Annotated in this window: 162 protein-coding genes and 1 other RNA gene (1 of these 163 running past the window's edge); 69 read left to right on the forward strand and 94 right to left on the reverse strand. The window is 65.3% G+C overall.

The features are described from left to right. Positions 1-951, reverse strand: the 5' portion of a protein-coding gene (locus EI171_RS40910) for a solute carrier family 23 protein (protein ID WP_161536568.1). It extends 369 nt beyond the left edge of the window; 951 of the gene's 1,320 nt are visible here — the first part of the coding sequence; the start codon lies at positions 949-951; its stop codon lies off the left edge, out of view. Positions 952-1,090: 139 nt separating this feature from the next. Here EI171_RS40910 and EI171_RS40915 point away from each other — a divergent pair, with 139 nt between their 5' ends. Next, complete coding sequence (locus EI171_RS40915; RefSeq protein ID WP_028172985.1) at positions 1,091-2,419, forward strand: dicarboxylate/amino acid:cation symporter; 1,329 nt, start codon at positions 1,091-1,093, stop codon at positions 2,417-2,419. Between the two features lie 191 nt (positions 2,420-2,610). Here the strand turns inward: EI171_RS40915 and EI171_RS40920 are convergent, their stop codons facing one another. From EI171_RS40920 to EI171_RS40965, 10 genes are all read right to left on the reverse strand, one after another. Next, on the reverse strand, positions 2,611-4,224 hold the full coding sequence (locus tag EI171_RS40920; protein ID WP_161536569.1) for an ABC-F family ATP-binding cassette domain-containing protein: 1,614 nt from the start codon (positions 4,222-4,224) through the stop codon (positions 2,611-2,613). A gap of 163 nt (positions 4,225-4,387) precedes the next feature. Beyond that, positions 4,388-4,735, reverse strand: a complete 348-nt coding sequence (locus EI171_RS40925; RefSeq protein WP_027545617.1) for a RidA family protein — start codon at positions 4,733-4,735, stop codon at positions 4,388-4,390. Positions 4,736-4,750: 15 nt separating this feature from the next. After that, a complete protein-coding gene (locus EI171_RS40930; RefSeq protein WP_161536570.1) occupies positions 4,751-5,872 on the reverse strand; it encodes an FAD-binding oxidoreductase in 1,122 nt (373 codons plus the stop codon). Further along, entirely contained in the window at positions 5,869-7,287 is a 1,419-nt protein-coding gene (locus tag EI171_RS40935) for an NAD(P)/FAD-dependent oxidoreductase (protein WP_161536571.1), read from the reverse strand. The genes EI171_RS40930 and EI171_RS40935 overlap by 4 nt, the downstream gene beginning before the upstream one ends. Then, complete coding sequence (locus EI171_RS40940) at positions 7,284-7,580, reverse strand: (2Fe-2S)-binding protein (protein WP_011089927.1); 297 nt, start codon at positions 7,578-7,580, stop codon at positions 7,284-7,286. Before EI171_RS40940 ends, EI171_RS40935 begins: the two co-directional genes overlap by 4 nt. Positions 7,581-7,607: 27 nt before the next feature. After that, positions 7,608-8,744, reverse strand: coding sequence for an FAD-binding oxidoreductase (locus EI171_RS40945; RefSeq protein ID WP_161536572.1), 1,137 nt, complete (start codon positions 8,742-8,744; stop codon positions 7,608-7,610). A gap of 8 nt (positions 8,745-8,752) precedes the next feature. Further along, positions 8,753-9,559, reverse strand: a complete 807-nt coding sequence (locus EI171_RS40950; protein ID WP_011089929.1) for an ABC transporter permease — start codon at positions 9,557-9,559, stop codon at positions 8,753-8,755. After that, on the reverse strand, positions 9,556-10,455 hold the full coding sequence (locus tag EI171_RS40955; RefSeq protein WP_011089930.1) for an ABC transporter permease: 900 nt from the start codon (positions 10,453-10,455) through the stop codon (positions 9,556-9,558). Before EI171_RS40955 ends, EI171_RS40950 begins: the two co-directional genes overlap by 4 nt. After that, positions 10,452-11,489: an ABC transporter ATP-binding protein gene (locus tag EI171_RS40960; protein WP_060910221.1), complete on the reverse strand. Its 1,038-nt coding sequence runs from the start codon at positions 11,487-11,489 to the stop codon at positions 10,452-10,454. The genes EI171_RS40955 and EI171_RS40960 overlap by 4 nt, the downstream gene beginning before the upstream one ends. Positions 11,490-11,512: 23 nt before the next feature. Continuing rightward, entirely contained in the window at positions 11,513-12,547 is a 1,035-nt protein-coding gene (locus EI171_RS40965; protein WP_161536573.1) for an ABC transporter substrate-binding protein, read from the reverse strand. A 276-nt stretch (positions 12,548-12,823) separates the two neighbouring features. Between EI171_RS40965 and EI171_RS40970 the strand changes: the two genes are divergently transcribed. Beyond that, a complete protein-coding gene (locus tag EI171_RS40970; protein ID WP_011089933.1) occupies positions 12,824-13,723 on the forward strand; it encodes a LysR substrate-binding domain-containing protein in 900 nt (299 codons plus the stop codon). Positions 13,724-13,933: 210 nt separating this feature from the next. Here the strand turns inward: EI171_RS40970 and EI171_RS40975 are convergent, their stop codons facing one another. Genes EI171_RS40975 through EI171_RS41015 form a run of 9 tightly spaced genes read right to left on the reverse strand, consistent with a single transcriptional unit; the run spans position 13,934 to position 22,709 of the window. Then, a complete protein-coding gene (locus EI171_RS40975) occupies positions 13,934-15,307 on the reverse strand; it encodes an amidohydrolase family protein (RefSeq protein WP_161536574.1) in 1,374 nt (457 codons plus the stop codon). Then, positions 15,304-16,887, reverse strand: coding sequence for an ABC transporter substrate-binding protein (locus tag EI171_RS40980; protein ID WP_161536575.1), 1,584 nt, complete (start codon positions 16,885-16,887; stop codon positions 15,304-15,306). Before EI171_RS40980 ends, EI171_RS40975 begins: the two co-directional genes overlap by 4 nt. Before the next feature lie 22 nt (positions 16,888-16,909). Then, positions 16,910-17,566 (reverse strand): aspartate/glutamate racemase family protein, encoded by a 657-nt coding sequence (locus EI171_RS40985; protein ID WP_161536576.1) that lies wholly within the window; start codon positions 17,564-17,566, stop codon positions 16,910-16,912. An 8-nt stretch (positions 17,567-17,574) separates the two neighbouring features. Next, entirely contained in the window at positions 17,575-18,459 is an 885-nt protein-coding gene (locus EI171_RS40990; RefSeq protein ID WP_028172974.1) for a polysaccharide deacetylase, read from the reverse strand. Then, complete coding sequence (locus tag EI171_RS40995) at positions 18,446-19,261, reverse strand: ABC transporter substrate-binding protein (protein ID WP_028172973.1); 816 nt, start codon at positions 19,259-19,261, stop codon at positions 18,446-18,448. The genes EI171_RS40990 and EI171_RS40995 overlap by 14 nt, the downstream gene beginning before the upstream one ends. Positions 19,262-19,277: 16 nt before the next feature. Further along, positions 19,278-20,042 (reverse strand): amino acid ABC transporter ATP-binding protein, encoded by a 765-nt coding sequence (locus tag EI171_RS41000; RefSeq protein WP_161536577.1) that lies wholly within the window; start codon positions 20,040-20,042, stop codon positions 19,278-19,280. After that, on the reverse strand, positions 20,039-20,896 hold the full coding sequence (locus EI171_RS41005) for an amino acid ABC transporter permease (RefSeq protein WP_161536578.1): 858 nt from the start codon (positions 20,894-20,896) through the stop codon (positions 20,039-20,041). Before EI171_RS41005 ends, EI171_RS41000 begins: the two co-directional genes overlap by 4 nt. After that, positions 20,893-21,720, reverse strand: coding sequence for an ABC transporter substrate-binding protein (locus tag EI171_RS41010; protein ID WP_011089941.1), 828 nt, complete (start codon positions 21,718-21,720; stop codon positions 20,893-20,895). Before EI171_RS41010 ends, EI171_RS41005 begins: the two co-directional genes overlap by 4 nt. A gap of 32 nt (positions 21,721-21,752) precedes the next feature. Further along, complete coding sequence (locus EI171_RS41015) at positions 21,753-22,709, reverse strand: N-carbamoyl-D-amino-acid hydrolase (protein WP_074077758.1); 957 nt, start codon at positions 22,707-22,709, stop codon at positions 21,753-21,755. Between the two features lie 151 nt (positions 22,710-22,860). On the opposite strand from EI171_RS41015, the gene EI171_RS41020 reads away from it, so the two are divergent. After that, complete coding sequence (locus EI171_RS41020) at positions 22,861-23,787, forward strand: LysR family transcriptional regulator (RefSeq protein ID WP_161536579.1); 927 nt, start codon at positions 22,861-22,863, stop codon at positions 23,785-23,787. 44 nt (positions 23,788-23,831) lie between these two features. Beyond that, positions 23,832-24,536 (forward strand): type 1 glutamine amidotransferase, encoded by a 705-nt coding sequence (locus EI171_RS41025; RefSeq protein WP_161536580.1) that lies wholly within the window; start codon positions 23,832-23,834, stop codon positions 24,534-24,536. A gap of 161 nt (positions 24,537-24,697) precedes the next feature. Here EI171_RS41025 and EI171_RS41030 read toward each other — a convergent pair whose 3' ends face one another. The 8 genes from EI171_RS41030 to EI171_RS41065 form a co-directional block, all read right to left on the reverse strand. Further along, positions 24,698-25,165, reverse strand: a complete 468-nt coding sequence (locus EI171_RS41030; RefSeq protein ID WP_161536581.1) for a nuclear transport factor 2 family protein — start codon at positions 25,163-25,165, stop codon at positions 24,698-24,700. Between the two features lie 79 nt (positions 25,166-25,244). Continuing rightward, the gene (gene ybgC, locus EI171_RS41035; protein WP_246740660.1) at positions 25,245-25,649 is read right to left on the reverse strand and encodes a tol-pal system-associated acyl-CoA thioesterase; all 405 of its coding nucleotides are present in this window, start codon (positions 25,647-25,649) and stop codon (positions 25,245-25,247) included. A gap of 114 nt (positions 25,650-25,763) precedes the next feature. Next, positions 25,764-26,681 (reverse strand): metallophosphoesterase, encoded by a 918-nt coding sequence (locus EI171_RS41040; RefSeq protein WP_161536583.1) that lies wholly within the window; start codon positions 26,679-26,681, stop codon positions 25,764-25,766. Positions 26,682-26,766: 85 nt separating this feature from the next. Further along, positions 26,767-27,627 carry a DUF6869 domain-containing protein gene (locus EI171_RS41045; protein WP_246740398.1) on the reverse strand — a complete coding sequence of 287 codons (861 nt, stop codon included), beginning with the start codon at positions 27,625-27,627 and terminating at the stop codon, positions 26,767-26,769. Between the two features lie 102 nt (positions 27,628-27,729). Next, complete coding sequence (gene ruvB, locus EI171_RS41050) at positions 27,730-28,761, reverse strand: Holliday junction branch migration DNA helicase RuvB (protein ID WP_171463833.1); 1,032 nt, start codon at positions 28,759-28,761, stop codon at positions 27,730-27,732. Positions 28,762-28,781: 20 nt separating this feature from the next. Continuing rightward, positions 28,782-29,399, reverse strand: a complete 618-nt coding sequence (gene ruvA, locus EI171_RS41055) for a Holliday junction branch migration protein RuvA (RefSeq protein WP_011084352.1) — start codon at positions 29,397-29,399, stop codon at positions 28,782-28,784. 185 nt (positions 29,400-29,584) lie between these two features. Then, positions 29,585-30,112, reverse strand: a complete 528-nt coding sequence (gene ruvC / locus EI171_RS41060) for a crossover junction endodeoxyribonuclease RuvC (protein WP_011084351.1) — start codon at positions 30,110-30,112, stop codon at positions 29,585-29,587. Between the two features lie 240 nt (positions 30,113-30,352). Beyond that, positions 30,353-31,099, reverse strand: coding sequence for a YebC/PmpR family DNA-binding transcriptional regulator (locus EI171_RS41065; RefSeq protein ID WP_161536585.1), 747 nt, complete (start codon positions 31,097-31,099; stop codon positions 30,353-30,355). Positions 31,100-31,304: 205 nt separating this feature from the next. Between EI171_RS41065 and EI171_RS41070 the strand changes: the two genes are divergently transcribed. The 5 genes from EI171_RS41070 to EI171_RS41090 all read left to right on the forward strand — a co-directional run bounded on the left by EI171_RS41070 (position 31,305) and on the right by EI171_RS41090 (position 39,332). Then, positions 31,305-33,053 (forward strand): methyl-accepting chemotaxis protein, encoded by a 1,749-nt coding sequence (locus EI171_RS41070; protein ID WP_161536586.1) that lies wholly within the window; start codon positions 31,305-31,307, stop codon positions 33,051-33,053. Positions 33,054-33,172: 119 nt separating this feature from the next. Beyond that, complete coding sequence (locus EI171_RS41075) at positions 33,173-34,597, forward strand: methyl-accepting chemotaxis protein (RefSeq protein ID WP_161536587.1); 1,425 nt, start codon at positions 33,173-33,175, stop codon at positions 34,595-34,597. Between the two features lie 753 nt (positions 34,598-35,350). Then, the gene (locus EI171_RS41080) at positions 35,351-35,815 is read left to right on the forward strand and encodes a (2Fe-2S)-binding protein (protein WP_202633073.1); all 465 of its coding nucleotides are present in this window, start codon (positions 35,351-35,353) and stop codon (positions 35,813-35,815) included. Positions 35,816-35,823: 8 nt separating this feature from the next. Beyond that, positions 35,824-37,992 (forward strand): xanthine dehydrogenase family protein molybdopterin-binding subunit, encoded by a 2,169-nt coding sequence (locus EI171_RS41085; protein WP_161536589.1) that lies wholly within the window; start codon positions 35,824-35,826, stop codon positions 37,990-37,992. After that, the gene (locus tag EI171_RS41090; RefSeq protein ID WP_161536590.1) at positions 37,989-39,332 is read left to right on the forward strand and encodes a cytochrome c; all 1,344 of its coding nucleotides are present in this window, start codon (positions 37,989-37,991) and stop codon (positions 39,330-39,332) included. Before EI171_RS41085 ends, EI171_RS41090 begins: the two co-directional genes overlap by 4 nt. A gap of 207 nt (positions 39,333-39,539) precedes the next feature. Here EI171_RS41090 and EI171_RS41095 read toward each other — a convergent pair whose 3' ends face one another. From EI171_RS41095 to EI171_RS41115, 5 genes are all read right to left on the reverse strand, one after another. Then, entirely contained in the window at positions 39,540-40,364 is an 825-nt protein-coding gene (locus EI171_RS41095) for a TIGR00282 family metallophosphoesterase (protein WP_028173440.1), read from the reverse strand. Further along, positions 40,342-40,938, reverse strand: coding sequence for a 5-formyltetrahydrofolate cyclo-ligase (locus EI171_RS41100; RefSeq protein WP_028173441.1), 597 nt, complete (start codon positions 40,936-40,938; stop codon positions 40,342-40,344). The genes EI171_RS41095 and EI171_RS41100 overlap by 23 nt, the downstream gene beginning before the upstream one ends. Positions 40,939-41,145: 207 nt before the next feature. Continuing rightward, positions 41,146-41,306: non-coding RNA, 6S RNA (gene ssrS, locus EI171_RS41105), on the reverse strand. A 274-nt stretch (positions 41,307-41,580) separates the two neighbouring features. After that, complete coding sequence (locus EI171_RS41110) at positions 41,581-41,964, reverse strand: cell division protein ZapA (RefSeq protein WP_028173442.1); 384 nt, start codon at positions 41,962-41,964, stop codon at positions 41,581-41,583. Beyond that, on the reverse strand, positions 41,961-42,281 hold the full coding sequence (locus EI171_RS41115; protein ID WP_020608063.1) for a DUF4164 domain-containing protein: 321 nt from the start codon (positions 42,279-42,281) through the stop codon (positions 41,961-41,963). Before EI171_RS41115 ends, EI171_RS41110 begins: the two co-directional genes overlap by 4 nt. A gap of 366 nt (positions 42,282-42,647) precedes the next feature. Between EI171_RS41115 and tkt the strand changes: the two genes are divergently transcribed. From tkt to EI171_RS41155, 8 genes are all read left to right on the forward strand, one after another. Then, positions 42,648-44,663, forward strand: a complete 2,016-nt coding sequence (gene tkt, locus EI171_RS41120; protein ID WP_011084340.1) for a transketolase — start codon at positions 42,648-42,650, stop codon at positions 44,661-44,663. A gap of 149 nt (positions 44,664-44,812) precedes the next feature. Beyond that, a complete protein-coding gene (gene gap, locus EI171_RS41125; protein ID WP_028173444.1) occupies positions 44,813-45,820 on the forward strand; it encodes a type I glyceraldehyde-3-phosphate dehydrogenase in 1,008 nt (335 codons plus the stop codon). Between the two features lie 138 nt (positions 45,821-45,958). Continuing rightward, positions 45,959-47,155: a phosphoglycerate kinase gene (pgk, locus tag EI171_RS41130; protein WP_011084338.1), complete on the forward strand. Its 1,197-nt coding sequence runs from the start codon at positions 45,959-45,961 to the stop codon at positions 47,153-47,155. A gap of 54 nt (positions 47,156-47,209) precedes the next feature. Continuing rightward, complete coding sequence (gene fba, locus EI171_RS41135; RefSeq protein WP_011084337.1) at positions 47,210-48,277, forward strand: class II fructose-bisphosphate aldolase; 1,068 nt, start codon at positions 47,210-47,212, stop codon at positions 48,275-48,277. A gap of 239 nt (positions 48,278-48,516) precedes the next feature. Next, positions 48,517-49,542: a class I fructose-bisphosphate aldolase gene (locus EI171_RS41140; RefSeq protein WP_060909144.1), complete on the forward strand. Its 1,026-nt coding sequence runs from the start codon at positions 48,517-48,519 to the stop codon at positions 49,540-49,542. A gap of 3 nt (positions 49,543-49,545) precedes the next feature. Then, positions 49,546-50,232 (forward strand): thiamine phosphate synthase, encoded by a 687-nt coding sequence (locus EI171_RS41145; RefSeq protein ID WP_161536591.1) that lies wholly within the window; start codon positions 49,546-49,548, stop codon positions 50,230-50,232. A gap of 8 nt (positions 50,233-50,240) precedes the next feature. Further along, positions 50,241-51,305: a tetratricopeptide repeat protein gene (locus tag EI171_RS41150; protein WP_028173447.1), complete on the forward strand. Its 1,065-nt coding sequence runs from the start codon at positions 50,241-50,243 to the stop codon at positions 51,303-51,305. Between the two features lie 98 nt (positions 51,306-51,403). Next, a complete protein-coding gene (locus tag EI171_RS41155; RefSeq protein WP_161536592.1) occupies positions 51,404-52,195 on the forward strand; it encodes an inositol monophosphatase family protein in 792 nt (263 codons plus the stop codon). Positions 52,196-52,327: 132 nt separating this feature from the next. Here EI171_RS41155 and EI171_RS41160 read toward each other — a convergent pair whose 3' ends face one another. From EI171_RS41160 to EI171_RS41180, 5 genes are all read right to left on the reverse strand, one after another. Then, a complete protein-coding gene (locus tag EI171_RS41160; protein ID WP_161536593.1) occupies positions 52,328-55,480 on the reverse strand; it encodes a multidrug efflux RND transporter permease subunit in 3,153 nt (1,050 codons plus the stop codon). Positions 55,481-55,486: 6 nt separating this feature from the next. Beyond that, positions 55,487-56,680, reverse strand: a complete 1,194-nt coding sequence (locus EI171_RS41165) for an efflux RND transporter periplasmic adaptor subunit (RefSeq protein ID WP_011084331.1) — start codon at positions 56,678-56,680, stop codon at positions 55,487-55,489. A 420-nt stretch (positions 56,681-57,100) separates the two neighbouring features. Further along, positions 57,101-57,508 carry a hypothetical protein gene (locus EI171_RS41170; protein ID WP_038965389.1) on the reverse strand — a complete coding sequence of 136 codons (408 nt, stop codon included), beginning with the start codon at positions 57,506-57,508 and terminating at the stop codon, positions 57,101-57,103. 347 nt (positions 57,509-57,855) lie between these two features. Further along, entirely contained in the window at positions 57,856-58,896 is a 1,041-nt protein-coding gene (locus EI171_RS41175; RefSeq protein ID WP_161536594.1) for a cyclopropane-fatty-acyl-phospholipid synthase family protein, read from the reverse strand. Continuing rightward, a complete protein-coding gene (locus EI171_RS41180; protein ID WP_161536595.1) occupies positions 58,893-59,045 on the reverse strand; it encodes a hypothetical protein in 153 nt (50 codons plus the stop codon). Before EI171_RS41180 ends, EI171_RS41175 begins: the two co-directional genes overlap by 4 nt. A 185-nt stretch (positions 59,046-59,230) precedes the next feature. Between EI171_RS41180 and EI171_RS41185 the strand changes: the two genes are divergently transcribed. The 4 genes from EI171_RS41185 to EI171_RS41200 all read left to right on the forward strand — a co-directional run bounded on the left by EI171_RS41185 (position 59,231) and on the right by EI171_RS41200 (position 62,036). Further along, positions 59,231-60,250 carry a hypothetical protein gene (locus tag EI171_RS41185; RefSeq protein ID WP_038965387.1) on the forward strand — a complete coding sequence of 340 codons (1,020 nt, stop codon included), beginning with the start codon at positions 59,231-59,233 and terminating at the stop codon, positions 60,248-60,250. Between the two features lie 4 nt (positions 60,251-60,254). Continuing rightward, positions 60,255-61,283, forward strand: coding sequence for a peptidoglycan -binding protein (locus EI171_RS41190; protein ID WP_161536596.1), 1,029 nt, complete (start codon positions 60,255-60,257; stop codon positions 61,281-61,283). Continuing rightward, complete coding sequence (locus EI171_RS41195; RefSeq protein WP_161536597.1) at positions 61,283-61,729, forward strand: GNAT family N-acetyltransferase; 447 nt, start codon at positions 61,283-61,285, stop codon at positions 61,727-61,729. The genes EI171_RS41190 and EI171_RS41195 overlap by 1 nt, the downstream gene beginning before the upstream one ends. A gap of 79 nt (positions 61,730-61,808) precedes the next feature. Beyond that, positions 61,809-62,036: a hypothetical protein gene (locus EI171_RS41200; RefSeq protein WP_161536598.1), complete on the forward strand. Its 228-nt coding sequence runs from the start codon at positions 61,809-61,811 to the stop codon at positions 62,034-62,036. A gap of 153 nt (positions 62,037-62,189) precedes the next feature. Here EI171_RS41200 and EI171_RS41205 read toward each other — a convergent pair whose 3' ends face one another. Then, a complete protein-coding gene (locus tag EI171_RS41205) occupies positions 62,190-64,040 on the reverse strand; it encodes an ABC transporter ATP-binding protein/permease (protein WP_028173455.1) in 1,851 nt (616 codons plus the stop codon). A gap of 201 nt (positions 64,041-64,241) precedes the next feature. Between EI171_RS41205 and rpmE the strand changes: the two genes are divergently transcribed. Then, a complete protein-coding gene (gene rpmE, locus EI171_RS41210; protein ID WP_011084323.1) occupies positions 64,242-64,469 on the forward strand; it encodes a 50S ribosomal protein L31 in 228 nt (75 codons plus the stop codon). Between the two features lie 208 nt (positions 64,470-64,677). Here the strand turns inward: rpmE and EI171_RS41215 are convergent, their stop codons facing one another. Both EI171_RS41215 and EI171_RS41220 read right to left on the reverse strand, forming a co-directional pair. After that, positions 64,678-65,187, reverse strand: coding sequence for a DUF1465 family protein (locus EI171_RS41215; protein WP_011084322.1), 510 nt, complete (start codon positions 65,185-65,187; stop codon positions 64,678-64,680). 578 nt (positions 65,188-65,765) lie between these two features. Further along, positions 65,766-65,957, reverse strand: coding sequence for a DUF1192 domain-containing protein (locus EI171_RS41220; protein WP_011084320.1), 192 nt, complete (start codon positions 65,955-65,957; stop codon positions 65,766-65,768). A gap of 113 nt (positions 65,958-66,070) precedes the next feature. On the opposite strand from EI171_RS41220, the gene EI171_RS41225 reads away from it, so the two are divergent. Continuing rightward, positions 66,071-67,069 (forward strand): NAD(P)H-quinone oxidoreductase, encoded by a 999-nt coding sequence (locus EI171_RS41225; protein WP_027544195.1) that lies wholly within the window; start codon positions 66,071-66,073, stop codon positions 67,067-67,069. Positions 67,070-67,208: 139 nt separating this feature from the next. Then, the gene (locus tag EI171_RS41230; RefSeq protein WP_028173457.1) at positions 67,209-70,085 is read left to right on the forward strand and encodes an EAL domain-containing protein; all 2,877 of its coding nucleotides are present in this window, start codon (positions 67,209-67,211) and stop codon (positions 70,083-70,085) included. Positions 70,086-70,127: 42 nt separating this feature from the next. Here the strand turns inward: EI171_RS41230 and EI171_RS41235 are convergent, their stop codons facing one another. Next, positions 70,128-70,394 carry a hypothetical protein gene (locus EI171_RS41235; protein WP_028173458.1) on the reverse strand — a complete coding sequence of 89 codons (267 nt, stop codon included), beginning with the start codon at positions 70,392-70,394 and terminating at the stop codon, positions 70,128-70,130. Between the two features lie 153 nt (positions 70,395-70,547). On the opposite strand from EI171_RS41235, the gene EI171_RS41240 reads away from it, so the two are divergent. Further along, positions 70,548-72,044: a diguanylate cyclase gene (locus EI171_RS41240; RefSeq protein WP_161536599.1), complete on the forward strand. Its 1,497-nt coding sequence runs from the start codon at positions 70,548-70,550 to the stop codon at positions 72,042-72,044. Positions 72,045-72,177: 133 nt separating this feature from the next. Here the strand turns inward: EI171_RS41240 and EI171_RS41245 are convergent, their stop codons facing one another. Further along, the gene (locus EI171_RS41245; RefSeq protein ID WP_161536600.1) at positions 72,178-73,053 is read right to left on the reverse strand and encodes a UTP--glucose-1-phosphate uridylyltransferase; all 876 of its coding nucleotides are present in this window, start codon (positions 73,051-73,053) and stop codon (positions 72,178-72,180) included. A 203-nt stretch (positions 73,054-73,256) separates the two neighbouring features. Between EI171_RS41245 and EI171_RS41250 the strand changes: the two genes are divergently transcribed. Both EI171_RS41250 and EI171_RS41255 read left to right on the forward strand, forming a co-directional pair. Then, the gene (locus EI171_RS41250) at positions 73,257-74,639 is read left to right on the forward strand and encodes a lytic murein transglycosylase (protein WP_370141018.1); all 1,383 of its coding nucleotides are present in this window, start codon (positions 73,257-73,259) and stop codon (positions 74,637-74,639) included. Positions 74,640-74,820: 181 nt separating this feature from the next. Next, positions 74,821-76,530: an SGNH family hydrolase gene (locus EI171_RS41255; protein ID WP_161536601.1), complete on the forward strand. Its 1,710-nt coding sequence runs from the start codon at positions 74,821-74,823 to the stop codon at positions 76,528-76,530. Positions 76,531-76,598: 68 nt separating this feature from the next. Here EI171_RS41255 and EI171_RS41260 read toward each other — a convergent pair whose 3' ends face one another. Together EI171_RS41260 and EI171_RS41265 are read right to left on the reverse strand one after the other, a co-directional pair. Continuing rightward, on the reverse strand, positions 76,599-76,973 hold the full coding sequence (locus EI171_RS41260) for a CsbD family protein (protein WP_011084312.1): 375 nt from the start codon (positions 76,971-76,973) through the stop codon (positions 76,599-76,601). Positions 76,974-77,045: 72 nt separating this feature from the next. Next, positions 77,046-77,783: an SDR family NAD(P)-dependent oxidoreductase gene (locus EI171_RS41265; protein ID WP_161536602.1), complete on the reverse strand. Its 738-nt coding sequence runs from the start codon at positions 77,781-77,783 to the stop codon at positions 77,046-77,048. A gap of 99 nt (positions 77,784-77,882) precedes the next feature. Between EI171_RS41265 and EI171_RS41270 the strand changes: the two genes are divergently transcribed. Both EI171_RS41270 and EI171_RS41275 read left to right on the forward strand, forming a co-directional pair. Further along, a complete protein-coding gene (locus tag EI171_RS41270; protein ID WP_161536603.1) occupies positions 77,883-78,662 on the forward strand; it encodes an SDR family NAD(P)-dependent oxidoreductase in 780 nt (259 codons plus the stop codon). Positions 78,663-78,760: 98 nt separating this feature from the next. Then, positions 78,761-79,648, forward strand: a complete 888-nt coding sequence (locus EI171_RS41275; protein ID WP_161536604.1) for a TauD/TfdA family dioxygenase — start codon at positions 78,761-78,763, stop codon at positions 79,646-79,648. Between the two features lie 162 nt (positions 79,649-79,810). Here EI171_RS41275 and EI171_RS41280 read toward each other — a convergent pair whose 3' ends face one another. Next, complete coding sequence (locus tag EI171_RS41280) at positions 79,811-80,455, reverse strand: YqgE/AlgH family protein (RefSeq protein ID WP_011084308.1); 645 nt, start codon at positions 80,453-80,455, stop codon at positions 79,811-79,813. 142 nt (positions 80,456-80,597) lie between these two features. Between EI171_RS41280 and EI171_RS41285 the strand changes: the two genes are divergently transcribed. From EI171_RS41285 to EI171_RS41295, 3 genes are all read left to right on the forward strand, one after another. Continuing rightward, on the forward strand, positions 80,598-81,440 hold the full coding sequence (locus EI171_RS41285) for a protein-disulfide reductase DsbD domain-containing protein (RefSeq protein ID WP_028173466.1): 843 nt from the start codon (positions 80,598-80,600) through the stop codon (positions 81,438-81,440). 246 nt (positions 81,441-81,686) lie between these two features. Continuing rightward, positions 81,687-83,054, forward strand: coding sequence for a flippase (locus EI171_RS41290; RefSeq protein WP_028173467.1), 1,368 nt, complete (start codon positions 81,687-81,689; stop codon positions 83,052-83,054). Between the two features lie 188 nt (positions 83,055-83,242). Further along, positions 83,243-84,067 (forward strand): sulfite exporter TauE/SafE family protein, encoded by an 825-nt coding sequence (locus EI171_RS41295; protein WP_028173468.1) that lies wholly within the window; start codon positions 83,243-83,245, stop codon positions 84,065-84,067. Positions 84,068-84,194: 127 nt separating this feature from the next. Here EI171_RS41295 and EI171_RS41300 read toward each other — a convergent pair whose 3' ends face one another. From EI171_RS41300 to cysG, 12 genes are all read right to left on the reverse strand, one after another. After that, entirely contained in the window at positions 84,195-84,983 is a 789-nt protein-coding gene (locus EI171_RS41300) for a 3-hydroxybutyrate dehydrogenase (RefSeq protein WP_011084304.1), read from the reverse strand. A gap of 1 nt (position 84,984) precedes the next feature. Continuing rightward, positions 84,985-86,163, reverse strand: coding sequence for a patatin-like phospholipase family protein (locus EI171_RS41305; protein ID WP_028173469.1), 1,179 nt, complete (start codon positions 86,161-86,163; stop codon positions 84,985-84,987). Between the two features lie 78 nt (positions 86,164-86,241). After that, positions 86,242-86,745: a CAP domain-containing protein gene (locus EI171_RS41310; protein WP_161536605.1), complete on the reverse strand. Its 504-nt coding sequence runs from the start codon at positions 86,743-86,745 to the stop codon at positions 86,242-86,244. Positions 86,746-86,954: 209 nt separating this feature from the next. After that, positions 86,955-87,989 (reverse strand): sulfate/molybdate ABC transporter ATP-binding protein, encoded by a 1,035-nt coding sequence (locus tag EI171_RS41315; protein ID WP_028173471.1) that lies wholly within the window; start codon positions 87,987-87,989, stop codon positions 86,955-86,957. Beyond that, positions 87,979-88,890 (reverse strand): sulfate ABC transporter permease subunit CysW, encoded by a 912-nt coding sequence (gene cysW, locus EI171_RS41320; RefSeq protein ID WP_161536606.1) that lies wholly within the window; start codon positions 88,888-88,890, stop codon positions 87,979-87,981. Before cysW ends, EI171_RS41315 begins: the two co-directional genes overlap by 11 nt. 11 nt (positions 88,891-88,901) lie before the next feature. After that, positions 88,902-89,708, reverse strand: coding sequence for a sulfate ABC transporter permease subunit CysT (gene cysT, locus EI171_RS41325; protein WP_028173473.1), 807 nt, complete (start codon positions 89,706-89,708; stop codon positions 88,902-88,904). 70 nt (positions 89,709-89,778) lie between these two features. Then, a complete protein-coding gene (locus EI171_RS41330) occupies positions 89,779-90,780 on the reverse strand; it encodes a sulfate ABC transporter substrate-binding protein (RefSeq protein WP_161536607.1) in 1,002 nt (333 codons plus the stop codon). A gap of 124 nt (positions 90,781-90,904) precedes the next feature. Beyond that, complete coding sequence (locus EI171_RS41335) at positions 90,905-91,636, reverse strand: phosphoadenylyl-sulfate reductase (RefSeq protein WP_161536608.1); 732 nt, start codon at positions 91,634-91,636, stop codon at positions 90,905-90,907. Next, entirely contained in the window at positions 91,633-92,148 is a 516-nt protein-coding gene (locus tag EI171_RS41340; RefSeq protein ID WP_011084296.1) for a DUF934 domain-containing protein, read from the reverse strand. The genes EI171_RS41335 and EI171_RS41340 overlap by 4 nt, the downstream gene beginning before the upstream one ends. Further along, positions 92,135-93,790, reverse strand: coding sequence for a nitrite/sulfite reductase (locus EI171_RS41345; RefSeq protein ID WP_161536609.1), 1,656 nt, complete (start codon positions 93,788-93,790; stop codon positions 92,135-92,137). The genes EI171_RS41340 and EI171_RS41345 overlap by 14 nt, the downstream gene beginning before the upstream one ends. A gap of 28 nt (positions 93,791-93,818) precedes the next feature. Continuing rightward, entirely contained in the window at positions 93,819-94,127 is a 309-nt protein-coding gene (locus tag EI171_RS41350) for a DUF2849 domain-containing protein (protein WP_161536610.1), read from the reverse strand. Next, on the reverse strand, positions 94,124-95,548 hold the full coding sequence (gene cysG, locus EI171_RS41355) for a siroheme synthase CysG (protein WP_161536611.1): 1,425 nt from the start codon (positions 95,546-95,548) through the stop codon (positions 94,124-94,126). Before cysG ends, EI171_RS41350 begins: the two co-directional genes overlap by 4 nt. A gap of 245 nt (positions 95,549-95,793) precedes the next feature. Between cysG and cysD the strand changes: the two genes are divergently transcribed. The 4 genes from cysD (at position 95,794) to EI171_RS41375 (ending at position 101,560) form a co-directional block, all read left to right on the forward strand. Continuing rightward, complete coding sequence (gene cysD / locus EI171_RS41360; RefSeq protein WP_011084292.1) at positions 95,794-96,588, forward strand: sulfate adenylyltransferase subunit CysD; 795 nt, start codon at positions 95,794-95,796, stop codon at positions 96,586-96,588. A gap of 20 nt (positions 96,589-96,608) precedes the next feature. Next, positions 96,609-98,525: an adenylyl-sulfate kinase gene (cysC, locus tag EI171_RS41365; RefSeq protein ID WP_161536612.1), complete on the forward strand. Its 1,917-nt coding sequence runs from the start codon at positions 96,609-96,611 to the stop codon at positions 98,523-98,525. Between the two features lie 538 nt (positions 98,526-99,063). Beyond that, the gene (locus EI171_RS41370) at positions 99,064-101,229 is read left to right on the forward strand and encodes a malate synthase G (protein WP_161536613.1); all 2,166 of its coding nucleotides are present in this window, start codon (positions 99,064-99,066) and stop codon (positions 101,227-101,229) included. Between the two features lie 130 nt (positions 101,230-101,359). After that, positions 101,360-101,560 carry a CsbD family protein gene (locus EI171_RS41375; protein ID WP_027544225.1) on the forward strand — a complete coding sequence of 67 codons (201 nt, stop codon included), beginning with the start codon at positions 101,360-101,362 and terminating at the stop codon, positions 101,558-101,560. Positions 101,561-101,635: 75 nt separating this feature from the next. On the opposite strand, the gene EI171_RS45165 is transcribed toward EI171_RS41375, so the two are convergent. Beyond that, positions 101,636-101,791, reverse strand: coding sequence for a Thivi_2564 family membrane protein (locus tag EI171_RS45165; RefSeq protein WP_011084288.1), 156 nt, complete (start codon positions 101,789-101,791; stop codon positions 101,636-101,638). 271 nt (positions 101,792-102,062) lie between these two features. Between EI171_RS45165 and EI171_RS41380 the strand changes: the two genes are divergently transcribed. Together EI171_RS41380 and EI171_RS41385 are read left to right on the forward strand one after the other, a co-directional pair. Further along, positions 102,063-104,156, forward strand: a complete 2,094-nt coding sequence (locus tag EI171_RS41380; RefSeq protein ID WP_161536614.1) for a methyl-accepting chemotaxis protein — start codon at positions 102,063-102,065, stop codon at positions 104,154-104,156. A gap of 262 nt (positions 104,157-104,418) precedes the next feature. Continuing rightward, positions 104,419-106,512 (forward strand): methyl-accepting chemotaxis protein, encoded by a 2,094-nt coding sequence (locus EI171_RS41385; RefSeq protein WP_161536615.1) that lies wholly within the window; start codon positions 104,419-104,421, stop codon positions 106,510-106,512. A gap of 365 nt (positions 106,513-106,877) precedes the next feature. Here the strand turns inward: EI171_RS41385 and EI171_RS41390 are convergent, their stop codons facing one another. Both EI171_RS41390 and EI171_RS41395 read right to left on the reverse strand, forming a co-directional pair. Then, a complete protein-coding gene (locus EI171_RS41390) occupies positions 106,878-107,528 on the reverse strand; it encodes a DUF2865 domain-containing protein (protein WP_161536616.1) in 651 nt (216 codons plus the stop codon). 17 nt (positions 107,529-107,545) lie between these two features. Beyond that, on the reverse strand, positions 107,546-108,352 hold the full coding sequence (locus tag EI171_RS41395) for a L,D-transpeptidase (protein ID WP_161536617.1): 807 nt from the start codon (positions 108,350-108,352) through the stop codon (positions 107,546-107,548). A gap of 207 nt (positions 108,353-108,559) precedes the next feature. Here EI171_RS41395 and EI171_RS41400 point away from each other — a divergent pair, with 207 nt between their 5' ends. From EI171_RS41400 to EI171_RS41425, 6 genes are all read left to right on the forward strand, one after another. After that, on the forward strand, positions 108,560-109,672 hold the full coding sequence (locus EI171_RS41400; RefSeq protein WP_028173484.1) for an AI-2E family transporter: 1,113 nt from the start codon (positions 108,560-108,562) through the stop codon (positions 109,670-109,672). A 77-nt stretch (positions 109,673-109,749) separates the two neighbouring features. Continuing rightward, positions 109,750-110,121 (forward strand): YqjD family protein, encoded by a 372-nt coding sequence (locus EI171_RS41405; protein WP_028173485.1) that lies wholly within the window; start codon positions 109,750-109,752, stop codon positions 110,119-110,121. A 75-nt stretch (positions 110,122-110,196) separates the two neighbouring features. Next, positions 110,197-110,652 (forward strand): hypothetical protein, encoded by a 456-nt coding sequence (locus EI171_RS41410; protein WP_028173486.1) that lies wholly within the window; start codon positions 110,197-110,199, stop codon positions 110,650-110,652. Between the two features lie 314 nt (positions 110,653-110,966). Continuing rightward, complete coding sequence (locus EI171_RS41415; RefSeq protein WP_028173487.1) at positions 110,967-112,109, forward strand: OpgC domain-containing protein; 1,143 nt, start codon at positions 110,967-110,969, stop codon at positions 112,107-112,109. Between the two features lie 84 nt (positions 112,110-112,193). Beyond that, complete coding sequence (locus EI171_RS41420; RefSeq protein ID WP_161537176.1) at positions 112,194-112,802, forward strand: TetR/AcrR family transcriptional regulator; 609 nt, start codon at positions 112,194-112,196, stop codon at positions 112,800-112,802. 109 nt (positions 112,803-112,911) lie between these two features. Then, positions 112,912-113,271 (forward strand): RidA family protein, encoded by a 360-nt coding sequence (locus EI171_RS41425; protein ID WP_011084278.1) that lies wholly within the window; start codon positions 112,912-112,914, stop codon positions 113,269-113,271. A gap of 12 nt (positions 113,272-113,283) precedes the next feature. Here the strand turns inward: EI171_RS41425 and EI171_RS41430 are convergent, their stop codons facing one another. The 15 genes from EI171_RS41430 to urtA form a co-directional block, all read right to left on the reverse strand. Next, complete coding sequence (locus tag EI171_RS41430; RefSeq protein WP_028173490.1) at positions 113,284-114,942, reverse strand: HWE histidine kinase domain-containing protein; 1,659 nt, start codon at positions 114,940-114,942, stop codon at positions 113,284-113,286. A gap of 298 nt (positions 114,943-115,240) precedes the next feature. Beyond that, entirely contained in the window at positions 115,241-115,864 is a 624-nt protein-coding gene (gene ureG, locus EI171_RS41435) for an urease accessory protein UreG (protein ID WP_028173491.1), read from the reverse strand. A 159-nt stretch (positions 115,865-116,023) separates the two neighbouring features. Continuing rightward, the gene (locus EI171_RS41440) at positions 116,024-116,752 is read right to left on the reverse strand and encodes an urease accessory protein UreF (RefSeq protein WP_161537177.1); all 729 of its coding nucleotides are present in this window, start codon (positions 116,750-116,752) and stop codon (positions 116,024-116,026) included. Beyond that, positions 116,733-117,386, reverse strand: coding sequence for an urease accessory protein UreE (gene ureE / locus EI171_RS41445; protein ID WP_060909174.1), 654 nt, complete (start codon positions 117,384-117,386; stop codon positions 116,733-116,735). Before ureE ends, EI171_RS41440 begins: the two co-directional genes overlap by 20 nt. 14 nt (positions 117,387-117,400) lie before the next feature. Continuing rightward, positions 117,401-117,700 (reverse strand): putative quinol monooxygenase, encoded by a 300-nt coding sequence (locus tag EI171_RS41450; protein ID WP_011084274.1) that lies wholly within the window; start codon positions 117,698-117,700, stop codon positions 117,401-117,403. Between the two features lie 121 nt (positions 117,701-117,821). After that, complete coding sequence (ureC, locus tag EI171_RS41455; RefSeq protein WP_028173494.1) at positions 117,822-119,537, reverse strand: urease subunit alpha; 1,716 nt, start codon at positions 119,535-119,537, stop codon at positions 117,822-117,824. 37 nt (positions 119,538-119,574) lie between these two features. After that, entirely contained in the window at positions 119,575-120,114 is a 540-nt protein-coding gene (locus tag EI171_RS41460) for an HD domain-containing protein (RefSeq protein WP_161536618.1), read from the reverse strand. Positions 120,115-120,117: 3 nt separating this feature from the next. After that, the gene (locus tag EI171_RS41465; RefSeq protein WP_011084271.1) at positions 120,118-120,423 is read right to left on the reverse strand and encodes an urease subunit beta; all 306 of its coding nucleotides are present in this window, start codon (positions 120,421-120,423) and stop codon (positions 120,118-120,120) included. Between the two features lie 112 nt (positions 120,424-120,535). After that, positions 120,536-120,838, reverse strand: coding sequence for an urease subunit gamma (locus tag EI171_RS41470; protein ID WP_007605424.1), 303 nt, complete (start codon positions 120,836-120,838; stop codon positions 120,536-120,538). A 24-nt stretch (positions 120,839-120,862) separates the two neighbouring features. Beyond that, the gene (locus EI171_RS41475; protein ID WP_161536619.1) at positions 120,863-121,693 is read right to left on the reverse strand and encodes an urease accessory protein UreD; all 831 of its coding nucleotides are present in this window, start codon (positions 121,691-121,693) and stop codon (positions 120,863-120,865) included. Positions 121,694-121,725: 32 nt separating this feature from the next. Beyond that, positions 121,726-122,421 carry an urea ABC transporter ATP-binding subunit UrtE gene (gene urtE, locus EI171_RS41480; RefSeq protein WP_011084269.1) on the reverse strand — a complete coding sequence of 232 codons (696 nt, stop codon included), beginning with the start codon at positions 122,419-122,421 and terminating at the stop codon, positions 121,726-121,728. A gap of 3 nt (positions 122,422-122,424) precedes the next feature. Then, positions 122,425-123,186, reverse strand: a complete 762-nt coding sequence (gene urtD / locus EI171_RS41485) for an urea ABC transporter ATP-binding protein UrtD (RefSeq protein ID WP_161536620.1) — start codon at positions 123,184-123,186, stop codon at positions 122,425-122,427. A gap of 5 nt (positions 123,187-123,191) precedes the next feature. Continuing rightward, positions 123,192-124,361 (reverse strand): urea ABC transporter permease subunit UrtC, encoded by a 1,170-nt coding sequence (gene urtC / locus EI171_RS41490; protein WP_011084267.1) that lies wholly within the window; start codon positions 124,359-124,361, stop codon positions 123,192-123,194. Next, positions 124,358-125,965 (reverse strand): urea ABC transporter permease subunit UrtB, encoded by a 1,608-nt coding sequence (gene urtB, locus EI171_RS41495; protein ID WP_038965365.1) that lies wholly within the window; start codon positions 125,963-125,965, stop codon positions 124,358-124,360. The genes urtC and urtB overlap by 4 nt, the downstream gene beginning before the upstream one ends. An 87-nt stretch (positions 125,966-126,052) precedes the next feature. Beyond that, on the reverse strand, positions 126,053-127,381 hold the full coding sequence (gene urtA / locus EI171_RS41500; RefSeq protein WP_028173500.1) for an urea ABC transporter substrate-binding protein: 1,329 nt from the start codon (positions 127,379-127,381) through the stop codon (positions 126,053-126,055). 480 nt (positions 127,382-127,861) lie between these two features. On the opposite strand from urtA, the gene EI171_RS41505 reads away from it, so the two are divergent. From EI171_RS41505 to EI171_RS41515, 3 genes are all read left to right on the forward strand, one after another. Beyond that, the gene (locus EI171_RS41505; RefSeq protein ID WP_161536621.1) at positions 127,862-129,454 is read left to right on the forward strand and encodes a DEAD/DEAH box helicase; all 1,593 of its coding nucleotides are present in this window, start codon (positions 127,862-127,864) and stop codon (positions 129,452-129,454) included. A 23-nt stretch (positions 129,455-129,477) separates the two neighbouring features. Further along, on the forward strand, positions 129,478-129,768 hold the full coding sequence (gene infA / locus EI171_RS41510) for a translation initiation factor IF-1 (RefSeq protein ID WP_011084263.1): 291 nt from the start codon (positions 129,478-129,480) through the stop codon (positions 129,766-129,768). 276 nt (positions 129,769-130,044) lie between these two features. Next, positions 130,045-130,257: a cold-shock protein gene (locus tag EI171_RS41515; RefSeq protein WP_011084262.1), complete on the forward strand. Its 213-nt coding sequence runs from the start codon at positions 130,045-130,047 to the stop codon at positions 130,255-130,257. 99 nt (positions 130,258-130,356) lie between these two features. On the opposite strand, the gene EI171_RS41520 is transcribed toward EI171_RS41515, so the two are convergent. After that, positions 130,357-130,854 carry a pilus assembly protein N-terminal domain-containing protein gene (locus EI171_RS41520; protein ID WP_161536622.1) on the reverse strand — a complete coding sequence of 166 codons (498 nt, stop codon included), beginning with the start codon at positions 130,852-130,854 and terminating at the stop codon, positions 130,357-130,359. A gap of 154 nt (positions 130,855-131,008) precedes the next feature. Next, complete coding sequence (locus EI171_RS41525) at positions 131,009-131,836, reverse strand: sterol desaturase family protein (RefSeq protein WP_011084260.1); 828 nt, start codon at positions 131,834-131,836, stop codon at positions 131,009-131,011. A gap of 265 nt (positions 131,837-132,101) precedes the next feature. On the opposite strand from EI171_RS41525, the gene EI171_RS41530 reads away from it, so the two are divergent. The 10 genes from EI171_RS41530 to EI171_RS41570 all read left to right on the forward strand — a co-directional run bounded on the left by EI171_RS41530 (position 132,102) and on the right by EI171_RS41570 (position 141,028). After that, a complete protein-coding gene (locus EI171_RS41530) occupies positions 132,102-132,266 on the forward strand; it encodes a Flp family type IVb pilin (protein WP_011084259.1) in 165 nt (54 codons plus the stop codon). A gap of 70 nt (positions 132,267-132,336) precedes the next feature. Next, entirely contained in the window at positions 132,337-132,483 is a 147-nt protein-coding gene (locus EI171_RS45170; RefSeq protein ID WP_165448137.1) for a hypothetical protein, read from the forward strand. Between the two features lie 122 nt (positions 132,484-132,605). Further along, complete coding sequence (locus tag EI171_RS41535) at positions 132,606-133,130, forward strand: prepilin peptidase (protein ID WP_060909182.1); 525 nt, start codon at positions 132,606-132,608, stop codon at positions 133,128-133,130. A 127-nt stretch (positions 133,131-133,257) separates the two neighbouring features. Beyond that, on the forward strand, positions 133,258-134,058 hold the full coding sequence (cpaB, locus tag EI171_RS41540) for a Flp pilus assembly protein CpaB (RefSeq protein ID WP_028173503.1): 801 nt from the start codon (positions 133,258-133,260) through the stop codon (positions 134,056-134,058). A gap of 11 nt (positions 134,059-134,069) precedes the next feature. Continuing rightward, a complete protein-coding gene (locus EI171_RS41545; RefSeq protein ID WP_028173504.1) occupies positions 134,070-135,545 on the forward strand; it encodes a type II and III secretion system protein family protein in 1,476 nt (491 codons plus the stop codon). A 20-nt stretch (positions 135,546-135,565) separates the two neighbouring features. Continuing rightward, positions 135,566-136,300: a CpaD family pilus assembly protein gene (locus tag EI171_RS41550; RefSeq protein ID WP_161536623.1), complete on the forward strand. Its 735-nt coding sequence runs from the start codon at positions 135,566-135,568 to the stop codon at positions 136,298-136,300. Continuing rightward, on the forward strand, positions 136,297-137,565 hold the full coding sequence (locus EI171_RS41555; protein WP_011084254.1) for an AAA family ATPase: 1,269 nt from the start codon (positions 136,297-136,299) through the stop codon (positions 137,563-137,565). The genes EI171_RS41550 and EI171_RS41555 overlap by 4 nt, the downstream gene beginning before the upstream one ends. A 21-nt stretch (positions 137,566-137,586) precedes the next feature. Next, on the forward strand, positions 137,587-139,050 hold the full coding sequence (locus EI171_RS41560) for a CpaF family protein (RefSeq protein WP_028173505.1): 1,464 nt from the start codon (positions 137,587-137,589) through the stop codon (positions 139,048-139,050). A gap of 16 nt (positions 139,051-139,066) precedes the next feature. Next, positions 139,067-140,044, forward strand: coding sequence for a type II secretion system F family protein (locus tag EI171_RS41565; RefSeq protein WP_028173506.1), 978 nt, complete (start codon positions 139,067-139,069; stop codon positions 140,042-140,044). A 9-nt stretch (positions 140,045-140,053) separates the two neighbouring features. After that, positions 140,054-141,028 (forward strand): type II secretion system F family protein, encoded by a 975-nt coding sequence (locus EI171_RS41570; RefSeq protein ID WP_011084251.1) that lies wholly within the window; start codon positions 140,054-140,056, stop codon positions 141,026-141,028. Positions 141,029-141,090: 62 nt separating this feature from the next. On the opposite strand, the gene EI171_RS41575 is transcribed toward EI171_RS41570, so the two are convergent. Both EI171_RS41575 and EI171_RS41580 read right to left on the reverse strand, forming a co-directional pair. Beyond that, complete coding sequence (locus EI171_RS41575) at positions 141,091-141,906, reverse strand: tetratricopeptide repeat protein (protein WP_161536624.1); 816 nt, start codon at positions 141,904-141,906, stop codon at positions 141,091-141,093. A gap of 209 nt (positions 141,907-142,115) precedes the next feature. Beyond that, the gene (locus EI171_RS41580; protein WP_011084249.1) at positions 142,116-142,319 is read right to left on the reverse strand and encodes a hypothetical protein; all 204 of its coding nucleotides are present in this window, start codon (positions 142,317-142,319) and stop codon (positions 142,116-142,118) included. 204 nt (positions 142,320-142,523) lie between these two features. Here EI171_RS41580 and EI171_RS41585 point away from each other — a divergent pair, with 204 nt between their 5' ends. Continuing rightward, complete coding sequence (locus EI171_RS41585) at positions 142,524-143,897, forward strand: M17 family metallopeptidase (protein WP_161536625.1); 1,374 nt, start codon at positions 142,524-142,526, stop codon at positions 143,895-143,897. Beyond that, entirely contained in the window at positions 143,890-144,744 is an 855-nt protein-coding gene (locus EI171_RS41590; protein ID WP_011084247.1) for a C40 family peptidase, read from the forward strand. The genes EI171_RS41585 and EI171_RS41590 overlap by 8 nt, the downstream gene beginning before the upstream one ends. 116 nt (positions 144,745-144,860) lie before the next feature. On the opposite strand, the gene EI171_RS45175 is transcribed toward EI171_RS41590, so the two are convergent. Beyond that, a complete protein-coding gene (locus EI171_RS45175) occupies positions 144,861-145,112 on the reverse strand; it encodes a hypothetical protein (protein ID WP_202633235.1) in 252 nt (83 codons plus the stop codon). Positions 145,113-145,398: 286 nt separating this feature from the next. On the opposite strand from EI171_RS45175, the gene EI171_RS41595 reads away from it, so the two are divergent. After that, the gene (locus tag EI171_RS41595; protein ID WP_028173510.1) at positions 145,399-145,680 is read left to right on the forward strand and encodes a hypothetical protein; all 282 of its coding nucleotides are present in this window, start codon (positions 145,399-145,401) and stop codon (positions 145,678-145,680) included. Between the two features lie 37 nt (positions 145,681-145,717). Further along, positions 145,718-145,948 carry a hypothetical protein gene (locus EI171_RS41600; RefSeq protein ID WP_028173511.1) on the forward strand — a complete coding sequence of 77 codons (231 nt, stop codon included), beginning with the start codon at positions 145,718-145,720 and terminating at the stop codon, positions 145,946-145,948. A gap of 87 nt (positions 145,949-146,035) precedes the next feature. On the opposite strand, the gene EI171_RS41605 is transcribed toward EI171_RS41600, so the two are convergent. The 6 genes from EI171_RS41605 to EI171_RS41630 all read right to left on the reverse strand — a co-directional run bounded on the left by EI171_RS41605 (position 146,036) and on the right by EI171_RS41630 (position 154,550). Further along, positions 146,036-147,673: an ABC transporter ATP-binding protein gene (locus EI171_RS41605; RefSeq protein WP_038965361.1), complete on the reverse strand. Its 1,638-nt coding sequence runs from the start codon at positions 147,671-147,673 to the stop codon at positions 146,036-146,038. A gap of 4 nt (positions 147,674-147,677) precedes the next feature. After that, positions 147,678-148,856 carry an ABC transporter permease gene (locus tag EI171_RS41610; RefSeq protein ID WP_028173513.1) on the reverse strand — a complete coding sequence of 393 codons (1,179 nt, stop codon included), beginning with the start codon at positions 148,854-148,856 and terminating at the stop codon, positions 147,678-147,680. Next, positions 148,856-149,965 carry a microcin C ABC transporter permease YejB gene (locus EI171_RS41615; protein WP_161536626.1) on the reverse strand — a complete coding sequence of 370 codons (1,110 nt, stop codon included), beginning with the start codon at positions 149,963-149,965 and terminating at the stop codon, positions 148,856-148,858. The genes EI171_RS41610 and EI171_RS41615 overlap by 1 nt, the downstream gene beginning before the upstream one ends. A 2-nt stretch (positions 149,966-149,967) precedes the next feature. Continuing rightward, positions 149,968-151,854, reverse strand: coding sequence for an extracellular solute-binding protein (locus tag EI171_RS41620; protein WP_161536627.1), 1,887 nt, complete (start codon positions 151,852-151,854; stop codon positions 149,968-149,970). A 14-nt stretch (positions 151,855-151,868) separates the two neighbouring features. After that, positions 151,869-153,785 carry an extracellular solute-binding protein gene (locus tag EI171_RS41625; RefSeq protein WP_161536628.1) on the reverse strand — a complete coding sequence of 639 codons (1,917 nt, stop codon included), beginning with the start codon at positions 153,783-153,785 and terminating at the stop codon, positions 151,869-151,871. Between the two features lie 210 nt (positions 153,786-153,995). Further along, positions 153,996-154,550 (reverse strand): cytochrome c family protein, encoded by a 555-nt coding sequence (locus EI171_RS41630; RefSeq protein ID WP_011084240.1) that lies wholly within the window; start codon positions 154,548-154,550, stop codon positions 153,996-153,998. A gap of 220 nt (positions 154,551-154,770) precedes the next feature. Here EI171_RS41630 and EI171_RS41635 point away from each other — a divergent pair, with 220 nt between their 5' ends. Further along, positions 154,771-155,511, forward strand: a complete 741-nt coding sequence (locus EI171_RS41635) for a 3-deoxy-manno-octulosonate cytidylyltransferase (protein WP_011084239.1) — start codon at positions 154,771-154,773, stop codon at positions 155,509-155,511. A gap of 21 nt (positions 155,512-155,532) precedes the next feature. Continuing rightward, positions 155,533-156,393: a prephenate dehydratase gene (locus EI171_RS41640; RefSeq protein ID WP_011084238.1), complete on the forward strand. Its 861-nt coding sequence runs from the start codon at positions 155,533-155,535 to the stop codon at positions 156,391-156,393. A 91-nt stretch (positions 156,394-156,484) separates the two neighbouring features. Here the strand turns inward: EI171_RS41640 and EI171_RS41645 are convergent, their stop codons facing one another. After that, a complete protein-coding gene (locus tag EI171_RS41645) occupies positions 156,485-157,498 on the reverse strand; it encodes an LLM class flavin-dependent oxidoreductase (RefSeq protein WP_161536629.1) in 1,014 nt (337 codons plus the stop codon). 384 nt (positions 157,499-157,882) lie between these two features. Here EI171_RS41645 and metF point away from each other — a divergent pair, with 384 nt between their 5' ends. From metF to EI171_RS41665, 4 genes are all read left to right on the forward strand, one after another. Further along, positions 157,883-158,794 carry a methylenetetrahydrofolate reductase [NAD(P)H] gene (metF, locus tag EI171_RS41650; protein ID WP_161536630.1) on the forward strand — a complete coding sequence of 304 codons (912 nt, stop codon included), beginning with the start codon at positions 157,883-157,885 and terminating at the stop codon, positions 158,792-158,794. A 6-nt stretch (positions 158,795-158,800) separates the two neighbouring features. After that, on the forward strand, positions 158,801-162,658 hold the full coding sequence (gene metH, locus EI171_RS41655; RefSeq protein WP_161536631.1) for a methionine synthase: 3,858 nt from the start codon (positions 158,801-158,803) through the stop codon (positions 162,656-162,658). 596 nt (positions 162,659-163,254) lie between these two features. After that, the gene (locus EI171_RS41660; RefSeq protein WP_161536632.1) at positions 163,255-164,043 is read left to right on the forward strand and encodes a hypothetical protein; all 789 of its coding nucleotides are present in this window, start codon (positions 163,255-163,257) and stop codon (positions 164,041-164,043) included. Positions 164,044-164,401: 358 nt separating this feature from the next. After that, positions 164,402-165,409, forward strand: coding sequence for a DUF3592 domain-containing protein (locus tag EI171_RS41665; protein ID WP_161536633.1), 1,008 nt, complete (start codon positions 164,402-164,404; stop codon positions 165,407-165,409). Positions 165,410-165,425: 16 nt separating this feature from the next. On the opposite strand, the gene EI171_RS41670 is transcribed toward EI171_RS41665, so the two are convergent. Together EI171_RS41670 and EI171_RS41675 are read right to left on the reverse strand one after the other, a co-directional pair. After that, complete coding sequence (locus EI171_RS41670) at positions 165,426-166,055, reverse strand: glutathione S-transferase family protein (RefSeq protein ID WP_161536634.1); 630 nt, start codon at positions 166,053-166,055, stop codon at positions 165,426-165,428. Positions 166,056-166,186: 131 nt separating this feature from the next. Beyond that, positions 166,187-166,489 (reverse strand): helix-turn-helix transcriptional regulator, encoded by a 303-nt coding sequence (locus EI171_RS41675; protein ID WP_011084231.1) that lies wholly within the window; start codon positions 166,487-166,489, stop codon positions 166,187-166,189. A 27-nt stretch (positions 166,490-166,516) separates the two neighbouring features. Here EI171_RS41675 and EI171_RS41680 point away from each other — a divergent pair, with 27 nt between their 5' ends. Continuing rightward, a complete protein-coding gene (locus tag EI171_RS41680; protein ID WP_161536635.1) occupies positions 166,517-167,500 on the forward strand; it encodes a threonine/serine dehydratase in 984 nt (327 codons plus the stop codon). 16 nt (positions 167,501-167,516) lie between these two features. Beyond that, entirely contained in the window at positions 167,517-167,942 is a 426-nt protein-coding gene (locus tag EI171_RS41685) for a DUF6636 domain-containing protein (RefSeq protein WP_161536636.1), read from the forward strand. 437 nt (positions 167,943-168,379) lie between these two features. Here EI171_RS41685 and EI171_RS41690 read toward each other — a convergent pair whose 3' ends face one another. The 4 genes from EI171_RS41690 to EI171_RS41705 form a co-directional block, all read right to left on the reverse strand. Next, the gene (locus tag EI171_RS41690) at positions 168,380-168,973 is read right to left on the reverse strand and encodes an N-acetyltransferase (RefSeq protein ID WP_161536637.1); all 594 of its coding nucleotides are present in this window, start codon (positions 168,971-168,973) and stop codon (positions 168,380-168,382) included. A 242-nt stretch (positions 168,974-169,215) separates the two neighbouring features. Next, entirely contained in the window at positions 169,216-170,718 is a 1,503-nt protein-coding gene (glpK, locus tag EI171_RS41695) for a glycerol kinase GlpK (protein ID WP_011084227.1), read from the reverse strand. Positions 170,719-170,969: 251 nt separating this feature from the next. After that, positions 170,970-171,743, reverse strand: coding sequence for an SDR family NAD(P)-dependent oxidoreductase (locus tag EI171_RS41700; protein ID WP_161536638.1), 774 nt, complete (start codon positions 171,741-171,743; stop codon positions 170,970-170,972). Positions 171,744-171,879: 136 nt separating this feature from the next. Next, complete coding sequence (locus EI171_RS41705; protein WP_161536639.1) at positions 171,880-172,470, reverse strand: hypothetical protein; 591 nt, start codon at positions 172,468-172,470, stop codon at positions 171,880-171,882. Positions 172,471-172,628 lie beyond the last annotated feature (158 nt).

The following is a 172,628-nucleotide window of genomic DNA, read 5'->3' on the forward strand; positions in this document are numbered from 1 at the left end:
GCCGATGTTCTCGGCATAGGTGGTGACGCCGGTGCCTCCGCCGCAGGCTGCGACGATCGTGGCCAGGCTGTCGGCGAACAGGGCGCGGCCGAGATAGGCATCGAGGCTGCGGCCTGTCATGGCACCGACGGCCTTGATGTGCCCGAGGTTCTCGGCGACGAGGATGACCGCAACCGGCGCGATCAGAAAGATCGCATCGGCCTGGAAGGTCGGCGTGGTGAATTTCGGCAGGCCGAGCCACGACGCGGCCGAGAGCTGTGCGAAGTCGATCGGCTTGCCGAAACCGAGGCCGTTCGCGAACAGAAAATACAAGAGATATCCGCCGATCGCCCCGAGGATGATCGGCAGGCGGCGCCACAGGCCTGGAGCTGCAACGGCGACCACGCCGATGATGAGAACGGTCGCAAGCCCGATCCAGGTGTCGAACGCATTGGCGCTCACCGCCTTGACCGCGACCGGCGCGAGGTTGAGACCGATCGCGGCGACAACGGCGCCGGTGACGGCCGGCGGCATCAGGCGCTCGACCCAGCCGACGCCCGACCACATCACGATCAGCGCAATCGCGCCGTAGAGCACCCCGGCTCCGACAATGCCGCCGAGCGCAACGGAGATGTTCGGGTTCGGCCCCTGCCCGGCATAGCCCGTGGCGGCGAGGACGACGGCGATGAAGGCGAAGCTCGATCCGAGATAGCTCGGCACGCGTCCGGCGACGATGACGAAGAAGATCAACGTGCCGACGCCGGAGAACAGGACCGCAACATTGGGATCGAACCCCATCAGCAGCGGCGCGATGATCGTCGAGCCCGACATCGCCACGCAATGCTGCAGACCGGAGACGATGGTCTGGCCCCATGACAGCCGCTCCTCCGGCATGATCACGCCCGAGGTCTTGAGTTTCCAGCGCGGAAAATAGCCCTGCGTCTGCTCGTCCGAGCCTGTCGTGGTTGCCATGCTCCCCCCGTTGCGGTGCAGCGATTGATCTTCGTGCGATCCGACAAAAATGTGATTGTCGCTTCTGCGGCGGCCATCACATGATGCGAGTCATGCAAGATTCAAATCTTGCAAAATCAATGCGTTCCGGGCTCATCATATGACACAGATCGCGATCCAGCCAGCCATCCGTCGCCGGCATCAGCCCTGGTACAAGATCCTCTACATCCAGGTGCTGATCGCGATCGTGCTCGGAGTGCTCATCGGCTATTTCTATCCCGATTTCGGCAAGGAGCTGAAGCCGCTCGGCGACGGCTTCATCGCGCTGATCAAGATGATGATCGCGCCGGTGATCTTCTGCACCGTGGTGCACGGCATCTCCTCGATGGGCGATCTCAAGCGTGTCGGCCGGGTCGGGCTGAAGTCGCTGATCTACTTCGAATCGGTCTCGACCGTCGCGCTCGCGGTCGGCCTCTTGGTCGGCGAGGTGCTCCAGCCCGGACACGGCTTCAACATCGATCCCGCCACGATCGACCCGAAATCTGTCGCGACCTACGTCACCAAGGCCAAGGAGGAAGGCATCGTCGCCCATCTGATGGCGATCATCCCCGACAGCTATGTGGGCGCCATCGCACGAGGCGATTTACTCCAGGTGCTGCTGATCTCGATCCTCTCGGGCTTCGCCATCGCCTTCCTCGGCAAGGCCGGCGAGCCGATCGCGGATGCGATCGACAAGGCCGCGAAGATGTTCTTCGGCATCATCCGCATCATCGTGCGCGTCGCTCCCGTTGGCGCCTTCGGCGCGATGGCGTTCACCGTCGGCGCCTACGGCCTCGGCTCGCTGCTCAACCTCGCCGCGCTGATCGGCACGTTCTATCTCACCAGCATCCTGTTCGTGCTGATCGTGTTGGGCGCAATCGCCCGGCTCGCCGGCTTCTCGATCCTGCGCTTCATCGCCTACATCAAGGACGAGCTGCTGATCGTGCTCGGCACGTCGTCGTCGGAGACTGTGCTGCCGCAGATGATCCAGAAGATGGAGCATCTCGGCGCCTCCCGCTCGGTGGTCGGCCTTGTCATCCCGACCGGCTACAGCTTCAACCTCGACGGCACCAACATCTACATGACGCTGGCAACGCTGTTTCTGGCGCAGGCGACCAACACGCATCTGACGATCTGGCAGGAGCTCGGCATCCTCGGCATCGCCATGATCACCTCGAAGGGCGCCTCGGGCGTGACCGGCGCCGGCTTCATCACGCTCGCCGCGACGCTCTCGATCGTGCCAGACATCCCGATCCAGTCCATCGCGATCCTGGTCGGCATCGACAAGTTCATGAGCGAGTGCCGCGCGCTGACCAATCTGATCGGCAACGGCGTCGCCTGCGTCGTCATCAGCATCTCCGAGGGCGAGCTCGACCGCGACGCGCTGCACGAGACCATGGCCCATCCGCTGGAGATCGGCGAGGCGCTGGAACCGGGCGGCAGCGCGTAAAGCGACACGGATCGACGGCAGGAGCAACCCGGTTCGACGCGGTAGTTTCCCGGAGTGGAAAAATAGTGAGATACGCGTCACAACAATGGCATTGGGATTACCGATTGATAGTCAATCTTTCCGCCCGACGCGCTGGGGGCAGGGCGTCGGGCTTTTGAAAATCTCCGCGATATCCGGACGGCGAGGCGGGATCAGAGGATCCGGCCATCGGCGCCAGGCACCTCGGCGGCCAAATCGAGCCGCCGCGTAATTCTTATCGCCTGCAAGAATGCCTCGTCATGACTGACGACGAGCAACGCGCCATCATAGGCCCGCAAGCCCGCTTCGACGGCTTCGATGGACGCGATGTCCAGATGGTTGGTCGGCTCGTCCAGGATCAGCAGTGAGGGCGGCGTCGCCCCGCCGAACACGCAAGCAAGGCCGGCACGAAGCAGCTGTCCGCCGCTCAGGCTCCCGGCGATCTGCAAGGCAGCGTCGGCGCGAAACATGAAGCGCGCAAGGGCGGCATGGCACGCATTCATGCCCGCCTCTGGATTGAGGCGCCTGAAATTGTCCAGGATCGAGATCGCGGGATCGAGCAGGCTGACCGTCTGGTCGAACAGCGCGAAGTCGGGCTTGACCCTCACCGTGCCCACAAGGGGACACATCTCGCCGGCAATGAGCCTCAGCAGCGTCGTCTTGCCTGAACCATTTGGCCCGACCACCGCCACACGCTGTGGCCCGACGATCGCGAACGACAGATCCCGCAGGATCGCGCGCTCCGGATGATAGCCGGCGCTGACCCGATCGAGCCAAACCACCTCCCTGCCCGCCGGCAGGTTTGTCGACGGCAACCTCACGGACAACGGCTGGAGAATCTCGACGCGGCGGCGCGCCGTGTCGACGGCCTCGAGCGCTTCCGCGCGCCGCCGCTCGGCAACTTGCGCCGTCTTTCCGCCGGTGTCCTCGCTGCGATCCTTGCGCGCGCCAGCCAGGATGCGCGGCATGTCGCCCTTGGCACGCTTCTTCCTGCCGCCGCTGTCCTTGCGCGCCTTCCTCTCCATGGACTCCTGCGCCTTGCCGTCGATCTCGGACAGCCGCTTCTCGGCATAAGCAAGGTCGTGCCTGACGGCAGCGAGCTCGACGGCCTTCTGCTCGCGGTACCGGCTCCAATTACCGCCGTATCGCGTTGCTCCGAGCGACGTCAACTCGACGATCGCGTCCATGGTTTCGAGCAGGCCCCGATCGTGGCTGATGACGATCGCACCGCCGCGCCAGGCGGCGAGGAGATCGATCACGGCCCTGCGTCCAGCCTGATCGAGGTTGTTGGTGGGCTCATCCAGCAGCAGGAAGTCGGGCTCGGCGAACACCAGCGCGGCAAGACGAACCCGCGTCATCTGGCCGCCGGACAGGCAGGACAGCTCCGTATCAGGGGCAAGATCGAACCCGACGCGCGCCAGCGCGGACGCGAGCCGTGCTTCGAGAGTCCAGTCGATCGCAGCGATGTCGTCGGCGGAGGCATCGCCCCGCGCCGCGCGGCCAAGCAGCTTCAGCGCTTCCCGCACGCCGAACAGATCGGCCACGGTCGCGCCCGCAAGCAGTTGAACGTCCTGGCGCAGCAGGCCGACGGTTCCGTTGGTCAGAATGCGCCCCGACGTGGGAACATGTTCCCGGCAAATCGACGCCAGCAGCGTCGATTTGCCGACGCCGTTGCGGCCGACGAGACCGGTTCGCTCGGCCGCGAATGACAGATCGATACTGGAAAAAAGAGAACGGCCGTCAGGCGTGGACAGCGACAGGTTCGACAGGATGATGGAAGCAGGCATGGAATTCCCCGTGAGCAAGGCGGATCGGCGTTGCGGTCGGGGTAAAGTCCATGGCTGCGAAGTTCCTGATCGAGATGCCTCTAACTAGTCCGGAAGGCGAGCAAGATCAAGCCAAGGGGACGACAGCGCGTCGTGCGCTGCCGTCCCCCGTCGGCGGATGCCGTCAACCCTTGAGCGCGGTGACCACGACTTCGATCAACGCGCTGCCGCCGAGATCGGCGACGCCGACGGTGGCGCGGGTCGGCAGATTGTCGCCAAAGAACTCGGTCCAGGCCGCGTCCATCTCCTTCTTCTTGGAAAGATCCGTGACGAAAATCGAGGCGCTGACGACGCGGCTCTTGTCGGTGCCGGCCTCTTTCAGATAGCCGGCGATCTTGCCGAGAATATTGCGGGTCTGATCGCCCATGGAAACCGACGTGTCGTCGGCGATGGTGCCGCCGAGGAAGACGAAGCCGTTGGCCTCGACGGCGCGGTGCATGATGGGCGTGCGGATGCTGCGGGTGATGCTCATGATGTCCTCTTGTTGCTAGAGCGTGGAAGGGTGGAAACGGTCGATGCCGAGATCGCCGATGCGGGTCTGGGTGCCACCGTTGACGATCAGCTCCGCCATCACGGCCCCGGCGCCGGGACCGAGCTGGAAGCCGTGCAGCGAGAAGCCGAACTGGTGATAGAGGCCCTTGTGCCGCGAACTCGGCCCGAACACGGGGATGTCGTCCTTCATCTTGGCTTCGATACCGGCCCAGGCACGAACGATCGTCGCGTTGCGCATCACCGGAAACAGCTCGAACACGGTGCGCGCGCTGATCGCGAGGCTCTTCCAGTCCAGCACCGTCTCATTGCGGTCCTGATAGGGCGTCGCGAGATGCCCGCCGCCGATCAGCACGGTGCCGTTCGAGAACTGCTTGAAGGACAGCTTGCGGCCGCGCAGGATCACGACGGGATCGATGAAGTGCGGCACGCGCGAGGTGATCATCAGCATCGGGGCCACGGTTTCGACCGGCACCGGCTCGCCGAGCGCAGCCGCGATTGTCCCGGCCCAGGCGCCGGCAGCGTTGACCAGCACCGGCGCGGCGTAGGTGTCGGAGCCGACATCGACATACCAGAGGCCGTCGTTGTAGCGGATGTTGCTGGCCGCCACGCCCTCGCGCACGGTCGCGCCGAGCTGTTCGGCCTTGCGGCGGAACGCGGTCGTCGTTTGCGCAGGATTGGCCGCGCCGTCACGGCGCGAGACCACGCCGCCGGGGCAGGTCTCGGCCACCGCAGGCACGAGGCGGCGAAGTTCGGTGGCGTCGATCAGCTCTTCATGGGTGAAGCCGAGCGCATTGAGCTCGGCGACGCGCGCGCGGCAGACCGCGAGCTCTTCCTCGTTCTCGGCGACCAGCACCTGGCCGTGGCTCTCGAAGCTGCAATCGTCGTCGAGGAGATCGGTGATCTTCTCCCAGATCCCCATCGAGCGGATCGAGAGCGGGATCTCCGGGACGTGCCGCGCAAGCTGGCGCACGCCGCCGGCATTGACGCCGGAAGCATGCCGGCCCGCATAATCCTTCTCGATCAGCACCGGCTTCAGGCCGGCGAGGCACAGATGCAGCGTGGTCGAGCATCCGTGGATGCCGCCGCCAATGACGATCGCATCCACGTTTCCAGTCATCCGCGCACCACGGCCTTGACGTCGTCCTCGGTCTTGGGAACGGCGGCAAGCTCGGCGAGCGTGATCGGCTTCACTGGCGCACGCAGCCGGTAATAGCCGATCTCCTGCGGGCTCTTGGCCCGGGCCTGCGCCATCAGCTCGGTGACGGTGAGGCCGCAGAGCCGGCCCTGGCACGGGCCCATGCCGGTGCGGCGATAGGCCTTGAGCTGGTTCGGCCCGGTCGCGCCGATCGCGACGGAATCGAGAACATCCTTCGCGGTCACCTCCTCGCAGCGGCAGACGATGGTATCGCCCGAGGGAATGCGGAACTGCGGCGCCGGGCGGAACAGCGTGTCGAGAAAAGCGCGGCCGCGCTCGGCCTGGGCGAGAGCGGCGCGGAGCGTCGCCATCGATGCGAGCTTCGCGGCAGCCGCGGGCGCCAACGCTTCCACCGCCGCGCGCGCCGCGATGCGGCCACGGACCACGGCGGCATTGGCACCGCCAATGCCGGCGCCGTCGCCGGCGATCGCGATGCCGGCGACCGACGATGAGCCGTTCACATCGAGCACCGGCGACCAGCACAATTGCAGCTCATCCCAACGATGCTCGACACCGGCTGCCATCGCCAGATTGACGTTAGGTACGACGCCCTGATGCAGCAGCAGAAGATCGACGGGAAGCGTCTCGCGCTTGCCTCCGGCGACATAGCTCACATTGGCAAGCTGGCCGTCACCCGACGCGGAGAGCTCGGTGACGCCGGAGACGACCTGCACCTTCGCCTTCACCTCGCGCATCATCGACAGGCCCTTGGCGAAATAGGGCGAGGTCAGGAAGGCGAAGGCATGCGGCAGCGCCGCGAAATAATTGCCGCGCTCGGTGGTGTCGAGGATGCGGTCAATGCGGCCGCCGAGACGAAGGATCTGCGCGGCGAGCAGCCAGAGCAGAGGCCCCTGCCCCGCGATCACGGTGCGGCCATCGGGCACCAGCGCCGATGATTTCAGCATGGTCTGCGCGGCACCCGCGGTCATCACGCCTGGCAGCGTCCAACCGGGAATCGGGAACGGCCGCTCCAGCGCGCCGGTCGCCAGGATCACACGCTTTGCCTTGACGAAGGCCGAAGCACCACCGACAGAGACGGCGATGTCGAGATTGCGGTCGAGGCTCCAGACCGTCGCACGCTGGATGACTTCGGCATTGCTCGCGCGCAGCGACTGCACGAGATCCGCGCCGGCCCAATAATCGGCACCGAGCTGGCTGCGCTCTGTCACCGGCGCCGAAGCGATCGCGCGAAACACCTGGCCGCCGGGGCCGATATTCTCGTCGAGTAGCAGCGTCGACAGGCCAGCCTCGGCCGATGTCGCGGCGGCGGCGAGGCCGGCGGGCCCGGCGCCAATCACCACGACGTCATAATCTTCGCGCTTGGGAGCCACAGTCATCTTCCGATCTCCCGCTTGCCCTTCTGGATCTCGATCTGCATGCCCTCGGCAACGGGCACGATGCAGCCCTGCCGGTTGCCGACCCCGTCGATGGTGACGAGGCAGTCGAAGCACACGCCCATCATGCAGTAAGGCAGACGCGGCGCGCCGCTCACCGCGGTGGAACGCCGTGCATCCTGGCCGGAGGCCAATAGCGCGGCGGAGACGGTGTCGCCCTGGCGCGCCGCGACGGCAACGCCATCGACGAAGATCTGCACTTGCGGGCGTTTGTCCTGTTCGGATCGTCTAAACATGGGATGCCTCTTGGCTCCTTGATATCTCTAGTAGCCGCTGTTGTTCGCAGCGCCATCGCCGCCAAAACGGCTCGCGGAGAACGCGCCGACCAGCTCCGGCTCGAGCGCGCCCTGCGCCACCATGCGCGCGATCTCGAAGGCGTGGTTGGAGGCGAGTGTCACGCCGGAATGGCAGCAGGCGACGAAGGCGCCGGGATGCGTTTCCGACTGGTCGTAGATCGGAAAGCCGTCCTGCGGCATGACGCGGATGCCGGCCCAGCTTCTGATAACGTTGAGCCGCGACAGATGCGGGAACATGCGCTGCGCGCGATCGGTCATCACCGCGCTGATCGAATGCTTCAGCATGCGATCGTCCAGCTCGTCCTCCTTGCTGTCGCCGATCATCACCGTGCCCTCGTCGGTCTGGCGGATCGTGGTCAGCGGATGCGGCAGGAACGGCATGGTGCGTTCGGTCACCACGATCTGGCCGCGGGTCGGGCCCATCGGCGCGTAGAGGCCGACCATCGGCGCGAGCGTCTGGTTGGCATTGCCCGCGGCAAGCACGACCTTGGCGGCACGAAGCTCGCCTTTCGGCGTGGTCAGGCGGAATTCGCCGCCGCTCTTGCTGATCGCCGAAACCGGCCGCTCCGGAAGATAATCGATGCCGAACGCCATAAAGCCGGTGTGGAAGGCGCGGAACGTGCGCAGCGAATTGACGTGGCCGTCGAGCGGACAATAGCTGCCACCGGAAACCTCCGGCCCGATCAGCGGCAGCGCCTTCTTCACCTCGGACGCCGGCAGCATCTCCATCTTGTAGTCGGCGGCGCCGACCTGGTTGTGCATGCGCTTGACGAGCTCGGTGCGCTGGCCGAATTCGTCCTCGCCGAGGGTGAGATGGAAGCCGCCATTTTGTTGCAGCGAGACATCGAGGCCGGTCTGCTGCTTCAGCTCGGAGGCAAGCCTGCCCCATGCCTGCGACGCCTGCACGGTCCACACCGTATAGGCCGGCATGCCCAGGCCCTTGCTCTGCACCCAGACCAGCGCAAAATTGGCGCGCGAGGCGCGCTTGGTGATGTCGCCTTCGTCGAGCACGGCGACCTTCTTGCCGAGCCGGCCGAGGCCCCAGGCAATGGCGGAGCCGAGCAATCCGCCGCCGACGACGGCGACGTCGTATTCTCCTGACATGAGTTCTCCTATCGTCCCGTATCGCCCTTGCCGGCGAGCACACGGTCGAGCCCGTAGAAGCGGTCGAGCAGAATGAGGGCGGTCATGGTGATCGCGATCACGCAGGCCGAGACCGACGTCACCAGCGGATCGATGTTGTCCTGGATATAAAGGAACATGCGCACCGGCAACGTCTCGGTGCCGGGCGCCGCGAGGAAGACGGTCATGGTGAGATCGTCAAAGGACTGGATGAAGGCCAGCGCCCAGCCGCTGATGACGCCGGGCAGGATCAGCGGCAAGGTCACGCGGCGGAACAGCGTCCAGCCGCCGGCGCCGAGCGAGACCGCCGCCATCTCGACCGAAAGGTCCATGCCGGTCGCGGCCGCAAGCGTCAGCCGCAGCGCGAACGGAAACACGATGATGACATGCGCGATGATCAGCGCCGCGAAGCTGCCGCCGAGGCCAGCCGAGGTGAAGAAGCGGAGGAAGGCGATGCCGAGCACGACATGCGGGATCATCAGCGGCGACAGGAACAGCGCTGCCAGCGCATCGCGGCCGCGGAAGCGATAGCGCGCGATCGCGAGCGCCGCGGGCACCGCGAACAAGAGCGCCACGAGGGACGACAGCGCACCGAGGCCGAGGCTGACCCAGAAGGCGTGGATGAATTCAGGATAGTTCGCGATGGTCCTGAACCAGCGCAGCGAAAAGCCGTTGGTCGGCAGCGACAGGAAGCCTTCGGGCGTGAAGGCGACGAGGCAGACCACCAGGATCGGCGCCACCATGACGATGACGAAGACGGTGTGGAAGATCAGCGCCAGCGGGCCGTTCCGTCTCATCGGAACACCTCCGCGTAACGCCGCTCGATCAGGGCGTTGCTGCCGACGACGATCAAGACCAGCGCAACCAGCAGCAGCGTCGCGACAGCCGCGCCGAGCGGCCAGTTCAGCGTGTTCAGGAACTCGTCATAGGCCAGCGTCGCCGCAACCTTGAGCCGGCGGCCGCCGATAATCGCGGGCGTCGCAAAGGCGCTGGCCGAGAGCGAGAACACGATGATCGCGCCCGACAGCACGCCCGGCATGATCTGCGGCATGATGATGCGGCGAATAGTGGTGATCGGACCTGCACCAAGCGACATCGCGGCGTTCTCGATCTGCGGATCGAGCCGCTGAAGCGCGGCCCACACCGACAGCACCATGAACGGCATCATCACATGCGCCAGCGCGATCACCATGCCGGTCTCGGTGAACATGAAGGGAATCGGTGCACGGATCAGCCCGGCCGACATCAGGAGCTTGTTGACGAGCCCGTTGTTGCCGCCGAACAGCAGCGCCCAGCCGAGCGTCCTCGCCACCACGGAGATCAGCAGCGGTCCGAGGATGACGAGCAGGAAGAAGCTCTTCCAGCGTCCGCTCATGCGGTTGAGGATGTAGGCTTCGGGCGCACCTAGCAGGGCAGTGAGGAGAGTCGTCAGGATCGCGATGCGAAACGTCCGCCAGAACATTTCGGCGTAGTAGGGATCGGTCGCGATCTCGTGCCAGTTCTTCAGGATGAAGACCGGCTCAATGCCCTTGTACTGGCCCCAATCGTGGAACGACAGCATCACGGTCATCGCGAGCGGAATCAGCAGCACGCCGACGAACAGCATCAAGGCGGGCGCGGAGAGTACCCATGGCGCGCGTGCGATGCGCGCATCGGCGGCCCCCGGCGGAGCCGTGTCTGCGACCGCACTCATGCGGCAGCTCCGCGCACGCTCATGTCCTCAGGTCGCCAGGCAAGACGAACGGTCTCGCCTTCGGCCGGCTGTGACTGGCCGTCATTCTGGCGGATCACGATCGCAGGACCGCATTCGCTGTCGCACTGGAACAGCCAGTGATTGCCCTGGAAAATGCGCGTGACGATCTTTGCGCTGAGGCCCGCATCGCCAAAACCGATCCGCTCGGGCCGAATGCTGACGGTGACGGGACCGCTGAGGCCAACTGGTGCCGGCGCGCTCCAGGAGCCCGCCACCAGCTTCGCGGGCGCCGTGGCCCGATCGATCGTCGCGGCAAAGTCGTTGGTCTTGCCGAGAAACTGCGAGACGAAGGCCGAGGCCGGCTTCTCATAGGTCTCCTGCGGCGTGCCGATCTGCTCGATCTTGCCCTGGCTCATCACCACGATGCGGTCGGACAGCGACATCGCCTCGTTCTGGTCGTGCGTGACCAGGATCGTGGTGGTGCCGATGGTGCGCTGGATCTGGCGCAGCTCGATCTGCATCTCCTCGCGCAGCTTGGCATCGAGGTTCGACAGCGGCTCGTCGAGCAGCAGCACGCTCGGCTTGATCACCAGCGCACGCGCCAGCGCCACGCGCTGCTGCTGGCCGCCGGACATGCGGCGCGGATGGCGATCCTCGTAGCCGGCGAGGCCGACCATCGCGAGCGCGGCGCGAACGCGCTCGGCCCTTTCGGCGCGCGGCACCTTGCGCATCTCGAGGCCGAAGGCGACGTTCTCCGCCGCGGTCATGTGCGGAAACAGCGCGTAGCTCTGGAACACGATGCCGAGGCCACGCCTGGCCGGATGGATCGCGGTCAGGTCCTTGCCCTCGAGGCGAATCGCGCCGCGCGTGGGATCGAGGAAGCCCGCGATCATCTGCAGGGTCGTGGTCTTGCCGCAGCCGGACGGGCCGAGGAAGGAGATGAACTCCCCCTTCCCCACCGACAGACTGAAGTCATCGACCACAGTCTGTGCTCCGAACTGCTTGGCGACCCGATCGAGCTCGAGATAGGCCATGACGCTGTCTCCGCCGCGAACGATCAGCGTTCGACTTCGCGATTCCAGCGCTTGGTCCACTCCTCGCGCTTCTCGTTGATGACCGTCCAGTCCGGATTATAGAGCTTTGCCGCGCGCTCGCCGATCGGCGCCATCTTGCCGAGCTCCGGCGGGATCGCCAGCGATTTCAGCACCGGGCCATAGCCGTAATCCTTGAGCATCACGAGCTGGATTTTTGGATCGAGCAGCATCTTGACGAAGCTGGACGCGAGCGGCGAAGCGTTCGGCTTGGTGATCGGACAGGCGGTCGTGAGCAGCGTCGCCGCGCCCTCCTTCGGATAGACGAAGTCGACGGGGAAGCCGGTGTTGGCGAAGCTCTGCACACGGCCGGTGCCCCACACCGCGATCACGGCCTGGCCGGACTGGAACAGCTCGGTCATCTTGCCCGGCGACGGCTCATAGGCGAGCACGTTCGGATTGATCTGCTCCTTGAAGATCTTGAAGCCGGAATCGACGTTGGACTCGCCGCCGCCGTTCATCTTCGACAGCATCACCAGCGCTTCGAGACCGTAGGTGTTGTTGATCGGCGGGATGACGAGCTGCTTGGCGTATTTCGTGTCCTTCAAGTCGTTCCACGAGGTCGGCGGCGCCCAGCCTTTCTCGGCAAACACCTTGGTGTTGTACATCAGCCCGGTCGCGACGATGCCGATCGCTACAGCGCGATCGTCCTTGAAGCGGGCGGTGTCGTAGAGATCGGTGGGCAGGCCCTCGAGCTTGCCGCAGAAGCCGAGCTGGATCGCCTGGTACATCGGGCCGTCATCGACGATGGCGACGTCGATCTGCTGGTTGCCCTTCTGCGCCTGAAGCTTGGCCAGCGTGTCGGTGGAGTTGCCGGCGACGTATTCGACCTTGACGCCGTTCTCCTTCTCGAAGGCCGGGATCACCTCGTCGCGAATGGTCTTCTCGAACGAGCCGCCATAGCCGGCGACATAGAGCGTTTTCTGCTGGGCCGAGGCGGCCGAAGAGGCGGCAACGAGAGCCGCGATGCTGACCGCTGTCAGAAGGCGAAAAGTCTTCATGTGGACCGATCTCCAATACCGGAATGAGGTGACGCGCCGACGTGTTTCGCTGACTGAAGCGCCTTCCGCATCTCCTTCCGCGCAAATTCCTCCCCGATCAGGGCTCCGGCCCCCGTTCGGCGGGTTTTGGCGCGATCTGGAGGTCCAAACCCCTCCAATCTGCCGAAAAAGCGGGCTGTCTCCAGTCCTGATGAAAAAGATCGCAAACCTATACTTCCATCGTCCAATGAATAATGGCACCCTCTGCATGCCTAAATGTTATGAATGGAATTTGGTATGGCGCGGATCAATTCGCGGCAGGTGGAGGCCTTCCGCGCGACGATGCTGACCGGCAGCGTGACCGAGGCGGCGGCGCTGATGACCGTGACGCAACCGGCGGTCAGCCGGTTGCTGCGCGACCTCCAGGCGCTGTTGAAAATGGAGCTGTTCGAGCGGCGCGGTACCGGCCTGGTGCCGACTGCCGCGGCGATGGCGCTTTACACCGAGGTGGAGCGCTCCTTCGTCGGACTCGAACGCATCACTGCCGCGGCCGAAGAAATCCGCGGCCGCCGCACCGGGTCGTTGCGGATCGCCGCGCTGCCGGCGCTCTCGAACGGCTATCTGCCGCGGCTCGCCGGGCATTTCCTGAAGGAGCGCCCCAACCTCAACCTCGCCTTCTTCGGGGTGATCTCGCCGATCGTGGTCGACTGGGTGCTGAACAATCAATGCGACATCGGCTTTGCCGAGGTGCCGATCGCCCATTCCGGCCTGCCGAGTCTGCGGCTGCCGGCGCTGGCGCGCGTCGCAGTGCTGCCGACCGGTCATCGCCTCGCGGAGAAAGAGGTGCTGGAGCCGCGCGATTTCGAGGGCGAGACGTTCATCTCGCTGTCGGCGGGATCGTCGAGCCGGCACCTCGTCGACCAGGTCTTCCATCGCCATGATGTCCGCCGCGTGCTGCGGGTGGAGACCACGCTGTCGGAGATCATGTGCGGCATGGTGTCGTCAGGACTTGGCGTCGCGATCTGCGATCCCTTCACCGCGCAGGAATTCTCCACCCGCGGCGTCGTGGTGCGCCGCTTCCTGCCGCGCATCGACTTCGAATTCTCCGCGGTCTTTCCGGCGCAGCGCAGCCCCTCGCCGGTGGCGCTGGATCTGGTCGAGACCATGCGCAAGTCGCTCGCGGAGTTCGAGGATTAGAATACCTTTGGATTGAAACGATTTGGGGATTGAAACGATTTGGCCACAGGCTCGCTTCAACCTCTCCCGCTTGCGGGGGAGGTCGGCGCGAAGCGCCGGGTGGGGGCTCTCTCCGCATCGGGAGTGTCCCCGGTTGGAGAGAACCCTCTCCCCTGCCCTCTCCCGCAAGCGGGAGAGGGAGCGCACCGTCTTCGTAGCACCGGCAGCCTCTCAGCCGTTGAACGCCGCCTGCGCCTCCGGCAGGTCCCAGATCTTGCCGATCGCAGCGCTGCCGGCGGCGGTGATCGCCGCTTCGTCGGCGCCGAGATAGCGGCCGCCATCAACTAGCACGCGGCCGTCGACCATGACCTGATCGATATTGGCGCGGTTGGCGAGCGCGATCAGCGCGCGACGCGGATCGAACAGCGGCTGGAGATGCGGATGGGTGAGATCGACCACCGTGAGGTCGGCGGTCGCGCCCGGCTCGATCCGGCCGAGGTCCGGCCGCTTGACGACGTCGGCGGCGACCGCCGTGTTCGCTTCGATCAACTCCGGTGAATTGGCGACATCGGCGCGCTGGGACGTGATCTTGGAGATCAGCGAGGCCGCATTGAGTTCGCCGAGCAGATCCATGTTGTAGCCGTCGGTGCCGACCACGGTGCGCACGCCGTGCTCGGCGAAGCGGCTGAATGCGGCGGTGACGCCGGCACGCGCGAACACGCGCGGGCAATTCAGCACGGTCATGCCGCGCGCGGCCATCAGCTTGAGATCGTCGTCGGTGCTGAACATGCAATGCGCCGCCATCAGGTCGGGCGCGAGCAGGCCGAGCCAGTCCAGATACTCCGCCGGCGTGCGGCCGCCATAGCGCTTGCCGATGGTCTCGACCTCGCCGCGGCTCTGCGCCATGTGGGTCGTGATCGGCACGCCGAGCTCGCGCGCCCGCGCCGCGCAGGCCTTGAGCAGATCGGGGCCGCAGGTGTCGGTGGCGTGCGGGCTCATCGCGAGGCTGATGCGGCCGTCGCCGCGATTGTTCCAGCGCTGATAGAGCGCATCCCACGTCGCCATGTCGGCGGCGCCGTCATCACCGGAGTACTGAACCACACCGTCCGGACCGGCCTTGGCGTCGGAGGTGGAGAAGAGATAGGGCGCGCCGTAGAAGCGGATGCCCATCTCCTCCGCCGCGTCGAACATCTCGGGGATCGAATTGCGGAACGGCTCCATCACCGTGGTGGCACCGCCTTTCAGGAGCTGGAGGATGCCGAGCCGCGCGACCGCCATGCGCTCTTCCGCCGACAGGATATCCGCACCGCGCTTGGTGAGCGGCAGCAGCACCGTGTAGACGATGCTCCGGTTGTTCTTGCGACCGTTGCCGTCCTCGCTGTGGCTGCGCGCCACGGCTTCGGAGAAGCAGTGATTGTGCAGGTTCAACAGGCCCGGCAGCACGAAGCGGCCGGGCCTGTCGTAGACCTCGTCCGCGCTCGGCTTGTCGCGCGTGACCGCGGCGATCTTCTTGCCTTCGACCAGGACCCAATGGTCGCGCAGCACATCCTGCGCGCCGTCTTTCCGTGACAGCACATAGCTGCCGAAGATTGCGATCGTGCTCATGCGGGGCGTACGTTCCAGAAGACGGCGGTGCCGTCGAGAATGCCGGTGATGGCCTTGCGATAGGCGGTCGGCTGCTTGTACAGGCCGATCGGAATATAGGGGATTTCCTCGAACGCCACCGCCTGGATCTCGCGGCAGATGCGCTGCTGCTCGGCGAGCTCGGAGGCCGCCAGCCACTGGCTGCGCAAGGCCCCCATCTTCTCGCTCGCGTACCAGCCGGCGACTTTGCCTTCGCCGCGGATGTTGGTGTTGCCGGCCGGATTGAGCCAGTCGATGCCCTGCCAGTTGCCGACCGCCGCGCTCCAGCCACCCTGCGGAAGCGGGTCCTTCTTGAGCTGGCGCTGCAACACGACGGCGAAATCAAGCCCGGCATATTCGACGTTCATGCCGGCCTTGCGCAAGGAGTCCACGGCGATCTCGCCGAGCGGCTTCTGCGCCAGCGAGTTGGTGGGGACGAGCAGGACGATCTTCTCGCCATTGTAGCCGGCGGCCTTCAGATCCGCCTTCACCTTGGCGTAGTCGCGCGGGCCGCGGAAGACGTCGAGACCGACCTCGCTCGCCATCGGCGTGCCCGGAGCGAAATAGCCGATGGGCGACACCTGGAAGGCCGGATCGGTGCCGGCGACCGCCGTCATGAAGGCAGACTGGTCGATCGCGCCCAGCAGCGCGCGGCGGACGGCGGGATTGTCGAACGGCGGCTGGAGATGATTGAGGCGCAGCATGCAGGCATAGCCGCGGGGATCGAGGATGCGCGTGTCGATATCGCCGGCGGCCTTGATGATCGGCAACAGGTCGTGCGGCGTGGTCTCCTGCCAGTCCTGCTCGCCGGTCTGGAGCGCGGCGACGCCGGTGCCGGCATCGGGCGTCGTGGTCCAGACCACGCGGTCGTAATGCACGATCTTCGGGCCGGCCGTCCAATCCGGCTTGCCGTCGGTGCGCGGTTGGTAGCGCTCGAACTTGGCATAGGCATTGCGGGCGCCCTGCACGCGCTCGTCGGCGAGGTAGCGGAACGGGCCACTGCCGATGACCTCGGTGAGCGGCTTGAACGGGTCCTGACTCGCCAGCCGCTCCGGCATCATGAAGCAGGCGTTGATCGCGGCCTTGCCGAGCGCCTGCGGCAGCAGCGGGAACGGACGCTTGAGGCGGAAGCGGATGGTGCGGTCATCAGTGGCCGAGAGCTCGGCGGTCGCCTCCATCAGCTCGCCGCCAAAGCCGTCGCGCGCCGCCCAGCGGCGGATGCTGGCAACGCAGTCGCGGGCGAGCACGCGCTCGCCGTCGTGCCAGAACAGGCCGTCACGCAAGGTGAGATCCCATTGCAGCCCGTCACCTGAAATCGTGTGACCAGACAGCATCTGCGGCGAGACCTGGAGCGAGGAGCTCATGCCATAGAGCGTGTCGTAGACCATGAAGCCATGGTTTCGCGACACCTGCGCGGTCGAATAGATGGGATCGACGAAGGCGAGATCGATAACCGGGATGAAGCGCAGCGTGGACTGGGATTCGGCGCGGACGATGCCCGGCAGCGAGAGCGCCGGCATTGCAGCGGCGGCCTTGAGGAGCGAGCGGCGGGAGATGGGCATTACGAAGGGCTCCTGAAGGATATTACGTGTTCAACAAGACCGCGCCGATCGCAGCGGCCACCGCCTGCTGCGCCGGCTCGACCACGGGCACGCCGATCGCATCCGCGATTGCCGCGCGGTGGGACGCCATGCCGGCGCAGCCCATCACCACGACATCGGCGCGGCATTGGGTGACCAGCGCGCGGCCGGCGTCGATCAACCGGCCGCGGATGTCGGCGGCTGCCGTCTCCGCCGCGCTCGCGCCGACCGACCAGCTTCCGGCATAGCGGCTGTCCACGCCCATCACCCGCGCCATGCGCTGCTGGCGGCGGATGCTCGACGGCGACAGCGCGATGATGCCAAAACGTTCGCCCAGCATCAGCGCGCGAAAGATGCCGCATTCGGCGATACCCAGCACCGGGCGGCCACCGGCCGCCTCACGCACCGCATGCAGGCCGGGATCGCTGAAGCAGGCGAGCACGAAGGCATCCGCATCGTCGCGCGACACACGGTTCACCAGCGGCATGACCACGCTGTCGGCATCGCGCTGCAAGCTGATGCCGGGCGGGCCCTCGGCAAGGCCGACCACCTCGATGTCAGGCCCGCCAACGATCCGCAGCGGCGCGACCGCGTCGTCGATCGCCGCCGTCACCGACGCCGAGGAGTTGGGGTTGATGACGAGGATGCGGCGGCGGGTCATGCTACTGCTCAGCGGTTGCCGGCTTCGTGGCGCAGGAAGTTTTCCGCGATCTTCTCACCGGTGGTGATCCAGACGTCGGGGCAGGACTTTGCGTAGGTCAGGAACTCGCGCAGCAGGCGCAGTCGCATCGGACGGCCGCTGCATTGCGGATGCAGCACCGTCGTCACCATCGCGCCCCAGTCGCGGACCTCATCCAGCTCGTCCTTCCACATCGAGAGCACATGCTCCTTGGGGAAGATCGAGCGCGGGCTGAAGCGCGCGGACAGGCCGTGCATCCAGTCGTCATAGCTCGCGGTCACCGGCAGCTCGATCGTGCCTGGCTTGCCGTCGGCGAGACGATGACGATAGGGCCTGACGTCGTCGCGGAACGAGGACGTATAGACGATGCCATGACGCACCAGCGCGACGCGCAGCTCCTCGGTGAACTCGCCGTAAGGCGCGCGATAGCCGGTCGGCCTGACGCCGAGCCGGCGCTTCAGCGCCTCGAAGCCACGCTCCAGCTCCTCCTCGATCCAGGGATCGCCGGGATCGGGCAACAGATGATGATAGCCGTGATGGCCGATCTCGTGGCCGGCCTTGAGGATGGATTCGGCCATCGCCGGATGCGCATCGACCGACCATCCCGTGACGAAGAACGTCGCCTTGAGATCGAGCTGGTCGAGCAGCTCCAGAAGTTTCGGCGTGCCGACGCGCGCCTCATAGCCGCCATAGCTCATGGTGATGAGCCGCTGGGCGTGCACGGCGTCTTTGCTGGTCCATGCGCTCTCAGCATCCACGTCGAACGACAGGAACATCGCCGACTTGTACGGCTTCGGCCAGGGATATTCGGGCGCGGGATCCGCGGTGTTGGCCGGGACGAGCGGGATGCTCTTGAGTGCCTTACTGTCCAGCATTGATGGTCGCCTTCTCTATTGCGTTATCGCTCAGTTTCCACTTCGCCAGCAGCGTACGATAGGTGCCGTCGGCGATCAGCGCATCTAGTGCCTCGACCATCGCCTGCTGCAACGCCTTTTCCTTGACCGGCAGCGCGATGCCCGTGAACTGCGTCGCGAAGGGATCGCCGACCGGCGCATAGGTGCCCGGCTCGAGATCCATCAGATAGGGCAGCGTCTCGTTGCCCTGCACAGCGGCATCGATACGGCCCTGCCTGAGCTGCGTGCGCGCATCGGCCGAGCCGTCCGTGCCGACGAACTGGATCGGATTGCTGCCGCAGTTCTTCTGGCTCCACTTGTCGATCTCTGCGGGAAACATGGTCCGGCGGCTGGCGCCGACCTTCTTGCCGCAGAGCGCAGCCATGTCCTTGAACTCGGACGCGCGGGACTGCTGCACGAAGAATTTTGGGCCGCTGCGCAAATAATCGACGAAGGACGCGATCTCGTGCCGGCTCGCATAGTCGGTGAAACCGGACAGGATGGCATCCACCCGCCCCGTCGAAATCGACGGCATGAATTCGGCAAAGCTGGTCTCGGTCCATTCGATCTTGACGCCGAGCTTGCGGCCCATCGCCTCGCCGAGATCGATGTCGAATCCGGACAGCGCATTGGTGGCGGGATCGCGGAACTCCATCGGCGGATAGTTCGGCACCAGCGCCACCTTGAGGCTGCCGCGCTTTGCGATGTCAGGCGGCAGCTCGATCGCCAACGCCGAAACAGTCATAGCGCCCAAGAACGCCGCCGCAACCAAAAGCCTCTTCATCACCACACCCCCAATGTCAGATCACAGCCGAAAGAAATGCCTTGGTGCGCTCCTCGCGCGGCGCGCCCAACACGTCGGAGGCGCGCCCCTGCTCGACGATCGCGCCCTGGTCCATGTAGACGACGCGGTCGGCGACCTCGCGGGCGAAGCCGAGCTCGTGCGTCACCACCATCATGGTCATGCCGCTCTTCGCCAGCTCCTTCATGACCGCGAGCACCTCGCCGACGAGCTCGGGATCGAGCGCGCTGGTCGGCTCGTCGAACAACATCAGCATCGGCTTCATGGCGAGGGCGCGCGCAATCGCGACGCGCTGCTGCTGGCCGCCGGAGAGCTGCGCGGGATAGGCGTCCGCCTTGGCCGCAAGCCCGACGCGACGGAGCAGTTCGAGCGCCTCAGTGCGCACTTCGTCGGCTTTACGCCCCTGCACCTGGGTCGGGCCCTCGGTGATATTCTCCAGCGCGGTCTTGTGCGGAAACAGATTGAAGCGCTGGAACACCATGCCGGTCTTCAGCCGCTGCCGCCCGATCTCCCGTTCGGTGAGCCGATGGAGCCGCCCGCCCTGCTCGCGCACACCCAAAAGCTCGCCGTCGAGCCAGATGCCGCCGGCATCGATCGCGGCGAGCTGGTTGATGCAGCGGAGCAGCGTGGTCTTGCCCGAGCCTGAGGCGCCGATCAAGCACATCACCTCGCCGGGCCAGACGTCGAGCGAGACGTTCTTGAGAGCCTGGAACTCTCCAAAATTCTTGCTGACGGAGCGGATCGCGACGAGGGGTTTTGTCATCGCGCCAGCCGCAATGTGCCGCGTGCAAAACGGCGTTCGAGCAGCATCTGGAGCGGGGTCAGGATCGAGACCACGAGCAGGTACCAGAGCCCGGCGACGATCAAGAGCTCGATGACGCGGGAATTGGCGTAGTAGATGTTCTCGGCGTTGTGCAGCAGTTCCGGATACTGGATGACGCTCGCGAGCGAGGTCGCCTTCACCATACCGATGAACTCGTTGCCGAGCGGCGGGATCACCACGCGCATCGCCTGCGGCAGCACGATCCGCCGCAGCGCGCGCAGCCGTCCCATGCCGATCGCCTGCGCTGCCTCATATTGTCCGATGTCGACCGACAGCATGCCGGCGCGCATCACTTCGGAGGTGTAGGCGCCCTGGTTGATGCCGAGCCCGAGCAGCGCGGCGAGAAACGGCGTCATGACGTCGACGGCGCGCGCGCTCCACAAGCCGGGAATGCCGATGGTCGGAAACACCAGTGCGAGGTTGAACCAGAGCAGCAGTTGCAGGATCAGCGGCGTGCCGCGAAACAGCCAGGTGTAGCCGGCGGCCACCGTCTTCAGCACCGGGTTGGGCGACAGCCGCATGATCGCCACGACGATGCCGAGCACGATCCCGAGCATCATCGCCAGCACCGCCATCACCATAGTGTTGACGATGCCTTCGAGGATCACCTTCACAGTCAGGAAGCGGCTGACATAGGACCATTCGATCTGGCCGTTCGCAAACGCGCGCACGATCACCGCCAGCACCAGCACGATCAGGGCTGCGCTGAGCCAGCGGAACCAGTGCGGCTCACGCGCGATCCGCATCCCCGACAAATCAGGGAAACCCTCCGCGAGTGCCGGCGCCGGCTTCATTGCGGCGCCGCGTTCAGCATGGGCTGGGCGACCGCGTTCGCGCCAAGGCCCCATTTGTCGAGAACGGCCTTGTAGGCGCCGTCGGCGATCATCGCCGTGAGCTTCTCGGTCACCACCTCGCGCAGGGCCGCATCGTCCTTGCGGAACATGATGCCTTGATAACCCTTGGCGAAGGCCTCACCGACAATGCGGTATTTGCCGGGCTCTTGCGTCTGCGCATAAGGCAGCGTCTCGCTGCCCTGCACGGCGGCGTCGATGCGGCCCTGCTTGAGCTGGTTGCGGACGTCGATCGAGTTCTCGCCCGGCACGTACTGGATCGCCGGCTTGCCGGCCGCCTCGCAATTCTGCTTGCTCCACTTCTCGATCTCGACCGGGAAGCTGGTGCTGCGGGTGGTGCCGACCTTCTTGCCGCAGAGATCGGTCGCCGCCTTCGCCTCGCTGTCCGCCATCACGAAGAACTGCGGGCCGGTCTGGAGGTAATCGACGAAATCGGCGGTCTCGCGCCGCGAGGCGCGGTCCGAGATGCCGGAGATGATGAAATCGGCGCGCTTGGTCTGGAGCGATGGGATCAACTCGGCGAACGGCGTCTCGCTCCAGACGATCTTGAGGCCGCCGAGCCGCTTGGCGAGCTCGTTCGCAAGATCGATGTCGAGCCCGACCAGCTCGTTGGTCGCAGGGTCGCGATATTCCATCGGCGCGTAGGTGGAGTTGACCGTGAGCTTCAACGCGCCCGCCTGCTTGATCTCCGCCGGAAGCTCGGCCGCCTGCGCCGACGTCACGGCAGCCAAGGCTGCTAGGCTGAGAAAATGCGAGAGGCGTGTCATGTCAGCTCCTTTGCCAACGCCGTGCCATTTGGTCAGTCCGCATCGAGAACGGCCGGCTCGATGACGCCGGCGCGTTCGGTGATCACCCTGTATTGCTCCGGCCGCCGGTGGGCGGCGAAATTGAACATCTTGTCCTTGCCCTGGCGGCAGAGGTCGAGATCGATGTCGGCGACGACCACCTCGTCCGCCAGCGTCTGGGCCTGCGCGACGATGCGACCATTGGGATCGACGATGCAGGAGCCGCCGATCAGCCCGGAGCCGTCCTCCTCGCCCGCCTTCGCCACCGAGATCGCCCAGGTCGCGTTCATGTAGGCATTGGCCTGCGTCACCAGCGTCGAATGGAAGGTGCGCAAGGCACCGTCTTCGGTGGCGCCACCATTCGGATCGTAGGCAGCGGAATTGTAGCCGATGCAGACGAGCTCGACGCCCTGCAGGCCGAGCACGCGCCAGGATTCCGGCCAGCGGCGATCGTTGCAGATCATCATGCCCATGATGGCGTGGGCCCAGGCCGAACCGGCCCGGAAGGCGGGAAAACCGAGATCGCCATATTCGAAATAGCGCTTCTCCAGCTGCTGGTAGCGCGCACCCGGCCGCGGCTCGACCGAGCCCGGCAGATGCACCTTGCGATAGCGGCCGAGAATCTCGCCGTCACGATCGACCAGGATGGCGCAATTGTAGCGGCGGCCGTCCGGCGTCAGCTCGGCATAGCCGACATAAAAACCGACACGGAGCGCACGTGCGCGGTCGAACAGCTTGGCCACCGCCGGGTTGGGCATGCCGCGCTCGAAATATTGGTCGAGCGCCTCGCCCTCCAGCAGCCAGCGCGGAAAGAACGTGGTGAAGGCAAGCTCTGGAAACACCACGAGGCTGGCGCCGCGGCCGGCGGCCTCCTCCAGCAGCGCGAGCATGCGCGAGAGCGTATGCTCACGCGAGTCTGCTTTCTGCGTCGGGCCCATCTGGGCGGCGGCGGCGCGAAGGACACGAACCAAGATTGCCTCCAATCTGTGCGCGGTGCCGCCTCAATGGGCGAATGAACCCCTTGATGCGACGTGCAAATCCGCCGCCATTACGCGGAAGCGGGGCTGCAAAATCAATTCGTTCTGCTATGATGTTTTGGCCCTGAGTATAATCGGCAGTGATATGAACCTGCGTCAGCTCGAGATCCTGCGTGCCGTCATCCGCCACCGCACCACGGTGGCGGCGGCGGATGAGCTGGCACTGTCGCAGCCCGCGGTCAGCAACGCGCTGAAGACCATGGAGGCACAGGCGGGTTTCGCGCTGTTCGAGCGCGTCAACAACCGGCTGTTTCCGACCGCCGAAGCGATGGCGCTCTACAAGGAGAGCGAGGCGATCTTCGCGCTGCACGCAAAACTCGAGAACCGCGTGCGCGATCTGCGCGAGAACCGGTCCGGACATCTTGCGATCGTGGCGACGCCGCCGCTTGCCTACAGCATCATCCCGTCCGCACTGTCGGGCTTCCTGCGCCGCCGCCCGGAGACGCGCGTCTTCTTCGACGTGCGGCGCTACGAGGGCATCATCGAGGGCGTGCTCAGCCGTGTCGCCGAGCTCGGCTTCGCGCTCGGGCTGACGCATCATCCCGGCATCGCGCATGAGGTGGTGCACACCGGCGAGATGGTCTGCGTGCTGCCGCCGCAGCATCCGCTCGCCGACCGGCCCGTGATCTCGGCCGCGGATCTGTCCGGCCTGCCCTTCATCGGGCTCGAGCGCGGCACACGCCTCGGCGAGGCCGTGCGCGACAGTTTTGCGCGGGCCGGCGCGCCATTCCGGCCGACCGTCGAGGTGCGCTACTGCAACACCGCCTGCGTGCTCGCGGCCGCCGGCGTCGGTGCCGCGGTGGTCGATCCGTTCTCGCCGCGGCAGAACGGCGGCAATGGCCTCGTCGTCCGGCCGTTCACGCCGACGACCCATGCGGTCGCCTACATGCTCTGGTCGGAAGCCGAGCCGCTATCACGCCTCGCCAAGGCCTTTCTCAACGAGGTGCGGAAGCAGAGCGCGCTGCTGGAGGGCCCAGCGCCACACCAGCAACATGGGGCAGAAAGCGACTGAGCATCGCAACCTTTTGACCTTGTCCTTTTGACCTTGGGGGGCACATGGCACGCATCACCATCATCGAGACCGGGCAGGTCCCGCAAGAATATCGCGAGCAGCACGGCTCGTTTCCCGACATGTTCGCGCGCATGGTCCGCGCCGAGGATCCGACGGCCACGGTCGACGTGGTCAGCATCCCGAATGGCGATGCACTTCCCGATCCAGGCAAGCTCGAAGCCGTGCTGATCACCGGCGCGGCCGCCGGCGTCTATGACGGGCTCGACTGGATCGCGTCGCTGGAAGATTTCGTGCGTACGGCTTACGCCAACAAGACGCCGATGGTCGGCGTGTGCTTCGGCCATCAATTGATCGCGCAGGCCCTGGGCGGCACCGTGCGCAAGTCGGAGAAAGGCTGGGGCATCGGCCGGCACGTCTATCAGGTGCTGCCCGAGAACGGCGTCGTCGAAGGCGAAGCGGTCGCGATCGCCGCCTCACATCAGGACCAGGTGGTCGAGCCGCCGACCGACGCGCTGACGATCCTCTCGTCCGAGTTCACCCCGCATGCCGGCCTGCTCTACGCCAACGGCGCGACGCTGACCGTGCAGCCGCATCCAGAGTTCGACGTGGAGTTCGCGCAAGTGTGCTGCGAGCTGCGCGACGGCAAGGCGCCGGATGACGTCGTCGCCACGGCGCGCGCGTCGCTGGCGCAGCCGCTGGACAACGCGAAGCTCGGTGGGGCGATTACGCGGTTTCTGGCGAGGCGGTGAGACTTCACCTCGCCCCGCTTGCGGGGAGAGGTCGGATTGCATCGAAGATGCAATCCGGGTGAGGGGGACTCTCCGCGAGTCCGTCTGCCATCGAATTTGTTGAAGCAGCCCCTCACCCCAACCCTCTCCCCGTAAGAACGGGGAGAGGGAGAGGAAGCGCTTCAGAACGGATCCGTCCCCAACCCCGCCACATCCGCCGGCCGCGGCCCCGGCGCGGGCCAATGAAACCGGCGGTCCTTCTCTGCAATCATGATGTCGTTGATCGACGCCTCGCGCCGCTTCATCAGGCCGCGCTCGTCGAACTCCCATTGCTCGTTGCCGTAGGAGCGATACCACTGGCCGCTCGCGTCGTGCCATTCGTACTGGAAGCGCACCGCGATGCGGTTGCCGTCGAAGGCCCAGAGGTCCTTGATCAGGCGGTAGTCGTGCTCCTTCTCCCATTTGCGGGTGAGGAAGGCGACGATGGCCTCGCGGCCCTGGAACACCTCGGAGCGGTTACGCCAGCGGCTGTCCTCGGTATAGGCGAGCGAGACACGTACCGGATCGCGCGAATTCCAGGCGTCCTCGGCCATGCGGGCCTTTTGCGCAGCGGTCTCGCGGGTAAAGGGGGGAAGCGGCGGACGCGACATGGTGGCCTCATCGGTTGGTCGGGGCCGCAAATCTATCGCCGCAGCCGGCGGAGTCGAGTGGCCATCACCAATCGGGCGATCACGAAATCAGATCAGCCTTCATCAGCGTGCGGATCGACTTCGGGATCGGCTGGGCACGGCCGCCGCTGATGAAGGCGACGCGCACTTCGGCCTTGACCAGCACGTCCTCGCCGCGCCGGACCTCCTGTGCGAGCATGATGGAGGCGCCTTTCACCGCGATCGGCCAGGTCACGACGTCGAGCACGTCGTCCATCCGCGCGGGCTTGAGGAAATCCAGGTGCATCGAGCGCACCACGAAGGCGAAGCCGGAGTCCTCCGTCGCGGGCTGCTCGAACAGCGCCTGCTGCTCGGCGCCCATCAGCCGCAGATGATTGGTCCGCCCCCGTTCCATGAAGCGCAGATAATTGGCGTGATAGACGATGCCGGAGAAATCCGTGTCCTCGTAGTAGACGCGGACCTGCATGTGGTGGCGGCCGTCGCGGATCTCGCCGTCGAGATGGGCAGTCACGTCGCGAGCCTCTTTGCTTTTTGCAACCAGCCCGTTTTGCGCAAAAACAGCCGGCCGTGCAAGCGCGGGTTACGCCACCGCCGGCCCCGTCCTTCCCAGCGTCACCTCGACGATCTCCGGCGGCACGCCGACACGGAGCGGCATGAAGCTGCAACCGAGCCCGCCGGAGATGATGACGTCGCATTTCAGCCTGACATGACCATAGGCGAGCCGGAGGCCGTGCTGCCGCGGAACGGCGGGCGACCAGCCGAGCAGGCGAACCTGGCCGCCATGGGTGTGGCCGGACAGTTGCAGCGCGACGCGCGCGGGCACGCGCGGCGCGATGTTGGGCTCGTGCGCGAGCAGGATGATTGGCGCATCGTCCGTGACCTTGGCGAGCGTCGCGGTGAGATCGTCGGCACCGAAGCGCCCCGTGCTCCGGAAGCGCCGCGCCGGCAGAAAAGCGAGCTGATCGCCGAGGCCGGCGAGCCAGAACGGGCGGCCGTCCTTGGTGAGGCGCACGGCGTCGTTCTCGTAGACGGGAATGCCGGCCGCCTCGAGCGCACGATGCGCCACTGTCGGGCCATGCCCGGCCCGCTGCACGGCCGTGTCCACCCAATAATCGTGATTGCCCATGACGGCGTGGACGCCGAGCGGCGCCTTCAGGCCCGCGAGCACCCTGGCCCATTCGTTCGCGGGAATGATGCGCGTGACCTGGTGAAGACCGGCGACATAGTCGCCGAGCAGCACGATGAGGTCGGCGTTCAGGCCATTGGCGCGGTCGACGATGGCCTCGATCCGCTCCAGCGACATCCAGGGATCGCAGGCATGGACGTCGGCGATCACGGCGATCTTGAGCGGCAGATCCGCCGGCCATTGCCGCGGGGTCGGATGATAGCGGGTGACGCCGAGCCGGTGGGGCTCGATACCGACGCCGTAGGCGGCGGTCGAGAAGCCGAGGGCGGACAGGCCGCCGAAGGAACGGATGAGATGACGGCGCGTGATCATGGAAGCCCGCTTCTGCTACGGCGTCTTGATGCGGTCCGATTGAAGCGGAATTGGGGTACTCTTGTGCAGACCGTCTGCACAAGCGCTACCATCGGCTCTCGCCGATAAGCGCATCCAGCCGCGCCTTCAATTCGTCGGGCGCGCGGTAGTACCAGACGCCGCCGAGCAGGTCGCGAAAACGTGCGTCGGCGCGCGCCTCGCGCTCGATGCGGTCGATCGTCCCGGCGCTGATCACGTCTTCGAGGGGACCGGCGGCCAGCAGCGACAGCAGCACCGGGTTGGACTCGATCTTGAGGATCTCCAGGATCAGGTCGATCATCCTGTCGGGATCGTCCTCGCGCAGGTCGCGCTCGAAATCCATGATCGCGAACAGATTGTCGTCCTGGTCGCGCTCGGATCTGGAATATTGCTCGACCCAGGCGCGCGCGAGCTCGGCAACCGACATGTTGGCGCAATCGAGCGGCTCGCGCGGCGTGCGCTGCGCCAGATGGTCGGCATGCCACGCCTCGCGATCGGCCAGGCTTGCAATACGCGACATCAAGGGATCGTCGGGACCGACATGCACGCCGCCCAGCAGCCAGCGCAGCCTGTCATTGTGCGCGGCTTCCTGCTCGACACGCGCCATCATCTCCTTGCCATGCGCATAGAATAGCGCCAGCAGGAACTTGTCGTTCAGCTGCATCACCGTCGGCTTGTCGGCCTCGGTCTTGAGCACATCGAGCACGAGATCAAGCGCGGCTTGCGGCCGGCGATGCGGCAGATGGTCGAAATAGACCTTGATGGCCCAGATGCTGCCGACCTGGTCGCGACGGCTGACGCGCTGAAGCGCGCACCACATCGACGCCAGCTCGCCAAGCGGCATCGAATCCAGCAACGCCTCGGTTTCGTCAGGCGTGCGCAGCTGCGGCGCGGCCGCGATGATCTTGAGCAGCCTCGTGTCGTCCATCGGCTCCATTCCTTCCCACTCCAGTCCGTGTGCGGCGATCCCGTTCGCTGCGCGTTCGGATTAGTGCTGGGATGGAACCTGCGGGTTCATCGACCTCGGCGATCAGTCGTCGCTTTCGTCGGTGCCGAACAGACCGAACTGCGCCGCATCGCGATTGGGTTCGGCGAGACCGAGATGGCGGAAGGCGTGCGAGGTGAGCAGGCGGCCGCGCGGGGTGCGCTGGAGATAGCCGCACTGGATCAGATAGGGCTCGATGATGTCCTCGATCGCATCGCGCGGCTCGGAGAGCGCTGCGGCCATCGTCTCGACACCGACGGGACCGCCGCCATAGTTCATCGCGATGGTGGTGAGATAGCGGCGGTCCATGGCGTCCAGGCCCGCGGCATCGACCTCGAGCGCGCTCAGCGCGTGATCGGCGATCTTGCGATCGATCGTGTCGGCATCCGCGGCGGAAGCAAAATCGCGCACGCGCCGGAGCAGGCGCCCGGCGATGCGCGGCGTGCCGCGGGCGCGGCGCGCGATCTCGTTGGCGCCGTCCGCGCTCATGCCGACGTTCAGCACGCGCGCGCCACGGCTGACGATGCTCTCGAGCTCCTCGATCGTGTAGAAATTGAGCCGGACCGGAATGCCGAAACGGTCACGCAAGGGATTGGTGAGGAGGCCTGCACGCGTGGTGGCACCGACGAGGGTGAATTTCGACAGCTCGATCTTCACCGAGCGCGCCGCCGGGCCCTCGCCGATGATGAGGTCGAGCTGAAAATCCTCCATCGCGGGATAGAGCACTTCTTCCACCGCAGGGCTCAGGCGATGGATCTCGTCGATGAAGAGCACGTCGCGCTCTTCGAGGTTGGTCAGCAGGGCGGCGAGATCGCCGGCCTTGGCAATCACGGGACCCGACGTGGCGCGGAAGCCGACGCCGAGCTCCTTGGCCACGATCTGCGCCAGCGTGGTCTTGCCGAGGCCGGGGGGCCCGACGAACAGCACATGATCCAGCGCCTCGCCGCGCTTGCGCGCCGCCTCGATGAAGATCGAGAGGTTCTTGCGCGCCTGCTGCTGGCCGACGAAGTCGGACAGCGATTGCGGGCGCAGCGCGGTGTCGCCGACATCATCGCTGCGGCGCTCTGGCGAGACCATGCGGTTGGCCTTGGGATCGCTCACTTCGCGAGTTCCTTCAGACCGAGGCGAATGAGCTGCGCGGTCTCGGCGCCTTCACCCGCACTGCGCGAGGCCGATGCAATGGCCGCGGCGGCCTGCGGCTGGCCATAGCCGAGATTGACCAGCGCAGAGATCGCATCCGCCACCGGGCGCGGCGCGCGCTGGTCGTCGACGGCACCGGCAAGATGCACCACGGCGGGATCGACATTGGCGAAGGCCGGCGCCTTGTCCTTCAATTCGGTGACGATGCGCTCGGCGACCTTGGGGCCGACGCCCGGCGTGCGTGCCACCGCGGCCTTGTCGCGCAGCGCAATCGCATTGGCGAGGTCGGAGGGCGCCAGCGTGCCGAGCACCGCGAGCGCGACCTTGGCGCCGACACCCTGCACGGTCTGGAGCAGGCGAAACCATTCACGCTCCTGGTCGGTGCGGAAGCCGAACAGCTTGATCTGGTCCTCGCGGACATAGGTCTCGATCGACAGCACGGCGGCCTCGCCGGGCGACGGCAGATGCTGCAGCGTGCGCGTCGAGCAGTGCACCTGGTAGCCGACGCCGCCGACGTCGAGGATGACGAAATCCTCGCCGTAGGAATCGATCAGGCCCTTCAGCTTGCCGATCATGATTGCGCAGCGCTCTTCTTGTTACCTCCCCCCTTGTGGGGGAGGTCGGATCGCCGAAGGCGATCCGGGAGGGGGGTAAGCCACAGACGCCGGCGCCCGGGGCTACCCCCCTCCCCAACCCTCCCCCACAAGGGGGGAGGGAGAAGAGTGTGCGTGCGGCTCATGTTGCGCCTCATGACTCGAACTTAAACTCCCACCACCTTCAGCCTGAGCGCCGTGCTCTGGCGGTGATGGGCGTGGGTGATCGCGATGGCGAGCGCGTCGGCAGCGTCGGCTGACGGCGGTTCGGCCTTCGGCAGCAATATCTTCAGCATCATCGCGATCTGTTGCTTGTCGGCATGGCCGGCGCCGACCACAGTCTTCTTCACCTGGTTCGGCGCATATTCGGCGACGCTGATGCCGAACATTGCGGGCGCCAGCATGGCGACGCCCCGGGCCTGGCCGAGCTTCAGCGTCGCAACGCCGTCCTTGTTCACAAAAGTCTGCTCGACGGCGGCTTCCATCGGCTTGTGATCGGACAGGACAGAGGCGAGCCCTTCGTGGATCGCGAGCAGGCGGCTGGACAGCGGCAGGTCGTCCGGCGGTTCCACCGAGCCGCAGGCGACATAGATCAGGCGGTTGCCCTCAGCCTCGATCACGCCCCAGCCGGTACGGCGGAGGCCAGGGTCGATGCCGATGATGCGAACGGGGCCACGAATCGGGAGCGCAGTCATGGGCCAGTGATAGCGGCTGGCTGCGGCGGGGGAAACAGAAACAGAACGGAAGTAACAGGGGAAGTGTCGCTCTTCGCCTCTCCCCGCTTGCGGGGAGAGGCCGGAATGCGCGCGAAGCGCGGATTCCGGGTGAGGGGGACTCTCCACGAGTCCCTCTATCACCGCCGACGCGGAAACAGCCCCTCACCCCAACCCTCTCCCCGCAGAGCGGGGCGAGGGAGCGCACCGTTCGTGTGTCCCCTACCCGCCCATCTTGGCAACAAGCGCGTCCGACACCTCGAAATTGGCGTAGACGTTCTGGACGTCGTCGTGCTCGTTGAGCAGGTCCATCAGCTTGAGCAGCTTCTCGCCGGTCTCGTCATCGACGGCGACCGTGTTCTGCGGCTTCCAGATCAGCGCGGCCTTGCGCGGCTCGCCGAACTTGGCTTCCAGCGCCTTGGCAACGTCGCGATAGCCTTCGGTCGAGGCGTAGATCTCGTGGCCGCTTTCGCCGGAGACGACGTCGTCTGCGCCGGCCTCGATCGCGGCATCGAGCACCGCGTCGTCGGAAGCGACGCTGCGGTCGTATTCGATGATGCCGGTGCGGTCGAACATGAAGGAGACCGAACCGGTTTCGCCGAGATTGCCGCCCGACTTGGTGAAGAAGGAGCGGATGTCGGAGGCGGCGCGGTTGCGGTTGTCGGTCAGCGCCTCGACGATGACGGCGACGCCGCCGGGGCCATAGCCCTCGTAGCGGATCTCGTCATAGTTCTCGCCGTCGCTGCCGAGCGCCTTCTTGATGGCGCGCTCGATATTGTCCTTCGGCATGTTCTCCGCGCGCGCGGCGATCACGGCGGCGCGCAGGCGCGGGTTCATGGCGGGGTCGGGCGTGCCGAGCTTGGCGGCGACGGTGATTTCCCGCGCCAGCTTGCCGAACAGCTTCGACTTCTGGGCATCCTGCCGCCCCTTGCGGTGCATGATGTTCTTGAATTGGGAATGTCCGGCCATGCGTGGTCTCGTAAAGGAATCGTGCGCCTAAGGTGAGCGTGGGAAGCGCGGCCTTATAGGCCGCCAACCCACCGGAATGAAAGAGGCTCTACGACTTTAAGGTAACACCGTAGTGGCCTTTGCCCAGATGTCAGGCATCGTTAACCCTGACTTCATTCCGGCCTGCGAAAATAGCGTACGACCGTCCCCCGACAAGAGAGACCTGATGGCGTTCGGACTATTTCGGAAGCGTCTGCCGGACATGGCTGCGCCCGCGGCCGCCCCGCAGGCTGCGCCGCCGCCGGCCCATTCCGAGCCCGGCCCGGCCGCTGAGAGCGATTCTGCCAGGGAAATCCTGGAACTGCTGGAACTCGAGCTGGGCGCGATGATTCGCCAGCTCGAGCGCGCCGCCAATTCGGTGGCCGGCGGCGCCGAAGCGACCGCCACGACGCTTGCGGCCATCCGCGACCGGACCGACGCCCTGACCGGCCGCACCAACGCCGCACAGTCGACCGCATCCACCTTCGCCCATGCCGCCGACAAGTTCACCCAGTCCGCGCTGGGCATCGGCGCGCAGGTTCGCGCGGCCGGCAAGCTCGCCGACGAGGCCAGTGCCGCGGCGCAGGAAGCCCGCGCCAATGTCGACCGACTGCGCGAGTCCTCCGCCGCCATTGGCAACGTCGTCAATCTGATCGCGCAGATCGCGCGGCAGACGACGCTGCTCGCGCTCAACTCGACCATCGAGGCCGCGCGCGCGGGCGCTGCGGGCAAGGGCTTTGCGGTCGTCGCGACCGAAGTGAAAGCACTCGCGGTGCAGACCCAGGGCGCGACGGAAGAGATCACCAAAAAGATCGACGCGCTGCAGCGCGACGCCGCCGGCTCCGCCGATGCCGTGCACCGAATCTCGCAGGCGATCGAGGCGATCCGCCCGGTATTCGAGACCGTCAACGGCGCGGTCGCCGAGCAGAATGCCACCACGAGCGAAGTCTCCGGCAATGCCGCCAGCGCCTCGGAGTTCATCGTCTCGGTCGGCCAGAGCGCGGCCGAGATCGATGCCGCGACCAAGGCGGCCGAGACCCATGGCGAGAACGTCGCCAGCGCCGGCAAGGCGGTCACCACCTTCGCACAGAAGCTGAAATCGCGCTGCGCGGTGCTGCTGCGCCAGAGCGAGCACGACGACCGCCGCAAGACCGAGCGCCTGCCCTGCCATCTCAAATTCGAGAGCGCGCGCGGCGTGATGCCGGTCTACGAGATCGCGATGGACGGCGTGCTGATTGGCGGTGCGGACTCGGGCCGGCTGACGCCGCAAGCGATCATCGAAGGCAGCCTCGAACTGGTCGGCGCCTGCCGCCTGCGCGTCGTCGAGCAGTCCAAGGCCGGAGCCCGCGCGCATTTCGTCAATCCCGATGCCGAGCTCCGCGAGAAGATCGAAGACCGGCTGTGGTCGATCCACGAGGAGAACACGGAGTTCGTCACCCGCGCCATGGAAGCGGGCAACGCGCTGACCCAAATCTTCGAGCAGGCGGTTGCACGCGGCGAGGTCGGGATCGACGACCTCTTCGACACCGACTATGTGGAGATCGCAGGCACCAATCCACAGCAATACCGCACTAGATATCTGGACTGGGCCGACCGCGCACTGCCGCCGTTCCAGGAAGCGTTTCTCGCCAAGGAACCGCGCATGGCGTTCTGCGCCATGGTCGACCGCAACGGCTTCCTGCCGGTGCACAACAAGATCTATTCGCATCCGCAGCGGCCGGGCGACGCCGCCTGGAACACGGCCAACAGCCGCAACCGGCGCATCTTCAACGATCCGGCGGGGCTCGCGGCCGCGCGCAACCTGCGCTCGTACCTGGTCCAGAGTTATGCGCGCGACATGGGCAACGGGAATACGGTGATGATGCGCGAAATCGACGTCCCGATCCGCGTGCAGGGCCGGCACTGGGGCGGATTCCGCACAGCTTACAAGCTGTAGTGCCCGCTCTCGTGCACTCCTGGGCAAGACGCCGCTCGCGAATCATCCTCTAAGGTCGAAACTGGAATGGGAATGCCGCCGAGAGCCAATCCACGGCTCTGACTGGAGAAAACCCGTACATGTCTCTGGCACAACTTGCAGTATTGGACACCGGGTCGAACCGGACGCTGGCTGAACGCCTGATCGACCAGCTCGCCGACCGCATCGGCGGTCTCGGCGTGGAGCTCGCCGACATCGCGGGCAACGTCCAGGAAGTCGCCAACCGCGTCGCGAACCAGTCGGAACGGTTCCATCACCTCCAGGAGACGGCGGAGACGATGGTCTCGGCCAACCACGACATCGCCAATGCGTCGCAGGCGGTGCAAACGACGACGTCCGCGGCGGTCGGCGAGATCGCGCAGTCGCGCAGCGCGGTCGATACCGCCGTCAGCCACATCTCCGAGCTTGTCGCCGCCGTTGGGCGGATCGAGGCGCGCCTGAGCGCGGTCGGCTCGGCGCTGGCGCAGGTGGCCAAGGTGTCCGGCTCGATCGAGGCGATCGCGAAGCAGACCAACCTGCTCGCTCTCAACGCCACCATCGAGGCAGCGCGGGCCGGCAATGCCGGCCGCGGCTTCGCGGTGGTCGCAAGCGAGGTGAAGAACCTCGCGGAAGCCACCCGCCAGGCGACGCACCAGATCTCCGACACCGTGCGCGATCTCGACGGCCAGATCGAAGGCCTGATTGGCGAGAGCAGCGACGCCTCGCAGCGCGCGAAGACCGCCGGCGAAGGCGCCCAGCAGATCTCCAGCATCATCTCGCGCGTCCAGCAGGGCTTCGCCTCCGTGGAAGCGGAGATCGACAGCGTCGCGCGCGCGGCGACCTCCAATCTCGGCCATTGCGACACCGTCATCAGCGAGCTCAACGAGCTCGCCAAGGGCGTCGACCTCTCCTCGCGCGACCTCAAATACGCCGACGAGCGGGTGGCCAAGCTGCTCGACACCTCCGAAGGCCTGATCGCGATGATCGCCGACAGCGGCGTGGAGACGTCGGACGCGCCGCTGATCCGCGCGGTCGTCGAGACCGCCAAGCGGATCTCGGCCGAGTTCGAGGCCGCGATCGATCGCGGCGAGATCACGCTCGACCAGCTCATGGACGAGCAGTACCGCGAGATTCCCGGCACCGATCCAAAGCAGTATCTCACCAACTACGTCGACTTCACCGATCGCGTGCTGCCCGCCATCCAGGATCCGATCCAGAAAGCCGACCCCCGCATCGTGTTCTGCGTCGCCTGGGCCAAGGGCGGCTACCTGCCGACCCACAATCCGAACTACCGCCTGCCGCAGGGCAAGGACCCGGTCTGGAACAACGCCAATTGTCGCAACCGCCGCCTGTTCACCGATCGCGCGGTGAAGAAGGTCGCGGCGAACACCAAGCCGTTCCTGCTCCAGACCTATCGCCGCGACATGGGCGGCGGGCAGTTCGTGCTGATGAAGGACCTGTCCTCGCCGATCATGATCCGCGGCAAGCACTGGGGCGCGTTCCGGATGGGCTTCCGGCACGGCTGACGGGTCTCGCGACGGCCGCTCCTGCGACATTCAATCAAAAACCTGAAAAACAACCCCATGCACAGTAGCCGGGGCGCGCGGAATCAATGGCTTAGAAGCCTCATGGGATGAGATCGAAGCTAGTGCGGCCGACAGCAGCACCCTCTCCGTTCCCTCCCCCCTTGTGGGGGGAGGGCCAGGGAGGGGGGCCACACGGGGATTCTCTCGATCGCGCACCTGCCCTCGGTGCATCATCAACAACCGACACCTTTTCCTGGGCTACCCCCCTCCCTAGCCCTCCCCCACAAGGGGGGAGGGAATGCACCTCTGTCGGAGGGCTAGTCGGGTCTCATCCCATCAGGCTTTAGCCACCTGGTGCATCGGTTGCTCCGTCGGGCAAGACAGGAGCATGATGACATCGTCGTGCATGTCGGACATCCGGCCATTGGCCGTTGCAATTGATCCCGTGCACCGTGCTTGCCGTCGCTCGCTTTTCCCAATCGCACGAATTTCGTGATCGCATGATTTTGCGCATTCGCACGGTCATCTGCGGCGATTCACGGCGCGCGCGACGAAAATGCGTCAAAACATGACGATTATCATACCAATGAGCCGCCGCACAAATTCGTGAACGTCATGGCCTGACGCGTCAGTCGCGCAAATATGCATTGCCGGGAATTTCGACGCTTCATGGTTTCGCGTCGTTATGATTATGGTCGCGCGGAAATTCGCCGAATTGATCGCCGCAAGCGATCGTTGAGCAAGGGGATGCATATGGCAACTGTTCTCACCATCAATGGCGAAACGAAATCCTTCGACGCGCCGCCGGAAATGCCGCTGCTGTGGGTGCTGCGCGACATCCTCGGGATGACCGGCACCAAGTTCGGTTGTGGCATCGCGCAATGCGGCGCCTGCACGGTGCATGTCGACGGCAAGGCGGTGCGCTCCTGCGTGCTGCCGGTGAGCGCGGTCCAGAACCGCACCATCACCACCATCGAGCATATCGGCAGCACGCCTGCGGGCGCGAAGGTGCAGAAGGCCTGGCTCGATGCCGAAGTGATCCAGTGCGGTTACTGCCAGTCCGGCCAGATCATGTCGGCCGCGGCACTGCTGGCGGCAACGCCCAACCCTGATGATTCCGACATCGACGCCGCCATGGCCGGCAACATCTGCCGCTGCGGCACCTATGTGCGCATCCGCGAGGCCATCAAGCAGGCGGCCTCCGGCCGTCAGTCGTGAGGTCCGCCATGAACGCACACAACAGCGTCTCCCGCCGCACGCTCCTGACCGGCGGCCTCGCCACCGGCTTCCTGCTCGCCTTCCACCTGCCGCTGCGCGCCGCCGTCAACGAGCCGGTGCAGCCGAAGGACGTGACCGATGGCAAGTTCGCGCCCAACGCCTTCATCCGGATCGACCCTGAAGGTGCGACCACGCTGGTGATGCCGCAGGTCGAGATGGGACAGGGAATCTACACCGCGATCTCGATGATCCTGGCGGAAGAGCTCGACGCGGATTGGTCGAAAGTCCAACTGCTGCACGCACCGGCCAACGAAAAGCTTTACGGCAATCCGATTTTCATCATTCAGGCGACCGGTGGCTCCACATCGGTCCGGGCATTCTGGAAGCCGCTGCGTGAAGCCGGCGCCAGCGCGCGTGCCATGCTGGTGCAGGCTGCGGCTGCGCAATGGAACGTCGATCCCGCCAGTTGCACGACGTCGAAGGGTGAGGTGACCCACAAGGCCAGCGGCCGGACGCTCTCCTATGGCGCGCTTGCGGCCGCCGCGAGCGCCCAGACGCCGCCCAAGGACGTCCCGCTCAAGGACCCCAAGGATTTCGTCTATATCGGCCAGCCGTTCAAGCGGCTCGATACGCCCGAGAAGGTCAACGGCAAGGCCGTCTACGGCATCGACGCCATCGTGCCGAACATGAAGTTCGCAACGCTGGCGCAGTGCCCGGTTTTCGGCGGCAAGGTCGGCAAGGTCGATGATCGTGCCGCGAAGAAGATTCCGGGCGTGCGAAAAATCGTCGTGCTCGACGATCTCGTCGCCGTCGTCGGCGATCACATGTGGGCGGCGAAAAAAGGCCTGGATGCGCTCGACATCACGTGGAACGAGGGACCGAACGCAAAGCTCAATTCGAAGGCGATTTGGGACGATTTGCGCGCCGCCAGCGCAAAGGACGGCGTGGTCGCCAGATCCACCGGCGACATCGCCAAGGGTCTCGCGAGCGGCGAAAAACTCGAAGCTTCGTTCGAGCTGCCGTTTCTCGCCCACGCAACGATGGAGCCGTTGAACGCCACGGTGCATTGCACGCCCGATTCCTGCGAAATCTGGACCGGAACGCAGATCATGGCGCGCGTGCAGTCGGAGGCGGCAAAGGCGGCCGGGCTCCCGGTCGAGAAGGTGACCGTCAACCAGCACCTGCTGGGCGGCGGCTTCGGCCGCAAGCTCGAGCCTGACATGGTGGTCGCGGCCGTTCGCATCGCCAAGGAGGTCGACGGGCCGGTCAAGGTCGTGTGGACCCGCGAGGAGGACATTCAGCACGACGTCTATCGACCGGTCTATCGCGATACGATCGCAGCGACCTTGTCGGCCGGCAAGATCGTCGGCTGGAAATACAAGATTGCCGGCGCTGCGATCATCGCGCGCTGGCTGCCGCCGGCCTTCCAGAAGGGCATCGATATCGACGCGATCGACAGCGCCACCGACGTGCCCTACGACATCCCGAATGTCCACGTCGAATATGTGCGGGCCGAACCGCCGGCGATACCAACGGGGTTCTGGCGCGGGGTCGGGCCCAACAACAACGTGTTTGCGGTCGAATGCTTCATCGACGAACTGGCGCGCAAGGCGGGCAAGGACCCGGTCGAGTTTCGCCGTGGAATGCTGGCCAATCAACCGCGCTTCCTGTCCGTCCTCAATCTTGCGGCAGAGAAAGCCAATTGGGGTCAACCCTTGCCGGCGCGCGTCGGGCGCGGCGTGTGCCTGCAGCCGTCTTTCGGGAGTTTCATCGCAACCGTTGTGGAAGCTGAGGTCGACGAGCAAGGCGAGATCAATCTACGCCGTGCGACCTCGGTGGTGGATACCGGCATCGCCGTCAATCCCGATACGATCGTGGCTCAGGTCGAGGGCGGGCTGATCTTCGGCCTTACCGCCGCGCTCTACGGCGAGATCACCATCGAAAAGGGGCGCGTCCAGCAATCCAACTTCAACGACTATCGGATGCTGCGGATCCATCAGACGCCCAAGATCGAGGTTCACGTCGTCAAGAGCGGCGAGGCACCCGGCGGAATTGGCGAGACCGGCACGACGGCGGGGCCACCGGCGCTGCGCAACGCGATTTACGCCGCAACCGGCGTGGCGCTGCGGCGCCTGCCGATCGACCGGAAACTGCTGGCTGCGGGGAAGAAGGCATGAGCGGCAAGATGCGTATCCTCACAAGTATCGTTGTGATCGCCATCGTCGCGGTGGCGCTTGGCGTCTTCCTCATCCGCGGGCCCGGCCCGCTCGACTTTGCCGGCGGCACGAAAGTGGCGCTGGCGGATTACCGCGCCGGAAAGCCGACCGGCGTGCCGGCAAAGCTGGAGAAAGCGAGCCTGGTCGAACGCGGCGAATATCTGGCGAAGGCCGCCGACTGCATGGTCTGCCACACCAAGCCGGGCGAGGAGGACTATTCCGGCGGGCTCGCCTTCAAGCTACCGTTCGGCACGCTCTATTCGACCAACATCACGCCGGACAAGGACACCGGCATCGGCAATTACAGCGACCAGGATTTTCTGAACGCGGTCCAGCACGGCAAACGCAATGACGGCGCGCGGCTCTATCCGGCGATGCCGTACACGTCCTACACCTTCATGACCGACGAGGACGTGCTCGCGGTGAAGGCGTATCTGTTCAGCCTGCCGGCGGTGCGCGCCAAGGCGCCCGACAACACGCTGTCGTTCCCGTTCAACCAGCGCTGGGCGATGACCTTCTGGTCGGCCGTGTTCAATCCGGACACGCGCTTTGCGCCGGATACGTCGAAGAGCCCGGAATGGAATCGCGGGGCATATCTCGCCGAAGCGCTGGCGCATTGCGGCGAGTGCCACACGCCGCGCAATCTCGGCTTCGCGCTGGATAACCGCAAGAAGTTCGCCGGCGCGATCACGGCGGGCTGGCGCGCCTTCAACATCTCGTCGGACAAGGCGACAGGTCTCGGCAACTGGAGCGACGCGGATCTGATCTCGTATCTGTCGCTCGGCCATGCGCCGGGCCACGGCTCGGCCTCGGGTCCGATGGGTGAAGCCGTCGACCACAGCTTCAGCCAGTTCGCCCCCGAAGACATAAGCAGCATCGTTGCTTACCTGCGCAGCGTGCCGCCGCAGCCCTCGCCCGACCTCCCCGCCACCACGGCGCCGGTCGCGCCCGCCTCGCACAAGGACGGCGTGACGGCCGACGCCCGCGGCAAGAAGGTGTTCGCCAGCGCCTGCGCCAGCTGCCACGGCTGGAGCGGCGAGAGCCCGGTGTCGCCGATGGCGACACTCACCGGCACCTGGGCCGTCAACGACCCCACCGCCACCAACGTCGCGCAGATCGTGATCTCGGGCACCAGGCGCCATACGCCTGACGGTGCGCTGTCGATGCCGGCGTTCGGCAATGCCTATACGGACGACGAGATCGCGGCGGTGGCGAACTACGTGACGGCGCGGTTCGGGACGAAGGGCTCGAAGCTGACGGCGAAGGATGTGGCGGAGTTGAGGGGGCAGACGGCGGAGTAGCGCGCAGCCATCCGCGGCGAGATTGATGCGCAATCGCGCGCATCAATCTCCGCCGTCGTCCCGGACAAGCGAAGCGCAGATCCGGGACCCATACCCACAGGGAGTAGTTTGGCGAAGACTTGGAGTGGGAGCTGTGCCCCACACTTCTCCCTGGGGTTATGGGTCCCGGCCTTTCGCCGGGACGACAGCGAGTGTGTAGCGCGACCGTCAGCTCAACCAGAACCTCGGTGTCGCCGGCTCCAGCCGGCCGCCCACGCGCACCGGCGCGATCCGCAGCGCGAGGCCCGTTGCATCGTCGGTCTCGATCGCAACGCCGCTGAGCGTCGCCACTCCGGCCGCCGGCTCGAACCGGCCGGAGGGAATCCCCGACGTGAACCGGCGCAGCGGTTCTTCCTTCTGCATGCCGATGATGGAATCGTAGTCGCCGGTCATGCCGGCATCCGTCATGTAGGCGGTGCCGCCGTTGAGGATCTGGTGATCGGCGGTCGGCACATGGGTGTGGGTGCCGACGACGAGGCTGGCGCGGCCGTCGCAGAAGAAGCCGATGCCCTGCTTCTCGCTGCTCGCCTCGCAATGGAAATCGACGACGATCGCATCCGCTGCAACGCCGAGCGGACAGGCGCCGAGCTCGCGCTCCAGCGCCGCAAAGGGATCGTCGAACGGAGTCATGAAGACGCGGCCCAAAGCATTGACGACGAGCGCATGCTTGCCGTTCTTGGTCTCGACCAGCGCCGCGCCGCGGCCGGGCGTGCCGCGCGGATAGTTCGCGGGCCGCACCAGGCGGTCGGCGCGCTCGATGAACACCAGGGCCTCGCGCTGGTCCCAGGAGTGATTGCCGAGCGTCACCGCGTCGGCGCCGGCATCGAGAAACTCCTGATAGATCGCTTCGGTGATGCCGAAGCCGCCGGCGGAATTTTCGCCGTTGACGACGACGAAATCGAGCGACCAGTCCTTGACCATGCCGGGCAGATATTCGGCGATGGCCGTGCGCCCCGCACGGCCGACGACATCACCCACGAAGAGAATGCGCAACTTCAGAACTCCGGAAATCGAACACGTCCGATTCCGTTAGCACATAATCCAGCGCGACGTCGTGGGATAGTGCCGGAACCGCCTCGATCTCCTGCGCGGCAAACGCAAGCCCGATGCCGACGATTTGCTTGGTCTTGCGCAAGTGAGCGAAGGTGAAGTCGTAATGCCCGGCACCATAACCGATGCGGTGGCCGAGCCGGTCGAAGGCCGCGAGCGGCGTCAGCATGATGTCGGGGATGACTTCGCTTGCTGCCGGCGACGGCTCGGGAATGCCGAGCGGGCCGAGCATCAGCCGGTCGTTCGGATGAAAGATACGGAAGACCAGCGACTGGCCGCGCGCGGTGACACAGGGCAGCGCCAGCCTTGCGCCCTCCTCGGCGAGCTTCCTCAAGAGCGGCATCGGGTCGATCTCGCTGCGGATCGGCGAATAGCCGGAGACGATGCTGCCGGGCAGCAGCTTGAACGGCAGCCCGCGCTTGGCGAGCTTGGTGGCAGCGGCGGCGCGCTTCTTCTCGCTCAGCGCGTCGCGTTTGGCGAGGGCTTTGGCACGGAGCTCGGCTTTCGAATTGGACATGCGCGCTTTCCCCCGAAGGCAGAGCCTCGCTCCGCTGTCATCACCCGCGAAAGCGGGTGATCCAGTATTCCAGAGACGCGAGTTGCAAGAACCGAGACGCCGCGGCGTACTGGATGCCCGCCTTCGCGGGCATGACACCGAGACTCAATTGAACCGCAAGCGTGTCGGGGACGCAATTTCGACAAGCACAAACCAAGCAAACAAAAGTGCGAAGCCGCGGACGCCGTTGAAGCACTCGATCCCGGAGTTCCCTACGAAAGTAGGTGGGCACCATATGTCCGGGCCCACGGGCCCGGCCAGGGACAGTTCCCTAAAGGATCGATAAGGCCCCGGGGATATATGGCTCCGGACGCGCGTCGCAGCCTCGCCCACGCAATGTAACAACGATACTGACAAACCACCAGCCCGCCGACGGGCTGCCGAGCTTCGGTGCAATGAAATCAGTCCTTCCTGCCGCCACGGCGGAAGTGCGCTCCCTCCCCCGCTTGCGGGGGAGGGTTGGGGAGAGGGTGTCTCCGCACTGAGATTCCCCAAGAGGTGAGAGCCCTCACCCGGCACTTCGCGCCGACCTCTCCCGCAAGCGGGAGAGGTTGAGCCCGCGGTTACATCGAGCGGACCAACTGATCGAGTCTTCCGCGGTCCCTACCCGATCGCGATGCCGCCTCCGACGGTCCGGTTCAGGACCTGGGTCGACTTCTCGATGCGTTCGGCTGCGGCGTTCAGCGCGTTCACCACCGCGGTCTGCGTCATCCTGGCGCGCTCGACGGCGGCATTGCGGAAATCCCGCAGCTCGGTCAATTCCTGCTCCATGGTGCGGACGCGGTTGCCGGCGTCGACCAGCTCGTCGCAGACGGTCAGCGCCGCCATCACAGTCAGGCGCGCATCACCGATCTCGCCGAATTTTCCGCGCAGCGACTGAATCCGCGTCTCCAGGCTTTCGGCGAGCTTGAGCAGCCGCACCTCCTGGCCCTCCTCGCAGGCCATGCGGTATTGCCGGCCGTTGATGGTGACGTTGATGTGGCTCATCCATCCTCTCCGGTATCGAGCACCGAGCGTATCGTGACGATCGCGGAATCCAGCCGATCGGAGATCTCGCGATTGGTGCGCTCGAGCTTGCGCGCCTTCACCAGCGCACCATCGAGCTCATCGGCAAGCCGCGAGCGGTCCGCGCCGAGCGCCTGGATTCGCGCGGCGAGCTCGTTCTCGTCGCGATCGGCGTCGCGCCGGCGCTCCACCGCGCTCTCGAGCGCGTCGAGCGCCGCCATGAGCCTGCGGGTCGCGATCTCGATCTCGACGGCGGAGGACTCCGTCATGGCGGAACTGTTGGATACGCGATCGTTCATGCGGTCAGCGGCGGACCTTGGTGGCCTTTGCATCGGGGCTTGCCGCCCGGCAAAAGACTCGGTTCGGCAAGCGGTTAGAAGCAGAAATTTACGTGGCAAGCTAGCCCAGCGCAATGTCGCCGCGAAACTATGCACCGCTAGATCGGCCCTCGGCATGGCGGCCGGCTGGTTCCAGATCTGCATGATCCGCGGCTGCGGCTTTTCCGGATCATGCCGCAGGCAACTTTTGCGGCCAAACCGGCGTTTGATTGCCTTGGACTCCCGGAACCGAGATGCTATCCAGCCCCCAACCTCCCGTGACCGCCAGGCTCGATCCAGCGCGGCGCACACGGCCATCAAGCACCTCATTCCAGACGGATTTTCATCATGATGCAGCTCGATGCCTCCCGTATGGCCCATACGCAGGTCGACCACTCCCGTATGGCCAACGCGATCCGCGGCCTTTCGATGGACGCTGTCGAGAAGGCGAAATCGGGCCATCCCGGCCTGCCGATGGGCGCCGCCGACATCGCCACGGTGCTGTTCACGCAGTTCCTGAAATTCGACGCCGCCGCGCCCGCCTGGCCGGACCGCGACCGCTTCGTGCTGTCGGCCGGCCACGGCTCGATGCTGCTCTATTCGCTGCTGTACCTGACCGGCAATGCCGACATGACGCTGGACCAGCTCAAGCAATTCCGCCAGCTCGGCGGGCTGACGCCTGGCCACCCGGAGAACTTCCACACCAAGGGCATCGAGACCACCACCGGTCCGCTCGGCCAGGGCATCTCGACCGCGGTCGGCATGGCGCTCGCCGAGAAGATGCTCGCCGCCGAGTTCGGCAAGAAGATCGTCGATCACCACACCTTCGTGCTCGCCTCCGACGGCGACCTGATGGAAGGCGTGTCGCAGGAAGCGATCGCGATGGCCGGGCACTGGAAGCTCAACAAGCTGATCGTGCTCTACGACGACAACGGCATCTCGATCGACGGCCCGACCTCGATCGCCGATTCCGTCGACCAGGTGAAGCGCTTCAAGTCCGCCGGCTGGGCCGCCGAGAAGATCGACGGCCACGACCAGGCCGCCATCACAGCGGCCATCACGCGCGCGAAGAAATCCAACAAGCCGACGCTGATCGCCTGCCGCACCACCATCGGCTTCGGCGCGCCGCACAAGGCCGGCACGTCGAAGGTGCACGGCGAGGCGCTCGGCGCCGAGGAGCTCAAGGCCGCCAAGGAAAATCTCGGCATCTCGCTCGAGCCGTTCTCGGTGCCCGACGACGTGCTGAAAGCCTGGCGCGCGGCCGGCAGCCGCGGCGCTGCGGCTCGGCAGGAATGGGAAGGACGGCTCGGCGAGCTCGGCAGCCGCAAGCGCGCCGAGTTCGAGCGCCGCCTGCGCCATGAGCGTCCGGCCTCGCTCGCAAAGGCGGTGCGCGCGTACAAGAAGGAGCTGCTGGAAAAGCCGCTGGTTGCGGCCACCCGCAAATCCTCGGAAGCGGTGATCGAAGTCATTGCCGGCGCGATGCCGATGGAATTCCTCGCAGGCTCCGCCGACCTCACCGGTTCCAACAACAACAAGGCGAAGTCGGCGACCGCCTTCTCGGCCAAGACGCCGAAGGGCCGCTTCATCCATTACGGCATCCGCGAGCACGGCATGGCCGCCGCGATGAACGGCATCTTCCTGCACGGCGGCTTCGCGCCGAACGGCGCGACCTTCCTGGTGTTCACCGATTATGCGCGTCCGGCGATGCGCCTTGCCGCGCTGATGGGCACCGGTGTGGTCTACGTGATGACGCACGATTCCATCGGCCTCGGCGAAGACGGCCCGACCCATCAGCCGGTCGAGCATCTGGCCGCGCTTCGCGCCATTCCAAACATGCGCGTGTTCCGTCCCTGCGACTCGATCGAGGTCGCCGAGTGTTGGGAGCTCGCGCTCAACCGCATCGACGGCCCGACGGTGCTGGCGCTGACGCGGCAGAACCTGCCGCAGCTCCGCACCACCGCGCCGAACGACAATCCTTGCGCGGCCGGTGCCTACGAGCTGGTTCCGGCGCAGGGCGAAGCCAAGGCGACGCTGTTCGCCTCCGGCTCCGAGGTCGAAATCGCGGTCGCCGCCCAGAAGCAGCTCGCCGAGCGCGGCATCCCGTCACGGGTGGTGTCGGTGCCCTCGCTCGAGCTTTTGTTAGCGCAACCAGAAGCCAAGCGCGCCGAGATCATCGGCAACGCGCCGGTGAAGGTCGCGATCGAGGCCGCGGTGCGCTGGGGCTGGGATGCTGTGATCGGCCAGGATGGCGAATTTGTCGGCATGCATTCGTTCGGCGCGAGCGCGCCGGCGAAGGACCTGTACAAGCATTTCGGCATTACCGCCGAGGCTGCGGTTAACGCCGTGCTGAAGCGCGTATCCTGAGAGTTGAGCTTGCCAAAAAAAAGGACTACGTAACGTCCCATATGATCAAGCACCGCCCGGCCGAACCGGGCGTCCGCCCTAAAAAACCCTCGCTGACGCGTTAGCCGCGCGTCCGGCGGGATGACAACGGTCATTGAAGGAGACGAAAGATGGCAGTCCGCGTTGGAATCAACGGTTTTGGTCGTATCGGCCGCAACGTCCTGCGGGCGATTGCAGAGTCCGGCCGCAAGGATATCGAGGTGGTCGGCATCAACGACCTCGGCCCGGTCGAGACCAATGCCCATCTGCTCCGTTTCGACAGCGTTCACGGCCGCTTCCCCGGCACCGTCACCGTCGACGGCGATTCGATCAGCCTCGGAGGCGGCAAGATCAAGGTGACCGCCGAGCGCGATCCCTCGAAGCTGCCCTGGAAGGATCTCGGCGTCGACATCGCGCTCGAATGCACCGGCATCTTCACCTCGAAGGACAAGGCCTCCGCACATCTGACCGCCGGCGCCAAGCGCGTGCTGGTCTCCGCGCCCGCCGACGGCGCCGACGCCACCATCGTCTACGGCGTCAACCACGACACGCTGACCAGGGATCACCTGGTCGTCTCCAACGGTTCCTGCACGACGAACTGCCTCGCGCCGGTCGCCAAGGTCCTGAACGATCTCGTCGGCATCGAGACCGGCTTCATGACCACGATCCACGCCTATACCGGCGACCAGCCGACGCTCGACACCATGCACAAGGATCTCTATCGCGGCCGCGCGGCGGCGATGTCGATGATCCCGACCTCGACCGGCGCCGCCAAGGCGATCGGCCTCGTGCTGCCGGAACTGAAGGGCAAGCTCGACGGCGTCGCGATCCGCGTGCCGACCCCGAACGTCTCGGTCGTCGACCTCAAGATCATTGCCAAGCGCGCCACCGACGTGAAGGAAATCAACGCGGCGATGAAGCGCGCCTCCGAGCAGCAGCTCAAGGGCATCCTCGGCTACACCAATGCGCCGAACGTCTCGATCGACTTCAACCACGATCCGCACTCCTCGACCTTCCACGAGGACCAGACCAAGGTGCAGAACGGCACGCTGGTGCGCGTGATGTCCTGGTACGACAACGAGTGGGGCTTCTCGAACCGCATGGCCGACACCGCGGTCGCGATCGCGAAGGTGATCTAACTCCGCAGCGGTTTCGTCATTCCGGGATGGTCCGAAGGACCAGCCCCGGAATCTCGAGATTCTCGGGTGCGCAACTGCGCACCAGGGTTCGCGCTAAGCGCGCCCCGGAATGACAGTCCAAATGGTTGAGGCCATCCCATGGCGAACAAATTCCGTACCCTCGACGACGTCGACGTGAAGGGCAAACGCGTGCTGCTGCGCGTCGACCTCAACGTGCCCATGGAGAATGGGCGCGTCACCGACGCAACCCGGCTCGAGCGCGTCGCGCCGACCATCACCGAGCTCGCCGACAAGGGCGGCAAGGTGATCCTGCTCGCGCATTTCGGCCGGCCGAAGGGACGCGATGCCAAGGAGTCGCTCAAGCCCGTCACCGAGGCGCTGTCGAAGGTCCTGAACAAGCCCGTCGCGTTTGCCGACGACTGCATCGGCGAGCCCGCGGCCACGGCCGTGGCGGCACTCAAGGACGGCGACATCCTGTGCCTGGAAAACACCCGCTTCCACAAGGAAGAGGAAAAGAACGATCCCGCCTTCGTCGCGGAATTGGCCAAGCTCGGCGACATCTGGGTCAATGACGCGTTCTCGGCCGCGCACCGCGCCCACGCCTCGACCGAAGGCCTCGGCCACAAGCTGCCGGCCTATGCCGGCCGCACCATGCAGGCCGAGCTCGATGCGCTGGAGAAGGCGCTGGGCTCGCCGACCAAGCCGGTCATCGCGATCATCGGCGGCGCCAAGGTCTCGACCAAGATCGACCTGCTCGAAAATCTCGTCAGCAAGGTCGACGCGCTGGTGATCGGCGGCGGCATGGCCAATACCTTCCTGCACGCCCAGGGCGTCGGCATCGGCAAGTCGCTGGCCGAGAAGGATCTCGCGCCGACCGCGCTGCGCATCATTGAGAAGGCGGAAGCCGCCAACTGCGCCATCATCCTGCCGGTCGACGCCACCGTCGCCTATCATTTCGCGGCCAACGCGCCGTCCCACGCCTACGGCCTCGATGCGATCCCGGCCGACGGCATGATCCTCGACGTCGGCCCGCAATCGGTCGCGCGCGTGCACGCGGCGATCGACGACGCGGCGACGCTGGTCTGGAACGGGCCGCTCGGCGCCTTCGAGATGCAGCCGTTCGACCGCGGCACGGTCGCGGCCGCCAAGCACGCCGCCGAGCGCACCAAGGCGAAAAAGTTGATCTCGATCGCGGGCGGCGGCGACACCGTCGCGGCCCTCAACCAGGCCCACGTGGCCGGTGACTTCACCTATGTCTCGACCGCCGGTGGCGCATTTCTTGAATGGATGGAAGGCAAGCCACTGCCCGGCGTCGAGGTCCTGCGCATCAAGTAGTCAGTCGACAAGTAGCTAGCGGGCCCTGAAGGCCCAAACCGGAGAAAAAGACACATGGCTCGGATCACGTTACGTCAATTGCTCGACCATGCGGCTGAGAACGATTACGGCGTACCGGCCTTCAACATCAACAACATGGAGCAGGCGCTGGCGATCATGGACGCCGCCAACCAGGTCGATGCGCCCGTCATCATCCAGGCCTCGCGCGGTGCGCGCTCCTACGCCAACGACGTCATGCTCAAGCACATGATGGACGCGGTGACCGAGATCTATCCGCACATCCCGGTCTGCGTGCATCTCGACCACGGCAACGAGCCGGCGACCTGCATGACCGCGATCCAGGCCGGCTTCACCTCGGTGATGATGGACGGCTCGCTCAAGGCCGACGGCAAGACCCCCGGCGACTGGGGCTACAATGTCGGCGTCACCAAGACCGTGACCGACATGGCCCATCTCGGCGGCATCTCGGTCGAGGGCGAGCTCGGCGTGCTCGGCTCGCTCGAGACCGGCATGGGCGACAAGGAAGACGGCCACGGCGCCGAAGGCAAGCTGAGCCACGACCAGCTCCTGACCAATCCGGACGAGGCCGTGAAGTTCGTGCAGGAGACCAGGGTCGACGCGCTCGCGATCGCGATGGGGACTTCCCACGGCGCCTACAAGTTCACCCGCAAGCCGGACGGCGACATCCTCGCCATGAAGGTGATCGAGGAGATCCACCGCAAGCTGCCGAACACGCACCTCGTCATGCACGGCTCGTCGTCGGTGCCGCAGGACCTCCAGGACATCATCAACACCTATGGCGGCAAGATGAAGCCGACCTGGGGCGTGCCTGTTACCGAGATCCAGCGCGGCATCAAGAACGGCGTGCGCAAGATCAACATCGACACCGACAACCGGATGGCGATGACCGGCCAGATCCGGAAGGTGCTGAAGGACAATCCGGAAGAGTTCGACCCGCGCAAGTACCTGAAGCCGGCGATGGAAGCGATGACCAAGCTGTGCAAGCAGCGGCTCCAGGAGTTCAACACCGCCGGCCAGGCCTCCAAGATCAAGAAGGTCCTGACCACCGCCGAGATGGCCAAGCGCTACGCCAAGGGCGAGCTCGACCCCCGCGTCGCGTAGCGATCGCGCGGTGGCGTAAGGCCTCCGGACACACCCTCCCGTCATTCCGGGACACGCGAAGCGTGGGCCCGGAATCCATAACCACAGCCTGGGGTTATGGATTCCGGGCCTGCGCCTTTCGGCGCATCCCGGAATGACAGAGAACCCCCTTACCCCTGCGACGAACGTTAACTCGGCATTTGCCCGAGAACGGTCTATTTTCACGGGCAAGGGCAGAATCGTTTTGGGAGGACCTCTCGATGGATCTGACTGAGCTCAACAGGATCGCGACCGCCATGGTCGCGCCCGGCAAGGGCATCCTTGCCGCCGACGAATCCTCCGGCACCATCAAGAAGCGCTTCGACGCGATCGGCGTGGAATCGACGGAATCGAACCGGCGCGACTACCGCGAGATGCTGTTCCGATCCAGGGAAGCCATGAGCCAGTACATCTCCGGCGTGATCCTCTATGACGAGACGATCTGGCAGGATGCGAAGGACGGTACGCCGCTGGTGAAGCTGATCGAGAGTAGCGGCGCCATCCCGGGCATCAAGGTCGACGAAGGCACGCAGGCCCTGCCGATGTGCCCCGGCGAGCTCGTCACCGTCGGGCTCGACAAGCTCGCCGAGCGGCTGAAGAAGTATTACGAGCGCGGCGCCCGCTTCGCCAAATGGCGCGCGGTGATCGACATCGGCAGCGGCATTCCTTCGATGACGGCGATCAGCGTCAACGCCCACGCACTGGCGCGCTATGCCGCGCTGTGCCAGGCCGCGCAGATCGTGCCGATCGTCGAGCCGGAAGTGCTGATGGACGGCGATCACGACATCGACCGCTGCTACGAGGTCACGCAGCGCGTGCTCAACAAGACGTTCCAGGAATTGCGCGTGCAGCGCGTCGCGCTCGAGGGCATGGTGCTGAAACCGAACATGGCGATCTCAGGCAAGAAGTGCGCGAAGCAGGCCCCCGTCGAGGAGGTCGCGGAGAAGACGATACGGCTGCTCAAGGCCTGTGTGCCGGCGGCGGTGCCCGGCATCGCCTTCCTCTCCGGCGGCCAGTCGGACGAAGAGGCAACCGCGCATCTCAACGCCATGCACAAGCTCGGCCCGCTGCCCTGGGGCCTGACCTTCTCCTACGGCCGCGCGCTTCAGGCCGCGCCGCAGAAGGCCTGGTCCGGCAAGGCCGAGAACGTCGCGGCCGGCCAGCGCGCCTTCAGCCATCGTGCACGAATGAACGGCCTCGCCTCCAAAGGCGAATGGCAAAGCAGCCTGGAAAAGAAAGCGGCCTAGACCTTGTCGAACAAATCGCCTCCGCCGCGCCCGGCGCCGCGCCTTTATCTCGCGACGCCTGTTGTCGATGACCCGGCTTCGCTCGTCGCCGAGTTGCCGGGCCTGCTCGCGGCCGCCGACGTCGCGGCCGTGCTGGTGCGGCTGAAGGAGACCGACCAGCGCACCATGATCTCGTGGATCAAGGCACTCGCGCCGCCGGTCCAGAAGGCCGGCGCCGCGCTGCTGATCGACGGCCATGCCGAACTGGTCGCGCGCGGCGGCGCCGACGGCGCGCACCTGCCCGGCATCGCCGCGCTGAAAGAGGCGCTGCCATCTCTCAAGCCCGATCGCATCGCCGGCGTCGGCGGGCTGACGACGCGGCACCATTCCATGGATGCGGGCGAAATTGGCGCGGACTATTTGCTGTTCGGCGAGCCCGATGCAAAGGGCCAGCGTCCGTCGTCCGAGGCGATCGCCGAGCGGCTGGACTGGTGGGCCGAGCTGTTCGAGCCGCCCTGCGTCGGCTTTGCGACCTCGCTGGAAGAGGCCTACCACTTCGCCGCCAGCGGCGCCGATTTCGTGCTGGTCGGCGAGTTCGTCTGGGCCGATCCGCGCGGGGCCAAGGCCGCACTGATCGAGGCCGACGCCACGATCAAGAAGGCCCATGCGGCTGCGCTCGCAAGCCAAAATCCCGCGGGCGAGCACGGCTAGCGCCCGACATGAAGCTCCCGCGCATCACCATCCTGGCCACGCTGCTGCTCACGGTGCCCGCGGCCGCGCAACTCCAGATCGCGCCGCCGGCCACAACGCCGAGCCCGCCGGCCGAGAAGCAGAAAGCCAAGCCGCCCGCGCCCCCCAAGAAGAAGGAGGCCGCGCCGGCGCCGAAGCCGTCCGCCTCCCCCAAGCCGGCGCTGCCCGCGACCGTGATCCCGGCGCCTCCGACCGACAATTCCAATGTCGACCTGGTGTTCGGCGCCTATCAGCGCGGCCAGTACAAGACCGCGTTCGAGCTCGCCACCGCCCGCGCCCAGGCGGGCGATCCCAAGGCGATGACCATGCTGGGCGAGCTCTATTCCAACGCCATGGGCATCAAGCGCGACTACGCCAAGGCGCTCGAATGGTACAAGCGTGCGTCCGACGCCGGTGACCGCGAGGCGATGTTCGCGCTCGCCATGATGCGCATCGCCGGCCGCGGCGGCCCGGTCGACAAGGGCGAGGCGGTGAAGCTGATGGCTTCCGCCGCCAAGCTCGGCGAGCCCAAGGCTGCCTATAACCTCGCTTTGCTCTATCTCGACGGCCAGACCCTGCCGCAGGACGTCAAGCGTTCCGCCGAGCTGCTGCGGCAGGCGGCGGACGCCGGCCTGCCCGAGGCGCAATACGCGCTGGCGACCTTCTACAAGGAAGGCACCGGCGTGCCGAAGGACCCGGAAAGGGCGGTGCGGCTGCTCCAGGCGGCCTCGCTGACCGACAATGTCGATGCCGAGGTCGAATATGCCATCGCGCTGTTCAACGGCACCGGCACGCCGAAGAACCAGCCGGCGGCCGTAGCCCTGCTCCGCAAGGCATCCCGCCAGGGCAGCGCGATCGCGCAGAACCGCCTGGCCTGGGTGCTGATCAACGGCATGGGCACGCCCGTGGACAAGGTCGAGGGGTTCAAATGGCACCTGGTGGCCAAGACCGGCGGCAAGGGCGATCCGGAGCTCGACAAGCAATTGTCCGATCTGCCGGCCGAGGACCGGGCCAAGGCCGAGGCCGCCGCCAGGAAATGGCTCGGCGCCAAATGACTTGACGCAATGACTTGACGTTAGCCCCCCCACAGGGCACCCAATCCCCCAAACAGGCGCGTTTTCGCGCCATTTCCCCCGATCAAAACCGGAAGCTCATGCTGTATTCCGCCACTATCAACGTCATGGTCAAGGCCGCGCGCCGCGCCGGCCGCAGCCTCAAGCGCGATCTCGGCGAGATCGAACATCTCCAGGTCTCGCTCAAGGGGCCGGCGAATTTCGTCTCGCTCGCCGACAAGCGCGCCGAGGAGATCCTCTACCAGGACCTCGCCAAGGCGCGGCCCGGCTACGGCTTCATCGGCGAGGAAGGCGGCAACCGCGAGGGCACCGACAAGAGCCACACCTGGATCGTCGATCCGCTCGACGGCACCACCAACTTCCTGCACGGCATCCCGCAGTTTGCGATCTCGATCGGCCTCGCCCGCGAGGGTACGATCATCGCCGGCGTGATCTACAACCCCGCCAATGACGAGCTCTACATCGCCGAGCGCGGCAAGGGCGCCTTCCTCAACGACCAGCGCCTGCGCGTGGCCGGCCGCCGCCAGCTCAACGAATGCGTGGTGGCCTGCGGCCTGCCCCATATCGGCCGCGGCGACCACGAGGAATTCCGCCGCGAGATGACCGCGATCCAGGACCGCGTCGCGGGCCTGCGCCGCTTCGGCGCCGCCTCCCTCGACCTCGCCTTCGTCGCCGCCGGCCGCCTCGACGGCTACTGGGAGCGCAACCTGCAATCCTGGGACATCGCCGCCGGCATGATCATGGTGCGCGAGGCAGGCGGCACGGTGAGCGACATCGACACGACAGGCGATGCGCTGGTGACCGGGCACGTCGTGTGCGGGAACGAGTTCGTGCACGGGGAGCTGGTGAAGATTTTGCGGAAGCCTGCGTAGCGCGCCGCCCCCTCCACGTCGTCATTCCGGGGCGCGCCTCTTGGCGCGAGCCCGGAATCCATTGATCCGAGTCAATGGTGGCGCGATGGATTCCGGGTTCGCGCGATGCGCGCCCCGGAATGACAGTTTGCCCTATAGCTTCACCGGCGCCGGCGGCCCGTAGGCCTCGCCTTCCTCCGCCACCTTCTCCCGATCACCCGCCAGCACGCGCTGCACGGAGACGAAGAACACCGGCACCATCAGCAGCGCCAGGATCACCACCGCGATCATGCCGCCCATGACGATGCTGCCGAGCGCCTGCTGGCTGGCGCCGCCGGCGCCGTGGGCGATGGCCATCGGCAGCACGCCGCAGATGAAGGCAAGGCCGGTCATCAGGATCGGGCGGAAGCGCAGGCGGCAGGCTTCGATGGTCGCGTCCACCAGCGGCTTGCCTTCTTTGCGCAGATCCTTGGCGAACTCGATGATCAGGATCGCGTCCTTGGCCGCAAGCCCGATGATGGTGATCAGGCCGACGGTGAAATAGACGTCGTTGGGCAGGCCGCGCAGCATCGCCGCGATCACGGCACCGACGATGCCGAGCGGCACGGTGAGCAGCACCGCGAGCGGAATGGTCCAGCTCTCGTAGAGCGCGGCGAGGCACAGGAACACCACGAACACCGAGAGCGCGAGCAGGAACGGCGCCTGCGAGCCCGACAGCTTCTCCTGGAGCGACTGGCCGGTCCATTCATAGCCGAAGCCGCGCGGCAGCTTGCCGGCAAGGCGCTCCATCTCCGCGATGGCGTCGCCCGAGGTGAAGCCGGGCTTGGCCTCACCGGAGATGCGCACCGCCGGATAGTAGTTGAAGCCGGCGATCTGTGTCGGGCCGCGTGCCCACTCCACCGTGGTGAACGACGAGAACGGCACGAGCTGGCCGCGGCTGTTCTTGACGTTGTAGTTGAGGATGTCCTCGGTGCGCATGCGGTCGCGGGCGTCGGCCTGCACCACGACGCGCTGCATGCGACCGCGGTTCGGGAAGTCGTTGATGTAGTTCGAGCCGAGATTGGTCGAGATGGTGTTGTTGATGTCCTCGAAGGTGACGCCGAAGGCGCCGGCCTTCTCGCGATCGATCACGAGATTGACCACGCCCGCCTCGGGCAGGCCCTCGACATAGACTTTCTGCAGCACCGGGCTCGCATTGGCTTCCGCGATGAGCTGGTCGGCGGCGCGCATCAGGGCCGGATAGCCCTTCTGGCCGCGGTCCTGGAGACGGAACGAGAAGCCCGAGGAGTTGCCGAGATTGTCGATCGGCGGCGGCTGCAGCGCGGAGATCTTCGCATCGCGGATCGACGACGACAAATCGCGGTTGATGTCGGCAACGATCGCGGCGGCCGACTCCTTCGGCCCACGCTCCGACCAGTCCTTCAAGGTGATGAAGGCCTGCGCGGTGTTCATGCCCTGACCGGAGAAGCTGAAGCCGGTGAGGAAGGTGACGTTGTCGACGCCCGGCCGCTGCGCCAGATATTTCTCCACCTTCTCGATCACGGCTTCGGTGCGGGAATAGGACGAATCCGACGGCGTCTGCACGTCGGTGGTGACGAAGCCCTGGTCGTCGACGGGCAGGAAGCCGCCGGGCAGGTTGACGAAGGCCCAGGACAGGCCGACGAGCAGCGCGACATAGACCAGCATCAGGCGGCCGGTGCGCTTCAGCGAGAAGCCGACGGTGCGCCCGTAGTGAAACCGAGCCGCCTCCAGCATGTGATTGAACCGGCTGAACACGACGTTGCTGGAATGGCCGTGCCCCTTGGCCACGGGCTTCAACAAAGTGGCGCACAGCGCCGGCGTCAGCGACAGCGCGAGGAAGGCGGAGAAGCCGATCGCGGCCACCATGGTCACCGAGAACTGGCGGTAGATGATGCCGACCGAACCGGGGAAGAACGCCATCGGCACGAACACCGCCATCAGCACCAGCGTGATGCCGATGATGGCACCCGATATCTGCGACATCGCCTTCCGCGTCGCCTCCTTCGGCGGCAGCCCCTCCTCGCTCATGATGCGCTCGACGTTCTCGACCACGACGATGGCATCGTCGACGAGGATGCCCACGGCGAGCACCATGCCGAACATCGAGAGCATGTTGATGGAGTAGCCGGCAAGCAGCAGCGTGGTGCAGGCGCCCAGGAGCGCCACCGGCACCACGATGGTCGGAATGATGGTGTAGCGGATGTTCTGCAAGAACAGGAACATCACCACGAACACCAGCACCACGGCTTCGACCAGCGTCGACAGCACCTTCTTGATCGAGGCCTCGACCACGGGCGTGATGTTGTAGGGGATCTCGTAGGAGATGTTGGCCGGGAAGAAGCGCGACAGCTCCTTCATCTTCTCTTCGACCGCGCTCGCGGTCGCCAGCGCATTGCCGGTCGGCGACATCAGCACGGACAGGCCCGCGGTCGGCTTGCCGTTCAGGCGCGTATTGAACTGGTAGCTGAGGCCGCCGACCTCGATGCGCGCGACGTCGCGCAGGCGCACGGTCGAACCGTCGGCATTGGCGCGCAGGATGATGGCGCCGAATTCATCGGGAGACGAGAGCTGGCCCTTGACCAGCACCAGCGCGGAGGTGCGCTGGGTCGACGTCGACGGCTCGGCGCCGATGCTGCCCGAGGCGACCTGCGCATTCTGCGCCGATATCGCCTTGTTGACGTCGTCGGCGGTCAGTCCATAGCCGACGAGCTTGGCCGGATCGACCCAGACGCGAAGCGAGCGCTCGGTCGAATACAGCGTGGCGCGGCCGACGCCGGGGATGCGGCGGATCTCGCCGAGCACGTTGCGGATCATGAAGTCGCCGAGGCCGACCTCGTCGAGGCTGCCGTCGGTCGAGTTCAGCGTGATGATCTGGAGCACCGCGCTCGAGGCTTCCTCGATCAGAATGCCCTGCTGGATCACCGCGCGCGGCAGCCGTGCCTCGACGCGCTTGATGCGGTTCTGCACCTCGACGGACGCCGCGCTGGTATCCGTGCCGGGCTGGAAATTGGCGATGATCTCGACCTGGCCGAGCGAGTCGCTGGTCGATTCGAAATTGAGGATGCCGGAGGCGCCGTTGAGCTCCTCCTCGATCAGGCGCGTGACGCTGTTGTAGAGGTTCTCCGGCGAGGCGCCGGGATAGCTGGTCGAGATCGAGATCGAGGGCGGCGCGATGATCGGGTATTGCGCGATCGGCAGCAGCGGCACCGAGATCGCGCCGATCAGACAGATGAACAGCGCCACGACCCAGGCGAAGATCGGCCTGTCGATGAAGAAACTCGCCATGGCACGTTACCGCGTCAGCTTCTGGGCGTGACGGTTGTCCGCGGTCGCGTCCGCCTCCGACCAGGATTGCGGCTTGACCTTGTCGCCGGCCGCGAACTTCTGGAAGCCTTCGACCACGACCTTGTCGCCGGCCTTGAGGCCGTCGGTGACGAACCAGATGCCGTCCTGCACCGAGCCGGTGCGCACCGGCTGCACCGCAATGCGGTTGTCGTCCTTGACGACGAACACCTCGCTGCCGCCGCCGCCATTGCGCTGGATCGCCTGCTGCGGCACCGCGATAGCGTCGCTATCGAGGCCCTGGTCGAGGCGGACGCGGACATACATGCCCGGCAACAGCTCGCGCTTCGGATTGCGGAACTCGCCGCGCAGCGTCACCTGGCCGGTATGGGCGTCGACCTTGGCTTCAGAGAACAGCAGCTTGCCGTCGAGCGAATAAAGGGTGTTGTCGTCGAGCACGAGGCGCACCTTGACGGCATCGGCCTCGATGCGATCGAGATCGCCGCTCTCGAAGGCGCGGCGGAGCTGGTTGAGCTCGTTCACCGACTGGGTGAAGTCGGCATAGATCGGATCGAGCTGCTGGATGGTGGCGAGGTTGGTCTCGTTCTGCACGGCGAGCGCGCCTTCGCTGACGAGCGCTGCACCAACCACGCCGTCGATCGGCGCGCGCACGGTGGCATAGTCGAGATTGAGCTTGGCACGCGCGAGGTCGGCCTTGCGGCCCTCGACCTCGGCATGGGCCTGGCGTTCGGCGGCAACCGCCTTCTCGTTCTCGGCTTCGGGCGCTGCACGCTGGCTGGTGAGCGTGGCGATACGGTGCGCCTGCTGCTTGGCCTGCATCAACCCGGCTTCGGCCTTGGCGACCGCCGCCTCGTTGGCCATCACCTCGACCTCGAACGGACGCGGATCGATGCGATAGAGCGCATCGCCCGCCTTGACCTCGCTGCCCTGGCGGAACAGGCGCTCGACCACGATGCCGGAGACGCGCGGCCGCACATCGGAGACGCGCGTCGGCGCGATGCGGCCGGGCAATTCGCGCACCACGGCGCGGGCTTGCTGCTTGACGACGACGATGCTGACGTCAGGATCGGCAGGCTGGGCGGCGGACACGGCCGAGCTGGATTCCTCGCAGCCCGCGAGCAGCGGCGCAAAGGCCGCGAGCATCATTGCAACGCATGCCGATCGCGCACGAAGTCCTGACATGAAGTTAAGTGCCCCGATGTTGTTGAAACTGGTCACGCTCCGCGCGGGCCCGTTCTGGGCAAATCACGCGCGGCTGATGTCGTCAAAATAGAATGCGCCTGCTGCGATGCAACGCGTGGCGCGGGCGGCCCAATGTCACATGACCTATCGTGCTGAGTTCAGGTCACTTTCCGGCTCTCACCGGATTGTGAGTCGAGTTCCATCGCCGCGCGCTGCGACAGAACATCGCAATCAAACGTTTCGAGCCGGGACGTGCGTCCACGAGGGCGCAAACGACATTCAGCTACTGACGGCCAAGCGGAAGTTTTGCGATCAATCATAGCATCACCGCTCGTGCCCCGAAGCGGTCCTGCACGCGGATGGCGCGTCGTCGCATGCGCCATCCGCTCCCACAATAGATCTCTTGCGAAGAAACGAGCCTTAAGCCTTCAGGTCGGTGATCCGCATAATCGCGACCACATTCCCGTCGTTGTACGCCTGTTCTTTTGTTTCCTTGTTGCAGGTCCAGACAAAATTCTTCTTGCCCGTAAAGGTCTTTCCCTCCTGCTCAAGCCGAAGCTCCCCTTCGGTGACATGGCAGACCATGGCATTCATCATCGGGGGGCCCATGGTCTTCGACCCCGGCTGCATAATGATATCGCGCATTGAGACGGTCTTAAAACCTGGGATCAGGGATGGTGTTTCGCCTTCATATTCACGCACCACGACACCTGGCCAAGGCGTCGTATCCTTGTAGCTTGTGGCTTGAGCGGCCGCTGGCTTGACCATAGCAGCCGAAACTGCAGCCAACCCGATTCCCAGTGCGGACCTTCGATTGACCTTGCTCATTGCTTTCCTCCCGACATTACTCAAACGAGCCGCCGCAAACGCAGCGCGCAAAGTTCGTGGTGAACGGTGGTGCGAAACCGAAAAAAGAACGGTCTCTAAGAGGAGTGTGCCTGCCGATAGCACCCGTGCTCTCGTTTGCCCGGACGGTGATTTCGGCACGTCCCGCTTCGAGGGGCAGTGACATTCTACGTCACCTGACGCATCCGGGAAACAGGTGGCGTCGCACGAAGACACTGCGGCCCCTTAGGAATGTCCGGAATTGGCCCCAATTCGGACCTCGGATGAGGTCTGCCATCGCGCCGCTATGGGGGCACAGCGGACCTCATGCATGCGCTGGGCACGCGGGACTATGAGACCCCCTCATCCGCCGCCTTCATCCGGTAGTGGCTGACGCCCCATTCCGTTCCATCGGCGTAGCCGAACAGCCCTGATGTCGCGAGGAAAAACCAGCGCCAGCGCCGCATCCACAAGGCGGTCTCCTCGCCATGGACGTTGCGCAAGGAAGCCTCGATCGCGTCGCGATGGGCATCGAAATTGGCGAGCCAGTCGTTGGCGGTGCGCTGATAATGCGTGCCGCTCCAGCACCATTCCTTCTCGACCGTGAAGATGTCGTCGAATTGCCTGACGAGGTGATGGCTCGCCATCAGCGCGCCGGTGAAGACGTGCTGCGCAATCCAGTCCTCGCGATTGGCCCGGTCGAACAGATGGGAGCCGGAACGATGGGTAACGATGTGCATGAACAGGCGCCCCTCGGGCGCGAGCCATGACCGCAGGCGCGTCATCAGCTTGCGCCAGTTCATCACGTGCTCGAACATCTCGACCGAGACGATGCGGTCGAACTGGCCCTCGGGCGCGAACACGTTCATGTCGGCGGTGACCACGCGCAGGTTCGAAAGCCCGCGCAGCCGCGCCTGCTCCTCGACATAGGCCCGCTGGCCTTGCGAGTTCGACACCGCCGTCACCTTGGCATGCGGAAACTGCCGCGCCGTCCAGAGCGACAGCGAGCCCCACCCGCAGCCGAGCTCGAGGATGGTCTGCCCGTCGGCGAGACCGGCATGCGCGACGGTCTGGCGCAGCGCCTCCTCTTCCGCCTCCCGCAGGGTGGTCGCATCGGTCGTGTAGAAGCAGGACGAGTATTTGCGGTTGGGGCCGAGCGCCTGCGCGATGAAGGATGCGGGCGCCTCGTCGTGCCCGGCATTGGCGGCATCGACGTCCTCGGCGATCGGCCGCAGCATCATCCGCCCGGCGAAGGCGGCCTCGTCGTCCGCGCCGAGGGCGGAGATGCGGGTCGCCGTCCGCGAGCACAGACGCTGGATCGCGGCGCGGATCACGACATCAGGCAGCGGCACGCGTTCGGCAGTCCCGATGATCGCGGAAACGACGCTCATGCGGCCACTCCCCTGGTCATGTCTGGTTCGGGACGCGGAAGAAGCAACGGGCAGGTTCGGGCGTTGCCGCCCAGCCGGATGCAGGCGAACGCCATCAGGACCGCGAGCAACGGCGCGATGACGTCCAATCCCCCGAGATCCGTCACCATGCAAAAAATCCGACCTAAGCCTGCGGATTGCCGAAGTTTTGCAAAATACGTCCTTATCAAAGCGCGGTTTCGGCTTTGGGTTCCGGAAGCTCTCCACGGAATCCGCGCATCCGGCGCTTTTTTTGGGCTGGCGCTGTGCCATAGTGCGCGCCGCAAGCAAGCTTTCGTAACGGATGACACCGGACATGCCGTCAGGCGCCTCGCCCCGCTCCCCCATGGACATCGAATACACCAAACTATCCTCACCCAGCGTCTTCCTGGTGCGGATGCTGGTCTTCCTGGTGCTCTGCGCGCTGGTGGGCGTGGTGCTCTACAAGCAGATCATCCAGGCCTTCTTCGCCAATCCGGGCCTCAACGCCCTGATCGGGGCGGTGCTGTTCATCGGCATCGTGCTGGCCTTCCGCCAGGTCATCCGGCTCTACCCAGAGGTGTCCTGGGTCAATAATTTCCGCATCGCCGATCCCGGCCTTGCCCCGGCCCGGCACCCCAAGCTGCTGGCGCCGATGGCGATGATCCTGGGCGGCGAGCGCACCGGGCGGATGACGATCACCCAGACCACGATGCGGCACCTGCTCGATTCGATCGCGACCCGCCTGGACGAGGCCCGGGACATCTCCCGCTACATGACCGGCCTGCTCGTCTTCCTCGGCCTGCTCGGCACCTTCTGGGGCCTGATCGAGACGGTCGGCTCGGTCGGCAAGGTGATCGACGGGCTCAAGGTCGGCGGCGATTCCGGGGCGCTGTTCGACACGCTGAAGGAGGGCCTCGCCGCCCCGCTCGGCGGCATGGGCATCTCGTTCTCGAGCTCCCTGTTCGGCCTCGCCGGCTCGCTGATCCTCGGCTTCCTCGACCTGCAATCGAGCCAGGCCCAGAACCGCTTCTACACCGACCTCGAGGACTGGCTCGCCACCACCGTGCGCGAATATGGCCGCGGCGAAGTGACCGTGGCCGCCACCGGCGGGGGTGTTGCCAGCGGCGAGCTTCAGGCCGCCGTCGAGCGGCTGCGCTCCGTGCTGGAGGAAGGCAGCGCCAGCCGCGGCACCACGGCGGCGATGGCGAGCCTTGCCGAAGCCATCCAGGCGCTGGTCTCGCACATGCGCACCGAGCAGCAGATGATCCGCGAATGGGCCGACGGCCAGGGCGAGCAGAACCGCGAGATCCGCCGCCTGCTGGAGCGGCTCGCGCGCCAGCCCGAGAAGGGTTAGCGACATGGCTCTAACGCGCGGCCGCCGCAGCGACGGCGCCTTCAACTACTGGCCCGGCTTCGTCGACGCGCTGTCGACGCTGGTGCTGTCGATCGTGTTCCTGCTGTCGGTGTTCCTGGTCGTGCAGTTCTTCCTGTCGCAGGAGGTGAGCGGCAAGGACAAGGCGCTGGAGCAGCTCAACGCCAAGATCGCCCAGCTCAACGAGCTGCTGTCGCTGGAGAAGCTCGGCAAGCTCACGCTCGACGACCAGGTCTCGCAATTGAAGGCCGGCCTCGCCTCGGCGGAGTCCGAGCGCGACCGCATCAAGGGCCTCTATGACGGCCTGGCTGCCGCCGGCAACGACGCGCAGGGCAAGTCCACCGAACTCGGCAAGGCGTTGGACTCGGAGAAGGCGGTCTCGGCGCGGGCGCTGGCGCAGATCGAGGTGCTGAACCAGCAGATCAGCGCGCTGCGGCGGCAGCTCGCCGCGCTGGAAGAGGCGCTCGATGCCAGCGAGAAGCGCGACAAGGAATCGCAGAACCGGATCGCCGATCTGGGCTCTCGCTTGAATGTCGCCCTGGCGCAGCGCGTGCAGGAATTGTCGCGCTACCGCTCGGAATTCTTCGGCCGTCTGCGCGCCATCCTCGGCAACCGCCCCGACATCCGCGTCGTCGGCGACCGCTTCGTATTCCAGTCCGAGGTGTTCTTCGACACCGGCCAGGCGACGCTCCTGCCCGAGGGGCGCGCCGAGCTCGACACGGTGGCGAACGCGCTGATCGAGCTCGACAAGAAGATCCCGGCCGAGATCGCCTGGGTGCTGCGCGTCGACGGTCATACCGACGTGCGCCCCGTGAGCGGTGCGAGCTTCAAGTCGAACTGGGACCTGTCCGCGGCGCGCGCGATCTCGGTGGTGCAGTACCTGATCTCGCTCGGCGTGCCGGCCCAGCGCCTCGTCGCCGCCGGCTTCGGTGAATTCCAGCCGCTCGACACCGCCAACACGGAGGACGCCTACAAGCGCAACCGCCGCATCGAGCTGAAGCTGACGGAGCGGTAGTGAGCGCCCTCCACCTCCGCCCCTATCGCGCCGAGGACGAGGCTGCCGCCATCGACCTCTGGCATCGCACCTGGCAGCAGGCCTACCCGCAGATCGACTTCGCGGCGCGGCTGGACTGGTGGCGCGAGCGCTGGCGCAAGGATCTGGTGCCGAAGGCCTCGATCGTGGTTGCGGAGGCGGACGGCGCGCTAACCGGCTTCGTCACCATCGACGGCGAGGGCTATCTCGACCAGCTCGTGGTCGATCCCGCATCCTGGGGCTCGGATGCCGCGCGGCTGCTGGTGGAGGAAGCCAAGCGCCTGTCACCTTCTGGCGTCACGCTGCTCGTCAACAAGGACAACACGCGCGCCATCCGCTTCTATGAGCGCAACGGCTTTGCGCATGCCGGCGACGAGGTGAACCCGACCTCGGGACGGCCGGTGTTGAAGATGATTTGGCGGGCGTGACGCCTGTCACGTCGGGATCCGGCGCCGTCAGTTATTCGTTGTGTTGGAAGCAGCGGTGGCAGGCGGATGGAGACGACCGATGCGGCTGAGCGATCTGGCCAAGGGGTCTACGGTCCTGCTGGGCGTCATCGTCGCCGGATATCTGTCGACCACCTATGTCGAGCAGCGCTTCGCCACACAGCTCAAGACGACGAGCGAGCCTGCTCCGGCGAACAGCCCTGCTCCATCGGCCTGCGTCGGCGAGGACGGAAGCTGGAAGAACTGGCCGTGGCCGAATGTGCCGGCGCTCTCGCCGAAGTGCCGGTGATCGGAGGGCTTCTCTAACACTCCGCTGTCATGCCCCGCGAAGGCGGGGCATCCAGTACGCCGCGGCCTCTCCGTATTTCACTAGCGTCTCGGAGTACTGGATTCCCCGCCTACGCGGGGAATGACACCGTAAGTGAGGCTGCGCTCGGCGCCCTCACGCCCCCTCGAACTGCAGCCTCGCGAGCCTCGCGTAGAGCCCGTTCGCAGCCACCAGCTCGGCATGCGTGCCCTGCTCGACGATCTTGCCCTGGTCCATCACCAGGATGCGGTCGCAGGAGAGCACGGTGGCAAGCCTGTGGGCGATCACCAGCGTGGTGCGGTGCTTCATCAGCTCTTCGAGTGCGGTCTGAACCAGCGTCTCGCTTTCGGCGTCGAGCGCGGAGGTGGCTTCATCGAGCAGCAGCAGCGGCGCATCGCGCAGGATCGCGCGCGCGATCGCGATGCGCTGGCGCTGGCCGCCGGACAGCGTCACGCCGCGCTCGCCGAGCGGGGTGTCGAAGCCTTCGGGCAGGCGGCGGACGAACTCGGCGGCATGCGCGAGCTCGGCGGCGCGCTCGACCTCGGCATCGGTCGCATCGGGCCGGCCGAAGCGGATGTTCTCGCGGGCACTCGCGGCAAACACGTTCGATTCCTGCGGCACCAGCGCGATGCGGGAACGGAAATCACGCGGGTCCGCCGACCTGACCGGCACGCCGTCGAGCGAGATCGCGCCGCTGCGCGGATCGTAGAAGCGCAGCAGCAGATGAAAGATCGTGCTCTTGCCGGCGCCGGAGGGACCGACGATGGCGACCTTCTCGCCGGGGCGCACGGTGAACGACACGGCGTCGAGCACCTTGACGTCGAGCCGTGCCGGATAGGCGAAGCTGACCTGGTCGAACCCGACCTCGCCGCGCGCCGGCACCGGCAGCGCGCGCGGTGAGGCGGGCGCCTTGATGTCGGGCTGCACATGCAGGATCTCGAACAGCCGCTCGGCAGCGCCTGAGGCCGCCGAGACTTCGCCCCAGACCTCGCTGAGCTGGCCGAGGCCGGCGGCCGCGAACGCGGCATAAAGCACGAACTGGCCGAGCCGCCCCGGCGAGATCGCGCCGGTCAGCACGTCATGCGAGCCGATCCAGAGGATCGCGACCACGCTTGCGAACACGATGAAGATGATGATGGCGGTGAGCACGGCGCGCGCCTGCGTCGAGGTGCGCGCGGCCTCATAGGCTTGCTCGACCTCGCCGCCGAAGCGCTTCGCAGCCAACCCTTCGCTGGTATAGGCCTGCACGGTGCGGATCGCGCCGACCAGCTCGCCCGCATAGGCGGAGGCCTCGGCGAGCGTGTCCTGCGCATTGCGCGACAGACGCCGCACCCAGCGTCCGAAGGCGACCAGCGGCAGCACGATCAGGGGAATGGCCAGCAGCACGAAGCCCGACAGCTTCGGGCTGGTGATGACCATCATCGCCACCGCGCCGAAGAACATCATCAGGTTGCGCAGCGCGATCGACACCGAGGCGCCGACGGCGGATTTGAGCTGGGTGGTGTCGGCGGTGAGCCGCGAGATCAATTCGCCGCTGCGCGCGGAATCGAAGAAGGCGGGCGACAGCGACAGCAAATGAGCGAAGACATCGCGCCTGAGGTCGGCGACGATGCGCTCGCCGATCGTCATCACGAGGTAGTAGCGCGCGGCGCTTGCCAGCGCGAGCACGGCGACGACCGCGATCATCACCGAGAAGTAGCTGTTGATCAGCTCGATGCCCTCAGGCGTCAGGCCGAAATCGATCATCCGGCGCACCGCGACCGGCACCAGCAGCGTGGTCAGCGCGGCGATCGTGAGCGCGACGAAGGCGAGCGCGGCCCGGCCGCGATAGCGGGCCACATAGGGCGCGAGCGCGAGCAGCGGCCGCAGCTTGGCGCGGCCCTTGGCGGGCTGCTCGATCAGCTCGGCTTCGATGGACGGGGCCTCAGGCGGCGCGGCATCGCGCTCGTCGCGGTACTGGTCGTCAAGCCGTTCCACAGCGCTCATGAGATCGGACCCAGGGAGACAGATGTGCTCCACATAGGCCGGTGCGGGGGGAGTGGCAAATCCGGGATGTCCCTTAGGGGACGGCCCGGTTCTCCTTTGCCCACAATGGCTTGTTTTGAAGGGTCCGCTGGGGTATAGAGCCGGCCAAATCCGTCATTCGATAGCCACTCAAGCAAGGCGCAGGTCGCCCTAGGAATTGCCATGAAAGCCGAAATTCATCCGGATTATCATACGATTAAGGTCGTGATGACCGACGGAACCGAGTACCTGACCCGCTCCACCTGGGGCAAGGAAGGCGACACGCTGAACCTCGACATCGACCCGAAGTCGCACCCGGCCTGGACCGGCGGCAACGCCCAGATCATGGATCGCGGCGGCCGCGTCTCGCGCTTCCAGAAGAAGTTCTCGGGCTTCCTCAAGAAGGATTGATCCGGCCGTTTCGGCCGCGACGAAAAACGCCCCCGGGAGACCGGGGGCGTTTTTGTTTTTTCCGGCTGTCATTCCGGGGCGCGACGAAGTCGCGAGCTATGATGCGCAATTGCGCATCTGAGAATCCATAACCACGGTCGGGAGTATGGATTCCGGGCCCGCGCCAAGAGGCGCGTCCCGGAATGACGACCGAGATTGTCGATAGAGCTTACCGCTCGAACGCGGCCTTCAGCGCGTTGAGGTGCGGCACCAACGGGTTGCCGATCGCGATGTGCTCGGCCGGCGGGGTGTGGATGGTGGTGTCGAGGCGGCGCACGCGGGTCTGCAGGCTCATCGAACGATGGATCAGATCCTGCAGCTGCGAGGGCAGCTTCTCGATGGTGTCGGCGGGACCGGGATCGGCCGCGCTGAGCTTGACCTTGGTCTTCTCGCGGTTGGCCTGGACCAGCGTCATCTCGCCTTCCTTCACCGCGCGGTGCAGCAGCAGCCAGGAGGCGAGCTGCATCAGGCGGGTGGTGAGGCGCATGCTCTCGGTCGCATAGGTGAGGCTGACGGCGCGATCGAGTGCCTTGGCCTCGGTGCGGCCGGCGCCGTCGAGATAGGCGGCGGTCTCTTCGACGAGGTCCATGCCCTCGCGGAACAGCGTGCCGAACGCAGCCGAATTGGTGAACCGCTCGCTGAGTTGAACGAGAGCGCCGTCGGCTTGCAAACGTTCCATGGTTAACGCCCCTTACGCAACTGTTTACCTGTCCGGCTTTGCGCCGGCTTTATGATGAACAAATCATTGCGCGGGCGGGACGCGGAGTCCAGCGACAAGCTCGGATATGGTTTCCGCGGGTCTTTCCTCGGAATTCAACCGCAACGAGACGCAAAAAAGAGCCGCCGGAAGACCGGCGGCTTTGAAAGTTGATAACAGGGAGGCGTCAAACAGAGTGGACAGGAGCCACTCGGTGTCCAAACGAGGACAGTTCCAGTCATAAAGCCGAAAGCTTAATCGACGGTAAACGAGCGAATTTTTTGAGGGTTCGTTAGCCATGTCGGTCAGTGGCCGAGTGCACTGCGGAACAAACTCCCCCTCGTCATTCCGGGGCGCGACGAAGTCGCGAGCTATGATGCGCAATTGCGCATCTGAGAATCCATAACCACGAGCGGATGAGGCGACCCGGCTCTGTCAGCCTGCCCCCTGCAAAAGCCTGTGGTTATGGATTCCGGGCTCGGCGCTATCGCGCCGCCCCGGAATGACGACGAGGAGAGTTCGGGCGCCACATCCTGGACACGAGAGTGGAGCGACAGCCGCTACGACTTGAAAATGCTGTTCGCCGCGTCGCGCGAGGCGCGTTTCTTGGCGGCGGCTTCCTCCAGCCTTGCGATCTCGGTCTTGAGCAGGGCGACGCGCTCGGTCAGTTCCTCCACGGACAACAGTGAGAGATCCTGTCCGATTTCATGCGTGATCTTCTTGCGCGGGCGGTCGTCGTCTTCCGTCGCCATGATCGTTCCTCCTGCGTTCGCACCGGGCACACGGCTGAGGCGGTTGCCAGCTTGGACCGCGCTGGCTAAGCAATGGCCTCGTTTCCTCCCGCACCTTTGCTCAAGGACACATCATGGACAAGCTGCCCGCGCAAATGACCGTGGTCGCCATCTCCAAGCCCGGCGGACCGGAGGTGCTGGTGCCGGAACAACGGGCCCTGCCGCAGCCCGGTCCCGACGAGATCCTGGTCAAGGTGCAGGCCGCCGGCGTCAACCGGCCCGACGTGGCGCAGCGCTCCGGCGCCTATCCGCCGCCGCCAGGCGCCAGCGACCTGCCGGGCCTCGAGATCGCGGGTGAAGTCGTCGCCGTCGGCAGCAATGCCAAGCGGCACAAGATCGGCGACAAGGTGATGTCGCTGGTCGCCGGCGGGGGCTATGCGCAGTACTGCATCGCTCAGGACGCCCAGGCGATGAGCGTGCCGCCGGCGCTGTCGATCAAGGAAGCCGGCGCGCTGCCGGAAACCCTGATGACGGTCTGGCACAATGTGTTCGAGCGCGGCGGCCTCAAGGCCGGCGAGACGCTGCTGATCCATGGCGGCTCCTCCGGCATCGGCACCATGGCGATCCAGCTTGCGAAGGCGTTCGGCGCGAAGGTGTTCGTCACCGTCGGCTCGCAGGACAAGATCGATGCCTGCCTCAAGCTCGGGGCCGACCGCGCCATCAACTACAAGACCGAAGACTTCGTCGCCGTGGTGAAGGCGGAGACCGGCAATGCCGGCGTCAACCTGATCCTCGACATGGTCGCCGGCGAGTATGTGGACCGCAACTACGACGCTGCCGCGGTTGACGGCCGCATCGTCCAGATCGCGACCCTCAACGGCCCCAAGGTCAGCGTCAACATCGCCAAGGTCATGGTCAAGCGCCTGACGCATACCGGCTCGACGCTGCGCCCCCGTAGTAATGCGGACAAGGCGGCGATGGTGGCCGCGATCGAGGCGAAAGTGATGCCGCTTCTGCGCGAAGGCCGGGTCAAACCGGTGATGGACAGCGCTTTCCCGCTGGAAAAGGCGGCCGATGCCCACCGGCGCATGGAGACGAGCGCACATATTGGCAAAATTGTGTTGGAGGCCTAGGCCTCTGACCCATAGGGGACGCCGGAAACCCTTTGATTTTCCTTGCTTTCGTGGCATCTATCGCGACGCACCGAACCAATTCCGTCCGGTCTGAAATCGCCTTGCACACGAAGTTTGCGTCGAACGCGGAGAACTGACCTTGCGTCTGATCAGGTGCCTCGCGCCCATCGCGCTGGGCCTCATGATTCTTGTCGCCGCGCTTCCGGCGCGCGCGCTCGACGCCGTCAGCGTCCGCGGTGACGCGCCCGCGATCGACCTCACCGGCGTGCTCGAGCATCAGCGCAGCGATGCCGACCGCATCCAGGTCTCGACCGCGCCCGGCACCGACGGCATCGTCCGCCGCATCGAGGTGCGCGCCCGCGAGGGCGGCCAGAACTGGGTGGTGTTCGCGCTCGCCAACAACACCGACGACCAGCTCGACCGCCTGATCGTCGCCCCGCATTACCGCATCGTCTCCTCGGGGCTGCTGTGGCCCGACCTCGGGCTGTCGCGCATCGCGACCATCACGCCCTCGACCGGCGACCGGCCGGAGCGGCAGGAAAGCCCGACCGCCGACGTCTTCCGCGTCACGCTCGACCCCGGCGCCGTCATCACCTTCGTCGCGGAGCTGCGCACCGACAAGCTGCCGCAGCTCTATCTGTGGGAGCCGGAAGCCTACAAGGACAAGGTCAATTCCTTCACGCTCTACCAGGGCATCGTGATCGGCATTTCGGGGCTGCTGGCGCTCGTTCTCACGATTCTGTTCGTGGTGAAGGGCAGCATCATGTTCCCGGCGGCAGCGGCGCTGGCCTGGGCCGTGCTGGTCTATATCGGCGTCGATTTCGGCTTCTGGGGCAAGGTGCTCGACATGTCGAACAACGCCGAGCGCATCTGGCGCGCGGCGGGTGAAGCGATCCTGGCGGCGACGCTGCTGGTGTTCCTGTTCGCCTATCTCAACCTCAGTCGATGGCATGTGCGCTATTCGCACATCACGGTGGGCTGGCTCGCCTTCCTCGGCTCGCTGGTCGCACTGGCGCTGTTCGACCCGGCGGTGGCCTCCGGCATCGCGCGCATCTCGCTGGTGCTGATCGCCTTCGCCGGCTTCGCCCTGATCGTCTATCTCTCCACCCACGGCTTCGACCGCGCGGTGCTCTTGATTCCGACCTGGTTCCTCCTGGTGGTCTGGGTGGTCGCGGCCGGCATGACGGTGGCGGGCTCCGTCACCAACGACATCGTCGGCCCGGCGCTGCTCGGCGGCCTCGTGCTGATCGTGATGCTGATCGGCTTCACGGTGATGCAGCACGCCTTCGCCGGCGGCGGCGCCACCACCGGCGTCGTCTCCGACATCGAGCGGCGCGCACTGGCGCTCGCCGGTTCCGGCGATTTGATCTGGGACTGGGACGTTTCCGCCGACAAGGTCTTCACCAGCCCCGAGACCGAAGCCCTGCTCGGCCTCAAGCGCGGCACGCTGGAAGGCCCGGCGGCGTCCTGGCTGGAAGTGCTGCATCCGCTGGACCAGGACCGTTTCCGCGCCGCGCTCGACAGCGTGCTCGACCAGCGCCGCGGCCGCCTGGTGCAGGACTTCCGCCTGCGCACCCCGGACGGTCATTTCATGTGGTTCGCGCTGAAGGCGCGTCCCGTGGTCGGCTCCGACGGCGAGGTCTCGCGCGTGGTCGGCACGCTCACCGACGTCACCGAGCTGCGCAATGCCGAGGAGCGCCTGCTGCACGATTCCGTGCATGACAACCTCACCGGCCTGCCCAACCGCAAGCTGTTCATGGACCGGCTGGGTGCGGTCGCGCATTTCGCCAAGACCATGCCGACGCTGCGGCCGACGCTGATGGTGATCGACCTCGACCGCTTCAAGCAGGTCAACGATTCCGTCGGCATCGCGGTCGGCGATTCCATCCTGCTGACGCTGGCCCGCCGCCTCACCCGCATCCTGAAGCCGCAGGACACGCTGGCGCGGCTCGCCGGCGACCAGTTCGGCCTGATCCTGCTCTCGGAGCAGGATCCCGCCCGCATCACCGCCTTCGCCGAGACCATCCGCAAGACCATCCGTGCGCCGATCGCCTTCAACGAGCGCGAGATTTTTCTCACGGCCTCGATCGGGCTCGCGCTTTCTGATCCTCAGACGCAATTGACGGACGAGATCATCAAGGATGCCGAGCTGGCGATGTATCACTCCAAGCGCATCGGCGGCGACCGCATCGACGTCTACAAGCCGGCGATGCGCGCCCGCAAGACCGACCGCCTGACGCTGGAAAGCGAGCTGCGCCGCGCCATCGAGCGGCAGGAGCTCACCATCCTCTACCAGCCGATCGTCCGGCTGGAGGACCGCTCCGTCGCCGGCTTCGAGGCGCTGGCGCGCTGGGACCACCCCAAGCTCGGGCGCATGGCGCCGTCGGAATTCATCACCATCGCCGAAGAGACCGGCCTGATCGTCGACCTCGGCATGTTCGTGCTCGACCAGACCGCAAAGCAGCTCTCTATCTGGCAGCGCGCGATGCGCTCGCGCGAGCCGATCTTCGCCTCCGTCAACGTCTCCTCGCGGCAATTGCTGCGCCACGACCTGATCCACGACATCCGCACCGTGCTGTCGCGCTCGTCGGTGGCGCGCGGCACGCTGAAGCTGGAATTGACGGAATCGCTGGTGATGGAGAACCCGGAGCACGCGGCGCAGATGCTGACGCGGATCCGCGAGCTCGGCACCGGGCTGTCGCTCGACGATTTCGGCACCGGCCATTCCTCGCTGGCCTATCTCCAGCGCTTCCCGTTCGACACCATCAAGATCGACCAGTCGTTCGTGCGCACCACCAACCGCGGCACCCGCCCGGTGATCCTGAAGTCGATCATCGCGCTCGCGCACGACCTCGGCATGGACGTGGTCGCCGAAGGCGCAGAGACCGATTCCGACGCGGTCGAACTCTACCAGATGGGCTGCGAATACGCGCAGGGCTTTGCCTTCGGCGAGCCGATGGACGCCGATGCGGCGATGCGCCTGCTGACGGAAGTGCGGCTGGAAGCGGCGAGCTGAACTCGCGACTCGCGCGCCACATCAACCTCGAGGTCGGCAGCTTCACCGCCGCCGGTCGTTCTTCTTCTTTTTCGTGAACCTGACGCTCGCGCCGTCCGGCATCCGTGTCGCCACGAACCCGGCGGCGAGGCAGGCCTCGCGCTGCGGCATCTGGATGTCGGGGCTGCGCAGGCTGTCCCACCACGAGGCGCGATTCGCCGCACGCGGCAGGGCCGCGCCGATGATCTCCTCGATCTGTTCAAAGCTCAGCACGAATTCGTCCTGCTTCTGCCGCAGCAGATAGTCGCGCAACGCGTCGTAGTCGTTCACCGTCGTCCTCTCGTCCGAAGCCGGATTTGCCCGATCGGGCCTGCCCAAAACCGTGAGCCGCATCAACCGTTTCTTAACTCATTGCGGCAGTGCCGTCCTACCTTAAACACTACTCAAGCTTTCGGGCGCATCCACTAGGATCGGGAGCAAACGATGCTGTCTGGATGGCGCGAAGTCACGGCCCGCCGGCCGTGGCGGATCTCGGCGAAATTGCTGATCATATCGTCCGTCGTGACGGTGATCGGCTTTTCCGCCATCTGCGTCAACGTCATGCTCGACATGCGCCGCGGCGAGGAGGCGCTCGCCCGCCAGACGCTGGAAAACCTGGCGACGACCATCGAGTCCGACGTCAGCCGCAACATCGAGATCTACGACCTGTCGCTGAAGGCGGTCGCCAACAACATGCTGCTGCCCGAGCTCGCGAAGGTCTCCAAGACGGTCCGCCACCTCATCCTGTTCGACCATGCGACCACGGCACGGCATTTCGGCGCGATCCAGGTGTTCGATGCCGAGGGCAGGCTGACCATCGACGCTTCCACGCTCGATCCCCTGCCGGAGAGCCGGAGCGAGGAGGTCTACTTCAGGGTTCATCACGACAATCCGGAAGCGGGCCTCTTCATCAGCCGGCCGATGCTGTTCCGCGGCACCTATTCCATCGTGCTCAGCCGGCGCATCAGCGACACCGACGGCGGCTTCCTCGGCGTCGTCGCCGGCTCGATCCGCTTCAGCTATTTCCACGAATTGTTCGAGCGCCTGAGCCTCGACCCTGAAGACACCATCACCGTGCTCAGGCGCGACCGCACCATCATCATGCGGCGGCCGTTCGATCTCGACGTGATTGGCAAGAACCTCGGCACGCGGCCGGACTGGAAATCGGAAAACCTCCAGGTCGGAGGCTCCTTTGCGGGCAAGGGCCCGGTCGACGCGACCCCGCGGCTCTATGTCCGCAGTGGCGGGTCCAGTCCGCTGTTCGTGGTGGCCGGCAAGCCGCTGAGCGCCGTGTTCGCGCTGTGGCAGAAGGAAGCTTATCGCATCGGCGCCGTGGTGCTGGCGCTTGCACTGTTCGTGCTGGGATCGACGCTCGTGCTCGCACGCGAGATCGACCGACGCGCCGAGGCCGAGCGCAAGCTCGAGGAGATGGCAACGACCGACGCGCTCACCGGCCTGAAGAACCGCCGCAAGTTCGATGCTGTCATCGATGTCGAATGGCGGCGCGCGTTGCGCCAGAAGACGCCGGTCGCGCTCCTGATGATCGATGCCGATCACTTCAAGGCCTACAACGACACGTTCGGCCACCAGGCCGGCGACCAGCTGCTGGTCGGCATCGCCATCTGCATTTCCGATTCGGTGAGCCGCGCCGGCGACTGCGCCGCGCGCTATGGCGGCGAGGAATTCGCCGTGCTGCTGCCGAACACCTCCGCCACCGAGGCCTTCGGGATCGCCGAGGCGATCCGCGGCAAGGTGCAGGGCTGGTCCGACGATGCGGCGACCTCGACGGTCTCCTGCGGCATCGCCAGTCTCGTCCCCGCCGCCGGCATGGACTGGTCGATCCTGGTCGCCGCCGCCGACAAGGCGCTCTATGCCGCGAAGGCGGGCGGGCGTAACCAGTCCGTGGTCGCGAGCTTGCCGAAGCTGTCGCTGGTGGCGTGATCTAGGCTGTCATTCCGGGGCGGCTCGAAGAGCCGAACCCGGAATCTCGAGATCCCCCGGTGCGCAATTGCGCACCTGAGGTCTGGTCCTTCGGACCATCCCGGGATGACATCGAAGGCGTCCGCCTTCGATGTCACTGCCCCAGATACTTCTTCATCTCCGCGATCAACCCGTCGCGCAGCTCGGGGCGCTTCAGGCCGTAGGCGATGTTGGCGCGGAGGAAGCCGGGCTTGGAGCCGCAATCATGGCGCTCGCCCTCGAACTCGACGCCGTAGAATTTTTGCGACCTGGCGAGGCCGATCATGGCGTCGGTGAGCTGGATCTCGCCGCCGGCGCCGCGCTCCTGGGTCTCCAGGATCTTGAAGATCTCCGGCTGGAGGATGTAGCGGCCGGTGATGGAAAGGTTGGAGGGCGCGGTGCCCTTGGCCGGCTTCTCCACCATGCCGTCGACCTCGAACATCTTGCCGGTGCGCTTGCCGACGCCGCAGATGCCGTATTGATGGGTGAGATGGTCGGGCACTGCCTCGACCGCGATCAGGTTGGATTTCTCGCCGAGCGAGGCCGCCGTCTCGATCATTTGCTTCAGGCAGCCGGGCGTGTTGAGCACGAGTTCGTCCGGCAGCACGACCGCGAACGGCTCGTTGCCGACGATGTCGCGGGCGCACCAGACCGCGTGACCGAGACCAAGCGGCGCCTGCTGGCGGGTGAAGCTGACGGCGCCGGCTTCCGGCTGGTTCTGCGCCAGGATCTCCTGCTCGGCCTTCTTGCCGCGCGCAGCCAGCGTCGCGTCGAGCTCGAACATCTTGTCGAAATGATCTTCGATGACATTCTTGTTGCGGCCGGTGACGAAGATGAAGTGCTCGATGCCGGCTTCCCTCGCCTCGTCATAGACGTACTGGATCAGCGGCTTGTCGACGATGGTCAGCATTTCCTTCGGCATCGCCTTGGTGGCGGGCAGGACGCGGGTGCCGAGGCCGGCGACGGGGAATACGGCTTTGCGGATTTTCATGGGATCGATCGAATACCTGAGGACGTGAACGGAGCAATGTGATCTTGCTAGCTTGTTTGCAACCGCTAACAAAGGCGGATGTGGGGCCTCGCCGTTACAGAGTTGAGAAAAAGGCCGACACCAAAATTTCATCTTTGTTAAGCTATTGGCAACCGCAACCGGGCCTCCTGATGGCGGATTTTTGGCCTGACAGGTGGGACATGATGCAATCAGTGGCAGGACTGGCAAAACGTGCTGGATCCGTGACCAGCGTGGCGTTGGTTGCGGCTGCCTTGCTGTTGCCGGCTTGCGCGCAGGCACAGGCGCAGAACGGCCTGTCGAACCTGTTCGGCGGTATTTTCTCCGGCTCGAACCCTGCTCCCTCGCAAGCCCCGCCAGGTCCCGGCGGCGCGCAACCCTGGAGCGGCGAGGACGGCGCTTCCGGCCATCCGCTGATGACGGCGGCCGCGATCCGCGAGGCCGCCTCCAATTTCAACAATTGTGTCGCGGGCATGTGGCCCGATGCCGCACGCCGCAACATCACCCAGGAAAATTTTCAGCGCTTCACCGCAGGGCTCGCGCCCGACCTGCGCATCATGGACCTGATGGACTCGCAGCCGGAGTTCACCAAGTCGATCTGGGACTATCTCGACATTCTCGTGAACGACAACCGCCTCGCCAAGGGCCGCGAGGTGCTCGCCAAGTACAAGGCGCAGTTCGACGCCACCGAAAAGGCCACCGGCGTCGATCGCTACATCATTGCCTCGATCTGGGGCATCGAGTCCAATTACTCGACGCAGATGGGCGACCGCAGCGTGCTGCAATCGACCGCGACGCTCGCCTGCATCGGCCGCCGCCAGGCTTATTTCAAGGACGAATTCCTCTCCGCACTGGAGATCCTCAATCGCGGCGATCTCAGGCCCGAGCAGATGCGCGGCTCCTGGGCCGGCGCCTTCGGCCCGACCCAGTTCATGCCGACCGCCTTCAAGCGCTTTGCCGTGGACGGCGATGGCGACGGACGGCGCGACGTCGTCGACAATCCCACCGACCTGATCGCCTCCACCGCCAACAACCTGAAGAAGGACGGCTGGCAGGCCGGCCAGACCTGGGGCTTCGAGGTCGTGGTGCCCCAGGGCTTCAATTACATGCTGGCGGACCGCGCCAAGGCGATGACGATCGCGCAGTGGGAAAAGCTCGGCCTCAAGCGCGCGACGGGCCAGCCCTTCCCGCACCCGGCGGAGAAAGCCTATCTGCTGGCGCCGGCGGGCGCGCAGGGGCCGGGCTTCCTGATGCTTCAGAACTACCGGGTCATCATGAAGTACAACCCGGCCGAGGCCTATGCGCTGGCGATCGGCCATTTCGCCGACCGCCTGCGTGGGGGGCAGCCCTTCGTGCAGCCCTGGCCGCGGCAGGAACGGGAGCTGGCCCGCACGGAACGGCTGGAACTCCAGCAATTGCTGGCCCAGCGCGGCTTCTACAAGGGCACCCCGGACGGCCAGTTCGGCGGCCAGACCCGGGAGGCCTTGCGTAACTTCCAGGCCTCGATCGGGGTCCCCGCGGACGGTTTTGCCTCCTCCGACGTGCTGGAACGGCTGCGCGGACGGTGAAATCGCGCCGAAAGTAACCCTGAACAGGGGTTTTGCGTGCCGGCCTTGACGAGGGCGGCGGTTCCCCGGTGTATGGCCAAAGAATCTGCGAGAGAATCTGCAATAGAATCTGCCCGTTTGGCGCCTGATTCCGCTATTATATCGAGCCACTTCCAGACCCGTTGCGGGTGCCCGAGATCGCATGTCGAAGAAGTCCCTGTTCAAGGCGCTGACCGAGACCGGCCCGCTGATCGCGCTGGGGACGGCGCTTGCGATTCTGGTATCGGTCGCAGGACCCGCCTCGGCGCAGTTCTTCAACTTCCCCGGCTTCGGCGGCCCGCCGCAGCGTTCGGCCCCGCCGCCGCGTCAAGGCGGAGGTGGCGGCTGGTTCGGCGGCGACTTCTTCGCACCGTTCCAGCAGCAACAGCCGCAGGCGCCGCGCCAGGATTTCTCGCGCGCGCCGGCACCTAGCAAGCGTGACACCATTGCCGACAAGAACGTGCTGGTGATCGGCGACGCCATGGCGGACTGGCTCGCCTACGGCCTGGAAGACGCCTACAGCGAGCAGCCCGACATGGGCGTGATCCGCAAGCACAAGACCACGTCCGGCCTGATCAAGTACCAGCCCAAGGGCGAACCTTCGGACTGGGCGGCGGCGGCCAAGGGCATCCTCGAGACCGAGAAGCCTGACGTCATCGTCGTCATGCTCGGCCTCAACGATCGCATCTCGATCCGCGAGCCGGTGACTGAGAAATCCGACAAGGCTTCGGACAAGGACAAGAAGAACGACAAGGGCGCGCGCGCCAAGCCGCAAGGAAAGCCTGACGCGAAACCCGGCGACGCCAAGCCCGACACCGCGGCGAAGCCGGACGACAAGCCGGCCGATGCCGACCTGCCTCAGGATGACGCCGACAACGCCGACGCGCCGCAGGTCGCTGCTCCCGAGAAGACCGCACGCAACCCGAACGGCCTCTACGAATTCCGCGACGACCGCTGGGTCGAGCTCTACGGCAAGAAGATCGAGGAGCTGGCCAACGTCCTGAAGGCCAAGGGCGTGCCGGTGCTCTGGGTCGGCCTGCCCGCGATCCGCGGCCCCAAGGGCACGGCGGACATGCTGTTCCTGGATTCGCTCTATCGCGAGGGCGCGGCCAAGGCCGGCATCACCTATGTCGATGTCTGGGACGGCTTCGTCGACGAAGCCGGCCGCTTCCTCCAGAAGGGTCCGGACTTCGAGGGCCAGATCCGTCAGCTCCGCACCTATGACGGCGTCTTTTTCACCAAGCCCGGCGCGCGCAAGCTGGCGCATTATGTCGAGCGCGAAATCACGCGCCTGCTCGCAGGCCGCTCCGGCCCGATCGCGCTGCCGAGCGAGCCGGCAACGCCCGACACCAGCGTCGAGCCCGGCAAGCCCGCGCCGCGTCCGCTCGCCGGCCCGATCGTGCCGCTAGTCGCGGCCTCGATCTCGACCGATCAATTGCTGGGCGGCCCGGGCTCGCGTCCCGCTGCCGTCGATGCGCTCGCTGCCAAGACGATGGTGAAAGGCGAGCCGCTGACGGCCCCCGCAGGCCGTGCCGACGATTATGCCTGGCCGCGCCGCGAAGTCGGCCGCGAGCAGGCCAAGGGCGATACGCCGATGGCCACGACGACGCCCGACGGCGGCGCTGCTGCTCCCGGCGCGCCGGGCGCGGCGGCGGCTGCGATCGCGCCGCCAAAGCTCGCACCGAAGAAGCCGCCGGTGGTGCAGCAGCCGGCCCAGGCGACGCCGTCGTTCCGTGATTTCTTCGGCTTCGGCTCGCCGCAGCCGGCACCGCGTCAGCTGGCGCCGGCGCCAGGGCCGCGCAATCCAGCTCAAAACCCCGCGATCCCGCGTCCGCCGGGCAATGTCGGCCGATCGGCGGAAGTGATCCGGTAGCTGGATTTCTGATGTGATGCGATTCCGGGCGCGTGAAGCGCGAGCCCGGAATGACGAGGCGGGGTGGCTCAGCCGTAATAGCGCCAGCGCGGCGGCGGGCGGCGTGCCGGCCGTGACATCAGCAGCGCGAGCGCGAAGCCGATGCCGCCAGCGACGAGCAGTGCGCCGAGCGGATTGTCCTGCACCTTCCTGGCAATCGCCTGCGAACCATCGCGGAAGGTCTCGCCGCTGTTGTCGTAGGCATCCTTGGCGTAGCCGGCCGCGGTCTCGCTGGCCTCACGCACGGCGTCCTTGGCCTGGCCGTAGAGATTCTGCACGGTGCCGGCAGCCTCGCGCGCCTTGCCCGACGCCTGTGTCTGCGCATCGCCCGCCAGATCTCCGACTGCGCCTTCCGCGCGGCCAGCGAATTCCTTGGCCGATCCAACAATTCGATCCTTGTCCATGTGGTCCTCCTCGGGGGTCAGCCGGAGTAACCGATCAGGCGCAGCGCAGTTCCAATCGCCTAGAGCAATCGCCTAGAGAATGAGCCCGCCATCGACGACCAGCGTCTGGCCGATGATGTAGGACGACAGCGGCGATGCCAGAAACAGCGCCGCGCCCGCCATGTCAGCCGGCGTGCCCAATCGCCGCAGGGGAATGCGCGACAAGGCACCTTCGAGCCGCTTGGGATTGTCGGTCGTGACCTTCGTCATTTTGGTATCGACGAGGCCGGGCGCGATACCGTTGACGCGAATGCCGTCCTCGGCCCAGGCCTCCCCTAGCGTGCGCGTCAATCCGACCGCACCGGTCTTCGAGGCGTTGTAGGCGGGATTGCCCATGGTGGAATGATAGGCCGCGGTCGAGGACACCATGATCAGCGCGCCCTTCGCATCCCGCAACATGGAATGAAACCGCGTCGCGCACGCCATCAGGCTCATCAGATTGACCTCGACGACCTTGCGGAAGCCGGTCATCTCGAACTCGCCGCGGCGATAGATCACAGCGCCTTGCGCAAGCACGAGGATGTCGAGACGATCGAAGGACGGCCTGAAGGCTTCGATCGCAGCGGGATTGCTGACGTCGAGCTGCGCGTAAGCAATGCCGGTGAGATCGGAGCCTTCCTCAGCCGAATATTCCGTTGCGTGAGCACGCGTGCCGCAGACCGCGACATGCGCGCCCCTGGCGCGAAAGGCTTGCGCGATGCCGTTGCCGATTCCGCTGGAACCGCCGACGACCAGCACCTGCTTGCCCGAAAAATCCAGCTCGTTCGCCATCGCGACCTCCCCTTTTATTTTGCTTGTTTGACCTGTCTGCGGATCGATGCCAGCCTTGTCAATCTCATAACAAGAAACAGAAGGACGCGAGGAAACAGCATGTCCGAATTCAAACAGCTGAGCCGGTCCGTGAAGGGCCTGACCGCTCTCGTGACCGGCGCGGCCAGCGGCATGGGGCGCGCGACGGCGCGCGTGTTCGCCATCGAGGGTGCGAACGTCGCGGTGACCGATTACGACGAGCAAGGCGCGATAGCCGTCGCGAAGGAGATCGCAGCGAGCGGCGGGTCGGCGAAGGCCTGGAAGCTCGATGTCGCCGACGGCGGCGAGATCAAGCGCGTGGTCCATGACGTTGCAGCGCATTTCGGCGGGCTCGACATCGTCGTCAACAATGCCGGCATCTCCGTGCGTGTCGCGATCGATGACGAGACGTACGAAGATGCCTGGGCCAGGGGCATCGCCGTGATGCTGACGGCGCATCCGCGCATCATCCGCGCCGCGCTGCCTCACTTGCGCAAATCGAAGAGCCCGCGCATCGTCAACATTGCCTCGACCGAGGCGCTCGGCGCCACCGCGCTGCACAGTCCCTATTCGGCGGCGAAGGGCGGCGTGGCGAGCCTGACCCGCTCGCTCGCGGTCGAGCTCGGCCGCGACGGCATCACCGTCAACTGCATCTGCCCGGGTCCGATCCACACCGCGATCACCGACCGCATCTCGGAGGAGCACAAGACCATCTACGCCAAGCGCCGGACGGCACTCGGCCGCTACGGCGATCCCGAGGAGGTCGCGCACATGACGCTGAGCCTGTGCCTACCGGCCGCGTCGTTCCTGACCGGCGCGGTGATCCCGGTCGACGGCGGCCTGATGGCGCGCAACGCGTAAGAGGTATGCTGAGCAAGCGTTGACATCTGCGGTTGCCGGAGTAGCTTTTTTGTCAACAGAGCGGGAGCAACCGCTCGCGGTCCGCGGGAGAAAACGCCATGACGATCGCCATCCGGCAGCTTCAGACGCATTTTGTCGGCGAGGTTTCCGGCCTCGATTTGCGAAAGCCGCTCACGCCGGATGAGGCCCGCGAAGTCGAGTCCGCCATGGACAAATACGCGGTGCTCGTTTTCCACGACCAGGACATCACCGACGAGCAGCAGATGGCTTTCGCGCTGAACTTCGGCCAGCGCGAGGACGCGCGCGGCGGCACGGTCACCAAGGAGAAGGACTACCGGCTGCAATCCGGCCTGAACGACGTCTCCAATCTCGGCAAGGACGGCAAGCCGCTGGCCAAGGACAGCCGCACGCACCTGTTCAACCTCGGCAACTGCCTCTGGCACTCCGACAGCTCGTTCCGTCCCATTCCCGCAAAATTCTCGCTGCTGTCGGCGCGCGTGGTGAACCCGACGGGCGGCAACACCGAATTCGCCGACATGCGCGCGGCCTATGACGCGCTCGACGACGAGACCAAGGCCGAGATCGAGGACCTCGTCTGCGAGCACTCGCTGATGTATTCGCGCGGCTCGCTCGGCTTCACCGAGTACACCGACGAAGAGAAGCAGATGTTCAAGCCGGTGCTGCAACGCCTCGTGCGCACCCATCCCGTCCACCGCCGCAAGTCGCTGTATCTCTCATCGCATGCCGGCAAGATCGTCAGCATGAGCGTGCCGGAGGGACGGCTGCTGTTGCGCGATCTCAACGAGCACGCGACACAGGCCGAGTTCGTCTACGTCCACAAATGGAAGCTGCATGACCTTGTGATGTGGGACAACCGCCAGACCATGCACCGCGTCCGCCGCTACGACCAGTCCCAGCCCCGCGACATGCGCCGCGCGACGGTGGCGGGGACGGAGCCGACGGTGCAGCGGCAGGCGGCGGAGTAGGCGCTACTCAGCAATCGGTGTCGTCGCCCGGCTTGACCGGGCGATCCAGTATTCCAGAGGCAGCAGTGAAAGAATCGAGAAGCTGCGGCGTACCGAATGCCCCGGTCAAGCCGGGGCATGACAGCGGAGGCTGAGGCACGACAGCCGACGACGGCACACCAGCTACGCGTGCCCTGCCTCGTTCGAGAGCATGCCGGGATCGATGCCGATCTTGCGAAGCGCGCGGCCGTATTTTTCGTCGACGTCGTCGCCGAAGATCAGGTCCGCATCCGCATCGCAATGCAGCCAGCCGTTGCTCTGGATCTCGGTCTCGAGCTGGCCCGGCGCCCAGCCGGCATAGCCGAGCGCGAGGATGGCGTGCTTGGGGCCGGAGCCGTTGGCGATCGCGCGCAGGATATCGACGGTTGCGGTGAGGCAGACGCCGTCGTCGATCCGGAGCGTCGCGTTCTCGATGTAGAAATCGCTGGAATGCAGCACGAAGCCGCGCCCGGTATCGACCGGGCCGCCGCGCAGCACCTTCATGCTTTCGGCGTTCTCCGGCAGCTTGATGTGCTCGCCCTTCCTGATGATGCCGAGCTGCTCCAACAGCTCGGGGAAGTCGATGCTGCCGGCGGGATGGTTGACGATGATGCCCATCGCGCCTTCGGCCGAATGGGCGCAGAGATAGATCACCGAGCGCTCGAAGCGCGCATCGCCCATCACGGGCATGGCGATCAGGAGGCGGCCGTCGAGGTAGCCGGCCGAACTGGGGGGCGCGGGACCCGTGCTGCGGGTGCTTTCGCCCGTCCTCTTGCCTGTGGGAGCCATCGGTGAAGCACTCCGGTTTCAATTCCTATCCTGATGTTGGGCCCGGCCGCTGTCAAATCAAGGCTTGCAGAGACTTGATTCGAGTGCATCCATCACAAGCAATTCAATGGTTTGACCCGGGTTGCCCCTGTAAAGACGTACCATGCTCACAAGAGTTCCCCTGCGTGCGGCGATCGGCGTCGCGACAACCCTGCTTGCGTCGTCACTGGCCCTCGCAGCCCGCGCCGACGACGCCTCGCCCTGGCAGCACGACGGACATTCCGCGGTGCGCCTATTGGCGGGATCACGCAGCGGCGCCGTGCTGCTCGGCGGTATCGCCTTCCAGCTCCAGCCGGGCTGGAAGACGTACTGGCGTACGCCCGGGGATTCCGGCGTACCGCCGCGGTTCGACTTCTCGAAATCGGAGAATGTCGAGGCTGTGACGATCATGTGGCCGGCGCCGCTGAAGTTCGACGACGGCGCGGGCGGCCATTCGATCGGCTATCACGACCAGATCGTGCTGCCCTTGCGCATCGTCGCCAAGGCCGCCGACAAGCCGGTGACCTTGCGCGCCGAGATCAACTACGCGGTGTGCGAAAAGCTCTGCATTCCCGTCGAGGCCAGCGCCGAGCTCGGCTTCAACAGCGTCGCCTCGACCGAGGACGCCAACCTGCGTGCAGCGCTCGACACCGTGCCGAAGCCCGCCAATATCGGCGACCCCAATCCGTTGACGATCCGCGACGTCAAGCGCGACGGGCCCAAGAACGTGGTGGTCGACGTCGTCGCGCCGGCGGATGCGCGCAAGGTCAATCTGTTCGTCGAAGGGCCGACGCCGGATTGGTCGCTGCCGATTCCCGCGCCGGTCGAGCCCAGCCCGCCCGGCGTGAAGCGCTTCTCCTTCGAGCTCGACGGGCTGCCGCCGGGCGCCAAGCCCGACGGGGCGGCGCTGAAGTTCACGCTAGTCGGGCCGGAGAAGTCGTATGAGTTCAACACGAATTTGGAGTGATGGTCGTCCTGGACAAGCGTAGCGAAGCGGAGCGCCGATCCAGGACCCATTACCCCTGGGAGCAGTCGTGACGCGAAGCTGCTAACCCCGGGCCTTCGCCAAACTTCTCCCTGGGGTAATGGGTCCTGGCTTTCGCCAGGACGACGACGGAAAGCACCCAACCGAATCTTAACGAATGGTTGCTAATTCCCAAGGCTGCTGCAGCAAGGCTGCCGTGGCATGCGGAACGCCCTGGGGATTTTCGAATTGGCCGTGATGGATGCACAACCCGCAACGACCGGACCGGACGGGCTGATCGCGCGGCTGCGGGCTAGGCTCTCGGGCGGATCGAGCGAAGCGTCGCTGACGCGGCGGCTGGCCGGCACCATCTTCATCATCCGCGTCATCAGCGCGGGCCTTGCCTATTTTTCGCAGGTTCTGCTCGCGCGCTGGATGGGCACGTCCGACTACGGCATCTACGTCTATGTCTGGACCTGGGTGCTGCTGCTCGGCAGCATGATGGATTTCGGCATCTCGGCCTCCGCACAGAAGATCATTCCGGAGTATCGCACCGACGGCGAGCATGCGCTGCTGCGCGGCTTTCTCTCCGGCAGCCGCTGGCTGACCTTTGCCGTCTCCGCGCTGGTGTCGCTCGGCCTCGCCGGCATCGTCAGGCTGCTGTCGCCCTGGATCGATCCGGCCGAGGCGCTGCCGCTTTATATCGGCTGCATGACGCTGCCCGCCTTCGTCGTCGCCAACACCCAGGACGGCATCGCCCGCTCGCATGACTGGATGCAGCTCGGCCTGATGCCGCAATTCATCATCCGCCAGGCGCTGATCATCGGCATCACGGCTTCTGCCTTCCTGCTCGGCTATCATATCGGCGCGGTCGCCGCGATGGTCGCGAGCCTGGGTGCGGTGTGGATCGCAATGACCGGGCAGATGGTGGTGCTGAACCGTAAGCTCGCCGGCCATATCGAGCCCGGGCCGAAGGCCTATGACATCAGCGGCTGGCTCGCCGTCTCGCTGCCGATCCTGCTGGTGGAGAGCTTCTATCTGCTGCTGTCCTACACCGACGTGCTGGTGCTTCAGCAGTTCCGCCCCTCCGACGAGGTCGGCGTCTACTTCGCGGTGGTGAAGACGCTGGCGCTGGTCTCGTTCATCCACTACGCGATGTCGGCGACGACCGCGCACCGCTTCGCCGAATACAATGCGCTGGGGGACAAAGCGCGCCTGTCGGCCTATGTCGCACATGCCATCAATTGGACGTTCTGGCCGTCGCTGGCGGCGACCATCGTGCTGCTCGCGTTCGGCAAGCCGCTGCTCTGGCTGTTCGGGCCGCAATTCACGGTCGGCTACGACATCATGTTCGTCGCCGCGATCGGGCTGGTCGTGCGCGCCGCCATCGGCCCGGTGGAGCGGCTGCTCAACATGCTCGGGCAGCAGAAGATCTGCGCGCTGGCCTATGCGCTGGCCTTCGTGATGAACGTCGTGCTCTGCGTCGCGCTGGTGCCGCGCTTCGGCGGCCATGGCGCCGCGGCCGCGACCTCGATCTCGCTCAGCTTCGAGACGGTGCTGCTGTTCTGGATCGTGCGGCAGCGCCTCGGCCTGCATGTTCTGGCGTTTGGAAAATAACCGCTCGCCTGCCCTGCCCCTTGGGGAACGCCTATTGCGTGACAGGCTCGGAAACGAGGCGAAACGACTGCCATTCGCCGGCCGGTAGCATGATTTTTCTTATTTGGTCCAAGAGGTTGCCTCCCAGGGAAAATTTATTCTACGTCATATTGCCCAACTGACGAGATAAACCTAAGATTCCCCAGACCATGATTGATCCGCTTTACGTCGCCTCGGGTTTTGGCGTCGGCCTGCTTGTCGGGATGACCGGCGTGGGTGGCGGCTCGTTGATGACACCGCTGCTGATCCTGCTGTTCGGCGTCCATCCGTCCACCGCTGTCGGCACCGACCTGCTTTATGCCGCCGCCACCAAGACCGGCGGCAGCGTGGTGCATGGCTGGTCGCGCAGCGTGCACTGGCCGGCGGTGCTTCGGCTCGCCTGCGGCAGCCTTCCGGCAAGCGCGCTGACGCTGCTCGTGCTGTGGCAGCTCGATCTCAGGAGCGATGCCGAGCGCAGCCTCGTCAATCTGGTGCTGTGCTTCGCCCTGCTGCTGACCGCAACGTCCCTGATCTTCCGCAAGGCGATCATGGAACGCTACCGCAGGAAGCGGGAGCGCGTCGACGAGCGCACCACGGCGATTGCGACCGTGGTCACGGGAATCGTGCTCGGTGTGCTGGTGTCGATTTCGTCCGTCGGCGCCGGCGCGGTCGGCGTGACCGTGCTGCTGCTGCTCTACCCGCGCCTGCCGATGGCGACCATCGTCGGCTCCGACATCGCCCATGCGGTGCCGCTGACGCTGGTCGCGGGCATCGGACATTGGGCGCTTGGTGACGTCGATTGGGGGCTGATGGGGGTGCTGCTGCTGGGCTCGCTGCCCGGCATCATCGTCGGCAGCTTCAGCGCGACGCGAGTCCCCGAGACGGTGCTGCGCCTGACGCTTGCCAGCGTGCTGTTCGTGGTCGCCGGCAAGATCATGTTTGCGGAGCTGAACCTGTCATCCGCGTTCGTGACGGCGCTGGCCTGGACGCATTGAACGGAAACGTCGTGCGAGAACTCGTAGGGTGGGCAAAGCGAAGCGTGCCCACCGCCTTTCGTCAATCTGAGAAAGTATGGCGGGCACGGCGCTGACGCGCCTTTGCCCACCCTACGGCATCGAGTGCCTACTCCGCCGTCCAGCCGCCGTCGATCGAGAGGTTGGTGCCGGTGATCTGCGCGGCATCGTCGCTGCACAGGAACAGCGCCAGTGCGGCGACCTGCTCGGAGGTGACGAACTCCTTGGTCGGCTGGGCGTCGAGCAGCACGTCGTTGATGACCTGCTCACGCGTGAGATTGCGCGCCTTCATCGTGTCGGGGATCTGCTTCTCGACCAGCGGCGTCCAGACATAGCCGGGGCTGATGCAGTTGCAGGTGATCTTGTGGGTCGCGACTTCCAGCGCCACGGTCTTGGTAAGACCGGCGATGCCGTGCTTGGCCGAGACGTAGGCCGACTTGAAGGGCGAGGCGACCAGCGAGTGCGCCGACGCCGTGTTGATGATGCGACCCCAGCCCTTCTTCTTCATGCCGGGCACCGCGGCGCGAATGGCATGGAAGGCCGAGGACAGGTTGATCGCGATGATCTGGTCCCATTTCTCCGGCGGGAATTCCTCGATCGGCGAGACGAACTGGATGCCGGCATTGTTGACGAGGACGTCGACCGAGCCGAAGGTCTTCTCGCCGAGCGCGATCATCCCGGCGATCTCGGCCGGCTTGGTCATGTCGGCGGGCGAGTAGATCGCCTTCCCGCCGAAGTCCGCCTCGATCTTCGCACGTTCCTTCTCGATGTCCTCGGCCGAGCCGAAGCCGTTGATGACGACGTTGGCACCGGCCGCCGCGAAGGCACGCGCATAGGCGAGCCCGATACCGCTGGTCGATCCGGTCACGACGGCGTTCTTGCCTGACAGACTACCCATTCTATTCGCTCCTTTTTGCCGGGGGCGCGGAGACGTCCCCCGTGAGATCGTAGGTCACCATGGTCTCGCCGGATTGCGGCTGATCGAGCCTGTCCTTGTGGCGCATCGAGAGATGCACGTCGCGCACGCCGGCTTCCCAATGCTCGACCATGGCCACGTGCGAGAAATCATAGTCCTTGGACGAGGATTCGTAGTTCTTGCTGCGGTAGATCAGGTGCACCACGGTGACCGTGCTCTCACGAGATGCCTTCGCAAGAAATTCGACGGAAGGGTCGTTCTTGAGATAATCGGGCAATTTGGAAATCAGGTCGCGCACCGCCCTGCGGGCGTTGTGGATCTGCTTGTTCTTGTCGGTGTTCATCCGCGTGCGGCTGGAGAAGCGGATGTCCTTCTCGCGCTCGGTGGCCTCTAACAGCGAATTCGGCAGGTCGCCGCGGGCGCTGAACAGATCCACCTGGAAGATCAGCATGTCGCGAGCCAATTCGGCATCGAGCACGTAGTCGAGCGGCGTGTTGGAGGCGATGCCGCCGTCCCAGTAATGCTCGCCGTCGATGACGACGGACGGAAAGCCCGGCGGCAGCGCGCCGGAGGCCATGATGTGCTCGGGACCGATCTTCTTGCCGAGTTTCTTGAACTCGTAATTGTCGAAATATTTGAAGTTGCCGGAGGTGACGCCGACGGCGCCGACGGAGAAGCGCGTCTTGAGGTCGTTGATGCGGTCGAAATCGACCAGACGCTCCAGCGTCTTCTTCAGGGGCGACGTATCGTAGTAGCTTTCCGCCTCGGGATGGCCCGGCGGCCACATCGGCGCGGGCGGGACGCGCGGGACGAAGAAGCCGGGGACGCCGAAGGTCGCGATCAGCGCGGCGCTGGTAGAGTTGAACAGCTCGCGGCTGTGGTCGCTCTTGCCGATCGGCTTCCACGGCACCGGCGCCGAGACCATCTCCCAGAATTCCTTCATCCGCTTGACGCGGGTGTGGCCCTCATTGCCGGCGATGATGGCGGCGTTGACCGCCCCGATGGAGATGCCGGCGACCCATTCGGGCTCGAAGCCATAGCCGCACAGCGCCTGATAGGCGCCGGCCTGATAGGAGCCGAGCGCACCGCCGCCCTGCAACACCAGGACACGTTGCGCATTTGCGGGGACGCTGGCGGTTTCCGGGCTGGTATGATCTGTCATGCGGGAACAATAGCAGATGGCGAGCGACCGTGGCGACAGTTCGCCGCGGCGTCAATGCATCCCGGGATCAAGTCTGGCTTATCGGGGATCCGTCGAGGCCAGGATCATGGTCCAGAACACCTTGTACTTGGTGCCTGGAGCATAGCCCGCCGCGATGCCCAATTTTGTGACACCGCTCTTGAGCATGTTCGCCCGGTGCGGGGGCGAGTCGCGCCAGCCGGAAAACGCTTCCGCCAACGTATGATAGCCGGCCGAGACGTTCTCGACCGCCACGCTGGCCGGATAGCCGCCGGCACTGAGGCGCTTGGCCAGGGGCGCGCGAACGTCATGGTCCATCTTGTTGGCCGCCGCCATCGCCTGGGACTGGGATTCGGCGAGCCGCATCAAGTCGGGGTCGATCACGACGGTGCCGAGCCCATTGTTCTGGCGGTATTGCGAGATCATCACCGCGGCCGCCGGCGCGTCGAGCTTGGCGCCCGGGGTCGCCATATCGGCATACATCGACGGCTGCTGGACCGGTGCTTCGTTGCCGGCACAGCCGGCGAGCAGCAAAGTAATGAGTATTGCGGCCGCAGCGCGCATGAATCGGGGCCCCCAAATGAAGGGCCGTTGTTGCATACCAACCGTGGCTGAAAGGTGAATTTTGAGGAAAATCGACGCAAGTCGTTCCGGGGCGATGCGAAGCATCGAACTAGGGTGCGCAATTGCGCACCTGAGAATCTCGAGATTCCCCGGTGCGCAACTGCGCACCTGAGGTCTGGTCCTTCGGACCATCCCGGAATGACGGGGCGTTAACCCGCGAATATCCGGTAGCGGCGGGGCTCGAGGCCGACCCTGTCTCCGGCGCGGAGTTCCTTGTCGCGGGGAGCGTCGATCTCGATGGTTTCGCCGCCGAACAGCGCCACCTCGGCCCGCTGCACCGGGCCAAAATTCCGGACATGCCGCACGGCGCCCTCGAAGGCGCCACTGCCGGGCGGACCGACCAGCATGTCATGTCGCCGCACGAACAGTCGCGACGCGCCAGGCGCAAGTCCGTCCGCCGCAAGCCGGAGCGGCCGCTCGCCGAGCCGGACCACGCCGTCGTCAATCCTGACCGGGAGCTCGATGGATTCGCCGATGAAGCCGTGGACAAAAGCAGTCGCCGGGCTTTCATAGACGTCTTCGGGCGAGCCGATCTGCTCGATCCTGCCCTTGTCCATCACCACGACGCGGTTGGCGACTTCCAGCGCCTCCTCCTGGTCATGGGTGACGAAGATCGAGGTGACGTTGATCTCGTGATGCAGCGAGCGCAGCCATTTGCGCAGTTCTTTCCGCACCTTCGCATCGAGCGCGCCGAACGGCTCGTCGAGCAACAGGATGCGCGGCTCGATCGCGAGCGCGCGGGCGAGCGCGATGCGCTGGCGCTGGCCGCCCGAGAGCTGGCTCGGATAGCGGTCGGCAAGCCAGTCGAGCTGCACGAGATCGAGCAGCTCCTTCACCCGGGCGCGGATCCTGGCTTCCTCTTTCCGGACCGCGCGCGGCTGCACGCGCAGGCCGAAGGCGACATTCTCGAACACCGTCATGTGGCGGAACAGCGCATAGTGCTGGAACACGAAGCCGACGTGCCGCTCACGCGCGCCCTGCGCCAGCGCGTCCTCGCCGTTGAAGGAGACCTCGCCCGAGTCGGGCCAGTCGAGGCCGGCGATGATGCGCAGCAGCGTGGTCTTGCCGGAGCCCGAAGGCCCGAGCAGCGCCAGCAGCTCGCCATTGTCGACCTTGAGGTTGACGCCGTCGAGGGCGGCAAAGCTGCCGAACTTCTTGACGAGATTCCTGACTTCAATGGTCACTTGCGTCCTGTCCTTCGTCCAGATGACGTTCGAGAACGGTTTTTGCGATCAGCGTGATCAGCGCCAGCATCGCCAGCAGCGAGGCGATCGCGAACGCGGCGACGAACTGGTACTCGTTGTAGAGGATCTCGACCAGCAGCGGCATGGTGTTGGTCTCGCCGCGAATGTGGCCCGACACGACCGACACCGCACCGAACTCGCCCATCGCGCGCGCGTTGCAGAGCAGGACGCCGTAGAGCACGCCCCATTTGATGTTCGGCAGCGTGACGCGGAAGAAGGTTTGCAGGCCCGAGGCGCCGAGCGAGATCGCGGCTTCCTCTTCCTGCGTGCCCTGCTCCTGCATCAGGGGGATCAGCGCGCGCGCCACGAAGGGGAAGGTCACGAAGGTGGTCGCGAGCGCAATGCCGGGCACAGCGAACAGGATCTGGATGTCGTGATCCCTAAGCCAGCCGCCGAAATAGCCCTGCGCGCCGAACAGCAGCACGAAGACGAGACCCGAGATCACCGGGCTCACCGAGAACGGCAGGTCGATCAGCGTGATCAGGAAGGTCTTGCCGCTGAACTCGAACTTGGCGATGGCCCAGGCGGCGACGAGGCCGAATACGAGATTGAGGCCGACCGAGATCGCGGCGACCAGCAGCGTCAGCTTGATCGCTGACAACGCCTCCGGGTCGGCGAGCGCGGAAAGATAGGCCAGAATGCCTCTCGAGAACGCCTGCGCGAACACGACGACCAGCGGCGACACGACGAAGACGGAGAGGAACAGCACCGCCAGCGTGATGATGGCGATGCGCACCGCGCGCGGTTCGGTGCGAAGGTTGTCCTGCGCGGCCGCCGCATGCGCGCGCGCCCTGGCGTCCGAGGCCGAGAGCGAGACGGAATCTGCCATCTGCATCGTCATCGCATCCGCCCTCAGCGCGCCGGGATCCGGCTCTGCGCCCAGCGCTGGAGCCGGTTGACGGCGAAGATAATGACGAAGGAGACGACGAGCATGACCACCGCAATGGCGGTCGCATCGGCGTAGCGGAATTCGGAGAGCCGGATCACGATCAGCAATGGCGCGATCTCGGAGACGTTCGGCAAATTGCCGGCGATGAAGATCACCGAACCGTATTCACCGACCGCGCGGGCGAAGGCGAGCGCGAGGCCCGTGAGCAGCGCCGGCGCGAGCGAAGGCAGGATCACGCGGATGATGGTCTGCCAGCGGCTCGCGCCCAGGCTGCCCGCGGCCTCCTCGATCTCGGGGTCGAGATCCTGGAGCACCGGCTGCACGGTGCGCACCACGAAGGGGATGCCGATGAAGATCATGGCGACAAAGATGCCGACCGGCGTGAACGCCACCTTGATGCCAAGCGCGGCGAGCGGCGCGCCCAGCCAGCCCTTCTCGGCAAACAGCGCGGTCAGCGCGACGCCGGCGACCGCCGTCGGCAGCGCGAACGGCACGTCGACGATGGCGTCGAACAGGCGCCGGCCGGGAAACCGGTAGCGCACCAACGCCCAGACGATGATGCTGCCCATGACCAGATTGACGCAGGCCGCCGCGAAGGCGAGCCCAAACGAGACCCGCAGCGCATTCAGGGTGCGGCGGCTGGAGAGGATGTTCCAGAACTGCTCGGGGCTCAGCTCGAGCGATTTCAGGAACAGGCCGGCGAGTGGAATCAGGATGATGATGGATAGCCAGGAAAGCGTCAGCCCCATGGTGAGACCGAAGCCCGGCAATGTCCGGCGTCGTGCTGCTACAACTGCGCTCACCAGGCCCCCTGCTACAGCCTCCTAAGACAGCGCCCGATCAGTTCTTGTAGATCTGATCGAAAATGCCGCCGTCGGCAAAATGTTCCTTCTGCGCCTTGGTCCAGCCGCCGAAAACGTCGTCGATCGTGAACAGCTCGACCTTGGCGAACGAGTTTTCATACTTTTTGGCGATCGCGGCATCGCGCGGACGGTAGAAATTGCGCGCGGCGATCTCCTGGCCTTCTCTGGTGTACCAGTACTGAAGGTAGGCATCGGCGGCGTTGCGGGTGCCTTTTTTGTCGGCAACCTTGTCGACGATCGCGACCGGCGGCTCGGCCAGGATCGATAGCGGCGGCGCCACGATCTCGAATTTTTCCGGACCGAATTCCTTGAGCGCGAGATAGGCCTCGTTCTCCCAGGCGAGCAGCACGTCGCCGACGCCGCGCTCGACGAAGGTCACGGTGGCGCCGCGCGCGCCGGTATCGAGCACCGGCACCTGCTGGTAGAGCTTTCCGACGAAGTCCTTGGCCTTGTCGGCCGATCCGTATTTCTTATGCGCAAAGCCCCAGGCCGCCAGATAGTTCCAGCGCGCGCCGCCCGACGTCTTCGGGTTGGGCGTGATCACGGCGACGCCCGGCTTGAGCAGGTCGTCCCAGTCCTTGATGCCCTTCGGATTGCCCTTGCGCACCAGGAACACGATGGTGGACGTGTAGGGTGATGAATTCTGCGGCAGACGCTTCTGCCAGTCGGCCGTAATGAGGCCCTTGCTCGCGATCGCATTGATGTCATAGGCGAGCGCGAGCGTCACCACATCGGCCTGCAATCCGTCGATCACCGCGCGCGCCTGCGATCCGCTGCCGCCATGCGACTGCTTGATCTCGACGCTCTTGCCGGTTTCCTTCTGATAGGCGTTCACGAACGCCTTGTTGAACTCGCCATAGAGCTCGCGCGTCGGATCGTACGATACGTTCAGAAGATTGATGTCAGCAGCGAGAGCCGAGCTTGCCAAGAAGCCTGTCGCCAGGAGGCCTGCCGCGAGCAGAACGATACGGCGCATCATGTCCATCTCCATTCACCTCAGCGACGTCGATGTCGCCGATGGCACACGGGCATAACTCGGGACAAACCGCTCCTAAGTCAACGGAACCGGATTTTCTTGTTCGCGGCGTCGCAGCCTGACTGTGCTACGAAGTCTTCATCGTGTGGATGCCGCATTCTGTCTTGGCCCGGCCGCGCCAGCGACCGGCGCGCACATCCTCGCCTTCGGCCGTTCTGCTGGTGCAAGGCATACACCCAACCGACAGGAAACCGGAGGCGGCCAGTGGATGACGCGGCAATTTGGCGCGGACGAAAATCGCCTCGAGTTCCTCGCGCGAAACGTTGGCGAAGGGGTTGAACTTCAACCGCGCGCCGTCGTCCTCGACCACCGGAATGTCGGCCCGCGCATTGCCCTGGAAGCGCTTGCGGCCGTTGATCCAGGCGTCGAACGGCTTCAGCGCGCGCGCCAGCGGCTCCACCTTGCGGATGCGGCAGCAGGCGTCGGGATCGGAGAACCAGAGGTCGCGGTCGGGATCCTCGCGCGACAGCGTCTCCTCCGCCGGCTTGATCGAGCGGACGTCCTTGAGCCCCAGCGTCGCGATCAGCGTGTCGCGATAGGCGAGCGTCTCCTCGAACAGCCAGCCGGTGTCGAGGAAGATCACGGGGATCGACGGATCGACGTCCGCCATCACCTTCAGAAGCGTCGCCGATTCCGTGCCGAAGGACGACACCAGCGCAAGCTTGTCGCGGCCGACCGCCTTCAGGGCCGCGGCGATGACCTCTGCGGGCGAGGCATCGCGCAAGGCGCGATCGAGTTCCGCGGCCGAGGGCAGCGCGGAAACGGACACCGGAGATACCTGAGGCGCGATTGCGTTCACGTGCCGACACCTTCTGAATGACGCAACTGCATGCGCCGGTGCAGCGCCGTGATCCGGCCGTCGCCGGTCGGCTGGTAGAACACCGAATAGCGCTTTGCGGTCTGCATGAAGGCTTCCGCGTCGGCCTGCTTCTTGACCTCGAAGGAATCGAAGCCCGCACGCAGCATGAACACGAACTGGTCGCGCAGCACCTGCCCGGTGGCACGCAGCTCGCCGCGATAGTTGTAGCGCTCGCGCAGCAGACGCGCCTGACTGTAGGCGCGTCCGTCGCGGAAGCTCGGGAACACCAGCGCAACGGCGGCGACCTTGCCGAGATACGGCACGAGCTCGTCGATGTCGCGATTGTTCGGCCAGATCACGCCGACCTTGCCGGCACGCTTGAGCAACGCATCGGCCTCACCGACGAAACGCTCGGCCGGCACCAGGATGTCGCCGCCCTCCGGCAGCGGCGTGTCGACCGCCAGCTTGACGAAGCTGTCGTCGACGATTTTTCCGCCATTAACGAGTGGCATAGACACGCTCCTTGAAGGGTTCGACGCCGAGGCGCTTCACCGTGTCGATGAACAGCTCCTCCGGGCGCTCGCGCAGCGCGAGATAGGCTTCCACGATGTCCTCGACGACGTCGGCGACCTCGTCGAACTTGACGCCGGGGCCGATCAGATTGCCGAGCGCGGCGCTCTCGTCGGCGCGGCCGCCGATGGTGATCTGGTAGACCTCCTCGCCGTTCTTCTCGACGCCGAGAATGCCGATATGGCCGACATGGTGATGGCCGCAGGCATTGATGCAGCCGGAGATGTTGATGTGCAGCCGGCCGATCAGGTTGGCAAGCTCGTGATTGGCGAAGCGCCGCGTCAATTCCTGCGCGATCGGGATAGAGCGCGCATTCGCCAGCGAGCAATAGTCGAGCCCCGGGCAGGCGATGATGTCGGTGATCAGATTGACGTTCGGCGTCGCCAGCCCGAGCTTGTCGAGCGCCTTCCACAACGCCGGCAGATCGCGCTTGGCGACATGCGGAAGCGCCAGGTTCTGCTCGTGACCGACGCGGATTTCGCCGAAGGAATATCTGTCGGCGAGATCGGCGAGCGCATCCATCTGCTCGGCGGTGGCATCACCCGGAGGCGCGCCGATCGGCTTCAGCGAGATCGTGACGATGGAATAGCCCGGGTTCTTGTGCGGGGCGACGGAGTTCTTGCGCCACGCCTCGAAATCGGGGTCGGCCGCGGCCTGCCGCAGCTCGTCCGGCATGTGCGGCAGCTTCTCGTAAGCGGGATAGATGAAGCGCGAGCGGATGTCCTCGATCACCTCGTCGTCGATCTGGAGCGAGGAGTTGCGGATGTGCTGCCACTCCTCCTCGACCTCGCGGGAGAATTTCTCGATGCCGAGCTCGTGCACCAGGATCTTGATCCGGGCCTTGTAGATGTTGTCGCGGCGTCCGTACTGATTGTAGACGCGCAGGATGGCCTCGATGTAGCTCAAGAGATCGCGGCCGTGCACGAAGTGCTTGATGGTCTTGCCGATGAACGGCGTGCGGCCGAGACCGCCGCCGACCAAGACCTCGAAGCCGGTTTCGCCCTTCTCGTTCTTGATCAGGCGCAGGCCGATATCGTGGACCTTGATCGCGGCACGGTCGTGGTCCGACGCGGTGATCGCGATCTTGAACTTGCGCGGCAGGAACGAGAATTCCGGATGCAGCGTGGTGTGCTGGCGGATCAGCTCCGACCAGATGCGGGGATCCTCGATCTCACCGGGCGCGACGCCGGCCCACTGGTCCGAGGTGACGTTGCGCATGTTGTTGCCGGAGGTCTGCATCGCGTGGATCCCGACCTCGGCGAGATCGGCCAGCGCGTCCGGCAGGTCCGACAGCTTGATCCAGTTGAACTGGATGTTCTGGCGCGTGGTAAAATGGCCGTAGCCGCGGTCGTATTTGCGCGCGACATGGGCAAGCGCCCGCAACTGGTTCGACGCCAGCGTGCCGTAGGGAATCGCGACGCGAAACATATAGGCGTGGAGTTGCAGATAGACGCCGTTCTGCAAGCGCAGCATCTTGAATTCGTCTTCGGTGAGCTCGCCCGAGAGACGGCGCTGCACCTGGTCGCGGAATTCCGAGACGCGCTCGTTGACCAGCGTGCGGTCGATTTCGTCGTAAGCGTACATGAAGAATGCCTTACAGCTCTGCCAACATTCAGACGGGCAAGCCGATCGTCACGCCATCGCGGCGAATCTGCTCACGCAGATTACCCGGCAGGATCTTGCCGGCCTCGTCGACTTGCACCGGGGCGATATAGGGGCCGATCGCGCCGACGTCATCGGCCACGGCCTCGGCGAGCAACGCTTTCGCTTCGTCCGAGTTTCGCACGATCGAGGCATCCGTCAGTTCCACGGACCAGCCCCTGGCAGCCGTGCGATAGACGACGACGCCGTCCCAGGTCCGGTTGGCGGTCACAACGGAGGGACCCGTAATTTTCAGCTTTTGTTGCAGAGGAGAGGTCATTCGGCAGCATCCAATAGGTCGGAGATGATTTGCTTGGGTGTCTGGCGGCGAAGCGAGCCGGCATGCCGGACCACGTCGCCGATGATGAGGATGGCGGGACCGCCATGGATCCGCCGCACGAGCTCGGGCAGGTCGCGCAGCGTGCCGATCGCGCCTTGCGCATCGGGCCGCGTGACGCGGGCGAACACACCGACCGGCGTTTCGGGCGAACGCCCCGCGGCGAACAGGCCTGCGCGCACGGCCGGCGCCGCGGTCATGCCCATGTAGACCACGACGGTCATTTTGGTGTCGGTGAGCGTCGACCAGTCCACGGCTTCCGCATCGCGCGCCTTGTGCGCGGTGAGGAAGGTGATGCGGGTCGCTTCATGACGATAGGTGAGCGGCACCTCGAAATCGGCGGCGCCGCCGAGCCCGGCGGTGATGCCGGGAATGATCGAATAGGCAACGCCCGCCGAGCGCAGCGCTTCGACCTCTTCGCCGCCGCGGCCGAACACGAAGGGATCGCCGCCCTTCAGCCGCACCACGCGCTGACCTGACTGCGCGGCCTCGATCATGCGCGTGTTGATGGCGTCCTGGCCGACGCCGGGCTTGCCGACGCGGCGGCCGACCGCAACGCGCGTCGTGTCGCGGCGGATGCGATCGAGAATTTCGGGCGAGACCAGCTCGTCATGGAAGACGATGTCGGCGTCCTGGAGCGCGCGCAGCGCCTTGATAGTGAGAAGATCGGGATCGCCCGGACCGGCGCCGACCAGCGCAACGGAGCCTTCCGGCTTGTCGGCACGCGCGAACGCGGCGGGATCGGCAATGGCCTTGAGCGCCGCGTCCGCCTCGCCCTTGCGGCCGGCGAGCACGGCACCACCGATCGGGCCGTCGATGACGCGCTCCCAGAAGCGGCGGCGCAGCGGAAACTCGGCAATGCGCTCGTTGATGGACTTACGGAAACCGCCGATGAACTCGGCGAGCTCGCCGATGCGCGCCGGCAGCAGCGCCTCGATCTTCTCGCGCACGCGCCGCGCCACCACCGGAGAGGTGCCGCCGGTGCCGACCGCGACCACGACATCGCCGCGATCGACGATGGCCGGGAAGATGAAGCTGGAATGCTCGAGATCGTCCATGACGTTGACCGGCAGGCCGAGCGCCTTCGCCCGCGCCGACATCGCAACGCCGACATCGCCCGCCCCGGCGCAGACGATCGCGATGACGCCTGAGAGATCGGCGATGAGCGGATCGCCGGTCGCGATGTCAACGCGCGCCGCGTCCTCGGAGCTAAGGCCCATGTCCTGATTGCCGTCGATCGCGTGCACGCGGACGCGCGCACCGGCCGCAGTGAGCACGCGCAGCTTGGCGCGCAAAAGCTCACCCGCACCGATGAGGACCACCGGACCGGCCTTGAGATCGAGGAACACCGGCAAGAACCGCATACGATACTCGCTTCCCCCACATCCGGGGTTGACTGGAATTATTTTCTATATATGTGTCGTTTCGAGCGCGCAAAGAGAAAATTTTTTCTTCTCTCCTGCGCTGCAACTATAGAATTTTCGCCTCCAAACGAAAAGTGGCAGAGATGCATCTTCTCAAGGACGATTCCGCAGCTGTCGGAGTGAGCAGCCCCGCCCTCACCAGGCGCTCGGGCTCGCAAGAATTTTCTGCTGATGTTGCGCCCAGCATGGACCATCTGGACCAGCTCGAGGCGCAGAGCATCTACATTTTCCGCGAGGCCTTCGCCCGCCTGAAGAAGATCGCCCTGCTGTGGTCGCTCGGCAAGGACTCCAACGTCATGATCTGGCTGGCGCGCAAGGCGTTCTTCGGCCGCATGCCGTTCCCGGCCCTCCATGTCGACACCGGCAAGAAGTTTCCGGAGATGTATCGCTTCCGCGATCATTACGGGAAGGAGTGGGATCTCGACCTGCGCGTCGAGCCCTGCCCGCCCATCGATGCCGTCGACCCAACGCTGCCGCCGGCCGCCCGTTCAGCCGCGCGCAAGACCGAAGGCCTCAAGATGGCACTCGGCAAATACGGCTTCGACGGCCTGATCGCCGGCATCCGCCGCGACGAGGAGGCCACCCGCGCCAAGGAGCGCGTGTTCTCGCCGCGCGGTCTCGAAGGCAATTGGGACGTGCGCGACCAGCCGCCTGAGTTCTGGGATCATTTCAACGCCTCGCCGCCGCAAGGCGCGCATTTGCGCATCCATCCGATCCTGCATTGGACCGAGGCCGACATCTGGGCCTACACCAAGCGCGAGAACATCCCGATCATCCCGCTCTATCTGTCGCAAAACGGCAAGCGCTACCGCTCGCTGGGCGATCAGGACATCACCAATCCGGTGAATTCGACTGCGTCGACCATCGAGGAGATCCTGGTCGAGCTCGAGCAGACCAAGGTGCCGGAGCGCGCGGGACGCGCGCTCGACCACGAGACCGAAGACGCCTTCGAGCGTCTGCGCGTCGCCGGCTATCTCTGACCTCAGGACGCAACGCGGCCATGAACATGATCGTCACCCCCGCTTCGCCCGCGACCCCGAACGGCACCACGCGCCCGCAGGTCCGCATCGTCATCGTCGGCCATGTCGACCACGGCAAGTCGACGCTGGTCGGCCGCCTCCTGCACGAGACCGGCAGCCTGCCCGACGGCAAGCTGGAGATGCTGAAAGCCGTCAGCGCGCGGCGCGGCATGCCGTTCGAATGGTCGTTCCTGCTCGACGCGCTCCAGACCGAGCGCGACCAGGGCATCACCATCGACACCACGCAGATCCGCTTCCGCACCAATTCGCGCGACATCGTGCTGATCGACGCGCCCGGCCATGCCGAATTCCTGCGCAACATGATCACCGGCGCCTCTCAGGCCGACGGCGCGGTGCTGATCATCGACGCGCTCGAGGGCGTGCGCGACCAGACCAGGCGGCACGGCTATCTCCTGCATCTGCTCGGCGTGAAGCAGGTCGCGATCGTCGTCAACAAGATGGACCGCGTGGATTTCTCCGCCGATCGCTTCCAGGCGATCAGCGACGAGATTTCCGCGCATCTCAACGGCCTCGGCGTGACGCCGACGGCCGTGATCCCGATCTCCGCGCGCGACGGTGATGGCGTCGCGACGCGCACCGACCGCATCGGCTGGTACAAGGGACCGACCGTGGTCGAGGCGCTGGACCAGCTCGAGCCGGCGCGCCCGCTGGAAGCGCTGGCGCTGCGGCTGCCGGTGCAGGCGATCTACAAGTTCGACGACCGCCGCATCGTGGCGGGCCGCATCGAATCCGGCAGCCTGGTTGCCGGGGACGAGATCGTGATCATGCCGGCCGGCAAGATCGCCAAGATCAAGACGGTCGAGAGCTGGCCGGCGACGCCGATTGCCGGACGGCAGGGCGCGGGCCGCTCGGTCGGCATCACGCTCGACCGCGAATTGTTCATCGAGCGCGGCGACATCGTCGCGCATGCGGGCAGTGCCCCGCGCGAGACGCGCCGCTTGCGCGCGCGCATCTTCTGGCTGCACGACAAGCCGCTGGCCAAGGGCGACCAGCTCCTGGTCCGCTGCGGGCCGAAGGAAAGCCGCGCCACCGTGGTGGCGATCGAGAAGGCGGTCGACCCGGGCGAATTGTCGAGCGTCGAGAACAAGGCGATCGGCCGCAACCATGTCGGCGAGATCGACATCTCTCTTTCGAATCCGATCGCCACCGATCCCTACACCGAGAATCCGCGCACCGGACGTCTGGTGATCGAGGTCTCCGGGCGCATCGCCGGCGGCGGTCTCGTGCTGTCGGTCGATGCCGGCCAGCGCGCCGTGCCGGTCGACATCGTGCCGGTGGAATCGGCGCTGCGGCTGGACGAGCGCTCGGCGCGCTACCGCCACAACGGCGCCGTGGTCTGGCTCACCGGCCTGCCGGCCTCCGGCAAGTCGACGCTGGCGAAGGCGCTGGAGCGGCGGCTGTTCACCAATGGCGGCTCCCCGATCCTGCTCGACGGCGACACGCTGCGCGCCGGGCTCAACAACGATCTCGGCTTCTCCGCCTCCGACCGCAGCGAGAACATCCGCCGTCTCGCCGAGGTCGCGACGCATCTCGCCCGCAACGGCCACATCGCGATCGTCGCCGCCGTCTCGCCCGCCCGCGAGGACCGCGCCACCGCGCGCCGCATCGCCGACACCGCGTTCCGCGAGATCCATGTCGCGACACCGGCCGGCGTCTGCGAGGAGCGCGATCCGAAGGGCCATTACAAGAAGGCCCGCGCCGGCGCGCTGGCGTCGTTCACCGGCATCGGCAACGACTACGAGACGCCGCAAGCGGCCGAGCTCGTGATCGACACGTCGACACGGACGGTCACTGAAACCGCCGACGAGATCGAACAGATGCTGAAGACCACCGGCGTGCTGTTCGACGAAGTCGTGGATCTCGCCGCGAATATTTGAGGCGCCGATTATCGCGAGTGTGCTTGCTGCCTCCGCGCATGCAGTGCGTTCCCTCCCCCCTTGCGGGCAGGGCAATCGCATATGGTGTGCACGATCGGCACTGGGCTCCCTCTCCCGCTTGCGGGGGAGGGTTGGGGTGGGGGTGTCTCCGCGTCGGGATTGTTGGGGATTGCGGATGACATCCCTGCGTGGCGAGAGCCCTCACCCGCCGCGCTCTGCGAGCGCGTCGGCCTCTCCCGCAAGCGGGAGAGGCGGAGCAAGCCCGCGGAAAATCCTCGTGAAATCCATATGCGATTGCCCTGCCCCTTGCGGGGGAGGGAGCGCAGTTGTGCGCTTGGCGCCCAGCCGGGCTCAAGCGTTTGTAAAACGAGCCGGCCCGCCCACCGCTTCTTGACATTTTGACAAACCCCCCAGGGGTCTTCTCACCGCCCCGATTTTGGGGCTAATAGGTCCCGAAAGCCGCCCCCTGTGGGCGCATTTTGCTGCTGTCGGGTCAAAAGCAGCCAAAAAACAGCCATTTCCAACAAGAAAGCCCATCATGAAACGCGTCGACGCCCACGGATTGAAGATCGCTCCTGTTCTGTTTGACTTCATCGCCAAGGAAGCGGCCCCGAAAACGGGGATCGCGCCGGATGCGTTCTGGGCCGGGGTTGCCGCCATCATCAAGGACCTTGGGCCGAAGAACCGGGCGCTGCTGGCGTTGCGCGACACGCTGCAGGCCAAGATCGACGACTGGCATCGCGCCAACAAGGGCAAGGCGTTCGACCTCAATGCCTATACCGCCTTCCTGAAGGAGATCGGCTATCTCGTCCCGGAGCCGGCGACGCAGAAGGTCGAGACCGCCAATGTGGACGAGGAGATCGGCAAGATCTGCGGCCCGCAGCTCGTCGTCCCCCTCACCAATGCGCGCTATGCGCTGAACGCGGCGAACGCCCGCTGGGGCTCGCTCTATGACGCCTTCTACGGCACCGACGCGATCCCCCACGATCCGTCCGAGAGCGGCAAGGGTTACAACAAGGCGCGCGGCGACAAGGTGATCGCGAAGGCCAAGGCCTTCCTCGACGCCGCCGTGCCGCTCGCGACCGGCAGCCACACCGACGTCACCGCCTACAGCATCGTCGCGGGCCAGCTCGCGGTGAAGCTGAAGAGCGGCAATGCAACCGCGCTGAAGAACGCCGCGCAGTTCGCCGGCTTCCAGGGCGATGCGGCCGCGCCGAGCGCGGTGCTGCTCGTCAACAACGGCCTGCATGTCGAGGTGACGATCAACCGCAACAGCGCGATCGGCAAGGACGATCCCGCCGGCGTCGCCGACATGGTCATGGAGGCCGCGGTCTCGACCATTCTCGACATGGAGGACTCGGTTGCCGCGGTCGACGCCGAGGACAAGGTGCTGGTCTACCGCAACACGCTCGGCCTGATGAACGGCACGCTCTCGGCCGACTTCGAGAAGGGCGGCAAGACGCTGACCCGTTCGCTCAACGCCGACCGCAGCTACAAGACGCCGGACGGCAAGGGCGAAGTGAAATTGCACGGCCGCAGCCTGCTGCTGATGCGCAATTGCGGTCACCACATGTTCACCGACGCGGTGCTGGACGAACAGGGCGAGGAGGTCCCGGAGGGCCTGCTCGACGCCGCCGTCTCCGGCCTGCTTGCGATCCACGACCTCAAGGGCAACTCGAAGGTCAAGAACAGCCGCACGGGATCTGCCTATATCGTCAAGCCGAAGATGCACGGCCCGGACGAGGTGTCGTTCACGTGCGAGATTTTCGACCGCGTCGAGAAGATGCTCGGCCTGCCGGAGAATACGCTCAAGGTCGGCATCATGGACGAGGAGCGGCGCACCACCGTCAACCTCAAGGCCTGCATCCAGCGCGCCTCCAAGCGCATCATGTTCATCAACACCGGCTTCCTCGACCGCACCGGCGACGAGATCCACACCTCGATGGAAGCCGGCCCCATGATCCGCAAGAACGAGATGAAGGCGCAGGCCTGGATCAAGGCCTACGAGGACTGGAACGTCGACATGGGCCTGATCGACGGCCTTCCCGGCCACGCCCAGATCGGCAAGGGCATGTGGGCCGCGCCCGACAAGATGGCGGACATGCTTGCGCAGAAACTCGCCCATCCGCAGGCCGGCGCCACCACCGCCTGGGTCCCCTCGCCGACCGCCGCGACGTTGCACGCGCTGCACTACCACCAGGTCAACGTCATCGCGCGCCAGGAGGAGCTGACCAAGGGCGGACCGCGCGCGAAGCTGTCCGACATCCTCACCATTCCGGTGTCGAAGTCGAACTGGGCGCCCGACGACGTCAAGCAGGAGATCGACAACAACTGCCAGGGCATCCTCGGCTATGTCGTGCGCTGGATCGACCAGGGCGTCGGCTGCTCCAAGGTACCCGACATCCACGACGTCGGCCTGATGGAAGACCGCGCCACCTTGCGCATCTCCAGCCAGCACCTCGCCAACTGGCTGCACCAGGGCGTGATCACCGAGGACCAGGTGATGGAATCGCTGAAGCGCATGGCCGTCGTCGTCGACAAGCAGAACGCGGGCGATGCCATCTACAAGCCGATGGCGCCCGCCTTCGACGGCGTCGCCTTCAAGGCCGCCTGCGACCTGATCTTCAAGGGCCGCGAGCAGCCGAACGGCTACACCGAGTACATCCTCACCGCGCGCCGCCGCGAGGCGAAGGCGGCGGGCTGAGCCCGGTCACCGAAATGTCAAAAGCCCCGGCGCGAGCCGGGGCTTTTTTGTTGGGCGAAACGTCACGGCGCGAGGAGGAACGGCTGCGCACCGCTCGCGTTGTCGGGCCATCAACCAACGGGAGATGGTCATGGATTGGAACCGCATCGAAGGAAACTGGAAGCAGTTCAAGGGATCGGCCAAGGAGAAGTGGGCCAAGCTCACCGACGACGACCTCAAACTGATCGAGGGCCGTCGCGAGCAGCTCGAAGGCCGGCTGCAGGAACGTTACGGCAAGGCCAAGGACCAGGTTCGTCAGGACGTCGACGACTGGCTCAAGACGCTGCACTAGCGTGCTCGGGAACGCAGACCAAGCCCCGGCTTTCGCCGGGGCTTTTCATTTGGAAACATCGTAGCGGCACGTCCGCTAGAACACCGTGAGATATTTCAACAGCGACACCACACCGATGATGATGACGACCACGCGCGCGATCTGCTTGGCGCGGCCGTCCATCGGCAACATGTTGATGAGATAGAGCACGAGAATGACGACGAGAAAGGTGACGAGTACGCCGACCAGCATCGCGAGGCCCCCTTCAGGCAGATTGCTAACGATAACCTAACGCCTGTCTCGCGCGCCGGTTCCATCCGGGCAACCCATTGCAACTTCTAGTAAATGCGTACTTCTACCGGCAGGCCGGCTGCCTAAAACTTTACCCTTTTCCTTTCAGATGCAGAAACCGTTTGAGCCCCTGAAGCGCAAACGGCGTGCGATTGCCGATCTGCCGCGCCCCCATTTGCCGATGTTGCCGGGCGTCTTCACGAAATTTGCAATGGGAATTTGGGGGACTTCGATGCTCAATCGTCTGACCGTATCCGCGCTGCTGAAGGCGGTGATCGCGATCACGTCGGTCTGTGTGGTGATCGCGCTCTCGCTCACCGCCTATGAATCCTGGGATCGCCTCAAGACCGCCAACCGCATTTCGCAGATCGCCGACGCCTCCGCCGATCTGTTCAAGGCGATGCACAATCTGCGCACCGACCGCTCGACCACCAACCGGCTCCTGAACGCGACCGAGCCGATGGATTCCGAGATCGAGAAGTATTTGCGTGCGCTGCGCGATGCGCAGATGCCAGCGATGGCACGTGCGCTGGAGCTGCTGCCGAACATCGACTTCTCGCAATCGGGCACGCTGGTGCCGGAGCTCGCGCGCCTCAACAAGCTGCTGATCGAGGAGCAGAAGCAGTTCTGGGAGGACGTGGCCAAGCTCAAGGACCAGCGCCGCGCGGGCCTGCCGAAGGAATACATGGAGACGACGCAGGGCCTGCTCGAGACGCTCGACAAGCTCTCGAACGTCCTCGCCGCCACCGTCAACCACCAGGACGCCGTGATCGACCAGCTGCTGTCGATCAAGCAGAATGCCTGGCTGCTGCGCAACACCGCGGGCGAAGCCTCGCTGATCGTCTCGACCGGTCTTGCCGCCGGCAAGATCACCCCCGAAGCCCGGTACAACTACACCCAATATGTCGGCGGCACGTCGGCGATGTGGAAGGCGCTGGAATTGACGACCTCGGGCATGCAGTTGCCGCCGGCGCTTGCCTCCGCCCTGGCCGCGGCGAAGACCGCCTATTTCGAGCCGCAATATCTCGCGCTGCGAGACCGTCTCGCGGACACGCTGGTCAAGGGCGAGAAAGCCGAGATGACCGCCAACCAGTGGAGCCCGGTCACCGTCGGCCGTCTCTCCAGCGCGGTCGCGGTGGCGGAAGCCGCTCTCGATGCCGCCAAGAGCCATACGCTGGAACAGCGCTCCGCAGCTCAACGCGCACTCGTCATGCAGCTCGCACTTCTGGCGCTCGCCGTCGGCCTCGCCGTCGGTGCCATCATGCTGGTCAACCGCCGCGTCATCCATCCGCTCAACACCATGCGCGATGCCATGCTGAAGGTCGCCGGCGGCGACCTTGCCGTGGACAGCGGCTATCTCGACCGCAAGGACGAGATCGGCGCGCTCGCCGGCGCGCTGGAGGCGTTCAAGCAGCAAGCGACCGACAAACTCAAGATCGAGGAGCAGGAGCGCGCGCGCAATGCGGGCGCTTCGGCCCGCCAGCGCGCGATCGAGGTCTATGTCGGCGAGTTCGAGGGCGCGGTGCGCAAGACGCTCGGCGAATTGAGCGAGGCCTCCGGTAAGATGCGCAAGACCTCGGGCGATCTGTCCGCGGTGTCGCGCCAGACCAACGACCGCGTGCAAGTCGCCGGCAAGGCCTCCAACGATGCCTCCATGAGCGTCGACAGCGTGGCGGCCGCCGCCGAGGAGCTCTCGGCCTCGATCAACGACATCAGCCAGCAGGCGGCCCATGCCGCGGGTATCGCCGGCCGCGCCGTCACCCAGGCGCGCGAAACCGACGGCACCGTGCAGGGCCTGGCAAAATCCGCCGGACGCATCGGCGAGGTCGTCGGCCTCATCAACACCATTGCGGCGCAGACCAATTTGCTGGCGCTCAACGCCACGATCGAGGCGGCGCGCGCCGGCGAAGCCGGCCGCGGCTTTGCCGTGGTCGCCTCCGAGGTGAAGTCGCTGGCGAGCCAGACGGCCAAGGCCACCGAGGAAATCTCCGAGCAGATCGCCGACATCCAGCGGGTGGCCGGCGACGCCATCAACGCAATCCAGACCATCGGCGGCATCATCGGCGAGGTGAACGAGGTCGCGACCGCGATCGCGGCCGCCGTGCAGGAGCAGGGTGCGGCGACGCAGGAGATCACCCGCAGCACGCAATTTGCGGCGCAGGGCACCAGGAACGTCTCCGACAACATCACCGGCGTCAGAGCCGATGCGGATGCCGCCGCAGCCGCCGCGGACAACGTCAAACACGCCTCCGAGACGCTGGAGAGCCAGAGCCGCCAGCTCGGCGAGGACGTCACCGGCTTCCTTGGCAAGATCCGCGCGGCTTAGGCTTCATAGGCGCGTGGCCGGCCACACACCCCGATGTCGTCCTGGCTTTCGCCAGGACGACGATGGTGGGTGCCAACCCTCAATGCCCCAGTAATTTTACGGCAGCACCACTGTCTAAGTTTTTACCCTTTTCGGGCCAAATGCGCCTCAAGCGCCTGCCGCAAGGCAGGTGCTTCTGTCACGTGCAACCCTTTGGTCCTTCGAAGTTCGTGGGGGCTGCCGTTCGGGGCCACGAACTTCGAAACGCGTACCGGGGTGTCCGATGCTCAACCGCCTGACCGTATCCGCACTGCTGAAGGCGGTAATCCTGTCCACCGCATTCGTCGTCGTGATCGGCTTCTCGATCAGCGCATGGAGCTCATGGGGCCGGCTGCAAGCCGCCAACCGGATCGTTGCGGTCTCGGCCGCATCGGCAGAAGTGTTCAAGGCGATGGCGAACATCCGTGCCGACCGTTCGACCAGCAGCCGCCAGCTCACCTCGGACGTCCAGTTGGACCAGGACATCGAAAGATATATCCGCGGAATCCGCGACATCCTGATGCCGGCGCTGGCGCGCGCCACCGAGATTCTTCCCTCCATCGACTTGCCGCAGGGCGAGACGATGGTGTCGGACCTCGGCCGGCTGAACAAGGTGTTGCTTGAGAAACAGGCGGAATTCTGGACCGAAGTCGCCAAGCCCAAGGCTTCGCGCCGCGCCGCACTCGCCAAGGAATATACCGACGCCGAGGATGGACTGATGGCGATCCTCGAAAAGCTGGCGCCGATGCTCGGCGCGAGCGTCAATCATCAGGACGCGGTCATCGACCAGCTCCTGATGATCAAGCAGATGGCCTGGCTCTTGCGCCTGAGTGCCGGCGAGTCCTCGCTGATCGTCGGCAACGCGCTCGGCACCGGCAAGATCACGCCCGAGCTTCAGCTCGCCTATACCAAATTCGTTGGCGGCACCGATACGGCCTGGAATGCGATCGAGCTCGCCACGGTCGGCATGCAATTGCCGCCGGCGCTCGCCGCGGCCATGGCGAACGCCAAGGCGGTTTATTTCGATCCGCAATACGCCTCCACGCGCGACGGCATCATTGCCGCGGTCGCCAAGGGCGAGAAACCGTCGATGACGGCTAACCAGTGGAGCCCCTATTCGGTTGGCCGTATGGCGAGCGCGATCAAGCTCGCCGACGCCGCGCTCGAGGCGGCCAAGGACCATTCCGCGGCCCAGCGCGCGACCGCGGTGCAATCGCTGATCGTCAATACCGCCCTGCTCCTCGCCGCGATCGTCCTGACCGGCGCCGCGATGCTCGCGGTCAGCCGCCGCGTGATCACGCCGCTGCACCGGATTCGCGACGCCATGCTCAAGGTCGCCGGCGGTGACCTTGCCGTCGACAGCGGCTATCTCGACCGTCACGACGAGATCGGCTCGCTTGCGGGAGCGCTGGAGACGTTCAGGCAGCAGGCGATCGACAAGCTCAAGATCGAGGAGCAGGAGCGCGAGCGCAACGCCGGCGCCGCCGCGCGCCAGCGCGCGATGGAGAGCTATGTCGGCGAGTTCGAGGGCGTGGTGCGCAAGTCGCTGGGCGAACTGAGCGAGGCCTCCGGCGAGATGCGCAAGACCGCGGGCGACCTTTCCGCGGTGTCGCGCCAGACCAATGAGCGCGTCGAGGTCGCCGGCAAGGCGTCCAACGACGCCTCCACCAGCGTGGACAGTGTCGCGGCGGCCGCCGAGGAGCTCTCGGCCTCGATCAACGACATCAGCCAGCAGGCGGCCCATGCCGCCGGCATCGCCAGCCGGGCCGTCAATCAGGCCCGCGAGACCGACGGCACCGTTCAGGGGCTGGCGCAGTCCGCAGGGCGGATCGGCGAGGTCGTCGGGCTGATCAACACCATCGCGGCGCAGACCAATTTGCTGGCGCTCAATGCCACGATCGAGGCCGCGCGCGCCGGCGAGGCCGGCCGCGGCTTTGCCGTGGTCGCATCCGAGGTGAAGTCGCTGGCGAGCCAGACGGCGAAGGCGACCGAAGAGATCTCCGGGCAGATCGCCGACATCCAGAAGGTCGCGGGCGACGCCATCAACGCGATCCAGGCCATCGGCGGCATCATCGGGGAGGTCAACGAGGTCGCCACCGCCATCGCCGCCGCCGTTCAGGAGCAGGGCGCGGCGACGCAGGAGATCACTCGCAGCACGCAATATGCAGCGCAGGGCACCAAGAACGTCTCCGACAACATCACCGGCGTGAAGGCCGACGCCGACACCGCCGCCGGCGCCGCTGACAACGTCAAGCAGGCGTCGGAAACGCTGGAGACGCAGAGCCGCCAGCTCGGCCAGCAGGTCAGCGACTTCCTGGGCAAGATCCGCGCGGCGTAGGGCTGCGGGTTGGAGAGAAAGCCGTAGCCGCTCCTTCGGTGTCGTCCCGGCCTAGTCGCAATCGCGCACGGGGGGGGTCGGGACCCAGCCACAAGGAGAAGTTAGGATGCGAGCTGGCAACTCCGAGTCTTCGCCAAACCACGCCCTGTGGCTATGGATCCCGGATCTAGGCGCGCTTTGGGCGCGCTTGTCCGGGACGACAGCGGAGATTGGGGCACGGGCATTGCATCACGCGAGATGTCGTCCTGGCGAAAGCCAGGACCCATAATCACCGGCCACCGCAATGGGCAGGCTGGTGGTTATCTGCGTGCCGCCAAACTCGCATTCGGGGCAATGGGTCCTGGCTTTCGCCAGGACGACAGGGGCTACTCCTTCGCCACCACCGGCACCTGGCGGAATCTGGCGCGGACCGAGTCCGGCAGCGGGGAGAAGTTCATCGCGACTCCGCGGCGATCGCCAGCGTTGCGGCTGGCGACCACCAGGCCATCGGCGCCCGCGACGATGTCACCCTTGCGCAGGGTGGGGTCGTCCTCGACCTTGACCTGGGCAAGACCGACCGGATCCTTGCCGTTGCAGGTGCAACCCGACACGATCTCGTTGCGATAGCGGAACGCGTTCGGCAGATCGGAATAGGATTTCCCGCCCTCGGTCGTGGCGTCGTCGATGTTGCTGCCATAGACCAGCGATGTTTCCGAGGTCGGGCAGAAGCTCTTGCAGGACTGCGCCTTGCTCTCGGCATCGTTTCCTTGCGCCGGGAAGTAACGGCCATCGCAGCCGCGGACGCAATAGGCGGCGCCGCCGCCATAGGACGCCCGCTGCCGCGGCGTGTCGTAGCGCGGCATGTCGTCATTGGGAAACGGCATCCGGATCTCCGGCGGCGGGCGCATCCGGAAGCCACCGAACAGCGCCGAGAAGAAATCCTCCGCATGCGCCGGCGTCAGCGCGAGGCCGAAAGATGCGGCGGCGCAGAACGCCGCGGCGCCACCGGCCAGTTTGCTGATCGAACGTCTCTTCATGTCACCTCACCCAACTCTCAGTTCACGGCCGACGTCGAGATGTTCAGTGCCTGCCGGCCCGAGGGCAGCGTCGTCGCCGCGGGGCGCTTGCGCCAAGAATCACTCCCCCTGTCGCCGCCCTTCGCCATCAGCGGCGCGTTCTTCGGCAGCACCACGACCCTGGCGCCGATATTGACGCGGCTGAACAGATCGGTGACGTCTTCGTTGGTCATGCGGATGCAGCCGGAAGAGACGAACTTGCCGATGGTGGTGGGATCGTTGGTGCCGTGGATGCGGTATTCGCTCGAGCCCAGATACATCGCGCGCGCGCCGAGCGGATTGCCGGGACCGCCGGCGACGAAGCGCGGCAGATAGGGCTGACGCGCGATCATCTCGGCCGGCGGATGCCAGTCCGGCCATTCCGCCTTGCGGCTGACGCTCTGGACGCCCGACCAGGTGAAGCCCTCGCGGCCGACGCCGACGCCGTAGCGGATCGCCCGGCCGTTGCCGAGCACGTAATAGAGGTACGTATTGCCGGTATCGATCACGATCGTGCCGGCCGGCTCGCTGCGGTCGAAGCTGACGACCTGCTTGCGCAGCCGATCGGGCAACTGGGCATCCTCGTCGGCCGTCTGCGCCGGCTCGCTGACATAGCCCTGCGAATAGCTTGGACCTTGTTGATACGCTTGCGGTTGCATCGGATACGCCCGCGGTTGCATCGGCGCATAGCCCAGCGTCTGCGCATTTGCGCTACCGAAGGACACCGCGAGCAGAGCGGTTGCAAAGGCAAAAGCGGCGGCGGCGCGCGGCGAGAAGCTGCGACGGACTGTAGAGACCTTTTTCATGTGCTGCCCCATTGGGTGCGTGCATCTCAGGTGATGCGGCTTGCCAACAAACGCAGCCGGGCCGACTCAAGTTCCGCCGCCTTCTGCGGCGTCGACGTCACAGTCAAGCGAGCGCAACTTCACGAAGCCGCGATGGAACCGCAGCACCCCTCCGGCGTTTCCTGATGACCAATGGGCGCCCGGACACCTCCGTGCGGGAGAGAAATTGTGCGCGTCCTTCCCAGTGAACGTCTGATTTCCGGCAACGGCGAAGGCGCCCCACTCCCCGACAGCCATAGCGAGCTGCCGCCAGTCATTCGCCGCACCGAGTTCGTCGCCTACGCCCTCGCCGGCCTGCTCCTGATCGCCGTGATCGGGGTGCTGTATTTCGCCAAGGCGTTCTTCCTTCCGGTGGTGATGGCTGTTGTCGCCGGTACCATGCTCTCGCCGGCCGCAAGCTTTCTGGAACGGCGGGGCGTGCCGCGCGCGCTTGGCGCCGTGCTGATCGTGACCGCGGTGACGACGGTGGTCGCCTTCGTCGTCGCGCTGATTGCCGTGCCCGCAATGGAATGGAGCTCGCGCCTGCCGGAGCTGGGCGCGCAGTTGAAGGAGAAGCTGCACGTTTTCGACCGGCCGCTGGCGCTGTGGAAGGAGCTGCAAACCATGGTCGGCGGCTCAGAGGGGCTGCCAAGCCTGCCGCTGCCGAAGGCCGAATGGGTCCAGCCGACGCTGGAATTCCTCTCGCCCACCTTCGCCGAATTCCTGCTGTTCTTCGCCACCCTGATCCTGTTCATCGCGAGCTGGCGCGACCTGCGGCGGGCGCTGATCATGAATTTCGGCGACCGCGACGCGCGGCTGCGCACGCTGCGGATTCTCAACGAGATCGAGGTTCACCTCGGCAACTACCTGTTGACCGTCACCGTCATCAATATCGGCGTGGGCGTCGCGACCGGCATTATCTGCGCGATCACCGGCATGCCAAATCCGGCCGGGCTCGGCGCACTCGCGGCGGCGCTCAACTTCATCCCGATCATAGGACCGATCGCGATGTTCATCGTCCTGATCGTGGTGGGGCTCGTCGCCTTCCCGACGCTGGGCGGCGGACTGATGGCGGGGCTCGCCTTCGGCGGCATCACCTTCCTGGAGGGACACTTCGTCACGCCGACCATCATCGGTCGCAGGTTGTCGCTGAACGCACTCGCCGTCTTCATCGCGCTGGCCTTCTGGACCTGGCTGTGGGGACCAATGGGCGCGTTTCTGTCGTCGCCGCTCCTGATCGTGGGGCTCATCCTTAAGGAGCATCTGTTGCCGGAGAATTCGCCGCAGCTCCCGCAGGCGTGACGGGCTCCCGCGAACGGAACTTCCGTCACGACGAAACGTTTTCCGCCCATCTCACCGCCAACAGTTCGGAGTTTGCGATGTCAATAGCCGACGGCGAAACCAGGATGAGAGACTGGATCGACAAAGCCACCGCAGAACGCCTCGAGAAGGATGTAGCAGCCGTGAAAAACGATATCGCCGCCCTCACCGACCAGATAACCGACGCGCTCAATACCTTCGCCAATTCGGCCGGAAAGCAGGCCCGGCGCGGCTACAAGCAAGCGCGCGAGAACATGGATTCGACACTCGACGACATGTCCGAGCGCAGCAGCGCGATGATGGGCGCGGCGCAGGATGCCTATGGCTCGATCGAGGAGACGCTGGAAGACGCCATCACCGCGCGGCCGCTCGCGACCGTCGGTATCGCGCTCGGCATCGGCTTCCTGATCGGCGCCGCCTGGCGCCGGTAAAGCGCGGGACGGACCCTGGGATCGCGGCGGCGCGGCCGCCGCCTCAGGCTTGTGGGGGGATTGAGGAGCAAGGGCATGTTTCAGCGCATTATCGACGGCATCAGCGCCTCGACCGGGACGACGGTCCGTCTGACATCGCTCGCCGCAGCCGCCGCATTCGCGCTCTTCATCACGACGTGCTTTCTTTGCGCGGCCGCGTTCATCTCGGTGCTGGATAAGTACGGCCCGGTGCAGGCCTGCCTCGCCGGCGCCGGCATCTTCTTCCTGCTGACGCTCACCGCCGCGGGCACCTATTGGGGCTACAAGCGCGAGGTGCAGAAGCGCGCCCAAATCGCGGCCGAGCGCGCCGCGAAGTCGGCGGCCGCGAGCATGCTGGCCGATCCCATGCTGCTCGCCACGGGACTCCAGATCGTTCGCGCCATCGGGGTCAGGCGACTGTTGCCGATCCTGGCAATCGCCGGCGTCGCACTCGGAATCATGGCGAGTAGGACCAGCGTCTCCGACGAGGCATCGGCTGAACCTGCCGAGTAACGATGCGGGCGCCACGCCCGATTTGACCTATCCCCGGCTGCGGCAGGGCGAACACGGCGCGCCCGGGCGCGTGGACTGCGAATCTCACACCGCCAGAGGTCGCCGGCTTCGGAAGCGCGAGCTGCTGCGAAGCAGATCGTCTTTGCAAAAATTGCGTGCCAGGCGGGTCAAGGGCGGACACGCGAACGCACCGGCGCGCCCTGCGTAATTTTTCGCCAGTCGGGACAAACCGGCCCTCCTCACGCAAACGCTACTCGGATAGGCAGGCGGTTGCCGGTAAAAGCATCACCCTGATTCCCAAAGCTATTTTACTCATGAAACCGTCCGTCAAGGCGAACCTCGCCGCATTCCATCACGACGCCAGGCTGTATTTGACGCTCGGCATCGCCAACTGGTCGGTGTTCGTCGACCACATCCCGAACAACGTCGTCAACCTCCTGACGCTGCGCAATTTCGGCTTCAGCGGCGCCGCCGACCTGTTCGTGTTCGTGGTGGGCTATGGCGTCGCCATCATCCACGGCAGGATGGCGCTGGAGCGCGGCTACGTCGTCGCGGCGACACGCATCTTTCGCCGCGTCTGGCGGCTCTACGCCGCCTATGTCGTGCTGTTCGTGATCTATATCGACACCATCGCCTACGTCGCCTCGCAATCGATGGCGCCGGAGATCATCCACGAATACAACATCTCGGGCATTCTCGAGCACCCTCTGCGAATCCTGGTCCGCGGCCTGGTGCTCCAGGAAGAGCCGCTGAACCTCGACCTGCTGCAACTGATGATCCCGCTGATGGCGTTCTTTCCGCTGGTGCTGTGGGGGCTGCTGCGAGGACCGAACCTGACGCTGGCGGCATCGGTCGCGCTGTACGTCGCGGCGCGCTGGTTCGACTGGAATTTCCGGGTCTATCCGGACCAGGAGTGGACCTTCAATCCGCTGTGCTGGCAGATGCTGATGGTGCTGGGCGGCTGGTTCGCCGTGACAGGCGCACCCGGCCGTGCGCTCCACGGAATGTCCTGGTTGCGGATCCTCGCGGGCGCCTATCTCGTCTTCGCGATGGCCGTCACCCTGATGCGCCACTCGCCGGCACTGTCCGCCTATTTGCCGGACCTGCTGCTCAACAGCATCGCGCCGACCGACAAGGAAAACCTCGCGCCCTATCGCGTGGTCCACTTCCTCGCGCTCGCGTTCATCGCAACCCATCTCATTCCGGCCGATCATCCCGGCCTGAAATGGCGGCCGCTTCAGGCGGTGATCATATGCGGCGAGGAATGGCTCGCGGTGTTCTGCGTCGCGGTGTTCCTCTCCTTCGCCGGCCATCTCATCCTGATCACCGGGCCGAACCTGGTGGCGATGCAGGTCGCGGTGAGCATCGTTGGCTTTGCAGCGATGACCGCGGTCGCCTATTACATCACCTGGTCGAAGCGGCAGGACCTGCCTGCGGCCTTGCGGCAGCAGACCTGACAACATAATCGTGCGATTCTGCTAGGCCGAGACCTGTGGCTGCGCTATGCGGAGGGACTCTGCGTGAGGAGACCGGGCGTGGCGATGGCGAAAGGCGGGGGTGAAGAGGCTGACAGCGCGCCCCGGCGCGGCCGGCCGCGGTCGATCGAGACCACCAACGCCATCCTCGAAAGCGCCTATGCGCTGATGGCCGCGACCGGCCTTGCCGCCACCACCATCGACGCGGTCGCGCGCCACTCCAGCGTCTCCAAGATGACGATCTACAAATGGTGGCCGTCGCGCGAGGCGCTGCTGATCGACGCCTTTCTCCACCATGCCGCGCAGATGCTGCCGCTGCCCCCGGTGAGCTCCGGCACGCCCGCGGCACGCGCACGCCGCCATGCCGCGGCCTATGCCGAGGCGCTCCAGGGCGAGTTCGGCAAGGTGCAGCTCGCCGTCATCTCCGAATGCATCTCCAAGACCGGCTCGGCGGAGCTGTTCTACGCACGCTACCTGCAATTCCGCCGCGACGCGCTGGTGGAGATGATCGCCGCAGGCCAGAAGGACGGCAGCGTCCTGGCCGAGGGGGCGCCCGAGGACCTCTACGACGCGATCTATGGCGGCCTGTTCTACCGCTACGTCTTCGGCATCGCGCCGATCACGCCTGGCTACGCGCGCAATCTGGTCGACCTCGTGCTGCGGCCGAAGGGCTAGATCAGGCGCTGAAAATGCCCACCGTCCGTCCCCGACTCAAGTTCCACGCCTTGGTGATAAGAACGCGCGGACATCTCACGTCTTTTCCCACAGGAGCATCAGTCTCATCATGATCAAACGCATCTTGCCATACGAAGGATTGCTCCACGAAGTGGTCGAGCATGGAGGCGTGCTTTACATCGGCGGAATCGTCGCCGAGGACACGAGCCTCGACATGTCAGGTCAGGCAAACGACGTGCTTGGCCAATTGTCGCGTCTGCTGAAGACTCTTGGATCCGACCTGGCCAACGTATTGCAGGTGACCATCTTCGTTACGAATCTCGGCGAGAAGGCTGCGTTCAATGCGGCCTGGAAAGCGCACTTTGCCGAAGCCCATCTGCCGGCACGCGCCGTCGTCGGCGTGGCCGATCTCGGTTCAGGCGTCAAGCTCGAGATGACCGCAATCGCGGCTCGACCGACCTCGAGCTGAAGCGCGCGAGGTTTATCGTACAGGCCTCACCGGGGCCGAGAGCTTGTCCGTGCGGTCGCGCTCGCTCATGTCGACGACCGTCTCCATCGGAGCAATCAGCTCGTAGACATAGGAGACGTCGGTAAAGTAGCGCTTGGCGGTGCCGCCGAGCGCTTCGGGCGCGACGCGGTCGAGCAGGATCAGGCCGAAATCGGAATCGGGACGGCGCGTCGCCTCGCTGGTGTTGAACTCCTCCCAGCGGAAATGGAAGACCTCGTCGGTCCCCTCGCCCGTCACCGTCCAGTTGGCGGTGATGTGCGGATGCTTGCCGACCAGCGACAGGCCTTCGTCCGAATGCGAGGCGAGCTCGAAGAACAGAAGTGACAGGCTCTGCGCCGCACGCGCGCTCACCGCGATGTCGGGACCGGTGACGGCGATGCGGTCCGCATGCGGAATGGCGCGCGCCTCGAACAGGCCCTTCAACTTGACGCCCTGCCACTGGCTCTCGCTGAGCAGCGAGACCACGTTGGACATGGCGTGGATGCGGCCGATCAGCAGCTCGCGCGCGACGTCGATGTCCGCGCCGTGGCGCAGCGTGCGCGTCACGATCGACTGGATCACCGCCAGGATGTTCTTGACCCGGTGGTTGAGCTCGTCGATGACGGCGGTCAGGCGGCGCTCGAAGCCGATCCGCACCTGGATCTCCCGGCTGAGCCGCAGATTGTTGTAGGCGACATAGCCAAACAGGCCGCACACCATCGCGGTGATCGCAAAGCCGATCGCCGCCACGATGATCGCGGTCTGCTCGGCGCGTCGCGCCGAGTTGGTCTTTGCGTAATAGCCGAGCTGCCAGTCGCGGCCGCCGAAGCTCACGGTGCGCGTCGCCGATGGCGCCGGCCCGTCCGCCGCCGTCATGCGCGTGGAGACGATACCCTGGTCGTTGGCGACGAGCTCGCCGCCGTCCTTGCGCGGGTCCTTGAGCGCGACCGCGAACAACGACATGTCGTCGTTGGTCAGCATCAGTGATGCCAGTTCATAGGAGAATGTGATGAAGCCGACGGGCTCGGTCGCGCCTTCGGGAATGACGGGGGCCGCGACGATGACGCCGACCGGCCCGTTGTTGCGCAGGAGCGGCACCGGGTCGGAGGCGACCGACCTCTTCTCGATCCTGGCCCGGGCGAGCATCGCGCTGCGCACCGGGTCCCGGTCATAGCTGCGGCCGGGCAACCCCTTGGTCTCATCGCTGCGCGGCTCGAGATCCATCAGCACGTCGATCGGCTGGGTGAGGCTTGCGGGATCGATCGGCTTGTCGCCGTAGTCGCGGATCTGCGGCTTCGGGAAGCCGGCGGCCGCGATCGCGGCCTGCGCCGCAGCAAGCTCGTTCGGCTGGAGCCGGGCGACCCAGCCGGCCACCACGAAATCGGTCTTGAAGGCGTAGATCGCCGAGCGCAGCGGCTCCAGCATGTTGGGCTTGAGTACCGATGGCGCGCGGAACAGGCCTGAGGCGACACGCGCGAGCAGCTCGCGCTCGGTCAGCCGGTCCTGCACCAGGCTCGCATGGACGTCGATCGCACGTGCGAGCGCGATCCGGTCCAGCGCCAGCTCCTGGTCGTGGACGCGATAGGCCGCAAGCCCGGAAAGCATGGCTCCGAGCAGAGCGATGAAGCCGATGATGAAACCCAGCCGGACCACGCGACTACTCAGACGGAAGCAGGAGGTCGGCAATAAACACGGAGCATATGAACGCAGCTCGAACGGCCATGTGCCGAAACAGGATGAACCCCGATGGAGGAGATAATGAAGGAGGAGGCATCAGTACGCAACTTGGGTCGCCTGAAAAGCTTAATCCGCCCGGCCGGTCGTCCGGCCGGAATGGATTTGCCCCGGGTACCGGAGGTAATTAATCGCCGTGTCCGAAATTTGTTCCGCGGATACGGTCCTGCCTCAGGCGTTAACGGCGGAAAACCCCTGTGCCAAGTCGTCGCGTCCGTCAGCCGGCCCGTTTCAGGCCGCCTTTGGCCTCGATGAAGCCGACGATGCGGTCGAGCCCCTCGCTCTTCTTCAGGTTGGTCATGACAAAGGGGCGCGTGCCGCGCATGCGCCTGGCGTCCGTCTCCATCTTCTCCAGGGAGGCGCCGACATGGGGCGCAAGATCGATCTTGTTGATGACCAGGAGGTCGGAGCGGGTGATGCCGGGGCCGCCCTTGGACGGGATCTTGTCGCCCGCCGCCACGTCGATGACGTAGATGGTGAGGTCGGCAAGCTCCGGGGAAAAAGTGGCAGCGAGATTGTCGCCGCCGGATTCGATCAGCACGAGGTCGAGGCCGGGGAATTTCGCGCGCATGTCCGCGACCGCCGCGAGGTTCATCGAGGCATCTTCGCGGATCGCGGTATGCGGGCAGCCGCCGGTCTCGACACCGGCAATGCGATCCGGCGTCAGCGAGCCCGAGCGCACCAGGAATTCGGCATCCCATTTGGTGTAGATGTCGTTGGTGATCGCCGCGATGTCGTAGCGCTCGCGCATGGTCTTGCAGAGCAGATCCATCAGCGCGGTCTTGCCCGATCCGACCGGACCGCCGACGCCGACACGCAGGGGGCCGTGAGACGTAGCCATTGACTCTTTCCTATCGTCGTCCTGGCGAAAGCCAGGACCCATTACCACCGAAGTTCATTGTCGCGGCGGACTGAGGCCACATCCCTCCATGACCACAGGCATTCGTGGTAATGGGTCCTAGCTTTCGCGAGGACGACGGCAGAATGTGATGCAACGCGCTCACGACCGAAACAGCCGCGTATATTGCGTCTCGTGCCGCAGGCTGGCGAGATCGGCGCGGAATGTCGCGCTGCCGAGATCGTCCAGCGTCGCGCTCAGCGCACGGTTGGCGGTCGCGGCAACGGCAGCTTCCAGCCGCACCAGCACGCGCTGGCTGTCGGTCTGGCCGAGCGGAATGAGGCGGCTGGCCGCGGAAATCCAGTTCGAGACCACAGCGTGCAGGAAGGCGTGCAGCGTCGGCGCCAACGGCACGCCGTGCATCGCGGCGACCACACCGACCGCGACGGGATAGACCAATGGCGTGCGGCATGCCGCAACCATGGCGTCCAGCCCCTCCGCATCCCACGCGGCGCGGGCGATGTCGATGAAGGCGCGGCCCTGCGACGTCGTCTCAAGCTGCCGCTCGCGCGAGGGCACGAAGGCGCTCGCGAGCTCAGCGATGTCGCGCAACGAGGTCTCCTCGCCCGCCTCAGTGGCGCGATAGGCCTGGACCAGGAACGTCGCATCGCAGAAGCCCGAACCGTCGCCGAGCATAGTATCGAGCCAGTCGGCGAGCGTCGCCGTGTCGGTGATGTCGCCCGCTTCGACCGCCCATTCGATCCCGCTGGAGTAGGAGAAGCCGCCGACGGGAAACGCCGGCGACAGCCAGGTCATCAGCCGGTACAGCGCCGCCGCCTCGCGCGCGGCGAGGTCACCGGCATTGACCGGCTCATTTGTGGTCATGAGCATGCTTGTGGCCGTGGTGGTGGTCGGGATGGTCGCAATGCTCGTCGTGATGATGATGATCGTGCCCATGGTCATGCGCGGCATGATCATGGTGGTCGTGGCCATGATGATCGTGTCCGTGGTGATCATGATGATGGTCGCCATGATCGTGGTGGTGATGGCCGTGATCATGATGCGCATGGTCATCGTGCCCATGCGCATGACCGGCGTCGGCATAGGCGCCACCTTCAGGATCGAATGGCGCCTCGATCTCGACGACACGCGCGCCGAGGCCCTTCACCATGGCCTCGATGACGTGGTCGCGGCGGATGCGCAGGGCCTTGGCCATGATCTGCGTCGGCAGATGACGGTTGCCGAGGTGCCAGCCGACCCGGATGAGGTGGTGCGGATCGCGGCCGCGGATCTCGAGCAGCGGCTCGGGCGCCGCAACCACTTCGACCAGCCGGCCGTCCTCCAGCACCAGCGCGTCGCCGCCGCGCAGTGCAACGGCGTTCTCCAGGTCGAGCAGGAATTCGAGCCCCCGCGTCCCCGTCATCGCCATGCGGCGGCGGTGCCGATCGTCGAAATCGAGCACGACCGTGTCCACTGGTGCTTCGGTGAAGCGGTGCTGTCCCCTAACCTGCGTCGCCCGGATCATTGGCTTCTACCCTGTTACCGTGTCTCGACCTTCTCGGGCGTAATGATTTCGACCTTCGGCGGCGCCATGAAGCATTTCACCGCAATGCGGCCGAACGTCTTCATGTGCTCCATGGCGCGATGCGGCACCAGCGCCTCGGCGCTCTCCCACTGCTCGACGAACACCATCTTGGTCGGATCGGTGACGCTTTCATGCATATCATAGGCGATATTGCCGGGCTCTTTCCGCGTCTCCTTGATGCAGGCGGTGGCGCCTGCAATGAATTCGGCGCGCGTCTCGGGCTTGATGGTCAAGGTGGCAACGACGTAAATCACGAGAAATCCTCCCGGCTTTTCTTCTGGGTTCAAGATACCGGGCGGGACATTAGACCAGGCGGGATCGAACGCAACACCGTAAAACCGTCCCCGGACAGGCTCCGGGGACCGGGGCGCTATTTCAGTACATGAAATATCGCTGCGCCATCGGCAGCACTTCGGCGGGCGCGCAGGTCAGGAGCTCGCCGTCGGCGCGAACCTCATAGGTCTCCGGATCGACCTCGATATCGGGGGTTGCGTCGTTGTGGATCATGCTCTTCTTGGAGATCCTGCCGCGGGTGTTCTGGACGGCATAGAGCTTCTTCTCGATACCGAGCTTGCGCGCCAGCCCACCGGTAATCGCGGCCTTGGAGGTGAACACCACGGAAGATGCGGTGCGCGCCTTGCCGAAGGCACCGAACATCGGCTGGTAGTGCACCGGCTGCGGCGTCGGGATCGAGGCGTTGGGATCGCCCATCGGCGCGGCGACGATCGTGCCGCCCTTGACGATGCAGTCCGGCTTGACGCCGAAGAAGGCCGGCGACCACAGCACGAGATCGGCAAGCTTGCCCTTCTCCACCGAACCGATCAGCTTCGACACGCCGTGCGCGATCGCGGGGTTGATCGTGTATTTGGCGATGTAGCGCTTGACGCGGAAATTGTCGTTGTCCTTGCCCTTGTCCTGCGGCAGCGATCCGCGCTGCTTCTTCATCTTGTCGGCGGTCTGCCAGGTCCGGATGATGACTTCGCCGAGGCGGCCCATGGCCTGGGAGTCCGAGGACATCATCGAGAGCGCACCGAGATCGTGCAGGATGTCCTCGGCCGCGATGGTCTCCTTGCGGATACGGCTTTCGGCGAACGCAAGATCTTCCGCGATCGAGGGATCGAGGTGGTGGCACACCATCAGCATGTCGAGATGCTCGTCGATGGTGTTGCGGGTGAAGGGGCGCGTCGGATTGGTCGATGACGGCAGCACGTTCTTCAGCCCCGCGACCTTGATGATGTCGGGGGCGTGACCGCCGCCGGCGCCCTCGGTGTGGAAGGCGTGGATGGTGCGGCCCTTGAACGCCTTGATCGTATCCTCGACGAAGCCGGATTCGTTCAGCGTGTCGGTGTGGATCATGACCTGGATGTCGTAATCGTCGGCCACCGACAGGCAGTTGTCGATCGCGGCCGGCGTGGTGCCCCAATCCTCGTGCAGCTTCAGCGCGCAGGCGCCGCCCTTGATCATCTCGACCAGCGGCGCGGGGCGCGAGGCATTGCCCTTGCCGGAAATGCCGAGATTGACCGGGAAGGCGTCGAACGACTGGATCATCCGCCCCATGTGCCACGGGCCCGGCGTGCAGGTCGTCGCAAAGGTGCCGTGCGAGGGACCGGTGCCGCCGCCCAGCATCGAGGTGACGCCGCTCATCAGCGCGTGCTCGATCTGCTGCGGGCAGATGAAATGGATGTGGCTGTCGAAGCCGCCGGCGGTGAGGATCTTACCCTCGCCCGCGATCACGTCGGTGCCGGGGCCGATGATGATGGTGACGCCCGGCTGGATGTCGGGGTTGCCGGCCTTGCCGATCGCGGAGATCATGCCGTCCTTGATCGCGACGTCGGCCTTCACGATGCCCCAGTGGTCCACGATCAGCGCATTGGTGATGACGGTGTCGGCCGCGCCCTGCTTGTTGGTGACCTGCGACTGCCCCATGCCGTCGCGGATCACCTTGCCGCCGCCGAACTTCACCTCCTCGCCATAGACGGTGAAATCCTTCTCGACCTCGATGATGAGATCGGTGTCGGCCAGCCGCACCTTGTCGCCGGTGGTCGGGCCGAACATGTCGGCATAGACGGAACGCTTGATCTTGACGGACATCACAGGCCCCGTTTGCGTTTGAATGTCTTGATGGTGCTCACAGCGAAGCTCTCGCCGTACGCACTGCGTCGTCGAATTTCTGATCGAGCCACGGATTGCCGCCGCGACAACCGGCGACCACCTGCTCGGCCCAGCCGGTATAGTCGACGAGATCGTCACGCTCTTCGGCGGTCGGATCGGAATGAATGCGTGCGCCGACATTGCTGATCTTGTCGGCGATCTTGATCAGTTTTGCGCCCGCAGATTTCTTCGGCGCATCGACCACCCGCCGCCGGCGCCGCTCGGCTTTCGGCAGGTTCATGTCATCGGTGCACTCGACGACGAGAGATGCGATACGCTCGGAGAATTTTTGCGCGAGCTCTTCACGCGTGGTCTCGGTGTCCTCGATGACATCATGTAGCCAGCCGGCGGCCACGAGCTCGGCATCCCCACCATCGGTCGCCGTCGCGAGCAGGTTCGCGACCTCGGCAAGGTGATTGACGTAAGGCTCGTTCCCCCGCCCCTTGCGCGCCATGCCGTTGTGCCGGCGCGCGGCCAGGTCAGCGGCTTCAGAGATGAGGCGGACGGCGGAAAGCATGCCTCACAGCTTCCCCATCACGTCGCCACGGAAGCCGTAGATGGTCTTCTTGCCGGCGAGCGCGACGAGCTGGACGTCGCGGGTCTGGCCGGGTTCGAAGCGGACGGCGGTGCCGGCGGCGATGTCGAGGCGCATGCCGCGGGCCTTCTTGCGCTCGAATTTCAAGGCCGGGTTGGTCTCGAAGAAATGGTAGTGCGAGCCGACCTGGATAGGGCGGTCGCCGGTGTTGGCGACCGTCAGCGTCACGGTCTTGCGGCCGGCATTGAGCTCGATCTCGCCGTCCTGAATGAAGAGTTCACCGGGGATCATCTCTGTCTTCCTCCGTCATTCCGGGGCTCGCGGAACGAGAACCCGGAATCTCGATCAACAATCTCTGGATTCCGGGTTCGCCCTGCGGGCGCCCCGGAATGACGAATTCAAATCACCTGATCGGCTCGTGCACGGTGACGAGCTTGGTGCCGTCCGGAAACGTCGCCTCGACCTGGATGTCGTGGATCATTTCGGGGATGCCCGGCATCACCTGGTCGCGGGTCAGCACCTGCGCGCCGGATTGCATCAGCTCGGCCACGGTACGGCCGTCGCGCGCACCTTCGAGGATGAAATCGGAGATGATCGCGATCGCCTCGGGATGGTTGAGCTTGACGCCGCGGTCCAGCCTGCGGCGCGCCACGATGGCGGCCATCGAGATCAGAAGCTTGTCCTTTTCGCGGGGAGACAGGTTCATGCGAAATCTCTTCCGTTCAACACGTCAATTCAACCACAGCCGCGGCAACGCCGCACCGGTGCGCGCCAGCACGGCCATCATGTCGGCGCGCAAGCGCGCCGCATCTTGGGCACAGAACCGCGCCATTGCAAAGCCATTCCAGGCCGATATCCCGACCTCGCCGGCGAAGGATTCCGAGGCCTCCCGAATGCGCTCGATGAGCGCCTCATCGCCGGGCACGATCAAGGCCGTGCCGATTGCCGCGCCCCCCTTGGCCGCCGCGGACCTCGCGAGTTTCGCGCCGATATCACCGCCCAGCCTGACGGTCTCGGCAAAGACGAGCCGACCGCCGCGAGAGAGCCGCCATCGGTCGACGAACTCGCCCTGCTCCATCCGCTCACCCATCGCAGTGCGTCCGAACACCACGATCTCGCAAAGCAGGAGCGAGGCCGCCTCATCGAGCGCGATGTCGAAGCGACGATGGACACGGGCACGATCAAACAGGATGGTCTCCTGCGGCAGCCAGGACAGATGCGCGCCTGCGCCGACCTTCAGGGCGATATTGAGCTCCGCCGCCGGGCCCTGAGCGCGATAGACCTTTTCGGCGGCCGCCGTGGTCAGCGTCAGCCGCGCGGCATCGGCCGCCGATATCTCGACATCGAAGCGATCACCGCCGGCAACGCCACCGGCCGTGTTGACGAACACGCCGGACAGACCTTCATCCTCGGGCGAGGGAAAGCGCACGCGCAGCGAGCCGGATTCATGCAACGCACCGCGCCGCGTCACGCCGTCGCGCGCGTGCACGTCGAACCTGACCGCGCCGCGGGCGCGATTGGCCTCGAATATGCTGGACGTGACTGATAGTTCGCTGCGCATCCGCCTCCCCAGCCGGTCGCGGCACAAATGGCTTACAGAGCCATCTGACGGCTGATCTCGCTCGCGTCGAGATTGGTGCGGTCGCAGGTGAACTTCACCGCGCCGCGATCCATCACGGCGAAACTGTCGCCGAGTTCGCAGGCAAAGTCGAGATATTGTTCGACCAGCACGATGGCGATGTTGCCGAGGTTGCGCAAGTAGGAGATGGCGCGGCCGATGTCCTTGATGATCGAGGGCTGGATGCCCTCGGTCGGCTCGTCGAGCAGCAGCAGCTTCGGCCGCATCACCAGCGCACGCCCGATCGCGAGCTGCTGCTGCTGGCCGCCGGAGAGATCGCCGCCGCGGCGGCCGAGCATGGATTGCAGCACCGGAAACAGCGAGAACACGTCGTCCGGGATGTGCCTGTCCTCGCGCTTGAGCGGACCGAAGCCGGTCTTGAGATTCTCCTCGACCGTGAGCAGCGGAAAGATCTCGCGGCCCTGCGGCACGAAGCCAATGCCCTTGCGCGCCCGCTCGTAAGGCTTGAGGCCCGTGATGTCGCTGCCGTCGAACACGATCGCGCCGGAGGAGATGGGATATTGCCCAACCATGGCCCGCAGCAGCGAGGTCTTGCCGACGCCGTTGCGCCCGAGCACGCAGGTCACCTTGCCGGGCTCGGCCGCAATCGAGACGCCGCGCAGCGCCTGCGCCGCGCCGTAGAACAGGTTGATGTCTTTGACTTCGAGCATCGGTCAGCGTCCCAGATAGACTTCGATGACCCGCTCGTTGGACGAGACCTGGTCGATGGTACCTTCCGCGAGCACCGAGCCTTCGTGCAGGCAGGTGACCTTGACGCCGAGCTCGCGCACGAACGTCATGTCGTGCTCGACCACCATGACGGTGTGGGTCTTGTTGATCTCTTTCAGCAGCTCGGCCGTGAGATGCGTCTCGACATCGGTCATGCCGGCGACGGGCTCGTCGACCAGCAAGAGCTTCGGATCCTGCGCTAGCAGCATGCCGATCTCGAGCCATTGCTTTTGGCCGTGGCTGAGGCTGCCGGCCAGCCGGTTGCGCGCCTCGGTGAGGCGAATCGTCTCCAGCACCTTGTCGATGCGCTCGGACTCGGCCTTGCTGCCACGCCAGAACAGCGTGCCCTTGACGCTGTGATCAACATTGAGCGCCAGCAGCAGGTTGTCCTGCACGGTCTGGCTCTCGAACACGGTGGGCTTCTGAAATTTCCGGCCGATGCCGAGCTCGGCAATCCGGGTCTCATCCAGTCGCGTCAGGTCGGTGACGCCGTCGAACAGTACGGTGCCCTCGTCGGGCTTGGTCTTGCCGGTGATGATGTCCATCATCGTGGTCTTGCCGGCGCCATTCGGGCCGATGACGGCGCGCATCTCGCCGGGCTCGAGCGTCAGCGACAGATTGTTGATGGCGTGAAAGCCGTCGAAGGAGACGTGCACGCCGTCGAGGTAGAGCATTGCGGAGGTCGCGCGGGTGTCCATGACGTTCATTGCGCCTACTCCGCCATCTTGGGTTCGGTGACGCCGTCCTCGGCCGCGGCACTCGCCGTGGTCGCCGCGGGACGTTTTTCCTTCGACGCGTCCCACCAGGTGTTGAAGGTACCGACGATGCCCTTGGGCAGCAGCAGCGTCACCAGGATGAACAACGCGCCGAGCATGAACAGCCAGTACGGCGCCAGCATGCCCGAGGTGAAGAACGTTTTTGCGTAATTGACGACGACGGCGCCGAGCGCCGCGCCCACCAGCGTGCCGCGGCCGCCGACCGCGACCCAGATCACCGCCTCGATCGAATTGCCCGGCGCGAATTCGCTCGGATTGATGATGCCGACCTGCGGCACGTAGAGCGCGCCGGCAACGCCGGCCATGCAAGCCGACACCGTGAACACGAACAGCTTGTAGGATTCGACCCGGTAGCCGAGGAAGCGGGTGCGCGATTCCGCATCACGCACCGCGATCAGCACCTTGCCGAGCTTGGACGAGACGATGGCGCGGCAGACCAGGAAGCCCAGGATCAGCGCCAGGCAGCTCAGCGCGAACAGCGCGGCGCGAGTCCCTTCCGCCTGCACGTTGAAGCCCAAAATGTCCTTGAAGTCGGTCAGGCCGTTGTTGCCGCCGAAGCCGAAATCGTTGCGGAAGAAGGCGAGCAGCAGCGCATAGGTCATCGCCTGCGTGATGATCGACAGATACACGCCGGTGACGCGGGAGCGAAAGGCGAGCCAGCCGAAGCAGAAGGCGAGCAGGCCCGGCACGACCAGCACCATCAGCGCGGCGAACCAGAACATGTCGAAGCCGTACCAGTACCAGGGCAGCTTCGAATAGTTCAGGAACACCATGAAGTCGGGCAGGATAGGGTTGCCGTAGACGCCGCGGGTGCCGATCTGCCGCATCAGGTACATGCCCATCGCGTAGCCGCCGAGCGCGAAGAAAGCCCCGTGGCCGAGCGAGAGGATGCCGCAATAGCCCCAGATCAGGTCGATCGCGAGCGCCAGGATGGCGTAGCAGACATACTTGCCCCAGAGCGCGACCAGATAGGTCGGCACTTGCAGGAACGAGCCCGCGGGCAGCAGCAGGTTGGACAACGGGATCAGCACGCCCAGCGCGGCGACAACCAGCAGGAAGATCGTCGCGCTGCGGTCCAGTGATCGCGTCAGCATGTGAGGGGTCATGCTTCCACCGCACGGCCCTTGAGCGCGAACAGACCGCGCGGCCGCTTTTGAATGAAAAGGATGATGAGAACCAGGATGGCGATCTTGCCGAGCACGGCGCCTGCGACCGGCTCCAGGAACTTGTTGGCGATGCCGAGCGTGAAGGCGCCGACCAGCGTGCCCCAGAGATTGCCGACCCCGCCGAACACCACGACCATGAAGCTGTCGATGATGTAGCTCTGGCCGAGATTGGGGCTGACATTGTCGATCTGCGACAGCGCCACGCCGGCGATGCCGGCAATGCCCGAACCGAGGCCGAAGGTGAGCGCGTCGACGCGCGAGGTGGCGATGCCCATCGAGGCCGCCATGCGCCGGTTCTGCGTCACAGCGCGCATCTCCAGGCCCAGCGCGGTGTAGCGCAGCATCGCGAGCAGGATCGCGAACACGGCGAGCGTGAAGCAGAGGATCCAGAGCCGGTTATAGGTAATGGTGATCTGGCCGAGCTCGAAGGCGCCGCTCATCCAGGAGGGGTTGCCGACCTCGCGGTTGGTCGGGCCGAACATAGTGCGGACCGCCTGCTGGAGCACCAGCGACAGGCCCCAGGTCGCCAGCAGCGTCTCCAGCGGACGGCCGTAGAGGAAGCGAATGATGCTGCGCTCGATCAACACGCCGATCGCGCCGGCGACGAGAAAGGCCAGCGGCACGGCGATCAGCAAGGAATAGTCGAACAGACCGGGATAGCGGGTGCGGATCACCTCCTGCACCACGAAGGTGGTGTAGGCCCCTAACATCACCATTTCGCCATGGGCCATGTTGATGACGCCCATCACGCCGAAGGTGATGGCGAGCCCGATCGCCGCGAGCAGCAGCACTGAGCCGAGCGAGAGGCCGTACCAGGCATTCTGCACCGTGGACCAGACCGCGAGCGAACTCTGGATCGAGCCGATCGCACTCGCGGCGGCCTTGGTCACCGAGGCCGGCTGGTCGCCCATGCCGGTGAGCAGCGCCATCGCCTCCTGGTCGCCGCGCGCCCTGAGGGTGGCGACGGCCTCGAGCTTCTCGACCTCGGTGGCGTCCGGCTTGAACAGCAGGATCGCCGCGCGGGCTTCGCCGAGCGTAGCCTTGACTGATTTGTTGGTTTCCTTGGCGAGCGCGGCATCGACGGCTTCGAGCGCGGTCTCCTCATGCGACTTGAAGACGGATTGCGCGGCCTGGAGGCGCGTTCCGACGTCCGGCGACTGAAGCGTCAGGCTGCCGACCGCGGCATCGACGCTGCGGCGCAGACGGTTGTTGAGGCGGACCGCGCTCGCACTATCGGGAACGCTAGCCACCGCCTGGCCGGTCGCGGCGTCGATCGACTTGCCGTCGGTGCCGGTGACGTAAACCTTCTTGCTGTCCGGATCGGCCATGAGGCGGCCGTCCTGGAGCGCGCTGATGATGGGGAAGGCCAGCGGATTGCCGCTGCTCGCGACCACGCCGATCGCCTCTTCCGTGTCGGAATAATCATCGTTGGCGAATTTGGCGACCGCATCCTCGAACGGACCGGCGAAGGCCGGCAGTGCGAACGCGATCAGGAACAACGAGAGCAGGAGCGAACAGAGGCGGGCGGACAAATTAGCTGGCACTGTGAATGACCCCGGCAGAAATGAGTGGAGAAGGCGGCGGGATCGCCGCCCTCTCCGGTCGCGTGCATAGATACGGTCAGGCCCGGATCAGGAGCCCGAACCCAGGCACTTGTTGGTCTTGGTGTTGAAGTTGCCGCACTTCTTGCCGACCCAATCGCCGATCAGGTCCTTGGAGCCGTCGAGCTCCTTCGACCAGGCATCGCCCGCGACAAGACCCGGGGTCTTCCAGACCACGTCGAACTGGCCGTTGCCCTTGATCTCGCCGATGAACACCGGCTTGGTGATGTGGTGGTTCGGCAGCATCTTCGACACGCCACCGGTCAGGTTCGGCGCCTCGATGCCGGGAAGCGCGTCGATCACCTTGTCCGGATCGGTCGACTTCACCTTCTCGACCGCCTTCACCCACATGTTGAAGCCGATCACGTGCGCTTCCATCGGGTCGTTGGTCACACGCTTCGGGTTCTTGGTGTAGGCCTGCCAGTCCTTGATGAACTTCTCGTTCGATCCGTCCTTGGTCTTGATCGACTCGAAGTAGTTCCAGGCGGCGAGATGGCCGACCAGCGGCTTGGTGTCGATGCCGGCGAGCTCTTCCTCACCCACCGAGAACGCGACCACCGGGATGTCCTTCGCCTTGATACCCTGGTTGCCGAGCTCCTTATAGAAGGGAACGTTGGCGTCGCCGTTGATGGTCGAGACCACCGCGGTCTTCTTGCCGGCCGAGCCGAACTTCTTGATGTCGGCCACGATTGTCTGCCAGTCGGAGTGACCGAACGGCGTGTAGTTGATCATGATGTCTTCCTGGGCGACACCCTTCGACTTCAGATAGGCTTCCAGGATCTTGTTGGTGGTGCGCGGATAGACGTAGTCGGTGCCCGCGAGCACCCAGCGCTTCACCTTCTCGTCCTTCATCAAATAGTCGACGGCGGGGATCGCCTGCTGGTTCGGCGCAGCACCCGTGTAGAACACGTTGCGCTCGCTCTCCTCGCCCTCGTACTGCACGGGGTAGAACAGGATGTTGTTCAGCTCCTTGAAGACCGGGAGCACCGACTTGCGCGACACCGAGGTCCAGCAGCCGAACACGACCGAGACCTTGTCCTTGGTGATCAGCTCGCGCGCCTTTTCGGCGAACAGCGGCCAGTTCGAAGCGGGGTCGACGACGACGGCTTCGAGCTTCTTGCCGAGCACGCCGCCCTTCTTGTTCTGCTCGTCGATCAGGAAGAGGATGGTGTCCTTCAGCGTGGTTTCGCTGATGGCCATGGTGCCGGAGAGAGAGTGAAGCACACCGACCTTGATGGTGTCGTCCGCGGCCTTCGCGCCGGAAATGGAGGCCAGACCGAGCATCAGTCCGGCGGTCGCGGCGAGCACGCCGCGGCGGCTAAATGACGCCGCTATATCGTGAGTGGATTTGGTGCGCATTTGTGTATCATCTCCCTGACGCAGACGTGAAAAACGCTGCGAAACGGCCCCACGGCCGCCTGCGATTAACGGAATCGCAAGAACCATGCCATGGGCTAGACACGCACCAAGACATTGATTTTGCTTTATAATCTAGCAAAAATCGAAGTTTCGCCGAGAGCTAATTGCTCAAGATTTGTGCAATGAAATTGTATTCTAATGCGGCAGACAGTTCATTTATTGAGCAAAATGACGCTTCTGTCTAAATTTCCGGCATAACTATTTCTGCACTGCAATCGCCATTTAGGGCCAGCCTGCCTTGAAAGCGCCCGCTCAATGTTCCATATGACGGTCGAGACCTCTTGCGAATCAAGGGGTCGTTGCGAGCCGCGTGTTCTTAAGCCCTCTACGGGCCTCTGGCTTGCCCCATATCTCCCAAGCCATCCGACACCCCAAACACGCAGGTGTCTTCTCGACACCCGTTTGCGCGCGCCGCGCTGAATGCGCCGGGCGCCCGCTTTTGACATGGAAAGAACCCATCTTTTGACTTCGTTTCAGGACTTCGGCCTCGCCGAACCGATCGCTCGCGCTCTCTCCGAAGAGAATTACGTCACCCCCACCCCCATCCAGGCCCAGACCATCCCCACGGCGTTGACCGGCCGCGACGTCGTCGGCATCGCCCAGACGGGCACCGGCAAGACCGCGTCCTTCGCGCTGCCGATCCTGCATCGCCTGCTCGAGCACCGCATCAAGCCGCAGCCGAAGACGGCCCGCGTCCTGGTTCTGTCGCCCACCCGCGAGCTGTCCGGCCAGATCCTCGACAGCTTCAACGCCTATGGCCGCCACATCCGCCTGTCCTCGACGCTCGCCATCGGCGGCGTGCCGATGGGCCGCCAGGTCCGCTCGCTGATGCAGGGCGTCGAAGTGCTGGTCGCCACCCCCGGCCGCCTGCTCGACCTCGTGCAGAGCAACGGGCTGAAGCTTGGCAGCGTCGAATTCCTCGTGCTCGACGAGGCCGATCGCATGCTCGACATGGGCTTCATCAACGACATCCGGAAGATCGTCGCCAAGCTGCCGATCAAGCGGCAGACGCTGTTCTTCTCGGCCACCATGCCCAAGGACATCGCCGAGCTCGCCGACTCCATGCTGCGTGATCCGGCCCGTGTCGCGGTGACCCCGGTCTCCTCGACCGCCGAGCGCATCAACCAGCGTATCCTCCAGGTCGACTTCTCGGCCAAGCCCGCCTTCCTGACCAAGCTCCTGAAGGACGAGCCGATCAACCGCGCGCTGGTCTTCACCCGCACCAAGCACGGCGCCGACAAGGTCGTGAAGACGCTCGAGAAGGCCGGCATCGCCGCCAGCGCCATCCACGGCAACAAGTCGCAGAACCATCGCGAGCGCACGCTCGCCCAGTTCCGCTCCGGCGACATCCGCACGCTGGTCGCCACCGACATCGCCGCCCGTGGCATCGATGTCGACGGCATCACCCACGTCATCAATTTCGACCTGCCCAACGTGCCCGAGACTTACGTCCACCGCATCGGCCGCACCGCGCGCGCCGGCGCCGAAGGCACCGCGATCTCGCTGGTCGCAGGCGGCGAGGAGCTCAGCTATCTCCGCGACATCGAGCGGCTGATCAAGGTGGCGCTGCCGCGCGAAGACCTCCGCACCGATGCCGGCCGCCGCGATGCGGGTCCGCCCCCGTCGCAGCAACGACAGGGCCGGCCGGGCCGCCCGGGCCAGCGTCCGCAAGGCGCAAGGCATGGTGAGCGCCACGGTGACGGACGGCGTACCGACGAAAGGCACGGCGACGGACGCCACCACAGCGCCGGCAAGCAGGGTGATGGACGGCCCGGTGAAGGCCGGCATGGCGACGCGCGCCACGTCGACGGAAGGCCCGGCAGCGGCCCGAAGGCCTCAAAGGGGTCTCGTCGCCGCCGCTCCGGCGGCAAGATGCACTCTTCGCAAACCGACCGCCCTGAACAGCGTTCCGCGCATAGCGCTGGGACGCCTGATGGGATACAAGGCGTTGCCTTTTTGCGCCGGGACAGTCGGCCGATGGGCCAACCAACTCGCAAACCCTATTCGCACTAGCCGTCCACGACCTGGAGACATTCATGGCTAAGGAAGAGCTGATCCAGTTCGAAGGACTGGTCACCGAAATCCTCCCCGACGCCCGCTACCGCGTGCAGCTCGACGCCGGGCACGAGATCGTTGCCTACACCGCCGGCAAGATGAAGAAGAACCGCATCAAGACGCTCGCGGGCGATCGCGTGACGGTGGAGATGTCGCCCTACGATCTCGAAAAGGGCCGGCTGATTTTCCGCCACAAGGACGAACGTCCCGCAACATCCGGCGGACCGCCGCGGGGTGGCGCGCAGCGCGGTGGCCAGTTCCGCCGCCGCTAGGCGGCGAACGACGATTCCGCGCGCAAGCGCGGAATCGAAATGCTGACCTGTATGCTGATCTGCCGTGCACATCGCGGCGGATCAAAAAATCGTGCGCGTCAGGATTGTTTTGAAGCCTCATTTCCAATAAAATGAATTAATCGATTTTCGGCCGGACGACATTGGCATCCACCGGTACAGCCGGTTCAGACACGCTGACGACCCTTCCAGAAATTCGATCTAACCTGCCCGCGCGAGCGGGCTCTTACATTGTGTATCTGAGAAGGAACTACCCCCGTGAGCATGGGAACCGTGAAGTGGTTTAACGCGACCAAGGGCTTTGGCTTCATCCAGCCCGACGACGGCGGCAAGGACGTGTTCGTGCACATCAGCGCCGTCGAGCGCGCCGGCCTCGGCACGCTGCGCGAAGGCCAGAAGATCTCCTACGAGATCGTTGCCGATCGCCGGTCCGGCAAGTCGGCCGCCGACAATCTTCGCTCCGCCGGCTGAGCCGACGGAGCTTCGGCTCGCGCGAACGAGCCAACGCAACAGAAAAGGCCGTGCGCGACGCACGGCCTTTTTTCATGTTCGAAGAACCGGGCGGTCTTGCTAGTTGGTCTTGGCGCCCGCGCCGGCGTTGCCGCTGGCATTGCTGCTCAGCGAACCGGCCTGGCTCATCGTGGTGTTGAAGAAGTTGTCGCTGTCGCCCAGCGTCACGCGACGCTGGCAAATCGGCATGCAGCTATAGGACTCACGCTCGACCCCGCGGTAGACGGTGACGAGCCGGTCGCTCGGACCTTCGACCTGGATCTGGCGGTCGACCAGGATCTCGCCGCCCCTGTCGAGCGCGATGAAATTGGTGGCGCCGTAGCCCTTCCCGGTCACGACGATCATGCCGCCGGGCTGGAGCGTGACGTCGGCGATCAGGGGATTGCCGACCACGATGGTCGCAACCTTGCCGGGCAGCCGGACCAGCTTGGCCTGGTCGACATTGACGGCGATGGTATCGGCGGTGGATTCGGCAAGACCGGCAGCCGGCGATGCCAGCACCGCGGCCGCAACCAGAAGACACACGCGCGCATGGCGGCGCAGCAGTTCTTTACACATACTCTTACCCCCGGGACGTCACAAACCGGCAGAAGCGATTGATACAGCGGAGCCGGTGCCCGACCGCGCTAACCTGCCCTCAATTCGTGAACGTTCCGCAAATTCGCCGACTATTGTTTGAGCGGACTGGCGTTTTAAGGTCCTCGCGGTCGTGCTAGCGGCGGAACGGATAAGCGAGCTGGCCCGCGATCTCCCTGGGCATGGTCGCTTCGTCCTTGCCGTAATCCTGCGGCAGTTGCCCCTCCGGCATGCGGAAGGTGCCGAACAGCACGTCCCAGAGCGGGAAGGTCCCGGCGAAATTGGTGTCGCCGCCCTCCTCGAGCGAGGTGTGGTGCCAGCGGTGGAACACCGGCGTCGCCAGCACGTATTTGAACGGCCCGAAGGTCCAGTTCAGATTGGCGTGCACGAAGGCCGAGTGGAAGGTCGTGAACGGGGCAAGCCAGATCATGACATTCGGGGAAATGCCGGCCATCAGCAGCACGACGTCGACCCCGATCGAGCCGAGCACGAGATTGACGGGATGGAAGCGGGCCGCCGAAATCCAGCTGATCTCCTCCGAGGAGTGATGGATCGCGTGATACTTCCAGAACTCGCCGCCATGGAACAACCGGTGCAGCCAGTACAGCATGAAATCCGACAGGACCAGGAAGAGGACAGCCTGGGCCCAGAGCGGCAATAGCGCCAGCGGGCCGTGGCCATTGTCGTAGAAGGCGATGAGACCGTCGGCATCGTGGATGTTGAAGAGGAGACTCGCGCCGACGATCAAGAGCCCGATCCGCATGGTGCGGGCGAACACCGGAACGAAGAACCAATAGCAGATGTCGGTGACGATCTCCCGCTTGCGCCACCAGGGCGTGCCGGGATTGCAGGCCCAGAAATGCTCGAGCACGGTGAAGACCGCCGCGAGCGCGAGGGTGATGGGGACCACCTTCGCGATGGTCTCGCCGAGCATCAGGGCGACTTGCATGGGCAGGCTCGACATCGTCGCCTCTCTTCCGGATTGCTGGTCCTCCTACGCCTACTCCGCGAAATTTAAGGGAGGGTGAAGCCGGCGACGCACTTGCGGTACGTTAGAACCGCAGCGAATTCCAGCGGGCCTTAAGGCGAAATTCACTCTGGGCAAAAGCATCGCGCAGGGATCGGGTTTGCACGATCGAATTAACTCTACCGAAAGAGCTCGGCTTTCATGCTCATAGCGTCAAAGACAGCGCCGAACGAGGCGATCCAACCCCAGATGGAGTTTGTTCATGAAGAACCTGATTGCGCGTTTCGCCAAGGATGAATCCGGCGCCACCGCCATCGAATACGGCCTGATCGCCGCCGGCATCGCGCTGGCCATCATCACCGTCGTCAACAACCTCGGCAGCACGCTGAACACCAAGTTCACCTCGATCAGCACCTCGCTGAAGTAAGCGACCGACAGGCGACGGCAAAAGCCCCGGACATCCGGGGCCTTTGTTTTTCTGAGTACGGCGAGTTCCAGTGGCGTTACGCAAGTACAGAACCGATGCCGCGGTTGCGGCGAGCGAGGCGGAGGCGGCGCAGACCGGCTCGCCGGCCTACTGGGTCTGCCTTGCACTGCTGCTTGCGACGCTCGCACTCGCCGCGCGCATTGCCAGCCTCTGGTGAGCACTCCTCGCGCGATCCGCCCTGTCAAGGCCACAGCCGCCGTTGTCGGTTTGTTTAGCTCTGCCGGGTAGCATCGGGCGACGCCAGATATCGCGACGAACCCAGGCCTCAAGACGCAGCCCATGATCCTCGACCTTGCGCGCCTTCTGCTCTTCCCGGCCCTGATGGCGTTCGCCGCCGCGAGCGATCTCTTCACGATGACGATCTCGAACCGCGTCTCGCTGGCGCTGGTCGCAGGCTTCTTCGCGCTCGCCCTCTCCGGTGGCATGGCACCTTACGAGATGCTGGGCCATGTCGGCGCCGGCGCGCTTGTCCTGGTCGTGGCCTTCACCTGTTTTGCGATGGGCTGGGTCGGCGGCGGCGACGCCAAGGTCGCTGCCTCCGTCGCGCTCTGGTTCGGCTTCGCACCATTGATGAACTTCCTGCTCTACGCCTCGCTGTTCGGCGGAGCGCTGACGCTGCTCCTGCTCCAGTTCCGGCAATGGCCGCTGCCCTACGGCCTTGCGGGCCAGGCCTGGCTTGCGCGACTGCACGCCAAGGAGAGCGGCATTCCCTACGGCATCGCGCTCGCACTGAGCGCACTGATGGTCTACCCGGAAACCGAGTGGGTGAAGGCGATCGACCTCGCTCATCTCGCACTGCGTTGAACGCTCCGGGTAAACCAGGCGTTAAGGCGATTTAGATACGCCTCATTAACCATGCTTTGACGAATAGCTGGTCAACTGCCGATTACGGCGGCGGCTGCGTCGCGGCGTTTGTTGGAAAGTGAAGCGTATGAATAGGGCACGCATTGTCGTCCTGACGGTCGCCATCTGCGCCGGCGGTGTCGCCGCGTACCTGGCGAGCGGCTCGGACAATTCTGCGCCGCCTCCGGCGGCTCCGGTCGCGCAGCTTCCAACCGTCGACGTGCTGGTGGCCAAGAACGACATCGGCCTCGGCCAGACCGTGAAACCGGAAGACGTGCAATGGCAAACCTGGCCGGCCGCGACCGCCAGCGCCACCTTCATCCGCCGCAACGAGCGCCCCGAGGGCGTGACCCAGGTGACCGGTTCGATCGCGCGCGCCCCCTTCATCCAGGGTGAGCCGATCCGCGACCAGAAGCTGGTCAAGGCCGAAGGCTCCGGCTTCATGGCGGCAATCCTGCCCACCGGCATGCGCGCGATCTCGACCGAGATCTCGCCGGAGACCGGCGCAGGCGGCTTCATCCTGCCCAACGATCGTGTCGACGTGCTTCTGACGCGCCGCCTCAAGAACCCGGACCCGAGCAACGGCGCCCCCGATATCGTCACGTCCGAGATCATCCTGGCCAACATCCGCGTCCTGGCCATCGACCAGGCGCCGAAGGAGAAGGACGGCCAGAATACGGTGGTCGGCAAGACCGCCACCCTCGAGCTCAACCCCACGCAGACGGCGACGCTTTCCGCCGCCCGCCAGAGCGGCACGCTGTCGCTGGCGCTGCGCAGCATCGTCGACGTCAAGATGAGCGAGATCACGCTCGATGATTCCGCACAGAGGCGCGATGGCGTTTCGATCATTCGCTACGGTATCCCAAGCTCGACGGCGAAGGCACGATGAGGTCAGTCGATATGAAATGCAGGGCAGATTTGGCGACGATGCGAACCTCAATGGTCCGCGCCCTGTCGTTTTCGGCCGCCCTCGCGCTGGTGCTCAACCCGGCACTGACCCCCGTGGTCGCCGCCGACTACCGCCCCGCAGCGCCGGTCGCGGCCGACGGCCAGATGAACGCGCGCTTCCTCTCGCTCGGCGTCGGCAAGTCCATCGTGATCGACCTTCCGCGCGACATCAAGGATGTGCTGGTCGCCGACCCCAAGATCGCCAATGCGGTGGTCCGCTCGTCGCAGCGCGCCTACATCATCGGCGCCGCGGTCGGGCAGACCAACATCGTGTTCTTCGATTCCGCCGGCCAGCAGATCGCGGCCTATGACATCGCGGTCAAGCGTGACCTCAACGGCGTGCGCGCCGCGCTGAAGCAGATCCTGCCCAATTCCGACATCCAGATCGACGGCCTCGGCGAAGGCATCGTGCTGACCGGCACGGCGGCGAATCCGATGGAGGCGCAGCAGGCCAACGATCTCGCAGCGCGCCTCGCCGGCGGCGCCGACAAGGTCGTGAACTCGATCGTGGTCCGCGGCCGCGACCAGGTCATGCTCAAGGTGACAGTCGCCGAAGTCGCGCGCAGCATCGTCAAGCAGCTCGGCATCGACCTCACCGCCAACCTCAACTACGGCACCTCCGTGGTGACCTTCAGCAACTCCAACCCGTTCACCGCTCTTGGCAAAAATCTGGTGGACGGCAACAGTCTGACCACGAAGTTCGGCGCGACGCCGTCGGTGCAGGCCACCCTGCGCGCGATGGAGACCGCCGGCGTGATCCGGACGCTGGCCGAGCCGAACCTGACCGCGATCTCCGGCGAGTCGGCGACCTTCATCGCCGGCGGCGAATTCCCGGTACCGGCGGGCTATGCGTGCGATCCCACGACGCATGTCTGTACAACCCAGATCAGCTTCAAGAAGTTCGGCATCTCGCTCAACTTTACGCCCGTGGTGCTGACCGAGGGCAAGATCAGCCTGCGGGTGATGACCGAGGTTTCGGAACTGTCGAACGAGAATGCGATCACGCTGTCGCAGGCCGTGACCTCGACGTCGGTGAACTCGCTCACGGTGCCTTCGATCAAGACCCGCCGGGCGGAGACGTCGCTGGAGATTCCCTCCGGCGGCGCGATGGCGATGGCCGGCCTGATCCAGCAGCAGACCAAGCAGGCGGTCAGCGGGCTGCCGGGCCTGATGCAGCTCCCGATCCTCGGCACGCTGTTCCGCAGCCGCGACTTCGTCAACAACGCGACCGAGCTGGTCGTGATCGTGACGCCCTATATCGTTCGCGCGGTGGCGCAAAAGGACCTGTCGCGGCCGGATGACGGATTCTCCGCGCCTGCCGATCCGCAGGTCGAGCTGCTCGGCAACATCAACCGCATCTACGGCGTGCCTGGCCGGACCGAGCCGGGCCGGAACTACCGCGGCACCTACGGCTTCATCACCGACTAAGGCGGAACGGGGACTTCGTTATGACCACAAGACCACCCCAGATTCGCAGAGGCGCCATCGGCTTCGGTGGCGCGCTCGTCGGCATCGCGCTTGCGCTCGGCGGCTGCCAGCACGACGAAGCGGTCACCGCCTCCATTCCCGACAGCTACAAGCAGCGTCATCCGATCGCGATCGAGGAGCAGAACCGCTCGATCGTCGTCTTCGTCGGCCACGCCCGCGGCGGGTTGACCGCGGCCCAGCGCGCCGACGTGATGGGCCTGGCATCGGCCTGGCTGCATGAGGGCACCGGCGCCATCCATATCGACGTGCCGTCCGGCACGCCCAACGCGCGTCCGGTCGCGGAGTCGATGCGTGAGATCCAGGCGATGCTGGCGGCGGCGGGCGTTCCGCCGCGCGGCATCATCGCCCGCCCCTACCAGCCGGAAGACAAGCGCTTCCTGCCGCCGATCCGGCTGACCTATTCCAAGATCGCCGCAGTCGCGGGCCCCTGCGGCCTGTGGCCGGAGGACATCGGCCCCTCGATGAAGAACAAGGGCTGGTTCGAGAACAAGGAATACTACAATTACGGCTGCGCCTATCAGCGCAACCTCGCAGCCATGGTCGACAATCCCTCGGACCTCGAGCAGCCGCGGCCGGAGACACCTTCCTATACGACACGGCGCACCGCCGCGTTCGAGAAGTATCGCAAGGGAGTACCGACGGCGGTCTCCTATCCTGAGGCCGACAGGGCCAAACTCAGCGACACCGGCAAATGATCAGCTACGCCAGGCAAACACACGAAGAGCAGCCGGAAGCAGCTCCGCCGCCGGCCGAGGAGCATATCGCGCCTGCGCCGCGCGTCTCGGTCCAGGCCTTCTGCGAGACCGTGGAAACTGCTGCCGCGGTACAGTCGGCCGGCGAGGATCGCCGTCTCGGCAAGGCCCACCTGAAGATCCAGATGGGCGGCATGGCGGCTGCGGTCGAAGCCTACCGCTCGGCGCCCACGCCGAACGTGATCGTGCTCGAGAGCGACGGCCGCAACGACCTCCTGGGCGGGCTCGACCAGCTCGCCACCGTCTGCGACGCCGGCACCCGCGTGGTCGTGATCGGCCGCATCAACGACGTCATGCTCTATCGCGAGCTGGTGCGCCGCGGCGTCAGCGACTACGTGCTCGCGCCGGTTGGCGCGATCGACGTCGTGCGCTCGATCTGCAACCTGTTCTCCGCGCCGGAAGCCAAGGCGGTCGGCCGCATCATCGCCGTGGTCGGCGCCAAGGGCGGCGTCGGCGCGTCCACCATCTCCCATAACGTCGCCTGGGCGATCGCGCGCGACCTCGCGATGGACGCGGTCGTCGCCGATCTCGACCTCGCCTTCGGCACCGCCGGGCTCGACTACAACCAGGACCCGCCGCAAGGCATTGCGGACGCCGTGTTCTCGCCCGATCGCGTCGATACCGCCTTCATCGACCGCCTGCTGTCGAAATGCACCGACCACCTCAGCCTGCTGGCGGCGCCGGCGACGCTGGACCGGGTCTATGATTTCGGCACCGACGCCTTCGATTCCGTGTTCGACACGCTGCGCTCCACCATGCCCTGCATCGTGCTCGACATCCCGCACCAATGGTCGGGCTGGACCAAGCGCGCTCTGATCGGGGCGGACGACATCCTGATCGTGGCGGCGCCCGACCTCGCCAATTTGCGCAATACCAAGAACCTGTTCGACCTGCTGAAGGCCTCGCGCCCCAACGACCGGCCGCCGCTCTACTGCCTGAACCAGGTCGGAGTGCCGAAACGTCCCGAAATCGCCGCGACGGAGTTCGCCAAGGCGATCGAGAGCCAGCCGGTCGTCTCGATCCCGTTCGAGCCGCAGATCTTCGGCTCGGCGGCCAACAACGGCCAGATGATCGCGGAGATCTCCGCCAACCACAAATCGATCGAGATGTTCCTCCAGATCGCCCAGCGCCTGACCGGCCGCAGCGAAACGAAGAAACAAAAGTCGTCCCTGCTTTCACCCCTGATTGATAAGTTGCGGGGAAAATAAGCCGCCGCATGGAGTCGTTAAGTGTTCGGTAAGCGTAGCGGAACAGACACCGACCTTCGGGCCCCGAAGCCCGGCGCCGTGTCGCCAGAGCCTGCCCCGGCTCCGGCGCCGACGGTGTCGCGCGCGCCGCCCCCGCCGGCCGTCGCCTCGCCGCCGCTTGCCCCGGCGAGGCCTGCGCCGGCGATGGAAACCCGCCGCTCGGACAATTACTACGAGGTCAAGGCGACCATCTTCGGCGCGCTGATCGAGGCCATCGACCTCGCCCAGCTCGCCAAGCTCGATTCGGAATCGGCCCGCGAGGAAATCCGCGACATCGTCAACGAGATCATCGCGATCAAGAACATCGTGATGTCGATCGCCGAGCAGGAAGAGCTGCTCGACGACATCTGCAACGACGTGCTCGGCTACGGCCCGCTGGAGCCGCTGTTGTCGCGCGACGACATCGCCGACATCATGGTCAACGGCGCCAACACCGTCTACATCGAAGTCGGCGGCAAGATCCAGCGCACCGGTATCCGCTTCCGCGACAACCAGCAGCTCCTCAACATCTGCCAGCGCATCGTCAGCCAGGTCGGCCGGCGCGTCGACGAATCCTCGCCGATCTGCGACGCGCGCCTTGCCGATGGCTCCCGTGTCAACGCGATCGTGCCGCCGCTGTCGATCGACGGGCCCGCACTCACCATCCGCAAGTTCAAGAAGGACAAGCTGACCCTGGATCAGCTCGTCAAGTTCGGCGCAATCTCGCCGGAGGGCGCCGAGATCCTCCAGATCATCGGCCGCGTCCGCTGCAACGTGCTGATCTCCGGCGGTACCGGCTCGGGCAAGACCACGCTGCTCAACTGCCTCACCAACTACATCGAGCACGACGAGCGCATCATCACCTGCGAGGACGCGGCCGAGCTTCAGCTCCAGCAGCCCCACGTGGTGCGGCTCGAAACCCGCCCGCCCAACATCGAGGGCGAGGGCCAGATCACCATGCGCGAGCTGGTGCGCAACTGCCTGCGTATGCGCCCCGAACGCATCATCGTCGGCGAGGTCCGCGGACCCGAGGCGTTCGACCTGCTTCAGGCCATGAACACCGGCCATGACGGCTCGATGGGCACGCTGCACGCCAACAACCCGCGCGAGGCGCTGTCGCGCTGCGAATCCATGATCACGATGGGCGGCTTCTCGCTGCCGTCGCGGACCATCCGCGAGATGATCTGCGCCTCGATCGACGTCATCGTCCAGGCCGCGCGCCTGCGCGACGGCTCGCGCCGCATCACGCACATCACCGAGGTGATGGGCATGGAAGGCGACACCATCATCACCCAGGACATCTTCCTCTACGACATGATCGGCGAGGACGCCAACGGCAAGATCATCGGGCGGCACCGCTCGACCGGCATCGGCCGTCCGAAGTTCTGGGAACGCGCTCGCTATTACGGCGACGAGAAGCGCCTTGCCGCCGCACTCGATGCGGCGGAAGTGGCGCCAACGACGTGAGCAGGTCAGCACCGCCATGAACATGCAGGTCCTCGCCCTCGCCTTCCTCGCCACCGCCGCTGTCGGCGGCATCGCCTGGGTCTTCCTCTATCCATTGCTGTCCGGGGAGCGGAAGGCGGAAAACCGCCGTGCCTCGATCGCGCGCGCCGACGCGCCCGCGGCCAAGCAGACCGAAAAGAGCCAGCGCTCACGCCGTGAGCAGGTCGAGACTTCGCTGAAGGATCTCGAGGCACGACGTCAGCAGGAGAAGAGCGTTCCGCTCAACATCCGCCTGTCGCAGGCGGGGCTGGACTGGACGCCGCAGAAATTCTGGATCGTGTCCGCCGTCGTGGCGGGCGTGCTGTTCGTAGCCGCCATGTTCGTCGGTGGCGGCCTGCTCGGCGGCGCCGGCCTCGCCTTCGCCGGCGGCTTCGGCTTGCCGCGCTGGGCACTCAGCTTCCTGAAGAAGCGCCGCGAAAGCAAATTCCTGGCCGCGCTGCCCGACGCCGTGGACGTGATCGTCCGCGGCATCAAGGCGGGCCTGCCGCTGTTCGAATCGATCAAGGTGGTCGCCGCCGATTCGCCCGAGCCGCTGCGCAGCGAGTTCCTGGCCATCATCGAGACGCAGGCGATCGGCATGCCGCTCGGCGAAGCCTGCTCGCGCCTCTACGATCGCATGCCGCTGCCGGAAGCCAACTTCTTCGGCATCGTCATCTCGATCCAGCAGAAGTCGGGCGGCAACCTCTCCGAAGCGCTGGGCAACCTCTCCAAGGTGCTGCGCGACCGCAAGAAGATGAGGGAAAAGATCCAGGCGATGTCGATGGAGGCCAAGGCTTCGGCCGCCATCATCGGCTCGCTGCCGCCGATCGTGATGTTTCTCGTCTATCTCACGACGCCGCACTACATCTCCCTGCTGTGGACCCATCCTACCGGCCAGCTCATGCTGGTCGGCTGCGTCGTCTGGATGTCGGTCGGCATCATGGTGATGAAGAAGATGATCAACTTCGATTTCTGACGGTGGCGTATGGTCGAATTTCTGGTTTCGAAACTGCATGACGTCCGTTTCATGACCATGCTGCTGGCGGCCATCGCCGCCAGCGCTACCGTCTATACGCTGGTGATGCCACTGTTCGCCGGCGAAGGCCTCTCCAAGCGCATGAAGGCGGTGGCGAGCGAGCGCGAGCGGATCCGGCAGCGCGAGCGCGAGCGCCTCAACAAGAGCGAGAAGGTCTCGCTGCGCCAGACCCCGAAGCAGCTCGTCTCCAAGGTCGTCGAGGATTTCAACCTCACCAAATGGCTCGCGCAGGAAGCTGCCCGCGACAAGCTCATCATGGCCGGCTACCGCGGTCAGGCGCCCTACATCACCTTCCTGTTTGCGCGCATGGTCGCTCCGATCACCCTGTTCGTGGGCTCGGTCCTGTACGTGTTCCTGATCGCGCATATGGAGAAACCGGTGCCGGTCAAGATCGGCATCTGCATCGGCGCCGCCTATCTCGGGCTTCAGGCCCCGATGCTGTTCCTCAAGAACGCGATCTCCAAGCGCCAGCTTTCGATCAAGCGCGCCTTTCCCGACGCGCTCGACCTGCTGCTGATCTGCATCGAATCCGGCATGTCGGTCGAAATGGCATTCCGGAAAGTCGCCACCGAAATCGTCGGCCAGTCGATCGCGCTGTCGGAAGAGTTCACGCTGACCACCGCCGAGCTGTCCTATTTGCAGGACCGCAAGGTCGCCTATGAGAACCTGGCGCGGCGCACCGGGCTCGAGGGCGTCAAGTCGGTGTGTCTGGCGCTCCAGCAGGCGGAACGTTACGGCACTCCGCTCGGACATTCCCTGCGCGTCATGGCGCAGGAAAACCGCGACATGCGCATGACCGAGGCCGAGAAGAAGGCCGCTGCGCTGCCGCCGAAGCTGACGGTGCCGATGATCCTGTTCTTCCTGCCGGTGCTGTTCGTCGTCATTCTCGGGCCGACCGGCATCAAGATCTCCGAGATGCAGTGACGCAAGACTTGAGCCGCGTGCGGTTCGCGCGAGCGGCTTTGGGATGAGACGATCGGGTCGGATCAGTCGGGTCGGCTGAGCGCGGCGACGGGCGTCCGCTTCGGTGCGCCGCGTGGGACGTCGCTGCGGCTCAGCATTTCCTTGAGATAGGCGACGTTGGCTGCGGCCTGCTCCGGCGGCAGGTCCGCCTTCACGATAGTCTCGGCTTCGGCAAAGCGGCCCTGGAGACCGACGACCAGGCCGAGATTCTGCCGCACCCGCGCGCTCGCGCGCGGCGAGGCGTAGGCCTGCCGCAACGCCTCTTCGGCCTTGGGAAGGTCTCTCGACAGCATGTAGGACAGGCCGAGATTGGACAGCACGCCGGGATCGCCCGGCGCGATCTTCAGCGCGCTCGCATAATAGGAACGCGCCTCATCGTGACGGCCCATCTGATCGAGCGCCGTGCCCTGCACCGAGAGCAGACGCCAGTCCGGATTGTCGGGTGAATGCGCTTTCGACAGCACGTCGAAGGCCTGCTGGAAATTGCCGTTGTCGGCGAGTGCACGGCCGTACTGGGCGAGCAGCGCCTTGTTGCCGGGATTGGCGATGGTCGCCTGCTCGAGAACGGCGGCGGCCTGGGCGCGCTGGCCGTTGGCGCGCAAGGCCTGGCCATATCCGAGCGCGGCCTCGGCATCCTTGGGATTGGCACGGTAACGCTCGCCATAGACTTCGACGGCGCCTGCGGGATCGCTGGGAGGGGGAGTCTCCGCCCGCGACCCGATCGAGCCGGTGACGTCGGAGAGCTTTGACATTGCCGTGCAGCCGCCGAGGCTCATGGCCACCACCGCAACGAGCGAGGCAGACGCGAGAAGCCGGGCAGGACTGAACCGTTGACGCATGACGCTTTGACTCTCGAGCGGATGGATCGAGCCGAACGCGCCAGCAATAGACTGTTAACCCTAATGGCCGGTTAACGCCGGGATGCCTGCCCCTCTCACGGCGGCGTCCGCGGCGGCACCTCTCCGCCGAGACCGAGGTCGAGGCCGAACGCCTTCACCTGCTCGTTCAGGTCTGGAGATCTGCCCGTCGCCGGTTTCGTTTCACCCGATCAATATTCGATGGCAAGCCGCTTGCGGATTTCGTCGACGCGCTTGTCGAGCGCGTCGAAGCGCGCATGGACGGAGCGGTCGTGGAGATAGAAGACGTAGCCGCCGGCAAGGAACGCGAAGATCCAATGATGATGCTCGACATAGCTGAAAATCGCCTCGACGACCTGGCCGATGAAAGTGACCATACTCCACACGACGTCCATTGCATTTCCTCCCGGCAGGCTTCGCTTTCGGCCACCGGCGATCTCCTTGCACCTGGCGGCCGTTGCCGGAACCTAGCATGGCCCCCTTGCTGCGAGTAGCCGCTCGCTCAACGGTGACGGCAAAGCCGATTGCGGCCACCGCAAAACTCTGCGAAGTCTCCCTCATCCGCATAACCAGCTTGATCTGACGACCTGGACCCGCCAATGCCTTCTGTCTTCGAGACGTCGCCAACCGCCATCCCGATCACCTTCGTCACCAAGTCGAGCTGGGATCAGGTCGCCGAGACGCTGCCGCCGGCGCAACGCCAGTTCGCCACGGCGAACGCCTTCGCCGCCAAGCCGGGCGGCTATCTCGCCCTGCCCGCCCCCGACGGTACGATCGCGCAAGTGCTGTTCGGCATCGAGGACGAGGGCGCAAGATCCCGCGACCTGTTCCGGCCGGGCGCCCTGCCCGGCCTGTTGCCGCCGGGCACCTATCGCTTTGCCAATGCACCGCACGATGCACGGCTCGCCGCACTCGCCTTCGCGCTCGGCTGCTACCGCTTCGCCCGCTACCGCAAGGCAGATAGCCCCGATGTCCGCCTGGTGCCGCCTGACGGCGTCGACGCCGTCGAGATCAGCCGCATGGCCGATGCCGCGATGCTGGCGCGCGACCTCATCAACACGCCGTCCAACGACATGGGGCCGGAGGAGCTCGCCGCAGCCGCCCAAGAGCTCGCCAGCGAATTCGGCGCGAGCTTTGCCTGCACCATCGGCGAGGATCTGAGGACGGATTTTCCCCTGATCCACGCCGTCGGCATGGCCTCGGACCGCGCGCCGCGACTGATCGACATCAGCTGGGGCGATCCCGCCCATCCCAAGGTGACGCTGGTCGGCAAGGGCGTGTGCTTCGACACCGGCGGGCTCGACCTGAAGCCGTCGAGCGGCATGCTGATCATGAAGAAGGACATGGGCGGCGCCGCCAACGTTCTGGCGCTCGCGCGCATGGTGATGGACGCGAAGCTGAAGGTCCGGCTGCGCGTGCTGATTCCGGCGGTCGAGAATGCGGTCGCCGGCAATGCCTTCCGCCCGCTCGACATTTTTACATCGCGCAAGGGGATCACGGTCGAGATCGGCAACACGGACGCCGAAGGGCGGCTCGTGCTCGCCGATGCCCTGGCGCTCGCCGACGAGGAGAAGCCCGACCTGCTGATCGATCTCGGCACACTGACGGGAGCTGCACGCGTCGCGCTGGGGCCGGATTTACCGCCCTTTTACACCAATGATGAGACGCTTGCCGCCGACGTCGCGCGCTGCGCCGTCAAGGAGAACGATCCGTTGTGGCGCATGCCGCTGTGGCCGGCCTACGATGCGTGGCTGGACTCCAAGACCGCCACCATCACCAACGCACCGTCCGGCGGCTTTGCCGGGTCGATCACCTGCGCGCTGTTCCTGCAACGCTTCGTCGAGCAGGCCAAGAGCTGGCTGCATGTCGACATCTATGGCTGGACGCCGTCGGCGAAGCCGGCGCGCCCCGAAGGCGGCGAGTGCCAGGCCGCGCGCGCCATCTACACATTGCTGAGCGAGCGCTATGCATGATCCAGGACACGATCCAAGGCTGACACCGGCGCGGGCCGACCTCGCCGCCAAATATCTCGAAGGCAAGGTGCAGGCGGAGCGTTTCGTCACCGGCGAGGAATTCGAGGTGACGGACGCGATTGCAGCGGTGCGCGAACAGCCGTCCTCGGACGCGATGCTGATGACGGAGGCGCTGCGCGGCGAGCGCGTCACGGTCTACGATCGCAATGGCGAGGGCTGGGCCTGGGGCCAGCTGGGAAGTGACGGCTATGTCGGCTGGCTTCCCGATGCGGCGCTCATGAAGCCGACGGCCGCCCCGACGCACAAGGTCAGCGCGCTGCGGACGTTTGCGTTCCCGGGCCCCTCGATCAAGCTGCCGCCAGCCGGCACGCTCGTGATGGGATCGAAGATTGCGGTGGCGCGCGAGGACGGCAGCTTCGCGGTGACGCGCGACGGAGCTTATCTGCCGAAGGCGCATCTCGGCCCGCTCGATCATCGCGAGCCGGACTTCGTTGCGGTGGCCGAACGCTTCGTCGGCACGCCCTACCTCTGGGGCGGCAAGAGCAGCCTCGGCATCGATTGCTCGGGTCTCGTGCAGGTCTCGCTGACGGCGGCCGGCACCGGCTGCCCGCGCGACAGCGACATGCAGCAGGCCGGCCTTGGACGAGCCCTGGAGCCTCACGGGCAGAGCAAGCTGCAACGCGGCGACCTAATCTTCTGGAAGGGCCACGTCGCCATCGTCCGCGACGCCGGCACCATGGTTCACGCCAACGCGCATCATATGGCGACGGTGATCGAGCCGATCGAGCCGGCCATTGCACGGATCAAGCAGGCCGGCAGCGAGGTCGTGGCGATCAAGCGGCTCTAGGGCGTGTGCTCATAATTCACCGCTAATTTGCCGCGTCCGCTTTACTCTCCGAAGGCGACGTTGAAACCGGTATGGCCGAATGTCGGTCTTGGAAGCGGATCCGCATCTGATGGATGTCAGACGTCGCTATGTTGCTTGGGCACATTACCGGCGCTGGCCTCCGGCTTGGAAATCGGAGGGATGCAGCTGCCGAAGCGTGGATCGAGCGGATCGTAACGCGACTTTGTTCGCACGACGATATACAGCGCCGCCAGCGCGAAGGAACCGAGCAGCAGCAGCATCCACACAGGTGGCCGACTTGCGATCAAAAGCACCGTTGCTCCAACCAGTAGCAAGACAACAGTGCCCGAGGACAGCTTTGAAGCCATCACCGCCTCCGCGGTAAGCTCGACGGCCAGATATTACCGTGGATATCGACATATTTGAGCGAAGCCGGCTGCGACACTCCAGCGCAGAGAGAACCGGAGGTCTCGTATGTTCCCCGGGCTCATTTTCCAGGGAATACACGCACGATCATTCGGGCAACCCGTCACTCGAAAGGCAACCCGCCCCGGCTGATAGGCATCTCGCGGCGCAACTACGGAACAACGTTACAATTGGGAGAATTGCGGAACGAAACATGTCGTCAGTCTTTCTGCCTTTGGGAGGTGCCCCATGAGTTCTCAGGCCAGAGAAGGCGCGTGTGCGTTCGCTTGGCGGAACTACCTGCTGCTCCACAGCGGCATCAGCGAGAATGATAACAGGCGTTCCGCCCTCTATCGCTACATCGCCAGTCTTCGCGATACCGGCGAAGATGATTTCGATCTCCTGCAAGTCGCCGCAGTCGCCTACTTGAAAAAATTGGATGAATTGCATGACGACCAATGTGCGCGACTCGCGGCAGATCACGTTTTGGCCGAGTGTTTGGAAGCACGCAATTCACAACCCGAGAGGTGACTTTAGGCCATAACACAAGCGCGAAGGAGCGAACAGCATGGCAGACAAGACCGTTACTGCAAACCATCTCGCGGGCGACCCACAACGGCGCATCGCCGCAGCGACAGCAATCGGCATGAATGCCTTGATGCCGATGATCCACTTTCAGGTCTCAATGCTGAGGATGTGGGCCGATAGTATTGAGAAGCTCGCGGGCAATTACGAAAAGAAGTTGGAAGAAACAGCGACCACGGTCGAGGAACAATTAGACAAGGAACGCGCCGCGTAGATCAACCCGACTGGTAGGTGCGGCCCGCTTCGGCCACCAGCAGAAGCGTCCCTGGGGCTCGCGCTGTCGCGCGACCGGAATGCCGGGCTACGTCGCCACCGAGCCGTTCCCGGCCGTCTCCAGCCGGAAGGCTGCCGCGAACAGCGCGCGCGTGTAATCGCTCTTCGGGTTCTTGAACAGCTCGGCCGCCTGCCCCTCCTCGACCACCTTGCCGCCGCGCATCACGATCAGATGGCTGGCGAGCGAGGCGACGACGCGCAAATCGTGCGAGATGAACATGTAGGTGAGATCGCGCTTGCGCTGCAGCTCGCGCAACAGATCGACCATCTGCGCCTGGAACAGCATGTCGAGCGCGCTGGTCGGCTCGTCCAGCACGACGAAATCCGGCTCCAGCACCACCGCGCGCGCGATCGAGATGCGCTGGCGCTGGCCACCGGAAAACTCATGCGGATAGCGGTAGCGGGTGTCCGGTTTCAGTCCGACATCCTCGAGCGCCTTGACGACGCGCACCTCACGCTCCTCGCCCGACAGTTTCGGCTGATGCACGGTGAGGCCTTCGGCGATGATGTCGGCGACCGACATGCGCGGGCTGAGCGAGCCGAACGGATCCTGGAACACGATCTGCATGTCGCGCCGGAAGGGCCGCATCTCCTTGAAGCGCAGGCCCTGGATGTCTCTCCCCAGGAACACGATGCGCCCGTTCGAGGAGATCAGCCGCAGCAGCGCCAGCCCCAGCGTGGTCTTGCCCGAGCCGGATTCGCCGACGACGCCGAGCGTCTCGCCCTTGCGCACGGCGAGGCTGACGCCGTCGACCGCCTTGATGTGGCCGACCGTCTTGCGCATCAAGCCGCGCTTGATCGGAAACCACACTTTCAGATCGTCGGCCGACATCACCACCGGCGCATTCGGCTGCGGCGGCGCGGGATCCGGCTTCGGCTCGGCCGCGAGCAGGTCGCGCGTATAGGGATGCTTCGGCGTCTTGAACACCTGCTCGACCGGCCCCTGCTCGACGATCTCGCCGCTCTTCATGACGCAAACGTGGTCGGCGATGCGGCGCACGATGCCGAGATCATGGGTGATGAAGAGCAGGCTCATGCCGAGCCGCGCGCGGATCTCGGCGAGCAGCGCCAGGATCTGCGCCTGCACGGTGACGTCCAGCGCCGTGGTCGGCTCGTCGGCGATCAGCAGATCGGGCTCGTTGGCGAGCGCCATCGCGATCATCACGCGCTGGCGCTGGCCTCCAGAGAGCTGGTGCGGATAGCTGTTGAGCCGCGTCTCCGGATCGGGGATGCCGACCTGGGTCAGCAGCTCCAGCGTCCGCTTGCGCGCCAGCGCGTTGCTGGTGGGATTGTGCAGCTGGATGATCTCGCCGATCTGCGCCTCGATCGTGTGCAGCGGATTGAGCGAGGTCATCGGCTCCTGGAAGATGATGGAGATGTCGCTGCCGCGGACCTCCCGCATCTGCTGCTCGGACTGGTCGATCAGCTCCTGTCCCTTGAAGCGGATGCTTCCCGAGGGATGCGAGGCGTTCGGATAGGGCAGCAGCTTCAGGATCGAGAGCGCGCTCACGGACTTGCCGGAGCCGGATTCGCCGACCAGCGCCAGGCATTCGCCGCGCTTGATCTGGAACGAGACCTTGTCGACCGCGAGTGTCGTGGCGCCACCCTGGTGGAAGGCCACCGAAAGGTCGCGCACGGCAAGCAGGGGCTGGTTGATCGCGTCCATTGGCCTACCTGAACGTCTTGCGCGGATCGAAGGCGTCGCGCACGGCTTCGCCGATGAAGATCAGGAGCGACAGCATGATCGCGACCGAGAAGAAGCCGGAGAAACCGAGCCACGGCGCCTGCACGTTGGACTTGGCCTGTGACAGCAGCTCGCCGAGCGATGGTGAGCCCGGCGGCAGGCCGAAGCCAAGGAAGTCGAGTGCCGTCAGCGTCATCACCGACGAGGAGACGATGAACGGCAGGAACGTCATGGTCGCGACCATCGCGTTCGGCAGCAGGTGACGGAACATGATGACCGGGTTGGAGACGCCGAGCGCGCGGGCGGCCTGGATGTATTCGAAGTTGCGCCCGCGCAGGAACTCGGCCCGCACGAGACCGACCAGCGAGACCCAGGAGAACAGCAGGAGAATGCCGAGCAGCACGAAGAAGCCGGGCACGAGGACCGAGGACAGGATCAAGAGAAGATAGAGCGACGGAATTGCCGTCCATATCTCGATGAAGCGCTGGAAGATGAGATCGACCCGGCCGCCGAAATAACCCTGTACCGCTCCCGCCGCGATGCCGATGACGGATGAGATGATCGTGAGGCAAAGGCCGAACAGCACCGAGATGCGGAAGCCATAGATCAGCCGCGCCACCACGTCGCGGCCCTGGTCGTCCGTACCTAACCAGTTGTATTCGAGGTCGCGGCAGCTCTTCAGCCCCTTCTTCTCGACCACCGGCTTGCATTGCGCTTCGGTGAGCATCCAGGTCGGCGGCGACGGCGCCGGCGTCGGCAAGTCGAGATTGTGAGTGTCGTAGGAATAGCGGATCAGGGGCCAGACGATGGCGCCGCCCTTGTCCTTGATGAGCTTCTGCAAGTAGGGGTCGCGGTAGTCGGCCGCCGTCTCGAAATCGCCGCCGAAGGTGGTTTCCGAATAAGTCACGAAGGCGGGCCAATAGAGGCGGCCATCGAATTTGACCAGGAAAGGTCGATCGTTGGCGATCAGCTCGGCGAACAGCGAGATCACGAAGAGGGCGATGAATATCCAGAACGACCAGTAGCCGCGGCGGTTGGCCTTGAAGTTCTGCCATCGCCGCCTGTTCAGCGGCGAAGGCGCGAACGGCTTTCGCGTGATCGGAACGATCTCACCCAGCGGAGACTGGGTCGTGGTCTCGATCGGCGTCGGCGCGATAACCGTCATCAGACCTCCCGCGCCTCGAAATCGATCCGGGGGTCGATCCACATATAGGTCAGGTCGGAGATCAGGTTGATCACGAGGCCGACCAACGAAAAGATGTAGAGTGTGCCGAACACCACGGGATAGTCGCGGTTGAGCACGCTCTCGAAGCTCAGCAGCCCGAGCCCGTCCAGCGAGAAGATGGTCTCGATCAGAAGCGAGCCTGAGAAGAAGGCGTGGATGAAGGTCCCGGGGAATCCGGCGATCACGATCAGCATCGCATTGCGGAAGACGTGGCCGTAAAGGACCCGGCCCTCGCTGCAGCCCTTGGCGCGCGCGGTCATGACGTATTGCTTGCGAATCTCGTCCAAAAACGAATTCTTGGTCAGGAACGTCATGGTGGTGAACGCGCCGAGCCCCATGGCGATCAGCGGCAGCGTCAGGTGCCAGAAATAATCGAGGATCTTCCAGTACCAGGGAAACTGCGACCAGCCGTCCGAAGTCAGTCCGCGCAGCGGGAACCAGTTAAAGAAGGAGCCGCCGGCAAACAGGATGATGAGGAGGATTGCGAACAGAAAGCCGGGAATGGCATAGCCCAGCACGAGAATGGTCGACGTCCAGGTGTCGAAACGCGTGCCGTCCTTCACCGCCTTGCGGATGCCGAGCGGAATCGAGATCAGATAGGTGATCAGCGTCAACCAGATGCCGAGCGAAATCGAGACCGGCAGCTTCTCCTTGATCAGCTGAATCACGCTGACGTCGCGAAAATAGCTCTTGCCGAAATCGAAGCGGGCGAAATTCCACACCATCAGCGCGAAGCGTTCCGGTGCGGGCTTGTCGAAGCCGAATTGCGCCTCCAGCTTCTTGATGAAATCAGGATCGAGCCCCTGCGCGCCGCGATATTTCGAGTTGATGGAATCGCCGCCCGCGCCGACTTGCCCCGGCGCACGCTGCGCAAAGTCGCTACCGCCCGAAATGCGCGAGGTGCCGCCGGTATCGGCGCCGGAGAGCTGCGCAATCACGCGCTCGACAGGACCGCCAGGCGCGAACTGCACGACGATGAAGGAGACGAAGAGGATCCCGAGCAATGTCGGGATCATCAGGAGGATGCGGCGGGCGATATACGCGCTCATGATTATCTCGCCTGCTCGAGCTTGGCCGCCTTGGCGCGGTCGGACCACCAGATATCGGGAGCGCCTACGCCATTTGCGTAACGCGGCAGCTTCTGCGGATGACCGAATAGATCCCAATAAGCGAGCCGGTGCGTCTTGTTATACCACTGCGGCACCCAATAGCGGCCGGCGCGAAACAGCCGATCGAAGGCCCGGCAAGCGATCGTCAAGTCCTCGCGGTTGTCGGCCGCCATGATCTTCTCGATCATGGCGTCGATGGCCGGGCTGGCAACGCCGGCGAGATTGTACGAGCCCCTGGTGTTCGCAACCTGCGATGAGAAGAACGCACGCATGGCATCGCCCGGCGTCGCCGACATGCTGAAACGCTGGATCGTCATGTCGAAGTCGAAATCTTCCTGGCGCGCCTTGTGTTGCACGGCATCGACGAGGCGCACGCTCGCTTCGATGCCGAGCGTGCCCAGGTTCTTGATGTAGGGCGCATGGTGCGGCTGGAAGGAGGGCTCGTCCAGCAGGAACTCGATCCTGAACACGTCGCCGTTCGGCAGCACCCGTTTGCCGTCCTTGATCGGCACGCCGGCCTCGCTCAGCAGTTGCTGCGCCTTGCGCAACAGGCTTCGATCCTGCCCGGAGCCGTCCGAGACCGGCGGCGTGAACGGTGCTGCGAACACTTCATCGGGAACCTGACCGCGAAACGGCTCCAGCAGCTTCAGTTCTTCCGGCGAAGGCGCGCTGTCTCCCGCCATGAGATCGGAGTTCTGGAACGGCGATACCGTACGGGCATAGGCGCCGTACATGATGGTCTTGTTGGTCCATTCGAAGTCGAAGGCATTGATCAGGGCCTCGCGCACGCGCGGGTCTTTGAACTTCTCGCGCCGCGTGTTGATGAACCAGCCTTGCGCGCCGGACGGCGTGTCGTCGGGTACGGTTTCGAGCTTGACGCGATTATCTTTCACGGCCGGAAAGTCATAGCGTGTCGCCCAGATGCGGGAGGTGAACTCTTCGCGGTAAAGATAACTCTTGCCGGTAAAGCCCTCGAAGGCGACATCGCGATCGCGATAGAACTCATAGCGCACGACGTCGAAATTGTAGCTGCCGCGGCAAACCGGCAGATCGGCGGCCCACCAGTCCTTCACCCGCTCGTATTCGATGTAACGATTGACCTCGAACCTGCCGACCTTGTATGGACCCGAGCCCAGCGGAATCTCCAGCGACGTTTCGTCGAACGGGCGGGACGCATAGTACGCCTTCGAGAAGATCGGCAGGCTCGCGACATAGAGCGGCACGTCGCGCGCGCGTCCCTTGGCAAAGGTGACGACCAGCGTCGCGTCGTCGATCGCCTCCGCGCTGACCATGTCACGCATCTGCACGATGATCAGCGGATGGCCCTTGGTCTTCAGCGCCGTCAGCGAAAACGCCGCATCATGAGCAGTGAGCTTGGTGCCGTCGTGGAATTTCGCCTCGGGCCGCATCGTGAAGCGATAGACCAGCCTGTCCGGCGATATCCGCACGGATTTGGCGGCAAGGCCGTACATCGCGTCCGGCTCGTCGTTGGCGCGCACCATCAGCGGCACGAACGTCATGTCCATGCCTTGCGCGCCGTCGCCCTTCAGGATGAAGGCGTTGAGCGAGTTGAAGGTCTGATAGGACTGGTTGTACGCCTTCACCGACGGGATGAGCGAGAACGTGCCGCCCTTCGGCGCGTCCAGATTGACGTAGTCGAAATGACGGAAGCCGGCGGGATATTTGAGATCGCCGAATGCCGAAATGCCGTGCGCCTCGGTCCCCGCCTCCGAAGCGCGCGCGCCGCGCAGCAGCGGTGCGCCAAGGGATGCACCGAGGGCGCCGCCGGCACCCAAAACAAGCACATGGCGGCGTGACATCTGCGTCATGCGGGAAATGTCCTTCACGACTTCTTTGCGATCCGCGCCGCCTTGTCTGCGTCGTACCACCAGATGAACGGGAAGCCGGACTGACCGTATCTGGGCAATTCCGACGGCCGGCCGAAGCGGTCCCAGCGCGCGGTGCGTACCTTCGTATAGGTCCACTGCGGCACGACGTAGTGATTCCACAGCAGCACGCGATCGAGCGCCTTGGTCGCTGCGACGAGATCGTCGCGATCCCTGGCGTAGATCACCCGCTCGATCAGCTTGTCGATCGCCGGATTCTTGATGCCGGCAATGTTGCGCGAACCGGCGATGTCGGCCGTCTTGGACGACCAGAATTCGCGCTGCTCGTTGCCCGGCGACTGCGACTCGCCCCACGAGTTGGTGACGATGTCGAAATCCCACTCGCGTGTCCTGTTCTCGTACTGGGTGGGATCGACCGTCCGCACGCTGACGGCGATGCCGAGCCGCTCCAGCGACGGCTTGTAGAACAGCGTGATCCGCTCGAAGCTCGGATCGGAATTCAGCAATTCCACGGAGAACTGTGTGCCGGTCTTGACGTCGATCAGCTTGCGGTCGCGCACCTCATAGCCGGCCTCCTTGAACAGGCGCAGCGCCTCGCGCAGATTGTCGCGAACGGCTTCCGGACTGCCGCCAACCGGATTGGTGTAGGCCGTCGTGAAGACTTCGGGCGGGACCTCGGAGCGGACGGTTTCGAGGATCTCGAGCTCCTTGCCCTGCGGCAAGCCGGTCGCCATGAGATCTTCGATGCCGTCGAAATAGCTGCTGATGCGCTTGTACTGACCGTAGAATATCTGCTTGTTCATCTCCTCGAAATCGAACGCGTAGTTGAGCGCACGGCGCACGCGGGGATCGCTGAACTTGGCGCGGCGCAGGTTCGGCACGAAGGCCTGCATCACGCCCGAGCTGCGATTTGCGAACTCCTCGAGGATCACGCGCTTTTCGGTGACGGCCGGGAAGTCGTAGGCAGTCGCCCAGTTCTTGGCGCTGTTCTCGGTGCGCCAATCCACCTGGTCAGCCTTGAAAGCCTCGATCGCGACGGTGGCGTCGCGGAAATACTCGTAGCGCAGCTCGTCGAAATTGTTGCGGCCGACATTGGCGGGCAGGTCGCGGCCCCAATAGTCCTTAACGCGCTCGAGCGCGATCGATCGTCCGGCAACGAATTCCTTGACCCTGTAGGGGCCGGAGCCAAGCGGCACTTCGAGCGTGGTGGCAGAAACATCGCGCTTGCGGCCCTGCGCGTCCGTTCCCTCCCACCAGTGCTTCGGCAGGACCGTGAGCTGCCCGACAATCTGCGGCAGCTCGCGATTGCCCGGCGCGTCGAACACGAATTTGACCTCGCGCTCGCCGACCTTTTCGGCCTTCACCACATGACTGTAGTACGCCGAGTACATCGGATGGTGCTTCTTGAAGGAATCGAGCGAGAAGATCACGTCATCCGCGGTCACCGGCTTGCCGTCATGCCATTTGGCTTGTGACCGCAACCGATAGGTGACGAAAGAGAAATCGTCCGGGTGGCTGACGGCTTCGGCCAGCGCGCCGTATTCGGTCGAGACTTCGTCGAGCGCGGGCGTCAGCAGGGATTCGTAGATGAATGCGACGGCTCCGGAAACCTGGCCCTTCACACCGGAGACGACGATGTTGAAATTGTCGAACGTGCCGACCGCGATCTGGCGCGCGACCCCGCCCTTGGGCGCTTCCGGATTGACGTAGTCGAAGCGCTTGAAGTCGGCGGGGTACTTGACCTTTCCGAACAGCGACAACGCATGGCGCCAAGGGAACGCGCTTGAAGCCGCTTCTCCGGCAGATTGCGCCGCGGCCGTGCCGATGACGGGAACGCCCGCGACGGAACCGAGGGCGGGGAGCGCTACAGCCGCAGTGCCGGTGAGCAGGAGATCGCGTCGGGTAATGGCCAAATCAACATTCCTGTCTTGAAGGAGGCTACTCCTTTAAGTTCCCAATATAGGCGAGGTTTCGACGGAATATGTTGCTTTTTCCTCATCTTGGTAGTCCGCCGCGCCATTCGCTGCGGCCAAACGCCCCGATAACGACCTCGCGAGGCCCGGACAAGGAAACGGCCAGGCTTTTCAGCCTGGCCGCATATTCCAAGACGGGTTTTTAAGGCCTTACTTCGACGCCGTCGGCAGCGGCTTGGGATGCTCCGACAGCGAATTCAGATAGGCGATGACATCGGCGCGCTCGGAATCCTTGGGAATGCCGGCGAAGCCCATCGCGGTGCCCGGGATGAAGCCCTTCGGATTGGCGATGAACTTGTTGAGGTCGTCGAACGTCCAGGTGCCGCCCTTGCCCTTCATGGCCGCCGAGAAGTTGAAGCCATTGCGGCCCTCGCCCCGTGCCTCGCCGACGACGCCATAGAGGTTCGGACCGACGCGATTCGGACCGCCCTTCTCGAAGGTGTGGCAGGCGCCGCACTTCTTGGCGGCGGCAGCGCCCTTCTCGACCGAGGCGGTCTGGAGCAACTTCTCAATGGGTTCGGAAGCCGCAGCGGCGGCGCCGCCTTCCTTGCCGTGGCCGGCGTCTTCCTTCACGGCGATCTCGAAGCCCGGCTTTTCCGGCATCTTGGGCGAGAACAGCGCATTCGCGGTGAAGCTCGTGACCAGCAGGATGAGACAGGTGCCGAGCACGGCACCGAGAATCTTATTCAGTTCGAAAGAGTCCATTTCCGGCCAGGCCCCACACCGCTGAGAAGGATTGAGCGGCCGGGCGGCCGCCAGGACGAGCCCCGGGAGAATCACACGTTCCTTGTCTTTCCCCCGAGTTTTGCCATTGAGATATCGGTTTGCCCGGGGTCTGGCAACCCGTATAAGCGACCCGGCTTTGAACCCGTCCCCACCCCATTTCTCGGCGCGGAAAACGCCCCGTTTCCAGGCTCTTGACCCGATGACCGATCCCCGCATCCTGGTGCTGATCCCGGCCCGCATGGCCGCCACCCGCCTGCCCGGCAAGCCGCTCGCCGATATCGCGGGCCTGCCGATGATCGTGCATGTGCTGCGCCGTGCGGAAGCCGCCGGCATCGGCCGGGTCGCTGTGGCTACCGACACGCCGGAGATCGCGGCCGTCGTAGCAGCCCATGGCGGCGAGGCCGTGATGACCCGCACCACACACCCCTCCGGCTCGGACCGCATCCACGAGGCCATGCAGAAGCTCGATCCCGAGGGCAAGGCCGAGATCGTGATCAATCTCCAGGGCGATTTCCCGACGATCACGCCGCAGACCATCCGCGAGGTGCTGCCGCCCTTTGCCGACCCCGCGGTCGACATCGTGACCCTGGCCTCGCAGATCCACACCGAGGAGGAGGACCTCGCGCCGAGCGTCGTGAAGGCCGTCGGCTCGCCGATCGGGCCGCGGCGGCTGCGGGCACTATATTTCACCCGCGCCACGGCCCCTTACGGCAACGGACCGCGTTACCACCACATCGGCCTTTACGCCTACCGCCGCGCTGCGCTGGAGCGGTTCGTGTCGCTGCCGCCTTCGCCCCTAGAACTTCAGGAAAGCCTGGAACAACTCCGGGCGGTGGAGGCCGGCATGCGCATCGACATCATGATCGTCGACAGCGTGCCCCGCGGCGTCGACACACCGCCCGATCTCGAAACCGCCCGCAGCATCCTTTCCAAATCCTGAGCCGCTGCTACAAGGCCGATCATGAGCAAGCTGAAAATCGCATTCCAGGGCGAGCCTGGGGCCAATTCCCACATCGCCATTGTCGAGGCCTATCCCGACGCCGAGCCGATGCCCTGCGCCACCTTCGAGGACGCCCTGTCGGCAATCTCGTCGGGCGAAGCCGATCTCGGCATGATCCCGATCGAGAACTCGGTCGCCGGCCGCGTCGCCGACATCCATCACCTCCTGCCGGCCTCCGGCCTCTTCATCATCGGCGAATGGTTCTTGCCGGTCCGGCATCAGCTGATGGCGGTGAAGGGGGCCAAGATCTCCGACATCAAGTCCGTCGAGAGCCATGTCCACGCGCTCGGCCAGTGCCGGCGCATCATCCGCAAGCTCGGCATCAAGCCGATCGTGCACGCCGACACCGCCGGCAGCGCACGCGACATCTCCGAGCGCAAGGACAAGACGGTCGCCGCGATCGCCTCGCGTCTGGCCGCAAAGATCTACGGCCTCGACATCCTCGCCGAGGATATCGAGGACGAGGCCCACAACACCACGCGCTTCGTGGTGCTGGCGCGTGAGCCGAAATGGGCCGCGCAAGGGTCGGGCCCGCTGGTCACCACGTTTGTCTTCCGGGTGCGCAACTTGCCGGCCGCGCTCTACAAGGCGCTCGGCGGCTTTGCCACCAACGGCGTTAACATGACCAAGCTCGAGAGCTACATGGTCGACGGCAATTTCTTCGCCACGCAGTTTTATGCCGACGTCGACGGCCACCCCGAAGACAAGGGCCTCGCCTTCGCGATCGAGGAGCTGAAATTCTTCTCGCGCGAATTCCGCATCGTCGGCGTGTATCCGGGGCACCCGTTCCGCGCGACGTTCAGCGAGACGCAGCAGGATTGATGCCGTCGTTCCGGGGCACGCAAAGCGTGAACCCGGAACCTCGAGATTCCGGGTTCGATGCTTCGCATCGCCCCGGAATGACGGTGAGTGCTTACGCCGCCTTCGCCAATCCGAACGCCGCCGCCAGCAGCGAATACGACTTCTTTCGCGCCTCGTGGTCGTACACCGCCGTGATCACCATCAATTCGTCCGGCTTGCTGGAATCGATCAGCGGCTGGAGCTTCTTCTGCACGGTCGCAGGGCTGCCGACGAATAAGCGCGAGCGGTTGCGGGCGATCGAGATGCGCTCGGCGTCGGAGTAGGGATAGGCCAGCGCCTCCTCGACGCTCGGCAGCGGCAGATACTGGCCGCGGTCGCGGCGGAGGCGATTGAGGTCGAAGGATGTCGCGAGCTTTTCAGCTTCCTCGTCGGTCTCCGCCGCGATGACGGCGACGGCAAGGATCGCGTGCGGCGTGGCGCGCCAGGCCGAGGGCTGGAAGCGGTTGCGGTAAGGCACCATCGCATCGATCGCATCATGGGACGCAAAATGATGCGCGAAGGCGAAGCCCATGCCGACTTGCGCGGCAAGCTCCGACGAATAATCGCTGGAGCCGAGCAGCCAGATCGGCGGCAGCTTGGTGTCGTCGGGCATCGCGACGACGTTGTTGTAGGGGTGCCCTGACGGAAATTCTCTCGTCTCCCACAAGATCAGTTCGTGCAGCCGCTCCAGAAAATCGTCGCCCTCGCGGCGATCGAGCCGGCTGCGCAGCGCGTAGGCCGTGGCACCATCGGTACCGGGCGCGCGGCCGAGGCCCAGGTCGATGCGGCCGGGAAACAGCGCCTCCAGCATCTTGAAGCGCTCGGCCACCACCAGCGGCGCGTGGTTGGGCAGCATTACCCCGCCGGAGCCGACGCGGATCTGCTTCGTCACCGCCGCGATCTGCCCGATCATCACGTCGGGCGCCGGGCTCGCGACGGAGGCGAGGTTGTGATGCTCGGCGAGCCAGTAGCGGACATAGCCGAGCCCATCGACATGCTTCGCCAGATCGATGCTGTTGCGCAGCGCCGCGGCGGGTTTTGTGCCTGTGGTGACGACGGAGAGGTCAAGGACTGAGAGCGGGATCATGGCGCGCTAACGTAGTGGAGGGCTGCGCGGCGGCAATGGGCAGACAGCGCAGGTCTGGCGTGTGCGGACCGCGAGCCGATACGCCCCGCCAAACGAAGCGTTGGGACAGACGACATTGGCGTGACGGCGAATTCCATCCTGCCCATCGCGACGATCAACCATCTGACTACCGCAATTCGAGATATACTATTGATTTTACATAATTTATTGAATTGACGCACTTCCCACAATTCATTCCGAAGGCACAAAAATTCAACCCACCTCGGGCCAAGTGGGCCATTTCCCATCCCCGATGGGCTGTCGAGTGCGACCGCGTTGGCTTATCTTAGCGGCTCCTGATCTAGACCTGACCGCAGGCCGCGAAGACCTGGAGTGAGTGGTGCCATGACTGATCTGACGAAGCCTGCGACAGCCGACGGGCACCTGAAGCGGCCTGCGATCTCCTTCGAGTTCTTTCCGCCCAAGACCGAGGAGATGGAGCGCAATCTCTGGGAGACCATCAACCGGCTCGCCCCGCTCGACCCGAAATTCGTCTCGGTGACCTACGGCGCCGGCGGCTCGACCCGCGAGCGCACCCATTCGACCATCGCCCGCATCCTCAAGGAGACCGCGCTGCTGCCGGCCGCGCACCTGACCTGCGTCGGCGCCTCGCGCGGCGAGATCGACGAGATCGTCGACCGCTACCACGAGGTCGGCGTCCGCCACATCGTAGGCTTGCGCGGCGATCCGCCCGGCGGCATCGGCACGCCCTATTCCAGCCATCCCGACGGCTACCAGAGCTCCGCCGATCTCGTCGCGGGCATCAAGAAACGCCACGCCGACATCGAAGTGTCGGTGTCCGCCTATCCCGAGAAGCACCCCGAAGCGCGCGATTTCGACGCCGACATCGACACGCTGAAGGCCAAGGTCGATGCCGGCGCGACCCGCGCGATCACGCAGGTGTTCTTCGATAACGACCTCTACTTCCGTTATCTCGACCGTGTCCGCGCCCGCGGGATCAACATCCCGATCGTGCCGGGCATCATGCCCATGCACAATTTCAAGCAGGCGAGAGCCTTCGTGACGCGCGCCGGCACATCCGTGCCGGACTGGCTCGCGGAGAAATTCGAGGGCCTGGACGACGACGCCGAGACCCGCAAGCTGGTGGCCGCGACAGTTGCCGCCGGCCAGGTGCAGAAGCTGGCGAAGCACGGCGTCGACACCTTCCATTTCTACACCATGAACCGCGCCGATCTCGTGTTCGCGATCAGCCATTTGCTCGGCATTCGCGCCAAGAGCGCGCAGAAGGCGGCGTAAGACAACATGACCGTACCCACCTCTCCCAAGCGAACTGCCCTGCTCAACGCCGCGCACGAGCGTATTCTTGTGCTCGACGGCGCCATGGGCACGATGATCCAGAACCTCCAGCTCGACGAGGCCGCCTTCCGCGGCGAGCGCTTCAAGAACTTCCACCGCGACCTGCGCGGCAACAACGATTTGCTGATCCTGACCCAGCCGCAGGCGATCGAGGACATCCACGCCGCGTACCTGCGCGCCGGCGCCGACATCGTCGCGACCAACACCTTCTCCACCACGTCGATCGCGCAGGCCGATTACGACCTCACCGACATCGTCTACGAGATGGCGCGCGAAGGCGCCCGCCTCGCCGGCAATGCCGCAAGGCGCGTCGAAGCCGAGGACGGCAAGCCGCGCTTCGTCGCCGGCGCCATCGGCCCCACCAACCGCACCGCCTCGATCTCGCCCGACGTCTCCAACCCCGGCTACCGCGCCGTCACCTTCGACGATCTGCGCAAGTCCTATGGCGAGCAGATCCGCGGCATGCTCGACGGCGGCGTCGACCTGCTGCTGGTCGAGACCATCTTCGATACGCTGAACGCCAAGGCGGCGCTCTACGCCATCGCCGAAATCACCGAAGCGCGCGGCATCGACATGCCGGTGATGGTGTCGGGCACCATCACCGACAAATCCGGCCGCCTGCTCTCGGGCCAGATGCCGGAAGCGTTCTGGAATTCGGTGCGGCACGCAAAACCCGTCACCATCGGCTTCAATTGCGCGCTCGGCGCCGAAGACCTGCGCGCGCATATCGCCGATATCGGCCGCGTCGCCGATACGCTGGTCTGCGCTTACCCCAATGCCGGCCTGCCCAACGAGTTCGGCCAGTATGACGAGACGCCGGAATACATGGCGCGCCTGGTCGGCGAGTTCGCGCGCGACGGCCTCGTCAACATCGTCGGCGGCTGCTGCGGCACCACGCCGGACCATATTGCCGCAATCGCCGCGGCCGTTGCCCCGCACAAGCCGCGCATCGTGCCGGAGATCGAGCCTCGCTTGAGGCTCTCCGGTCTCGAGCCCTTCATCCTGACGGACGCCATTCCCTTCGTGAACGTCGGCGAGCGCACCAACGTCACGGGCTCCGCCCGCTTCCGCAAGCTCATCACCGCCGGCGACTACACCGCCGCGCTGCAAGTCGCGCGCGACCAGGTCGAGAACGGCGCGCAGATCATCGACGTCAACATGGACGAGGGCCTGCTCGACTCCGAAGCGGCGATGGTGACGTTCCTCAACCTCGTCGCCGCCGAGCCCGACATCGCCCGCGTCCCCGTGATGGTCGACAGCTCGAAATTCTCCGTGATCGAGGCCGGCCTGAAATGCGTGCAGGGCAAGCCGGTCGTCAACTCGATCTCGATGAAGGAAGGCGAGGAGAAGTTCATCCACGAGGCCAAGATCGCCCGCCGTCATGGCGCGGCTGTCGTGGTCATGGCCTTCGACGAGGTCGGCCAGGCCGATACGTTCGCGCGCAAGACCGAGATCTGCAAGCGCGCCTACGACATCCTGGTGAACCGCGTCGGCTTCCCGCCCGAGGACATCATCTTCGATCCGAACATCTTCGCGATCGCGACCGGTATCGAGGAGCACAACAATTACGGCGTCGACTTCATCGAGGCGACGCGCTGGATCCGGCAGAACCTGCCCGGCGCGCACATTTCTGGCGGTGTGTCCAACCTCTCGTTCTCGTTCCGCGGCAACGAGCCGGTGCGCGAGGCCATGCACTCGGTGTTCCTGTATCACGCCATCAAGGCCGGCATGGACATGGGCATCGTCAATGCCGGGCAGATGATCGTCTATGACGACATCGATCCCGAGCTGCGCCAGGTGTGCGAGGACGTCATCCTCAACCGCGACCCCGGCGCATCCGAGCGCCTGCTGGCGCTTGCGGAAAAATTCCGCGGCAACAAGACCCAGACCAAGGAAGCCGACCTCGCCTGGCGCGAATGGCCGGTGGCGAAGCGGCTGTCGCATTCGCTGGTGCACGGCATCACCGAGTTCATCGAAGTGGATACCGAGGAAGCCCGCAAGGCGTCGTCGCGTCCGCTCGACGTGATCGAAGGCCCGCTGATGGCCGGCATGAACGTGGTCGGCGACCTCTTCGGCGACGGCAAGATGTTTTTGCCGCAGGTGGTAAAGTCCGCCCGCGTCATGAAGCAGGCGGTGGCCTGGCTGATGCCGTTTATGGAGGAAGAGAAGGCGCGCAACCTTGCCAACGGCATCGGCACGGAAGGCTCCTCGTCCGCCGGCAAGATCGTGCTCGCGACCGTCAAGGGCGACGTCCACGACATCGGCAAGAACATCGTCGGCATCGTGCTCCAGTGCAACAATTTCGAGGTCATCGACCTCGGCGTGATGGTGCCCGCCGCCAAGATCGTCGAGACCGTGAAGGCGGAGAAGGCCGACATCGTCGGCCTGTCCGGCCTGATCACGCCCTCGCTCGACGAGATGGCGTTCTTCGCCGGCGAATTGCAGCGTGAGGGCTTGAAGCTGCCGCTGCTGATCGGCGGCGCCACCACGAGCCGCGTGCATACCGCGGTCAAGATCGACCCGAGCTACCGCGCCGGTCCCGTCGTGCACGTCAACGACGCCAGCCGTGCCGTCGGCGTCGCCTCCGCGCTGCTCTCGCCGGAGAAGCGCGTGGCCTATGCCGCCGAGGTGCGCGCCGAATACGCCAAGATCTCCGACGCGCATCTGCGCGCGCAGGCCGACAAGAAGCGGCTGAAGCTGGCAGACGCCCGCAAGAACCGCGTGCCGGTCGATTTTGCCGCGAACAAGCCGGTGAAGCCGACCTTCCTCGGCACCAAGAGCTTTGACGCATACGATCTCGCCGAGCTCGTGCCCTATATCGACTGGACGCCGTTCTTCCAGACCTGGGAGCTCGCCGGCCGCTTCCCCGCGATCCTCGACGACGCCAAGGTCGGCGAGGTCGCGCGTTCGCTCTATGACGACGCGCGCAAGATGCTCGACCTGATCGTCAAGGAGAAATGGTTCCGGGCGCGCGCCACCGTCGGCTTCTGGCCGGCGAACGCGGTCGGCGACGACATCGTGCTGTACGCCGACGAGAGCCGGACCAGGCAGATCGCCACGCTGCACACGCTGCGCCAGCAGCTCGAAAAGCGCGAGGGCCGTTTCAACGCGGCGCTCGCCGACTTCATCGCGCCGGTTGACACGGGCGTGCCCGATTATGTCGGCGGCTTCGTCGTCACCGCCGGGATCGGCGAGGATGCGGTCGCCGACCGCTTCAAGATGGCGAACGACGACTACTCCTCGATCCTGTGCAAGGCGCTGGCCGATCGCCTCGCCGAGGCCTTTGCCGAACGCATGCACGCGCGCGTGCGCCGCGAGTTCTGGGCCTATGCGCCGGACGAGGCGCTCTCCTGCGACGATCTGATCCTGGAAAAATACCAGGGCATCCGTCCCGCGCCGGGCTATCCCGCGCAGCCCGATCACACCGAGAAGGCGACGCTGTTCGAGCTGCTCGATGCCGAGGCCACGGCCGGCGTGAAGCTGACCGAGAGCTTTGCGATGTGGCCGGGCTCCTCTGTGTCCGGACTCTATTTCGCGAACCCCGAGAGCTATTATTTCGGCGTCGGCAAGATCGAGCGCGATCAGGTCGAAGACTACGCCGCGCGCAAGGGCATGACGGTCACGGAGGCCGAGCGTTGGCTCGCGCCGGTGCTGAACTACATCCCTGCGCGAGAGGGGACCGACAAGGCCTTCGCGGCGACGCCGGCGAACGACGAGACGTCAAAGGACCTCGCCTCGCATCCGCCGGGCTGCACTTGCGCGGTGCACCTCGTCTGGCAGAAGAAGCGCGCGGGGGCGGGATAGACCCGCCTTTAAATCAAAAATGCGAAAACAACCCCATGCACAGTAGGGATGGGGTTGAAAGGCCTGAGGAATTTCGGTCTTGCCGAAGCGACTTGCGACGTCGGGCAAAACACCAGTAATATGCGATCATCGTCCACCGTGACTGTCGTCGTCGGTTGGAAGCGCGCACCACACCTTCGGTGTCGTCCTGGCGGAAGCCAGGACCCATACCGCGTGATCCATCGGTGGGTATCGCTAGCAATACCGAACAACGAATCTTCGCCAAACTGCTCCCTGGGGTAATGGGTCCTGGCTTTCGCCAGGACGACATTGGGGAGCCTACATGTAGCGCCAACCGCTGCACGAATTCTTGAACGCGGTGCCCCTTGGCAGCGCTCCGCCTCAACGGCCCACGCATCAACGGAACCCGCCTCGTGTGAACTCGTTCACTTGTCCGCTCAACCTTGATTCGCTAATCTATCGGCCTACTACCTTCAAACCGACGGTTTGCTTGGGATCGAACATATGAACCAGTTCATTGCACTGTTCGTCGCCGCGATCGCCCTTGTCGTCCTGCCCACGATTGCCGCGGCGGACTGTCCGAAAGGCTACGTGCCATGCGGCGAACGAAGTCAGTTGTGCTGCCCGGGAAAGTAACCAGCCGCAAATGGCTTTGGCTTGGTAGCGGGGTATTTGTCGCGATCGGCCTGGTGATGGTCGCAGTCTGGGCCGGATTCCCGCGCAAGAAGCAGACGATCACGGCCATCCTCTCCGAGACCGGATATTTCGAGGTGGTGCCGCCGAGCACGTTCGGCGGTCCCGGCACGATCAACACGATCGAGTATCTGAGCAACGGCCGGCTGGAACTGCATCCGACCTGCGATGTCGACCCTGCGCTCCTGGCCAGCAAGATCCAGAAATCACGGACCGTCGACCGGGACTTGAAGCAAACGCTCGAGAAGAAACTCGACGTCTCGGCCGAGGTGAGGGAGAAGCTGTCGGCTGTCGCCGGGATGCAGCAGGTCGAAGCGGTCAACCTCAAGCTCGAGAACGCCAACATCCTGCTGATTTCCGACGAGTCGCTGATCTCGACCCGGAACGCATTGCTGAAGGCGGAGTGCGAGGACGCGGTGGCCCAGAACGTTTCGAGTGGCGGCGTCGTATGCCAGACGCGGTCCGTTCTGGAGGCCGATGTCGTCTACGAGATCAAATATCACAACAAGATCTCGATGGAGGAGAAGGCCAAGCTGACATCCGAGATCGCAGCGAAACTCGACCTGGACGTCCATCAGGGCGCGGACGACAAGGTGTCCGGCTCTCAATTGTTCTTCGGCATAAGACTGTCGCCCAATCCGATCGTCCTGAACACCGCGGCTGGCGAGATCAAGCCCTGTTCGCGGAAATAAGGCCTGCGTTCCGCGCTTCATCCCCTCGGCGGCAGGGCAATCGCATTTAAGGCCGTTGCGCTGCGGCCCATCCTTCGAGACGCCCGCCTTTGGCGGGCCCTCAGGATGAGGACGGAGTGCGCGGCAGCAATTTCGACCGGCAAAGATGCCGCTCAGCCTCATCCTGAGGAGACCGCTGGAAGCGGTCGTCTCGAAGGACGAGGTGTGCGCTCAGGCCTCCGCCAGGAAGTCACATGCGATAGCACTGCCTTCGGCGGCACCAGCGGTTGCATGATCTCCCGAAAAGGCGGCAGTGCCGTGAACGCAACGCGCGCTCGCCGCGACCAATGGCGATCGCCGCCGAGGAGCCGGGAATCGGATGCTGGACGCCCAACAATTGATGTGGACGCAGATTGCCGCCGGCATCTCGGTGCCGCTGTTTGGATTGATGCTGTTCAATCTGGTCCGCATGCGGGGCCGGATGCAGGCCGCGCGGAGCTGGGACAAGGTGGAGGGCATCATCACGATCTCAAGGGTCGATCAGCCGGCGACGCACGCCTCGGACGATCGGAACGACGCCAAGCCTGTCATCCGCTATCGCTATCAGGCCGGCGGCCAGGAGCTGGAAAGCGACAAGGTCTTTGTCGGCGGCCCCGCCATCACGACGAGGGTACTGGCCGCAAAACTGATCGGACGATATCCGGTCGGCGCGCATGTCGACGTCCATGTCGATCCGAAGCAACCGACCGAGGCGTTGCTCGAACCTGCTGCCGCGCAGAACGTCGCGGCACTGGTGGCGTTCACAATCGTGTACGGCTTCATTGCCACCACCCTCACCGCGCATTCGCTCGCGGGTCACGTGCTCTACACAAACAACGGCGTTCCGCTGTTCGCGTTCGCGTTGCCGATCATCGTGCTCGTAGGCGGCGTGTTCTGCGTCGCAGAGTATGTCCGGACGCGCCGGCTGGCGAGCGCCAGCCTGCGCTGGCCGACCGCGGCTGGCAGGGTCACCCGTTGCGACGTGATCGAGGAAATCATCGAGGAGAAGAGCGACGACGACGACAAGTCCCGGTCCAGCAAGCTCCAGCACCGCTATCAGGTCGACCTGCGCTACGCCTACAGGGTCGACAAGCGCGACTTCATCGGCACCGAGGTCGATTGGGGCGGCACCATGATCTCCGGGCTGCGCGAGGTCGCCGAAAAGGCCGCAGCGAAATATCGTCCCGGGCAGAACGTCAAAGTTTATTACGATCCGGAACGACCGGGACATGCGGTGCTGGAGCCTGCGAGCCGGGAGGGCGCGCTGGGGCCGCTGATCGGTGCCGCGGTCTGCGCGGTCGTCGGAGGTCTTTTCCTGACAATCCTGATCAAGGTCGGGTTCGCATAGAGGCGCTTGATGCGGCTCACCCCTTCGGCGGTGCCAACGGCTGCACGATCTCCTGGAATGGCGTCAGCGCCTCGCAGCGCTCGGCATGCGCCGCGAGCGCCGGATAGCGCGCCGCGTCGAACAATTGCGGATGCGCCTCGCGGGTAAAGCGCACGACGCAGGCCACCGCGATATCGGCGTGGCCAATGCGGTCGCCCAGCCAGTATGGCGTCGTCACCTTGGCGCGCTCGGCGTCCAGCACGCCGAGCACGTCGCCGATCTGCGCCTGGCAGCGCTCGACCCACAGCGCAAGCTGCTCCTTCCGCAGCACGCGCTCATAGAGCAGGCTCACCGCCTTGTCGCCGAGACCGGAAGCGAGCGCGCAGATGCGCAGGTGCTGTCGTCGCTCGGCGCCGCTGCGCGGCAGCATCGCCTTGCCCTCGCCGACCAGCTCATCGAGATATTCGAGGATGATCGCGCTCTCGATCAGCGCCTCGCCGTCGTCAAGCACCAGCGTCGGGACGCGGCGCAGCGGATTATAGGGCGCGATCTTGTCGGCATCGCCGAAGGTGGACCACGGCCTGTGCTCGAAGGCGAGCCCGTAAAGCCGCAGCGCAATCGCGACGCGGCGGACGAAGGGGGAGTCGTATTGGCCGATCAGGAACATGGTTCGCGCTCACTCGTTGGAACACGGCAGGGCCGGTCAGTTTCCACGACAAGATCGGCTCGGCGCAAGAAAGAAGATGGAAATGGAGCATTGCGTCGGGTGCAACGTCGCCTGCAGCAACATCTGCGCGATCAAAGGCCGTCCTGGATCGAGCGCTTGATGGCGGCGATCGCGGTTTCGTTGCGCCTGTACATCGTCCACTGCTTGATCCGCTTGGCGCGCACCAGCTTTGCGGCGGTCAGGACCCGCATGTGCTCGCTCAGGGTCGGCGCGCTGACACCGAGCTTCTCTGCGATCAGCAATCCGCAGACGCCGTCATCGACCAGATCGCCATCGGCCTGCTCGCGAAAATGCTTCCGCGGATCCCGCAACCAGTCCAGGATCTGCAGGCGGCGCTCGTTGGCCAGCGCGCGCAGGGCGACAGTGACTTTCATTTAGCCATTTTGCTAATTACCTAATTGATGTCAACTCTCCGATGCGCTATAGGGAACGGCATCATGACAGCGACAATGGACATCACGCGGGAGCGGATTGCGGCGACCGAGGTCGTCATTCGTCCGCACATAAGGCGCACGCCACTCGTTATGGCCGATCTTGCCGATTTCGGCCTGCCGGCGGCGCCCATCACGTTCAAGCTCGAGATGCTGCAGCATTCCGGATCCTTCAAGGCGCGGGGCGCTTTTGCCAACCTGCTGCTGCGGCCGGTGCCGGAGGCGGGCGTGGTCGCCGCATCCGGCGGCAATCACGGGGCGGCGGTCGCCTATGCGGCGCAGCGGCTCGGCATCCCCGCCACGATCTTCGTGCCCGACATCACCTCGCCAGCTAAGGCCGAGCGGATCAAGGGGAATGGTGCGAAACTCGTGATCGCGGGCAGCCGCTACGCCGATGCGCTCGCCGCGAGCGAAGCGCATGTCGCACGGACCGGTGCGATGGCCGTTCACGCCTACGACCAGGCCGAAACCCTGCTCGGCCAGGGCAGCGTCGCCCTGGAGCTGGAGCAGGACGCGCCCGGCATCGATACGCTGCTGGTGGCGGTTGGCGGCGGCGGCCTGATCGGCGGCATCGCGGCGTGGTACGCTGGCAGGACGCGTGTTGTTGCGATCGAGCCGGAGCAGTCACCGACCCTGCACGCCGCTATCGCGGCGGGAGCACCGGTCGATGCGCCGGCCGGCGGCCTCGCCGCCGACAGCCTCGCGCCGCGGCGCGTCGGTGAATTGATGTTCCCGATCGCGCAGGCCCATGTCGAGCGGGTCGTTCTGGTCAGCGACGAGGCGATCCGACAGGCGCAGGCAGCGCTGTGGTCGAGCCTGCGTCTCGTGGCCGAGCCCGGCGGCGCAGCCGCATTTGCCGCGCTACTGTCCGGCCGCTATCGTCCCTCACCCCGCGAGCGCGTCGCAGTGCTGCTCTGCGGCGCCAACACCACGGCGGTGAAGTTCGACGGCTAGTCTCAAGCGGGATTGCATGATCGGGCTCCGCGCCGTCGTTCTGGCATCGACCCTGCTTCTGTTGATCGGAGCCGGCGCCGCAAGCGCCGAGGACCGCCCGATCGGCTTTCTGGCGCCGTCGAAAAACATCGTCTGCCAGTTCTTCATCGACAACGGGCAAGGCGTGCTCCGCTGCGACATCATGAACATGGAGACGCGCCCGCGCCGGCCCGCTGACTGCGATCTCGATTACGGCCACGCCTTCGAGATGAGCGCGAAGGGCAACGCGGAGCGCATCTGCGCCGGCGACACGGTGATGGACCCATCGCTGCCGGTGCTCGCCTATGGCGAGGTGTGGCGGCGGGCGGGGTTCACGTGCCGCTCGGAGCAGGCGGGGCTGACCTGCTTCAACGCCATGCAGCACGGGTTCTCGCTGGCAAGGGGGAAGCAGGAGTTGTTTTGACGAGCCGTAGCCCGCATGGAGCGGAGCGGAATGCGGGGAAACCGCCCCGGATTTCGCTGCGTTCCATCGGGCTACGAATTCGCGGCTTGCCGTCATTCCGGGGCGCGCGGAGCGCGAACCCGGAATCCATCGTGCACCGTCTCATGCGGACAAAATGGATTCCGGGCTCGCGCCAAGTGGCGCGCCCCGGAATGACGGCGAGGAGCGAGGCGTAGCGCGCATGGAGCGGAATGCGGGGACATCGTCTGGGATTACGCTTGGCTCCGTCGGGGCTGCGGCGCCATCACGCGTTGATGTGCCGATTCGAAGAGCGAGGGCGGCGCCCACACTCCGTCATTGCGAGCGCAGCGAAGCAATCCAGGATCTTTCCGCGGAAACAGCCTGGATTGCTTCGTCGCAATAGCTCCTCGCAATGACGGTGGGGCGGCAGCCGCGCACTATTCGATAATCGGCACGTGCTTCGCCGCCATCCGCGGCGCCGTGCCATCGAGACGTGGATCATCGGCGATCTCGATCTGGCGGCGGAAGGGGCGGAAGCCGGAGCGCTGATAGAATTCGACGGCGGAGGGATGGTCGAAGGTGCAGGTGTGCACCCAGACGCGGTGCAGCTCGCGCGACCAGGCCAGCTCCAGTGCGCGGTTCATCAGGAAGCGGGCGGCGCCCGTCCCGATCAGGCCGGCGGTGACGCCGAAATAGACCAGCTCGCACTGGCCGGCCTCGCGGAAATCCAGCTCCAGCAGGCCCTCGTCGCGGCCGTCCGCGACCAGGGCGTAGACCTCGACGCCCGGCGCGTGGATGATTGCGGCGAGCTCGGCATCATTCATGCGCGGCCGCGAGAACCACAGCCAATCCTCACCGACGCGGCGGAAGAGGTCGCGATACCAATGAAGCGCGGGCGCGTCGGCCTTGCGCAGGGTCCAGGCGCCGGGCGGATCGTCACGGCGCGCAGGAGGTGCGGTCATCTCAAGATGCGTGACGACGGCGGCGATCTTGCCGGCGGGGATGTCGGAATAGCCGTCGGGGAGGATCATTCGTGCTTGTTCCGATTCATCGCGAGAGGCTCCAGAGCGGCGCTACACACTCCATTGTCGTCCCGGACAAGCGTAAGCGCAGATCCGGGCCCCATAACCACGACTGTTCGTGGCGCGAAGACGCCCACTCCGAGCTTTCGCAAACCTTCTCTCTGCGGGTATGGGTCCCGGCCTTCGCCGGGACGACCATAGTGTTGGGGCCGCGTTCCTTCTCCGCACTTTCATCGCGGCTTTAGGCGCGCTCACGCCCCCTCGTCGCTCGCCAGCACGCCCTTCACCGCTCGCGCCCAGCCCGCGAGCTTCCGCTCGCGCGTTGCCTCGCTCATGTTCGGCTTGAAGCGGTGCTCGAGGCGCCAGTTGTCGGCGAATTTGGTCGGCTCGGGATAGACGCCCGCATTGAGGCCGGCGAGATAGGCGGCGCCGAGCGCAGTCGTTTCCTGAATCACGGGGCGATCGACCGGCGCGTCGAGGAGATCGGCGAGGCGCTGCATGGTCCAGTCCGACGCGGTCATGCCGCCGTCAACGCGCAGCACGACGCTGGCGGTTTCCGAGCTCGGCCAGTCGGCGCGCATCGCGGCCCAGAGGTCGAAGGTCTGGTAGCAGACGCTTTCCAGCGCGGCATGCGCGAGCTCGGCAGGTCCCGTGTTGCGGGTGAGGCCGAACAGCGCGCCGCGCACGCGCGGATTCCAGTAGGGCGCGCCCATGCCGACGAAGGCGGGGACCAGATAGACGCTCTGCATGGAGTCGGACTGATCAGCAAGAGGTCCGGTCTCGGCGGCGTGCTTGATGATGCCGAGGCCGTCGCGCAGCCACTGCACCGCGCTGCCGGCGACGAAGATCGAGCCTTCGAGCGCGTAGGTGCGCTTGCCATCGAGCTGATAGGCGACCGTGGTGAGCAGCTTGTTCTTCGACACCACCGGCGTGGTGCCGGTGTTGAGCAGCGCGAAGCAGCCGGTGCCGTAGGTGGACTTCATCATGCCCGGGCGGAAGCAAGCCTGGCCGATGGTCGCGGCCTGCTGGTCGCCGGCGATGCCGGAGATCGCGATCGCGCCGCCGAACAGGTCGGGCACGCTCTCGCCGAAGCGGGCGGACGAATCCTTCACCTCGGGGAGCATCGAACGCGGCACGCCGATGATCTCCAGGAGCTCGTCGTCCCACTGGCCAGTGTGGATGTTGAACAGCAGCGTGCGCGAGGCGTTGGTGGCGTCGGTGGCGTGGACCTTGCCGCCGGTGAGGCGCCAGAGCAGGTAGCAGTCGACGGTGCCGAACATCAGCTCGCCGCGCGCGGCGCGGGCACGCGCGCCGGGGACGTGGTCGAGGATCCAGGCGACCTTTGTGCCGGAGAAATAGGGATCGATGATCAGGCCGGTCTTCTCGGAGATCACAGGCTCGCGGCCGTCGGCCTTGAGTTTCGCGCAGATGTCGGCGGTGCGGCGGTCCTGCCAGACGATGGCGCGGTGCACGGCCTGCCCAGTGGCGCGGTCCCACACCACGGTGGTCTCGCGCTGGTTGGTGATGCCGATCGCGGCGATATCCTTCGCGCTGATGCCGGCCTGCGCGATCGCATCGCGGCAGACCATCACGGTCGAGGTCCAGATGTCCTCCGGCTCGTGCTCGACCCAGCCCGAGGCCGGAAAATGCTGCGGAAACTCGGCTTGCGCACGCGCGGCAATCGAGATGTCGCTGCGGAACACGATCGCGCGCGAGGAGGTGGTGCCCTGGTCGATGGCGAGGACGAAAGACATGGTAGCTACCTTGGCGTTTTCCCTGAGGGGTCGTTGTGTCGCGCCAAAGGGAGCGGATTGGAGCGGGAAGGTCAAGATTGGATGAGCGCGCCGACAAACTCCTTCGTCGTCCCGGCGCAGGCTGGGACCCATACCCCCAGGGAGAAGTTGCGGAGCTAGCCGGTAACCACGAGTCTTCGCCAAGCGCCTCCCCGTGGTTATGGGACCCGGCCTGCGCCGGGACGACTCGGGGAGATACGTCGCGAAAATTCCTACACCGCCGGGGTGGTGACGCCGCCGTCGATGACGATGGTCTGGCCGGTCATGAAGCTCGACGCGTCGGAGGCGAGGTAGGCCACGGCACCAGCGATCTCGTCGGGCTCGCCGATGCGGCGCAGCGGCGTGGTGGCGGTGCGGCGCTTCAGCATGGCTTCGTCTTCCCACAGCGCGCGGGCGAAGTCGGTCTTGACGAGGCCGGGCGCGATGCAGTTGACGCGGACGCCTTTCGGGCCCCATTCGCCGGCGAGCGAGCGGCACAGCGCAAAGTCGGCGGCTTTCGAGATGCCGTAGGCACCGATCACGGTGGAGCCGCGCAGGCCGCCGATCGAGGAGATGATGATCACCGAGCCGTTGCCCCGCTCGGCCATCTGCGGGATCGCAAGCGCGGAGAGCCAGATGTTGCTCTTCACGTTCGAGCCCATGATCTTGTCGAAGGCCTCGTCGGTGATGTCGAGCAGCGGGCCGTAATACGGGTTCACCGCGGCGTTGCAGACGAGAATGTCGATCTTGCCGTAATGCGTGGTTGCGCCCGCGATCAGCGCCTCGACCTCGGCCTTGCGCGCGATGTTGCAGGGGACGACGATGGCATCGCCGCCGGCCGCGTTGATGCCGTCGGCGACCTCCTTGCAGGCGTCAGCCTTGCGCGAGGAGACCACGACCTTGGCGCCCAACCTGGCCAGCAGCTCTGCCGAGGAACGGCCGATGCCGCGGCTCGAGCCGGTGACGATTGCGACCTTTCCGGTGAGATCGAACGGGGTGTTTTTCATTGTGCCTCCCAGACTCCGCTTGTTCAGACGACATCGCCCGGCCTGGACCGGGCGATGTGACAGCGGTGAGTGTGGCCGGCCTCGTGCAATCCGTCGAGGGGCAGATGTAGCGCTGACGGAGGCTTCGCCTGGCGGCTCAGTTCTGGTCGTCGCCGAGCGCTGCGACCAGCTTGTCGTAATACTTGCCGACCAGCTCGATGTTGCCCTTGTTCTCGATCGCCGGCGCCGGCGTCTTCAGCGCCTCGTTGAGCTCGCCGATGGCTTCCTTCTTGTCCTTGGCCGGCATCTTCTTGTCGGCCTGGATCTGCGCGATCTGCGCCTTGATCACGGCTTCGGTGCCGACATATTTCTTGGTCGCGGGATCGAAGCCTCCGAGCACCAGGCTGATATTGTCGACGACGTTGTTGTAATCGTCGTAGCCGGCGAAGCCGTTCTTCTTGGCGACGCCGTCGAGCTGCGCGATCACCTTCTGATCGGGCGCGGTGTTTTCGGGAAGCTTTTCCGTGATCGCATCCATGTCCTTCTGCGCGGCGAGCACGCCGTCGAGCTGCTTGTCGGTTAGCGCGACCTGCTTGAGGCTCGGTGCCTGCGCGGGCGCGGCCTGCGGGGCCGGCGCGGTCTGCTGCTTGGCTTGCGCGAACGCGGTGCCGGAGGAGGCAAGCGATGCTGCGGACAGAAGGCACGCGACGCCGAGCGCGGTGAGGGCGGGACGAAGCAATGCTGGCATAAGAGTCTCCTCCTGAAGGGGGCTGGCTGGTTTTGGCGCTGGAAAGCTAGGGAACCTGAAATGAACTACGCATGAACTCCGCGTGGCTCTGCTAGCGGGAGATCATGGCTGAATGATCACAACCCGGTGGAGGCGGCGGCGATCACCAAACATTGTCC

This window comes from Bradyrhizobium sp. LCT2 (assembly GCF_009931255.1).
Classification (GTDB): Bacteria; Pseudomonadota; Alphaproteobacteria; order Rhizobiales; family Xanthobacteraceae; genus Bradyrhizobium; species Bradyrhizobium diazoefficiens.

Coding starts and splice junctions, on each gene's coding strand:
- EI171_RS41045 (WP_246740398.1), bottom strand. CDS start 27,627: ATGGACGACACGAGGCTGCTCAAGATCATCGCGGCCGCGCCGCAGCTG.
- EI171_RS41575 (WP_161536624.1), bottom strand. CDS start 141,906: ATGCGTCAACGGTTCAGTCCTGCCCGGCTTCTCGCGTCTGCCTCGCTC.
- fba (WP_011084337.1), top strand. CDS start 47,210: ATGGCTCGGATCACGTTACGTCAATTGCTCGACCATGCGGCTGAGAAC.
- EI171_RS41420 (WP_161537176.1), top strand. CDS start 112,194: ATGGCGAAAGGCGGGGGTGAAGAGGCTGACAGCGCGCCCCGGCGCGGC.
- EI171_RS41170 (WP_038965389.1), bottom strand. CDS start 57,508: ATGAGCAAGGTCAATCGAAGGTCCGCACTGGGAATCGGGTTGGCTGCA.
- cysW (WP_161536606.1), bottom strand. CDS start 88,890: ATGACGATGCAGATGGCAGATTCCGTCTCGCTCTCGGCCTCGGACGCC.
- EI171_RS41395 (WP_161536617.1), bottom strand. CDS start 108,352: ATGAAAAAGGTCTCTACAGTCCGTCGCAGCTTCTCGCCGCGCGCCGCC.
- EI171_RS41030 (WP_161536581.1), bottom strand. CDS start 25,165: ATGTCGCGTCCGCCGCTTCCCCCCTTTACCCGCGAGACCGCTGCGCAA.
- EI171_RS41535 (WP_060909182.1), top strand. CDS start 132,606: ATGATCCTCGACCTTGCGCGCCTTCTGCTCTTCCCGGCCCTGATGGCG.
- urtA (WP_028173500.1), bottom strand. CDS start 127,381: ATGCGCACCAAATCCACTCACGATATAGCGGCGTCATTTAGCCGCCGC.
- ureC (WP_028173494.1), bottom strand. CDS start 119,537: ATGTCCGTCAAGATCAAGCGTTCCGTCTATGCCGACATGTTCGGCCCG.
- EI171_RS40940 (WP_011089927.1), bottom strand. CDS start 7,580: ATGTTTAGACGATCCGAACAGGACAAACGCCCGCAAGTGCAGATCTTC.
- EI171_RS41630 (WP_011084240.1), bottom strand. CDS start 154,550: ATGGACTCTTTCGAACTGAATAAGATTCTCGGTGCCGTGCTCGGCACC.
- EI171_RS41005 (WP_161536578.1), bottom strand. CDS start 20,896: ATGAAGCCGGCGCCGGCACTCGCGGAGGGTTTCCCTGATTTGTCGGGG.
- EI171_RS41585 (WP_161536625.1), top strand. CDS start 142,524: ATGCCTTCTGTCTTCGAGACGTCGCCAACCGCCATCCCGATCACCTTC.
- metF (WP_161536630.1), top strand. CDS start 157,883: ATGACTGATCTGACGAAGCCTGCGACAGCCGACGGGCACCTGAAGCGG.
- EI171_RS41665 (WP_161536633.1), top strand. CDS start 164,402: ATGCTGGACGCCCAACAATTGATGTGGACGCAGATTGCCGCCGGCATC.
- EI171_RS41470 (WP_007605424.1), bottom strand. CDS start 120,838: ATGAACCTGTCTCCCCGCGAAAAGGACAAGCTTCTGATCTCGATGGCC.
- EI171_RS41570 (WP_011084251.1), top strand. CDS start 140,054: ATGGTCGAATTTCTGGTTTCGAAACTGCATGACGTCCGTTTCATGACC.
- EI171_RS41465 (WP_011084271.1), bottom strand. CDS start 120,423: ATGATCCCCGGTGAACTCTTCATTCAGGACGGCGAGATCGAGCTCAAT.
- EI171_RS41410 (WP_028173486.1), top strand. CDS start 110,197: ATGTTTCAGCGCATTATCGACGGCATCAGCGCCTCGACCGGGACGACG.
- EI171_RS40985 (WP_161536576.1), bottom strand. CDS start 17,566: ATGACCCGCCGCCGCATCCTCGTCATCAACCCCAACTCCTCGGCGTCG.
- EI171_RS41115 (WP_020608063.1), bottom strand. CDS start 42,281: ATGAACGATCGCGTATCCAACAGTTCCGCCATGACGGAGTCCTCCGCC.
- EI171_RS41550 (WP_161536623.1), top strand. CDS start 135,566: ATGACCACAAGACCACCCCAGATTCGCAGAGGCGCCATCGGCTTCGGT.
- EI171_RS41690 (WP_161536637.1), bottom strand. CDS start 168,973: ATGATCCTCCCCGACGGCTATTCCGACATCCCCGCCGGCAAGATCGCC.
- EI171_RS41040 (WP_161536583.1), bottom strand. CDS start 26,681: ATGATCACGCGCCGTCATCTCATCCGTTCCTTCGGCGGCCTGTCCGCC.
- EI171_RS41530 (WP_011084259.1), top strand. CDS start 132,102: ATGAAGAACCTGATTGCGCGTTTCGCCAAGGATGAATCCGGCGCCACC.
- EI171_RS40970 (WP_011089933.1), top strand. CDS start 12,824: ATGGCGCGGATCAATTCGCGGCAGGTGGAGGCCTTCCGCGCGACGATG.
- EI171_RS41280 (WP_011084308.1), bottom strand. CDS start 80,455: ATGGCTCCCACAGGCAAGAGGACGGGCGAAAGCACCCGCAGCACGGGT.
- EI171_RS41640 (WP_011084238.1), top strand. CDS start 155,533: ATGAGCAAGCTGAAAATCGCATTCCAGGGCGAGCCTGGGGCCAATTCC.
- ruvC (WP_011084351.1), bottom strand. CDS start 30,112: ATGACTGCGCTCCCGATTCGTGGCCCCGTTCGCATCATCGGCATCGAC.
- EI171_RS41680 (WP_161536635.1), top strand. CDS start 166,517: ATGTCAACTCTCCGATGCGCTATAGGGAACGGCATCATGACAGCGACA.
- ruvB (WP_171463833.1), bottom strand. CDS start 28,761: ATGGTCTCGCCAGAGCGCCGCAGCGATGATGTCGGCGACACCGCGCTG.
- urtE (WP_011084269.1), bottom strand. CDS start 122,421: ATGCTCGAAGTCAAAGACATCAACCTGTTCTACGGCGCGGCGCAGGCG.
- EI171_RS40925 (WP_027545617.1), bottom strand. CDS start 4,735: ATGAGCATCACCCGCAGCATCCGCACGCCCATCATGCACCGCGCCGTC.
- EI171_RS41520 (WP_161536622.1), bottom strand. CDS start 130,854: ATGTGTAAAGAACTGCTGCGCCGCCATGCGCGCGTGTGTCTTCTGGTT.
- glpK (WP_011084227.1), bottom strand. CDS start 170,718: ATGTCTTTCGTCCTCGCCATCGACCAGGGCACCACCTCCTCGCGCGCG.
- EI171_RS41010 (WP_011089941.1), bottom strand. CDS start 21,720: ATGACACGCCTCTCGCATTTTCTCAGCCTAGCAGCCTTGGCTGCCGTG.
- EI171_RS41140 (WP_060909144.1), top strand. CDS start 48,517: ATGGATCTGACTGAGCTCAACAGGATCGCGACCGCCATGGTCGCGCCC.
- EI171_RS41635 (WP_011084239.1), top strand. CDS start 154,771: ATGACCGATCCCCGCATCCTGGTGCTGATCCCGGCCCGCATGGCCGCC.
- EI171_RS40915 (WP_028172985.1), top strand. CDS start 1,091: ATGACACAGATCGCGATCCAGCCAGCCATCCGTCGCCGGCATCAGCCC.
- EI171_RS40930 (WP_161536570.1), bottom strand. CDS start 5,872: ATGACTGGAAACGTGGATGCGATCGTCATTGGCGGCGGCATCCACGGA.
- EI171_RS41180 (WP_161536595.1), bottom strand. CDS start 59,045: ATGGTGACGGATCTCGGGGGATTGGACGTCATCGCGCCGTTGCTCGCG.
- EI171_RS41615 (WP_161536626.1), bottom strand. CDS start 149,965: ATGAGCGCGTATATCGCCCGCCGCATCCTCCTGATGATCCCGACATTG.
- cysD (WP_011084292.1), top strand. CDS start 95,794: ATGGACCATCTGGACCAGCTCGAGGCGCAGAGCATCTACATTTTCCGC.
- EI171_RS41270 (WP_161536603.1), top strand. CDS start 77,883: ATGTCCGAATTCAAACAGCTGAGCCGGTCCGTGAAGGGCCTGACCGCT.
- EI171_RS41150 (WP_028173447.1), top strand. CDS start 50,241: ATGAAGCTCCCGCGCATCACCATCCTGGCCACGCTGCTGCTCACGGTG.
- EI171_RS41160 (WP_161536593.1), bottom strand. CDS start 55,480: ATGGCGAGTTTCTTCATCGACAGGCCGATCTTCGCCTGGGTCGTGGCG.
- EI171_RS41220 (WP_011084320.1), bottom strand. CDS start 65,957: ATGGCGACGGAAGACGACGACCGCCCGCGCAAGAAGATCACGCATGAA.
- EI171_RS41225 (WP_027544195.1), top strand. CDS start 66,071: ATGGACAAGCTGCCCGCGCAAATGACCGTGGTCGCCATCTCCAAGCCC.
- EI171_RS41265 (WP_161536602.1), bottom strand. CDS start 77,783: ATGGCGAACGAGCTGGATTTTTCGGGCAAGCAGGTGCTGGTCGTCGGC.
- EI171_RS41175 (WP_161536594.1), bottom strand. CDS start 58,896: ATGAGCGTCGTTTCCGCGATCATCGGGACTGCCGAACGCGTGCCGCTG.
- cysC (WP_161536612.1), top strand. CDS start 96,609: ATGAACATGATCGTCACCCCCGCTTCGCCCGCGACCCCGAACGGCACC.
- EI171_RS45165 (WP_011084288.1), bottom strand. CDS start 101,791: ATGCTGGTCGGCGTACTCGTCACCTTTCTCGTCGTCATTCTCGTGCTC.
- EI171_RS41545 (WP_028173504.1), top strand. CDS start 134,070: ATGAAATGCAGGGCAGATTTGGCGACGATGCGAACCTCAATGGTCCGC.
- EI171_RS40990 (WP_028172974.1), bottom strand. CDS start 18,459: ATGCTGGACAGTAAGGCACTCAAGAGCATCCCGCTCGTCCCGGCCAAC.
- EI171_RS41330 (WP_161536607.1), bottom strand. CDS start 90,780: ATGATGCGCCGTATCGTTCTGCTCGCGGCAGGCCTCCTGGCGACAGGC.
- EI171_RS41675 (WP_011084231.1), bottom strand. CDS start 166,489: ATGAAAGTCACTGTCGCCCTGCGCGCGCTGGCCAACGAGCGCCGCCTG.
- EI171_RS40950 (WP_011089929.1), bottom strand. CDS start 9,559: ATGAGACGGAACGGCCCGCTGGCGCTGATCTTCCACACCGTCTTCGTC.
- EI171_RS41460 (WP_161536618.1), bottom strand. CDS start 120,114: ATGCTTTCCGCCGTCCGCCTCATCTCTGAAGCCGCTGACCTGGCCGCG.
- EI171_RS41605 (WP_038965361.1), bottom strand. CDS start 147,673: ATGGACGCGATCAACCAGCCCCTGCTTGCCGTGCGCGACCTTTCGGTG.
- EI171_RS41505 (WP_161536621.1), top strand. CDS start 127,862: ATGCGCCGGGCGCCCGCTTTTGACATGGAAAGAACCCATCTTTTGACT.
- EI171_RS41425 (WP_011084278.1), top strand. CDS start 112,912: ATGATCAAACGCATCTTGCCATACGAAGGATTGCTCCACGAAGTGGTC.
- EI171_RS41155 (WP_161536592.1), top strand. CDS start 51,404: ATGCTGTATTCCGCCACTATCAACGTCATGGTCAAGGCCGCGCGCCGC.
- EI171_RS41300 (WP_011084304.1), bottom strand. CDS start 84,983: ATGGGTAGTCTGTCAGGCAAGAACGCCGTCGTGACCGGATCGACCAGC.
- ureE (WP_060909174.1), bottom strand. CDS start 117,386: ATGATCCGGGCGACGCAGGTTAGGGGACAGCACCGCTTCACCGAAGCA.
- gap (WP_028173444.1), top strand. CDS start 44,813: ATGGCAGTCCGCGTTGGAATCAACGGTTTTGGTCGTATCGGCCGCAAC.
- EI171_RS41620 (WP_161536627.1), bottom strand. CDS start 151,854: ATGACGCAGATGTCACGCCGCCATGTGCTTGTTTTGGGTGCCGGCGGC.
- EI171_RS40965 (WP_161536573.1), bottom strand. CDS start 12,547: ATGAAGACTTTTCGCCTTCTGACAGCGGTCAGCATCGCGGCTCTCGTT.
- urtC (WP_011084267.1), bottom strand. CDS start 124,361: ATGACCCCTCACATGCTGACGCGATCACTGGACCGCAGCGCGACGATC.
- EI171_RS41000 (WP_161536577.1), bottom strand. CDS start 20,042: ATGACAAAACCCCTCGTCGCGATCCGCTCCGTCAGCAAGAATTTTGGA.
- ureG (WP_028173491.1), bottom strand. CDS start 115,864: ATGGCTACGTCTCACGGCCCCCTGCGTGTCGGCGTCGGCGGTCCGGTC.
- cysG (WP_161536611.1), bottom strand. CDS start 95,548: ATGCGGTTCTTGCCGGTGTTCCTCGATCTCAAGGCCGGTCCGGTGGTC.
- EI171_RS41380 (WP_161536614.1), top strand. CDS start 102,063: ATGCTCAATCGTCTGACCGTATCCGCGCTGCTGAAGGCGGTGATCGCG.
- EI171_RS41070 (WP_161536586.1), top strand. CDS start 31,305: ATGGCGTTCGGACTATTTCGGAAGCGTCTGCCGGACATGGCTGCGCCC.
- EI171_RS41285 (WP_028173466.1), top strand. CDS start 80,598: ATGCTCACAAGAGTTCCCCTGCGTGCGGCGATCGGCGTCGCGACAACC.
- EI171_RS41475 (WP_161536619.1), bottom strand. CDS start 121,693: ATGCGCAGCGAACTATCAGTCACGTCCAGCATATTCGAGGCCAATCGC.
- EI171_RS41250 (WP_370141018.1), top strand. CDS start 73,257: ATGCAATCAGTGGCAGGACTGGCAAAACGTGCTGGATCCGTGACCAGC.
- EI171_RS41600 (WP_028173511.1), top strand. CDS start 145,718: ATGGCAGACAAGACCGTTACTGCAAACCATCTCGCGGGCGACCCACAA.
- EI171_RS41595 (WP_028173510.1), top strand. CDS start 145,399: ATGAGTTCTCAGGCCAGAGAAGGCGCGTGTGCGTTCGCTTGGCGGAAC.
- tkt (WP_011084340.1), top strand. CDS start 42,648: ATGATGCAGCTCGATGCCTCCCGTATGGCCCATACGCAGGTCGACCAC.
- EI171_RS41645 (WP_161536629.1), bottom strand. CDS start 157,498: ATGATCCCGCTCTCAGTCCTTGACCTCTCCGTCGTCACCACAGGCACA.
- cpaB (WP_028173503.1), top strand. CDS start 133,258: ATGAATAGGGCACGCATTGTCGTCCTGACGGTCGCCATCTGCGCCGGC.
- EI171_RS41085 (WP_161536589.1), top strand. CDS start 35,824: ATGAACGCACACAACAGCGTCTCCCGCCGCACGCTCCTGACCGGCGGC.
- EI171_RS41415 (WP_028173487.1), top strand. CDS start 110,967: ATGAAACCGTCCGTCAAGGCGAACCTCGCCGCATTCCATCACGACGCC.
- EI171_RS41440 (WP_161537177.1), bottom strand. CDS start 116,752: ATGCTCATGACCACAAATGAGCCGGTCAATGCCGGTGACCTCGCCGCG.
- pgk (WP_011084338.1), top strand. CDS start 45,959: ATGGCGAACAAATTCCGTACCCTCGACGACGTCGACGTGAAGGGCAAA.
- EI171_RS41240 (WP_161536599.1), top strand. CDS start 70,548: ATGCTGTCTGGATGGCGCGAAGTCACGGCCCGCCGGCCGTGGCGGATC.
- EI171_RS41565 (WP_028173506.1), top strand. CDS start 139,067: ATGAACATGCAGGTCCTCGCCCTCGCCTTCCTCGCCACCGCCGCTGTC.
- EI171_RS41405 (WP_028173485.1), top strand. CDS start 109,750: ATGTCAATAGCCGACGGCGAAACCAGGATGAGAGACTGGATCGACAAA.
- EI171_RS41590 (WP_011084247.1), top strand. CDS start 143,890: ATGCATGATCCAGGACACGATCCAAGGCTGACACCGGCGCGGGCCGAC.
- metH (WP_161536631.1), top strand. CDS start 158,801: ATGACCGTACCCACCTCTCCCAAGCGAACTGCCCTGCTCAACGCCGCG.
- EI171_RS41260 (WP_011084312.1), bottom strand. CDS start 76,973: ATGGACAAGGATCGAATTGTTGGATCGGCCAAGGAATTCGCTGGCCGC.
- EI171_RS41185 (WP_038965387.1), top strand. CDS start 59,231: ATGCCGTCAGGCGCCTCGCCCCGCTCCCCCATGGACATCGAATACACC.
- EI171_RS41610 (WP_028173513.1), bottom strand. CDS start 148,856: ATGACGGTTATCGCGCCGACGCCGATCGAGACCACGACCCAGTCTCCG.
- EI171_RS40955 (WP_011089930.1), bottom strand. CDS start 10,455: ATGAGTGCGGTCGCAGACACGGCTCCGCCGGGGGCCGCCGATGCGCGC.
- EI171_RS41100 (WP_028173441.1), bottom strand. CDS start 40,938: ATGTCCAATTCGAAAGCCGAGCTCCGTGCCAAAGCCCTCGCCAAACGC.
- EI171_RS41580 (WP_011084249.1), bottom strand. CDS start 142,319: ATGGACGTCGTGTGGAGTATGGTCACTTTCATCGGCCAGGTCGTCGAG.
- EI171_RS41275 (WP_161536604.1), top strand. CDS start 78,761: ATGACGATCGCCATCCGGCAGCTTCAGACGCATTTTGTCGGCGAGGTT.
- EI171_RS40935 (WP_161536571.1), bottom strand. CDS start 7,287: ATGACTGTGGCTCCCAAGCGCGAAGATTATGACGTCGTGGTGATTGGC.
- ruvA (WP_011084352.1), bottom strand. CDS start 29,399: ATGATCGGCAAGCTGAAGGGCCTGATCGATTCCTACGGCGAGGATTTC.
- ybgC (WP_246740660.1), bottom strand. CDS start 25,649: ATGCAGGTCCGCGTCTACTACGAGGACACGGATTTCTCCGGCATCGTC.
- EI171_RS41080 (WP_202633073.1), top strand. CDS start 35,351: ATGGCAACTGTTCTCACCATCAATGGCGAAACGAAATCCTTCGACGCG.
- EI171_RS41390 (WP_161536616.1), bottom strand. CDS start 107,528: ATGAAGAGACGTTCGATCAGCAAACTGGCCGGTGGCGCCGCGGCGTTC.
- EI171_RS41375 (WP_027544225.1), top strand. CDS start 101,360: ATGGATTGGAACCGCATCGAAGGAAACTGGAAGCAGTTCAAGGGATCG.
- EI171_RS41525 (WP_011084260.1), bottom strand. CDS start 131,836: ATGTCGAGCCTGCCCATGCAAGTCGCCCTGATGCTCGGCGAGACCATC.
- EI171_RS41370 (WP_161536613.1), top strand. CDS start 99,064: ATGAAACGCGTCGACGCCCACGGATTGAAGATCGCTCCTGTTCTGTTT.
- EI171_RS41305 (WP_028173469.1), bottom strand. CDS start 86,163: ATGACAGATCATACCAGCCCGGAAACCGCCAGCGTCCCCGCAAATGCG.
- EI171_RS40995 (WP_028172973.1), bottom strand. CDS start 19,261: ATGAAGAGGCTTTTGGTTGCGGCGGCGTTCTTGGGCGCTATGACTGTT.
- EI171_RS41215 (WP_011084322.1), bottom strand. CDS start 65,187: ATGGAACGTTTGCAAGCCGACGGCGCTCTCGTTCAACTCAGCGAGCGG.
- rpmE (WP_011084323.1), top strand. CDS start 64,242: ATGAAAGCCGAAATTCATCCGGATTATCATACGATTAAGGTCGTGATG.
- EI171_RS41555 (WP_011084254.1), top strand. CDS start 136,297: ATGATCAGCTACGCCAGGCAAACACACGAAGAGCAGCCGGAAGCAGCT.
- EI171_RS41165 (WP_011084331.1), bottom strand. CDS start 56,680: ATGTCAGGACTTCGTGCGCGATCGGCATGCGTTGCAATGATGCTCGCG.
- EI171_RS41245 (WP_161536600.1), bottom strand. CDS start 73,053: ATGAAAATCCGCAAAGCCGTATTCCCCGTCGCCGGCCTCGGCACCCGC.
- EI171_RS45175 (WP_202633235.1), bottom strand. CDS start 145,112: ATGGCTTCAAAGCTGTCCTCGGGCACTGTTGTCTTGCTACTGGTTGGA.
- EI171_RS41700 (WP_161536638.1), bottom strand. CDS start 171,743: ATGAAAAACACCCCGTTCGATCTCACCGGAAAGGTCGCAATCGTCACC.
- EI171_RS41065 (WP_161536585.1), bottom strand. CDS start 31,099: ATGGCCGGACATTCCCAATTCAAGAACATCATGCACCGCAAGGGGCGG.
- EI171_RS40920 (WP_161536569.1), bottom strand. CDS start 4,224: ATGCCTGCTTCCATCATCCTGTCGAACCTGTCGCTGTCCACGCCTGAC.
- EI171_RS40945 (WP_161536572.1), bottom strand. CDS start 8,744: ATGTCAGGAGAATACGACGTCGCCGTCGTCGGCGGCGGATTGCTCGGC.
- EI171_RS41350 (WP_161536610.1), bottom strand. CDS start 94,127: ATGACCTCTCCTCTGCAACAAAAGCTGAAAATTACGGGTCCCTCCGTT.
- EI171_RS41190 (WP_161536596.1), top strand. CDS start 60,255: ATGGCTCTAACGCGCGGCCGCCGCAGCGACGGCGCCTTCAACTACTGG.
- EI171_RS41020 (WP_161536579.1), top strand. CDS start 22,861: ATGAACCTGCGTCAGCTCGAGATCCTGCGTGCCGTCATCCGCCACCGC.
- EI171_RS41340 (WP_011084296.1), bottom strand. CDS start 92,148: ATGCCACTCGTTAATGGCGGAAAAATCGTCGACGACAGCTTCGTCAAG.
- EI171_RS41345 (WP_161536609.1), bottom strand. CDS start 93,790: ATGTACGCTTACGACGAAATCGACCGCACGCTGGTCAACGAGCGCGTC.
- urtD (WP_161536620.1), bottom strand. CDS start 123,186: ATGAACGTCATGGACACCCGCGCGACCTCCGCAATGCTCTACCTCGAC.
- EI171_RS41685 (WP_161536636.1), top strand. CDS start 167,517: ATGATCGGGCTCCGCGCCGTCGTTCTGGCATCGACCCTGCTTCTGTTG.
- EI171_RS41205 (WP_028173455.1), bottom strand. CDS start 64,040: ATGAGCGCTGTGGAACGGCTTGACGACCAGTACCGCGACGAGCGCGAT.
- EI171_RS41670 (WP_161536634.1), bottom strand. CDS start 166,055: ATGTTCCTGATCGGCCAATACGACTCCCCCTTCGTCCGCCGCGTCGCG.
- EI171_RS41200 (WP_161536598.1), top strand. CDS start 61,809: ATGCGGCTGAGCGATCTGGCCAAGGGGTCTACGGTCCTGCTGGGCGTC.
- EI171_RS41705 (WP_161536639.1), bottom strand. CDS start 172,470: ATGCCAGCATTGCTTCGTCCCGCCCTCACCGCGCTCGGCGTCGCGTGC.
- infA (WP_011084263.1), top strand. CDS start 129,478: ATGGCTAAGGAAGAGCTGATCCAGTTCGAAGGACTGGTCACCGAAATC.
- EI171_RS41385 (WP_161536615.1), top strand. CDS start 104,419: ATGCTCAACCGCCTGACCGTATCCGCACTGCTGAAGGCGGTAATCCTG.
- EI171_RS41110 (WP_028173442.1), bottom strand. CDS start 41,964: ATGAGCCACATCAACGTCACCATCAACGGCCGGCAATACCGCATGGCC.
- EI171_RS41295 (WP_028173468.1), top strand. CDS start 83,243: ATGATTGATCCGCTTTACGTCGCCTCGGGTTTTGGCGTCGGCCTGCTT.
- EI171_RS40960 (WP_060910221.1), bottom strand. CDS start 11,489: ATGGCCTATCTCGAGCTCGATCGGGTCGCCAAGCAGTTCGGAGCACAG.
- EI171_RS41025 (WP_161536580.1), top strand. CDS start 23,832: ATGGCACGCATCACCATCATCGAGACCGGGCAGGTCCCGCAAGAATAT.
- EI171_RS41660 (WP_161536632.1), top strand. CDS start 163,255: ATGCGGCGAACGAAGTCAGTTGTGCTGCCCGGGAAAGTAACCAGCCGC.
- EI171_RS41090 (WP_161536590.1), top strand. CDS start 37,989: ATGAGCGGCAAGATGCGTATCCTCACAAGTATCGTTGTGATCGCCATC.
- EI171_RS41255 (WP_161536601.1), top strand. CDS start 74,821: ATGTCGAAGAAGTCCCTGTTCAAGGCGCTGACCGAGACCGGCCCGCTG.
- EI171_RS40980 (WP_161536575.1), bottom strand. CDS start 16,887: ATGCCCATCTCCCGCCGCTCGCTCCTCAAGGCCGCCGCTGCAATGCCG.
- EI171_RS40975 (WP_161536574.1), bottom strand. CDS start 15,307: ATGAGCACGATCGCAATCTTCGGCAGCTATGTGCTGTCACGGAAAGAC.
- EI171_RS41075 (WP_161536587.1), top strand. CDS start 33,173: ATGTCTCTGGCACAACTTGCAGTATTGGACACCGGGTCGAACCGGACG.
- EI171_RS41310 (WP_161536605.1), bottom strand. CDS start 86,745: ATGCGCGCTGCGGCCGCAATACTCATTACTTTGCTGCTCGCCGGCTGT.